Raw genomic sequence first — 230,686 nt, 5'->3', positions numbered from 1 at the left:
TCGCGCAGGCCGGCCTCCCTCAGTGCGGTGCGCAGCCGCGGCATTCCGAGCGCGCGCTGGCGCGTCCAGCCGAAGTCGATCGGCAGCAGACCGGGCACGATGACACCGACCGTCGTCAGCCCCAGGTCCCGCTGTTCGGGCATGGTCTGGTCGACCACGACGACGTCGAACCCGGCGTCGGTGATCGCCTCGACGCAGCGCGTCAGGTCGTCGCGGAGGTCGTCGGAGACAGCCGGCACGGAGCCGTTGGCGTACAGCTCGCTCATGGAGCGTGTGGGCCGGCGGGGTGCGCCCGGTGCGCCGATCAGGAAGTGGGCGTGCTCCCCCATCTCCGGTATGCCGTACGCGAGCGGATGGTCGTGCAGCGCCTCGACCTTGGCGAAGTCGGTGGCCATGGCGCGCAGCCGTGCCTCGTCGCGTTCGGTGCGGCCCTGGAGGTTGACGGCGTCGGTGCCGATCTCGCAGAGCGCCCCGGCCAGCGCGGACTCCGGGTCGAGTCCCGCGCCCGCGCCGAAACACATGCGGCCCAGGCCGCCGTCGGGGCGTACGGCGACGCCCGTGACGACGGGGATCGGGAAGGAGATCCGGGTGTCGAAGAAGCGGGCCTCGTAGCCGTACATCTCCAGCCGGTCGACCATCTGCCGGGTGGCGGGCCGGGTGCTGGTGCGCGGGTCGATCTCGGGGAGAGCCGCCTGCCCGTACCAGGTGAGCAGGAAGGCATCGCGTTCGACGACCTCCATCAGGCCCCAGTAGACGGCTTCCTCCAGACAGCCGCCGGAGGCACAGCCGTTGGAGCTCTCCTGAACGAAGCGGTTCTCCAGGCCGGGCGCGTGGTAGTACGTCAGCACCTCGGGGACCAGGATCGGCCGGCTGTCGCGCAGGGAGTACCCCCACACCCAGGGGATCTCGCGGTCGGGTGTGAAGGGGGCGACACGCGGGTTGGCGTGGTGGAACTCCGGCGAGTACAGCCCGCACTCCCGGGCGTCGAGGGCGTGTTCGCCGCGCGCCCGCAGTCCGGTCAGGGAGTCCCGGACGCCGGCGGCCCGGGCCCGGGCACGCATGCCCGCGTAGCGCTCCAGGCCCTCCAGTACGCCGATCCGCTCGCTCTGCCCGAAGGTGTCGGCGTGTCCGCCCCAGAACGTCTCGCGAAGGTACTCGCCCGACCGCATCGAGAAGCAGCCGATGGTGGCGGAGGTGGACAGCGACGACACGTCGTGGATGACGGAGGGCCCGAGGGATCCGCACACGGGGTTGGCGTAGGGCTCGACGGGCAGCTCGTACGCGCTGATGTCACGTATCCGGAAGGTGCCCGGTTTGTGCTTGGGGGCGGGGCGCAAGGTGAGGACCGCGGCCTCGGCGGTGTCCTGCTCACTGCGGCCGCAGCGCGGGCACTCCGGGTCGGGCACCAGCGGGTAGTGACGCACCATCAAGGTCGCCAGGTCCACGAGGTGGATGGCGGGGAACGTTCCGGTGCGCGGTCCGGTTCCCTCCAGCCGGGCGGCGATCAGCCCTGCCAGCGCGGACGCGGTGAACGGGGTGACGTACGGCGACTCGCCGGCGGCCCGGGTACCGGAGCCGAGTTCGAGTGCCTCCCGCAGCGCGATGGACCGCACAGCCTGCCAGCGCCGTGCCAGACAGCGGGCGCACGGCCGGGCGAGTGTGGAGTCCACCTCGCCGGGTCCGTCCACGCCGTCGGATCCGCCCGGGCCCGGGAAGGGCCCGACGACGGCGTGCCGCCCGTAGAACCGCACGGGTACGGAGCCGGGCACAGTGTCCGGCGCCGCGTCGGCGAAAGCGTCGTGGACACCCAGGGGCGCCACGTCGAGCGGTGCGCCCGTTCCGTGGGCGGCAAGAGCACGGCGGAGCCGTTCCGCCAGGTCCCCGCCGGAGCGCTTCAGCGGATCGGTGGTCTCAGCGGGCATCGCTGCCGCCCGTGGCTGCGGTGGTGAGCAGGATCCGGGCCGTGCTGATACCACCCTCGGGCAGGTCGGCCGGGGTGGTGGGCACATGGAGCACGTCCCGCCCCGCGCCGCGCAGCCGCTCGAGCACCACCTCGAACGTGGTGGCGGTGCCGTCCGCCGGAACAAAACCGCCCGTCACCGCGATCGTGCCGGCAGCGAGGTCCCGCAGCAGCGGGTCACCGGTGTCGACCGCCTCCGTGACGTCCTCCGCGGCGAGCTGGATCTGCCCCAGCAGGTCGCGCAGCGCCGCACAGGCCGCCGCCCGGCGAGACAGGCCCGCGCCGACCGCCCAGCGCCCGCCGGTCTCACGGGCCAGCACGACCTGGGCCGAGGAATGCGCGCCCTCGCCCAGATCGACGAGCTCCGCCTCGATGTCCAGGTTGGCCGCCGACTTGAGCAGGAAGACCAGCTCCGGGTCGGCGTCGGCGGTCACGGTGGCGGTCCGGGCGGCGCCGCGGACGGCGCGCAGCAGCGCGTCATGGGCCAGCGCCGACAGTAGTCCGCGTCCCGCCGCCTCCTCCGCCGTGCCGCCGGCGCCCGTGCCCGCGGCCGTCGCCTGGTGCAGCCGGTGCCGGTTGTACGCGCCGAAGGGGCGCACGGCGGCCGCGGGCACCGCGACCGGCTCCTTGGTGAGCAGCGAGGTCGCCGTGATCCAGGCGGTGACGTCCTCCCCGGTCCAGCCGGTGCCCGCGCCCGTCGTCAGGGCGTCGGGGCCGACAGCCGCGACCGCACCGGCGCGGTCCTCCGTGGCCACCAGGGGCACCACGTGCTCCACGTACGCTTCGGCCGCCGCGTACAGCGCCCGCGTGCGCGCACCCGCGAGATGGTGCACGTCGAAAGCGGCGATCCTGCGGCTCACGCCGTGGCCCAGTGCCACCTCGACCCGGCTGATCTTCAACGGGGTCTGGGTCAGGCCCTCGTCGTCGTACCGGCTGAAGACTCCGGTGTACGGGCGGACCAGCGCAGTGCTCACCCGGTTCAGCTCGTCGACCAGCGACTGCGCCTCACGGGCCGTCTCCACGGTCGGGGTGACCGGCAGTGAGAGCCCTTCGGGCAGCTCCGCGGTGGGCTCGTCGCCGAGGGAGGCACAGCGGCGGCAGCGCGGGTGGGGCAGGACCGGCTCGGCCATGACGTCCAGCGACTCGAGGTCCTGGACGAGGACCTGCCGCTCCGTCTCCGCGGGCAGTACGCCCGTGACGATCCGGAAGACCTCGTAGCCCAGGAGGTTGCCCGACATCGCGGCGACCGGTCCCACCAGCGGACCGCCGGCGTCCGGCGCCGGGGCGACGGTGCCGGCCGCGATCCCGCTCCACAGGTCGGCGGCCGCACCGGAGTCGACGTTGCCGCCCAGCCGCAGCACCGCGCAGCACAGGCAGCCGGTGGAAGCGGCGGTGGAGAGCGGACCGGTGACAGCCCGCTCGCCGAAGGTCCAGGCGGGAATCAGCGTCTTGCCCCCGGGCACCTCGTCGGCGAGCAGCCGCTGGGCGCGGGCGGCGGAGTCCACACCGGTGACGACCACCACGTCGTACTCGGCGAGACCGTCCCAGCCGGTACCGCCCTCACCACCCGCGTCCGGACCAATCCGGTCGAGCCGCACCGTGCAGCCGTCCGCGCTCGCCTCGTGCGCCTCGGCCTCCACATCGGCGAAGCCTGTCGTGACGCCGATGCGCGCACAGCCGTTGCGCACCAGACTCAACGCGCACCAGCGCGCGACGGCGTCGTCGCCGAGCACCGCCACCCGGGTGTTCCTGAATCGCGAGAACCGCTCGATGGCGCCGTCGACGTAGTGGTCGACGTACGCGATCTGCGCACCGAACCGCCGCGTCACGTCCTCTCCGAGCCCGGCGGGGTCGCCGTCCTCGGCCTCCGGTATGTCGCGGGCGAACCCCCGCTCGTACAGCGTCTTGACCAGTTCGGCCGCCATGGCCCGCTGGGCCGGGCCGAAACCCTGGCAGACGTCGGCCAGTCGGTGGTGCCCGGCGAGGTGCGGGACCAGAAGGGAAGCGAAGCGGTAGGCGGTACGGCCCGTGAGATGGAAGCCGCCGTCGGCGTTGTGGAAGAGAACCCCGCCCGGGGTCTCGGTGAACAGCACGTCCCGGCGGATGCGGGGCCGGGTGCCGGCGAGCGAGTCGAACGTGTCGGTCATTTCTTCGGTGATGGCTTCAGCCATGGAGGATCACACCTTCTCTGTCCGGTCTGCCGTCCGGAGCTCTGTCCGGTCGAGTTCGTTCGGGGCGTGGCCGCGTGCGTACACGCGGAGCAGGTCGTGCACCCGGTACGGGCCGGGCGGCCCTTCCTCCAGAAACCCGGCGTCCGCCAGCCGTTCCAGGACGCTCTCGGCTTCGGGGGCCGCCATCTGGAGCACCGGTGCGCAGTCCTGTGCCCGCAGCGCGTTCAGGGGCAGCCGCCCGATCCGTACGAAGGCTTCCGCCAGCCTGGGATCGATCCGGGCGAACGCTCCGCGGAGTACGTGTACGACGGACATCCGGGGTGAGTCGGCCAACGACAGCCGCGCGAGCGGGTCCTCGGCCAGCCAGTCGACCCCGTCGGCGAGCCGCAGCCCAGGGCGGGTCAGCAACCGAGCGGCCATGATGCGCAAGGCGAGCGGATAGTGGCCACAGGCCGCCGCGAGTCGCCGGGCCGCCTCGGGCTCGGCCTCCACGCGCTCGGCACCGAGTACGGCAAGCAGCAACCCGTAGGCGTCCTCGTCGTCGAAGGTGGAGAGCCGGTGCACCCAGCCACCGTGGGTGGCGATCAGACTCGCGAGCCCCATCCGGCTGGTGACGATCGCGGCACCGCCGAGACGGGCCGACAGCACAGGTCTCACCTGGTCGGCGTCCACCACATCATCGAGGACGAGCAGCGCCGCATCACCAGGCCGACGGCCGCGCAGGGCCGCCGCCACATCCTCCGCCACCGCGGACGAACTGCGCGGCACCCCGTCCGGGTGGACCATCCGCACCAGCAGCCGACCGGCGGGAAAGCTGTCCCGCACCAGGTGGGCGACGTGGTGGGCGAGGGCCGACTTGCCGATACCCGGCGCTCCGGACACCAGCACGGTCACGGGTTCACCGTCACTGTTCTCGGCCGCGGTGAGCCGGGCCACCATAGCGGCGACCTCGCCCGTCCGCCCGGTGAAGGACGGCACCCCTGGCACAGGGACCACCAGCGACGGTCCCGGTTGCGCGGCGCCCGCCCACTGTTCCGGTGCCGGCGCCCACGACCTCGGCCGTGCCTCGGCCGCGCTACCCAGGTCCTCGCCCCGCAGGACGGCCAGTTCAAGTCTCTGCAGAGCCGGGGACGGGTCCACGCCCAGCTCATCGTGCAGGTACTCCTTGACCCGCCGGTACTCCGCCAGCGCCTCGGCCTGCCGGCCGCTGCGATAGAGGGCCTCGATCAGCTGCTCACGGAACCGCTCGTGGCCGGGGTGCCTCCGGGTCACTCCCCACAGTTCGACGAGCGCCTCGCCACAGTGGCCGAGACGCAACTGCAGGTGGCAGACCCGTTCCAAGGTCCTCAGCCGCTCCTCCTCGAGCCGGGGCACCTCGTCGCGGTGGAGCACGTCGGAGCGGACGTTGGCCAGCAGCGGCCCCTCCCACAGCGACAGCGCGTCCTTGAGGAGACGGAGTTCGGTTTCCGGAGTGCGGGACGACTCCGCCCGGGCCACCCCGTCCCGAAATCCGATCAGGTCCAGGGCCCGCGGTCCGGCGGTGACCCGATAGCCGCCGGGCACCGCTTCGACGGACGTCTCGATCACCCCGTGCCGGGTGAAGAGCTGCCGCAGCCGCAGGACGCAGGTCTGGAGCGCGGCCCGGGCCGTGACGGGCTGTTCCTCGCCCCAGATGGCCCGTTGCAGGTACTCCGCGGAGACGACCGTGTTGGCGTGCAGCAGAAGCACGGCCAGCAGGACGGTGGGTTTGGAAGGCTGGAGTACCGCGGTGTCTGAGCCGTCGGTGATGCTCAGCGGCCCGAGAATGCGAAACCGCATCGCGTCCGCCTAGTCCCAGCCGTTGACCAGTTTGCCGACCGGGATGACGGCCTCAGCGACGGGAGAGTCGCGAGTCGGCCGCACATCCGCTTCACCGCGGTGGTCCCGTTCCAACGCAGCGTGGTGATCTGCGGCCACGGCCCCGGCCAGCCACTCACAAAGGAGCTGGGCCACATGGGCCGCAGCGACGTCCTCGTCCGGCGCCGACGCCGCGGGCCCCTCGACGCCGGACGCCGCCGCGGCCCCGCTCGAGACCAGCACCACAACGAGGGCGAACCCCAGCGCGGTGACCACCCGCGCGGGGACGGCTGACTTCCTACAGGGCAGTGTCCTGGTCACGATTTCCCCCAGGGTCGGAACTCCTCACCGGATCGCTTCCGGCCATTTCGACGATGCCAGCGAGAAAGCCGCACAAGAGGAGACACCCGTGTCAGCATGCTGACAGGGGTCTGCGGCCGGGCTACAGGATCGTGACACCGCCTGACCGGAACCCGTCACCGGGGAGGGGGCACCCGCCCTTGACCAGGGACGCGCCCAACCCAAGGGGGCCCTCGTTCGGTTGTCGAGATGACGCCTGTGATCCGCCGCTGTCGCCGGTCGCAAGTAGGCCTCCGACACGACTGGACGCAGCCTCTACCGATCTCCGAGGTGAACTGGACTCTCCCCTCCGCCCAGGCACCGGCGGTCAGGCGTAGCCGCCGTTGGCCCACAGCAGCATGGTCGTGCGGAAACCAGGCGCAGGCGCGGCAGCCCTGACACGTCTTCCGCAGAGCCCCGAAGAGCGTTCAGCAGCCGAAGTGCTCTGCCACAGCGAGGCGAAGGAGAACAACTGGACGGGGTAAATGTACGGAGACCGTCGCTGGCTCGGTGGCAAGGGCTCACAGGAAACCCTCTTCGAGGGTGCGGAGGACGACACCGCGCTCCGTCCCCTGCCGGACGACTTCCAGCCTGCCGTCCGTGAACTCGCAGTAGCGCGGCCCGACGGCAGGCCGCTTGGCCACCAACACCCAGCGGGCCATCCTCGACCTCAGCCACAGTCCGCGGACGTGGACCACGCGCCGCAGGAGGCAGTGTTCAATTCAGACGGCCTGCGGGACCCGGCAACGGCCAGAGCGCCATCACGCATGCCCTGGCGCCGAAGCCTTGACTGCCACCCACCCCACGCATCAGGCCTGTTGGGCCTGGCCCCTTTCTGTCGTCGCATAGCCTGGCGCTGACGGCCACCGAACAGTCAGCACCACCGACTCTTCCTCCGCGAACCATGAGTGATCGACTCCGTGTCCCCACACGACGTAATCACCCTGCTCCTGCAGAAGGACGCTGCGGCCGGGCAGTTCGACGCGGAAGCGGCCGCTGATGAGGACCAGGAGAGCTGTGCGCTTCTCGCCCCTCACCCACTGCGATCGCTCATCGGCACAGGGATGGACGCCCCATTTGATCTCTACGGACTCGCTGTGGCGCGGGTCGCCAACATCCTTGAAGTGCCCGAGGAGCCATCCTCGGTCCAGTGATGCATCCTTGCCCGCGTTGCCCACGTACACGCTGTCATTCACGTGGCCGAAGGCTAGCAACCGGTCTCGTACTCGCTGTCGGTGCTTTTGGCACGCGACCTGGCACCGTTCGGTCCGCATCCCAGGCCGTCGCCGAAGTCGACGTCGCCGGCAGTCAGGCGTGTGCCACATCTGTATCGGCAGCCCTGCTCCGACACACTGCGGTCACAGCTGACCAGGGTGATCCACCGCCTGCCCTCGCCTGACGCCTCGCCATCGCCCCGCGCGGGGACGCCGGTCAGGGGGTGTCGCCGGAGTAGTACAAGCGGCAGCCGACGCCCGGCCCCGGTGCACGGGGCTCGCCGGAGCGCGGGTCGTACAGCGCCCGCCCGCCAGGAAACTGCCCGAGCTCCGTGGACAAGGCGGCGCCGTCATCGATCTCTTCCGGCCGCCAGCCCGTGATGTCCAACAGCAGCCCGTCCAGCGGCCCGCCTATGAGCGCGGCATACGTCCGCCCCGGACGCGGACCCGGGTCGGGATCGTCATGGTCGTGGCCGTAGATGCGGCCGTTAAGCAGCTGTTCGTCTCCGTTCATGCTGTCCAGCCTCGCAGCCGCCACCGACAACGCCCGTACGGCGGCGGGCCCGGCCCGAGCCTCCTTCATCCAGCCCAGGCCGGAACCGCCGTGCTCACCGCGCCTTCGGCAACACGTCCAAAGAGCGGTGTTCCTCCGCCTCGCCGCGGCCGGCCACTCGCCTCACCGACTCAGCAGGTCCCTGCCGGGTCAGCTGCGCCAGGGTCGTGGTCGCCACGATGATCCGGTAGTTCACGCCATGGACGCGGCGGGCGCGCGCGTGGAAGGCCGCTTCCCTCGTTGCCGGTGCCGCGCGGCGCGGGGCCGGGGCGAAGCCGAACAGCACCGGCGGAAAAGGCGACCTCGCTGCGGAAAGCCTTGGCCTGCTGGACGGTCTCGGTCAGGGCGGTCATGAGTGCCAGCGCCCCCTCGATCTCCTCCTGCCGCACCGCCTGGTTGGGCGGGTCGAGGGCGGCCGGATCGCGGACCTCGTCCGGCCGGCGCATCGCATGCAGAGCGATCGCATCCGACTACCTAGCCGCCCGCCAGCTCAAGGAACGTGACGCAGAATGTGACGGGTGGGCGGCTATCTTGACCAAGTGTTCGTCGACCTCGCCAGGAATGTACGGGGTGGCACGGCCCGTGCCGGCCAGTAGTGCTGTCACCCTGCAGTGCTGGTATCCGTTCTTGCAGCGGCAGGTGTGGGTCAGCAGCGCGTTGGCGTCGACAACTGCGAGCACGGCCGGACAGATGCCTCACCTCGGGGTGTTCCCGCGGACCGTTTCGCGGAAGGCGATCGGGGTCTGGCCGGTGCGCTGGTGGAAGAACTTGCTGAAGTGGGTGGCGCTGGAGAAGCCGAGGCGGTCGGCGATTCGGGCGGCACTCTGATCGCTGTGGGCCAGGAGGCGCTTGGCTTCGAGGACGACGCGGCGGTCGATGAACTCCTTGGCGCCCAGACCGACTGAGGCGAGGGTGGCGCGCGCCAGGGTGCGGGCCGAGTAACCGAGCGCGTCGGCGTAGTCCTCGACCCGGCGGGTGCGGGCGAAGTCCTTCTCCACCGCGTCACGGAAGCTCAGGTAGGTGGCGTCGGGTTCGGGGGCGGGGCTGCCGGCCGGGGCGGTGAGGTGGGCCAGTCGCAAGACGAGGACGGCCAGCAGGTGGCGCAGGGCCGCGGTGTGGATCTCCAGGCGCAGGCGTCCGAGGGCGTGGAACTCGGCGGCAAGATGGTCGGCGGCCAGTCGCAGGGCCTGGGCGTCCTCGGGCAGGGGCCGACGCAGGATCGGCGCGTGCGGGTCCTCTACGTGGGCGGCGGTGGTAGTGGCCGGGTCGAGGAAGTCCTGGCGGAACAGGATCAGGGTGCCCTCGGCGTGGGTGAGGTCGCCCCACTGCTGGACCTGGCCTGGCCGGACCCACAGCCATGAGCTGGGTTTGAGGGTGTAGGTGGTGAAGTCGACCGTGTGCCAGAAGGTTCCGTCGGTGAGGGTGATCAGGTGGTGGAAGTCCGGGCGCTGGGGGGCCGTGAGCCGTTCTGCGGGTACGCGGCGGCGCAGGTCGGCGAGGGACAGCACTTCGACGCCTGCGGGGGTGCCGGCGGGCGCCGCGAAGGAGATATCGCGGATCCCTCGGTCGGCATCATGTCGGTTTTTGACCATCACCAGTCGCCAGCGTATCCGATTCCACCTGTTCAACGACTCTAGCTTTGAGCTGTCAGCCCATCTGGTGTCAATCAAAGTCGGAAAGCAGTAAGAGAGCGCCAAGAGAGGAGGCATGTGATGCCACGGGCGGAGCAGGCCTCACTGACGTACGCCTTCGAGGCGTACTGCGCGTGGTGCTACAGCTTCGGCCCCACCTTGCGGGCCTTCGTCGAGGACAACGCTCACCGCATCCGGCTCAGCGTCGTTTCGGCCGCTCGACTCCGCCGCCGCGGCGGCGGGGCCGGCCGCGCTGCGCGACCAGCCCGGCGTCAGCGAACTGGACGCGGCCGAGGCCATGCAGCGGGCGTGGTTCATCGACGGCCGCAGCCTGTCCGACGCCGAGGTCTACCGGCGCATAGCAGGCGACCTCGGCTTGGACGCGGACGCCGTGACCGCGGCGTACAGCTCACCGGCCAGCCGTGCGAAGGCCCGCGCCGACTTTCGCGCGCTGCGCCGCCTCAGCGTCGACTCCTACCCGACGCTGCTGCTGGTCACCGCACACGGTGCCGACCAGATGGGGGCGCGGCCTCCACTGCCGCCTCCCTGACCTCCGCCCTCGACCAGCGGCTGACCACGACCATGCCCCAAGTCCCCACCCCTGACCTGCCCTCGCGAGGAGAACCGTCATGAGCAACGCCAAGAACAGCGTCCTGACCGCCGCCGGCGAACTGTTCGGCCAGAAGGATCCGAGCGCGGTGGACCGCTGGGTCACCGCCGACTACACCCAGCACAGCACCCTGGCCGCCGACGGCCCCGAGGCCCTGCGCCAGCTGGTCGCAGGCCTGCCGGAAGGCTTCCGCTACGAGGGCGCCCGGGTGATAGCCGACGGCGACCTGGTCGCCCTGCACGGCACGTACCACGGCTTCGGTCTCGACCCGCTGGTCGCCTTCGACATCTTCCGCGTCGACGCCGACAGCAAGCTCGCCGAGCACTGGGACGCCCTGACCCCGCTGGTCACCGACACCGCCTCCGGGCGCTCGCAGACCGACGGCCCCGCCGAGGTCACCACGCCCGAGGAGACCGAGGCCAACCGGGCCCTGGTCGCCGAGTTCGCGCAGAAGGTCCTCGTCGGCGCCGACTACTCGGTGCTCACCGACTACATCTCCACCGAGACGTACGACCAGCACAACCCTCAGGCCGCCGACGGCCTCGACGGCTTCGGCGCCGCCGCCGCGAAGTGGGCCGAGCAGGGCAAGAACCTCGTCTACAAGACCGTCCACAAGGTCATCGCCGAGGGCGAGTTCGTCCTGCTCCAGTCCGAGGGCGAGTTCGGTGTCCCCGTCGCGTACTACGACCTCTTCCGCGTCCGGGGCGGCAAGATCGTCGAGCACTGGGATGTCATCTCCCCGATCCCGGCCGAGCTGCCCCACGGCAACGGCCTGTTCTGAAGCCGCACACCGCCCACAGGGAGAGAAACGCGATGAGCGAGCTCACCTACGCCGGGAAGACCTTCGTCTTGCGCGTCGACAACGGGGCCGTCTTCCGCAACGCCTACGCGACCGACGGCACCACCCTCCACTACCAGACCCTGGAAGGCCCGACCAAGGGCGCCGAGGAGACCGTCACCCTCCACACCGCCGAGGTGGCCCCCGGCCGGTTCATGCTCGGCTGGGCCGAGAAGGCCGGCATGACGATCACCCACCTCAAGAACCTCAACGCCAAGACGGTCCACGCCTTCTGGACCTACGGGAGGGGCGAGGGCCGCGTCGCCGAACTGCACACCGGAACCGTCGAACCCACCTGACGCGCCCCCAACCGCCGTGCCCCCACCAGCCAGCGGGTGAGGGCACGGCGGCGTGCCGTTCGGCAGATCTGTATCACCTTCGACCCGTCACGCACCCACTGCCCGGAGGGCCACCGTGTACCCGACCCCGCTGCCGCTCGCCGCCTACCGCGCCGCCATCGCCCTGGACGAGCCGTTCCGCCCCGCCGCCGGCCACGATCCGCAGGCCCGGCCCGCCGATCTGGTGCGCGAGGCGCTCCGCCTGCTGGGCGACGACCCGGCGGCAGTGACGGCCGGGCTGAGCCCCGACGCGGCGGACCGGGCCGACGACCACGACGCCCGGCGGCTCCTGCGCGCCGTGCTGACGGTCCGGCAACCGGGCCCACTGCCCGCCGGGGCCACCCGCGTGCTGGACGCGCTCCTGGCCGGCGAACGCCTGGCACGCGGCACCACCGACGCAGCCTCGCTGCCCACCGTCCGCGGCACACTCCCCCACACCGTGTACCGGGCAGCCGACCGTGCGGTGCTGTGGCACGGCGACCTCACCACCCTCGGCGCGGACGCCGTCGTCAACGCCGCGAACAGTGCCCTGCTCGGCTGCTTCAGGCCGATGCACCCGTGCATCGACAACGCCCTCCACTCAGCTGCCGGGCCCCGCCTGCGCGACGACTGCCATGCGATCATGTCCTTGCAGGGCCACCCGGAGCCGACCGGCACCGCCAAGATCACCCGCGGCCACCACCTGCCGGCCCGCTACGTCCTGCACACCGTCGGACCGATCGTCGACGGTCCTGTGCTCCTGGAGCACCAGCGGGCGCTGGCGGCCTCGTACCATGCCTGCCTCGACCTCGCCGCCGACGTGGACGACATCCGCAGCGTCGCGTTCTGCGGCATCAGCACCGGCGTCTTCGGCTACCCCAAGACGCCCGCCGCCCGCATCGCCCTGGACACCGTGGCCGAATGGCTCGACCTCCACCCCGGACGGCTCGACCGCGTGATCTTCAACGTGTACGCGGACGACGACCGCGCCGCCTATGTCCAGGCACTGACCGAAGGAACCCCGCCCCGATGAACCAGCCTGCCTTCGACCTGGAGGCCACCGCCGAGACGATTCACACCTGGCTCGGCGAGGCCGACCGTGTCCTGATCACCGCCGGGGCCGGACTCAGCGCCGCCGCCGGATACGACTACGGCGACGAAGACCGCTTCCGGGAACTCTTCCCCGCCCTGCACCGCCTCGGTCTGCGCTCCCGCTACATGGTCGGCGTCCCCCTGCCGCCCGAGCTGTGGTGGGGCTACTGGGCCGTCCACATCGACGACATCCGCTTCTCCCCGGAACCCAACCCCCTCTACCAGCAGCTGAGGTCCCTCGTCGGTCACAAGGACCACTGGGTGATGACGTCCAACGTGGACGCCCTCTTCGCCCGCAACGGCTTCGCCCCCGACCGGATCTTCACCCCGCAGGGCGACTACGGCCGCTACCAGTGCACAGCTTCCTGCACCCCGACCACCTTCGACAGCCGCCCTCTCGTCGCACAGCTCCTCGCTGCGTACGAACCGGCGACCGGCGCTGTCAACGCTCCCCTGCCCAGCTGCCCCAACTGCGGCGGTGAGGTCGAGATCAACGTCCGCATCGGCCCCGAGTTCGTCGACGACCCCTATCTCCCCGCAGGCCGCCGCCTCCAGGACTGGCTGGGAACCGCCGTCGACGCCCGCCTGCTCATCCTCGAGTTCGGCGCCGGATTCAACACCCCTGGCGTCATCCGGCGGCCGGGCGAACACCTCACCCGCCAGATCCCCCACGCACGCCTCGTACGTATCAACCCCACCCACCCCGAAACCCCCGACGACCTCACCGGCCGAACCCTGTCCGTCCCCGCCTGCGCCGACCACCTGCTCGACGCACTCACCGTGCCGCACGCGGCACCCCACCCTACGGTGGCATCGTGAGCACCCCGGAGAAGAACAAGGCCACGGCTCAGTCGTTCTACGACCTGATGTTCAACCAGTGCCGCCCCGCCGAGGCCATCAACCAGTACGCAGGCGACACCTACATCCAGCACAATCCACACGTCGGCGACGGCAAGCAGGCGTTCATCGACTACTTCGAGCGCATGGCCGCCGAGTATCCCGGCAAGCGGGTGGAGGTCAAGCGTGCCTTCGCCGAAGGCGACCACGTGATCCTGCACTGCCACCAGACCTGGCCCGACGAGGAGTACGCCGGCATCGACATCTTCCGTTTCGACGCGGACGGCAAGATCGTCGAACACTGGGACGTCCTCCAGGTGATCTCGCCCATCTCCAAGAACGACAACACCATGTTCTGACCCTCACCCCGCGCGCGCCGCACTGCAACGCTCACACGTACCAACAACGCCCCCCACACAGGTAGGCAGAACGCCAGCCGACCGCATCGATCGTCGCGATGAACAGCGCAGGTCCGGAACGCGGCCTCTTCACCAGTAGGCGCGGCAGTCAGGTAGAGGCACGGACGGCGCGTCACTGCTCCGCCCCGATTTGGTCGGTTTTCGGCGAAAGCCCCATGCGGCAACGGAGTTCCCCACAGACAGGAGATCGACAAGATCCTTCTGTCGCACGAGGAACTCCGTTGGAGGCTCAGTGTCGAACCCTGCCCGCACAACCACCATTTCCTGGGCGGAGATTAGTCATCCTCTCCACAGCCCATCCCGCTGCGCCGCGCTTGGGTCACCGTCCCCGTGTCGGTGCTGTCCCGAGCTGTCCTCACTGCGGTGGTGGAAGGGCCGGCCACGTCAGCGCCGCTGGAAGGCGCTGTTGAGGACGTCGCGGGTGACCGCCAGGCCGAGCCGGTGCCCGTGCTCGGAGGCGAAGCGGTAATGCACGCCGGCCCAGATTCGCGCCTCCATGAGTTCGGCTGTCGCCGCCTGAAGGCTGTCGTAGCGGCGGGTCGTGCCGGAGGCCGGGCTGTACGCGGCGAACGTGAGGTCGTCACGGCCGAAGAACGACCCCAAGGCCGTCATGACCGCCGTGGTGAAGCAGGCGTGGCCCGACGGGTACTCCGGCGACGGGGCGGTGACCCGCAGCGGCGTCCAGTCCGGGTCGGGATCGGTGGCCGCGTTGCCGTCGGTGCCGGCGAGCGGAATGGCCGTCACTGGGCGCCAGAAGTTCCAGTGCGCCTTGGACTTGTAGCAGGCGATCAGGGTGTCGGCGGAGGCCACGTACACCATGGCGAGCAGCCGGGCCGTCCGGAGGCTGCTGAGGCGGTGCGCGCCGGCGAGTTGCCGGGTGATCGACCATTCGACCATCCGGGGGTCGTCCCACCAGATCGCCGCCTCGGTCTGGTCCTCGGTGCGGACGGTACTGGTGGCTGCGCCGAGGCTCTTGACCTCGTTCATATCGCGGGCCCAGGCGGCGCCGGTCAGGGCCGGCGGGGGCTTGACCCCGTAGGCGCCGGCGTCGGGGACGACGAACGGCTTCAGGTTCGGCACCCAGGCGCCGACGTTGACGTAGCCGGGCGGGGTGAGCCGGTATTCGCCCGGCTCGGTGCCGACGGTCCACGGCGCGGTGGGGTCGAAGCCGTCGTCACGGCGGCTCTCGGTCATCGCCGCGGCGGCGGCCCTGCCGACGGCCACCCCGCCGTCCTCGGCGCGGCCGTCGGGTATCGCGGCCAGCGCCTCGTCGTACCGGGCGTTCAGCGACTCGGCCTGCGCAGGGAAGAGCCACAGCAGCGTGTCGTGGGAGGCCGCGGCCACCGCCGCGGCGGTGGAGTCCCCGGGGCGGCTGCGGGGCGCGCTGACCAGGGGCTCGTACGGACGGCCGGCGACGGCGTTGACCGCGTCGTACACGGCGCCCTGCACGATGGCGAAGCTGCGGGTGCTGGCGGTGGGCGACTGCTTGGCGGTGTCGTAGATGGCGGTCTGGGCGTGGATGTTCCAGGCGATGACGGGATTGCCCGGGGCTGCCTCCGCGCCGCGGTGTGCCTCGGCGGTGGTGGCCGTCATTGGGACGGTCAGGGCGAGTACGGTGAGGACCGCGATACGGCGTAACCCTGTGAATGATCCGGCGAGCTGACGTTGTGTCACGAGGCCCCCCATGGGCTTGTCGGTGACAGATTGTGCGAGCCTATTGGGCAGGGGTCAGTTTTGTCGTTACATCGACAATCATCGACAATCCGACGGGGTTCACACCCGGATGTCCGTCACCTCGGCGACGACTACGCGGGCCCCGGTCGCCAGCACACGACCCGAGCGCCCCGCCCGTCAGGGCGCAGCCGGTGCCTCTTTGGGCTGCGAGGGGATTCGGCGATGAATGTCCTCGAGCAGGTCTCGCATCGCCATGTGGAAGATTTCGGCCTGGTGTTCGCCGATGAAGGAGGTGTGTCCGAAGGCTTCCAGGACGACCAGGCCGTGCAGGTGCCCCCAAGCGCCGAGGAGGAGAGCGGTCGCGGGCGCCGGCAGGGTTTCCTGGCCGTGCGGAAACATGGGTTCCAGATGCGCCCGGAGCGCCGGCGAGAGTACCCGGGTGTCGGCCGCGGCCAGTTGCGCCGTGGTGAACCCGGCGAACATCTGGCGCTGGAAGACCTCGCCGATCCGGCGCATCGCCTGAGTGGTCGGGCCCTCGGCAGGTGCCTCGTAATGACGCAGGGGCGCTCCGTACAGCAGTTGAAATCGCTCGACGTGGGTGATGGCCCATCGGCGATAGCTCTCGGCCGCGACAACGAACCGCGGTCCGGCCGGTTCGTCCGCCGCTGAGTCGGCGGCTGCCGTCACTGCGTCGGCCAGGTCCTCGTACGCCTTGGCGACGACAGCCGTGACGAGGGCATCCCGGTTCGGAAAGTAGTGGTAGAGCCCCTGCACGGTCATGCCGAGGCTGCGGGCGACCGCCCTCAGGGACAGGGCGTGCGGCCCATGCTCGGCGATGTAGCTCTCTGCGGCGTCCACGATCTCCTGGGTGGCGGCGGCCCGACGTCGCTGGCGCAGGGATGGCGGGACCGTCGCATAAGCGTCTGCGGCCATGGGGCGATCCTACGACGGCTGATCCGACGGAGTATCAGAAACCTGATGCCTGACTGAAATACCTCACAGTGTCAGGTAAATCTCCTTCTGCTAAAAAGCCCACTGCCTCTCTAGCGTCGTTCTCGTCGCCGAAGAGCGCCGAACCGCGCCCCTCTCTGACGGGGCGAAGGGGGCTCTGCGACGCCTTGCGCCGGCGTCCGCCCGGCCGACACCCCTCGCCTTCCACAGAAGAACACCGAAGGAGATCACCCGTGTTCGAACGCATGGCCGAATTGGCGATTCGCCGGTCCCGGCTGGTCCTAGTCGTCGCCGCCCTGGCTGTGGCCCTCATGGGCGTGGTGGGCGCTGGCGCCTTCGACAAGCTGAAGGGGGGCGGCTTCGACGACCCCGCCTCCCCGTCCACCCGAGCAGCGGAGATCATCGGCGACAAGTTCGGCGGCGAGACCAACCTGGTCCTGCTGGTCCGCTCCCCCGAAGGCCGCATCGACACGCCCGCCTCCGCAGAGCGCGGACGAGACCTGGTGGCCGACCTCAAGAGGGACGAGCGGCTCAGCAACATCGTCTCGTACTGGGAAACGAACAGCCCCGATCTGCGCTCCAAGGACGGCCGCGAAGCCGTGGTGCTCGCCCACGTGGGAGGCGACACCACGGAGCAGCGGAAGAACTCCATCGAGATCCTCGACGACTACAGCGGCACGTACAAGGACGCCCTCACCGTCCGGGCCGGAGGCGGCGCCGCCGTAGGCGCCGACGTGTCGAACCAGGTGTTCGAGGATCTGATCCTCGCCGAAGCGATCGCCATACCGCTGACCCTGGCACTCCTCATGATCGTCTTCGGCAGCATGGTCGCGGCGATGCTGCCGCTGGTCATCGCGATCATCGCCATCATCGGATCGTTCGCCCAGCTCTTCCTCTTCGGCAGCATCACCGATGTCGCCGACACCGCTACCAACCTCACCACCGCGCTGGGCCTCGGACTGGGCATCGACTACGCCCTTCTGATGGTCAGTCGCTTCCGGGAGCAGCTCACGGCCGGGGCGAGCGTGGACGACGCCGTCCGGCGCACGGTGCACACCGCAGGCCGTACCGTCGCCTTCTCCGCCGCGACGGTCGCGGCGGCCATGGCGGCGCTTTTGGTGTTTCCGCACTACTTCCTGCGCTCGATGGGCTTCACCGGAGTCGGTGTCGTCGTCCTCGCCGCCCTCAGCACCCTGTTCGTGATGCCGGCCCTGCTGAAGGTGCTGGGGCACCGGGTCAACAACGGGCGGCTGCCGTGGGCGAAGCCCCAGCGCTCCGACGCCCGTACACCTCTGTGGGGACGGCTGGCGCGTACCGTCATGCGGCGGCCCGTGCTCACGGCACTGCCCGTACTCGCCGTGCTGCTCTTCGCGGCGAGCCCGCTGCTCAACATCGCCTTCGGCACGCCGGACGAACGCGTGCTGCCCAAGGACGCCGAGAGCCGCCAGGTTTCACAGGTGCTGCGAGAGGAGTTCGGCGGCAGTGAGGACTCGGCCCTCCACATCGTCATCGGTCAGTCCGTGGACAAGGCCCCGCTGGCGTCGTACGCGGGCCAACTGGCCGCACTCAAGGGCGTCGAGCGTGTCGAGACCAGCACGGGCATCTACACCGCTGGAGAGTCCGCGGCGACCGGCCCGGCCAACCCCGCTCTCGGCCGGCCCGACGCACAGCGGATCAGCGTGGTGAGCAGCCTGACACCGAAGTCGGAAGCGGCCGAGAGCCTGGTCAAGCAGGTGCGCTCGGTCACCCCGCCCCCCGGGGCCGACCCCCTGGTCGGGGGGAACGACGCCGTACTCGTCGACGCCAAGGAATCCATCGCCGACAAGCTCCCCCTGGCCGGGGGCCTGATCGTCCTCACCACCTTCCTGCTGCTCTTCCTCTTCACCGGCAGCATCGTGCAGCCGCTGCGCGCACTGGCCCTCAACCTGATCAGCCTGGCAGCCACCTTCGGCGTCATGTCCTGGATCTTCGTGGACGGCAACCTCTCCTCCTTCCTCAACTTCACGGCGCAGCCGATGGAGATGACGATGGCCGTGCTGATGTTCTGCATCGCCTTCGGCCTCTCGATGGACTACGAGGTCTTCGTGACCAGCCGGATCAAGGAACTCCACGACCAGGGAGCGGACAACGAAACCGCCGTGGTCAACGGTCTCGGCCACACCGGGCGCATCGTCAGCGCGGCTGCCGTCCTGCTCGCGGTCAGCTTCTTCGCCTTCGGCACCGCCAAGCTCAGTTTCATGCAGATGTTCGGCCTCGGCAGCGGACTGGCCATCCTCATCGACGCCCTCGCCGTACGCGGCGTCCTGGTCCCCGCCGCGATGCGTCTGCTCGGCCGCTCCGCCTGGTACGCGCCAGGCTTCCTGCGCAGGTTCCACGGACGCTACGGCCTCAGCGAAGGCGGCGGCCCTGAGCCGACGTCCGCATCCGGACCTGTAGCGGCGGCGCCGACGCACAAGGAGAACTCGACCAGGGTCTGACCGGTAAGAGATCGGGGACTGGCGCGGTAGCTGACGCGCCGCTTCCAGTCCCCGCCGCTCCAGACTGTGCGTGCAGTTCCCCCGCACGCGGCTTTCCGACACCCGGAGTCGCGGGGCACCGCTGTTCCGGTGTACCGGCGCTGGACGGCGACGGTGTGCGTGCCCTTCTTCACGTCCCCGGTCTCGTCGACCACCAGCACCGCATCCTCGTCGTACAGATGCTCCAGCAGGCCCGGCCGAGCAGGTGCTGCATGCCCTCCGAACTCGCCTCCCCGGCCCACTCGGCGATCGACCAGCAGTTCTTGCGCGGCAGGTCCGACAGCAGCCCCAGCACCAAGTCCCTCACTCGGCGCCGGGGCTCAACCCGCGCGAACCGGCCCGCTATCCGGCCCATCAGGGCCTCGAACGCCTCCTGCCGGCGAGCAGGGTCTACGCAGTGACCTGCGGTCACCGCATGATCTTCAGTCTTCACACACCGATGATCAGCGGTGGCCGCGACCTTCCCGCAGTCGGTCCACCAGCAAGATCAATGTCTACGGCTGGAGTACTAAGAACGGGTTCGGCACAGTTCCTGACGCACGAGTGCGGTCATGGCCTGCTGGGTGTCCTGGCCGCCGCCACTGGTGACGTACACCACGGCGGTCCGGGTCCCGTCTCGGGTGGCGCCGCCCCAGGTGACATAGCCGAGGAGTTCGCCCCTGTGGCCGAAGTAGCTGCCGCCACAGGGCAACGGGATCTCGGCCAGACCGAGTCCATACCTCACGCCCAGCTCGGGCGCGAGCTTGGTGGTTGTCATCTCGTCGAGCTGCGCCGGAGCCAGCAGACGGCCGCCGAGCAGCGCGGCGTAGAACCGGTTCAGGTCGTGCGCGGTGCTGATGATCGAGCCGGAGCCGACGGCCATACTCGAATCGAGCGCTGTGACGTCGATGCCGGTGTCGGTGCCGAACGCGGCGTAGCCCTGGGCGTGCGGGCCCAGGATGAACGGGAAGGCGCCGGGCGTACTGGTGTCCCTCAGGCCCAGCGGGCGGATGATCCGGTCCTTCACCTCCCGTGCCCAACTCCGGCCGGTGACCTTGTGGATGATCATCGCGGCGAGAATGTAGTTGGTGTTGGAGTACGACCAGCCATGGCCCGGGGAGAACTTGGCAGGGTGCCGCATCGCCAGACCCACCAACTCCTCGGGGGTGTACGTGCGGAACCGCTCGGCCCGATAGCCGTCCGCGCTTTTCAACGCGGATATCTCCGGCCCGACATCAGGGATGCCGCTGGTGTGCTGCAGCAGCTGCCGCACGGTGATCTGGCTGCCGTCGTTGCCGTTGCCCCGGACCACTCCCGGCAGCCACTGCTCGACGGTGTCTTCCAGAGACATTCGCCCCTCGCCGACGAGTTGCAGCACGACCGTGGCGGTGAAGGTCTTGGTGGCACTGCCGATCCGGAACCTGCCGTCCCGCGGCATCGGCCTCCTGGTGTTCATCGCGGCCGTCCCGGCGTACACGCTGTCGCGTGCGTCCAGTGACGTCACCTCCGCGTGCACACCGACCACCCCGGTGTCGTGGATCGCATCCACCTGCCGTTGGAGCGGATCGGCCGGCCGCGGCTTCGCCGCCGCCGTGGGCGCGGTCGATGCGGCGAGGACGGCTGTAGCCAGGCTGGTCAGGACGAGCGTGCCTCGCCGACGCCTTCTTAACCCATGCATGACGACCCCTTCTCTGGTCAGGTTGCGCGCGAGTTCAGGGACCGCTCAGGCTGTGGCCCGCGACTGTGTCGCCCCCGAAGCCGGCGGCCGACGACCATCCCACCAGCGGAGGGGGGATCGCCCCATCCGGCTTTCCCCCTGACGTACCGATGCGCTGTCCTCAGGGCGGTGCCGGGGGGTTACCCCCTTAACGATGCCGAGGCTCCCCCGGCCGCCCGGGGTTCTCGACGGGTAACAATTGGTCCGTACCTGAGTATTGACTCCCCCTTATCTCACTCCTTAAATCAACAGGCGAGACCTTCACCCCCACCTCGATCGGCTCACCTGTGCGCTCGATCGCCGTATGGAAGGACAAAGACGTGGCCTCCCCACGCCTGCTCCGCAGATGCCTGTTCGCCGCCTTGTCCGCCGTGTTGGTCGCGTCCGCCGCGACCGGCGCGGCTCATGCGGATCCATCGGACGTCTCCGCTTCACCCTCGGATGCCTCCGCCGCCGCGGTGGTGTTCTCCGACACCTTCGACGGTGCCGCCGGCAGCCCCGTCAACTCCTCCAGGTGGTCACTGGAAACCGGCGACAACGTCAACAACCACGAGCGCCAGTACTACACGTCCGGTACCAACAACGCGGCCCTGGACGGCCAGGGCCACCTGGTGATCACGGCCAAGAAGGAGAATCCGGCCAACTACCAGTGTTGGTACGGGACGTGTCAGTACACCTCGGCCCGAATGAACACCTCCGGGAAGTTCAGCGCGCAGTACGGGCACGTCGAAGCCCGGATGAAGATCCCGCGCGGGCAGGGCATGTGGCCCGCGTTCTGGATGCTCGGCACCGACATCGGGTCGGTCGGCTGGCCCAACTCGGGCGAGATCGACGTTATGGAGAACGTCGGCTACGAGCCCTCCACGATCCACGGCACCATCCACGGACCCGGCTACTCCGGCTCAGCCGGCATAGGCTCCGGCTACACCCTGCCGAACGGCCAGGCCTTCGCCGACGCCTTCCACACCTTCGCCGTCGACTGGGCCCCAAATTCGATCAAGTGGTCGGTCGACGGCGTCGTCTACCAGACGCGCACACCCGCCGACGTGGGCGGGAACACCTGGGCGTTCAACAAGCCGTTCTTCCTGATCCTGAACCTCGCGGTCGGCGGCTACTGGCCCGGCGACCCCAACAGCTCCACCGTCTTCCCGGCCCAGCTGGTGGTGGACTCAGTGTCCGTGACCACGAGCGAAACGGCCACCGGCGTGGCGATCCACGGCCTGGCCGGCAAGTGCGTGGACGTCGCCGGGGCGAACACCGCCAACGGTACCGCCGTGCAGCTCTACGACTGCAACGGCTCCGCCGCGCAGCAGTGGACCGTGGGCTCCGACGGCACGATCCGCGCGCTCGGCAAGTGCCTGGACGTGACCGGTGGCGCCACCGCGGACGGCACCAAGACCCAGCTCTACGACTGCAACGGCTCCGCCGCTCAACGGTGGGCCGTCAGCTCGGCGAACGACATCGTCAATCCACAGGCCAACAAATGCCTGGACGTGACCGGCAACAACAGCGCCAACGGCACCCGGTTGCAGATCTGGACCTGCTCGGGCGCCGCCAATCAAAAGTGGACGGTTGGCTGACCCAGCCCCGAAACCCACAGCCCAGAGGCTGAACCACCAGGCCGGAAGATCATGGTCCGGGCGTAACGGTGGCGACGGGCCGGAAGTTGTGGCTGCCCGGCTCGTCCGAGCGCTGGACGCAGCCACCGAGGACGGGCCGCCCCGCGACCGTAGTGATGGAGACCGTGCAGAGTGAGGGCGGGGAGTTGGCCTGCTCGGGCCATCAGGATGCGGGCGGGTTGACGGACGACGACATCGCGCCAAAGGGCTTCGGCCGTACCGGTCCGGGTGCGGGAGGTGGCTCAGGCCACCTTCGGCGCGGGAAGGGAGCAAGGAGCCACGGCGGTCGAGGCGGTGGTTGTGAAGGCAGCGCCGCCCGCCTCGGAGACCGGCCGGTACGCCGACGAGGTCGTCCTGCCGTCGTCGAAGGCCGTCTCCCACAAGGACCCCCACGCGGACACGAAGCGGCTCCTGCTCCTCCTGGCAACCGACCAACCGACGCCTGCGGCGCCTGTGTTGGGCGTGTCGCGGATGGCGACCGGCCGGAGCGGGCTACAGCCTGAAAGCATGACCGACCCGAGCCAAGACCCCCGCTTCCTCCAGGACCCCTACCCCACCTACGCTGCCATGCGGTCCAGTTGTCCCGTGCAGCCCCTGCCCACCGGGTCAGGCGGACACCCCAGCTACGTGGTCACCGGCTACGCGGAAGCCCGGAAAGCCCTCGGCGACACTCGGCTCTCGAAGGACACGGCCGCGTTCTTCGCGGGCAAGGAGTCACGGCGCCGGCTGCACCCGGCGGTGGCACACACCATGCTGGCCACCGATCCACCCCAGCACACCCGGCTGCGCAAGCTGGTGACCAAGGCGTTCACGAACGGAGCCGTCGCGCAGCTGCGTCCGTTCATCGCCCGTGTCACCGACGAGTTGCTGGATCAGTGGCCCGTCGGCGAACGGTTCGACTTCGTGGCCGCCCTGGCGGTGCCGCTGCCGGTCATCGTGATCTGCGAACTGCTCGGAGTGCCTGCGGGAGACCGGCCCGACGTCCGGCGCTGGTCCGGGGAGCTGTTCGCGGCAGGCAGGCCCGACACCATCGACGCGGCCTCGCATTGCCTGGCCGACTACATGACGACCCTCATCGCCGCCAAGCGCCTGAGCCCCGGCAGCTCCCTCCTCGACGGACTCATCTCGGCTCGCGACGGAGACGACCGTCTCAGCGAAGAGGAACTGGTCTCCCTGGCGGTGCTGCTGCTCGTGGCCGGGCACGAGACCACCACCAACTTCCTCGGCAACGCCACCCTCGCGCTGCTCCAGCGCCCCGCCGAGCTGGATCGCCTCCGGAAGAATCCGGACGATGTCCCGGCCGTACTCGACGAGTTGCTTCGATTCGACTCCCCCGTCAGTACCGCCACCTTCCGGTTCACCACTGCAGCCGTCACGCTCGGCGGTACCGACATCCCGGCCGGCACCCCGGTACTGATCGCCCTCGGAGCGGCCAACCGCGACCCGGCCCGCTTCCCGTCACCGGACCTGCTCGACCTGGACCGGGACGCCACCGCCCACCTCAGCTTCGGCCACGGCATCCACCGCTGCGTCGGTGCTCCCCTGGCCAAGGCCGAGGCGGAGATCGCCCTGCGAGCGGTACTGAGCCGGTTTCCCGGAATCCGGCTCGCTGGACCAGCCGACCGGTTGGAGTGGCGCCCCACGCGTCTCGTCCGCGGGCTCGTATCGCTTCCCGTCCTGGTGTAGCCGTCCGGCGCAGGACGAGTTCGCGAATTCGCCAACTCGCCAACTCGTCACCGAACTCCCGGAACGGCGGCGGCACTTCCGGCCATCGTGTCCGAAGCTGTTCACGCTCCATGCGTACGGGGGCCACCCGCAGTTGGTGGGGGCGGCCCAGCCTTCACGTCGACATCGTGACGACGGAAGGCTCCCAGTGCAGGACTACGTTTTCGCCCGTGGGCGCAGGGCGGTTGCCATGGCGACCGGGGCGCTTACGCTCGCAGTCGTGAGCATGGGAAGCCAGGCGCAGGCGGCGAGTTACGGCACCCCGAGCATCGCCCTGTCGGCGGGCTACCTGTCGGGCGCGGTGGCGGCGACCGGGGACCCGACGGTGAACGTGACGGTGGGACAGAGCGGGGCCGACGCCGGGGCGCTCGCCGTCACGGTGACCGCCAGCACCAAGACGTCCGTGGCGACCACCGGCGACGTCACGGTCACCGGCACGGGCGCCACCCGCCGCCTGGCCGTCGCCACACACGGCCGGGGCTACACCGACCTCACCGTCAAGGTCACGGGAGTCCACGGGCAGACCGCCACCAAGACGCTGCACTACGCCGCTTCCGCCGCCGTCCAACAGGGCGCGGACAGCAGGTACTTCACCGGGTCGAGCGACGCCTCGGCGGCCGTCGACGTGGGCGGCGGCTACGTCGTCGTGGCGGACGACGAGTCCAACGTCCCGCGCCTGTACGACCGTTCGGCGTCCGGCGCGCCCATCAAGACCTGGGACTTCAGCTCGAAGATCGGTGTCACCAAGGAGATCGACATCGAGGGCGCGGCCCGCGCGGGCGACACCATCTACTGGACGGGCTCCCTCGGCAACAACAAGGACGGCGAGTACAAGTCGGCCCGCAACACCCTCTTCACCACGAAGGTGACGGGGTCCGGAGCGACCACCGCCCTGTCGTACGGCGGCTCGTACAAGAAGCTCCGCGACGACCTGGTCGCCTGGGACGAGGCGCACGGCGACCGCTACGGCTTCGCGGCAGGCACAGCGGACGGCCAGGCCCCCAAGCAGATCGACGGTTTCAACGTGGAGGGGCTGGAGTTCGCGCCGGGCTCGACGACGACGGCGTACGTCGGCTTCCGCGCACCGCTCGCCCCGGCCGTCCCCGGCGGCAAGGCGCTCCTGGTGCCGGTGACGAACATCGACAAGGTGGTGGCCAGCGGCGCGACGGCCGTCTTCGGCACCCCGATCGAACTCGACCTCGGCGGCCTCTCGATCCGCGACGTGCGCAAGAACGCCGCGAACCAATACTTGATCGTCGCCGGTTCCTGGGCCGCCGACGACAACACGGCCCCGTACGCCCTCTACACCTGGGACGGCAACCCCGCCCACACCCCCACCAAGACCCGCGACCTCCCGACCTCCGACCCCGGCGGCTGGGAGACCGTCATCGATGTCCCCGACCTCACCACCCCCGGCGCCCGAGCCCAACTCCTCACCGACAACGGCTCCGCCGACCTCTACGGCGACGGCACAGAGGCCAAGGACCTGACCCACCCGGAGTGGAAGAAGTCGCGGGGGACCTGGTTCACGGTGACGGGCTGAGCCGAGCCGGGCGGGCGGGAGCCGGTCCTGGCTGACCGATCGCCAACTCTCAGGAACCTGCCGCCTGACCGCCACTGGCCTCGATACCGCGGTCCGCAACGAGGTCGACTGAACTCCCACCGCCACACCGGCAGTTACGGCACCAGGTGGCTGCGGCGATGTGTCGTCTCCAGGGTCGCTCGGGCTGCGGTCAGTGCCGGGTGGGTCTGTTGCGCGACGCGGTGGAAGGTTTCCTGGGCGGGTCGGGCCGGCCAGGCCGGGGGAAGGTGGCGGGCCGGGAGTCTCGGGTCCGTGCGGATGGTCCGGAGCCAGTCGCTCACCAGGCGGAGGCGGGTGCCGATCGGGTCGTGGTCGGTGCCGCTTCCCAGGTGGGCGCTCCAGCGCGTGTCGAAGGTGACATAGCGGGCGGCGATGGACTCCAGGTCCCAGGTGTCGCGGACCATCTGCTCGATGTCGGTCACCTCGGCGGCCTGGGCGTGGAAGATCTTGACGTGGGCCGTGAGACCGAGGTCGGTGACCACCGCGGAGACGTCCACGTGACCGGGGGCGATCCACAGGCCGCTGTACAGCGCGCCGAATCCGGACCAGGTGAGCCGTGAGCGCAGGTCGTGGCGCTGGCGTTTCCAGGAGTCGGGCAGGGAGAAGCCGAGCAGGGTCCAGGAGCCGTCCCAGTCGTCGTTGACGGCGCCCTGCTTCCAGATGCGGGTGCGGCCGTCGATCAGGACGCGGCCGGCCTGCGGGGTCAGGCCGAAGAACATCTTGCGGCCCTCGCGCTGACGCTGGAGCAGGCCTCGGTTGACCATGCGGGTGAGGGTGGAGCGTACGGCCTGTTCGCCTACGCCCACGCGGCCCAGGACGTCGATGATGCTGCCCGAGTAGACGGCCAGGTCCCCCTCTTCCAGGACGTGGTTGCCGAAGAAGGTGAGCAGGAGCGACTGCGGGCGCGGCTGCGGCCCCTCCGCGGTGTCCAGGATGTCGTCGTCCTCCACTGGGGCAAGGGTACGACCGCCCGCCGACCGTGTGGCAGGCGGTCGTACGAGGTCAGCGGCGGTCGGCGGGGTGGGCAAGGTCGTAGGGGCGGAGGTAGGGGGTGGGACGGTAGGTGATGTAACGGGTGGGGGTGGTGGGGTCGGCCGCGGTGGCGCGGGCGTTGAGGGACGCCGGGTCCGTGCCCTGCCAGCCGCCGGTGGCCAGGCGGTCCTCCAGGGTGTGGAGGGCGGCCAGTTGTTCGGCGGGGCTGAAGGTGCAGTGGCCGGCGTTGTCGACGTAGGCCTGGCGGAGGAGGGGGGCGGAGCCGGCGGCCGTCACCGCTCGGCGCAGGGCGCTTTCCGTCTGGACGGGGACCAGGGGGTCGCCGATGGTGTGGATGGAGAGCTGGGGCTTGGCCAGCTTGCCGGTGAAGCTGCTGGTGGTGCTCATCCAGGCGACGGCGTTCGGGTCCGCCTTGATGCGCGGGGCGCGGTTGAGGGCGGCGAGGTCCTTGTTCAGGGAGAGGCCGGCCTTCTTGTAGAGCTCGGTGACCTCCTTGCGGACGGAGGACTCCCCTAGGAGCCGGGCGTAGTTGATGCCGGTGTTCCAGGACATGTTGCCGCCCGCGCGGGTCTCGGCCTCCTGGCGCCGGTTGAAGGCGGCGATCTTCAGCAGGCCCTTGACGGCGTCGTACTGGTTGGCCTGTTGGGCGTCCCAGTCGGTGGCGGCGGGGCGGGTCTGGGTGGGCGCGTTCCAGACCGGGATGTTGTGCAGGGCCGCGGCGAGGGCGATACGGGCCCGGCCCTCGGCCGTCGACTGGGCGGAGTCGACCTTGGCGGTGAGGGTGTTCGCCGCGTCGGTGGCCGCCTCCTGGCTGGGGAGGTTCACCAGCGGGACGTCGGAGCCCAGGAGCGTCTTGAGGGCGAACACCGGGTCGAGGGTGTTGTTCCAGTTGGCCACGCCGCCGTGGACCAGGCCGCACATGGAGAGCGAGCCGTCGATCTCGTCCGGGGCGCGCTCGGCTATCGCGGTGGTGACCAGGCCGCCGTACGACCGTCCCCACGCGATGGTGCGGGAGGCCTGGCCGAAGCGGGTGGTGAAGGTCTTCAGGGTGGCCAGCTGGTCGGGGACCGCGTCGGTGACCGCCCAGCCGGTGCTGGCGTACGAGGAGCCGATGAGGGCGTAACCCTGCTGGAGGAGAAGGGCCTTGGTGGGGGCGTCCGGGGCGTCCTGGGCGGGGTTGGCGGGGCCGGCGTTGTAGCCGTGGCTGAAGAGGAGGACGGTGCCGTTCCAGGTCGTGGGGACGTCCATCATGTACGTGGCCCCGGAGGGGAGTTGGCCGTCCACGTGGGTGGTGCCCGCGTCGGCCGCCGTGGCCGCGGGTGCGGTGGTGAGGGTGAGCAGCAGGGCTGTCGTACAGGCGATGCGGGTGCTGTGCCTCATGCGGTGATCTCCTCCGTGTGGGGGGTGGTGGGGAGTTCGGGGGTGCGTTCGTCGGCGAGTGAGGTCCGGCTCGTCTCGCGGACGAACCACACCGTCAGCGCGGTGATCAGCGAGCCGCCGCACAGCAGGAGGGCGACGGGGGTGCCGTTGCCGCTGCTCGCGACCAGGCTGCCGGCGATCAACGGGGAGAAGCCGGCGCCCACGAGGGTCGCGCCCTGGTAGCCGAGGGAGGCGCCGGTGTAGCGGACCTTGGTGCCGAACATCTCGCTGAACAGGGCGCCCAGCGGGCCGTACATCAGCGACTGGGAGATGCCGTGGCCGATGACGACGGCCAGGATCAGGGCTCCCGACGACCTGGAGTCGACCAGCGCGAGGACGGGGAAGGCGGTGGCCGCGGACAGGATCGCGCCGGTGAGGACGACCGGGCGGCGGCCGATCCGGTCGGAGAGCGCGGACGCGCAGGGCAGGACCACCAGGGCGACCGCGGCCGAGACGGTGAGCGCGGTGAGCACCTGCGGGCGGGGGTAGCCGATGTCGGTGGCGTACGCGATCAGATAACTGGTCAGCAGGGACTGGGCGGTGAAGGCGCCGATGCCGACACCGCAGGCCAGCAGTACGGGCTTCGGGCGGCGCAGGACGTCGAGGATGGGGAGCCTGGACTCGGCGCGGTCCTTCTTGACCTCGGCGAACAGCGGACTCTCGACCACCTTGAGGCGGACGAACAGGCCGACGCCGAGCAGCAGCACGCTCAGCAGGAACGGCACGCGCCAGCCCCAGGCCGCGAACTGGTCCTTGGGGAGGGTGGAGACCAGGGCGACCACGGAGGCGGAGATCAGGGAGCCGAGCGGGGCTCCCATCTGGGTGAAGCTCGACCACAGGCCGCGGCGGTGCTCGCCCGCGTGCTCCACGACCATCAGGGTCGCGCCGCCCCACTCACCGCCGATGGCGATGCCCTGCACCACGCGCAGGGTGATCAGCAGGACCGGGGCCCAGACACCGGCGGTGTCGTATGTGGGCAGCAGGCCGATGAGGAAGCTGGCACCGCCCATCAGGCCCATGGTGAGCAGCAGCATGTTCTTGCGGCCGAGGCGGTCGCCGAAGTGGCCGAAGACGATGCCGCCGATCGGGCGGGCCACGTAGCCGGCGGCGAAGGTGCCGAACGCGGCGATCGTGCCCACGGCGGGGTCGGCGCCGGGGAAGAACAGTTCACCGAACACGAGTGCGGCGACGGTGCCGTAGACGAGGAAGTCGTAGAACTCGACGGCGGTGCCGAGCATGCCGGAGAGGGCGACTCGGCGGAGTTGGAGGGTGCGTTCTGACGCGGTGGGGGCCGGGGGCATCGCGCTCTCCCTTGAGCGGGGGAAGGACACCATGACGTTAGGCTGCAAGATTACTGCCGTCAATAAAGTGCACAACATTAGCGGGAACGTGCAGGGCGAAGGCGACGCGCGTCACCGGAACTCACTGATCCGCACCGGCAGTTGGGTGCGTGATGGAGGCTTGGCGGCGCCGGCCGTCGATCGAAACCGGCGGCGGTTCGCTGCGGCCCGCGCTGCTCGGCATCGCCACGAACGCCTCCCGCTCCCCCGGACGCGGTGGCCGGGGCGGGTGTCGCCGAGGTCGCCGACCACGCGGAGGAGATCGCCGGACGACTGGACGACCGGCGCCGGATCGCTGGCACGCCGACCGCGCCGAGACGCCCCGAGCGCAAGGTCTTCGTGCCGTGCTTGTGGGAGAGGCTGGAGTCGTGGCCCGACCGGCCCCGTCGGCAGCGAAGGAACTGCGGGTGAGTGTCCGGTCGGTGGAACGCCGGCGGTTCAACGACGAAGAGCCGGTCGTGCGCTCGCGGCGTCAGCGCCAGTCGGGTACGCCGGAGACGGGCGGCAGGCGGGTTTCGATCTTCGCTCGCATCTCCTGCATCACGGAGATGATGCGGGCCTCGTGTTCCCTGGTCAACCGGGCCACCGGCACCGAGCAACTGATGGCGTCGGTGGCCGGTGTGTCGTACCGCAGGGCGAAGCCGAAGCCGGCGATACCGGGCACCGTCTCCTCTCGGTCGATGGAGTAGCCGCGCTCGCGCACCTGGGACAGGTCGGCGAGCAGTGCGGCACGGTCGGTGTGCGTGTTCTTCGTGAGGGCGGCCAACAGCCCGTCCGCGAAGGGCAGTTCGTCGTCGGCTCGCTCGGCGAGCAACGCCTTGCCCAGCGCGCCCGCATGGGCCGGGACGCGACGGCCGACCCGGCTGATGGTACGCAGGTACTCGTGGGACTCGCGGGTGGCGAGGTAGACGACGTCCGCGCCGTCGAGTCGTGCCATGTGGATCGTCTCGCCGAGCGCGTCCGACGCCTCGTCGAAGTACGGGCGGACCAGGCGGATGCGCCGGTCGCCGTCGAGGTAGCTGGTGCCGGTGAGCAGCGCGCGGATGCCGATGCCGTAGAGGGAGCCGGTGGCATCGGTGCGGACCCAGCCGTATTCGACGAGGGTCTGGAGCAGCTGGTACATGCTGCTGCGCGGCACACCAAGCTCCTCCGCGAGCTGATCCAGGCGCGAGGGCTGCTCACCCCGCTCGGCCAGGAGTTCCAGCAGCACGACGGTCCGGGCCGCCGACTTCACCCCGCGAACGCCCCTCGTCTCTGACATGCGCTCATCGTAAATCCGCGGCTATTCGTGTCTGCGCACCCATTGACCCATCGGGTTCACGGTTCTAGCCTCCATCTGCATACATAGACAGCATCTGCATACAGGGACAGGCGACAGGCATGACAACAATCAGCATCGAGGCCGCGGGGGTCGTCCAGCGACTCCGTGAGGGAATGGCGAGCGGGGTACTGTCCTTCCCCCTCACGAGCTTCCGGGACGACGGCGGCCTCGACCTGGACGCCTACCGGGCATACCTGGCCGACCGGTTGGACAGCGCACCCGGCGCGGTGTTCCCGGCCTGCGGGACCGGGGAGTTCTTCTCACTGGACGAGGACGAGTACCGGGCTGTCGTGCGGACCACGGTCGAGATCACCGACGGGCGGTTGCCGGTGGTCGCGGGCATCGGCTATGGCTGGGCACAGGCGCTGCGCTTCGCCCGTATCGCGGAGGAGGCCGGCGCTGACGCCGCCCTGGTACTGCCCCACTACCTGGTCGGTGCCCCACAGGACGGTCTGGTGGAGCAGCTGCGCCACATCGCCGACGGCACCCGGCTGCCACTCATCGCGTACCAGCGCGGTCAGGTCGCCTTCACCGCCGACAGTCTGCGCCGGATCGCACAAATCCCCACCGTCATCGGTCTGAAGGACGGACACTCCGACCTCGACCGGCTCCAGCGCCTCACACTGGCCGCGCCCGATGGCTTCCTCTTCTTCAACGGCGCCTCTACCGCCGAGATCCAGGCCCGTGCCTACGCCACCGTCGGCGTGCCCGCCTACTCGTCGGCCGTCCACGCCTTCGCACCCGAGATCGCGAACGCCTTCTTCGCCGCTCTGCGGGACGGGGACGACACAGGCGTGACCAGACTCCTGCGCGAGTTCTACGTCCCGCTGGTCGAACTGCGCGACCGGGTGCCGGGTTACGCCGTCTCCCTGGTCAAGGCCGCCGCGCGGCTGCGTGGCCTCCCGGTCGGCCCGGTGCGCGCCCCGCTCACCGACCCCGGCCCGGTCGACCTTGCCGATCTGGAGAAGGTACTGGACCACGGTCTGAGCCTGGTCGGCGCCGTACGACGACCCGCTTGACGAACCCGTCACCTCTCGTGCCCGACCGCCCCCGGCTCTGGCACGCGCAGGTGCCCTCTGCCTTCCGAGACCTGCGGCCGTTCTCGCCGTACGCGGATCTGGCCGCCCAGAGCCGACGGAGCGTCCGACTGCCCTGCCAACAGTTCAAAGGGGAACTGCCATGCCCATACTCGTAGTCGGGATCAGTGTTCTGATTCTGCTGCTCCTCATGACCAAGCTGAAAGTCAACGGCTTCGCGGCCCTGCTGCTCGTGGCGGTCGGCGTCGCACTGGTCCGGGGAATCCCGGTGGCGACCATCCCGGACGTCCTCTCCGAAGGCATCGGGGACCAGATCGGCGACACCATGCTCACCATCGGACTCGGTGCCATGGTCGGCCGCATCATGGGGGACTCGGGCGCCGCGCAGCGTATAGCCGGCAAGCTCCTGGACGCTTTCGGCCCCCGTGGGGTACAGGTGGCCATGGTGGTCACGTCCATGCTGATCGGCGTGACCATGTTCTACGAGGTCGCCTTCATCATCGTGGTGCCCATAGCCTTCACCCTGGTCAGGGTCACCGGAACGAAGCTGCTGTGGGTCGGCCTGCCAATGTCCATCGCCCTGTCCACCATGCACAGCTTCCTGCCGCCGCATCCCGGCCCCACCGCGGTCGCCGCGACCTTCCACGCCTCCGTCGGACTCACCTTGTTCTACGGCCTGTTCATAGCCGTTCCCGCCGGTGCGCTCATCGCCCTGACCTGGCCCCGTCTTCCCTTCATCAAGGCGATGAACCCTTCCATCCCCAAGGGACTGGTCAGCGAACGCGAGTTCACCGACGAGGAGATGCCCGGGCTGGGTTGGTCGCTGTTCGTGGCGCTCTTCCCCGTGGTGCTGATCGTCGCCGCCGCCGTGACCGACATGGCCACCTCCACCGAGAGTCCGCTCCTGCACACCGTCGCCTTCATCGGCTCGGCCCCGATCGCTTTGCTGCTGACCCTTTGCCTGGCGGCATGGGCGTTCGGACCCCGGATCGGCCGCAGCCTGGACGACGTCGGTGCCTCCTGCACCTCAGCGGCCAAGGCGATGGCAATGATCCTTCTGGTGATCGGCGCCGGCGGGGCCTTCAAGAACGTCCTCGTCGAAGGCGGAATCTCCGACTACATCAAGGACGCCACGGACGGCTGGTCCATCTCGCCGATCATCCTTGCCTGGCTCGTCGCCGTCATCCTCCGCATCGCGCTCGGCTCGGCGACGGTCGCCGTCGTCACGGCCTCCGGCGTGGTGCTGCCGCTCCTGGCAGGCAGCGGGGTCCACCCGGAGATCATGGTGCTCGCCGTCGCCTGCGGTTCCATCGCGTGCTCCCACGTCAACGACCCTGGATTCTGGCTGTTCAAGGAGTACTTCAACCTCTCCGTCGTCGAGGCGATCAAGGTCCGCACCACCTACACGACGGTGCTCGCCATTCTCGGCCTGGGCGGCGTCCTGGCGGCCGAGTGGGCCCTCGACGTCCTCAACCTCTGAACCGGAACCCCCTGAACCGGAAACCTCTGATCACCCGCACCGTCTCACCCGCAGAAGGACACCCCCGATGAGTATCGGACAGCCGACCGTCACGGCGTTCTCCGTCTACCCGGTCGCAGGCCGGGACAGCATGGAGCTGAACCTCTCCGGCGCCCACGGCCCCTACTTCACCCGCAACATCGTCGTCCTCACCGACTCCGAGGGACGCACCGGACTGGGCGAAGTACCCGGCGGGGAGAAGATCACGCAGACGCTGCGCGACGCCGAACCGCTGGTCGTCGGGGCGAAGGTGGGCGACTACAAGCGCGTCCTGCGCGAAGTCGGTGACCGGTTCGCCGACCGCGACACCGGCGGACGGGGCGCCCAGACCTTCGACCTGCGCACCACCGTCCACACGGTCACCGCCATCGAGTCCGCCCTGCTCGACCTGCTCGGGCAGCACCTCGACGTGCCCGTCGCGGCGCTCCTGGGCGACGGGCAACAGCGGGATTCCGTAAGGGTGCTGGGCTACCTCTTCTACGTGGGCAACCCAGACCGCACCGATCTGGAGTACGTCCGGGAACCCGACTCCCCCGTTGAGTGGTACCGGGTCCGGCACGAGGAGGCCCTGACGCCCGAGGCGATCGTCCGTCAGGCCGAGGCGGCCTACGGCCACTACGGATTCCGGGACTTCAAGCTCAAGGGGGGCGTCCTCAACGGCGCCGAGGAGGTCGCGGCCGTACGAGCCCTCAAGGACCGCTTCCCCGAGGCCCGCATCACCCTCGACCCGAACGGCGCGTGGTCACTGAGCGAGGCGATCGAACTGTGCCGGCCGCTGGTCGGCACGCTCGCCTACGCCGAGGACCCCTGCGGAGCCGAGGACGGCTACTCCGGACGGGAGATCCTCGCCGAGTTCCGCCGCGCCACCGGACTTCCCACCGCGACCAACATGATCGCCACCGACTGGCGTCAGATGACCCACGCCCTGGCCCTCCAGTCGGTCTCCATCCCGCTGGCCGACCCTCACTTCTGGACCATGCAGGGCTCTGTCCGGGTGGCGCAGCTGTGCAACGCGATGGGACTGACCTGGGGCTGCCACTCCAACAACCACTTCGACATCTCCCTGGCCATGGTGACCCACTGCGGCGCCGCCGCCCCCGGCGAGTACAACGCCCTGGACACACACTGGATATGGCAGGAAGGGCTGGAACGCCTCACCACCGCCCCACCGCTCATCACCGGTGGCGAGATCGCGGTCCCGGACGCGCCGGGGCTGGGCGTCCACCTCGACATGGACCGGCTCCTCGCAGCCCACGATCTCTACCAGGAAAAGAGGTTGGGGGCCCGCGACGATGCCGTCACGATGCAATACCTCATTCCTGACTGGAAGTTCGACAGCAGGCGCCCCTGCCTGGTTCGGTAGGCGACGGTTCGTGGACCCGCCTTCGCCCGGCCCTCAAGCCACGACGCTGTCAGACACATGGTCGAACGTGGTCCCCGTCCCGTACTGCACCCGAACGGGGGTGACTACAGCGCTCTCGGGGCGGTCAGGCCACCGCGTTCAGCAGGTCGGCCAGCAGGTCGGGGCGTTCCAAGGCGATGAAGTGGCCTGCTCCCGGCACCTGCGTGAAATCGGCGGCCGGCAGCAGCTGCTTGTCGGCTTGCCGGTCCGAAGGCCGCGACCAGTCCTTCTCCCCGTAGACGAGGTGGACGGGTGCCTTGACCTCGGGGTAGCGCGAGCGGGCGGCGATGAGACTGGGCAGGCTCTGGTACACGGCCCGGGCGACGCTCGAATAGCCGGGGCGGCCGCCCACCTGGAGGAGTTCGTCGAGGTAGTCCTCCCGCAGCGCGGTCTTGTCGACCACCCCGCCCTGCAGGATCCTGCGGACGACGGCCTTGGGCTCCACCCCGGCGACCACCGGCCCCACCCCCGGAGTGAGGACACCGCTGACCACCACACGGGCGAGAACACTGGACCGTGCGATACCGCCGCGGAAGTCGTACGTGTTCACCGCGACGACACGCCGGACCCGCTCGGGCAGATCGGCCGCCGTGGTCAGGGCGAGCACCGCGCCCATGGACTCCCCGACCAGGGTCACGTCGTGGAGGTCGAGTTCGGTCAGGAGCCGCTCGACGCCCGCGCGCATGGCCGGCTCGTCGTACGACGCACCGGGCACGATCTCGGAGTAGCCCATCCCCGGCAGGTCCAGGGCGTACACGGTGTAGTGGTCCGCGATCAGCGGGATGAGGGAGCGGAAGTGCTCGGCCTGGGTGCGCACGGTGTGCAGCAGGACCACGGGGGCGCCGGTGCCCGCTTTGAGATAGCGCAGGGTTCCCTCGCCGCGGCGGTGTCCTGTGCGCGAGGCGATGGTGTGGCTGGTGGTTCCCGGGATGTGGATCGTGGGACGTGGCTCTGGGCTGGGCATCTCGCTGGCTTCCCTTGGCGTGAACTGCTGCAGACGGGTGACTCGGACAGGGCCCGCCCGAAGGGGACGTGACCACGGACCAGCCCTTGGATTCATCGAGAAACCGACCGGTTTCCGTCATCGTAAACCGATCGGTTTCCATGCACAAGGCCGAGGTCGTGGAGGAAGCGGAGTGGCGCCTGACGTCACCAAGGGACCTGCCGCGCCCCCCTTGCTGTCGTGGTGCCCCTTTCGGCCTCCCGGTGCGGGTGATCATTCGGCCCGCCCGGTGGACCGGTTCAGCCTGCCCGGCAGAACGGGGCCTTGCCCATGGCGGACTCGATGCCGCCGAGGATCAGCTTCTGGAACTGTTCGGCCCCGGGGAATGAGCCATCGGCCGAGAAGGCCTTGGCGTCGTGGCCCAGGGTCGTGAGCCAGGCGCGTCCGCCGTCGTAGTACTGGCACCAGGCCACCGGGTGGTGTTTGCCGTGTCCGGGATGGCCTTGGTTGCCCGTGACGCCCTCGGCGAGTGTGGATGCGTCGACGGAGGCCAGGAGACGGACCTTCGAAGGGGCCGGGACGAGGTTGTACCACTCGTCGGTGAAGTCCCAGCGGGTCGGGAGATCTGAGGTGGAGGAGTCGTGGCGGTTCTGGACGACGACCGTGCCGCGCTGGTCGGGGCCGTGGTCGTAGAAGTTGGCGCCGCCCAACAGGCCTTCGTACCAAGGCCAGTTGTACTCCGTGCCGAAAGCGTTGTGGATGCCGACGAAGCCTCCGCCACCGCGGACGTACTGACGCAGGGAGGTCTGTGCGGAGTCGTCGAGGGTGTCGCGGCTGGTGGAGTAGAAGACGACCGCGTTGTACCGGAAGAGCCGTGAGGGGGTGGAGAGTTGGGTGACGTCTTCAGTCCAGTCGACGGTGAAGCCGTTCTCCGTGCCCATCTTGACGAGGGCGTTCTGTACGACGTTGGTGTCGGCGAGCGCGGGGTTGAGTCCGGTGGCGAGTGCTGGGCCGAGGTTCGCGTGGCGGGGGCCCGCGGTCCGGGTGTAGAGGAGCACTCGGTAGCCGTCGGTTGCCGGGGAGAAGTTGCCCCAGTCGTGGTAGCACGTGGGGCTGGTACCGCGGCAGACCCCGTAGTCGGGGTCGCCGAGTTCCCTGGCTCCGGCTCCGGTGGGTTGGCCCGCATCTTGCCCTGGCGTTTGGCGTTGAAGGCCGAAGAAGGCGGCTAGGGCGATGAGGAGCGTGGCGCTGACGGTGGCCAGTACGGACACCGACGTGCGTGCTCTACGTGCTCTGGACGTCATGGCGGCCGGTCCTCTCACTGGACGACGATCTTGCCGGTGGACTGGGGGAAGACCGGGTCGTTGTAGAAGTACTCGCCGGGCTTGCTGAAGGTGTAGGTGTACGACTGGCCGGGCATCAGCAGCCCGGTGTCGAACTCCGCGTCGAAGAACGCCACCGCGCCGTGCGCCTGCTGGTTGCCGACGGGATTGGTGAAGGTGACGGTCGTGCCGGCCGGGACCGTCAGGTGCTGGGGTGCCATGGCGTTCTGGGCGACCGTGTTCTCGGTGGCGCCGGGCATGCCTGTGGCGCTGTTCCAGACGCGGCCGAGGGTTACGGTGTTGCCCGCTGTCGCACCGGTGACGGCGGCGGTCCGGATCTGGTTGCGGCGCGACGGCGGGGTGGGTGCGGGGGCCTGTGCGACCTTGCCGCCGAGCTTGAACGCCCAGAGGTGGTCGCCCCTCGGGATGTCGGGGAAGGGGAGCCCGTTGCCTCCGGCGAGCACGGCGACGTACTGCTCGCCGTCGATCTCGTAGGAGACCGGGATGGTGTTGACCCCGGCGCCGCACTGCCAGGTCCACAGGGTCTTTCCGTCGGTGTCGTTCATCGCTTCAAGCACGCCGTCCGGGCGGCCCTGGAAGAGGACGCGGCCCGCGGTGGAGAGCATGCCGTTGCCGTGGGCCAGCGACCAGGGGCCCTCCTTGCGCCAGGCGACCGTGTTGGTGCGGGGGTCCACCGCGACCAGACCGCCGCCGAACAGTTCACCGAGGGGCCGGGCCGTGTTGACGCGACCGCCGCGGGTGTTGGAGTAGGAGGAGTTGACGAGGCCGTAGCCGACGTAGACGTGTCCGGTTCTGGGGCTGAAGGACGGGAAGCCCCAGTCGGCTCCGCCGCCCGCGCCCGGGAAGATGATGGTGGCCCGGTCCCAGAAGACGGTGTACAGGCCGCCTGCCGGGTAGAAGGGCACGGGCCGGGTCGTCTTGTCGAACTCCGGGTACGGGGAGACGAAGGGCTCGCCGCCGGGGAAGGGCTGGGTGGGCGAGGTCTTCTGCAGGGCGTGCTGGGGGACCGGCCGCTCCTCCATTCCGTGGACGGGCTCGCCGGTGCGGCGGTCGAGGATGTAGTACCAGCAGGTTTTCGAGCCGTAGACGACGACCTTGCGCCTCTTGCCGTCGATGAGGAGGTCGGCGAGCACGGGTGCCATGACGTTGTCGGCGTCCCAGATGTCGTGGTGGACCGACTGGAAGTGCCAGCGCCGCTTGCCGGTCTTGGCGTCGATGGCGACGATCGAGTTGGCGAAGAGGTTGTCGCCGCCTCGCGAGGATCCGTCCGTACGGGGATACGGGTTGCCGAACGTCCAGTAGACCAGGCCGAGTTCAGGGTCGACGGCCGGGTGGATCCAGGGGACCGCGCCGCCGGTCTTCCAGGAGTCGCCTTCCCAGGTGTCGTGCCCGAACTCCCCCGGTCCCGGCGGGCCCCAGAAGGTCCACACGACGTCGCCGGTATCGGCGTTCAGCGCGTATCCGCGGCCGCGTGCGCCGGCGGTCGAGCCCTCGGTGCCGATGTAGATCAGGCCGTCCCAGTGGACGACCGCGCCTGCCAGTCCCCCGCTGTTGCCGCCGCACTGGCCGCTGTCGTTGTCGCAGCCGTCGTCGCCGCCGTTGTCGTCGACGATCAGCGGCTTCTGCCAGCGGATCGCTCCGCTCTTCTGGTCGAGGGCGTAGACGATGTTGGCGCCCGAGATGGTGAATACCTTGCCGTCCGCGACGGCCACGCCGCGCATGTTGGTGGTCTCGGTGCCGAGGTTCGTCTTCCAGATGACCTCGCCGGTCCTGCCGTTGACGGCGAAGACGTTCTGTTGGGTGGTCTCGACGTACAGCACACCGTCCTGCACGACGATCGTGCACTGCTGGTACGCGCTGGTGGAGCCCTCCTCCAGGTTGATGTGCCAGGCGCCGCCGAGCCTTTTGATGTTCTGCGGGGTGATGTCACGGAGCGTGGAGTGGTTCTGGTTGCCGTAATCGCCTCCGGCCTTGGGCCAGTTGGCGCCGGTGGTGCCGAGTGCGGCGGACTGTGGGGGCACGGGGAGCGCCAGTCCGGAGGGCGTCGTCGAGACGGCGTTCGGGGCCGCTTCGGCGGGGGATGTCAGGGGGGAGACGGTGGCCGCGCTGCCCGCCGCGGCTGTCAGGAGGAAGGTGCGTCTTTCCATCGTTCAGTTCCCTCGATTCGATCAAGGTCCGCTAGATGGTTCGCGCAAGCCGCAGAATGGGTTCGCGTGGTGGGGGGTCACGTTAGGGACGGCTGTACGTCCGTGACAAGACACGCGGCGGGAGATTTTCGGGCGACGGGGGTCAACCGTGCGTCACAGACGCGGTGTTGGTGCTGCGAGGTGGACCGGCACCATGGAGGGCGGCATGGGGCTCTTGTTGCGGCGCCCCTGCCCGGTCTCCTCCCAGGCGTGCGCGAGGATGCCGACGCTGCGGCTGAGCACGAACAGGCCGCGGGCCAGCGGCGCGGCGAAGCCCAACTCGGCGTAGATGACGGCGGTGGCGCCGTCGATGTTCATGGGTACGGGCTTCCTCCCCTCGCGCCCCCGGTTGAGATGCGCCTCCACGGCGCGGGCCGCCCGCAGGTGAGCGCCCGTCACCAGGCCGTCCGCCACGGCCCGGTCCACCAGGGCGAGCAGAGGGTCGCGGCGCGGGTCGCGGGGATGGAAGCGATGGCCGAATCCGGGCAGATAGCGCGAGCGGGCCCGCCACTCGGCGGCGACCTCCGTCACGGCGCTGTCGAACTCCCGGCTCCGGTCGTGCCGTCCGGCTCGTTCGACGATGTCGCTCAGCAGCTGCACGCACTGCTGACCCGCCCCGCCGTGCACATCGCCGAGCATGTTCACCCCGGTGGCGACGGCACTGTTGAGCCCGATCCCGCAGGTCGCGGCCATGCGCGCAGCGGCGATCGAGGGGGCCTGCGGCCCGTGGTCGACACCTGCCACCAGGGCCGCCTCCAGGAGCCTGGCCTGCTCGGGACGGGGCAGTTCACCGCGGAGCATCAGCCAGATGGTCTCGACGAAGGTCACGTGGCCGATCAGGTCCTGTACGGGATGCTCGCGCAGTTCGATGATCCCGGGTTCGACCCGGCTGACGGCGGTGGCCCACCACGCGGCGACCAGGCCGTCCTGCGGCCCGGCCGTCATGAGGCCGGCGCCTCGGCGACCTGGCGGTGCGCCCGCCAGCGGGCGATCAGCCGTTCCCGCTCCTCGCCGTGCTGGTCGAGCAGCGGGGGCGGGGAGTCCGGCATGAGGGGTTCGCCGTCCACCAGCACGCCGTTGCCGCTGGCCCGCAGCGTGCGGCCGGACCCGTCCGGGTAGGGCAGGTCGGTGAAGAAGCCGCGGTGTGCCAGCTGCTCCAGCTCCACGGCCTCGGGGACCGTCAGAACGCGGGCGGCCGGGACCCCGGCGGCGGACAGCGTCGCCTCCCACTCCAGGGCCGTCTTCCGGCGCAGGGCCGCGTTCAGCTCGGTGTTGAGTTCCGCGCGGTGCAGTTTGCGTGCCTCGCGCTCGGCGAACCTCGGGTCGTCGATCAGGTGGGGCAGCCCGGCGAGGCGGCAGAGCGTGACGAACTGCTCCTGGCGGTTGGCCGCGATGTTCAGTCCTCCGTCGGCGGTCTCGAAAGTCCCTGAAGGCGCGGCGGTGGCGTTCTGGTCGCCCATGGGTTCCGGATCGACGCCACTGATCACATAGTTGGAGACGGCCCAGCCCATCGCGGAGAGGGAGACCTCCAGCATGGAGACGTCCAGCCGCGCCCCCCGCCCGGTCTTCTCCCGTCCCAGCAGGGCCGCGCTGATCGCGAGGGCCGCGCCGAGGCCGCCGAGCGAGTCGCACACCGGAAAGCCCACCCTGAGCGGTGCGGTGTCGGTGGTGCCGGTGATGCTCATCATGCCGGACAGGCCCTGGATGATCTGGTCGTAGGCGGGGGCTGCGCTCATCGGTCCCGACTGCCCGAAGCCGGTGATCGCGCAGCTGACCAGGCGCGGATTGAGCTCCCGCAGCCGGTCGGCGTCATATCCCATCCGGGCCAGCACCCCGGCCCGGAAGTTCTCCAGGAGGACGTCCGCGCCACGCACCAGCTCCTCGAAGTCGGCCCGGTCGCCGGGATCCTTGAGGTCGAGCGCGAGAGATTTCTTGCCGGCGTTCTGGGCGAGGAAGGAAGCACCGATACCAGCCCGGTTGAGCTCCGGATCAGGGCCGAGGCTCCGCGCGAGATCGCCCCTGCCCGGCTGTTCGACCTTGACGACCTCGGCGCCCAGGAGCATGAGGTGGTAACTGCAGTACGGCCCTGCCAGCACGTTGGTGAGATCGAGTACGCGGATTCCTGAGAGCGGTCGTTCGGGCATGCACCGGCTCCTTCTGCGGTTCCTGCGGCTTCTGTGACTGCTCTGGGTTCTGTGGCTGCTGCCGTGCGCTCATTTCACCGGGCTGAGCGGGTGGTCGAATCCCTGCTCCGACATCTGCCGGGCGACCTCGGTGAGCGCGGTGGCGAACCGCTCGATGACGGACTCGGGAAAGCGGTGGCTGGGTCCGCTGAGCGAGAGCGAGGCGACGACGGCTCCGCTGCGGCCGACGACGGGTACGGCCACGGCCGTCAGCCCCTCGTCGCGCTCGCCCCGGCTGACCGCGAAGCCGCGCTCCGCCGCCAGGTCCGCCCATACCCGCAGCTGCCTGGCATGTCCCTCACCGTGCGGGGAACCGACGGCGATCCTGTGCAGCAGGGCGTCGGGGGCCGTCCGCAGCAGGATCTTGGACGAGGCGCCCGCCCACAGCGGGAGTTCGTCGCCGACCCGCACCACATGGCGCAGGGGCTGCGGGCTCTCCTGCTGGGCCACGCAGACGCGGGACAGGCCGCGCAGCATGAAGAGATTGACCGTCTCCTGCTGCTCCTCGGCCAGCTCGCGCATCAGTTTGCGGGTCTCACGGGGCAGTTCCCAGCTGGTGTGGGCCAGGTGCGCCCAGCGCCACAGGCCGGGACCCGCGGTGTAGCCGGCCGGGGTGTCCCAGAGCAGACCGCACTGTTCGAGGGTCTGCACCAGGCGGACGACGGTGGTCTTGGCCAGGCCGGTGGCGTCGACGATCTCCCTCAGCGTGATCGTCGGCTGATCCTCGGTCAGCAGTCCCAGGATGTCCAGGGCCCTGCGCACACTGCGCACCCCGGTCGCCTCGGCCGCCCGCTCATGGTCGGTCTCGCTCACGCGCCGTCTCCCTCCGCTTCGAAACTTCCTCGAACGGCCCTCTTGCCACCGCGAGTTGGCGCCCGTACGTTACACGCCGACCCACAGAGCAGTCCACCAGTACCACTTAGCGGTTTCCTGGGAGATCTCATGCTCGAATCCCTTCTTAAGGCCGGAGCGGACACGGCGGTGGCCGAAGCACCCCCGTATGTCGCCGGCCAGTGGGGTGGCAACGGTCCGGCGCTGGCCCGAACGGGCCCGTACCTGCGCCGAGTTGTCAGCAGGACGACCACAGCGACCGGGGAGGAGATCTCCCGCGCTCTCGCCTACGCCCCCTCCTCGGCCCGAACGGTGGCCGCTCTCGCACCCGCTCTGCGCGCAGACGTCCTGGAGCGAGCATCCCGCGCCGCCTCGGCCCACCGCGAGGGCCTAGCCCGCCTCCTCGCCCTGGAGTTGGGCAAACCCCTCAAGGACGGGCTCGGTGAGATCGACCGGGTGGCGGACACCTTCGCGGTGTGCGCGTCGGAGGCGCGCCACATCGGCGGCGAGACACTGCCCGTCGCGGGCTGGCAGCGCGGCATCGGCAACACGGCCTTCACCTATCGCGCCCCGGCCGGGGTGGCCCTCGCCATCACCCCCTTCAACGCCCCCGCGAACCTCCTCGCCCACAAACTCGGCGCCTCCTTCGCCGCGGGCAACACCACACTCGTCAAAGCCCCACCCCAGGCCCCAGCCGCCACCTCCGCGATCGTGGCACTGCTCCTGGAGTCCGGCATGCCCCCACAGGCGGTGCAGTTGCTGCACGGCGGCGGCGAGGTGGGAGCACTGCTCTGCGCCGCCGACGAAATGGCTGTCATCAGCTTCACCGGCAGCGCGGCGACCGGCCGGGCCGTCGCCCGCGCTGCCGGAGCAAAACGCCTGGTCCTCGAACTGGGCGGGAACGCCGCCACGATCGTCTGCGAGGACGCCGACATCGCACAGGCCGCGAAGGAGTGCGCCCGCACCGGCTACAGCAACTCCGGCCAGAGCTGCATCTCCGTCCAGCGCGTCTACGTCCACCGCTCCCGCTACGACGCCTTCCTCGACGCCTTCACCGCCTGCGTCGACACCCTGAAGGTCGGCGACCCGCTCGACCCGGCCACCGATGTCGGCTCGATGGTCGACGAGGAGGCCGCCGAACGCGTGGTGCGCTGGTCGGCCGCGGCCGCCGGCTCCGGCGCCCGCGTGCTGCGCGGCGGCACCCGCGACGGCGCCACCGCCACGCCCACCATCGTGGCGGACCCGGCGCCGGACTCCTCGGTCGTGGTCCACGAGGTCTTCGGAGCACTCGTCGCGGTGCTCCCGTACGACGACTTCGGCGCGGTCATCGAGGCCTGCAACACCAGCCGCTATGGCTTGCAAGCGGGGCTGTTCACCCGCGACATGGGGCGCATCATCACCGCCTGGCGCGAGCTGGAGACCGGCGCGCTGATCGCCGGCGGCAGCTCCAACTACCGCCTCGACCACGTCCCCTTCGGCGGCGTCAAGGACTCCGGCTTCGGACGCGAGACACCCCGCTCGATGATCGACGACTACACGGTCGTCAAGACCCTGCTGCTCCGCGGACTGTCCGTCTGGGGCGACACGACCTCCATCGACGGGGAGACCGGCGCATGAGCGTGACAGCCGCCCAAGCCCTGGTCGACCAGCTGGAGTCGTACGGAGTCGAGTACGTCTTCGGCACCTGCGGCCACACCAACATCGCTCTGCTGGACGCGCTCGGCCCCAGCCCGATCGAGTTCGTGATCGCCCGCCACGAGCAGGCCGCCGCGCACGCCGCCGACGGCTACGCCCGCGCCTCCGCAAAGCCCGGTGTCCTGCTCACCCACGTCGGTCCCGGCATGATGAACGCGGTCACCGGAGTGGCCACCGCCGCCCTCGACTCGATTCCGCTGATCGTCATCTCCGGCGACGTCCCGTCCTACTACTCCGGCCGCCACCCGCACCAGGAGGTCAACCTTCACGCGGACGCCGACCAGACCGCGATCTACCGGCCGTTCACCAAGCGCGCCTGGAACGTGCACCGCGTCCAGGATCTGGCCCGTACGACCGAGCGGGCGTTCTGGACGGCGACCTCCGGGCGGCCGGGAGCCGTGCTCGTCAACGTACCGATGGACGTGTTCAGCCGTCAGGTCGAGGAGTACGCCGGTGAGTACCCGCTCCCCGGCAGCGCCACGCCCCCCGGTCTCGACCGGACCACCGCCGAGCGGATCGCCCAGACGCTGCTGTGCGCCGAACGGCCGCTGATCTACTTCGGGGGCGGACTGCGTGACCCTGGCGCCCAGCAGTCGCTGTCGGCTCTCGCCGAACACCTCGACATCCCGCTCGCGCACTCCCTGATGGGCAAGGGTGTTCTGCCCGACCGCCATCCCCTGCTGCTCGGGATGCCCGGCTTCTGGGGACTGGATACCACTCACGAGTACACCAAGGGCGCCGATGTGGTCCTCGCACTGGCCACCCGGTTCGCGGAGACCGACGCCAGCTCGTGGGATCCGGCCTACACCTGGACCTTCGGTGACAGGAGCAGCCCGCCCAGCAAGCTCATCCAGATCGACATCGACCCCGCCGAGATCGGCCGCAACTACCCCGTCTCGATCGGTGCGGTCGCTGATGTCGGCGACGCGATACGGGCCATCGGTGCGGCCGTACGGTCCGCCCGACCGGAGCCGCTGACCCGTGACGGGCTGCGCGAGACCATCGCCACCGCCCGCCGGGCCGTCTTCGACACCGCCCGCGAGGACGGCCGCAGCGACAACTTCCCACTGCGCCCGCAGCGCATCCTCGCCGACCTGCGCGAGGCCCTGCCCGACGACGCGGTGCTCGTCACCGACGTCGGCTGGAACAAGAACGGCGTCGCCCAGTGCTACGAACTCCCCGAAGGCGGGCGGTTCATCACCCCCGGCGGAGCCTCGACCATGGGCTTCGGCCCGGCCGCCGCGGTCGGCGTGCAGCTGGCCCGGCCCAACCGCGTGGTGGTCGCCCTGGTCGGCGACGGCGGCATGAGCGCGCAGTTGCCCGCCGTACCGATGGCCGTCGAACAGGGCCTGCCCGTCATCTTCGTGGTGATGAACAACCGGGCCCACGGCACCATCGCCGACCTCCAGGCCTCGTCGTTCGGCCGGTCCTACGGCTGCGAGTTCACGGACGCCGAAGGGCGGCCCTACAGCCCGGACTTCGCGGCCCTCGGACAGTCCTGCGGCGCCGACGGCTACACCGTCACGACCCCCGCCGACCTGTCCAAGGCACTCGCCGACGCGCTCGCCCGACGCAGGCCGGCCGTCATCGACGTGCCGATGGTCAACGAACCCGTGCCGACGCCGGGCCACTGGAACATCAAGGACATCTACCGCGGGTCCTTCGCCGGCTGAACGCCCTACGACTCCCTGTCCTCCGCTCACACCGAGGTGACCTCATGACCCGCACCAGCACCCCACGACCACGCACCACCGCCCGCGCCGCCCTCTGGACGGCCGCCGCGCTGGCCGCCGCCCTCACCGCATGCAGCGCGCCCGGCGAATCCACGGACGCCGATGCCAAGGCGTCATCCGGACCCATCAAGGTAGCCGTCGTCAACGCGCAGAGCGGGCAGCTCAGTTCACTGGGCGACTGGGAGTACAAGGGCGCCAAGCTCGCCGTCGACGAGTGGAACAAGAAGGGCGGCATCGACGGCCGCAAGATCCAGCTGAAGCTCTTCGACGACCAGGGCGACCCGACCACCGGCACCAACCTCGCCCGCAGGCTGGTCAGTGAGAAGTACGTCGCCATGATCGGTACGGCGGAGAGCGCCGTGACCATCGCCATGGCGCCGGTGCTCCAACAGGCGAAGATCCCGAACATCACCTCCGGCCAGTCCGACGGCCTGGTCGCGCTGAAGAGCCCGTACCTCTTCCTCAACGGACCGACCAGCACCACCTACGACTCGACGCTCGCCCAGCACCTGGTGAAGGACAAGGGCTTCAAGAAGATCGCCATGATCACGAACAACGGCTCCTTCGGGAAGGGCGAGCACGACGCGTTCCTCAAGGCCGTGACAGGGCTCGGGGTGAACCCGTCCACCGACCAGGTGGTCACCACTGACCAGAAGGAGTTCAGCGCGGCACTGACAAAGATCCGGTCCACGAAGCCGGAGGTCATCTTCATCGGCTCGGAGGAGGTCGAAGCGGGACTGATCGTCAAGCAGGCCCGGGACCTGGGCATCACCGCCCCCTTCGCGGGCGCCGCACCGCAGGGCACCCCCGTCTTCATCGACACCGCGGGCCAGGCAGCCGTCGAGGGCACCATCGTCAGCTCGCCCTACCTGAGCAACGACGTCAACGACGCCTCCAAGAAGTTCGCCGCCGCGTACGAGGCCGCATACGGCAAGGAGGCGGAACTGCACGGGGCCAAGGCCTACGACGGCGCGAACATCCTGCTGACCGCGCTGAAAACCAGCAAGGGCGCGACCGGCGAGGAGCTCGCGGACGCGATCCGCGACACCCGGTACAAGGGCCTGCTCGGTGACTTCCAGTACGACGAGACCGGGGTCGGCATCACCAAGACCACCATCGGCGTCATCCGCGACGGCAAGCTCGTCCCGCAGCAGTAGGCACCGGGAGCACTGACGTGCAAGAGACACTCCAGACACTCGTCGGAGGCCTGAGTCTCGGGGCGATCTACGCCCTGGTCGCCATGGGGTTCTCCCTGGTCTACCGGACCATGGGGCTGGTCAACTTCGCCCACGCCGACATCGCGATGATCGGCGCGTATGCGGCCTCCACCTTCTATCTGACCTCCAAACTGCCCTTCGCCGTCGCCATGGTCGTGGCCATCGCGGTCACCGCCGCGATCGGCCTGGTCATCGAGCGGGTGCTGCGGCCGCTCGAGAACAAGGACTTCGACCTGATGCTGATCGGCACGATCGGCTTCGGCATCGTCCTGCAGGCCGTCGCCATCCTGATCTGGGGCACCACCGGACGGGCCGTCCGCTCACCCGTCCGGTCCGCCCCGCTCGACCTGTTCGGGGTGCGCGTGCGCACGTACGACCTGATGGTGATGGCCGTCGCGGCACTCGCCGTGACCGGTCTCGCCTGGTTCCTCGCGCGTACCAAGCGCGGCGCCGCCATGCAGGCCGTCGCCATGGACCATGAGGCGGCTACCGCCGTCGGCATCAACGTCGGTCGCAGCAACGCCCTGGCCTTCTCGATCGGGGCGGGCCTCGCCGCCCTGGCCGGCGGCCTCGTCGGTCCCATGCTGTACGTCGACGCCTCGCTCGGCGGCGCACTCGGCATCAAGGGCTTCGCCGCGGCGATGCTCGGCGGCTTCGGCTCCATACCGGGCGCTGTCGTCGGCGGACTAGCGATCGGCGTCCTCGACTCCTATGCGGCCGGCCACTTCCAGGGCTACTCGGTGCTCGTGACCTTCCTGGTCTTCACCGTCGCCATCATGATCCGCCCGATGGGTGTCTTCGGGGAGAGGACGGTGAGCCGCGCGTGAAGTTCCGTGTCGGAGGACTCGGTGCGTTGGCGGCGGCCGCCTGGCTGCTGCCGTACGGCCTGGGCGGTTACTCCATCCATGTCGTCAACATCGCGCTCATCTATGCCCTGTTGGCTATCGGCATGGGCCTGGCCATGGGCATCTCCGGGCAGATCAACCTCGCCCAGGTCGCGTTCTTCGGCGTCGGCGCGTACACCCTCGCCATTCTCACCACCGACTCCGGATACGGGTTCTGGGCGGCGGCGGTCATCGCCCTGCTCGCGACCATGGCGACCGGCCTGTTCGTCGGCATACCAGCCCTGCGCATGCAGTCCCATTACCTGGGGATCGTCACACTCGGCCTGGCACTCGGCTTCATCAACTGGATCACCAACGCCTCGGTCACCGGCGGCGCCGACGGCATCTCCGGAATCCCGCTGCCCACCCTGCCCGGCATCGATCTCTCCAGCGAATACCTCTACTACTACCTGGAGTTGGTGGTCTGCGCACTCGGTCTCGGCTTCGGGCTCTTCGTCGTCCGCACGTCCCTGGGGCGACGACTGCGCGCGATGCGTGACGACTCCCTGGCCGCCGGCGCGATGGGCGCGGAGATCCCTCTGCTGCGAATGACCGCGTTCCTGCTCGCCAGCCTGTACGGGGGCCTGGCCGGGGTCCTGTACGCGGGCCTCATCCGCTATGTCGCCCCGGAGACCTTCTCCATCGGCAACATGTTCATCCTGCTCGCCATGGTCATCATCGGCGGACGGCGTTCCCTCGTCGGCTGTGTGGTCGGTGCGGTCGGGCTGACCCTGATCCGCGAGTGGCTCTCCGACTTCTCGACGTACGCGCAGCTCGGATACGGCATGGTGGTCGTCCTCATGGTCGTCTTCGCGCCGACCGGACTCGCCGGAGTCCCCTCCCGCGTAAGGGGGTTCGTGAACCGATGGCGCCGGGGGAAGGACGAGGACCGTGCGCGACTGCGCCCCTTCCAGCCGTACGAACCGGTCGAGACGCCCGGTGCCGCGGACGAGCCACTCCTGGAAATCCGGTCCGTGACCAAGGATTTCCGCGGGTTGCGCGCCCTGGACGATGTCTCCCTCACTGTCGAGCCCGGCGAGATTCGCGGCATCGTCGGCCCCAACGGCTCGGGCAAGACCACCCTGTTCAACGTGATCAGCGGCTTCTACCGGGCCAGTTCGGGACAGGTGCGATTCGCCGGCCGCGACACCACGTCCGCCCGCCCCTACGCGCTCTCCCTCCTCGGCGCGGCCCGTACCTTCCAGAACCTGCGCCTGTTCGGGCAGTTGACCGTCCGCGAGAACATCCTGGTCGCGCTCGACCGTAGCCGGACGTACACGATCTGGCAGTACGCGCTGTGGCAGCCCGGTGTCCTACGCCGCGAGCGGCAGCTTCGCCGCCAGGCACAGGACCTTCTGGAGCGCTTCGGCCTCACCGACTTCGCCGAGGCCGCGCCCGGCTCCCTCCCCTACGGCATTCAGCGGCGCATCGAGATCGCCCGCGCCATGGCCGCCCGGCCCCGACTTCTGCTGCTCGACGAACCGGCCGCCGGGCTGAACGGCGAAGAAGTGCAGCAGCTCACCCGCATCGTGCGCTCCATCCGCGACAGCGGCACCACGGTCGTCCTCATCGAGCACAACATGGGCCTGGTCATGTCCCTGTGCGAGCGCGTCACGGTCCTCTCCAGCGGCGGGGTCATCGCCGAGGGCACGCCGGCCGAAGTGGTCGCCGCCCCCGAGGTGATCGAGGCATATCTCGGGGATTCCGCGATGGCCGACGTTGCGCGACCGGAGCCCGCCCCGCCCAAAGCCCCTGCGACTCCACCCCAAGCCCCTGCTTCGGCCGAGGCACCTGCTTCGAAGGAGGCAACCCGTTGAGGATGCTCCCCGCTCTCCGTGCGCCTCGTACCGAAACCGCCGCCACACTCACCGTCGACGACCTGTCCGTGCACTACGGCGGGGTCCGCGCGGTCACTTCGATCAGCTTCAGCGTGGAACCGGGGGCGTCGGTGGGCATCATCGGCGCCAACGGCGCGGGCAAGACCTCCACCCTCAAGGCCCTGATGGGCCTCGTACCGCGCGGCGGCGGACGTATCACGCTCGGCGACCACGACCTGACTCGCGTGCGGGCCCGCGACATGGTCCGGCACGGCATCGGCTACGTACCGGAGGGCCGGCATGTGTTCCCCGGCTTGACGGTGGAGAAGAACCTCCTCCTCGGCGCGTACGCCCGCCGCTGGGACGCCGATACCCGGGCCACGCTCGCAGAGGTGCACGAACTCTTCCCGGTGCTGGGCGAGATGGGTGAGCGCCTGGCCGGGGCGCTCTCCGGCGGGCAGCAGCAGATGCTCTCCATCGGCCGCGCCCTGATGGCCAAGCCGCGCATCCTGCTGCTCGACGAACCGTCCATGGGACTTTCCCCCAAGCTCGTCGGCGAGATCCTGAGCGCGCTGAAACGGCTGCGCGAGGAGGGGCTGAGCCTGCTCCTCGTGGAGCAGAACGCCAAGCTCACCTTCGGCGCGACCAGCCACTGCCTGGTCATGGAGAACGGCAGCGTCGCCATGACCGGCACTTCCGAGGAGCTCAGCCGGGATGCCCGGGTGCGCCAGATCTACCTCGGACTGTGAAGCGTTCGTGGGGGTCATGGAAGGGAGCGCAGCGATGGACCAGGACTCGTATCTCGTCGGCCTGATCGGCTCCGGCATAGGCCCCTCGCTGAGTCCCGCGCTCCACGAACGCGAGGCGGACCGGCAGGGCCTGCGCTACCGCCCCCGAGAAGGTGGGTGAACTGCTGGACGCCGCCCAGGACACGGGCTTCACCGGCCTCAACATCACCCACCCCTGCAAGCAGCTCGTCATCGAGCACCTCGATGTCCTCTCCGCGCAGGCCGAGGCAGTCGGTGCGGTCAACACCGTAGTCTTCGAACAGGGGCGGGCGACCGGCCACAACACGGATGTCACCGGGTTCGGGGCCTCATTCACCCGCTCTCTGCCCGAGGCCCGCCTGGAGCGGGTGGTGCTGCTCGGGGCCGGAGGAGCCGGTGCGGCCCTCGCCCACGCGGTGCTCGCCCGCGGCGCCGGACACCTCACGATCCTCGACCTGCTGCCCCACCGCGCGGCCGCCCTCGCGGCCGGCCTGAACCGGCACTACGGCGCAGGGCGCGCGTCCGCGGAAACCCAGGGCCGCCTCCCCGAGTTGCTGGCCCGTGCGGACGGCCTCCTGCACGCCACCCCCACCGGAATGGCCGCACACCCCGGACTGCCCCTTCCGGCCGAACTCCTGCATCCCCGTCTGTGGATCGCCGATGTGGTCTATCGGCCGCTGGAAACAGAACTGCTGCGCACCGCACGCGCCCGCGGCTGCACCGTCCTCGACGGCCTCGGCATGGTCGTCTTCCAGGCCGCCGACGCCTTTCGGCTGTTCACCGGCCGGGAGCCGGACAGCGCACGGATGCTCGCCGATGCCGACGAACTCGCCTGAGCCGCCGCAGTCCGCAGTCGGCCATCACTGTCGTGCGCGCAAACCGTCGTCAACCTCGGTAACCGCACGCCAGCGCAGCAAGGCGCGCGCTGACCCGCAAACCCGACACGGAGGACACGGACCAGCACGCTGCCCGTCGAGCAGTCGCTGGAGGCCGCGGGGCGCCCCGTGACAACTCGCTCTGCGAACCATTCATGCCGTGGTGGGACGTGGAGGGGAGCCACTCCGGCCGGGCATGGCGGATGTGCTTCGTCGGCTTCGCGGCGGCGTTGAGGAGATGCTCCAGGGGTCCGCGGCGGAAGACTGGGGACCAGATCGCGGCGGACGCGATCGCCCCGAGGACGAACAGGAGCAGTGACACCCAGGACTGCCGGCGCTGCCGGGGCCCGCTGGGCATGGGCAGCGCGGACTGTACGACGAAGTGGCCGACGTAGGCGGTCGGGGACTTGATGCCCACGGCGACGAGCGGTGCGGGCAGGCGGCGCAGTCGCGGCAGGCGGGCCATCGCCACCGTCGAGCCCACGATCACGCAGGTCGCGACGCCCATGCTGCCGAACGTGGTGCCGCTGTGCGGCCCGGCTGTCAAGGGCGTCCATGTCCGGGCTCGAGGCAAATGACAGAGTCACCGTCCGTTCTGGTGGCCCGACGAACAAGACGGCATGGCGCATGATCAACACCCCGTGCTCCATGGCAATCTGCGGCCCAGCAGGATGACTCGGAGCCGGAGGTACACCGCTCGTGGCGGCGAACAGCAACCCCACCATCAGGAGACGCCGTCTGGGAGCCGAGTTTCGCCGGCTTCGCCTGGCCAGTGGACTGAAGAGCGCAGAGGTGGCCGAGCTACTCATGGTCTCCCAGCCAAAGATCAGCCACTTGGAGAACGGTAACCGCGCCATCAGCCCCCGCGACGTACGCGACCTGTGCGCGATCTACGGAGTGACGGACCAGCAAGTCATCGACTCCCTGATGCAGATGGCCAGGGAATCCGGGCAACAGGGCTGGTGGCACGCCTACGGCGACATCCCCCAGAGCATCTACATCGCCCTGGAGACGGACGCCACCTCCCTCCATGCCTACGAGTCCATGACGATCCCCGCTCTGCTGCAGACCCCCGGCTACGCCCACGCGGTCATCAAGGAAACGATGCCGCCACTCACTGCCGAACAGGCCGGCGCGCGCCTGAAGGTGCGGCTGCGCCGACAGCACCGGATCTATGACCCGGCCCGTCCGCTGCGCCTGTCGGTCGTCCTGGACGAAACGTCACTGCGTCGCGTCGTCGGCAGCCCGGATCTCATGCGGGAACAGCTGGAGCACCTGAACGCGCTCGGAGCCGAGCCGCACATCATGGTGCAGGTCCTCCCCTACACGGCGGGCGCCCATCCGGGCCTGTCAGGACAGTTCTCCATCCTGCGGTTCGCCGACAGTTCCGCGGCGGCGGTGGTGCATCTGGAGCGGTTCACCAGCGACCTCTACCTGGAGAAGCCCTGCGATGTGCAGCATTACAGCGTGCTCCATGACCACCTCCAGGCCCAGGCGCTCAGCCCCGACAGCAGTCGCGACTTCATCACCGACATCACCAAGATGTACATCGACGCGGCCAGCCACCTCTGAGTGCGGCGAAGGTCGGTGAGCGCACGATCCGCACCCGCATGGCTGATGACCCATCGCCGGTCGGACACCCGACCGCAGGGCCATCAGTGGCTCGACGGTGCGGGTTGTGACGGTACGAGTGCCGGCTCTCCGCGCGACGGGGCCCCCGTGGCCCAGACGTCTGGCCGCCTGCTGATGCGCCGCCACAGTCGTCCCAGCGACCGATAGAAGCGGTCCGGCAGGAACACGGCGTCCGCGATGATCATCGCGCCGGAGAAGAGTGGCAGCCCCATGAGGACGGCGATGCCCAGGTGCATGCCCAACAGCATGGTCAGGACCGGGTACTTGAGCCGCCCGAACAGGACGAACGGGAAGGCGACCTGCAGCAGCACCGTCAGGTAACAGGTGATGGCGATCAGTACGTCGTGCTCGTCCGCCATGAGGGAGAGCTCGGGCCAGGGCCGGAACAGGTCGAGGTTCAGGACGTAGTGGAGGGCGGTGCCGTTGCCCCAGGTTCCGCCCTGCGCCTTGTAGAGGCCCGCGGATCCGTAGAGGAAGCAGACCTGGGCCGCGATGACGAACATGCCGCAGTTGTGCAGCACCGACGTCAGGGTCCGGCGGGAATTCCGGAGCCCGGCCGCAGCCCGAACCACCGGCGGGCGCGTGGGTTTCCCTGTGGAGGCTCGGAGCCGGGTTCTGCGCGCGTCCAGGGACCAGCGTCGGCCGCATGCGGTGAAGACCAGGTACACGGCCATCAGGAGGACGAGGTTGTCTCCGCCGTCGGTCATGAAGATGGCCCTGGAGTGGAACGAGGCCACCACGACCGCGAACAGCACGGACACCGCTCTGGTCCGCCAACCCGCCATGAACAGCGCGGAGGTGACGAGTGCCAGCACGTAGCAGCTCTCGAAGTACGCCCGGCTGTCGGACAGGGTGAGGATGCTTGCCCACCCCGTCTGGTCGAACAGCTGCCTGGCCAGCTCGGGCGTCCAGGGTGAGCCGGGGCCCCAGATCTGGTCACGGTGCGGAAACTCACGCAGCAGGAAGACGAGATAGAACAGGCCGTATCCGATCCGGAGGACCGCGGCGGCGTACAGCGAGACCGGCCGGTCGGTCACGACGGTGAACAACTCACCGATCCGCCCGGATACATGGCGCCGCGCGCCCGCATCCGCCTCGGGAGTGCGCCGACACGGCGGGAGCGACTGCTCAGTTTCCATGGGAGTCCACCTTCCACCAGGGCAGGTACCGCGTTTCGGCAGGCCTCGTCGCCGCGGCGGACGCGTCGGGGCCGCTCGCCGCGGCAGGCGCGGCGATGGGCACAGTGATCACCCGCAGCTGGACGGACTCGAAGGTGCCGCCACGGTGGCCGGCGATGCGATCCGCCGCGATGTTGGTCAGGTACCGCTGCACCATCAGCGCCCGCTCCGAGCGGGGCCGGTCGTCGCCACCATGGGTTTCGACGTACGAACTCCACGCCCGCCGCAGCATGTTCTGCGCCGTATGGCTCGGGAAGGCGTTGTGCTCGACCGCGGAGTTGTCGACGGCGGTCAGGTCGAACCAGCCGCTCACCCGGACGGTGCCGTCCGGGGCGGTGTGCAGGGTCCTCGCCGAGATCTGCCGGTTGACCGACTCCGGATCCGGTGCGAAGAGTCTCCAGTTCTGCTCGAACAGGGGGAAAATCCACGCACTGACCTGCCGGCTGTACTGCTGGGAAAGCGGGTTGGGGGGTGCCACGTGCAGGAACACGAGGAGAACGTGGACCAGGGCCGTCGCCAGACACAGGGCCACGGCGGCGCTCGTCATGGCTCTCAGGAGGACGGGCGGAGACTGCGAAGAATTTTGGAGCGCAGGGATTTCCCCTCCCCGGACCTTCTCCCTTGTCGGCTCGGGCCCCACGGGCCCTTCCGTCCTGGCTTCTCTCACTGCTTCTCCTGAGATCTCGCCGGCGGCGCGCGACGGAACTGCCACGGTCCGGCGCGCGCCGCCGGTCCTGATTGCTCACATGGAGCTAGTCAGACTTCCCGTGGTGATCTCCGTGACCACTGCCGTAGCTCGCGGGCTTCCCGTCGGGGCCGTAGCCCTCGGACTTTCCGCCCTGGCCGTGGTCGTCGGGCTTCCCACCGTGACCGTGGTCGTCGGGCTTCCCACTGTGATCGTGGTCGTCGGGCTTCCCACTGTGATCGTGGTCGTCGGGCTTTCCGCCGTGGTCGTGGCCGTTTCCGCCGGTCGCCCCACCGGTTTGGCCGCCTGTCGCACCGCCGACGGAGCCGCCACTGGTGGCGCCCGCTACGAGGCCGCCCAGCACGCCACCGGTGGTTCCACCGGACGTCAGAACGCCGCCCAGAACACCACCGGTTCCACCACCCGTCGGCACACCGCCGATGACACCGACCGTGGTGTTACCTGTGGTGCCCTCCGTCGTGCCACCTGATGTGGCACCGGCGATCACACCACCCGTGATCAAGCCACCGGTCGTGCCACCGGTGCCCCCGGCCGCACACGGCCCCAGGAAGATCCTGTTGGTGTCCAGCGTCACGGCGCCGTTACCGGTGCCGCCCGCATCGGCCAGCAGTCGGCCGTTGATGGTCGCTCCCGTGGTGGCACTGATCGACTCGCTGGCCAGGATGGTGCCCACGAACGAGGTGTTGGTACCGAGCGTGGCCGAACTGCCCACCTGCCAGAACACGTTGCACGGCGATGCGCCGTTGACGAGGCTTACCGAGCTGTTCTCGGCTGCCGTCTTCAGGGTCGAACCGATCTGGAACACCCAGACGGCATTGGGGTTGCCCTGGGCGTCCAGGGTGAGTGTGCCGGTGATCTGTGCGCTGCTGGTCGCCCTGTAGAGGCCCGGCGTCAGCACCTCGCCGCCGAACTCGTGGGGAGCGTCCCCGTACACCACGGGGTCCAGCGACTGTCCGGCGGCCTGGTTGTACGCCGTGGTCAGCTCGATCTTGGCCTGGCCCGCGTGGGCATCGGCAGCGTGCAGAGTCCCGGGCGGGGTCACAATGCCGGGCGGGAACCCGGTGATGGCTGTACCGGGGCTCACACCGACGTTGAGACCTTCGACCACAGTGGGGCCGGTGTTGGTGACCGTCGCACCACCCAGTACGCCGTAAGTGGCCAGCGTCGTACCGATTGGCACGGGGGTGGCAATGGCGTTTGCGCGTGTCGGCGTCAGCGCGAGGACGACAGCGGCGATCACCACGGCCGTCACCGCCGCGACCCAGGCCGACATGATTCGTCGTGGAGGAGCGTCAGGGATATTCAGCGTCATCGAAGGGCCAACTCCTTGTTACGGATGGTCTTGGCGGTTCCCGGTCGCACAGAATCGCCTGCTTCTAGCGTTGGCATATTACTGAGAAGCGTGCCGGTCGGTGATTACGCGAGCGAGTTATCTGGAATCGGCGAATGGGCCGTGAAATGCATAGGAATACTTAATGGGCCGCATGAATCAAAAATCGGAACTATCGCCAGAGACGTCCGCCCGGCACGGCCGACGGAAGGAAGCGCACCACCCGGAGTGGGCATACCCCACGGTCAGACCGACGCACCACGTCATTCGGCGCGCGGCAGGCAGCGGGAAAAGCGCATTCGAGACATTGCTCGGAACACTTCCGATCCGCACCGCCCGCAGTGCTATCAACTGCGTGCCGGTTCACTCTCCCGCACAACCGCCCGGAAGGGCCAATCCGGCGTGTTTGCGCCGGAGCCGCTGCCACCGCCGCCATCGGCGATACCGGGACCGGGAAAATGCCGAATGATGGCCACCGTGCACATCCACGTCGCCGTGCAACGCCGAGAATGCCCGGCCGAACCCCCTCGAGCCGCGGCCCGGGGAACGCGCCATCCGCAACGTGGACCCTGGAGTGCAGCATGAGCGCCCGCCGACCACTATCGAGGCCACGGGCCCTTATGAGCTCGGAACACGATCATGAGCCGGCCCACTTGAGGCGTCGCCAACAGATCAGGCTGCAGGCCAGGGAGACGAAGGCATCGTGAAGGAAATGGCCGTTGACGCACGTGAACTGGCCACCGGTGCTGATGTCTCGTCGACGGTACGGATGTCGACTGGCGCGCAGAGGGCCCCGGCACGCCGACAGTACGACGCTGCCGGAGGCGGGGGCGGCATGGCGCACGCCAGCCTTCGCAGCAGTTCCCCGACAGGTGCCAAGCGGCCGCCCATGCCAGGCCGGACGCGCTGACGTCGCACTGTATCCGTAACCTTTGGGCAGGACTACGCTGTGGAGTAAGGCCCCAGTCCCCGGTATCGAAGCTGTGTTCCGCTCCCGGGAAGGCCCACCGTGTTCCTCCTGCTGCTCATCGTCATCGCGGTCCTGTTCGGCTTCCTCAATCCCATCTGGTGGGTGGCTGGGGCTGTACTGGTCTACGGCGTCACCCGGCACGCCCGCGATCGCGGCGGCGGACGGACCCGAAACGGCGGTGCCGACCTCGGGGACTACCGGCAGCGCCGGGATCGCTGGGACCGGCGCTACAGCCGCCAGAACAGTGCGCGTCGGCGGCGCGAGGATCGCCGGGACCACGAACACCACGAGTGACCCTTGTAATGGACCGGCAGCCACGGCTTCCGGGACGACTCACGCCAGGCCGGACACGTCCCAAACGCCAAGAGGTACATGCCATGCAACGCACGACCGTGATCCAACAGGAGTGGTGGGGCCTACGGGCCGAGGCCACATGGGGGAACGCGCCCACAAGGCAGGATGTCGTCGCACTGCGCGCCGAAAACGATCAGCTGCGGCGGGCTCTGGCCAGCCGCGCGGTCATCGACCAGGCCCGCGGCATGATGATGATCCTGACCCCCTGCCACCGCGGGGCGGCCAGGAAGTTGCTGGTGGATGTCTCCCGGCAGTGCGACGCCCGCCTCCCGGAGGTGGCCGCGGCACTGGTCGGCGCCTGGGAGGGCAAGCCGCTCCCGGAGCACATGCAGAGGGCGATGCGTCGTACGGTGCGGCGCTTCCACGCGGATACCCAGGGGTGCGGCTCACGGCCGTCGAGTGGGTCGTTCAGGAGGAAGAGGCCATGATTCACGCAGCCGACGTCCGGGAATGGCGTAATCGCGACGTCGTCGACACCGAGTCGCACAAGATCGGTGTCCTGGAGGCCGTCTATGTGGACACCACCACCGACGAGCCGGCCATGGCCACGGTACGAACCGGACTGCCGAGCCGGCGGCGGCTGGTCTTCGTCCCTCTCAATGACGCGATCGCCGGGCCCGACTATCTCAAAGTCGGGTATGTCAGGAAGCTGGTGAAGCAGGCCCCTTCGATCGGCACCGACGACGTCCTGCCCGCCGAGCAGGAGGAAGCGATCTTCAAGCACTACGGACTGCCGTACGAGCCCGGTGCGGCCGGCGAACGGCAACTGGCACGCCGCTGACCACCCTACGGCTGGGAAAACTGCCCGGTACGGTACGCACCGCGCACCAGGTGACCGCGCCCTATGAAGAACGGCGACTGCTGAGAGCTGCGCCTGTAGCGGAGGGCGCGACTTTATTGACGGAGGTCCCCGAACTACGCGCCAGGAACGAGCAGTTGGGACGGGCCCAGGCCTGGCCGGGCGGTGATCGACCATGCAGCCGGCATGGTGATGGCCCTGGCACCGCGGCACAGCGACGGGGGCGAACATCGCGGCACTGATCCTGAGTATCGTCGTCTACCTGTTCGACGCCAACACCGCCTGGAGCCGCTCCAGGGCCGCGGTCGTGTCCGGCTCTCCGCGATTTCAAGGTCAAGATGGCAACGACCCATGCCGCTGCCCGCGCCGGTGACCTCGCCGTCGAGCTCGAACACCGTCTCCAGAGCCTCCTCGACGTCGTCACGATCGATCGGCAGCCGCACGAAGACGATCTCGACGAACACTCCGGTCCTCCCTCTACCCCTGCGAACCACAGCGGTCAGAGCACCTAGCTGGTCGCCGGTCGACCGTTCGCCAGCGCCTCGGTTCGCCAGCCGAGAAGGATCGCGCGGAGCGCCTGTTCGGCGAGGCGGCGGGCGCGATCGCTGCCTACGTTGCCGAGGTAACTGAGCGACGCGATGCCGTACAGCGTGCCCCAGAGGATCTCGCAGGCCTGGTCGAAATCGGCCAGGACCACGTCGTGTGCAGCCGACCAGGTGGTGAGCAGCTCCTTGAGGACCTCGATGACCGGTTCCGCGACGCGTCGGCGTTCGTCCGCGTCGACCACCGGGTCGTTCATGACCTGGAAGAGGTGGGGGTGCTCGCCGGCGAACCGGACGTACTGCGACGCGATGCGCGTCATGCGCCGGTCCGTATCGGGCTCCTGCACCGCTTGGCGGAACTCGGTCAGCATCAGGCGGTGACCGTACGCGACCAGCTCCAGTACGAGCGCGTCCTTGTTGGCGAAGTGCTGGTAGACGACGGGGGCGGAATATTCGACGTCGGTGGCGATGCGCCGGATCGTCAGGGCCGCGACGCCCTCGGTCTCGAGTACGTGCAGCGCGGCCTCGATGATCCGCTCCCGGGTGTTCGCCCGTTCGCGGGCCCGTCTCGTGCTGGTCGACATGGTCCGTCACTTCGCTTCGATGGTGTCCTCGAACCCTAGTCACCGCCTTGACCGTGCCGACGACGCGCGTCATAGTTAACGCCGTTAGGAATTCTAACAACGTTAGGAACGGGTAGTAAGTCATGATTTACCACATCAACAGGGTCACGATGAAAGCCACTGCGACGTCTGAGCAGATCGAGGGGGTGCTGGAGAGCTGGCGCGATCAGGGCCGGTCGAACCCCGCCATCAAGTCCTTCGTCGTCGGCCGCGACCACGGCGGCAACTACACGTACGGCGCGGTGTTCGTCGTCGAACATCTCGACGGGCTCTTCGCCTACCTGACGCACCCGACCACCTACCAGACCGACCACCTCGGGCTGCACCTGGTCGAACGGCTGGAGATCTTCGACGTCAGTGACGACGACGACCCTGACCTGAACGCCAAGATCCAGGAACTGCACAGGCGCCGCAACGAGCTCAACCCGCAGATCGCCGGCCTGCTCGCCGACGTGCCCACCTATACCGGCTCCGGCGTGGACAACTGACCGAGACCCCGGAGAAGGAGAAGCCGTCATGGCCAAGCACGTCATCATCGGTGCCGGTTCCATCGGTACCAACGTCGCTCGTCTGCTCGCCGAGCGCGGCGAGAGCGTCAGGATCGTCACCCGCAGCGGCTCCGGCCCCGAGCACCCGCTGGTCGACCGGGTCGCCGCGGACGCGTCCGACCCGTCCCGCCTGACCGAGCTGTCCCGCGGCGCGGAAGTGATCTACCACTGCGCCAATCCACCCTCATACACGGTGTGGGAGCGCCTGCTGCCGCCCCTGCAGACGGCGGCCATCACCGCCGCCAAGGCGAACGACGCCGTCCTCGCGCTGACCGGCAGCCTTTACGCCTACGGTCCGCAGCCCGGTGGCCGGATGAACGAACACACCCCCATGACCGCCACCGGGCACAAGGGCCGCCTGCGCAGACGCATGTGGGAACAGGCCCTCGCCGGGGGGATACGCACCGTCGAGGTCCGCGGCTCCGACTACATCGGCAAGGACGCCAACGGCATCTACTCCCTGCTCATCAAGTCGGCCCTGCAGAAGGGGAAAGCGGCCTGGATCACCGGCCACCTGGACATGCCGCACACCTTCACCTTCAACGGTGACATGGCACAGTCCCTCATCACGCTGGCCTCGGAAGAACGCGCGTGGGGCCGACCCTGGCACGTGCCGTCTCCGCCGGCCGTCACCATTCGCGAGCTGGCACGGCGCTATGCCGCCGCGGCGGGCCGACCACCGGTCAAACTCATCCAGATACCGCGCTCCGTGACACGTACGGCCGGGCTGATCGTGCCGATCGCCCGCGAGATGGCCGAGATGGACTACCAGTGGTACGCGCCGTTCCACATGGACGCGACGGAGACCGCCGACACCTTCCGCCTGACCGCGACCGACCTCGACACCGCCGTTCGCAACGAGGTCGGCTGAACTCCCACCGCCACACCGGCAGGCCGACGGCATGGCCGCCGACACCGGCAACGTTCGTGGTCACGGCACTAGCGCAGCTGACCGTGGAGCGCCCGGCTGTACATGACAGCGACGCCCGGACATGTGGCTTCAGTGCCTACTGATAGCAGGGAGGGCCGCACAGCGCAGTAACCGTGCGGCTATCGCCAACTGCCGGGAAGGTGACGTCGTAGATGGTGGCCGTGGGTATGTTGCTCGTCTCCCATGGCATGGGGGCAGCTACGGCCTGGGGAGCGAGAGAGGTGAAAGCTGCGATGGCCACGAACGCGGCCGCCACCGCTCCCCTGCGCAGACGCATCTGGACTCCTGAATCGATCGTCGGCTCGTGAAGTTAGGCTTCCGGAACGCTGCTTGGCCAGCCGTCTCTGCTGGCTGCCGGCCTCAAAGTCCGTCCAGCCCTACAGGATGGCTCGCGGTTCTCTTCAGCAGAACACCTGAACGCGGAACGCCCGGTCGTTGGAGTTCAGCTCCACCTCGGTCCATGGACGCACCGTGGTGGCGTAGGTGAAACCGGGTCGGTTACGGAACTCCTGCCAAACCATGAACGTGGGGCGCTCCTGACAGATCGCCATTGGCGCCGATCAGCGCTGCTCGTCGTCTGCCCTGTCCGGGTGGTTGCCGGGGCCGTGGCCGTACCCGGTCAGGGGGGTCGGGGAGAGGTCGGTGGGTTCCTCACCGGCCTCCAGCAGCGTGTTCGCGGCACCCACGATCAGCGAGTCGGGCTTGCCCACGGCCGCGTAATCCTTGGTGGGATAGTCGCAGCGGTCGAGGAGGCTGCGCATCGCTTCGAGCCTGCCGCGGCGTTTGTCGTTGTTCTTCACCACGGTCCACGGGGCGTGTGGAGTGTCTGTCGCCCGGAACATGTCGACCTTGGCCGCGGTGTACTCGTCCCACAGGTCGAGCGAAGCGAGATCCGTGGGGGAAAGCTTCCAGCGGCGTACGGGATCGACCGTGCGGATCGCGAAACGGGTCCGCTGCTCGGCCTGGGACACCGAGAACCAGAACTTCACCAACAGGATGCCGTCCCTGGTCAGCATCTCCTCGAACAACGGGGCCTGCTCCAGGAAGGTGCGGTACTCCGCCTCGGTGCAAAAGCCCATCACCCGCTCGACACCGGCCCGGTTGTACCAGGAGCGGTCGAAGAAGACGATCTCACCGCGGGACGGCAGGTGCGCCACATAGCGCTGGAAGTACCACTGCCCCGCTTCCCGCTCGGTCGGCTTCTCCAGCGCCACGACGCGGGCGCCTCGCGGGTTGAGCCGCTCGGTGAACCGCTTGATCGTGCCACCTTTGCCGGCCGCGTCACGGCCCTCACAGAGCACGACCACCCGCTGACCGGTCTCCTTCACCCAGCGCTGCATCTTCAGCAGCTCGACCTGCAGAACGCGCTTGGTCCTCTCGTACTCGGACCGCTTCACCTTCCGGTCGTACGGGTAGTTCTCCAGCCACGTGTCCACCGCACTTCCGTCCGCGTCCAGGAGGATCGGTTTCTCCGGCCGGCGTTCGTCCACACGGAGGCCGTCGAGCAGGTCCGCCTCGACCGGAGTCCCGTCGTCCTCGTACGGCTGGGCCTTGTCGTCGTGCTCCGACATCACCAATCTCCTGATCACCCTCATGCGCCGACGCGGATGGTGCCCACACGACACAGGGACCCGAACCGCCTCCGACCGGTACCGCCCGGACGACCGCCGCCAAGCACGGCACCCCTCTCAGAACGGAAGGCGGCCTCGCGCCCGCCGGCCAGCGGAACCGCTGCGACCGACCGCGCGGGAGCTGGAGCTGAAGGGTTTGCTCAGCAGCCGTCCCAGGACCCCGGGCGCCTTGGATCCGGCCCGCGAGCCAGCCCCGAGACCACGCTGGGCACCGTTCTGCGGATGCCGGGAAAGACGCGGCACGAGGAAGGCCAGCACGGCCAGAAGGACACATGCGGCGATGACGACGGCGATGACCATCAAAGGCTCCCGGGTTCAGTGGAAGGTTTGCTTTTCTCCGCTTCTGCTGGACCGCGTGCCCCGTCTACCCGCAATCACGCTGGATCCGACCGACCGCATCCGGTGCTTGTCCAGCAGGGCAGACATCGTCGACGCCTTATGTTGCAGGCGCTGACCGCCACCGCCCCCTTCTCCGCCCGCCCGTTATGTTGCGCTCGCGGTGATGCACCACCGGACCCCCAAGGCCGGGCTCAGTTGCCTCGGGTCGGTCCACCTCGGTGCCTACCGCCCGGGAGGGCGACCGATGGCCAGCCCTTGGCGATCAGGCGTCAGCAAGGATCTCGGCTCTCAGCCGGTCATACTCGGCCACAGCCGCGGGCACGTCGTCGAAGTAGTCATCCCAGAAGCCGGCACGCTGCCATTCACGCGGAGCCAGGGTCAGCCTGCCGTCCTCCAGCTCCGCCACCCAGCAGCTCGGCATTCTGTTGCTCACGACGGTGAACATAGCCGCGTCCCACAGACCTGGGCGGTCCCGATACTCCGTGGTATCGACCAGCTCAGGGATACGGAGCAGCACTCGATTCGCACCAGTGAGAACCTCCAGCACCGGGTAGTCCGCTCCGACACGGATGGCGGGGTGATCGGTCACAACCTCTCCGGTTGCCGGGCTGATGATTTGGATGCAGCGGACGATCATGGCGGGCAGCCTACGTCTGGACGCCGGACCTGCCACCCAGCTCCACAAGCCGCGGGAATCGCTCTCGCACGGCCTCACAGTCCATCAGGTCGATGCGGTCGCCGGTCGGCCCTTCGCCCTGAATGGGGCTGGGTGGGAATTCACCCCCGCAGTCACCGGTCAGATCTTCCCAGACACCCCAGACCAGCATGCTCAGTTCCTCGGCCGCCCCGGACTCCACAGAACGACGGTCGTCGGCAAGCGTCGCCAGAGCATCTGGGTCAGTGGCGATGTGGTTCACCGCATCACGACCGTGGCTCATGATCCACGCACGGACGTCGCTGAAGAAGTCGTCGCTCACAAAGCCGAGCAGAACACACGAGGCATCCCATATGGGCCAGGTGAAGACACGCTCCTCGATCTCGTCCCAGCAGTCGCGGAACTCGAGAAGGCCCGCCACAGTCCCAGCCGCCAGATGCGCACGGAGCAGCCGAGCCTGCTCCTCCAGCACTCCGTCGCTTGCCTGACGCGCGCCTTCGATCAGCGTCCAGAACTCGTCCTCAGTCACGCCGGAAAGCTACAGCTCGGCTCTGACAACGACCAGCGATCACCCTCAGTCGACCTTGTGCTTCACAGGTGCAGAGAAGCCAGCGCAAAACCCACCGCTACGGCAGCGGCGGCGAACCGCTCTGCCAGTGGTGCATGGCCGCCGCGAAGGACCAGTGGGACTCACGCGTGCGCCACACCAGCGCCCGCAGCACTTGCCTACCTGCTCTGACCCCGAGACAGCGACGGCGACGTATCGTGACGCCGTGAAGAGAGCCCGTTGGCCCGCAATCGGCGCGTGGATAGCGTGGTGGGCGGTTGTCACCGTTGGTTTTTGGCTGCTCAGCAAGGTCACGGATCAGCAACTGGACATCGTGGAGTCCGCTGCGGTTGCTGTGCTTGCGATCGTCTCGGGTGAACTCGCTGACCGTCGGCGTCGACGCCGGAATGCACAGCGCGTCGGCTCGCGGGCTCAGGCCGACGAGTAACCAGGATCTGCGGCGGCATGCTCGGCCGTCCGTTCGCCGACGGATACCTGTCCGCGAACATCTCAGCCGGGAACAGCTCGCCCACGGTGCTCGGCCAAGAACGCGAACACCTTCCCTGCCGCAATCAGATCCCGGCAGGCCTCCCACACGACCGGCCCGACCATCTCGCCGACCCACTCGCCCATCGCCCCATGACGGGCCTGGCCCTGCCGCTCACGCGGCAAGGCCGTAACCCAAGATCTTCATCGACCTTCTCGGGGGCTCCTGATGGATCTGAGCGTCCCGGGACGCTCAGCCGCCGTACTCGATCGCCACGCCGCCGACGCCGCTGCTCAACGGGCCGCAGCCGATACCCTTGCTGTAGGTGTTGCCCGGCGGCACATATACCCAGTCCGAGTAAGCGTCGGGGGACCAGCCGCAGATGGCGATCACCGAGAACGCGTGCAGCTGCGTCCCGGGGTTGTAGCACTGGCCCCAGGCCATATCGTTCTCGATCCAGGTGCTGCACTGCAGCACGTTGGGCTCCGCGGCCGCCGCGGGTGAGGCGGTCGCGAGACCGACTCCGCCGGCGAGAGCGATCCCCGCCGTTCCGGTGGCGAGTGCGCGCTTCCAGAGGCTCTTCATGCCCTGCCCTTCTGTTCCGCCCTGTGCCGGCGGGTACCTGAGATGTCTGGGGATCCCGATAGTGAAAATGCCCCCTGCATCCCGCTCTGTGACGAGACCGGTGGAGCGACTGTGGCCGGGAGCTACCGTGCCGCGAGTGATCATGGCTCCTTGAGGAGCGCGGCCCTTCCTACGCTGAGGATCCGGCGGATGTTGCGCAGGTGTTTTCCTTGGGGAAAGGGCTGGAAGCGCCGACAGGTCGCTCCGCTGTCGGTCCGCCAGCACCTCGAACGGTAGCCAGCGCCGTGGGCGCCGCGTCCCTGACACATGTCAGGGTGTCGACCTGCCGCCCAGCGCCCTGACACGCGGAGCCCGACGTCGTCCGGCTCCGGAAAGAGAACGAACAGCTCAAGTGGGCGATGGACAGCCGGCCCCAGATAGACATGGCCCGCGGGATCCCTGATTGCCCAACTCGGCTGCTCCGTCGAGGAGTCGTGGGAAGTCCTGGTCGAGGTGTTCCAGCGCAGCAACACCCGTGCGTGTCGTAGCCGAACAAACGATCGCGGCTGCGACGGACACGGCCCCCCTTTCCCGAAAGCCTGCGGGATCGCCTGGTCACCGCGATGACGCGAAGGTCAGCGCTGGGACATAGGCCCGGCCTGACGGGGTAGACGGGCTCCGTTGATCGGGGAAGGACCGTGACCTGGGGAGGTCAAGCGGTCCTTCCCCGGTCTCGAAACCCGCCACCGACGTTCAGACAAAGAAGCCCACGTCGGTCAGCGGGTCTCCACCCCATCAGCCAACGGCGTTCCACGCGCTGGCTGCGACGGTTGACGTCGGCGGCTTGTCCTCATCGTCATGACAGCCGATCGAAGGCCCCGATCCACCCCGGATGATCGGGAGTTGCGGTTGTGGAAGGTCGGCTGGGCGCCGCCCGTCGGACAACTGCCGTCGTGCCGGCCGCCGTCGAGGACGCGGCGTTCTCCGGCCGCTGGGTGTTTTTCCTCGGCGCCGGTGTTGGAATGGTTCGCGGTACTCCGATGCGGCTGGTTCTGGCCGGGCTCCCGGGGTCTAGCGGTCGTACCTCGCCGCATTGTCGTCGGTTGCCAGGGCTCCGCCCCCGCCTTGCGACGCCCGGCAGCGGACCCCGCTCCACACGAAAGGACTCAGCCGTAGACCACTGACCACGGGCGCGGGAGTTCGTCGTCTTGGTAGTGGATACCGTCGCGTCGCGTGTGCGCGGTGTGGTCGCGGGCCAGGACACGGTGCGCGAGTTCCGCGAAACGGCGGGCGGCCGGGTGTGCTCCCCGGCCGGCGGGCCAGGCGCCGCTGATGTGCAGGGTGAGAGGGCGGTCGGCCAGCGGCCGCCAGGCGACGCGGGCTTCCTTGCGAGCTACCGGTCCCTGGTCGAAGGCGACTCCGTGTCCCGCCGTCACGAGGGCGAGCAGGAACTCGGGGTTGGACGCGTGCCGCAGGCGCCCGGGAACGAAGCCCTCGGCGCGGCACACGTCGAGGATCCGGTCGTACCAGCCTGGTGCGTGTGCCCGGGGGAAGAGCACGAGGTCGTGGCCGGAGAGCTCGCCGAGCTTCACCTCCGGCAGCCGGGCCAGCGGTGACGTGCGCGGCAGGACGATCCCCAGGTCCAGCGAGGCTGCGGGGCCGAGGTTCAGTTCGGTGGCGTCGACGGGGTGGTGTACGAGCCCGACGTCCAGCCCGCCGCAGGAGAGCAGCCGCAGTTGCTCCTCGGTGGTGACCTCCTGCAGGTCGACGGAGAGCCCCGGAGCGTGCTCCGCGCAGGCAGAGAGCAGCGCGGAGAGCACGGCAGCTGTGGTGTCGGGCGGGACGCCCGCTCGCAGCGTGCCGAGGCCGCCGTCGGCGGCGCGGCGGGCCAGGGTGCGCAACCTGTCTTCCCGGGCGAGGAGTTCGTGGGTCTCTTCCAGCAGTGCCGCCCCGGCAGCGCTCAGGCGGACGCCGCGCTGCGAGCGGTCGAACAGTTCTGTTCCGAGTTCCTTTTCCAGCCTGCGGATCGCCTGGCTGAGCGGCGGCTGCGCCATACCCAGCCGCTCGGCTGCCCGGCTGAAGTGCAGCTCGTCGGCTACGGTGACGAACAGGCGCAGGTGGCGTAAGAGGTCCACGAGCAAGATCGTACGTGAGGGCCGCTGCGTGGGGAATGGATCGGCTGGTGGGGCCCGACCGCGATCCGAGGATCAGTGCGTGCCGGTGGCAAGGGGGAAGCAGTGACAGAGGAACGCATCCGACAGGTTTTCGCGGGGGCTGGGGCCGAGGGGCAGCTGCATGCGATTGCCGTTCGCTCACGCACGACGGTCGCCGTGGATGCCGGAGCGGAGCGGGGTGCCGGTGAAGTGGCCGTCGGCGCCGACGATCCCGTCGTGATCGCCTCGATCTTCAAGGTGCTGATGGTGCTGGAGTTCGCCCGGCAGGTCGTCGCCGGCCAGCTCGACCCGCGGGAGCGGGTGCGGGTGACCGCGGCAGACCGCCTCGGTGGCTGGGGGACCGCCGGCTGTCTGGACGACGTCGAACTGTCGCTGCGCGATCTGGCCCACTTCGCGATGTCGGTCAGCGACAACTCGGCGGCCGACCTGTTGCTGGCCCGCGTCGGCCTGGACACGGTACGGCTGCTCGCGGAAGAACTCGGCCTGGATCGGACCCGGATCGTGGGCGGACCACGAGACCTGCTGGAGTCGATGCTCGCGGAGGTCGGGGCGCGGGACGAGCGAGAGTTCGCCGTGCGCTACCCGGCCCTGCCGGACGACCGCAAGAAGCGACTCGCCGTGCTGGACCCCCGCCACACCACGGCGAGCACACCTCGCGAGATCACCCGGCTGCTCCACCTCATCTGGAGCGATACCGCCGGGCCGCCGGAGGCCTGCGCATTCGTACGTGACCTGATGGGCCGTCAAGTCTTTCGCCACCGCCTTGTGTCGGGCTTCCCGGACGACGTCACCGTCGCGGCCAAGACCGGAACCCTGCCAGGGCTGCACATGGAGGCGGGTGTGGCCCGATACCCCGACGGCGAGTGCTACGCGATCGCCGTCTTCGCCCGCACCCAGGACCTGACCGCCTCCCGCACGACGGTGGACGCCGCCATAGGCAGGGCAGCCGGCATCGCGGTCGACTTCCTCCGCGGCAACGGCGACGGCCGGTGACCAGGTCACATATGCGTTCGCCTATCACCAGGGCCTGACTCCGGTCTTGGACACGGCCGTTCACGCCCTGATCTTCTTTCGCCATGACCCAGGACACACGAGCCACGAACAGATCAGACATGCCCTCCGGCCTCACGCTCAACCGCCGTTCAGTGCTGCGCGGTGCCGCGCTCGGTGCCGCCTCCCCGCTGATCCCGGCCACGGCCGCCACCGCCTCGGCCGGGAACCGCGGCCCGCGCAGTGGCCAAGACGCAGGCTCGGCCACGTTCCGCTGGCTCGGCACCGCCGGCTGGCGCATCGACGTCGGCGACCGGACCGTCCTCTTCGATCCGTACCTCACTCGCTTCACCACCGGCCTGTACGAGGGCGCCTTCAACCCCCGGACCGCACTGCAGACCCGGCCAGAGATCGTGGACGCGCACATCGGCCACCCCGACCTCGTCCTGGTCAGCCACTCCCACTGGGACCACCTCGCCGATGTCCCCCACATCGCCAGGACCACTGGCGCGCGCGTTGTCGGCACCGAGACCACGTACCACCTGCTGGTCGCGCTGGGCGTCGACGCGGCGCAGATCTCCGTCGTGAAGGGCGGCGAAGTCCTGGACTTCGACGGGATCGTCGTCGAGGTCGTGCCGAGCCTGCACAGCCGCAACAAGACGTGCGCCTACTTCGCCCCGGGCACGCTGAACTCCCCGCCCCCGACAGTCCCGAGCACCATCTCAGACCTGCCGGAGGGCGACACCCTCGCCTTCCAGGTGACGGCCGGGAACAGCGGCCCGTCGGCCTTCCTCATGGGGGCCAGCGACTTCTCCGAGCGTGCGGTACAGGGCCTGCGCCCCGACCTCGCAATGATCGCCATACCTTCCAGCACCGCCACACACCGCTACATACCCCGGCTGCTGCGTGCGCTGGACCACCCTCGCGTGGCCGTCCCCGTCCACTGGGACAACTTCGAAACACCCCTGAGCGGTTCTCCCGAACGAGACCCGGCGATGGATCTGGACACGTTCGTCGCGCAGGTCGAAAAGGTGGCCCCCGCGACGCGGGTCGTCGTCCCGGACTACCGCACGGTGTACGACGCCACCATGCGACCCAAGAGCGCCTAGGCACTCACGGTGCAGTTGTCCTCTCCGACACGGATCGTCGTCCCGAGGCACCGGGACGACGCGGTCCGGCCGCGGGGCCAAACGCTACCGCGGGCCCGATTCCGTCGCCTGCCAGAACACTCATCGGGAGAAGCACAATGACTGCATTACCCCGCCACAGCGGCACAAGTGGTCCCCTCACGAGGCGTCGCTTGGGCCAACTCGCGGCTCTCGGGCTTGTGGCCGGTGTCGGCTCGGCGGGTCCCACCCCCGCGGCCGCGGCCGCCGAAACGGACGACGGGCGGGTCCACTACGCCCGTGCCCGCAGGCTGGCCGGGACCGACCCGGTCCTGCGCGCCCTCGTGACGGCGCTGACCCCCGGCCGCGACTTCCCCCGCCCGCCCGCGCCGGCTCCGATCAAGCTCTTCGACAACCTCGCCATGCTGAGCACGGGATGGGTCTCCGCGATGGCGGTGCTCACCGACGACGGGATCGTACTCATCGACGCCCTCACCTCCGCCGCGGAGGCCGAGAACGTGCTCCTGCCCGGGCTCCGAGCACTGGGGGCCGATCCGGAGACGATCAGATACATCGTCCTCACCCACGGCCACAACGACCATTTCGGCGGAGCACGGTATCTCGCCGACCGCTACGGAGCACGGGTGCTGATGTCTGCAGCCGACTGGGACCTCGTCGGCGGCACCCAACCCGCCGACGCCCCCGCCCGGGACCTCGAGATCGCGGACGGGCAACGGCTCACGCTCGGCGGCACGACGATCCAACTGCACCACACTCCAGGCCACACACCGGGCACCGTCTCACCGATCATCCCGGTGAGAAGGGGCAGCGAGCGTCACACCGCCATGCTGTGGGGCGGCACCAACCCGCCCACCACACCCACCGCGCTGCGCACCTATCTGAGGTCCATCCACTCCTTCCGAGCACAGATGCGGCGTACGAACGCGGACGTGGAGTTGTCCAACCACCCCAACGACTACGGCCTCCAGCGCGCCGAGCAGCTCCGCAGCCGCCCCGACGGCCCGAACCCCTTTGTGCTCGGCCGCACGCGGACGCAGCGGTACATGATGGTGATGGACTCCATGCTGCGTGGGCGCCTCGCCGACGCCTGAGCACGCACCGCAGCGGGCCACTCGCGTTCTCCCGGTGTGTCAGTGCAGGGTCTCTTCTGAACGCCATTTTGATCCGCGCGAACCATGAGTCACCCCTGAAGGGCGCCTCCCGCTCCCGGGACACCCGCAGCGCAACGAAAGGACCACGTCCTCAGTGAACGCCGTCTCGGCGCCGGCGATCAGCGCCCTCCTGGTGATTCTTCTGGGCGCGTTCGTGCTGAGCGTCTGGAAGACCGCGCGCGGCTTGCCGACTCGCCGCTTCAAGCGCCCCGCATGGTGGGCTTTCCCCGCAGTCGTGCTCGTCGGTATCGGCTGCGTCACCTGGTTCGTCGGAGCCCTTTCCGGTGGCCTCGACGTCGGGGAGGCGTGCGCGGCTCGTGGCGTGCCGTACGACAAGGAATACCGGGCTGAACACTGGCGTGAGCCGTCACGCTGGTTCCCTCTGCACAACAAGTGCAACGCTCAGCACGACTTGGTGCCCACCTTCGTCAACCCCACGCTCGTCGCCGTCGCCGTGCTGCTCCCCTGCTGTGTCGCGGGGGCAGTTGCGGCGTCGGCGCTCGAAAGGAACAAGCGTGAGACACCACGGTGACAGTCGGTCGCTGGCGGGCTGACACGTCCGTGCGGCAGATCACGTGACACACGGCCGCCCGCGGTCTGTTCTTTCCAGTCGGACCGGGCAGTGGCGAACATGCGGCAGCGGGTCACCAACCGCCCCGAGCAAATCCGATGGCACCGACAGCCTTCCGACGACAAACTGCACCGGTGAACACCCTGCCACCGCCGGCCGACCCGCTCCTCTTGCCGGTACGGGACCCACGCGCCCGCGACCTCGTTCTCGATTATGCGGACATGGACGCTCTGGTTGCCGACCTGGTTCTGCCCGGTGATGCGTCGATGTACGTCATGAGCGCGATGGAAACCTCCCGCGAGCTCATCCGCCACTCCTACTACCGGTACGAGTTCGCCACCGTCGCCGTCACGCATTCCCTGTTCGCCCTGGAGCACGTCCTTGCCGAGCGTCTGGCCGCGAACGAACCACTCCATGACCTGATCGACCGGGCCACCGACGCAGGGCTCATCACGGCCGGACTCGCCGCCGAACTCGACCGCAGCCGACTGCTCCGCGACAACCTCACGCAGGGCGCCGAGTCAAGTGCCGCCCTCCACCCGATCCGGGCCCTCACTATGGTGCGTGCCGTCTTCGATGCCGTCTCCCTGCTCCTTCGCCCACCGTCCACGGCAGGGACGGCAGCGCCCGATGTGGGCGGAGCACAGCCCGAAGGCGGACTCGCCCGGCTGTGGGAGGACCACCTGCGCGCACCGTTCCCCGACGGCTTCCGCGGCGTGGACTTCGACGGCGTCGATCTGGTCCTCCTGGACGCCGACGTCGCCGGCCTCGTGCAGAGAGAGCTGAACGGCGGACTCGACGACAGTGGCATCGCCCACCTCTGGGGCTGCATCACCGACCTCGACAAGATCGTGCCCCTGATCAACGAGGAGTACTGCGCCTCCTACTTCACGAAACTTCGGACGATGGCTCAGGTCGCAGCAGCGCCCCACCTCCCCACCGCGACCTGACCACTGGGTGAAACTGGGGGCCTCCCACGACCCTCGTCAGGGTCTCGCTCGATCGTTCTGAAACCCCTCCATCCAAGGCGAGATCGGATACGAACTCGCTGATGACAGGCGTCTGGGCCGTCCCGTCAGGCCCAGCCAACCAGCGGGGTAGGCAGCATCGAGGCGACCGAGCGCAGCGGCCGCCACTCCCCCACTGTCCCAGCCACCCGGGGGCCTGGCCCCTGAGCGGTGCCGCCTGGCTGAGTTTCACTCACCGCGTCCGTCACACCTGACGCGCACTCACAGCGCTGCCACGGCCAGCGCGCAGGCCACGACGACCGCCGCCACCGGCAGCATCACCACCCGTACCCGACTAATCCACTGCGGCCGTTCGCCGTCACCCGCGACCGCGTGATCGGCACATCCCGTCAGGCCTGCTTCCGCATCGCCGGCGTTCTCGTCGTCCTGAGGCTCGAGCCAGTAGGCGCCCGTCAGCCGGGCGAAAGCCACCGCAGTCCGGTCTGATCCCATGCCGTCCGTCATGCCGCCTTCAACGAACGAGCGGCAGGACAGATGCGACAGGGCCCGGATCCGTATGGATCCGGGCCCTGTATCGCAGTAGCGGGGACAGGATTTGAACCTGCGACCTCTGGGTTATGAGCCCAGCGAGCTACCGAGCTGCTCCACCCCGCGCCGGTGATCGCCAGCTTACGCCACCGCCACCCCGGTGAAGACCACGCCGGCGATCTGTCGGGGTCTCAGGTATGGACTCTCAGCGGCAGATGCATGCCCGGGCGTCGGGATTTCGGTGATCCGCTGCCGCACGAGGAGTGGGATGGTGCCCACCGGCGCCGCGCCGACCCGCGGGCTCAGGTGAGGGCGGCCGCCAGGCAGGCGAAGGCGGCGACGATGACGGCGACGCGGACGTAGTGCCAGCGGTCCCAGCGCTTCATCTGCTCCTTGTAGTCGGCCGGCCGACTGCCCTCGGTCCACGTCTTGACCCGGTTGTTGATCGGGACGAGCACCAGGATCGACATGACCACGCTGACGATCAGCAGCGCGGCGGCGGTCATGACGAGGCCGGTGCCCTCGTCGTCCCATCCGGCGACGGCCCAGACCCCGACGAGGACGAGCGAGCCGATGTACCAGAACGGCATCACGGCGCCGCCCACTCGGGCGCCGTGGACGCGGCCTCGCAGGCCGTTGTCGCCGGGGAGTGCGTTGAGGATCGGGTTGATAAAGAAGGGGACGGCGACCTCCACCCCCACCATCACGCCGACGACCACGATGGTGACGACCTCGAGTGCATTGAGCATGATGACCTCTCCTGGAATCTAGCGTCGCTAGGTAATGAAGCAACGCTATCACTGCTGTCGCTCGAATATCTAGCAGTGCTAGGATCGAATCATGTCGGTACAAGAACGCAAGCAGCGCGAACGGGCGGAACGCGAGCGCCTCATCGTGGCCACGGCCCGCGAACTCGCCGAGCAACAGGGCTGGGACGCGGTCACCACCCGCCGGCTCGCCGAACGCATCGAATACAGCCAGCCCGTCCTCTACAGCCACTTCCGCGGCAAGCGCGAGATCATCGGCGCCGTCGCTCTGCAGGGCGCTTCCGAGATGGCCGTGGCGATGCGGGCCGCGACCGCCGCCGCCGACGGCCCCCGCGCCCGGGTCACCGCGCTGGCCCGCGCCTACCTCGCCTTCGCCGAACGCCATCCGGCGGTCTACGACGCCCTGTTCCAGCTCGACGGCGGCCTGGCGTACGCGCAGGAGGACACCCCCGAACCGCTGAAGGACGCCTTCGCCGCGCTGCTGGAGTGCCTCAGCGAGGTCGCCGGGGACGGCGTGCGCCCGGAGCTGTTCACCGAGACGTTCTGGGCGTCCCTGCACGGGCTGGCCACCCTTACCCGAGCGGGACGGCTCCCGCCGCAGGACACCGAGCGCAGGACGGAGCTGCTGGTGGACCGGCTCGCCATGCTCTGACGCACCGTCCCGGATGGCACATGGCCGGCATCCTCGGGCCCCGCCGCCTGCCTGCGGCATAGCTTCCGGTAGCTGCGGTGCTCATTGATCACGACTCGATGGTCGAAGCCGTGCGCTGAGCTCGGTGCCCGCCTCCCTCGCACTCGCCTCGTTGCCGGTGTGCGTCCTGGGCGGAGTTTTTGCGTCGTGGCCGCGGCGCGGACACGGCCCTGCGGCTCCTCACGGGCCACACGGCGAGCTGGACAACGGTCCCAGGCCGTCAGCGGCCTTCCTGGACGCCACCGGTATATGGGCCCCGACCGCGGCGTACACCGCAGCCGAAGCCCATATTCCCTGTGCTGCCCAGCAGTTCGCAGCCCTGGACGAACAGACCGCAGCCCGCCTTGTCCGCGGCCGCGGACGGAGGGCTTGGGCGTTGCCGGGTCCTGCGCTAGAGGGTCAGGTTCCAGGCGTCGATCTTTCCTGTGTCGGAGGCGGCGTTGTCGTTGACGCGCAGCTTCCAGGTGCCGTTCGCGACCTCCGAGGAGGCGTTCACGGTGTAGGTCTGGGCGATGTTGTCGGCGCTGCCGCCGGTGTGGTTGTGCAGCGTGTAGACGGTGCCGTCCGGGGCCACCAGGTCGACCTTCAGGTCACCGATGTAGGTGTGCTTGATGTCCACACCCACCTTGAGGGTGGCCGGGGCGTTGCCGGTCACACCGGTGACGGCAATCGGGCTCTCCACGGTCGCGTTGTCGTTGATGGCGACGTCCGCGAGGTTCTCGAAGTACTTGCCGGGCGGCGGGGTGGTGCCGACGGCCTTGAGGGCGTCGGTCTGTCCCTCGCCGAAGAACGAGTTGTTGGCCGTCGTGCCGGTGCAGCGGCTGTCCGAGGGGCAGGCGATGTCGTTGGCCTGGGCGGCAAGCTTGGCGCGGATCTGCGCCGGGGTGATGCCCGGGTCGGCGCTGGCGATGAGGGCCGCCACGCCGACCACGTGCGGGGTGGCCATCGAGGTGCCGCTCTTGCTGCCGTAGCCGCCGCCGGGGACGGTGGAGTACACGCTGCTGCCCGGCGCCGCGATGTCGATGACGCCCTGCCCGTAGTTGGAGAACGAGGCCTTGGTGACGCCCGTGCCGTTGGCCGCGACGGTGACCACGCCCGGCAGTTCGGTCGGGATGTCGAGGCAGGCGTTGGTGATGGTGCGGGTGACCGGCGTCGAGTCGTTCGGGCTCGCGGAGTCGGTCGTCTTGTGGGCGAGGTCGTAGTTCTCGTTGCCCGCGGCGGCGATCTGGAGGGAGCCCTTGCCCTCGGCGTACTCCTGGGCGCGCTTGACGCCCTCGATGATGGCGGCCTGGTCGATGTTGTCCGGGCAGTTGAACTGCCAAGGGTCCGTGTAATAGCTGTTGTTGGTGACCTTGAAGCCGTGGTCACCGGCCCAGACGAAGCCGCAGATGGTGTTCTCGGCGAAGAAGAAGGAGTTGCCCGGCTCGGCCACCCGGACCGCGGCGATCTTCACCCCGGGGGCCACGCCGACGACGCCCTTGCCGTTCTTGGCCGCGGCGACGGTGCCTGCCACGTGGGTGCCGTGCGTGTCGACGTCCCGCCAGGCGCCGGCGCGGGTGTCGGGCTTGCCGTAGGCGCAGGAGACCGAGTCGGCCGCGTCGAAGTTTGGCGCCAGGTCCTGGTGCTGGTCGTCCACACCGGTGTCCAGGATGCCGACCTTGACTGAGGCGGAGCCCGGGTTCACCGCCCAGGCCTGGTCGGCCTTGATCTGGCTCATGTCGGCCCGGACCGGTTCTCCGGCCGGGGTCGAGGCCTGGGCCGGATTGGCCGGGAGCGCCGGGTTGTAGGCGTCGGCCGGGACGTCCGAGGTGCGCGTGGCGCCGACCTGCTGCACTCCGGCGACGCCGCGCATGGTGGCGGCGAATCCGCTGGACGCCGAGTGGGCGACGATCACGCCGATGGCGTCGAAGTTCGAGAAGACGGTGCCGCCGTTGGCCGCGATCGCGGCGCGGACCGCCGAACTGTCACCGGGGGCGGTGATCACGAGGTAGGCACGCGTGCCGGCCACCCAAGTCGCACTCTGGGAAGCCGCCACGGCCGCCGGAGCGTGGGCCTTGGCGGCCGGCACGGTGGAGGAGGGCGCGACAGGGAGCGTGCCCGCGAGGGCGCCCGGGGCACCGAACGCGAAGGCGGCACCGAGCGTGGCAGCCATCACCAGCGTGCGTCTGGAGCGGCTGGATATGTGGGGTATCAAGGCATCCTCCGGAAACGGCCCGGCCGTGCTGATGGCACCGGCCGGGCCGTACGAAACGAGTGGTGGATGCAAGATGTCAGACGGGTCCTCCAGTGCGGAAGTACCTTTCCGTACTGGGACGTTGTAGGGGCATGGCTGAAAGTCGACGACGTGTCGCTTCCTGCGCCAAGCGCGGCCGGCCACTGCGACGCCCCAGGTATCCGTAGACCGACTGCGGCTTTGACCACGAGGTCTGCCGGGACAAGGCCCGCCGGTTCCGGATCACCCCGTACATCGCCCGCACTGGTTGCGCAGCCTCACATCCGGGATCTCAGCACGTCGACCTCACAGCCCGGCGCGAACGGGTCGAAGCCGTGCTCGATCAGCCAGCGAACCGCCAGCAGGCTTCGCAGCGACCACCACGCGTGGATCACGTTGCGGTCGATGTCGGTGCCGTAGCCGGCGATGACGTCGTCGAGGCGCTCCTCGTGTCCGAGCGTGAAGGTGGCGAGATCGTACAGGGCATCGCCCTGGCCCGCCTCGGACCAGTCGATGATGCCCGTGACCTCGTCGCCGTCGACGAAGACGTGTGCGATCTGCAGGTCGCCGTGCGTGAACGCCGCAGTCCACGGCCGGAGCGCCGCCTCGGCGACCCGGCGGTTGCGGGTGACCAGGTCAGCGGGCAGGACACCGTTCGTCACGAGCAACTCGCACTCGGCGTCGAGTTCCGCCGCCAGTGCGACGATGCTCCGGCCGGCCCTGCCGGGTCGGGGCGGCAGAGGTGCGTCGTGCAGCTTCCGGATGGCGGCGCCCGCCGCGGCCCACGCCGCCGGCGACCCGGTCGACGGCCCGCCGAGGCGTCCAAGCGTCGCCCCCGGCAGTGCCGCGATCGCGAGCACAGGCGGCTTGCGCCACAGGACCTTCGGGGTCGGGACCGGCGCGAGGGACATCGCCTCGACCTCGACGTCGATCCGCGCCTGATCAGCGTCCACCTTCAAGAACACATCACCGACTCGCAGAGTCGCGCGCTCGGAATGGGCGACAACGACTTTGACCTCATCCATGGGCGACCAGTATTCCGAGGGTGATCGCCGACGTCGCCGGGATTATCGCGTGCGGATACTCGGCTGACCGCCTCCCGCTACCCGGTGGCCTCGTGCACGACACCGACCTCTCACCAGATCAGGCCCCCACATATGCGGGGAGTCCCAACTGACCGCAGCCCGGCAGCGCTCTCCACTCAACCTTCTCGACGGTCGAGCTCCGGACCGAGGTCACCCGTGGCGCCCGCAGCTCGGCCGGTGTCGCCGGTCGGTGATGTGGGCGACGGGGGCAGTGGGATGGCGGCCGGGTCCTGGTGCGCCGGCGGCGGCGCGGTCGGCTGGGGTGCCGGGGTGTGCTGGATCAGGGGGACGAAGTCGCCGCCGCGGCGCCGGAGTCGAAGGTGCGGGCCGACGTCGCCGGAGGGTCCGGGGTAGGTGTGGGCGGTGCCGTTCTCCTCGATCAGGGTGATCGTGGTGCCCGTCGCGGCGGCGGCCCACTCGGCCACCGTCCGGTCGGCCCCGGGGCCCCAGGGGGCCTCGGCGAGGTGGCGACGCAGGTGGCCGTCGCGGGCGTCCTGGCTCGGCGCCGGCGCGCCGGGACGGATGGTCAAGGGCGGCGGTGTGAAGAGCGAGTCACGCTCGGCCCTGGCGCCGGGCAGCCCGTTCAGACGCATCAGCTGGGCGGGCGGTGTGTCGGCACGCAGGCGCAGTCGTGCCGCCTCGTGGCGGTCCAGGCCGGGCTGTCGGGCCGCTTGGTGCAGGGCGGTGGAGAGCGCGGCGAAGAAGCCGTTGCCGCGGCCGTTGGGGGTGCCCTGGGTGTAGGTGGCGCCGTCCGGTGCGGTGAGGACGCCGTCACGGGCGAGACGGTAGCGCGGGCCGGTGCCCTCGGCGGGCGGGTGCCAGGGCGGGGTGGCGTGGCTGCGGTGTGGCGTGGGGGTGGTGCGCGTGGGGTCGGTGTCCGAGGTTGCGCCGGCGTTCGTATTGGCGTCCGAGGTTCCGGCGTTCGTGCCGGTGCCGGATGTGTTCGCCGGCGCCGGCAGCGCGGTGGCGACGGGGGGCGGGCTGTCGGGCGGAAGGGCCGCGTGGAAGTATCCGTCGGCGGCGAACAGGACGGGATCGCGGGCCGGGTTGACGGCGGCAGGGTCGGTGCCGTGCGGGAGGAAGCGCTGTTCGCGGCCCTCGCCGGTCACGACGGTGACCGGGGTGCCGAGGAGCCGGGCGGCGAGGGCGGGCAGCAGGTCGGCGCCGCCGTGGTCGCCGGCGCGGCGCTCGGGCGGTGCCGGCTCGCCGTCCTGGCGCCCGGTGCCGTTCTGCTGGGGCTCGCTGGCGAACGGACGGAGCATGGCCGCCGTGGCCAGCGCCACCCGCTGCTCGGGGGTCGGCCAGAGCGTCTGCGGGAGCCGGCCGAATGCGTCGAACTCGGCCTGCTGGGCCGGGGTCAACCGCACTTGTGCGAAGTCGAGTTCGTCTTGCGTGAAGGTGTCCGCGGCGTCGAGGGCGAGGGTGTCGAGCAGGTCCGCGTTGTGGTTTTCGCCCAGTTCCCAGGCGAGGCGGTTGCGGGCGGCGCGGACCGCTCGCTCGGTGACGGCCGGGTCGGCGGGGGCGGCTGCGAACCGGGCCGCGAGATCGGTGCCGAGGAGGTGGGGCAGCCGGCCGCGGTCCTGGGCGACGGCGATGAGCGCGTGGAAGAACGAGGCGCCGTCGTGCGGCATGTCGTGTACATCGCGCACCGTGGTGCCGTCAGGCGAGGTGAGGGTGCGCGGCGCGGAGTCGGTGCCGGCGGTGATCCGGTACGGCTCGGGTGCCTCGGAGCGCCAGGCCGGATCGGTGTACTCCTGCGCCCGGTCCGGCACCGGGACCGTCGCCCGGCCCTGGTGGTGGGCGGTCAGGCGGGAGGCCGCGAGGTGCAGCCGGTGGTGGTCCGCGGCGGCGGCGTCGGTGTGTGCCGCCCAGCGGCGGACCTCTTCTCGGGCGGCCTGCCAGGCGGCGACGGCCGGGGACTGGGCCACCGCTTGCGGCAGGACGGTCGGCCGGTCTGGGTGGTCGTCGCCGAGTGCGGCCTGTTCCAGCGCGGTCAGGTCCAGCCAGGTCTCACGGGCCCGCGCCCGGGCGTCGTAGTAGTTCTTCTCGGCCGCGGCGAGATCGCCTGCCGCCTTGGCCATGGCGTCCCAGGCGGCGCCTACTTCGTCGGGAAACGTGGTGTCGTCCAGGAGGCCGTAGTCCCGGGCGATGTCCTCGCGCAGCCAGACCAGAGCGGTGGTCTCGGCCTCGGCGGCGCGCGGGCCGCGCTCGGCCTTGCCGAGCGCGTGCAGGGGGCGGTTGTCGGTGACGCGGTGGTCCACTTCGGCCACGGACAGCCAGCTCACCGGAATCGCGAAGAGCATGCTGCGGTCGGTGACGACCTTGAGGTGGGTGCCGAGCGTGGTGTCCACGGTGGCCTTGAGGGCGGTGCCGTCGTTGGCGCCGCCGATCGGGACCGTGGCGCCCGGATTGGTGACGCCCGCGTTGCTGTTGCCCGCCAGGGGCGAGGTGCCGATCGCGCCCTCGACGTTGTCGGTGATGCCGGCTTCCAGCGCGTCGGAGGTCTTCGAGCGCTGCATGGCCTCCATGCGCGGCTTGCTCTCGACGGCGAGGAGCCGGGTACCGCTGCGGTGCATCCTGGCGTAGAGGCGGGAGTCGGCGGTGTGGGACTGGCCGAAGAGGCGGGCGGAGGCCTGGGTGGGCAGCGGTGAGCCGTTCGTGCCGAGCGCCTCGCGGAAACCGGCGGTCAGGCCGACTTGTGCGGTGGCCTCCTGCTGGGCCTGCGCGGGGGCGGTGCCGAGGCCGGTGAGCGGGGTGAGGCGTGCCATGCGCACGCGTTCGGCGAGGACGTTGCCGGTGTGGCGGCGGCCGAGGTCACTGTCGCCGAGGCCGTCGGCGCGTGCGGTGGCGAGGGTCAGGGCGTCCTGCACGTTGGCCGCGCCACGGATGTCCACGGCGAGGACGCCGGAGCCGATGCGGTCGTCGAAGGGCAGCACGTCCGGGTCTGCGGTGCCAGTGCCGTCGGCGCCGCTGCGCCAGGCGGCGATGCCCTGCGGGCGGGCCTGATCGGCCGTCAGCATCCGTACGGCACGCTCCGGTTCGGGCACGTCCTCCTCGGTGAGCGCGCCGTCGGTGCCGTCGCCGACGGGGGTGAGCAGGCCGGCCGGGACGATCTCGTTGAGGGTGCCGACCGATGCGACGGCGCGCGGTGACAACGGCTCGCCGGTCGCGTCCGTCATCGTGACGGTCAGGACGTAGCTGGTGACGATCTCGGCGTGTGCCTGGGTGGTGGCGATGTTCGGCATCGAGGTGGTGCCGGTGGTCTCGGTCCGGGTGCTGGCACGCTGCTTGGCGGCGGTGCCCTGGAGCGAGGGGTTGGCGAGCAGGACACCACTCTCCGCCGCGCGCTGGCCGGCGCTCAGCGTCACGTCGGCGCCGCGGTCCTGGGAGGAACTGCCGGAGTCGTCGCGGGCGGTGGTGCGGTAGTCCTCCAGCTCGAAGCCGGTACGCAGCCGTTCCACGGTGGTGGTGACCGGGGTCAGCTTGAACCGGACCTGGCCGGGGCTGCCGCCGACCGGCAGATGGCTCGGGCTGGTCCAGGTGCGGTAGCGGACCGGCAGGGTCATCCCGTCGGTCGTCAGCTCGTGCAGATGGGCGCGCAGGAAGTCCGGCGAGAGCCGCTGGAGGACCTGCTCCCGGTCGTGCGAGGACACACCGATCTTCGTCAGCCGCTCCATGAGGTGGTGGGCGGCGTGACTCGCGTCGAGCTGGCCGCTGGGGTGGCTGGGAAAGCGGCGGCCGCGCAGGAAGGGGGGCACTCGGTAGCCGCGGCCGAGATTGCGCGGGGTGGTGGTGCCGAGGCCGTCCGGGGCGAGCCCGGCCTCGATGACGTCCTGCATGGGCAGGTGGAACATCACCGCGTCGCGCACGCGCTGGAGCGTGGCGGCGGCCCGGCGCGGGGCGAGCGCGCGGCCGAGACGCTCGGACAGCCCTCCGGCCGCGGCACTGATCCTGGTCCCGGCGCGCGTGCCCACGACGCCCATCGCGGCCGTCCAGCGGTCCCGTACGGCGACGGTCTCGGCGGCGTCGGCGACCACCAGGTACATGCGGCCGGCGTAGGTGAGGGTGGTGTTGCGTCCCCGGGTGAGGGTCTGCGCGACACCGCGGCCCCTGCCCCAGGCGTACTGGAGGGCGGTCGAGTAGGAGCCGACCACTGCCGGCTGACCGGGGGCCTGCTGGAGCGGCATGTCGGCGCCCTGGACGCCGAGGGTGGCGCGCGAGACGGTGCTCGCGCTGCCGGCGACACGGTGCTCGTTGCCGATGGTCGCTTCGAGGCTGGCCGGCTTCGGGTCGCTCTTGACCCGCAGGTTGTCCAGTTCGCCGCGGATCGCGGCCTTCAGGTAGTGGGTCCGGAGCGGTCCGGCGCCGCCCAGTCCGGTGACGCGTGAGCCGAACGGGCCCAGGTACTGGCCGAGTTGACCAGCGACGTGGAGGTTCGCCATCGCCCGGCGCAGCGCACCACGCACCGGGGCGCCGGGCGCACTGACGTGCCACGAGGTGCCCGAGGCACGGTCGGCGGTGTCCTGCATCAGCTGCTGCCGCTGCGCGCCGCCCTCCGTGCTGAGCACCACGTGCGGGGCGCGCAGCAGCCTGCGGACCAGCCGTTGGCCGGCCGCGTCCGTCCTCGGCAACGGGCGGGTGCCGTCGAGGAGTTGGTCGGCCTCGGGGGCGGAGAGCCGAACGGGTGCGGGCGCCGGTGCCGGTCCCGTGGGCGGCGGGTCGGCGGGGGCGTGCCGGTCGGAGCCGTGCGCCGCGGGCACGGCCAGCTCCACACGCCCCACGGTCTCGCTGCCCCGGCTGAACAGCGGGCGCTCCTCGACCTTGCTGACGAAGACACCGGCACCGAGGAGGCCGAGCGAGGCCAGCCGCGCCCACCCGCGCGGACGGCGGTGACCCTCGAAGGAGGCGCCCAGCTCCACCTGGTAGCTGTAGAGGTCGGCCCCGTTCTGGAACATGAGGTGATCGTGGGTGACCGCGGCCGTGCTGCGGGTCGCCTTCTGGTCGGTCTTGGCGTAGCGGGCACCCAGGGACACGTTGCCGGCCTGGCGCGGCAGCCCGACCTCCGGCACCTTGTCGTGGTCACGTGGGGAGATGCCCAGCTCGACACCGCCGGACAGAGTGGTGGACGCCTGCTGCCCCTGGCCGGAGACCTCGGTGCCGATCACCGCGTTGCGCAGCGAGCGTTCGCTCATGGTGGTCTCGAACCGCCGGTCGGTGAGCCTTGCCCGCAGGATGAGCGTGTGGTGGCCGCGGCGCACCTTTCCGTCCTCGGTGAGGGTGACCGGCACGCCGGTGGTGGTCAGGTCGTCCAGACTCTGCGCCAGGCTGGGCCGGTTGAGCGCCTCGCGGACCTGACGGTCGTTGTGCAGCGCGGTCCGCATCCGCCCGTCGCCGTACCAGAACCGGGCCAGCCGCGGGTGCCGCAGCACCAGCGGCGGGACGAACAGGGACGGGTACGAGAGGTGCAGCGTGTCCAGGACGGTGTCCGCGAAGGCACGCAGGGGGTCCTGGGGGGCGGGTTGCCCGGCCTGGTTCTGCGTCTGGGCCGGTCCAGGGTTCGCTACGGCGTTGGGCGGGCGGTCCCGACGGAAACCCTCGGCGCGGACCTGGCCGCTGAGATGGACCGGGTCCTCCCGCGAGAGGTACCAGGGCACCGGCGGCTCGGCGTCCGGGTTCGGGCCCGTCTGTCCGGGCGTACGGCTGTCCCAGCCCGCGAGTCGGCGCGCGTCCTGGGTGGAGATCCAGTCCAGGCTGACCACCCGCACCGGACGCGCCGCGGACGCAGGCTCGCCGGCCTTGCGCACCATCAGGGTGCGCTCCACCCGGTAGAGCGCGACGGGGTGGTTACGGAGACGGCCGGTGGTTTTGCGGGCCGCGTCGGTGCCGAGGTAGTGGCCGCGCCCGGAGCTGAGGTCCGCGCGGACGAGCGGCCCGCCCTGGAGACGTACGTCGGTCTCCGGGCCGACGAGGGTGTGGTTGGGGCCGGCGGTGACCTGGACACCGAAGCGCGTGTCGCGGACGTGGCCGCGCTCGTTTTGGTACGTGGTCTGCGTCAGGTCGCGCAGTTCCGCCTTGACCGACTCGGCGACCAGGGTGGCCCGGTGCGGGATCGATCGCTCGATGACGAGGTGCCCCAGGGGGTGCTGACCGCTCCCCCGCGTGAGCTCGGGTCCGCTGACCGGTCCGGAGAACCGGCCGAACAGGGCGAGCAGCCGCCCCGGACGGACGTACGAGATCAGTGTGCGGTGCGCCGAACTACCGGGCCGGGCGCCGGAAATGGCGAGCGCGATGTCCTCCGGCGGGTCCACCAGGTGCAGTGCGGTGGTGTCGGTCATCCGCGCCTCGGTCCCGTCCGGGAAGGTGAGCGTCCGCGGCGCCCGCCGGGGTCCGTTGAACGGCACGGTGAGGTCGTCCGGCAGCCGCCAGCTCAGCCCGTCCCGCAGGGCGAACCGGGCGGTGTACACCTGGCTGCGCTGCCAGTTCGGGACCGTCGCGGGCGAGGTGTCCGGGTTTGTGGCTCTCGGCGCCTCGGTGACGCGCTCCACCCGCACCCGGTAGTGGACGTCGTCCAGGTGCAGGTGCGAGCCCTCGTGGGCGCGGTGCTCGCTCTGGTGGTAGGCCTGGGTGCCCAGGGAGTAGTCGGTTCGGCGGGTCCAGCCCAGCGAAACGCCGATCTTCAGCAGCCAGTTGAGCGGCGGGCCCATGCTCAGCGCGGCGGCGATCCGGCGTCCGTGGCCGACGCTGCGCCCGCCGCCCGTACCGGCCTGGCCGCGCCGCATGGTGTCCAGCCGTGTCGTGCCGCCGTTGACGTCGGAGAAGCGTTCCCAGCGGTGGTACGGGATGGCCTCGACGGTCATCTCGTGGCCGACGCCGGACGTCTCCCGTCCCACGAAGCGTGCGCCGCGCGGGGCGGTGAAGGCGCCGGGTTGTTCGGTCAGCAGGCGCAGCAGCTCCGCCTCGTCGAACTGGTCGCGCAGCTTCTTCGGCAGCTGTCCGAGGATCTCCTGGGCCACCTGCTCGGGCGAGCGCAGGGTGAGCACGCCGGGACCGGCGAAGAGGCCGGTCGGCCGGCTTGGACCGGTGGCGTCCGTGCGGGACTCGGGGCTGCCGTCGTCCGGATCCGGATCGGCGCCCGGGTCGATGAGGACGGTGGGCAGCCGGCTGCCGTCCTCGAAGGTGACGGTCCGCGGTGCCGGGCCCGGCGGCCGGGCATCCGTTCCGGTCAGCAGGCGGGCCGGGCGATGCCGTTCGAGCTGCGTCTCCAGCGGCACCGGCTCGCCCCGGTCGGGGGTCTCGGCGTCCGGGCTGTCGAGGTCGGTGATCCCGCCCAGGCCGCGCAGCCACTCGCCGAAGGGGTCGGAGCCCTCCGGTTCGTCGGTGGCACGGTCCTCGGAGGTGGTGGCGGGGTCCGGTACGGGGGTGAGCGGGGCGGTGGCCGGGACCAGGGCGTCGTAGTGGTCGGTGCCGTTGTAGGCCAGGTGCAGGGTGTCACCCCCGCCGGGGTGGAGGATGGTGACGAGGGTGCTGCCCGGTGCGTGCGGGTCGGACTGGATGAGGCGTAGATCGAGGTCGAGGGTGTGCGCCAGCGCCTGCGGAAGCACGTCGGCGAACGGAGAGGCCCACAGCCCGGCGTGTTCCGCTGCCGCGGCGATGAGTCCGTCGGTACCGAGGCGCCGTGCGTCGTCCGGGGTGGGCGCGATGTCGGCGAGCTGCGGATAGCCGCTGTCCCTCAGGATGCGCCGCCACCGGCGGGGGTCGCCGTCATTGACGACCGCCTGCGCGATGCCGTTCCAGCGCTGGGTGATCCTGCTCTGCGCGTCGGGGTTGCGTACTCCTGCGAGCGCGGTCATCCGCAGGTCGTCCACCACGGCGAGCACCGGGTCCGGGGTGGCCTCCGCCGCCGCGGCGGCCAGTTCGGACCCGGTGATCCGGTCACGCAGCAGCCCGCGCAGCCCGGCGACGTTCCGCGCCGCCCACGCCGGCGGTACGTCCAGGCCGCGCGCGCTGTCGAGCAGCGCCCGGAACAGGCAGTTCCCGCCGCCCGGGGTGTCCAGCCGCCTGAAGTTCCGGCCGTCCGCCCGCACGACGTCCGTCGAGACGGTTGTCGTGCCGCCCTCGATGAACAGGGTCAGGTCTTCGGCGAAGCTCTCCGGGCGGCTCGGCGCGGGTGCCAGGTCGGGTCGGCGGCGGGCGAGTTCAGCGGTGTCCTCGGCGTTCAGGCTCAGCTCGGACAGCGGCAGCGGGGTGCTGGAGAGCGACCAGGTGATCTGTGCCGAGGGCGCGTAGGTGAGCCCGCGCACGTCCTCCGGCAAGACCAGGGTGCTCGGCGCGAGCGCGGGCGGCGGCGGGGGCAGCAGGGCGTCGAGTGTGGTGTCGGGTCCGGCGGCGGAGCGCAACTCGGCTGCGGCGCGCAGGAATTCGGTGTACTGCTCCGTCGTCGGCCCGCTCGCCGGGTCGACCGCGACGCCGGGCCGGTCGGTGACCATCCGGCGCAGCAGGTCCGGCGTCATCCGGCCGTCGCCGTAGCGGGCCGCGGTGTCCGGGCTGAGCCAGCGCAACCCGTCCACATACGCCAGCCCGGCGAGCAACTCCCGGTTCTCCGGCTGCTGTTCGGCGTTCGGGCCGAGGGCGTCGCGCAGGGTGCGGATCTGCTGGAGGGTACGGGCCCGGGCGAAGGCGTCGGCCGGTCCCGGACCGGTGTGCAGACCGGCGTCCCGTGCCAGGCCGTCCAGCTCGGCGCCACCGGGCTCCGGGGTGAAAAGACGCCAGCGTCCCGGCCCGTCCGTGCCCTCGGTGAGTACCGCGCGAACGTCGCCGTCACGATCCCGGGCCGTCCCGACCTCGGTGGTCGGGGCGTACACCGGCCGTCCGGTCCGGTTCGCCACGTGCTGGGCCACCGGCAGCCCCGCCACCTGCGGCTGCCGCCCGGTCTCGCAGGAGAACAGCACCAGCGGCCGCTCCTGATCGCCGTCCTGCGCCCAGGACTTGAGGACCTCGCCGAGCTGCACACCACTGACCTTCACGGCGGGGCGGGCCGCGTCGTCGGTGCCGAGCGTGACGGTACGGGGGGTGCCGTGGCTCACGAAGTAGTCGGCGCCCTGCTCGGTACCGGAACCGGGGAGCGCGGTCGGCGGACCGGTGAAGACGGTGCGGGGGGTGGGCTGGGCCGTGCCGCTGCTCGGGTCCGGGTGAGCGGAGGTGGTGCGTACACCGCGGAAGGTGTCCTGGCCGAGCAGCGCGCGTCGGCCCGCGCTGTGCGCCGTACCGTCCTCGGCCGGGCTCTGCGAGATGGTCAGCGTCTGTACGGCGCGCCCCGGCAGGGGCTTCACGGCCGCCTGAGGCACCCAGCGGCGCAACTGCTCGACGGGCACCTGGTGGCCGTCCAGAGTCGTGACGACCGGCTCGCCCGCCGGGCGTGCGCGGCGGTTGGCGCCGCCGGTGTCGATGTCTCCCCGTCCCGACTCCACGTGCAGATCCTGCGGACCGGTGTCCAGGGCGCCGTTGGCGATCAGGGACCCGACCATCTCGTCCACCGAACGCCCGCCCTGGAAGAGGCCGTACATGTCGTTGGGCACGATCGGCCGGTAGCCCTGTTCCAGCAGCAGCTTGGGCAGCAGGATCTGGACGTTGGAGCGGAGGTTGCCGTCCTCGAAGGGGTGGATCACGTGGAGGGCACGGATCGTACGGGCGATCGAGGCGAGCTTCGCGGTGTCGTCGGCGTCGGGGGCGGCCACCCTCGCGTAGTGCTCCTGAAAGACAGAGTCGACGAGGCCGGGAGCCTCGTTCTTTCTGTAGTTGGTCGCCAGCGCCGGATTGCTGTGCAGGAAGCGCGTGAGGATGGTGGCCGGCTGCGGCCGGGGCAAACCGCCCTTCCAGTCGTGCGTGGTCATGTCGTAGACCAGGGCTCGCCCGCCGACCCTCTCATCGAAGATGTCGGCGGCCAGCGCATCGCCGCGCAGCGGGAAGTGCGTCGGGCGGCCGCCGGACCAGTCGAGAGAGCGTCCGAGACCGCTCGTCGCCAGACCGTGCATCGTCCGGTACGCCGACGAGTCCATCGGTGTCGTGACCGTCTCCGGATCAGCCAGAAACTGCGTGTAGGCCGCGACCATGCCTTGCTCGAAACCGGGCGAACGGTCGTGGTCGTAGTACGAGCCCGGAGCATCCGGGAAGGCGGCCTGCGCGGCCTCGTGGTTCTTGGGATCGATGTACATCCGCCACCACTCGCTCCTGGGCAGGTAGTCGTGCAGCGTGGCCCGCCGAGCGTTCCCGGGCGCGCCCCGCCCGCCCTCGCCATCCGCGGGCCGCACGACGATGCGCCCGGTCGACGGTGGTGTCACCGGACCTGTCGCGGCGCCATCCTGCCGGGCGGGCCCAGCCGGAGGCGTGCCGCCGTTCCCGGCCCCAGGCCCGCCCCCGGGGCCGGAGATCTGCCCCCCGGTGCCGGTGGTCTCGCCGCGGCCTGACTCCAGATGCACGTCGATGGCCGTCTCGGCCTCCGGGCAGGGCAAGGTTCCGCGTTCGGCGGCCGTGGGGTCCGGGCCGACGTCGCTGCCGTGCACCGGAGGTGTCGCCCCCAGGGCCATCCCCGAGGACATGGTGAGGGTCCGAGTCGCAGCGGAGACGACTGGGGCGCTGTCGTTGTTCACGGTGCTCTCGGTGGCGGGACGCGCCTCCGGGACCGGACCCGTGCCCAGGGCAGCGGCGAGTGGCAGCAACACGTCTGCGCCGGGGAACGCCGTGTCCGCGGTATCCGTGAGGCCCGTGGCGTCCACGGTGCCGTCCGATGCCGTGACGGGCGGCGAGCCGGTGAGCGGACGGACCCGGACCGGGGCGCCCGGCCCCTCGCGGGTCAGCTCGACCGCGGCGCGTACAGGCCGCCCCGCCCCGTCCGGAGCGACAGGCGGCCCGAGCACCACGGCCCCATCGGTCCCGACCCCGTCCAGCAGCCCGGCCGCGTCTCGTGTTCCCTCGCCCGGCGGCGGCACCTGCGAGACCACGATGGTCAGCGGCGGTGAGGGGGCAGCGGTGAGGCTCCCCGTGAGGGCGGGCCCTGACGTCACGTCGCTCGGACCGGTTGGGCCGCTGGTGTCGTGCGCGTCGCTGCCCTCAGGTACGTCGTCAGTGGCGGCGTACGAGCCGCTGGTGATCACCTTCGGCGGCGCCGCGGTGGTCTCGGCGGCCGGGGTGGGCACGCTCTCGCCGGAGCCCGTGGAGCCGTTGGCGTAGGGCGGGTTGGTGGTCGAGGGCGGATCGGTGCTCGCCGAAGAGCCGTCGCCGGACAAGGTCGGCGAACCGTCGCCGGTCGAGATCGGCGAACCGTCCGCCGGGGCCGTGCCGTCCGGGGCCCGGACGCCCTGGGGCCCACTGGCGGAGGGAGCCGAAGTGCCTCCGGCGGAGGGAACGCCACCCGGGCGGGTGCCGGCGCCCGTGCCGGGCGCGGCTGAGGTTGTGGGAGCGTTGGAGGCGGTGGGACCGCCGATTCCTGGCCCAGGAGCCGCGGAGGGACGGTCGCTCTGCCCGGCCCTCTCGTCCGGAGAACTTCTGACGTCACTGTCCGGGGAGCCCACGACCGAGGACTTCGAAGAGTTCGGGTGGTTGCTCGGCGAGGTGTCCCCGACCGGGTTCGACGATGACGCCCCCGGTGCGGCACCGTCCCCGACGGTGTGCTCGGTCCGGCCGCCCGGACCAGGGTCCCCCACGGAGTCGGCGGAAGAGGGCGCGGAGTCGGCCGTGGGGCCGTTACCGAAGGCGGCCGGCGTGGCGGTGAGCGGGGTGTCCACCGTGATCGGCGTGCCGAAGCCGTCCAAGGCGCGACGGACCTCGTCGGCGTCGACCTGAACCGCCGGACCGTCCCCCGCGGGCACCACCCGCACCTCGGGCACCTGCGAGAGGCTGCCGTGCAGGTTGTCGCGGACATCGATCTCCGCGTCGCCGGGCGGCTGGGCGCCGCGCAGGGCGGCGATGTCGTGCAGTGCCTGCTCGCGGACGTCGGCGGAGCCGTTGTGGACCTGCTGCCACAGGGCGTTCTCGGCGGCCGTTACCGGCAGCGGGCCCGGGGAGTTCCACGGAGGGTCCTGGGTGGTGTGCGGCAGCGGGCTGTCCGCGCCGGCGGACGGCGGGGACGTACGTGTGAAGTCGGCGCCGTCCGTGAGGTGGGTGCTCGAGGGACCGCCGACCCGGTCCGGGCCGTCGCCGCCCAGGGTGCGAGAGGAGTCGGCGCTGTCCGGCGTGCCGGAGTCACTGCCGTCGCCCGTGTCACCGATGCCGGCGGAGACGGTGGGCGGCTGGTTGCGCAACGTGTCGATGACGTGGCGCAGTTCGGCGCCACTGTTCAGGGCGGTGTCGGTGAGCGTGGCCTCGACCTGGCTGCTGATCCCCGCCCCGACGAAGGTGGACCAGCTGGTGGACCAGTCACCGTCGAAGGCGCCCTTGATGAGGATCTCCGCGAGTGCCTCGCCGGCACCGGCGGCGAGGAAGTCGGACGTCCCCTTGAGCCCGTAGTGCCCGGCCAGCGCGCTCGGCCGGTCGGCGTTGTTGCGCAGGATCTGGTTGTTGCGCCACAGGTCCGGGTTGTTCCGGAAGGAGAGCGGGTTGTCCCGGAAGGTGAGCGGCGGGTTGTTCGTGACGCCCGGGCCGTTCGCGTTCGGGCCGGGGTCAGGCCGGTCCTTCGGGGTGGGGCCGGGGTCGGGCTCCGGCCTGGGGCCGGGGCCGTTGTTCCTGAACTCGGGGTTCGGGATGTCCTTCAGGTGGGGAGGGGGCTTGAAGTCGAGGTCGGGCCCGTTCTTGAGAAAGTTGGTGTCGTAGCTCCTGACGATCTTCTTCGCGATGTCGTCGAAGACGCTGGTGAGGAAGCCCGCGGCGGCGCCGAACGCGGCGGACTTCAGGATGTCGTTCCAGTCGAAGCCATCGGGACGGCGGCCGTCCGGGGCGAAGTTCATCATCGCCAGCCGCACCGCGAAGGTGGTGAACGCCTCGGCGAATGCCTCGGTCAGCGAGGGCGCCAGGTGCAGCCGCTGGAGCAGGTGGGTGAGCGTGGTGAGGATCAGGAACCGGCTGCGCAGCTTGGCCATCATGATCTGGCTGGCCGAGGCACCGCCGGTGAAGAAGGACATCGCCAGATAGATGGCGATCTCGATGAGCAGCCGGATGACCTCGGCGATGACCTGCCACTTGGACTCCATGATGTCCATGGACGTCTTGCGCCGGCCCTCGGCGATCTTGTCGAGCTGCTCGGCGAACTCGCGCAGGTAGTTCTTTCCGCCGTCGTCGATGAGCATGCCCATCGCCTTGGCGTACGACTTGGACAGGTCGTCCGGCATGACCTCGGCGATGTCATGCACCGACTTGTCGATCAGCGAGGACAGCCGGTCCACCTTGCGGCCCAGGCCGGAGTAGGGCCGACGGCTCTCGTAGGCGAGGTCCTCATCGGCGTCGATGAGCTTCTCCCCGGTGAGGATGAAGATCATCGCATTGACCTCGGGCGATGCCTTGATGCTCATCGGGGGCCGTCCTGAGGGCCACGCGGGCGTGCAGGAGCGGCCGCTCCTGGCGTGATGCGGGAGCGGCCGGCGGTGCGGAGGTCAGCGACGGCCATGCCCACCCGGACCGTCACCGTTCAACCCATCGGTCTCGATACGGCTGTTGACCCGTTCGACGTCCTCGATGTTGCGGTCGCGGGTGTCCTTCATCATGCGCACCTGGCTGACCGTGGCGTCGGTGATGCCCACGACCGCGTCGCGGATGGACATCATCGTCTCCTTGGTGGTCTGTCGCTCCTTCTGCTCCTGCGGCTTGGCCTTCTCGGCGAACTCGCCCTCCGTACCGGGCCATGTGACCGTGGGAGCCAGGTCGTCGAGAAACTCCTCCGTGATGCTCCCGGCCAGGGCGCCGATCTCCTCCAACTGCCTGGCCAGAGCCTCGATACGGTGAGGGTCGACGTAGTACCGCTGTCCCATCAGTCCTCCCCGTCCTCGCCGAGCGCGTCCCGCCAGGCGGGCGTGGCCCGGCTGTCGCGTGTCGTGTCCTCGGCGTCGTCGCGCAGCACCTCGGGGCCGAAGATCCGCTCCCAGTCCAGCTCGAAGCCCTTGAGCTCCGGCACGTTGCTGCTGGGTTCCGTGAAGGGCGCCATCGCCTTCATCACATGCCGGTTCATCTTCAGGCGTGCCGCATTGGCCGCTTCCAGGACACTGGCCGCCAGCTCCTGGGGGGACATGTCGCGGTACTTGTTCTCCAGGAACTCGATCCCGGACAACTCGCCCTGCGGCCCCACGGTGGCGCGGACCGCGCGATCGGAGGAAAGCACCGCGAACGACGCCTGCCGCAGCTCGCGTTCGGTGCGCGCGACCGCCTCCTGGGCGGCCTGGAGTTCGGCCATCGCCTTCTCGAGGCGTTTCTCCAGCGGTTCCGTCACGCCCACTCCTGCCTTACCCATCGGTCGCGACGTGCGTCCGGACATGTGGTCCGTGCGCCCGTCCGTGCTTGCCGGTCCGTCAACTGCCCTGCTGATCTTGCCTGGTGAGGCCCCCGCCGCGGAAGCGGGGACCGAGTGTGATGCGTCTCCGCGCGAGGGTCGGCCGCGGCCGTACGGTGCTCACCGTCCGATGACGGCCGGTGTGCCGCCCTCTTCGGTGCCCCACACGTCGGCGTCCTCCTCCAGGTAGTCGGAGCTGGTGGCCCTGTTACGGGCCGCCTGCGTCTCCTCCTCGGGAGAGTCACCGCCGGTGGTCGCCACCCGGGAGGCCGGGGCGAGGAAGGTGTCGTCGTCCTCCTGGCGGTTCCACGGGCTGCGCCGGCGGCGGTTACGGCGCTCGCTCTCCTCCGCCGCGTCGACCAGCACGGCGCGCACGCGTTCGCCGTTGCCCTTGTCGCCGCCGGCCCCCATGCCGCCGGCGCCCATGCCGCCCATCGGCATGCCGGGGCTGCCGGGCATACCGGGGCTGCCGGGCGCGCCGGCCGTCGCGGCGGGGGCGAGCGCGCTGCCCGCGCTGCCCGCAGCGCCGTCCGAGAGAGGTTCTGCTCCGGTTGCGCCGGAGCTGTCCGCGGTGAGGTAGCTCTCCCCGACCCCGCCGCCGGATGCCCCTTCGCCCGCGCCGCCACCGACACCGAGGTCGGAGAGCGACAGGTCCTGGGTGGAGGTGCCGCCGGTGTCGTTGAGGCCGCCGATGCTCTCCAGATCGCCGAGGCCGTCGAGGATGTCCGAAGCGTCCCCGCGGCCCTGCGAGTTGAGATCGTGCAGGTCCACGCGCTCGGTGTTGCCCTGCGGGTCGGTGACGGTGGCGATGCCCGTGTCGGGGTCGATGACCTGCTTGCTGCCGTCGGGGAACTCCGTGGTCAGCATGCCGTTGTCGAGGCTGGTCTTCGAGCCGTCCGGGTTGGTCACCGTCGCGCCGTGGGTGAGATCGGTGGTCGTGGTGGTGCCGTCCGCGTTCGTGCTGGTCAACAGACCGCTGTCCGGGTCGAAGCTGATCCTGCTGCCGTCACGGAAGTCGGTGGCGATGTCGCCGTCGCTGAGCTGGGTGCTGCCGCCGGTCGGGGTCTCGAGGCCGTTCCGGTCGGTGTTGAGGTTCCCCAGGTCGCCCAGGTCCCCGTCCGACTGGGTGGGCAGGTCTGAGTTGATGTCGCCGAGGTCGCCCGGATTCGCGTTGTTGCTCTGGCTGTTGAGGTCGCCCAGGTTGCCGAGGTCCTGGGTGATCGTGGTGCCGTCGGGGTCGGTGGTGCTGACCTGACCCGTCGTGGGGTCGACGGTCTGGACGCTGCCGTCGGGGAAGGTGGTGGTCAGCTTGCCGTCGTCGCCGAGGGAGGTGACCGAGCCGTCCGGGTTGGTCACCCTGGTGCCGTCGCCCAGATTCTGCGTGGTGACGCTGCCGTCCGGGTGGGTGGTGGTGAGCACCCCGCTGTCCGGGTCGAAGCTGGTGCTGCTGCCGTCCGGGAAATCGGTGGTGAGCTTGCCGCCGTCGAGCTGGGTGTTGCCACCGGTCGGGGTCTTGACCGAGCCGCCGCCCGTGTTCAGGCCGCCGAGGTTCCCCAGGTTCTGGGTGACCGCGTCGTTGGCGGCGTTGTTCGTGCCGCCCGGGCCTGTGTTCACCGAGCCGAGGTTGCCGAGATTCGTGATGCCCGGGGGCGGGGTGGAGGTGAAGGCCTGCTGGTCGCCGCCCTGACTGTTCACGTCGCCGAGATTGCCGAGGCTCTCGGTGACCGGGTTGTTCTGGTTCAGCAGGTCGTCCAGGCCGTCGAGGTTCTGCTCGGTGACGCCGTTGGGGTTGTTGATGCCGCCGAGGCTCTCCTCCATGGCCTTGGCCTGCTCCTCGGCCTGCCGCTTGGCCTCTTCCTGCTCCCGCCGCTGCTCCTCGCGCAGCTCGTCCTGGTACTTCTTGTCCTCTTCGCGCTGCTGGTTCTGCTCGTTGCGCAGGTCGTCCTGGAGGCGCTTGTCCTCCTCACGCTGCCGGTTCTGCTCGTCGCGCAGCTCGTCCTGGTACTTCTTGTCCTCTTCCCGCTGACGGTTCTGCTCCGCGCGCAGCTCGTCCTGGTACCTGCGGTTCTCCTCGTTCTGCCGATTGATCTCCTCCTGCTCCTCCTTGGCCTTCTTCTCCTCGTACTCCTCCGAGGCCGTGCTGGTCGACTTCGGCTTGGGCACGTTGTCGGAGAAGTCGTCGCCCAGGTCGAGGAAATGGTTGTTCAGGTTCGACTGCACCTCGGCTGCGGGCTTGCCGAGGTACTCGTTGACGCCCTGACTCCAGATCTTGACCGCCTTGTCGCCGACCTTCGCCCAGTTCGCGATGTCGGTGAGGTCGCCGTACTCCGGGTGCACCTGGGTGAAACCGGCCTGCGGGCTGTGGCTGACGGTCGTGGTGTAGCGGGAGGTGTACGACTTGATGTCGGTCTTGGCAACGTTGTTCGCGTCCACCCACTGGGCGAGGTCGTCCAGGACGTAGCGCAGCACCTGATGCGGGTCGTAGTACGGGGACTTGGCCCAGGCGAGCCACGCCTCCAGCAGCTTGTTCGCGGCGTCCTCGAGGTACTTGCGGCCCAGCGACAGGGCGCGGGAGTACACGGTGCCGCCGGTGCCGGTCCCATCGCCCGCGCCCGGGCTGGAGTTGAAGGTCTCGACGTAACTGTCGTAGTTCTCGCGGATCTTCTTCAGCAGGCTGCGGAAGACCTCGGCGGCCTCGCCCTTCCAGCTCGCGTCGTCCCGGCCGAAGCGGTCCTCCCAGTCCTTCAGCACCACGGCGTGGTCCTTGAAGAACTTGGCGGCGAAGTCGAAGGACTCCCCGGTGGTGTTGAAGGAGTTGAGGTCCACCACATCCGCCCCGGGCACACCGAGGTTGCTGAACCGGGCGTCCGTGGTGCTGCCGCCCAGGAGAGCGAGGAGTGCCGCCCGCGGCCCGTTCATGTACCGGGCGAGCGGGATGGTGCTCATCTTGTCCTTGTTGTAGTCCGTGAACTCGTTGCCCTCACGGACCTGCGCGTCATGGACGTTGTCCGAGCCCGGACCGGCGAAGATGATCTCCTCTCCGGCCTTGACCCGGCCCTCGAAGACAATCCGGGCCTGCATGATGGAGCGCTTCTTGCCGCTGTCGAAGAACCAGATGTCGTAGTCCTCGCCCTTGTTCGTCAGGAACCCGGAGTCCTTGACAAGCACGCTGAGGCTGCGCTCCTTGATGTCCATCCGGAACAGCTTGCCGCCGTGTTCGGAGCGCAGGGTGTCGAAGACGGTGTTGCGGTCGGGCACCGGATAGCCGGTGATGTGGGTGACCAGGGTGGCCCAGGTGTCACTCGACGGGTCGCCGGCGTTGTCGAACTTGTCGAGATTGGCGACGGAGTTGGCGTCGTACCGATCGGCCACCGGGCGCCCTTTCTGTTCGGTCGGTCAGGAATCGTCCGGATCGCCGGAACCGCCGGCGGTGAGGGTGTCGACCTCGTCGAAGGTCTGGAGGAGCGTCTGGGCGTCGATCGCGTCGAGGTTCTTGTCCTTGGTCTTGTTGGCCTCTTCGATCGTCTCGGTGAGGGCCTCCTTCAACTCCTTGAAGAGGTCCACCTGGTCGCCGAGCAGCTTGTCGATGGCCTCGGCCGCGGTGCGGATGTCCTCGATCAGCTTCGGTCCTGAGACCAGCGGCTCGGTCACCATCCTGCCGATGCGCAGGAGTTGCTTGTCCTGGGCGAGGTTGTCCGGTGTGGTGTGGCCGTCGATGAGGTGGCCGAGCGGGCGGATGTGGGATCCGTCGCCCTCCTCCCGGTGCTTCTTCGCGGCGGTGTGGACCGGCTGTACCTCGTTGTCCCGGAAGTTCTCCATCTGCTTGAGGTCGAAATGCTTGACGTCGGCCTTCTCACCGGCCATGGGACGCACTCCTGACGCTTGGTGCCGGGCGGGGACACGAGGGCACGGCGGACGCCGGGTGGTGGACGGACGGCGGCCGGGCCGACGTCCCCGCGTGCGACATGGACGCAACGGGCCGGTCCGCAGATTCCCGTCCCGCTCCACGCTGCGTCCGGGGCACACGGCCCGGGCCGCGTCATCGAACCCTCGACGAAAGGAAAACTCGGCGATGCCCTAACGGGCCCGCACGTTGCCCCAGTTGTCGGCGCTCTTGCGCTCGTCGCGGGAGTGGTTGTCGTGGATCATCTGGATCAGCTCGCCGTTGTCGCCAAGGAGCTTGGCCATGTTCTTGGTGGCCTGGTCCCACTCCGCCTGGACCTGACGGTAGGTCTCCTGGTCGGAACCCTCCCAGGAGTTGACGAGCGGCTTCAGCTCGTCCTCCAGGTTGTTGAGGGTGGTGATGATCTGCTGGGTCTGGTTCATCAGTTCCTCGATGGCGTTGCGGACCACGGGGTACTGCACGTCGATGATGCCGTCGGCCATGACGTCTCCTCTCGTACGGCCGGGCGCCGGCCCGGGAAGCTCAAGGGGTTCGGCCTCGCCGTGACGGGGCCGGTGCTACCGGTCGGGTCAGCTCAGCGCTTCGAAGACGCCCTGACTGGTCTTGCTGTTGAGGACCTCGGTCAGGTCCTGGTTCTCCTGCGCCAAACGGTTGGCGGAGGTCACGTTCTCCTGGAGCGCGTCGACCATCGTGCTGATCTGGATGACGACCTTCTGCGCCTCGGCGTTCCAGCTACGGAAGAGCTTCAGCAGGGCCTGGCCCTCGTCGCCGCCGACGCCCGAACGCGCGGCGATCTCACCGACGTTGTTCTGGATCTTCTCGACCTGGCTCCGGGCCGACTCCAGCGAGGAGACACCCCCCAAGCCCTTGGCATAGTCCGCTTTCCTCGCGGCGCTGTCCGCCATGTCGCGCTCCCTTCGTTCAGCCCCGTCTCGTCGCACAGTTGCTCGCTGAGGCTAAAGAGAAGCCGTCGTTCCGCGCAACGCGCACAGGGAAGATTTGAGCTTCGGTCAGCTCGCCTCGGAATTCTTACGTGGCAAGGGAGTTGTACGGAGGTTTCAGCGATATGAACAAGCCTCTCCCACCCGCCGGGCAACCGCGGCGCACCGTCCACCAGGCAACGCGAGGCGGGCAAAAAGCGGGCACGCGGACAGGCCGAACGGGCGTCGCCGAGAGTCGTATCCGGCTTTGCTAGCGCTTCCTCCGGATTTCGCGGGCACGGCTCGGCCGAAATATCTGAGCTCTATTTGAGGTTCCCTCCGCGTTCCGTTCCCGACGACTCCGCGGACTTCTCACCACCGGCAACCACTTTGGCTCAAAACTTCTGTTGCCCGCGCCCTTTTCCTTTTCATCGGCGCCGAATGCACTCCTTGCCATGATCAGCGTGCGGTGTCCGCCTTGTCCTCAATGGTGCTCGCCTCGCGCGCCTTCCGTTCCGCGTCCGGGGCGCACTGCGGAGCCGTCACCTTGGGCTCGACGGCGCCCGAGGCGGCGGCCGGGTCGAGGTCCGCGCCGGTCGGGAGCGCCGCGAGCAGAGGCGCCGGGACGGAGGCGATGTCCGCGCTCTCGTAGCCGAGCGCGGCCAGCGAATCCTTGGTGGAGACGCGGTACTTGACGCCGTTGTCCGCCACCAGGTAGCTCGTCCCCGCATGCGCGGCGCCGCTGGCGTTCAGGGCACGGACCAGGGCACCCCGACCGGGCCGGACCACCGTGGCGTCGGTCGGGACGCAGGCCGGCTTCAGCGGCTGGGCGGTGCCTTCCGAGACCGCGACCGGGGCGAGCCGGGTCAGCTGCACCAGCACCGACCTGATCCGGACGCCGCCGTCACCTCCGTCGACCTGTGCGCACAGCGCGGTGCCGCGGGGCGCGGACTGCGGGACGGGGGGCGCGTCCGGCAGCTCCGTGGAGGCGCCGGTGTCCTGGTCCTTGGCTCGGTGTTCGCGCAGCGCGTCGGCGCCGACCGTGCGCACCTCGGGCGAGCGCCCCCGGTAGGCGTCCTTCTGGGTGGCCGGGTCGCCCAGCACCAGAGCGGCGCCGAGCCGGGTCAGCGGCACCAGACCGTCCTTGCGCAGCAGATGGTAGGTGCTGGCGCCCCCGGGGACGCTGACCTTGAACAGCTGGCCGATCCGGCTGGCCTCCCCGCCGAGTTCGGGGCCCTCCTCACCGCGTCCCGGCACCGCCGGCGGCTTCAGGACGGGGCCGGGGGCCAGCGCGTCGAGGAAGGCCGCCGAGACCGGCATCGGCCGCTCGGAGCCATAACCGAGGGCGTTGCGCGCGTCCGACGCGCGGTCCAGGGGGAGCCGGCTGCCCCGCCACACCAGGTACTCGGTGTCGTCGGGCCCGCTCACCAGCACCCCGCGGTCGCCGCCGACGCCGCTGGAATCCAGCGACGCACCGGCCACCACGGTGGTCGCGCCCGGCTTGTCCACCCCGGTCGCCACGGCACCGGAGGTGTCCGGCAACGCGCCGTCCGGGCCGGTGACGCACATGTGCCAGGCGCCGCCATCGAGTTGGCCGGGCTCGGGCACGGCGTCGGGGGCGCCGGGGATGCCTGCCGGGGCGCCCACCGGGACGTCCCGCAGCGATGCGGTGGCCACGTCCACGCTCTCCAGGTCGGAGCCGCCGATCAGCCGCGCCGAGGCGTAGTTGCGCACCGGGTGCAGCACGCCGTCGGTATCGGTCCACAGGTAACGGGCGCCGGTGTCGCGGTTGACCACCAGGTGCGCGCCGTCGCGCCAGGCGTCGTTCCCGCCGGGGCGCAGCAGGCCGTAGACGGTGGCGCCCGCACCGACCAGCACGGTGACCAGTACGCCGAAGACCACGCCGCGTGTGGTGCGACCGAGCGGGCTCTCCGGGGCGTCCGGGTCGGCCATCAGCAGGCCCGAACTGAGCCTGCCCATCATGAAGGTGTGAGCGTGTACCTGGTCGCGTTTGGACTGCACGGCCTCTCCTCGTCGTTCTCTTGCCGGAGTGCGGTTGGACTCAGCCGAACAGGCCGCGCAGCCATCCGAAGAGTCCCGCCACCCACAGGCTGAGCGGCAGCAACGCCACCGCGATGCCGGTGTGCGCCACCTCCGCCGCCCGGCCCCAGTACGGCAGCATGCGGCGGCCGGGCACCGTCCAGGCGGCGATGACCAGCGCGGCGGCCGCGCCGAGCAGTACCGCGAAGACCACCAGTCGCCCGTCGCCGTCGCTGTCCTCCGCCCAGCTGCGGGCGAGCAGCAGCAAACCCCAGATCCCGGGCACCGCGAGGGTCAGCCGCTGGCCGATGTGCACCAGCCCGCGGGAGTGCAGAAGCAGCAGCAGGCTCAGCGCGAGCGCGGTCAACACCTCGGGCAGGTGAGGGCGTTCGGCGAGGACCAGCAGGGCTCCCGCGGCGATGATCCCGGTGACGGCGAAGAGCGCGGTGACCCAGCGCCCGGCCAGTTCGGTGCGCTCGGCGACGTCGCTGCCCGCGTAGGGCTCGATGCCTTCCTGGAGCTGGCTGGCGGAGGAGGGCAGGGCGGGCATCCGCATCCCTGCCAGCTTGAAGGCGAACGGCGCCACCGTCCCGGCCGCGAGCACGAAAACCGTCGCCACCAACGCGACCGCGGCGGGCACGGCCAGGCCCGTGTAGCCGATGAGGGCACCGGAGATCGCGATGGCCACCGACACGACCGCGGTGCCCAGCAGGGCCGGGGCGCCGACCGCGGTGGCGGCCAGTGCGAGGACCGCGCCGCCTGCACCGGCCGTGCCCGCGGCGAGCAGCCGCGCGCCCGCGACCTGCGCCGCGTCCGGGCCGGTCAGGTCACCGCCGGGCAGCACCCAGCCGGCCAGCGCCAGACAGGGTGCGACCAGCAGGCCGAGCGCGGCCGCGGAAAGCCGGTCGCCGACCGCGCGGCTGGCGGTGCCCGCGCCCGCGAGCAGCAGGAGCCCCGCCACCGCGGCGCAGGCCGCCCTGACGGAGCCGGAGCCGGCCGCTCCCGGCCAGAACACCAGCACCAGGGCCGCCGCCACGGTCGCCACCGTGGCGCCCACCAGCAGCCCGCGGGCCGCCTCGGGGTGCCAGGTGTGCAGCCTGCGGCCGGCGGTGTCGGCTATCCCGTCCACCAGGTCGTCGAGCCGGGCCTCGGGCAGGGCCTCGGTGTGCGGGCGCAGATAGAGCACGTCCCCGTCGGCGAGCCCGGCCCGCGCGAGGGTCGTCTCCTCGTCGAGCGGGGCGTCACCCAGCCGCTGGAGCACCCAGCCGGCATGGTCGAGCCCGGCCTCCTCGGCCTCCTCGCCGACATAGCGCAGCAGCGTGGGCAGCAGATCGGCGACCGGCACGTCGGCGGGCACGGCCAGATCGACGGAGACGCTCGGCGCACGTACGGTCAGGCGGCACAGTTCGGCCACCGCGCTGTCGGTCATCAGCTGAACTCTCGTCTTCCGTGGGGGTTTTGACAGGAGGGCTTCCCGCGAGCGGCGTAGTGCGAAGAGTACGGAAGGTCCGCACGGGCCGGAACAGGGGGGTCGGACAAGGGAATTACGACCGCGAACCCGGCAACCACCTCTCCCGCGTGGACAGGTCGCGTCACGTGAATGCAGACTACTGCCTACGCTCGCCGGAACGTGCTGGGGACCGGGCTCCTTGTCCGGTATGCAGTTGAATGGTGGGAGAGTTGGCCGTTTCCTGCTTTCCGCCTCCACCATTCATCCGGCGTTCACCGCGTACCCGGGTCCCGGGAAAATGACCGCGGTGCGGTCTTTCCGGCTACCGGGTGTCCCGGTATTCGGTGCGGGCCGGAAAGTCAGTGAACCGGAGGTTCTGTTCCTTGAGTGTGGTGCTGTTTCGCCGGCCGGCCCGCAGGCGCGGTCCAGAGATGCCCGAAGGACAATTGACCCTCCAGGAGCCACCGGTCCTCGCGGAGACGGTGCCCGACACCTCGGCGATATGGACCTATCTGCCGATGGCGCTCATGTCGGTGTCGATGATGCTGATGTTCCTGCGCCCGGGCGGTGGCAACGGCGTCTTCATCTACCTGGCGATGGGCGTCATGGCGCTGTCCGCCGGGGCGATGCTGCTGGGTCAGCTCATGCGGCGCTCCAGCGAGCGCAAGCAGCGCCTGAAGGGCGAACGCCGCGACTACCTCCGCTATCTGGCGCAGACCCGCAAGCGGGTCCGTTCCACCATCGTGGAGCAGCAGCGGGCGCTCGCCTGGCGTCACCCGGAGCCGTCGTCCCTGCGATCGCTGGCCCGCACCTCACGGCTGTGGGAACGCCGCCCGGCCGACGAGGACTTCGGCGAGGTCCGGCTCGCGGTCGGCGAACAGCAGCTCGCCCTCACCCTCGACCCGGTGTCCACCCGCCCGGTGGAGGACCTCGAACCGCTCTGCGCGCACGCCCTGCGCCGCTTCATCCGCGCCTACTCCACGATTCCCGAGCAGCCCCTGGGCCTCTATCTGCGGTCGTCGGCGCGGGTCCTGCTGCGCCCCGAGGAGACCCTGGCAGAGGAGCTCGGCGCGTCGTCCGGGACCCCCGAGGGCGCCGGCGAGGAAGCCGTACGCGCTCTGCTGCGTGCCGCTCTCGGCCAGCTCGCGGTGTTCCACGCGCCGGAGGAGCTGTGGATCGCCCTCTGCGTCAGCGACGAGCGCCGGGCCGACTGGGAGTGGGTCAAGTGGCTGCCGCACGCGCTGCATCCGTACGAGGAGGACGGCGCCGGGCAGGTCCGCCGGATCACCGCCGACCTCACCGAGCTGGACGACCTGCTCGGCGCCGAATTCGCCGAGCGCCCCGGCTTCGACCCGGATGCCCGCCCGGGCCGTGACGAGCCGTACACGGTCGTCGTCCTTGACGGCGTCACCGTACCCGAGGGTCACCGCTGGGAGGGTCACGGCTATCGCAACGCCGTGGTGCTGGACGTCTCCGGCGCGCTGCGCTGGCGGCCCGGCCGCAACACGCTGCGGCTGACCGTCGGGCCGGACCAGGTGAACCTGGTGCGCACCGACCGCAGCCGCAAGGAGCGCGCGGTGCCGCTCGGCCGGCCGGACCGGCTCGGCCCGCTCGGTGCGGAGTCGCTGGCGCGGCTGCTCGCCTCCCGCCGGATCAGCCTGGGCAGCGACATCGCACAGCCGCTGGACAGCGACGTGGAGCTGACCACTCTGCTCGGCATCCCCGATCTGCACCGGCACGACACCAAGGCTCTCTTCGCGCGCCACACCGGCTCCGCCCGGCTGCGGGTGCCGATCGCGGTCGGTGTCGACGGCCGTCCGGTGGAACTGGACATCAAGGAGTCCGCGCAGGGCGGCATGGGCCCGCACGGCATGCTCATCGGCGCCACCGGGTCCGGCAAGAGCGAACTCCTGCGCACCCTCGTCCTGGGCCTCGCCCTGACCAACTCCTCGGAGACCCTGAACTTCGTCCTGGTCGACTTCAAGGGCGGCGCCACCTTCCTCGGCCTGGAGGAACTGCCGCACACCTCCGCCGTCATCACCAACCTCGCCGACGAAGTCGCCCTGGTGGAACGCATGCAGGACGCCCTGCACGGCGAACTCATCCGCCGCCAGGAGCTGTTGCGCGCGGCCGGCAACTACACCTCGGCCCTGGAGTACGAGCGGGCTCGCGCCGGCGGGGCCGATCTCACCCCGCTGCCCAGCCTGTTCGTGGTGGTCGACGAGTTCAGCGAACTCCTCTCCGCACACCGCGAGTTCATGGACCTGTTCGTGATGATCGGCCGCCTCGGCCGCTCGCTGGGCGTGCATCTGCTGCTGGCCTCGCAGCGCCTGGACGAGGGCCGGATGCACCAACTGGAGAGCCACCTGTCGTACCGGGTCGGCCTGCGCACCTTCTCCGCCATGGAGAGCCGGGGGGTGCTCGGCGTGCCGGACGCCTACGAGCTCCCGGCCCAGCCCGGCAGCGGCTATCTCAAGTCCGGTGTGGAGGCCCTCACCCGCTTCCGTGCCGCCTACTCCTCCGGCACCTACCGGCGCCGCACCGGCGCGGTGGTGCAGGCGCGGGTGGCCAGCCAGGTCGTGCCGTGGACCAGCGGCTGGGTGGTGCCGCGCACACTCGACCCCACGTCCGCCCCGGAGCCGGAGACCGAGGAGAGCGGCGACGAGGAGACCCTGCTCGACGTGGCCCTGGACCGGCTGCGCGACTCGGGTCCCGCCGCCCACCAGGTGTGGCTGCCGCCGTTGGACGAGCCGTCCCCGCTGGACGCCCTGCTGCCCGGTCTCGCCCCCGACCCGGAGCGCGGCCTCACCACCGCCGGCTGGTCCGGCACGGGCAGGCTGCGCGTCCCGGTCGGCCTGGTCGACAAGCCCTTCGAGCAACGCCGCGACCCGCTGGTCGTGGACCTGTCCGGAGCCGGCGGCCACGTGGCCATCGCGGGCGGCTCGCAGAGCGGCAAGTCCACCCTCGCCCGCACCCTGATCGCCGCGCTCGCTCTCACCCACACCCCGGCCGAGATCCAGTTCTTCTGCCTCGACTTCGGTGGCGGCGGCCTCTCCCAGTTCGCCGCACTCCCCCACGTCGGCGGTGTCGCGGCGCGGCTCAACCCGGAGCGGGTGCACCGGGCCGTCGCCGAGGTGATGACACTGCTCGCCCGCCGGGAGCAGTTCTTCGTCGACCACACCATCGACTCCATGCAGTCCTACCGCCGTCGCCGCGCCGCCGGGGAGTTCCCCGACGAGCCCTTCGGCGACGTCTTCATGGTGGTCGACGGCTGGTCCACGGTCCGTCAGGACTACGACGACCTGGTCCCGAAGTTCAACGAACTCGCCGCCCGCGGCCTCAACTACGGCATCCATCTGCTCATCACCACCACCCGCTGGGTGGAGCTGTCCGCGCAGGTCCGCGATCAGGCCGCGACCCGCCTGGAACTGCGGATGGGGGATCCGATGGACTCGGAGATCGACACCCGCAAGGCCCGATCGGTGCCGCGCAGCGGCGGCCGGGGCATCACCGCCGACAGCAAGATGCACTTCCTCGCCGGCCTGCCCCGCCTGGACGGCAGCGGCTCCCTCGAGGACCTCGGCGAGGGCGTCGCCCACCTGGTCGCTGAGGTGGCCAAGCACTGGTCCGGCCCGGCCGCCCCGCAGGTCCGGATGCTGCCGCACCGGCTGCCCCTCGCCGAACTCCCCGCGCCCGAGCCGACCGAGGGCGGCGGCATGCGTCTTCCGCTCGGCATCGACCAGGACGCCCTGGAGCCGGTGTGGCACGACTTCAGCCGCACCCCGCACCTGATCGTCGTCGGCGACACGGAGAGCGGCAAGACCAACCTGCTACGCCGCGTCACCGCGGGCATCACCGCCCGCTACGCACCGCACGAAGCGAAGATCATCGCGGTGGACTACCGTCGCACGCTCGTGGACGGCATCCCGGAGGAGTACCGCATCGGGCACGTCATCTCCCTGGACAACCTCAAGGAGACCATCGACGGCGCCGCCCGCGCCATGAAGACCCGCGTCCCCGGCGCGGACATCGCCCCCGCCCGGATGCGCAAGTGCGACTGGTGGACCGGCCCGCGTCTGTTCATCCTGGTCGACGACTACGACATGGTCGCCGGCAACTCCTTCCAGAGCCCCTTCGAACCACTCTTCGAGCATCTGACCCTCGGCTTCGAGATGGGCCTGCACGTGATCGTCGCCCGGAGCGCCATGGGCGCGGGCCGGGGTCTGAGCGACGCCCTGATCCGCCGCATGGACGAGGCGAACAACCCCGCGATCCTGCTCTCCTGCCCGCCCACCGAAGGCCGCCTCTTCGGCAACGCGAAGCCCGTCAACCTCCCGCCCGGCCGAGCCCTCCACATCGCCCGCCGCAAGGCACGGTTGATACAGACGGCACTGGTCGAGGGCGATCGCGCGCAGGAAGGCTGAGAGCGCTACGGGGTGAGCTGCACGGCGGCGGCGATGCGGGGTGGTCGCCACCGTCGGCTTTCCGGCACGGGGACCACGTGCGGCAGCCCCCGCGTCGGCTTTCCGGCACGCGGGTCACACCGGGCGGCCCCCTCCGTCGACCATGCGGCACCAGACGCGTGAGGTGACCTCTGCCGCCGACTGTGCGGCACCAGGCCTCTGGGCCGGGGCGGTCGGGGGTGCCCGGTCACAGGATCGTTGGCAGAGCGGCGGTTCGCTCGGCGAGGCCCACCACCGCCACAAGCAGGACGCCGCCCGCCGGCTCCGCCGTTCTCGGGTACAGCTCAGGCCTCTCCCGATCCACCGGCCTTGGCCGGACGCCAGCGCCTCGCACGGGCTCGGGGAAGGGCGAACACGGCCCACAGGACGGCGAGTACGGCAGTCGAGCCGAGGGCGACGAGGAGGGTGGCTCGGCCCGTGGCGGCGTCGGCGTCGGAGGTGTCGCGGACGGCGACGCGGTCTGCGGCGCGCCCGGTGCCGGTCGACGCACGCGAGTCACCGAGGACCGTGGTCACGGCGGCGTAGGCATCCAGCTGGGGAATGTCGGCCGGGTAGGCGGTGGCGGTCAGGCGGTGGGTGACGGCGTCGGCCGAGGCGTCCGGGTGCGCCGCGCGGACCACCGCGGCGGCACCGGCCACATAGGCGGCGGCAACCGAGGCGCCGGCACCGAGGTAATGGCCATGGCCGCGCGGTCCTCCGGAGACGACGCCGGCCCCGGGGGCGGCAAGGTCAATGCCCGTAGTGGGCAGGGCCTTGTCCGGACGGAGGCCACCGGGGAGCATGTCGGCGACCGAGAGGACTCCGGGCTCCCCGGCCGGCCAGTACACGCGGGGCGGGATCTCGTCGGTGTCCCCCCGCGTCGGCGGGTCGGGAGTGGCCGCGGCGACGACGACCGCGCCCGCGCGGCGGGCGTCGGCGACCGCTCGGGACAGTTCCGTGTCCCGGCGCGGAAGGGCCACCGTGACCGCGATGACGTCGACCCCGGCTTGAGTGGCCTCGCGCACCGCCGCCGCGACGAGCGCCGGGTTCGCCTCACCGCGTGTGTCCGTGCCGCGCAGCGCCAGGATCCGCGCGCCCGGGGCGACTCCGGCCAGACGCGCGGCGCCCTCGCCGGTCCCGGCGATCAGCCCGGCCAGGAAGGTGCCGTGCCCGACGCAGTCATCAGCGGCCGGGCCGTCGGCGGTGACCCGGCCGTCGAGGCCGTCGGCGTCGGGGGTGACACCGGTGTCGATCAGGGCGACGGTCACGCCCGCGCCGATGCCCTGCCCGTGCAGCCGGTCCAGGTCGAGACGCTGACGTGACCAGTCCTGCTTCTTCGCCTGCTCGCGCGAGGCGGCGGTGCACTCCGCGTCCGCATCGAGCACGGAAGGCATCGCCGGCAGTTCCTGACCCTTCTTCCCGTCAGCCGTCGGCATCCGCGAGAGGGGGGCCGTATGAGCCGGAACGGCCGTGGGCAGCAGCAGGGCGGCGGCGAGGCCGGCGCCGGACAGCAGACGGGTGGCCCCGCGGGCGGGAGGTTTCACAGTCCGGCCGCCTTCGGCACCGCGGCCACGTCCTCGGGAACAAGGATGCGCAAGTCGTCCAGGGTGGGCGCGGCCAGCGAACTGAGCCGCCCCGCCTGGCGGGTGACCATCGATTCGAGCACCTGCCGGGCAAGCCGGGCGTTGCCGAACGAGCGATCCCGGGGCAGCGCCTCGAAGTAGGCCCTGAGCACCGGGCCGGTGCCGGGGCCGCACTCGTAGCCCATGCTCGCGGCCTGTGCGCGCACGATGGTGACCAGTTCCTCCGAGGAGTAGTCGGCGAAGGCGATCCGGCGCGGGAAGCGGGAGGACAGCCCGGGGTTGGAGGCGAGGAAGCGCTCCATCTCGCCGGTGTAGCCGGCGACGATGACGACCACTTCGTCGCGGTGGTCCTCCATCAGCTTCAGCAGGGTGTCCACGGCCTCCTGTCCGAAGTCGGCGCCTCCGCCCTGCGGGGTGAGGGTGTACGCCTCGTCGATGAACAGCACACCGCCGCGGGCCCGTTCGAAGACCTCACGGGTGAGCTGGGCGGTGTGGCCGATGTAGCGGCCCACCAGGTCGGCACGGGCCGCCTCCACCAGCTGGCCCCGTTTCAGGATGCCGAGCTGCGTCAGGATCTCGCCGTAGAGACGGGCGACAGTGGTCTTGCCGGTGCCGGGCGGGCCGGTGAAGACCAGGTGGTGGCTGAGCGAGGGCACCGGCAGCCCGGCGGCGGCGCGGTGGCGGGCGGTGGTGATGAGGTTGACCAGGTCCGCGACATCGCGCTTCACCTCGGCCAGGCCGATCATGTCGCCGAGGCGGGTCAGCGGGTCGTCCTTGGGTGCACCGGACTCGGCGGCCGTCGCGGCGCCAGTGGCGGACACATCCTCCGGCAGCAGCAGCTGCAGGTCGTGCTCACCGACCTGCGCCTGGGCGGCGAGCCGCACGGCCTGTCGGTCCACCATCTCCTCGAACACCCCGCGTGCGGCACGGCCGTTGCCGAATCCGGCGTCCCTGGGCATCGCCTCGAAGTGCGCGGCCAGCGCGGCCTCGGTGCCCTCGCCCAGCTCGTACTGGTGCTGGGCGCACATGTTCCCCATGATGGCCACCAGTTCGGGCACGGAGTAGTTCTCGAACTCGACGGTCCGGGAGAAGCGGGAGGCGAGGCCCGGGTTCGAGCCCAGGAAGGACTCCATCTCCCGGGAGTAGCCTGCCGCGACCACGACCACGTCATCGCGGTGGTCCTCCATCAGCTTCAGCAGCGTGTCCACCGCCTCGCGGCCGAAGTCAGCTCCGCCGTTGCCGCTGTCCGCCGTGAGCGTGTACGCCTCGTCGACGAACAGCACACCCCCGAGGGCCCGTTGAAAGATCTCGGTGGTCTTGATCGCGGTGCCGCCGACGACCTGCGCGACCAGGTCGGCGCGGGAGACCTCCACGAGGTGCCCGCTGCGCAGAGAGCCCAGTTCGGCCAGGATCGCCCCGTAGAGGCGGGCGACGGTGGTCTTACCGGTGCCCGGAGGGCCCGCGAAGATCAAGTGTCTGCTCATCGGCGGTGCGGACATGCCGAGTTGCTCGCGGCGCTGGGCGAGCTGGGTCAGGTTGACCAGAGTGCCGACCTGCTGCTTGACGTTCTCCAGGCCGATCAGCGCGTTGAGGGCGCCGAGCGGGCCGTCCACGCGGTCCGGCGGGGGCGCATCCGCGGCGCCGGAGCCGGCCGGGTCGGTGTTCTCGGCGCTCCCGCTGCCCCAGGCATCACGCTTGCCGTTGCCAGTGCTCTTCAGGCCGTCCACGGCGAGCCGATCGCCTGGCGTTGTCTGCACCAGGCCGCCGCCCTCGTTCTCCCGGGCCAGGCAGTTCACGAGCGAGACCGGGGCGGTGGACTCCACCCGGAAGCCGTCCTGGGCGCCGCCGGAGACCTCGCAGCCGCTGAGCGAGGCCAGGGCGCCCTCGCGGAGCAGGAAGCCATGCCCCTGAGGGGCGTGGACCGTGGTGCGGTTGGCGGTCAGCTCTCCGCCGGACGCGACCACGACACCTTCCTCGCCGGATATCTCGACGCGGAAGTCGCGGACGGTGACACTGCCGCCGTCCTCCACGACCAGGCCGCTGGTGGCGGTGTCCGAGACCCCTCCGCCGGCCAGATAGAGGGTGCTGCCGGAGGCCACCCGCACGCCCGCGCCCTGCGGCCGGACGATTTCGCAGTCCTCGGCACGGCCGCGGGCGTCCTTGCCCGCCGTAATACCGTCACCGGAGGGCTCCACAAGTCGGGCCCGGCGCAGCAGCGGGTTGGCACCACCGCGCACCGAGACCGCGGGCGAGCCGCCGATCACCTCCAGGCGGTCCAGCTCCGGTGCCGAGTCCTCCTCCAGGAGCAGCCCGACCTGCTGGCAGTCACGGACCGTCAGACCGGTCAGCGCCGGAGAGGCGGCCCCCGCCACCCGGAGCGCCGCGCCCTGCGCGCCGTCCACCCAGCAGTCCTCGAAGGTGCCACGCGCCCGGTCGGTGACCAGCACTCCATGTCCTCGGGCGCGCGAGACGCGGCAGCGGCGCAGTACCGGGTCGGTGCCTCCGGCCAGCGCGATGCCGTTCCCGGAGGCTCCGGTGACGCGGACGTCCTCCAGCGTCGTGCGGCCCGTGCTGCTCAGGTGCACTCCGGTGCTGGTGTCGTGCACCACGGTGCGCACCACCGTCAGGGAGCAGTTCTGCTCCAGGGCGATGGAGGGCTTGTCCGTGGAGGAGATGTCGCAGTCCTCGACGCTGCCGGTGGCCTCGCCGCTGGCGAGCAGGCCGTTGCCGCGGGCGGCGCGCACCGTGCAGCCACGGATCCTGGCTTCGCCCTGTTCGGCGAGGACCACTCCGCTGGTGCCCAGGTGCTCCAGCGTGCAGGATTCCACGGTCGTGGGCGTGGTCGAGGTGACGACGATCCCGGCGCCCTGGGGGTTGCTCACCCGGCAGTCCCGCAGCGCGAGGGAGCCGGTGCCCCCGGCCAGTACCGCGGCCCAGGCCGCGCCGACGATCTCGCAGCCGTCGAGCGCGGCCTGCCCCCGCCGCACGTCCACGGCGGGCAGTTCGGCGTCACCGCCGCGCAGGGACAGCTCGGAGAGCATCACGGCGTCGGCGCGCAGCGCGAGGACGCTACCCGAGCGTGGCCTGATCTCGACGGTTCCCCGGCCCTCGGCGGCGGTGAGGGTGACCCGGGTGTGGATCACCAGGTTCTCCGCGTACGTCCCAGGCCGGACGCTGATGAGCGCACCGGTACGGGCAGCCGCGAGTGCCTCACCGATCGTCCGGTAGAGGTCCCGGTCCCCGGGACCGACCGTCAGTACCTGGCGCGACACGCACCAACCTCCTTGCTAGGGCAGCATCTTCAGCGAGCGCCCCGACCTCCGAGGACGCGTGTCGGCGAGCCGACGGTGCCATCATGCCCCGCAGCGGGGGCGGTCCGGCGCCGGGAGCGATGCTCTCGGCCTGACGGCGTCCGACACGCGGTCAGACGCTCCACTTCTGGTTGTCGGTACCGGCACAGGTCCACAGTTGCAACCAGGCGCCGTTGCCCGTGTTGTTGTCCTTGATGTCGACGCACTTGCCGACGACGGTGTTGACCAGGTCGTGGCGCTCGTTCAGGACGAACTTCTGGGCGGCGTTTCCACTGCACCGGGCGATCTGGATGGGGGTGCCGTCGCTGTAATCGGCGTTGGCCACGTCCAGGCACAGGCCCCGGATGCGCATGGTGCCGTCGGAGGCGAACTGCCACTTCTGCGCCACACCGTTGTTGCAGTCCCACACGAACAGCTTCTTGCCGTCGCCGAAGTCAGCGTTCGGTACGTCGAGGCAGCGGCCGGAGAGGTGGCTGCGCAGGGAGACCGGGGCACTGAACGTCACGCCCGAACCGGTGTCGGCGGGCTGGTCGGCGTCACCCCCGGAGGTGTTCCCGCCGCCCGACTTCGCGGGCTGATCCTGCCTGCCGGCGTCCCCCTCGGGCCGGTCCTTCCCGCCACCGTCCTGCTTCGGCGTTTCTCTGCCCGAGCCCTGCGCCGCGCCGCCCCCCGGGGCTTGCTTCACCGGCTTGTCGGGCTTGGCGGAGCTCTTCTCGCCATCGTCGGAGGCTTTGGTGTCGGGTGTGGTGACCACGAAATCACCCGGCGCCTCCTGCGCACCGCCGCCGAGCACGGTTCCTCCCGCCGGCGTCGCTTTCGGGTCCTTGTCGTCGCCCCCGGTGAGCACGAGGAACGGCACCGACACGAGCAGTGCCCCGGCGACCGCGGCCCCGGCCAGCACCGCCTTGCCCGGACGCCCCACGGGCGCGGTCTGCTGCTGCGGCCGGTCGATGGCGGTCGCGGTCATGGTCCGCACGAGAGCGGGCAGTCGGCTCTTGACCGCCGCGGCCGCACCGGGGTCGCTCTCCGAGTCGGCGTCGCCGTGAGGCTCCGCTTCCGACTCGGACAGACGGCCGGGGGCTGTGCCGCCGGCAGGATCTGTTTCGGCCTCGGGCTCGGCGGCCCGACCTTCCGCGGCAGCTTCGGGCTCGGTGGTACCGCCCTCCGCGGCAGCTTCGCCTCCGGCGGCCGTCCCCTCGGCCCCGGATTTCGCTCGGGCGGTCTCGGGCTCGACCTCGGCCTCGGGCTGAGGCGGGGCGAGGGCGGCGCTCGGGGCCGTCTCCTCGCCGGCGGAACCGGACTCCGCCCGCGGGGAGGTGGGGGGTTGCTGGGCCGGACGCGTCACGGGGTCCTCCCTGTGGTGTGGGGCCAAGGTTCAGCGGAGCTGTGGGTACGGATCTCGGAGGGGGCCGCGGGCGCCCGCTCGACTTCCGGCTCGGGCAAGGCGTCCAGGAGCCTGTCCGCCGGGACGAGCAGGGGGGCGGCGGCACCGGCGTTGACCATCAGCAGCGCGCCGGACCCGCGCAGTGATCGTGCCAGCTCCTGTGCCGGGACCGTGTCATGGCGAAGTGCTGCGGACATGAACTCGTGCGCCGGTGAGGTGAACGACAGGATCACCGGCGCCCCGTCCAGTCCGGCCGCTTTGAGCGGCCCGCCGTCCGGTCCCCGCACCACCGTGATCTCCGCTTCCGCGAGCGCCGCGAACGCCTCGGCCACCGAGCCGTATCCGGTGGCAGCCCGCTGCGCCGCCGCGTCCACCGGGTCGGTGGGTTCCGGCCAGCCCAGCACCCGGGCCGAGGGCCGGTAGGCGGGGTTGGGACGGTAGTCCCCGACGTCCCCGCTCTCGTCGGACTGCCACTCCCCCAACACCGCCCATTCCGGCGGCATACCGTCCTGCTTCCACTCCGGGTCCACCATCCCGATCCAGTGGCCGGGCGCCCGGCGGGCGGCGTCCCGTACGGCCTCGGGTATCTCGGGAGTGTCTGTGGCCTTGGCGTCGTCGGATGTCTCCGCGGCGGCCGGGCCGGAGCTGTCGGGCACCGCGGGCGGGACGTCATCGCCGCCCTCTTGCCGTTGTCCGGGCCGCATCTCCACCTGAACTCTTCGGTCAGTACGAACACTTGGGCGCCGGTGGCTCGCGCACACACCGACGATGATCAGATCGGGAGCCCAGGATGCCACACCAGCCCCGCCCGTTGCGGAGCCGGCGGAGTCCGAATCGCGCGTCGGCGTGCCCGTTCGCTGCCCGGATCGGGGACTTTCCGGGAGCAGCGAGGCCTGAGTGGACAAAGCGACGGCAGAGTTGAGGGAGGCGGTCGGCCAACCATCCACGGCAGGCGCTAAGTTGAGCCGTACGGGAAGACCTTGTTGCTCGGCACGGCGCCGGATCGACCTGCGGCCGCCACCGCGGCGAGTCGGCGCTCCTCGACGACCCTCGACCGGGCCGAACCCCGGTCCACCTCGGCGCGGCACTCGACCAACGCCCGCCAAACTTCCCGGTGTACATCCAGCCGACCACTGCCCGGGCCCCGGCCACGACCGACAGCTCCGCCACCGAGGAGGAGTACCGCATGTCCCCCCAGCACCCCACCCCCGACGCGAACTCGGAGGCGGCCGCCGCCCGCGCAGGGGAGACCGGATTACCGCCCACCCCCTCCACACCGGACGGGCCGACGCCGCGCCAATCCCCGGCTCCGGAAGCGGAGTCCGGGAACACCCGAGCCGAATCCGACGCCGCCAAGGCGAAGTCCGGCAAGAACAGAACGGAGCACGGCGCCGCGGACACGGAATCCGGCGGCGCCGGCGCGGAGTCCGGACCCGGGACGGCGGAGTCCGGTGCCACCGGGGCCGGGGCGCCCGCCGCTGCCGGAGCCGAGGAGAGCAACGCCACCGCTGCCGGACCCGAAAAGACCACTGCCCCGGGTGCGAGAGAACCTGCCGGCGCCGAGGAAACCACTGCCACCCCGCCCGCGGCAGCGGCAACCGGAACCACTGAGGCACCCGAGGAGCGCGTCGCCGTAGCGGCAGCCGTCGGAACCACGCCGCCGGGTGCCAGGACCCACACCGGCGTCGGCAGCGGACGCCCCCGCAAGCCGATCCTGGCCGGGGCAGCGATAGCCGGCGCCGCTCTGATCGCCATACCCCTGCTGCTGACCGGCAGCGCGAAGGACGACGGACCCCCCGACTCCGCAAAAGGGTTGGCCGCAGGGGGCTCCGACACCGTCCTGAACCCGACCTCCGCCCCAGCCGCCCTCGACGACTACGTGGCCGAGAAGCCCAGCCCGTCCCCGAAGAAGGCGAAGCCGACGAAGAGCGCGCCCGCGAAGGCCGCCGCTCCCCAGTCCGCCGCGCCCGAGCCGGAGACCAGCACGAGCAGCAAAGCCGAGACGAAACCCAAGGCCAAGCCCAAGCCGAAGGCGAGCCCGAAGCCGAACTGGAGCACCGAGACCGTCTTCGCGACCAGCGTCCTGGAGGTCAACCAGGCCTGGACCACCAACCGCATCCGGATGGTCATGCAGACCGACGGCAACCTCGTCGTCTACAACGAGCAGGGCAAGCCCATCTGGGCGTCCATGACCTTCGGCGCGAACCACCGGGCGATCTTCCAGCAGGACGGCAACCTCGTCATCCACAACGGCGACGACCGCCCCATCTGGGCTTCGCAGACCTGGGGCCACGAAGGAGCCCAACTCGTCCTCCGGGCCGACGCCAAGGTGGTCATCGTGCAGAACGGCGGAGTGATCTGGTCGACCTGACACGCTCTCCAACGCGGGTTCGGCGCACCCCGTCGATGCCTGGACGAGGAAGGCGACAAGGACAGATCGGCTGCCCTGCCTCCCTCACTCCCCCTCTGTGTCGAAGGCCACGAATCTCAACTCCGCTGTGTAGCGCCGCCTTTCGTCATCAGTGAGCCAGGTCTGTTCCGGGGTCGGAAGCATCTCCGTGAACGTGGCTGTGCCGTTCGGGTCCTTACGGGCAAGGCGGCGCAGGGCCTTGGCCAGGATCGTGACGTACACCGGGCTGTCGAAGTCGACGTAGAAGGGTCGGGACTCCGTCGGAGAGACGACGAAGACGTAGCGGGGCAGGCCGAGACGGGTGCGCCACTGGCGCGCCCGCACGAAACGCCGGGCTTCGTCCTTGTCGTCGGCGAAGGCGGCCTCCGCGGCGGGCAGCTGCCAGGTCTCGCGGGCGACCACCATGCGGTCGAGGGTGACGCGGGGGGTGTGGGCGGCCGGTGGCAGCAGCTGGAAGAGGTCCATCGACAACGTGGTCAGGACGTGTGAGAAGACGTCGATCGCGGGGAAGAGCGCACCGTCGGGCAGGCGGACGACGAGGTCGCCGTCGCGCTCCTCGACGAGGGCGTCGGCGCTGCGGACGGCCCGGGGGCGGGAAGGGTCGGCGGTGAAGTCGGACAGGGCGACCTGGTAGTCCTGGGGCCGTACCAGCGTGTGCCGGACGCGGGCCGAGAGGCGGGCGCGGTGCTCCTTGGGGATCAGGGGCATCAGGCGCGGGCCGGGGTGGTCCTGGTCGGTGAGGGCGAACAGTTCGTCGATGTCGGGGTGCTGGTGGGTGAAGAGCGAGGCACCCAAGGTGTTGGCCGCGAGGTGGAGTTCACCGAGGACGAGGGTGAGGTCGCCGCGTGCGGCCGCCTCAGGACCGTCGGCGGCGATCATGATGTCCGGGCTGAGGTAACGGGCGGCGGTCCAGCCTCCGCCGCCGACGAACTCCCGCCGCGCGGCCGCCTCGATGTCGGCGGCGCGCCGGCTGACCCTGCGGGCCCCCTCGGGGACAGCGAGGATGCGCCGCCAGCGTGCGGCGAACTCCCGCTGCAGCTCCCCGGCTGCCGTGCGGGCACTGCCGTGCAGAACCGGCAGGCACGCGAACCAGAAGGAGGCCAGGTCGACCGGGCCCTCGGCGGCGAGTCGGTGATGGACCGCGCGGATCTCGGCTTCCACGGTGGCGGCCAGTTGTGAGGTGAGCCAGCCGGCGCTGTCCATCAGGATGCGCAGTGGGGACAGCGCCTCCACGACGGCCGGTCCGAGGCGGGCGGTCGCGGAGCGCCGGGTGTCGCTGTACACGAGAGAGCGGCAGGGGGCGGTGGAGGCCGACTTCTCCCGCACGGCTGCCGTGTCCGTGAGGTCGGTGAAGTCGCGCTCCAACTCCTGCAGTGCAGTCAGGAGTTCGTCCTCGTCGGTGGCGGCGGCTACCTTCTCCCTGCCTTTCTCCAGGAGGTCGAGGGCAGCGAGGCCACGTTGCCTCAGGCTCGGGTCGCCGATGGTCAGCAGCCAGGTGCGCAGGGCCCGCTCGGGGTGGGTTCCGGCCGGGACCTCCAGCCGCCAGGTCACCCAGCGGCGGGCCACCAGGTCGTGCAGCGTCGCGGCGACGTCGATTCCGGGCAGGTCGGTGGCGATGTCGCGGGCCTGCCGTACCCCGTCGCAGCGGGCGAGAACCGCCGCCGCCGCGGCGGACACCGTCGTCGGGCGCCGGCCGGGCACCCGCACCGCGTCACCGTTCAGCACGACGAACGGCACCCGCCGCGGGGCGATCCAGTCGCGCAGTCCCGCATCCGCGTCCAGGATCTTGGCAAGCGCGTCAATGCCCCAACTGGCCCAGTAGACCGTGGAGTCGGCGATCAGACCGGTCCCCGGGTCGACCTGCACTCCGGACGCCGCCGTGTCCCAGCGGCCCCAGCCGACGGGGCCGAAGAAGCCGATGGTGTCGTTCTTCACGCAGAACCGCTGCCAGTAGTGCGCGACGAGCTCCTCACGCTGGCGGGGCATGCTGCTGCGCGCATCGCTGCCCGGCCTCCAGCGCAGGAACGGCGCGATGCCGGAGGTGAGCACGGGCCGGTTCTGCCAGGCCACCGCCTGCCGGAACGCCGGGGTGCGGGCGATGTCCTGAAGAACGTGCGCGGTCTCCACGGCCGCCGCGCCCAGCTCGTCGGTGAAGGCTTCCCAGTCGGGGCCGGACAGCGGGGTGTCGGGGCCGAACTTGTCCGCGGCCTCGGCGAGTCCGGGGGGAGCCAGGCGTAGCACACCGTCGGCCGGGAAGCCCGGTCCGCGCAGCGCGAACTGGTTCCACAGGCGCCAGCGGCCGAGGAACGGAACGAGGTCTTCGGTCATGGCGGCACTCCTTGACGCGCGTACGGGACGAGGTGAGGTGGGGGTGAGGCGGTGCGGCGACCGGCCGGTGGCCCCCGGCCCGCGCACGGACCGAGGTGCGCGGGGCAACGGGGACCTGGTCGGCGCCACGATGCCCGGGGTCAGGGGCGGCCGAAGTCGGCGTCGACGACCTCGGCGAGGTCGCGCGGGGTCGGGTAGGCGAAGACCAGGGAGACCGGGACGTCTTCGGAGCCGAGGATCTCCTGGAGGCGGCCGGTGATCTGGAAGGCGGTCAGGGAGTCGCCGCCCGCCTCGTAGAAGTCGGTGTCCGCGGTGAGGTCGGCGTAGTCCAGGACGTCGCGGAAGACGTCGACGAGCAGGTCGAGGGTGCTGACGGCGGTGGCGGTCTTCTCGGTCATGGCGTGTCCTCCTGGAAGGTGGTGGGTGCGATGCAGGTGTGCAGGCGGGCGGCGGTGTTGCCGCCGGAGACGACGGCCACGGCGGCTTCGCGGCGGCCGGCGCGCAGGGCTCCGGCCAGGGCGACGGCACCGCTGGGTTCGGCGTCGACGCCGTGGCGGCACAACAGGGCTGCTGCGGCGAGGATCTCGGCCTCGCCGACGGCGATGAGGTCATCGACCCGGTCACGGATGATCGGGTACGTGAGGCGTCCGGGCCGCTGGCCGCGCAGGCCGTCGGCGACGGTGTTGCTCGGCGGCAGCTGGACGGGATGTCCTGCGGCAAGGGAGCGTGCGTAGCGCGAGGTGAGGGCGGGTTCCACGCCGACGACCCGGACGGGGCGTCCGGTGGCGGCGAGACAGACGCCCGCCAGGAGGCCGCCGCCGCCGACCGGGACGTAGACCGTCTCGGTGTCGGGGGCGTCGGTGAGGAGTTCGGTGCCGACCGTGCCCTGGCCGGCGATCACCAGGGGGTGGTCGGACGAGGGGACGAGGGCGGCGCCGGTCGTCTCGGCGAGAGCCCTGGCGCGTTCCTCGCGCGCGGCGACTCCCCCGCCCACCTGGACGGTGTGGGCGCCCAGGGCGCGGATGGCGGCGGCTTTGGCGGGGGCGGCACCGGAGGCGAGGACGACGGTCAGCTCGAGGCCGAGGGTACGGGCAATACGGGCGAGGGCGATGCCGTGGTTGCCGGAGGAGCCGGTGACGACGCGGTCGGCGTTCAGGGCGAGAACGGCGTTGGCGGCACCGCGGGTCTTGAACGAGCCGCCGATCTGGCGGTGTTCGGCCTTCAGCAGCAGGCGTGGGCCGCAGGCGGCGGTCCTCGGACCGGGCAGCAGGGGGGTGCGCACGATGTACGGGGCGATGCGCGCGGCGGCGATGGCGAGGTCGGCGGGACCAGGGAGGTGGGCCGCGGCGTGCGTGGTCGTGGGCCAGGTGCCGAGCGTGGTCGGGCGGCCGGTGGTGGTCGGCGTGCTCATGCGGTGCTCCCGGCGACCAGGCGGCTGCGGTCGGCCTTGCCGCCGCGGGTGGTGGGCAAGGCGGTGTGGCGGTGGAAGAGGCGCGGCATCAGGTGGGGCGGCAGAGTGCGGGCCAGATGGGCGCGCAGGGCGGCGTCCGGCATCGTGTGGTCTCCGGTGACGTGCGCGGCCAGGTAGACGCGGCCGCGGTCGTCGGTGTGCGGGGTGACGACGGCCCCGCTCACGGCGGGGTGGGTGAGCAGGGCGCCCTCGATCTCGGCGGGGTCCACGCGGTAGCCGCGGATCTTGATCTGCCGGTCACCTCGGCCTTCGTAGCGCAGCCCTTGAGGGCTCCACCGACCCAGGTCACCGGTGCGGTACATGCGGGAGCCGGGCGGTCCGTAGGGGTCGGGGACGAACGAGGCGGCGGTGCGCGCCGGGAGCCCTCCGTAACCGCGGGCGAGGCCCGTGCCCCCGATGTACACCTCGCCCACGGCGCCGTCGGGGACGGGTGCGAGGTCGGGGCCGAGGACGCGGATCGTGGCGCCGCTCCTGGGCAGGCCGACGATGTCGTCGGCCGGGTCCGGGTCGGCCGCGACACTGTGGCGGGTGGTCGTCATGGTGCATTCGGTCGGCCCGTACTGGTTGACGAGTCGGCCGGGGACGAGGTGCCGGCCGCCCGCGGTGAGGAAGGGGCGCAGGGACTCGCCGCTGGACGCGACGAGGGTGACGCCGGCCAGCGGGTCGGAAAGGTCGCGCTGTCCGGCGAGGTGGGTGAGGAAGGAGGGGGTGACGCTGAGCAGGGCGGTGACACGGTGTTCGCGCACGGTGCGGGCGAACTCGGCCGGGCGCAGCAGCCGGGCGCGCTCCACGAGGACGAGGCGGGCGCCGGCCAGCAGGGGTGCGAAGGTGTCGCGGATCGAGGCGTCGTAGCCGAGTGGAGCGGTCTGCAGGGCGACGGTGTCGGGGCCGAGGCCGAGGGCCCGGGCGGTGTCGCGCAGGTAGCTGTCGAGGGCGTGGTACTCGACGAGGACGGGGCTCGGCTCGCCGGTGCTGCCGGAGGTGTGGCTGACGTAGGCCAGGGCCCGGGGGTCGGCGGGCGCGAGGGGAGGGTCGTCGGCCGGGGCGGCACGGTCCGGTGCGTCGAGGCGGACGACGGGGACGCCGAGACGGAAGGCGGCGGCGTGCTCTGTGGTGGTCAGCAGCAGTCGGGCGCCCGCGCTGCGGACGAAGGATGCCAGCCGGTCGCGGGGCTGGCTCACATCCAGGGTGAGGAAGGCCGCGCCGCAGCGCAGCACGGCCGTCATGGCGGCGACCGCGTCCAGGCCGTGCTCGACGGCGACGGCGCAGACGGTCTCCGGCCGCACTCCGTGCGCCCGCAGCAGACGGGTCACCTCCGCTGTCCGGTCGTCGAGTTGCCGGTAGGTCACCGGACCGTCGGGGGTCTCCAGGGCGATCCGCCGCGGGTGCCGGGCGGCGTGTTCGGCGATGTCGTCGGCGAACGTGCGCATCACCGGCCCCCCTCGCCGGTGACGGTCTGGTCGACGGCGACGAAGCGCAGTTCGGAGGTGTAGCGCTGTCCGTCGGCGTCGGTGAGCCAGGCCTGTTCGGGGGTGGGCAGCATCTCGCTGACCTTCAGGCGGGCGCCGAGGTCCTTGCGGGCGAGCCTGCGGGCGGCCTTGGCGAGGATGGTGATGTAGACGGGGCTGTCGAAGTCGACGTAGAACGGGCGGGGTTCGGCCGGGGAGACGACGAACACGAAACGCGGCAGGTCGTGGCGGCCCTGCCAGTGGCGGGCCCGGACGAAGCGGGCGGCCTCCGACTTCTCGTCGGCGAAGTCGACCTCTGCGACCGGCAGTTGCCAGGTCTCGCGGGCCAGGATCATGCGATCGACGCTGATGCGCGGGGTGTGGTCGCCTTCGGGGCGCAGGGTGAAGCGGTCCATCACGCGCTGGGTGAGGGTGTTGGCGTAGGCGTCGAGGAGGTCGTAGCGGGTGCCGTCGGACAGCACCGCTGTCAGCCGGCCGTCGGTGTCCTCCACCAGGACGTCGGCGCTCAGCGCGGTGCGCGGACGGTGGGGGTCTCCGGTCTGGTCGACCAGCGCCACGTAGTGGTCCTGGTCCCGGTCGAGCGAGGGGCGGCTGCGGGTGGACCACTTCAGGGGCAGCTCCTTGGCGAGCATGGGCAGCAGACGCGTGGCGGGGAAGTCGCGGCTGGTCTCGGCGATCAGCTCGTCGCGGTCGGGGTGCTGGTGCACGAAGAGGGAGGCGCCCATGGTGTTCAGGGCGCAGTGCATCTCGCCCAGGACCAGTTCCACGTCCCCGCGTGCCAGCGCCGCCTGGTCCTCGGCGACGACGAGCAGGTCGGGGCTGATGTAGCGGGCCAGGGACCAGCCGTCCCCGGGCTCCTCGAACTCCTCACGGACCCTGGCGGCGAGGTCGGCGGTGGCCAGCCGGACTCGGCGCGCGCCGGGCGGGATGTCGAGCAGGCGGGCCCACTTGGCGCGCAGTTCGCCCTGGACGGCGTCAATGAGGTCGCCGGCCTCGGGGTGCGGTGAGGGCAGGGTGTGCAGCCACAAGGTGGCGAGGTCGACGGGGCCGTCGGCGGCGAGCCGGTCGTACACGGTGCGCAGGCGGGCGCGGATGCCGTCGGCGAAGCGGTTGGTCATCCAGCGCGCGGCGGTCAGGCACAGCTGGAGGGGTTCCAGGTGGGCGAGCAGGTCCGGTCCTGCGGTGGCGGTGGCCGCGCGACGCGTGTCGGAGTAGACCAGGCCGCGGCAGGGCGCGGTCCGGGCGCCCTTGGCGCGCTGGGCCTCGGTGTCGGTGAGGGCGGCGAAGTCGGCTTCCAGGGCGCCGATCGCCGCGGTCAGCGCGTCCGCGTCGTCGCCGGCGTCGCGCACGGCGTCACGCCCGCCCTCCAGGACGGCGAGCTTGGCCAGCGCGCGACCACGTGCCGCCGCGTCGGGGACCCGCTCCACGATGGCGCGCAGCGCGCGGTCGGGGTGGGTGGCCGCGGGTACCTCCAGGCGCCAGTGCACCCAGCGCCTGCGCGCCAACTCCCCCACGACGGCGGCTGCGTCGTCCTCGGGCAGATCGAGTGCGGCGGCGATCTCGGCCACCGGCCGGGTCCCGTCGCACAGTTCCAGCACGGCCGCCTCACGCTCCCCCACCGGCTGCGCGGGACGCCCGGGCACCCGGACGGTGGTGCCGACGACACGGACGATGGAGACGCGGCGCGGCGGGATCCAGCGCATCAGCGCGGCGTCCTCGGCCAGCACCTTCGCCAGGGCGTCGATCGCCCAGCCGGAGAAGTACACCTCTCCCGCGGCCAGGAAGGCGTTCCCAGCGCGGGTGGAGACGGCGTCCGGCGCGGTGAGGTCCCAGCTGCCCCAGCCGACGGGGCCGAAGAAGCCGATGGTGTCGTTCTTCACGCAGAACCGCTGCCAGTAGTGCGCGACGAGCTCCTCACGCTGGCGGGGCATGCTGCTGCGCGCATCGCTGCCCGGCTTCCACCGCAGGAACGGGGCGATGCCGGTGCGCAGTACGGCGGGGTTCTGCCAGGCCAGAGCCGCCTGGAAGCGGGGCCGGGCGGCCACCTCCTGCAGGTGGCGGGCGGTGTGCACGGCGGCGGCGGCCAGCTCCTCGGTGAAGCCGTCCCACTCGGGGCCGGACAGCGCCGTGCCGGGGCCGAACTTGTCGGCGGCCTCGGCCAGTCCGGGCGGGGCCAGGCGCAGCACGCCGTCGGCGGGGAAGCCCGGGCCGCGCAGCGCGAACTGTTCCCACAGCCGCCAGCCTCCGCCCGGCAGCAGGACAGGTGCGTGCTCGTCCGACATCGCGTGCTCCTTCCGGAAAGGGGGGTGCGGGGAGGCGACCGGCCCCGGGGCGGACGGTGGTCCGCCCCGGGTCTGCCGGGTTCTCCGGCCGCAGAGCACCGTCCCGCGCGGCGGGGGTGGGCCGACAGAGAAGATCCGGCAGCAACACGTGCCACGGGGTCGGCGCGTTCGTCCCTGACCCGGGCCTTCGGGGTGCGGGCACGCTGTCGGCGTCGGCCGTGACCTGCGGCCGGCCCCATCACCCGCGGGAGGTTCACCGTGACGCAACCCGACTTCGCCAACGGCGCGGACGCCGAGGAGGTCCGCCCGGACATCGACGAGGAGTACCTCGTGGTACGCAACGACGAGGAGCAGTACTCGATCTGGCGGGCGGACCGCGAACTGCCCGCGGGCTGGCACCCGGAGGGGCTGCGCGGAGGCCGGCAGGCGTGCTTGGACCACATCGGCGTGATCTGGACGGACATGCGTCCGCTGAGCCTGCGCCGGCGGCTGGCCGAGGCAGATGCCTGAGGGACTCCCGGGCAGGCTCCCGGGTCCCTCGGCCCACGATCCGCCGACCGCCGCCACGTCCTGCGCCCTGACCGCTCCCGCCGCACCTCTCGCACTGCCGCAGCGGTTGTGTCCGGCCGTGCTGGACCTGTCGGGGCTGCGGGACAGGCCGGCCGGGCAAGGCCCCCGTGCCCTGCGTGCCCCGCTGGAGCTGTACCTGGCCCGGGTCGCGGAGCAGGACGCGCAGACCCTCCGGCACGCCCGCGAGGTCCTCGACGCGGAGGAACGGGCCCGCGCCCGCGCCTTCCGGCACGACCGGGACCGCGACGCCTACGTGGTCGCCCACGCGGCGCTGCGGGGCGTGCTCAGCGTCGTGCTCGGGGTACGCGCCGACGCGCTGGCGCTGACCCGCGAGCCCTGCACGGGCTGCGGCGGGCCGCACGGGCGCCCCGTGCTGCCCGCATCAGGGGTGCACTTCTCGCTGTCGCACAGCGGGGGGCTGGTGCTGGTGGCGCTCGCGCCTGCGCCGGTCGGCGTCGACGTGGAGGAGTTGGCCACCGTGAAGGTCATGCTCAGCGCGCAGGCGGCACTGCACTGCGCGGAGGCGGACGAGCTGGCACGCCTGCCCGCCTACAGCCGGCCGGCGGCGTTCACCCGCGCCTGGGTACGCAAGGAGGCCTACCTCAAAGGGCTGGGCACGGGTCTGGTCCGCAATCCCGCGCTCGACTACCTGGGTACCGGCCCGACGCCCACCGACCCGGCACCGGGTTGGGCGGTGCGCGACGTTCTGGTCCCGTCCGGGTATGCGGCCGCCGTGGGCCTGCGCACCTGCTGACCCGCACCCGGCAGCGGGGCGGGGACCGGTTCAACCACCGGTCCCCGCCCCGCTGTTGGCATGCGCCCAGCCGTTTCCGACCTGCGCACCGCCTTCACACATCACTCACGCTTTCCACCACGGTGATCGGTATACGATCACGCGGATGACAGCACCCGAACCCACCATCGTCGCCACCTCAGGCGGTTTTCGCCCCGGCAGACGCACGCGGGTGCTCTTCGACTCCCTGGTCCACCACGCGGTCGACCTCTCCGGCGTGCACGGCAGACGCCCGCGCATCCTCCACGTCGGCACCGCGGCGGGAGACGCCGAGCATGTCGCCGCGCGGGTCTCCGAAGCGGCCCGGGTGGCGGGCTACGACCTCACCCCGCTGCAGTTGTTCCCCATGCCCAACGTCGAGGACATCGAGGCCACGGTGCTCGACCACGACGTGGTGTGGGTGGGCGGCGGATCGGTGGCCAACCTGCTCGCCGTATGGCGGGTGCACGCCCTGGACACGGTCCTGCGGCGCGCCTGGCAGGCCGGAGTGGTCCTCGCCGGCGTGAGCGCGGGCTCCATCTGCTGGTACGAGGGCGGCACCACCGACTCCTTCGGACCCGAGCTGCGAGCGGTCACCGACGGACTCGCCCTGCTCCCCTACGGCAACGGAGTGCACTACGACTCCGACGAGGGCCGCCGCCCGCTGATCCACCGCCTGGTCACCGACGGCACCTTCACCGAGGCCCACTGCACCGACGACGGGGTGGGCCTGGTCTACCGCGGAACCGAACTCGTCGAGGCGGTGGCGGAGTTGCCGCACAAGGCGGCGTACCTGGTGCGACGGGAGAACGGACGGGCCGTGGAGGAGCGCATCGAGCCGCGCCTGCTGCCGGCGAACTGACCGCCCGTCTCTCCCACGACTTCGCCCACACGACCGCGCGGGGCGACGGGCCGGCCCTCGGTGCCCGTAAGGCACCATGAGCGCGCGTTCCCGTGCCCCGCGTCGTGGACGGGTCGGTCCAGGAATCAGACCAGGCCGTGGCGCACGGCGTGGGCGACCGCGTGGGCGCGGTTGCGGGCCTGCAGTCGGGTCATGAGCTCGTAGATGACGTTCTTCACGGTGTGTTCGGAGCAGCCCAGCAGCAGGGCGATGTCGGCGTTGCCGTGTCCCTCGGCCATCAGGCGCAGGACCGAGGTCTGCCGCGCGGTCAGGGCCGGCGTGCCGGGGGCGGGCGCTCCGTGCGGGCGGATGCCGGTGCTCAGCACGCCCGACAACTCCGGGTAGGGGATGCTCGGATGAGGGTGCGCGGCCCGGTGGACGGCCCTGAGGAGGCTGTCCTCGTTCAGTTCGGCGGCACCGATGACGACCGCTCCGGCGCGCAGGACCCGCCGTCGGCCCTCCGGGCTGACGGTGTCGCAGACGAACAGCACCGGCCCGGGAGTGCGCGGCACGCGCAGTGCCCGTTCCGTATCGGCGGCGACGATCACGGTGACCGTCCCGGCGCACGCGTACGCGTCCGCGCCGGGCTCAAGTCCGGCCCGTTCGGCGAGCGCACGGATGCGTTCCGCGCCCGGGGCGGGCACGACCCGCACCGCGACGGCAGGGGCGGCGGGCGGCGCTGTCAGGGTGGCGGTCACAGCAGGCCCGCCCGCAGTGCGTAGGCGACCGCGTGGGCGCGGTTGCGCAACCTGAAGCGCTGGGTGATGTCGTGCACGACGGTGGTCACGGTGCGAGGCGAGTAGGCGAGCCGCTGCGCGATCTCCGCCGTCTCGTGCCCGTCGGCCACCAGGCGCAGCACCGAACGCTCCCGTTCGGACAGCATGCCCTCGCTCCAGCCTCCGGAGCCGCGCACGGATGCGTCCGGCTGGTCCAGGAGCTCCTCCAGCAGGCCCGGTGGCAGGGTGCAGTCGTCGCGCGCGGCTGCCAGCACCGCGTGGGCCAGGCGGGAGGCATCGGCCTCCCGGCGCAGCAGCAGGCCCCGGGCACCGGCGGCGAGAGCGTGCAGCACGTCCCCGGAGGCGAGGGTGCCCGCCACCAGGACGACGGCGGGGCGGTGGGACTGGGTGCGGGTGGCGCGCACCATGTCGAGCTCGGCCGGACCGAGCCGGTCCACGGTGAGGACGGCGACCCGCGCGTCGGCGGGCTCGCAGACGGTCAGTTCGGATCGGACGAGCAGGGTCGCGCGGATGCCTGCCTCCAGCACCGGGTCGAGTGCGACCACACTGACACGTACGGGTGCTCCCATCTGCTGCTCCTTGGAAGATCGTGCGCCGGGCCTGAGGCTCCGCGGACGGTTCGGCATGGGGACTGAGAACACCGTGCCGTCCCCACGCCCGCCGGGGCATCGGTAGCCGGACCCCACATTTGCGCACCGGCCACGCCCCACACCCCGGTGCCACCGGACGGGCGGGTCAGACCCGGCCGCTCAGCCGGCCCGGGGAGACGGGGCGCAGGCCGTACGGACCCCGGCATGGGGAGCCATGGGGGAGCACGACCACCCGGGCACCGCCCCACCCCGGTCCGGGCGGCCCCGCTCCCCACCGCCGCCCCCTGCGCACGCACGAGGGAGCACGTCTCCCACCTGCGGTTTCCTCGGCCCGTCCCCCATACCCCCACCGGTGGGGAGAGGGCCGGGGAGAATATGGGGGACGGTTACCCATGTGGGGGCCGCAGAGGGTCTGCGACCTTCTTCTCGTGACCGACACCGCCAGCCTCCCGACTCCCCGGAGCGCCGGACTGCCCGCCACCTGGTGGGCCCCGGCGCTGACCCTCACGGAGCGGCTCCAAGCCCCCGGGCACCCCGGGGCGGCCGCCGCGACCGGCGCCTTTGGGCCGATGCCCTGGGCCGTCGGAGACGCGGAGGGCTTCGCCCTGCGGCTGGACCGCCTGGGCGTGGACGGCGACACGGCGGCAGCCCTGGCCGCCGAGTCCGCCGAGTGCCTCGCGGAGCGGACCGCCAAGCCCGACTGGGCGTCCTACGCGGAAGAGGTTCTGGCCGGCGCGCCCGACGGCCTTGTCGAGGTCGAGGTCAGCGGCGAGGGCCCCGACGTGTTCGCACCGGTCGTCAGGCCGCTGGTCGCCACGGCCGCCGCCCGCCTCGCGGACCTGACGGCCGGCGTCCCGGACGCCGAAGCCACCGTGTGGCGGGACGGCTTCACCCGGCGCCTGACCCGACAGCTGGTCCGGCAGGCCGCCCGCACCCTGGTCCACGAACTGCACACCGCCCGGCGCTCCGGGCTCCTGGCGGGGGCCGGTCCGCGCGAGCGGTTCGCCTCCTTCGCCGCGGCCACCGGCACCCGGCGGGGACTGTCGGACCTGTTCGCCACCTACCCCGTGCTGGCCCGGATGCTGACCCGGACCGCCCTGGACGCAACGCAGGCCGCCGCCGAGCTGGTCACCCGCTTCCAGGCCGACCGCCCCGCCCTGACCGCCACCCTCCTCGACGGCCGTGCGCCGGGCAGGCTCGTCCGCGTCGACCTCGGCCGCGGCGACGCCCACCAGGGCAACCGGTCCGTGGCGATCCTGCACTTCGCCGACGGCAGCCGGCTCGTGCACAAGCCCCGCCCGCTCGACCAGCACGCCCTGCTGGACCACCTGGTCGCCTGGCTCAACGCCAAGGTGCCCGGACTGGGGCTGCGCACACCGCGCACGCTGCGCCGCGACACCCACGGCTGGCTGGAGTTCATCGAGCACCGCTGGTGCACCTCGGTCACCCAGACCGATGCCTTCTACCGCCGCCAAGGCGCCCTGCTGGCCCTGCTGTACGCGGTGGACGGCGCCGACATGCACTACGAGAACGTCATCGCCCACGGCGACCAGCCGGTCCTGGTCGACGCCGAGACGCTGCTGCACACCGGTCTCGGACAGCCCCTCACGGCGGGCGCCGACCCGGCCGCGGACGCCCTGGCCGCCTCCGTCCACCGCACCTGCCTGCTCCCCCACCTCCTCATCGGTGAACACGGCGCCCTGGACATCTCCGCGCTCGGCCGCGACACCGACGGCACCTTCCCCAGCGAGGGGCTGCGCTGGGAGGACAGCGGACAGGACACGATGCGGGCCGTCCGCGGCCCGCTGCCCAGCCCGGCCGCCCAGAACCACCCGCTGCCCAACGGCACTTCGCTCTCCGACGCCGACCACACGGCTGCCCTGCTGGGAGGATTCCGCACCGCCTACACGGCGATCGCCGCACACCGCCGCGAACTGCTCGACACCGACGGCCCGTTGGCACACTGGACGGAGCGTCCGGCCCGGCTGATCGCCCGTGCGACCCGGCTGTACGCCACCCTCCTGGAGGAGTCCACCCACCCCGCGCTGCTGGGCAACGCACTGGCCCGGGAGGGGGTGTTCGCGGTGCTGTGGACGGAGTCCGCGCACGACACGGCGCGCGAGCGCCTCACCGAGCACGAGACCGCAGCACTGTGGCGCGGCGACATCCCCTTCTTCACCCACCGGCCCACCGCCACCGCGGTCCATGCCGACGACGGCACCTCGCTGCCCGGCGTGCTGCCGATGGCCGCCGCGACAGCGGTGCGCGAGAAGATCGGCCGCATGGACGAGGTCGACTGCCACGACCAGGAATGGATCATCTCGGCCACCCTCGCGGTACGCGGCGCGAGTTCACCGCTGGACCGCCCGCGGTCGGAACTGGCCCCGGCCCCTGTACCGCCGGTGGCACCGGAACCGTCCCGCCTGCTGGCCGCCGCGTGCGGGATCGCCGACGAGATCGCCGCCCGCGCGGTCCGGGGCGGATCCCGCACCAACTGGATCGGCCTGGAACGGGTGTCGGGAGCTCACTGGGCCGTACTGCCCATGGGGGCCGGCCTGGCCCAGGGATACTGCGGAGTCGCGCTGTTCCTGGCCCACACCGAAGCACTCACCGGATCCGGGCGCTACGGCATGGCAGCCCGCGAGGCGGTACGCCCGCTCCCCGCCCTCCTCAAGGCGCTCGCCGAGGACCCCGAACTGAGCGCGGCGGCCGGCCCGGGCGCCTACGACGGACTCGGCGGGATCGTGTACGCCCTGGTCCGACTGGCACAGATCCTCGACGAGGACCTGCGGGCATGCCTGCCGGACGCGCTGACCGCACTGGGCCACGCCGCGGCGGCATGTTCCGACCCCGGGCTGGCCCAGGGCCGAGCCGGGGCACTGGCCGCCGTGGTCGCCGCGTACGAGGCCACCGGTGATCCGGCAACCCTGCACCTGGCGGACCGGGTCGCGGACCTGCTGCTGGCAGCGCGGGCAGCCGGCCACAGCCCGTCCACCGCTGATCTCGCCGACGGCACCGCCGGCATCGCGTGGGCGCTCCAGCGCTACGCCGGACACCGGCCCGAGCGCGCCACCCGTGCCACCGAGGCCGCCCGCGCCCTGCTCGACTCCACGCCGCCCACCGGCGAAGAAGCGGATCTGTCCTGGTCGCACGGACTTGCCGGAAGGGCCGCCGCCGGCCTGCCGGAAGCCACCGCCCGCCTCGCGGACGCCTGCACCGGCCCCGACCTCAGCCTCGCCGAGGGCGCCCTCGGCAGGCTGGAGGCCCTGGCCGTCCTGGCCCAACAGGGCGACACCACAGCCCAGTCGGCCCTGGGACGGCACAGCGGTCACGTCCTCGCCCTCGTCGAGGCCCAGAGCCACCACTGCGCCACCCCCGACCACGTTCCCTCGCCCGGACTGATGACCGGCCTGGCCGGCATCGGCTACGGACTGCTCCGCCTGGCCCACCCGAGGACCGTCCCGTCGGTCCTGCTCCTGCACCACCCCGACCACTGACCCACCCGCACCTCCGCTCGTCAGCACCACGGCACCTCCCACCTCCCGCCCCGTGCGCCCCGCACGGGACACCAGAAGGGACCACCGTCATGGACAAGCACCTCATCGCCGCCGACTCCGCCGAGTTCACCGCCGCCGACACCGCCGCGAGCGCGCACACCGAGCAGGACGCCGCGGGCGGCATCACCCTCTCCGGCCGCAACCGCGCCTGCGCCCGCGCCCGCGTGCTGGCCGGCATGGTCCTCACCAGCGGCATCGTCATCACGCTGAGCACCCTGGACACCTCGGTCTCCGCCCCCAACTGACCGACGCTCCCCAGCCGTTCCACGTGATGGCGCGGGCCCGCCGCAGCGGGCCCGCGCCGCCGCGTTCCCGCAGCACCCCGCCCGGCGACGCAAGACCCCACCTCCTCACCTCAAGCGCACCGGGAGACGACCTCGATCACGGTGCGCTCTGCCCCCGGCTCACTCCGCCGCTTATCATCAGCGTCCATGCGCTCCCATACGCCTTCCCTGGTCGGGCGGGACCCCCAACTCACCCAGCTCGAGCGCGCCATGGCCGAGGCAAGGCAGGGCATGGGCAGCGTCGTCTTCCTGGTCGGCGAGGCCGGAGTCGGCAAGTCCCGCCTCGCGGCGGAGGCCGTGGGCGGAGCGCTGGGCTCCGGGATGCGCGTGCTGCGCGGCCGCAGCAGCACCACAGGCCCCGCCGTACCGTTCCGGCCCCTCACCGAGGCGCTGATGTCGCTGTTCCGCGGCGGCGACCCCATGGACGACCTCGCGCTCGGCCCCTACCGCCCGGTCCTGGGCCGGCTGGTCCCCGACTGGGACACCGGCGAACGCGACAGCAGCTCCATGGTCATCCTCGGCGAAGCCGTACTGCGCCTCCTCATCGCCGCCGGACGCGGACAGGGCCAGTTACTGCTGCTGGAGGATCTCCACGACGCCGACCCCGAGACACTCGGCGTCCTGGAGTACCTGGTCGACAACCTGGCGTACACGCCTGTCCTGCTGGTGGCCACCGTGCGCACCGACATCAGCGACGCACTGGACCTCGCCCAGTCCGCACGCCGCCGCGGCGCCGCCACCGTGGTCGAACTGGCACCCCTGTCCCAGCCACAGGTGCACGAGGTGATCGCCGCGCAACTCGGCGCGGACAGCCCGGACGACGTCCCCGCCGCAGTACTCAGCAGGCTCTGGGAGGACAGCGCGGGCAGCCCCTACCTCGTCGAGGAACTGCTGCAGTCGATGATCGGCTCGGGCACCCTGGTACAGGGCCCCGGCGGCTGGCGCGCCGTCGGCGACCTGCGCCGTGACGTTTCCTCAACACTGGCCCGCGGCATCCTGCGCCGCATCGACCGGCTCGGCGCCCAGGGCCTGAACCTGCTGTCGGCCGCGGCGGTGCTGGGCCGCCGCTTCCCGCTCTCCGTCCTGCAGCACATGACCGGCGTCGACGACCGGACCCTGCTCGGCCATCTCCACGCCGGCGTCGCCGCCCGGCTGCTCGTACCCGACGAACCCGCCCCCGACTGGTACTCCTTCCGCCACTCCCCCACCCTCGAAGCCCTGTTCACCCAGATGACACCGGGCCAGCGAGCGGAGCTGGCACGACAGGGCGCACAGGCGGTGGAGGAACTCCACCCGGCCCTGGAAGGCGACTGGTGCGCCCTGGCCGCCAGCCTGCGCTGCGAGGCCGGCGACCGGGTCGAGGCCGGGCTCCTCTACGCCGACGCGGGCGGACGCGCCCTGACGGCAGGCGCCCTGAACTCCGCCGTGACACTGCTCAGCCGAGCCGAGTCCCTGCTCGCCGACGCGGGCGATCCGCAGGCACGGGCGGCGGCCCTGGAGAACCTGCTCCCCGCCCTCGCCGAAGCCGGCGACTTCGCGCGCGCCTTCGACCTGGTGGACGACCTGCACGCACTCGGCGGCGCCGGCCTGAGCGTCCAACGCCTGGCGACGCTGCACGCACGGCTGGCCAAGGTGGCCCACACAGCGGGCCGGTGGAGCGACGGCAACCGGCAGATCGCCCGCGCCCGCGAAGTGCTGGCCGCCGCCCCCGACGAAGCCACCGCGGCGGCCGTGGACGTCACCGCGGCCTACCTCGCCCTGGACACACCCGGCCCGGACCGCACCCAGCACGCCGAGAAACTGGCCCGCTCCGCCGCCGACACCGCCGAGCGTCACGGGCTGCCCGTCGTCGCCTGCCAGGCCTGGGAACTGCTCGCCACCGTGGCACGCGAACGGGACCCGCAGGAGTCGGCGGCCATGCTCGGCCAGGCCCTGTCCGCCGCCGAACGCCACCGGCTGCCGTTGCAGCGCATGTACGCGGCCACCCGCATGGGCGGCAACGCCTGGCTCGCCGAGGGCGACACCTCGGGACTGCTGACGGCCCGTGAGGAGGCGCTGCGCCTGGGCTCGGTGAACATCGTGCACACCGTCGACGGCATCCTCGTCCTCGATGCCGTCCTGCGCGGCGAGGACACCGCCGCACGCTCGGCCGCCGCGGAGTGCCTGGCCGTCGTCCGCCGGCTGCGCCTGGCCCCCGCCGTGCGCTACGTGCTGATGGCGCAGGCCACGTTGGAAGCCCATCGCGGGGACCGGCCCGCGATGGAGGCGGCCCTCGCGGCGTTCACCGAGTGGGACGGCGCCGGTTCGCAGGAGGAGCCGCTCAGCCTGGGCCTGGCGCGGGCCTTCTGCGCGCTGCTGGAGGAGAACCGGGACCTGGCCCGCGCGGAGTTGGCGGCGGTGCAGGCCATGGAGGCGGACAACCCTTCCACGTACCACCTCAGCGGCACCCACGGTGTGCTGCTCCTGCTGGACGTGCTGGCCGGGGACGCCGACCGGGCCCGGCACGCGGAGATCACCGCGACCGCCATGGCCCGCATGCGGTGGAACCGGCAGTTCGTCCACCTGGCCGAGGCCGTGCTGCTGGGACGGGAGGGGGCCCGGACGGACGCGACGGCCGCCGTCGAGGTGGCACTGGTGGCGGCCGAACCGTATCCGCTGGCCCAGCAACTGGGGCTGCGGCTGATCGCGGACGCCGCGCACCAGGACGGCTGGGGAGATCCGGTGGGCTGGCTGCGGGGTGCCGAGCACTACTTCCACGAGCGGGACATCCCCGCCGTCACCGGCGCCTGCCGGGCGGGACTGCGCCGCCTGGGCGCCCCGGTGCACCAGCACCGCAGCGGCACCAGCGGCATTCCGGAGCAACTGCGCACCCAAGGGGTGACCGTCCGGGAGTTCGACGTGTTCCGGCTGCTCGCGGAGCGGCTGAGCAACAAGGGCATAGCCGACCGGCTGTTCATCTCGCCCCGCACCGCGGAGAAGCACATCGCCAGTCTCATCACCAAGACGGGAGCGGCCAACCGCGCGGACCTGTGCGCGAGATCGGCCGCTCTGCGCTCGGGCTGACCCTCCCGACCGGGTCAGCGCATCTCCCGCACCGCGCGGGAACCGAGCACCGCCAGTCCCGTGCCGGCGAGGACCACGGCTACGACACCGAACAGGGCGAGGTGCCCCGTCCCGGCCAGAAGACCGCACAGGATCAGCGACAGCGGCGCGGCCGCGTAGCCGAGGACCATGTCGACGGAGACGACGCGGGTCAGGACGTCCTGCGGGATGTTCCGCTGGATCCAGCTCAGGCCGAACACTCCCTGGTAGCCGATGGCGAAACCCATGGCCACGACGGTCGCGACCACGACCGGGGTGCTCTGCGCCAGGCCGAGGACGGCCATCCCCGCGCCCAGCCAGCCCGCGAGGGCGGCCACCAGCAGGCCGACGCGGGGCCGTCCGCCCACCGCGCCGCCGACGAGGGTGCCGAGGACCGCTCCCCCGGCCAGGGCGCCGTTGAGGACGCCGAGTGTGGCCGAGCCGCCGCGCAGCACCTGGTCGGCGAGGGTGGCGAAACCGACCGTGAAGGGGCCCGCGTAACAGAAGTTCACAGCCGTGTCGAGGGCGACGATGGTGCGCAGGCGCGGGTCGCGCCAGGTGAAGGTGACGCCCTCTCGGATGCGCGCACCGAGGGACGGGCCGGTCGTGGCCGGTCCGGTCCTGGGGGTGTCGGGCCGGGGACGGGTGCGGATGCGGGCGACGCACAGGCCGCACAGGGCGAAGCAGACCGCGTCGACGAGGAAGGCGACCGGCGCCTGCGTCAGGGCGATCACGACACCGCCGACGGCCGGGCCCAGGACAGCCGCCGTACGCGCGCCGGCGCCCAGCAGCGCGTTGGCCGGGGCGAGCAGCTCCTTGTCGACCACCGACGGCAGGATGGAGACACGGGCCGGCTGGAAGAACGCATCGACGGCGCCGAAGGCGGCAGCCGCCGCGCACAGCATCCACACGGTCAGGTGTCCGGTGAGTCCGGCGGCGCCGACCGTGGCCATCAGCACGGCGCGGGTCCAGCTGGAGGCCACCATCAGGGTGCGGGTGGACCAGGTGTCGCCGAGGGTGCCGCCCACCAAAGTGAGCAGGGCGCGGGGCACGGCCTGGAACGCCAGGACATAGCCGAGGGTGAGGGTGGACCCGGTCAGGCTCAGGGTGATCCAGGAGAAGGCGATGACGCTGAATCCGTCACCGAGCAGCGAGAGCGCCTGCCCCGTCCACAGCAGGCGGAAGGAACGGTGCCGGGCGGGCGCCCACAGCCGCGGGCGGTCCGCGGCGAGGGTGGTGGCCATGGGGGTGCCTCTCTTCGAGGGGACGCGTGCGGTCCGGTCAGTAGTGGACGGGCAGGGCGGTGAGGCTGCGGTTGAGCAGGGACGGCTGCCAGGTGAGACGCTCCGGGTCGGCCAGGGCCAGGCCGGGCCGCTCGCACACCAGCGTGCGCACCGCGCAGACGGCGACCAGGCGGGCGAGCGCGGCGCCGATGCAGAAGTGGGCGCCGAAGCCGAACCCCAGGTGGGTCGTGCCGGTACGGGTGACGTCGAAGCGGCCCGGGTCGGGGAAGCGGGCGGGGTCCCGGTTGGCGGCGGCGGTCACGAGGAAGATCCGGTCGCCGGCGCGGACCGGGTGACCGCCGAGTTCGAGGTCCTGGGCGGCGGTGCGGATCGACATCTTCGAGGGGCCGTCCAGGCGCAGCGTCTCCTCCACCGCGCCCTGGGCCAGCTCCGGTTCGGCGCGCACGGCGGCCAGCTGGTCGGGGCGGGTGTGCAGGGCCAGGACCGTGTTGGCGATGAGGTTGCTGGTGGTCTCCCCGCCGGCGAACGCCATCTGGGTGAGCATCCCGACGAATTCCTCCTCGCTCACTGAGTCGCCCACCCGGCCCTCTCCGAGCACCTGGCTGATCAGGTCGTCGCCGGGCTCCGCGCGCCGCCGGGCGACGAGGGCACCGAGGTAGTCCTCCAGGCTGACCAGGGCCTGCAGGGAGGCGCGGTACTCGCTCTCCTCCTGGGCGGTGCCGAGCACGAGGTCGGCGACGCGGGTGTTCCAGTACCAGAAGGAGGGCCCGTCGGTGGGCGGGATGCCGAGCCAGCGGGCGAAGACCAGGGCCGGCAGCGGCTTGGCGAGGTCGGCCATGAGGTCGCCGCTGCTGCCTGGGGCGGCCTTGCGGGCGAGCACGGCATGGGTCACCTTCTGGGTGAAGGCGCTGTAGCGGGCGACGGCACGGGCGGCGAACGCCTCCTGGAAGACCTGCCGCAGCCGTCGGTGCTGGGGCGGGTCGTTGAAGACCATCCAGCGCGACAGGATGCCGAAGGCGCGCTCGGCGTCCTCACGGGCCCCTTGCGGGACGGCGTCCATCAGGGGCCGGACCCGGTCGGCGGAGACGGCCCGGTCGCGCAGGCAGCGCATGACCTCGTCGTAGCCGGTGACCAGCCAGGCATGGTGCAGCGGGCTCCACTTGACCGGCGCGCTCTCGCGCAGGGCGTCGAGGTGACCGTAGGGGTCGGCGACCAGGTCGGGGGCGAGCAGGTAGCGCTCGGTGCGGGCGGGGGCGTGCGTGGTCATCGGGCTTCTCCCGTCTCCAGGGCCGCGAGCAGGCCGGCGATTCCGGTGACCTGGGGCTCGGCCATCATCGACATGTGGTCGCCGTCGCTGATGTGCAGCGTCAGCCCGCCCCGTGCGGTCTCGCGCCAGCGGGCGACGTAGGTCTCGTAGTCGACGTCGAGGCCGGGCATCGCGACGCCACGGGGCAGGCCGGCGGCCTCGCTGCCGACCACCAGGTGGATGTGGCCGGGATAGGGCCGGACCTCGTAGCCGGCCAGCGCGGCGAGCAGGGAGTGCCAGACCTCGATGGGGGCGCCCTCGACGAGGGCCGCCTCGGCCGGGCTCATACCGGCGCCCAGGAGGGTCGCGGTGAGTTCGGCGGTGGCCCGGTCCCGCTGTGGGGAGGCGGGCAGTTCGCGCAGCCGGTCCCGCAACCGCAGGGCTTCGCGCAGGTCCCGGGTGACACCTTCGAGGCGGGCGCGGGCGGCGGGGTTGGGCAGGTAGGGCTCGATGAGGACGAGCGGGGCGACCGGGTGCCCGCTCTGGTGGAGCTGGGTGGCCATCTCCAGGGCGATGTTGGCGCCCATGGACCAGCCGAGCAGGGCGTGCGGGCCCGGCACGCCGCGGTCGGTGATCTCGGCGGCGTAGTTGGCGGCGATGCCGGTCACGGTGCTGGGGTCGACGCCGCCGAGCAGGCCGCGGGCCTGGAAGGCGTGGACGGGCCGGCCGGGCGGCAGGGCGCGGGCCAGCGGTACGAACCAGGCGGCGCTGCCCCCGGTGGGGTGCACGCACCACAGGGGTTCGCCCTCGCCCTCGCGCAGCCGCACCTCGGAGGTGACGGTCCGGGGCAGTCCGGCGCCGACTGCGCGGGTGGCGTGGGCGGCGAGGCGGGCGAGGGTGGGGTGTTCGATCAGATCGCCCACCGTCACCGGCAGTCCGCGTCCGGCGGCCATCAACGACACCCGGACGGTGGACAGGGAGCTGCCGCCGATCCGGAAGAAGTCGTCGTGGACACCGATGCGGGACAGCCCCAGCACCTCGCGCCAGATCTCGGCGAGGATCCGCTCCGCCGCGGTGGCGGGCGCGACGTACTCGCTCTCGTCCTGGTCGAGTTCGGTCGGCGGCAGGGGCAGCGCCCGCTTGTCGATCTTTCCGCTGCGGTTGACGGGCATCTCGTCCAGGACGACGAACCGCGACGGCAGCATGTACGCGGGCAGACTGGTCCGCAGTGCGCCACGCAGGTCCTCGGGGGTGTACCCGTCGGTCCCGGTGGTGACGAGGTAGGCGACCAGGGCGGGTTCACCGCCGGGCAGGTCGGTGCGGTGCAGGACCACGGCCTGGCGGATGCCGGGCAGCTGCCTGAGCGCGTGCTCGATCTCGCCGAGTTCGATGCGGAAGCCGCGCAGCTTCACCTGGGCGTCGCGGCGACCGAGCCACTCCACGGTTCCGTCGGGCCGGTAGGCGCCGAGGTCGCCGGTGCGGCACAGCCGTTCGCCGGGCTCGCCGTAGGGGTCGGGGACGTAGGTGGCGGCAGTCAGGGCGGGCCGGCCGAGGTAGCCGCGGCCGACGGCCTGTCCGCCGAGGTGGATCTCGCCGGGGACACCGACCGGGACGGGCTGGAGGTCGTCGTCGAGGACATGGATGCGGGTGTTGCGGATCGGGGTGCCGATCGGCGGCCGGCCCTGGCCGGGGGCGAGGTCGGCGGCGACGGACCACACGGTGGTCTCGGTGAGGCCGTAGACGTTCTGGAAGCGCCGGCCGGGCGAGAAGCGGTCGGCGAGTTCGCCGGGGCAGGCCTCGCCCGCCACCTGCAGCACGCGCAGGTCGGGGAAGGTGTCCTCGCCGAGGACGGCCAGGGCGCTGGGCGGCAGCATGCCGCCGGTGATCCGGGCCGCGCGCAGGGTGCGGGCCAGGTCGGGGCCGGGACGCAGGTCCTCCTTGGGCGCGGTGACCAGGCAGCCGCCGTTGGCGAGGGACCAGGTCAGTTCCAGGATGGAGGCGTCGAAGCCGAAGGAGGCGAACTGCAGGATGCGGTCCTCGGCGGTGGGGTCCACCAGGTCGCGCTGTCCTTCGAGCATGTTGGACAGGCCGCGGTGCGCGATCGCGACGCCCTTGGGGACACCGGTGGAGCCGGAGGTGTAGATGAGGTAGGCGAGGGTGTCGGCGTCGGGTGCGCGGCCGGGTACGGGTCCGACCGGCTCGGCGGGTACGTCCAGGTGGATCGTGGGGCCGTCGAAGGGTACGGCGCCGTCCAGTGCCCGCTGGGTCAGCAGCGCCCGCATGCCGCTGTCCTGGGCCATGAACGCCAGCCGCTCGGTGGGGTGTTGGGGGTCCAGCGGGACGAAGGCACCGCCGGAGCGCAGCACGCCGAGGGCGGCGCGCACCCAGTCCGGGCCCCGGTCGACGCAGATGCCGACCACGGTCTCCGGGCCGACACCGAGCAGCCTCAGCCTGCGGGCCACCTGTTCGGCCTGCTCGTGCAGCTCGGCGTAGGTCAGCGGCTGCCCGCGGTGTTCGACGGCGACCGCGTGCGGGGTGCGGGCGGCCTGCTCGGCGACGTGCTCGTGGAACAGCAGTGGGGAGGAGGGCAGATCCGGGCCCGCGGCCCAGTCCAGGACGGTCGCGCGGGCGGCGCCGCCCGCCGCGGGCCGGCTCACCCGGGCGTGCGGGTCGGCGGTCATCGCCTCCAGCTGGGCCACGAACACGTCGGCGACCTGTTCGGCGGTGGCGGGGGCGACGTACTCCGGGTCGGCGTCCAGGGTGAAGGCGTTGACGCTCGCGTTCACCAGCAGCGGGAACATGGTGCGGGCGATCTCCAGGGAGTCGTCCCAGGAGTCGTGCGCCAGGCGGTGGAAGTTGACGTAGTTGAAGACGGTGTCGGTCAGGTTCGGTTCGGTGGGCCGCAGCTGGGCGATGCGCACCAGGGGCACCCGGCGGTGCGGGAGCATCTCCTGCTCGGCGCCGAACACGTCCCGCAGGTAGGCCAGCCAGTCGCCGCGCGGCCGCTCCACACCGAACGGCACGGTGTTGAGGAACAGTCCGCGCATCCGGTCGGCGCCGGGCACCTCGGGGCGTCCGTTGGTGACCAGGCCGATGCTGTGTCCCTGGACGCTGGTGTCCCGGTCGGCGAACAGGCTCATGGTGTGGTGGAAGGCGGCGAGGAGCACGGTGCGGCGGGGCACGCCCGCCTCCTTGGCGAGGCGGCCGATGCGTTCGGCGAGGTGGGCGTAGGAGCGTCGCACCTCGTGCACCGGCGGCCCGTCCACGGCTGCCCCGTCGGTGCGGCGGCGCAGGGTGACCGGGCGCAGTGCGGCGAGCCGGTCGCGCCAGTAGGCCAGGGATTCCTCGCTGTCGAGCGCGGCCCGCTCCAGGGCGACGTATTCGGCGAAGGCCGGGACGCTCGGCGGGCGCGGTGCGGTGCGCTGGGTGACCGCTTCGCGGTGCAGTGCCAGCAGGTCGGCGACGAGGGAGGTCAGGCTCCAGCCGTCGAGGACGACGTGGCAGTCGGTGAGGACCAGGCGCAGGTCGTGGTCGGTGATGTGGTGCAGGTGGATCCGGACGAGGGGGGCGGTGGCCAGGTCGAAGCGGCGGTCGAACTCGGCGTCGACGAAGCGGCGCAGTCTGTCGCGCTGCTCCTCACGGGGCAGATGGCGCAGGTCGGTGTAGCCGACGGGCAGGTGGGCGGCCCGGTGGACGAGTTGGAGGGGTTCGCGGTAGGTGACGAGGTCGACGGAGGTGCGCAGGATCGGGTGCGCGGCGACGACGGCGTCGACGGCGGCCTGGAAGGCGGCGGCGTCGAAGCCCTCGGGAACGGTGATCTTCAGGTCGGTGACGTTGTGGTAGGCGCCGCGCCGGGGGTCGGCGAGCATCTCATGCAGCATGCCGGCCTGGAGCATGGTGAGCGGGTAGGCGTCGGCGAGGCCCGCGGGCAGCCGGTCCGCGTCGGCGGGGTCGATCAGGGAGAAGGGGGCGACCGGTTCGGGGGTGTCGGCGGCGTCGGTGACCAGTTCCGCGAGATCGGCCAGAGTGCGGGCACGGAAGACGTCGGCGACGGTGAAGCCGAGTCCGGCGAGCCGGCCGACGCCGACCAGGCGCAGGGCGAGGATGGAGTCGCCGCCGAGGTCGAAGAAGTTGTCGGTACGGCTGACCCGCTCGACGCTCAGGACCTGACTGAACACCTCCGCGAGGGCGCGCTCGGTCACCCCCTGCGGGGCGACGTAGGCGGACCCTCCTGTCGAGGCGGGGCGCACGGCGGTCAGAGCGGCACGGTCCACCTTGCCGTTGGCGGTCAGGGGCAGTCGCTCGTGGCGTACGAACAGGGCGGGGACCATGTACTCGGGCAGCGTCAGCCGCAGCCGTTCGCGCAGGGCGGGGGCGTCCAGGGGGCGGCCCTCGGGGGTGACGACGTGGGCGACGAGGCGGGCGGCGCCGTCGTCGCGGCGGGCCACGACCGCGGTGTCGGCGACGCCGGGCAGGGCGCGCAGGGCGGTCTCGATCTCGCCGGGCTCTATCCGGTAGCCGCGGATCTTGACCTGGTGGTCGGCGCGGCCGACGTAGGCGAGCTGCCCGTCGGGCAGGACCCGGACGAGGTCGCCGGTGCGGTACATGCGAGTGCCGGGGGCGGCGAAGGGGTCCTCGAGGAAGCGTTCCGCGCTCAGCTCGGGCCGGTTGCGGTAACCACGGGCCACTCCGCCGCCGGCGACGTACAGCTCGCCGACGGTGCCGTGCGGGACGAGGCGCCCCCAGGCGTCCAGGACGTAGCCGTGGGCTCCGGTGAGCGGGCGCCCCACGGGTGAGCGGACACTGCCGTGGACGTCGTCCTCGGTAATGGTGCGGATCGTGACGTGGACGGTGGTCTCGGTGATCCCGTACATGTTCACCAACGCCGGGCGGGGCCCCGCGGCGGTGAACCAGTCGCCGTAGTCGCGCACGTCGAAGGCGTCACCGCCGAAGACGACGGTGCGCAGGGAGAGGGCGGAGAAGTCGGTCCCGGCCTCCTGGAGGTGGGAACGCAGACCCTTGAAGGCGGCCGGGGTCTGGTTCAGGACGGTGACGCCCTCCTCGCGCAGGACCCGGTGCACGGCGGCCGGATCGCGCACCTCGTCAGCAGTGAGGACCGCGACGCGCCCTCCGGTGGCCAGCGGTGCCCACAGTTCCCAGACGGAGAAGTCGAAGGCGGGCGAGTGCATCAGGGTCCACACGTCGGCGGGACCGAAGTCGAAGTGGCGGTCGGCGGCGCCGAGCAGCCAGGCCAGGTTGCCGTGGGTGATCTCGACGCCCTTGGGTCGGCCGGTGGAGCCCGAGGTGTAGATGACGTAGGCGAGGTCCTCGTGGGCCGGGACGACGTCCTCTGCCAGCGGGGCGTCCTGGACCGGGACACCGTCCTCGGCCGCGTCCAGCTCCACGAGCCGGGCCGGCAGGCCCGCAACGGCGCCGTGGGTGGCGGAGTCCGTGACGATCAGTTCGATGCCGGAGTCGGTGACGGTGAACTCGCGCCGCGCCCTGGGGTGGGTCGGATCCAGGGGGAGGTAGGCGGCCCCGGCCCGCCAGACGGCCAGGAGGGCGACGGCCAGGTCGGGGGTGCGGTCGAGGCAGACGCCGACCAGGGAGCCGTTCGTGACGCCCGCGGCGCGCAGGCGGCGGGCCAACGCCGTCGCTGCCGAGTCGAGTTGGGCGTACGTCATGCTCCGTCCCGAGCCGGTGACGGCGACCGCCTGCGGGGTGCGGGCGATGTGGTCGGCGAGCCGGTCGGCGGCGGTGCGCGGCAGGGCGGCGGGGGTCTCGGTGGTGCGGGCGGGGCCGTCCGGTCCGAGCAGGCGGCCGCGTTCGGCCGTGCTGAGCGGGTCGACGGTGCTCAGCGGCGCGTCGGGGGCGGCGTGGAAAGCCTCCAGGAACGCGACGGTGTGCCGGGCGAGTGCGGCGACGGACTCCTCGGCGAAGAGGTCGGGCCGGTAGACGAAGGCGAGTTCGGTGCGGCCGCCGCCGTCGCGCAGGTCGAGGGTGAGGTCGAACTTGGCGGTGGTGAGCCCGATCCGGTAGGGCGTGCCGTCGGCCTCACCGAGGGTGAGGGTGCCCGCACCGGTCTCGGTGTGCGTGTACAGCACCTGCACGAGCGGGTTGCGGGCCAGGTCGCGCTCGGGGCTGAGGGCTTCGACGACCTTCTCGAAGGGCAGCGACTGGTGCGAGAACGCCTCAAGGACCCGGTCGCGGGTGCGGTGCAGCAGTGCGGCCGGGGTCGGGTCGTCCGAGAGGTCACCGCGCAGCACGAGCGTGTTGACGAAGAACCCGACGAGCTGTTCGGTCTCGGCCCGTTCACGGTTGGCGACGACGGTGCCGACGGCGATGTCGTGCTGTCCGCTGTGGAAGGCGAGCGCGGCCTGGAAGGCGGCGAGCACGGTCATGTACGGCGTCGTCCCGAACGTGCGGCCCAGGGTGGCGAGGGCGTCGGTCAGGGTGGCCGGGAGGGTGACGGCGTGGACGGCACCGTGGCTGGAGGGGGTGTCGGGGCGAGGGTGGTCGGTGGGCAGGTCCAGCGGGGTGAGTCCGGCGAGCCGGGATGTCCAGTGGTCGAGGGTGGGGCCCTGGTCGGCGGCGCGCTGCCAGATCGCGTAGTCGGCGTAGTCCAGGGGCAGTTCGGGCAGTTCGGCACGGCATCCCTCGCGCCTGGCCCGGTACAGCTCGACCAGGTCGCGCATGAGGATGTCGAGGGACCAACCGTCGGAGACGATGTGATGCATGGCCAGCACCAGGACGTGGTCGTCGTCGCCGGCGCGCACCAGCGTCGCCCGGAAGGCGGGTTCGCGGGCGAGGTCGAAGGGGCGCAGGGCAGCGGCGTGGACGACGGCGTCCAGGTGGCGGCCCGCGTCTTCGCCCTCCGGGGCGGCGTCGACGAGGTCGAGCACGGCGTCGTCGGCCGGCAGGACGCGCTGGTAGGGGACGCCCTCGTGCTCGGGGAAGACGACACGCAGCTGTTCGTGGCGTACGACGAGGTCGGCGAGGGCGGCACGCAGGGCCGGAACGTCCAGCCGGCCGCTGAGCCGCCAGGCGGCGGGCAGCAGGTAGGTCGCGGCTTGGGGGTCGAGCCGGTCCAGGAAGTACAGGCGCTGCTGGGCGGCGGACAGCGGAGTTCGCTCCGGGCGGGGCCGGACGCGGACGGGGCCGTCGTCGCGGCCGGTCGACCGGCCGCGCAGCCGCTGTTCCAGCAGTCGCCGGGCGGCCGGGGAGAGGCCGCCTCCCGCGGGCAGGGGGCCGGGGCGCACGTCGGACGTGGTCATGAGGGCACTCCGAATCTCAAGGTCTGTGGCAGGGCTGCGGGCGTGGGCCGCCGAAAGGGGGCTGCGGACCCAGGCGGCGGGTGGTGTCCGCCGGGCGGGCCCTTTGGCGGAGACCCGCGTACCGGGGACAGCCGGCGGACGGCGGCCGGCCGGAGGTCAGAGGTCGGCGGTGAGGGACAGGTCGATCTCGTCGTCGCTCATCTGGGAGATCAGCTCCAGCAGGCGGCGTTCCACCTCGGCAGCGAGCCGCTCGACGGTGGGGTGTTCGAACAGGTCCCTGACCTGGAAGGAGCAGTCGAAGGCGATGCGCAGCCGGGAGGCGACCGATACCGCGCGCAGGGAGTGGCCGCCCAGCGCGAAGAAGTCGTCGTGGACGCCGACCCGGGGCAGGTCGAGGACCTCGCACCAGATCTGGGCGACGACCGTCTCGGCCGGGGTTCGCGGCGGCACCAGGGTGTGCGTCTCGCGGACCACGGGCTCGGGCAGCGCCGCGGCGTCCAGCTTGCCCTGGACGGTCAGCGGCAGGGCGTCGAGCAGGACGAACGCCGACGGGATGAGGTAGTGGGGCAGGTGTGCCCGGCAGTGGGTGGCCAGGGACTCCTCGGAGAGGCCGTCGCCGGCGACGTAGCCTACCAGTGCGGGCTCGCCGTGCAGGGTGCGGACGAGGACGGCGGCGCCGCGAACCCCGGGGTGAGCCCGCAGGACCGCCTCGGCCTCGCCGGGTTCGACACGGAATCCGCGGATCTTGACCTGGTCGTCGTTGCGGCCGAGGAACTCCAGCTCTCCGGAGGGCAGTCGGCGCACGACGTCGCCGGTGCGGTAGAGGCGGGCGCCGGGTCCGCCGTGCGGGTCGGGCACGAACCGCTCTGCCGTCAGGGCGGGCCGGCCGAGATAGCCGCGGGCCAACTCCGGCCCTCCGACGAGGAGTTCGCCCGGGACGCCGTGCGGGGCCAGCTCACCGCGGGGGTCGACGACGTAGGTGCGGCGGCTGCCCAGCGCCCGGCCGATGGGCACCCTGCCCTCCGGGCGGGCCCGCAGGGTGTGCGCGGTGGCCGAGACGACCGCCTCGGTGGGCCCGTAGGTGTTGACGACCGCAACGCCGGGCAGGTGCGCGAACCAGCGCTCCAGCGGGTCGGCGGGCAGTGCCTCTCCCCCGGTCACCAGCATCCGCACCGTGCCCAGTCGAGGGGCCAGCGCGTCCAGGCGGGCCACGAACTCCGCCCAGTAGGAGGGGGTCAGTTCCATGACGGTGATCCCGGCCGCGGCGACCCGGTCGGCCAGTTCCTCCGGGGCCCAGATCTCGTCGGGCCGCACGAGCACGCTCGCTCCGACGCTGAGCGCGGGCAGGACCTGTTCCAGGGAGGCGTCGAAGGAGGTCGAGGCGAAGGTGAGCACCCGGTCCCGGCAGGTCAGCGCGAACAGCTCGCGGGCGGCGGCGACATGGGCGTCGAGGGCGTGGTGTTCGACCCCGACGGCCTTGGGCCGGCCGGTGGAGCCCGAGGTGAAGATGACGTAGGCGAGGTCGTCGGGACGGGGAGTGTGGCGCGGGCCGTCGGCCTGCGGCGGTGCGTCGTCGGCGCTGACGGACCGCACGTCGAGGGTGTCGACGGTGTCCCGGGTGCGCGCGTCGCACACCACGTGCCGCACGCCCGCCTCCTGGAGCATGTGCCGCAGGCGTGGTGTCGGCAGCTGGGGGTCGAGCGGGACGTAGACGCCGCCCGCCCGCCAGACGGCGAGCATGGCCGCGACCGCTGCGACGCCCCGTCCCATGCACACGCCGACCGTGTCCGAGGGGGCCGCCCCCGCGGCCGCGAGCGCGGCCGCGATGCCGGCGGTGCGGGCGTCGAGTTCGGCGTAGGTGAGGGCGGTGTCCTCGCAGACGACGGCCGTCGCCTCCGGCTGCCCCGCCACCGCGAAGGCCGGCGGCGGGGCGGTGCTGCCACCGGCGGCGGCGAGCAGGCCGCGGCGTTCGTCCGGCAGGAGCAGGGGCGCTTCGTCGACGCGTACGTCCGGGCAGTCCACGAGGGTGTGCAGGAGGCGGCCGACGTGGTCGGCGAAGCGGGTGGCGGTGGCCGGGTCGAAGAGGTCGGCCGCGTACTCGACGTTGAGGGCGAAACCGGCGTCCCGGATCACGAAGGTCGCGGTCAGGTCGAACTTGGCCGAACTCCACGGCAGGGCGAGGTCGGTGGCCTCCAGGCCCGGCAGCGCACAACCGCCGGTTGAGGCGTCCTGGACGTCGACCATGACCTGGAAGAGCGGATTGCGGGACAGGTCCCGTTCGGGTCGCAGCCGTTCCACGACCTTCTCGAAGGGGACTTCCTGGTGGTCGAAGGCGCCCAGGACCACGTCGCGGACCCGGTCCACGAGGGTGGCGAGCGTCGGCCGCCCGGACAGGTCCGTGCGCAGGACGACCGTGTTGACGAAGAAGCCGACCAAGGGCTCCAGTTCGAGCCGACCGCGCCCCGCGACGGGCGTGCCGACCGTGATGTCGCTCTGGCCGGTCCAGCGGGCCAGCACCGCCTGCGCGGCGGCGAGCAGCACCATGAAGCGGCTGGCCCCGTGCTCCCGGGCCAGGGTGTCGACACGGTCGACGAGGTCATGGGGCAGCGCGATCTCGACGGCGCCGCCCCGGCCGGTGAACACGGCGGGACGGGGCCGGTCGGTGGGCAGGTCCAGCACCGGTGCGCCGTCGAGGACGTCCTGCCAGTAGGCCAGTTGGGCCTCCATGGCGCCGCTGTCGGCTCGGTCGCGCTGCCAGACGGCGAAGTCGCCGTACTGCACGGGCAGGGGCGGCAGCGCGGCGCGCTCACCCCTCAGGCGGGCGTGGTAGCGCTGGGCGAGTTCGTCCAGCAGGACGCCCTTGGACCAGCCGTCGGTCACCGCGTGGTGCAGGCTGATCAGAACGACGTGGTCGTCGTCGGCCAGTTCCCACACACCCGAGCGCAGCAGGGGCGGCCGGGCGAGGTCGAAGCGACGGGTGGCGAAGGCCGCGGCGCGTGGGCGGAGCTCCGCCACGCGGTCCTGCCTGTCGGCGGCCTCGGGCACCCGCTCCCAGTGCAGCGGCACCCCGACCGGCGCGCACACCTCCTGCACCGGGCGCCCCTCGCTCTCGATGAGGGCGGTGCGCAGCACCTCGTGGCGGGCGACCAGGTCGTCCAGGGCCTGCTGCCAGGCGGCACGGTCCAGGCCGCCGCGGACCCGCCAGCAGTACCAGAGCAGGTAGGACTCGCCCGTGTCGGAGGTGCGGTCCAGGAACCACAGCCGCTCCTGGGCGAAGGACAGCGGCAGGGGCCGGTCACGGTCGACGGGCACCACGTCGGTGGCTCCCGAGACGCCCGCGTCGGCCACCACGGGGGCGAAGCCGCGCACGGTGGGGTGCTCGAAGACGGTGCGCAGCTCGACCTCGCGCCCCAGGCGCTGGGCGATCCGGGAGACGGCCATGGTGGCGAGCAGGGAATGACCGCCGAGGTCGAAGAAGCTGTCGTCCAGCCCGACCCGGTCCAGGCCCAGGACATCGGCCCACACCTCCGCGACGATCCGCTCCGTGTCGTCGCGCGGTGCGGCGTAGGCGGGGCCGACCGCGGTACGGGTGTGCTCGGGGTCGGGCAGCGCGGACCGGTCGAGCTTGCCGGAGACACCGACCGGCAGGGCGTCCAGGACGACGAAATCCGAGGGGACGGCGTGCTGCGGCAGGTGACGCGCGCACCAGGCACGCAGCTCGGCCCGGTCGGGAACGGCCTCGGCGTCCGCGGCGGGCACCACGTAGCCGATGAGACTGCGGCCGGTGGCGCGGTCGGGACGGGCGGCGGCCTGCGTGACCAGTGGGCAGGCCCGCAGCACCGTCTCCACCTCCCCGAGCTCGATACGGAAACCGCGGATCTTGACCTGGTCGTCGCGGCGGCCGAGGAACTCCAGGTCCCCGCCGGGTGTCCAGCGCACGATGTCGCCGGTGCGGTAGAGGCGTCCACCGGGCGGCCCGAACGGGTCGGGCACGAAGCGGTCGGCGGTGAGCGCCGGCAGCCCGAGGTAGCCGCGCGCCACCTCTGTCCCACCGATGAGGAGTTCACCTCCGACACCGACCGGGACAGGCTCGTCGTCGCCGTCGACGACGTACACGCGGCGCTCCCCCAGCGGCCGGCCGATGGGCACGGTGTGGGCGGGCGGGTCGTCGGCGTCGTAGGTGGTGGCGGTGACCGTGGTCTCGGTGGGGCCGTAGGCGTTGCAGACGCGGACACCGGGGACGGCGGCGCGCCACGCGGCGAGGGTGTCGGGCGGGACGGCCTCGCCGCCCAGGACCAACAGGCGCAGGGTGCCGAGGGCGGCGGCAAGGCGGCGGTCGAGGGAGAGTGTCAGTTCGGCCCAGTAGGTGGGGGGCACGTTGACGACGGTCAGGGCGTGCCGCTGGACGATCTCGGGAACCTGGGTGGGCAGCCACGGCTCGTCGGGCCGCATGACGACGCAGGCGCCCGTGGTCAGGGCGGGCAGGACCTGGTCGAGGGAGGCGTCGAAGGAGAACGAGGCGAAGGCCAGGACGCGGTCGGCGGCGGTGATGCCGAGGCGTGCGCGGACGGCGGCCACGTGGGAGGCGAGGGCGGCGTGCTCGACGCCGACCGCCTTGGGGTGTCCGGTGGAACCGGAGGTGAAGATGACATGGGCCAGTTCCCTCGGGTGCGGCCGGTGGCGGGGTCCGTCCGGGCGCGGGACGACGGTGCTGGTGTCCAGGCGGACCCGGGCGAGCTCGGCGGCGCCGGCCGCGGTCGCCGGGTCGGTGATCACGCAGGCCAGGCGTGCCTGCTGTGCCATGTACCGCAAACGCTCGGCGGGGAGTTCGGGATCGAGAGGCACGTAGACGCCGCCCGCCCGCCAGATGCCCTCGATGGCCGCGACCGACCACAGGCCCCGACGCAGCAACACCCCCACCGCGTCACCCGGCTCGACATCCGCGGCACGCAGCGCGGCCGCCAGACCGCCGGTCATCGCCTCGAGTTCCGCATACGTGGCGCTCTCTCCACCGCACCGCAGCGCGACCGCCGCGGGATCGCCGGAGAAGGCAAGGCCGGGCGCCGGACCGGCGGGACGGTCGGGGGCACCATGCCAGTCGGGGCGAGGCCGGGCGAGCGCACCCGGACGCGCGGGAAGGGCGCGGACCAACTCCCGCACCGGCGTGTCGGGCGCGGCCAGCACGGCCCGGATCAGGGCCGCGTACGCCTGGGCGAAAACGCGCATGGTGGCGGCGTCGAACAAGGCAGTGGCGTACTGCAGGAGTGCGGCGATGCTGCCGTCCGTACGCAGGGTGAGGTCGAGGAACACGTCCAACGGGGTCTCGGACAGCGGCGGTTCGACCAGAGAAACATCCAGATCGGGCATCCGCACCGGCTGGATCGGCGCGTTGAGGAGGGTGAACGACGCCTGCGCGAGCGGGTGCCGGGACAGGTCGCGGGAGCCGCCGAGGGCGCCCACGACGAGGTCGAACGGTGCCTCGGCGTGCGCGAGATCGACCGGGACACGGCTGCGCACCCGGTCCAGCAGGCCGGCGAACCCCGGCGCGCCACCGAGGTCGGACCGCAGGACGACGGTGTTGACCAGCGGGCCGATGAGTCCGGCGGCACCGGGCCGGGACCGCTCGGCCAGGGTGCTGCACACGGCGACGTCCTCGCGGCCCGCCCAGTGCCCGAGAAGCACCTGATAGGCGGTGAGCAGGAACATGTACCGGGTGGCACGGCGGGAACGGGCGTAGGAGTCGACAGCGGCGACCACGTCGGCGGGCAGATCGAAGCGGACGACGTCACCTGCACCATCCCAGGTACGAGGCCGCGGCCGGTCCGTCGGCAGGTCCAGCGGAGTGAGTCCGGACAGGCGCTCCCGCCAGTGCGCGAGCAGCCGCTCCAGCCGCGGGCCACGCAGACGTTCCGCCTGGGCACATGCCAGGTCGCTGTAGGAGACGGCGGGCGCGGCGACGGCCTCACCGCGGTACCCGGCGGCGAGTTCCTCCAGCAGCACGCCCCAGGACCAGCCGTCCACGGCGATGTGGTGCACCTCGATCAGCAGCAGGTGCTCGTCCGCCGCGACGCGTGCGAGGACGGCCCGGACCGGGTGCTGCGCGGCCAGGTCGACGGGCCGCCCGAGGTAGCGGCGGTAGAGCTCGTCCGGACCACTCACCTCGGCGCGTTCCAGGACGATGCCGGCCGGGGCGTGGACCACCTGAACGGGTTCACCGTCGACGGCGGTGAACCTCGAGCGCAGCACCTCATGCCGGTCCACGATCGCGGACAGCGACCGGTGCAGCCGGTCCACGTCCAGGGAACCGCTCAGCCTCAGGACCAGCGGGAGCATCGACCCGCTGGAGGAGCCGGCGAGCTGGTCCATGAACCACAGTCGGCGCTGGGCAAAGGATGCGGTGCGGGTGTCGACGCCGTCCAAGGCCCTCTCGGGGGCCGGTCCTGCTGTCACTGTGAGCCTCCAAGCCGTGTTTTGCAGCAGACTGCCGTCGGCGGCCAGGGGCCCATAGGGAAGAAGACGCAGCACCGCACGCAGAGCGTGCTGCCGGACCGGCTGACCGGCAGGTCAGGTGCCGGCCAGATGTCGGCGTACGGATGACGCGGTGGCGGAGCAGCGGGATTCCCGCACGTTCGGCCATGATCCGTTGCAAGCAGCTGCCACGAGGAGTGCTGGTGCGGGCGTGTCGAAGGCGATCACTTCATCGAACTTCTGATGGTTGGTCAGGCAGTGGTCGAGCTGGCCGAGCATGCGCTCGAACAGACCCTCACCCGTGACCGATCGCGTAGGAGAAGCTGCCCCTGTCAACGATGCGCCGACCGTCCAGGGTGAACACCTGGCCCGCAGGAGCCTCACTTGCCTCGAGGGATGGGCTTGAGCGCTCGTTCCCGCCGCCTGATGTCCCGGGATCTGTTCGTACCGATCTGGCCAGCTGCCCTGACCAGGCAAAATGGGCCGATCAGGTGAGGTTGCGCAGACTCGGGGAAGAAGATGCGGCAACCGACAGGAGGTTGCTGTGAAGGGTGGAGACCTTGAACTGGGCGAATTGCTGGCCGCTGCGGAAGCGGCCCCGCCCGGTGAGTCCGTCGACGTCGTGGCACACGACCTGCAGAAGCGGTTCGGTGCCGAGAGCGTGTCCTTTCTGTTTGTCGACCTCATCGGCCAGCGGCTGGTACGCCTCGCCGCAGCCGGCGACGAGCCCGCCGACCCTGGCGAGCCGATCGACCTGCAGGGCAGCGTCTACGACAGCGTGCTGCAGAGCCAGCGCCAGTATGTGGCGCCGGACAGCCAGGGCGGACGGCGCGTCATCACACCGGTCACCAACCGCGGCGACTGCATCGGCGTCCTGGAGGTGACCCTGCAGTCCGCGGACGACACGGTGCTGCGACAGGTCCGCGACGCGGCCCACACACTGGCCTACATCATCGTCACGGACCGGCGCTTCACCGACCTGTACCACCTGGGCCGGCGCACCACAGAGACCAGCCTGGCCGCGGAGATCCAGCACCAACTCCTGCCCTCGGCCCCCTGTTGCGAGGCCGCCCAGTTCACTCTGGCCGCCGGGCTGGTCCCGGCCGACGACATCGGTGGCGACACCTACGACTACACCCTCGACCGCGACACCCTGCATCTGTCGATCACCGACGCCATGGGCCACGACACGAACTCCGCGCTGCTTGCCACCCTGCTGGTCGGCGCGCTGCGGCGGGCACGCCGCAGCGGCTGCGACGCCCTCAAGCAGGCCCACCACGCCCATCAGGCTCTGCTGAGCCACAGCAGCGGCCTGGCCACCGGACAGCTGCTGTGCGTCGACCTCGAAACGGGCCTGTGCGAACTGGTCAACGCCGGCCACCCCCGGCCGCTGCTGATGCGTGACAACACCGTCAAGGAGGTGGCACTCGCCGCCAACCTGCCGTTCGGCGTAGCGGCACCCACCCCCTACCACCTGCAGAAACTGCACTTGCGTCCCGGGGACCGCCTGGTCCTGCTCACCGACGGCATGCAGGAGCGCGGTGCCGCGGCCGTCGACCTGGCCTCGATCGTTCACGACACCCGCGCGCTGCACCCGCGAGAAGCCGTCCGGAGCCTGACCGCCGCGGTGCTCGACGCCTGCCAGGGCAGCCTCAAGGACGACGCCACGGTCCTGATACTGGACTGGCACAGCAATCGCAGTCGGCCGGCCGACACAAGACCCGACCCGCAGAGATGAGCTGCAACGCCCACTGAGACGTGATGGCCCATGGATCATCCTGCGGGAAGTTGCGTACGGGTGGCGCCCCACCTCGAGTTGGATCGCGCCGGCAGGACCGGAGACGCCGGCGTCTCCGGTTCGATGCCGTCGTTTGTGGCCGTCGCCCACCGGTCGGCGAGCAGCTGCTGGAAGCCGGGTGCGGTGGCGTCGTCGGCGGCCGCGACGTCGACGACAAGCAGGCCCGGCTCGCTCACGTGCGTCTCGTGGATCGGGTCCATCTACGGCACTACGCCCGGTGCCTCTGTGAGGGTTCCACCGCTGCCGTGTCTTCACCCGAGCGGGTGGCGGGCCGCCGAGCGCAGCCCCCGCCCCGGCAGGCCGGGTCACGGGGGCGCGGGTCACATGGCGCACGCGGGACGACAAATGGGCGGTGGAGGTCGGCGTCGGCTTCGCCCCGCACCGTAACCGCCCGTCCGGTGTCAGCGAGTGGTGAGCATGCCTTCGCGCAGTCGGGCAAGGGTGCGGGACAGGAGCCGGGAGACGTGCATCTGGGAGACACCCAGGCGTTCGCCGATCTGCGCCTGGGTGCATTCCTCGACGAACCGCATATGGATGATCTGCCGGTCGCGCTCGTCGAGTTCGGCGATCAGCGGGGCAAGGGCGTGGAAGTCCTCCACCAGCTCCAGATCCGTGTCCTGTGCGCCGATGAAGTCCTGCAGGACGGCTTCGCCGTCCGCGCTGCCGCTGATCGTGGCGTCCAGGGAAGCGGAGTTGTAGCCGTTGGCGGCCAGGCGGGCCTCGCGGACCTCGTCCTCGGGCAGGCTCATCAGCTCCGACAGCTCCTTGACCGTCGGGGTGCGGCCCAGCCGGCTGCGCAGTTCCTCGGTGGCACGGGCCAGCTGGACCCGGGCTTCCTGCAGCCGACGCGGTACGTGCACGGCCCAGGTGGTGTCACGGAAGAACCGCTTGATCTCACCGACGATGTAGGGAATGGCGAACGAGGTGAACTCCACCTCCCGGGACAACTCGAAGCGGTCGATCGCCTTGATCAGCCCGATCATGCCGACCTGGACGATGTCCTCCATCTCCTCCGGCCCGCGGCTGCGGAACCGGCCCGCCGCGAAGCGGACCAGGGACATGTTCATCTCGATCAGCGTGTTCCGCGCGTACTGATACTCCGGGGTGCCTTCTTCCAGCACGGCCAGCTGCTGGAAGAACAGCTTGGACAGTTCGCGGGCGTCCTTGGGCGCCACCCGGGACGGGTCAGCGACCTCGGGCAGCTCGGCCGTCCGGGTTTGTGCTGCCACCATGCTCATGGGCGCCATGCTGTTCCCCTCCCAGGTCGTTCACGCCGCCGAAGCGGCCGACGACGCACCGTATACCCCGCCACTGTGCCCCTACTCCCCAGCGTCTTGGTCTGCCAGCTGGAATCGCCTCGCCGTCGTCGCGCCACGCAGCCTGCCTCTTCAGCGCAGGCCAAGGGAAAGACCACCGCCTGCATGCCGAGACGGGGTGGTGGTGATCCACCGCGCGGCCTGGCGGGCGAGGGAGGCCTCTCGCCCGGTGTGTCGAGCGGCAGACCGCGACGCAGGGGTGCAAAGCCATCCGGTCGGCTGCCCGCCGACCCCGCGCGTCCTGTCGTTCGGCCGGCCTGACGGCCACCTCCGCTTGCAGCTGTTCCGCGTAGGCCTGCTGTTGTTCCGCGAGAGCTCTCGCGGCATCTGGGTCTGGTCCTCCAGCCAGCGTTCCGCCTCTGCGGCGGCAAAGGTCACGCAGGGCCATATCAACCGCCGGCGCTTACCTTCGTGTTGTAGTCCAGCGCTTCGTCCAACCAGAATTTGAATGCCTGGTCCGATGCAGTGCCGCCATCGTCGACAACGATCCAGCCCTTACTCATCTTGCGGCCACGCATCTCCGGCCAGCTGGCACCTTCGCGCTCGAGCAAGGCCTCGACTCTGTCGGGATCGCAGCGGACCATGAGCTGACCGCCGGCGTTCGCAGTAGCGGTGATCTTGCCGTTGACCATGAAGCTGAGCCCGCCGAACATGCGCACCTCGCGCACCTGCGTCACTCCCGCCAGGGCTTCACGAATACGGTCTGCGAGCTCCCTGTCGTACGCCATGAGCCACCGTCCTCCTAGCCGGCCTCGCAACCGGCCGGCGTCGGTTCGCCGCTCCACGCAGCGGCCAGGCCGCCATCGTAGATAGGGACGTCGCCCCCGCCCATCAACTTGAGAACAAAGGGCGACAATTCATCCGGTAGAAGACGAGGATGCGGTCGGCCGGCTGGCGTTCCTCTCCTCGGCGAAGACGCTCCACAGAGAGTGGAGTGCCGCCGGGATCGCGATCCGGCCGCCCGGAGTGGCGGTCGAGGTTCTTGTGGAGTCTGTTGAAGGTGGCTCCTGCTGCGCGCCTTCGACGCCACAGCGGACGACCATGCGACGGTCTTGGCGGCGGTTGCGTTCCGTCAGCGCCGGGCCGCTCGCGGCGACGAGGGCCAGTTCTCAGGACATCAAAAGCGGCAAACGGGCAGGTGGTGGCATGGCGGGCACGGCAGCGACAGGAGCCGGGGGACGTGCGGCGGGGGCACGGCGGGTGCTCGCTCCGCTGGCGTTGGCCCAGTTCATCTGCAGCTTCGCCGGCTCCAACATGAACGTGATGATCAACGACATCAGCGAGGACCTGGACACCACCGTGCAGGGTGTCCAGACCGCGATCACGATCTTCCTGCTGGTGATGGCCGCGCTGATGATCCCGGGCGGGAAGCTGACCGACAAGTGGGGGCGCAAGCGCTGCCTGCTGGCGGGGCTCGTGGTCTACGGGGTGGGGGCGGTGCTCAGTGCGGCCGCGCCAGGGCTGGGCGTGCTGATCCTCGGGAACTCGATTCTGGAGGGTGTGGGTACGGCACTGTTGATCCCGCCGGTGTACATCCTGACCACGCTGCTGTTCACCGATGTGGCATCCCGGGCGCGTGCGTTCGGCGCGATCATGGCGATGGGCGGGATCGGGGCGGCCGCCGGTCCGCTGATCGGCGGGCTGATCACGAGCGCGATCAGCTGGCGGGCCGCGTTCGTGTTCCAGGCGCTGGTGATCGTGGTGATCGTGGTTCTCAGCCGAGGAATCACCGATCCGCTGCCGCCCGACCCCACCCGACCCTTCGACACGGTCGGAGCTGTGCTGTCGGCGGCGGGCCTGGTACTGCTCGTCACGGGAATCCTGGCCGTCGACAACAACGGCTGGCTGGCACTGGGCCTGCTGCTGGCCGGTGCATTGGTGCTGGTCGGCTTCTTCGCCTGGGTGCGCGGCCGCGAGCGCTCCGGCCGGGAGGCGCTGCTGTCGACGGACCTGTTCCGCAATCGCATCTCCAACCTCGGCCTGGTCACCCAGAACACGCAGTGGCTGATGCTGATGGGCGTCTCCTTCACTGTCGCCGCCTACCTGCAGGTCGTCCGCGGCTACGACGCAATCGACACCGGCGTCATCTTCACCGCCGCGACCCTCGGCATCCTCGCTTCCTCACTGGCCGCCGAGAAGCTGGCCCGGCGCCGTGCACAGCGCACCCTCATCATGGCGGGCTTCGTCGTGACGATCGCCGGCATCGCCATGCTGCTGGCCCTGGTCTCCTGGAAGCCCGGCGCCTGGGCGTTCGCCCCCGGCCTGCTGCTGATCGGGCTGGGTCTGGGGGTGATGCTCACCCCGTCGGTGAACCTGGTCCAGTCGTGCTTCCCCGAGACGCAGCAGGGCGAGATCTCCGGCCTGTCGCGGAGCATCTCCAACCTCGGCTCCTCACTCGGCACGGCCGTCGCGGGCACGATCCTGGTCTCGGGGCTCAGCAAGGGCGCGTACGCGGCGGCCATGGCGGCGCTTGCGGTCGTGGGCCTGGGCGGACTGACCGCGGCGGCGCTGCTGCCGCGCGCCGGCCGGGCCCATGCCACCGGCCCCGGGACGGCAACACCGCCGAAGGCGCCGCAGCAGTGACCGTGACGCGGCACCTGCGCCAGCTGCCAGCCTAGGGTTCGTGCGGCCAACCGGTCCTGCCTTCGCCACGGTCGAGCTCATCGTCCAGGGCCCGGACGGCACCGATCAGGGCCAAGCGGGTGACGGCTTGCGGGAAGTCTCCAAACCGTTCGCCGGACAGGCCGGTCTCTTCGGCGAACAGGCCGACGTGGTCGGCGTAGATGAGCCGGCGGAATTCCTGCCCTTCGGCCGCGACCTCGCGCCACTGTCGGTCCTCAACGGCCCGCCGTGTCCTGCTCCACTCGACGGCGGGGCGGTCCCTGCTGCTGCCCACGGCCCCTGGCCCCGTCACGGCGTCATGGCAGGAGCACCTGTCTCCTGGTGCCCTCGCCTACCCCGTCGCACTCGCCCGGGCGAGGAGGAGCACAACGCCACCCACCTAGCCGTCGCCCATCTCCACAACCTCGCCCTCGCCTCATGCACAGACCACCAGCACACCACGTCATTCCGGAGGAATGCGAAACTCGAATTCGGGGCGGTCCCACGGCACGGCGGGCGGGTTCGCCAACGCGGTCCCGGTCCGCACCGCACCCACGCGGTGGTAGAAGTCCTCGGCGGGAACATGCGACACAACCTTGAGACGGTCGATCCCGGCGGCACGGGCCTCGGACTGCATGTGCGCCACGAGCTGCCGCCCAATACCCCGTCCTTGCGCTTCGTCGGCGACGAACAGCAGATCGAGCTCCGGTGGTGCGAGGACGAGCGAGTAGAACCCGAGAACCCGGCCTCCGTGCTCGTCGGCGCCGACGGCCACAAAGGCGCGGTGGGCCTCGATGTAATCAGGTCCGACCCGGTAGCCCGCCACCGCGGCCGCGTACTTACCCTCGTAGGCGCCTGAGCCACGCACGAGCCGCGTGAGCCGTTTGGCATCCCGCGCGACGGCCCTCCGAATCGTGATCGGCTCGCTGACCGGGGAAGTGCGTGATCTCATCGGCAGAGTATTTCGCACCGGGGAGTGCCTTCCTGCGGCGGGTCGGCTCCTCGGGCAGGCGTTCCTGCGCCGCTCCCGGGAACCACTCGTGCGAGCGCAACCGATCTCACGCCGAAGCCGCGCCGGAGCCCTTCGGTGCGGTTCCGGCCTCTCACGGCTCCGCACGGAGGTCCCCGCCGGAACGGTGTCTGGCGGGCCTGCAACACCCTCGGCGTCAGCATCACCGCGGCTCTCCGGTGGACCCGCCGAACAGCCCGCGACGGGAGCACCTGCCCAGCGGCTCGTCCTGCGGACGACCGGCGTTGAGGGCGCTGTCCGGTCACGAGCCGGTCATTTGACGATGCCGTGGGCGAGGATGCTCTCGGCAGTCTCGGCGATGGTGTCCTCGATGGGACGCGCCCGCCATCTCAGGAGGCGTTCCGCCTTTGCGCTGGTGGCGTCGAGGTCCCGGCCGAGCTGGTGCCTGAGCAGTCGCAGTTCGGGGTTGACGATCCCGAGTGCGCGCGTGAGCAGCAGCGGCAGCTCGCGGGTCGGGGCCTTCGCGGCGCGCTCGCCCATGCGGGCATGCAGTATGCGCGCGAGGTCGACGAGGCGCAGGCTGTGGCCGGCGATGGCGAGGAAGCGCTCGCCGGCGGCTGCCGGATCTGTCATCGCGCGCAGGTGCAGGTCCGCCACGTCGCGCACGTCGACGTACCCCATCCCGAAGGGCGGGCACGCAGGGACCCGTCCCTCGAGCATTCTGCGCACGAGACGCAGCGATGGTGGGTCGTCCGGGCCGAGGAGTGGTCCAAGGACTCCCACGGGATGAATCGCTGTCAGTTCGAGACCGCCGCCTTCTTCTTCGACGAACTGCCAGGCGGCGCGCTCGGCGAGCGTCTTGGAGCGCTGGTAGGGCGGGATGTCGCTGTCGATGTTGGTCCAGTCCTCCTCGGTGAACGGGGTCGAGCGCGGAGGATGCCCGATCCCGATGGCACCGAAGGCGCTCGTCAGGACGACGCGGCGCACTCCGGCGTCGCGGGAGGCACGCAGAACCCGCAGGACGCCCTCGCGTGCTGGGACCACCATCTCGTCGTCGTTCGCCGGTGTGCCGCGCAGCGTCGGCGAGGCGACGTGGAGGACGAAGTCGCAGTCGGCGACGGCTGCGTCCCAGCCGTCGCGGTGCTCGAGGTCGGCGCGTACAACCGTGAGATGGTCGTCGTCGAACGGCTCGGCTGCGTGCAGCCAGGAGCGCAGAGCCGGCTCGCGCCGCGGGTCGCGAACCGTGGTGCGTACGGTGTGCCCGGCGTCGAGCAGTGCCAGGACGCACCAGCTGCCGATGAATCCGGTGCCTCCGGTGACCAATACCTGTGCCATCGGTGTCTCCTCAGTTCGTCACTTGCACGTGGAGCGGTGTCGGCGGGCACGTCGCATGACGGCGCTGGGCAGCGGCCAGGCCGCTTCCGAGGAGGACGTGACCGATCATGATCGGGTAGATCACGGCGCGCTCGAACAGGCCGATGTTCCACATCCAGCCGGTGAAGACGTCGGCCATGAAGAGGGGGAACGCGATCAGGCCGGCGGTGCCGAGTGCGATGCTCGCGATCGACCGGCTCCTCCCGAGGCCGATGCGGGCTCCGTTGGCTCCGACGGCGATCGCCATGAGGTTTCCGGCGAGCATGACGCCCTGCGCGCCGAGGGTGTGGAAGGCGATCAGGCCGCTATCGACGTTGGCGTTGGAGCCCTGGAAGATGCCGACGAGTGCGACCCCGATGCCGGAGAGGACGGCGAGACTCACCATGCTGACTGGGCGGGCGCCCTTGCGTGGGTCGAACACGAGGAACGCGCCGACGATCAGGAGGGTGCCGTAGATCACCCAGCCGGTGTCCATGACGGCGCCGAGGGGGGAGTTGGCGACCTGTCCGAACGCGGTCTGCGGCGGGCCGGTCAGGCCGAGATGGCTGACCCAGTTGTGGAAGGGCGAGTACGGCGGGTCCTGCCATGCGGCGGCGGTGATGAACTCGGCGAGCCAGGACACCAGCGGGCCGAGCAGGATGAGGAGGGCTCCGGCGCGGGCGGCCGCGCCGGAGCGGACGATGGCCTTCACGCGAGGGCCATGCCGGGGACGCGCTCGCGGATGGCTTCCATCTCGGCCTCGTCGGAGACTCCCTGCCAGTCGTGCCGCGGCGTGTACGGGGCCTGCAGGGCGCGCACCTCATCGTCGGTGAGTTCGACATCGAGGGAGGCCACGGCCTCGTCGATCTGCTGGATCGAGCCGGCGCCGACCAGCGGCGCGGTGACGACCGGCTGGCGTCGCAGCCAGGCGAGCGCGATCTGTGCGCGGCTGACGCCGTGCGCGTGGGCGGCCTCCCCCACCGCGTCGATGATCGCTTTGTTGGACGCTTCCTGCTCGGGCGAGTAGAGGAGGTCCGCGTAGGCTCCGTCCGTCTCGGAGCGTGCCGTGGAGCGGGCGTCGTCCCACGCGCGGGCCAGGCGTCCGCGGGCCAGCGGAGACCAGATGATCGTGCCGACGCCCTCGTCCAGGCACAGCGGGATCATCTCGCGCTCTTCTTCACGGGCGAGGAGGTTGTAGTGGTCCTGCATCGACACGAACTGCGACCAGCCGTATCGCCTCTGCAGGTGCAGCGCCTTCGCGAACTCCCACGCGTGCATGGACGAGGCACCCAGGTAGCGGACCTTGCCGGCCTTCACGAGGTCGCTGAGTGCCTCGAGCGTCTCCTCCCACGGAGTGGAGCGGTCGTTGCGGTGAATCTGGTAGAGGTCGATGTAGTCGGTCCCCAGGCGGCGCAGGGAGTGGTCGACCTCGGTCATGATCGCCTTGCGCGACAGCCCCCGGCCATTGGGTCCCAGCCGCATCGGATGACGCAGCTTGGTGGCGATCACCACGGCGTCGCGGTCAGCGAAGTCCTTGAGGGCGCGGCCGAGGATCTCCTCGCTGGACCCGTTGGAGTACATGTTCGCGGTGTCGAAGAAGTTGATCCCCGCCTCCAGCGCGTGCTTGATCAGCGGGCGCGCCTCCTCCTCGCCCTTCGACCAGACGGGGTGCCCGCGGTCGGGCTCGCCGTAGGTCATCGCGCCGATCGCGATCGGTGACACGTCCATGCCGGTGGTGCCGAGCTTGATGTACTGCATGATGCCCCTCTAAAGTAAGTGGAGAGCTCTCCGATTAACGTAGTGGAGAGCTCTCCACTTAGCAAGGGGAGATCCCGTGGTCCGTTCCGACGCCCGTGAGAACAGGGAGCGCATCCTCGCGGCCGCCCGCGAGGCGTTCGCCGAAGACGGCGGCACGTCGATGAACCAGGTCGCCCAGCGGGCCGGCGTCGGCCCGGGCACCCTGTACCGCAACTTCCCCACCCGCGAGGCGCTGGTCCTGGCCGTCTACCAGGACGAGGTGGCGCGCATCATCGGCACCGTGCCCGACCTACTGGCCCGGATGTCCCCACTCGAAGCGCTGCGCCACTGGACGACCGACCTCGTCGAAGCGATGCGCAGGAAACACGGCCTCGGCGACGCGCTCAGCCCCAGCGCGCACCAGGCGATCAGCGAGCAGAGCCACGGGCCGGTCGTCGCCGCCATCACCGCGTTCCTCGACGCGGGCAAGAAGGACGGGAGCATCCGTACGGACGCCGACCCCGGCGACTTCCTCCAGCTCACCGGCGCACTCTGGCGCGCCGCCTCCAGCCCCGAAGACCGGGCTCCCCGCATGCTCGCACTCATCCTCGACGGGCTGCGTACACAGCCGCAGCGCTAGAGACGCAGTCCGCACGGCGCGACATCGCCAACGGTTTCGGATGCAGGCGAGCACCACGCGGAAGTAGGTCGGACCCCGGTGGAGCACGTTCCACTCTCCACGCAGGGTGCTCCCAGGCATCCGATCAGGATGCTTCCATCGCCGCGCGCGCTGCTTCGACGAACCGTCCCAGGTCTCGCAGGTACGCACCCTGCAACTCGATGAAGTGATCGCGCGCGTCCGCGTCACCGCAGGTGATGCGCCATAGGCATCGGTTCACCTTCTGCGCCGCGTCCAAGACGCCCTGAGCCGCCTCAGCGGCGGCGAACGGCCCCTCCAGAACAACGACACGAACACTGTGCATGAGAGGGTCATAGGCTTCGCGCAGCTCTGAACGCAGTTCCTCGAAGCGCGTCAGCTGCTGGCCCGGGTCGGTGATCCTATAGAACGCGTCCCTGACCCGCCGGTACAACTCGCCGCTGACGTGCGCGTGTTCCATCAGGCCCAGGTACGCGGCACGCCTCAACTCCCGGACACGTCCGCGGTGCTGAGCTTGTGCCGAAGCCTCGGCCTGAACCCGGGCGGCCCGCACGTTCCCCAGGTTGGTCACCCAGCTCGCAAGGACGGCCGTACCGCCGGTGAGAGCCGCGACCCACACCGCGATGTCCCCCATGCCGATCAGTGTCGGTGAGGCCCCGGCCCCTGTCGAGGACACCTTGCGGGCCCATCCCCGGACCCTGGCCAACCGCGATATGCGGAGTGGCCAACCGAAGCACTCAGTCACACGACGAATGTCGGGAAGCATCCACAGCGCCCGATGGCCGGACCCGGTCGCGGTGGCCGGTCAGCAACTGGAGGGCGGGCGGGTGAAGAGGGCTTTGAACAGGCCCGTCGACTGGCGGGCGATGTCGGTGCGGCATTCGCGGCAGTGCCGGCCAGCCTCGGGCGGAGCGTACGGATAGAAAAGCGATGGGCACAGCCGTCACTGTCCGTCTGCCGGGGCAACAGCTGTCGGGAACTCCGGTGTTGGCAGCGGATCGGGTCCGCGAGGCCGTGCCGTGCCGAACGCAGTCGGCACCGCCGAAGAGACAGCACAGACATAGGTGCGAGAGAACGGGGTACACGCCGCGCCGTTGTCCGTTTTTGCAGGCGGTAGCGGTCGGCTCGAATTCTGGGAGGGCACAGCATGGCGCTCATGCGCATTCCGCCGACACTCGTCGCACGCACGCGCGAGCTGCCGGAGGTCGCCGTCCCTTCCCGGGTGGCTCCCGAAGACGCTCGCCAGCTCTCCCGGCTCCCCTGCCAACAGCTGATGATCCTGCTGCATGAAGGCAGGCTCATCCACCACTGAGACCACCGGCACGACCGACGCCACTCAAAGTCCGCCGACGACACGGGCCAGAACCGAGCAGACCGCGCCGCCGTCGAGGCAAGCGACAGGAGAGTTCCGGCCCGTGAAAACGCTGGACGAAATATGGATGACTATGGATGAAAAGGGCCCCACGATCATGTCTGAGAGACTGCCGAGTATGGATATCGCCCGCAGGAACCATGTCAGCGTGACCGGCAATCCGCAGGGTCGGACGGTGGTGCTGGCTCATGGCTTCGGGTGCGATCAGAACATGTGGCGGCTGACACTGCCCGCGCTGGTCGAGGACTACCGGGTGGTGCTGTTCGACTACGTCGGCTCGGGCCGCTCGGACGCGGCAGCCTTCTCGGAGGACCGTTACGCCTCCCTGGCCGGCTACGCCCAGGACGTGGTGGAGGTGTGCGAGGCGCTCGATCTGCGCGATGCCGTGTTCGTCGGACATTCGGTCAGCGCGATGATCGGCGTGCTGGCGGCCGACAAGGCACCGGAACGGATCGGGGCGCACGTGATGGTCGCTCCGTCTCCGCGGTACATCGACGACGACGGTTACCGCGGCGGGTTCAGCGCCGAGGACATCGACGAGTTGCTCGTGTCGCTGGAGTCGAACTATCTGGGCTGGTCGGCAGTGATGGCCCCGGTGATCATGGGGAACGCGGATCGTCCGGAACTCGGAGAGGAGCTGAAGAACAGCTTCTGCGCCACCGACCCGGAGATGGCGCGAGTCTTCGCCCGGACCACGTTCCTGTCGGACTCACGGGCCGACCTGAAGGGCGTGGACGTGCCCACCCTGGTGCTGGAGTGCACCCAGGACGCGATCGCTCCCCGGGAGGTGGGTGCCTTCGTTCACGAGGCCATCCCCGGCTCGACGCTGGTCACGCTGGAAGCGACCGGACACTGCCCGCACCTGTCCGCGCCCGAGGCCACCAACCAGGCGATCACGGAGTTCCTGGCGGCGCTGCGGTGATGTGCCGCACCGGGCAGCAGCCCGACCCGCACGAGACCGGCGACGAGAAGACCTCCAGCGCGGCCTTCGCCGCCCTGCTGGAGGACAGCGCCGAGGAACTCTACGAGAACGCGCCGTGCGGATACCTGTCAACGCTGATGGACGGCACCATCGCGAGGATCAACACCACGCTGCTGACCTGGCTCGGCCTGGACCGCGAGGCGGCCGTGGGCCGGATGCGGTTCACCGACCTGCTGACCGTGGGCGGCAAGCTGTACCACGAGACGCACTTCGCGCCATTGCTGCGGATGCAGGGCGAGATCAGCGGCATCGCCCTGGAGATCAAACAGAACGGCGGCGGCCGGATACCCGTGCTGGTCTCCTCCGCGGTCAAGCACGGCACCACTGGCGATCCCCTGCTCATCCGCACGACCATCTTCGACGCCCGGGATCGCCGCTCCTACGAACAGGAACTCCTGCGCAGCCGGAAGGCAGCCGAAGAAGCCCGCCAACAGGCGGAGACCGACCGAGCCCGACTGCAGGACGCCCTCGCCGTGCTCCAGCAGTCCCTGCTGCCCGACACCCTCCCGGAGGTACCCGGGATCGAGACGGCCGCCCACTACCACACCGCCTCCCCGGATCGGCTCGGAGGCGACTTCTACGACGTCTTCCCCATCGACGGCAAACGCTTCGGCTTCTTCCTCGGCGATGTGTGCGGCAAGGGACCCCAGGCGGCGGCAGTCACCTCACTGACCCGCTACACCCTGCGCGCCGCCGCACTGCACGACCCCGACCCCGTCGGCGCCCTGACCACCCTCAACAAGGTGCTCCACGAGCGATACGCCGGCGCCGACAACGACCCGCGCTACTGCACCGTGATCTTCGGCACCCTCGATCCGGACCCCGACACCGGGCAGGTCGCCGTCCACCTGGCCTCGGGCGGCCACCCTCCGGCCGTCCTCATGCGTGCCGACGGCACCGCCGACTTCCTGCCCACCCCCGGCGGCCTCCTCGTCGGCATCCTGCCCACCGCCCGCTTCACCGCCGCCACGACCGTGCTCACCCCCGGCGACACCCTTCTCCTCTACACCGACGGCCTCACCGAAGCCCGCACCGGCGAAGACCGCACCAGCCTGTATGGAGACGAGTCCCTGCTCGCCTTCGCCGCCGACCAGGCCGGCAAGCCCCCGCCCGCCGTGATCCGGGCCCTGACCGGCCTGTTGCACAGCTTCGGTGACGGCCTCGACGACGACACCGCCCTGCTCGCCCTCGGCGTCCCGACCCCCGCCCCCCAGACGAGAAACAGCCCATGAGCCCACTGAAGATCACCACCCGAGACGCCGCCACCGGTCCCGTACTGGGGATCTTCGGCGAGCTGGACTACGACAGCGTCACCGAACTGCGTGAACTGATCCCCACCCTCACCCTGCGACCGGGTCAGCGCCTCACCCTGAACCTCGGCGGCATGGAATTCTGCGACTCCAGCGGGCTCAGCGCCCTGATCGCCGCCCACAACCACGCCCAGGCCGCGGAGGCGGACATCGCGCTCGCTGCCGTACCCGCACATACCCTGCGCATCCTGCGCATCGCCGGCCTCGACCAGATCTTCCCCATCGCCCCCGACAGCGCGACCGACACTCAGCGGTGACGACGGGGCGCCTAGGCCTCCCTAAGCGTCCGTCGTCAGCCAGCGGGCTTCGGCCATGACCTCGGCATCAATCTGGGCCGGCGTCCGGTCCCCGTATTCGAGAATGTCGTACTCATCATCGAGCTCGGCGAGTCGCTCAGCCAGCGGCAGTTCGTGACCGAACCGCTGGTGGATGCGAAAGGCGAGCTCACGTGGTGTCAGCTTGCCCGCCGGCAGCTGGTGCGCGAGCGCCCGTACGGCGGCTTCCCGCCCGCCCTCGCTGTCGCGCGGGTAGAACCTGAGGCCAAGCTCGTCGAGGGCCGCAGGCAAGAGATCAGGCACGTCATACTCCGCCTCGGCGCGTGTGCATGCGGCCAGGATCTGGAGCGCCGGACTGTCGAGCCCGGCAACGAGTGCCTCGCAGGCGCCCCTGACGACTTCATCCGCACGCACCTCGCCAATACTCCACAGAACGGCGAGATCCTGCAGGTCACGGGCTGCGGCTTCGATCGACGACACCCGCACATGATGGCCTGCCCAGAGCAATCCACTGAACGCGTTCCAGCGGCTGTCACAGCTCTCTTCCCCGCTGATCGTGACCGTCACGGGGCCGCCGTGGTGAGCGGTGCTCGATGCGTCGAGGCGGACCTCAGCCGGGTCCGCTTCTGTGACTGTGCCGGGCTGAACGTCCTGCTGGGAGCCTGGAGCCGCTGCCGGGACGCAGGGGTGCGATTTGTAGTGTTCGGTCCGATTGGGCCCGGCCTTCGGCTCCTTCACCGCTCGGGTGCAGGCAGCTGTCGCCAGCAGGAGTGATCCTGTGCCCGTCAGCTCCAGCAGCCGCTCCACAGCGGGCGCAATACCCCGCTCCCCCGCGCACGTCATTGCTGCCGGGGCGGGCAGGTGCGATCCCCCGTCGCCTGCCCGCCCCGGGCCCGGCCCCTCCTCACGTCCCGTACCGCATCTGACCCATCACACCGGGTCGGTGCGTTCGGCGCGTACCTTCTGGGCCACGTCGCGCAGCTTGATGTTGTGGTCCTGGGAGACGCGGCGCAGCACGCTGAAGGCGTCGTCCTTGCTGAGCTGATGGCGTTCCATGAGGATGCCCATGGCCTCACCGATGGCCGCCCGGGTCTCCATGGCGTGCTGCAACTGGTCGATGGTGCGGGCGTCGGCCAACGCTACGGCTGCGTGCGAGGCCAGCAGCCAGCCCGCGGTTTCGATGTCCTTGCTGAAGGTGCTCGGACGGTGCGCGTACAGGTTGAGCGCGCCGAAGTCCTCGTTGTCGGTGTAGAGCAGGACGCCGGTCATGCTCCCGATGCCCAGCTTCTGGGCCTGAGCGGCGAACCGCTCCCACGCTGGCTGAGGCTGGGACATGTCCGCGATCCGGTACACCCGCTCGCCGTCCGTGCGTCGGGCAAGGTCGAAGCAGGGGCCCTCGCCCAGCTCGCCCTGGAGGCGGTCCGACTCCTGGACGATGTCCCCGCAGGATGCCAGGGTCACGGCCCGGCCCTTGCGGACCGCGAGGATGCCGGCAGCGTCACAGCCGTCCACCAGCTTCACCGCCGACGCCGCGATCTCATCCAGCGTCGCCTGAACCGAGTCCTGAGCCAGCAGATCCCGGGCGAGCAGAGCCATCTGCTCGGCGTACTTACGCCAATCCATCCGCCACTCCCGCCTCGATCACCGGATCGGCAACCCTACCCCCAGCCACTGAGCCGCAGGCCTCGGTGGCGGCTTGGGCGATTCCGCGTACCTGCCGGACCATCAGTGATCGAGGCCTTCCCGGGCCCCAGAGCCTCCGCGAGCCCGGCGAGTACGCCACAGCCCAAGAAGCCGACCAGGTCACGGTCGCGGCGCTGACGGAACTGTCGCGCCTGGCGGCGCAGTTCGGCACGGGCCGCGGTGGTGTCCCGCCGAGTGGTGTAGCCATGCCGGCCGTGGGGCTCGGCTCAGGGCCGAGATGGCTATAGCCGACTGGCTCACCCGGCCGCAGCGCGTGCTGCTCGCGGGCGTAAGCACCCCGATCCGGCGCCGAGGCGACCGCGTCGGCCAACTGACCTGCGGAGTCACGAACTCTGCGCGGCTACACCACTCGGTGGGACGCCACCCGGGCCGCCGATACTGCGGCCGTGCGGTGACGCAGAAGCCGCGAACCTCAGCCGGGAGAGTGTGCAGTAGCGCCAGCAAGCACACAGCCGGCGAGAGTACGGCGCCACTGGGTCCGAGAACGGAGAGCCAGTCACTTGCAGGGTGAGGCCGGTTTTTTCCGTACTCATCGCCGTGACACGCGGGGACGTCAGGTCAACGTCCGCGCGAAGCGATCGCCCTGCGCCCCGCTGGGACAGTCGCGGTCTGGGCGCGCGCAGCCCGGCTGATTCAGCGCCCGGGTCAACTCGCGGTTGGCTCCCGCGCGGTCTCCAAATCCTCCATAGCTTCGTCCAGCTTCAGCTTCACATCCGCATTGTCCTGTTCGAGCCGGACGATCCATTGCTGGACCGGCCCCTCGATCCCCGCCTCACGCTCCGGCTTGCAGACGGAGGCCCGTCAGAGTCAGCTCCAGGGCGGAGCGGAACTGGTCGACGTCATCGTGGCCGTCGAACTCGTCGACGATCTCGTGGACGAAGGGGAATTCCTGTGGGTCGAGTTCCCTCCAGTCCTGGGCGACGCGGTGGAGGTATTCGTCACGGTCCACGGCACCGTCGAGCATCTCTTGGGTCGGTTCCTGTCCGAGGTCGACGGCGGAGCCGACGACGACTCCCACGATGGCGGACACGGCGTGGAACCGCTGGGACGGGGTGAGGTTCAGGCGGAGAGTCTGCTGACCGAGCTTCTCGTACAGCCCCAAGGTGTTGTTCTGGATGCTGGTGTTGCGCATGAAGTAGGCGCTCAGCCAGGGACGTTGCACGATCGCGTCGAACAACGTGATGGCCATGGCGCGGAGATCACCGATCGGGTCGTCGCCGCGGGGGATCTTCTCGACGTCGGCGAGGACGGGGCCCATGGCGTAGTCGGCGGCCCGGTCGAGAAGTTCGTCCTTGTTGGCGACGTACCAGTAGATGCTGGCGACGCCGCCGCCGAGACGCTGGGCGAGCGCCCGGAAGGTCAGAGCCGGGGCTCCTGCCTCGTCGAGCAGGGCCACTGCCTCGGCAAGGACGGACTCCATGGAGTGCGAAGCCCGTCGGCGTCCCCCGCCGGAGCGGTTCTGCTGGCGTGTCACGGCTTGATCCCTTCGCGTCTTGCACCGTATCGAACGTTGTTCTATCGTACCGCATCGAACCATGTTCGATAGCCGAACGACGTTCGATTGGAGAACCGTCATGACCACCGCAACGCAGCACACCCCCGCACGCACCTATCCATCCCTGCGTGCTGCCTGGATTCCCCTCGCCGCCCTCTGCCTGGCCTTCTTCGTCGAAATGGTCGACAACACACTCCTGTCGATCGCCCTGCCCACGATCGGCCGTGACCTCGGCAGCGGGACAACCGCTTTGCAATGGGTCACCGGCGCCTACTCACTGACCTTCGGCGGACTGCTGCTCACCGCCGGATCCATGGCCGACCGGCTCGGCCGACGCCGGGTCCTGCTCATCGGGCTCGCCGTGTTCGGCTCGCTCAGCCTGTGCGTCGTCCTCGTCACCACAGCCGGCCAGCTCATCGCCCTGCGCGCCGCACTCGGCATAGCCGCTGCGGCAATGGCCCCGATCACGAACTCACTGGTCTTCCGCCTGTTCGACGACAAAGCCCTGCGGATGCGTGCCATGACGGTGATGATCATCGTCGGCATGTCCGGGTTCGTCCTCGGACCGCTGCTCGGCGGCACCGCCCTGGCGCATGTCCGCTGGGAGTGGCTCCTCGTCGTGAACGCCCCCATCGCCGTGATCGCATGCATCGGCGTTCGACTCGGCGTCCCCAGCGACCGGCCCGAAGACCTCACCAAGGACACCCTCGACGTCCCCGGCGCCGTCCTCAGCGTCGCTGCCATCGGCCTCGCCTGCTACTCGCTGACCAGCGGTGTCGAGCACGGATGGCTCTCGACCATCACCCTCTTGTCAATCGCCGGCGCCATCACGGCGGCGGTCGTGTTCGTCCGGCACGAGCGGCGCAGCAAGGCCCCCATGCTCGACCTGAATCTCTTCTCCAACGGCACGGTCCGCGGCGCCGCCATCGCGCAGATTGGCACGTCCATCGCGATGGCCAGCGTGATGTTCGGGCTGATCCTCCACTTCCAGTACGCCTACGGGTGGAGCCCGGTGCGGGCCGGCCTGGCCAACCTGCCGATCATCGTGACGATGCTGACCGCCACGCCCCTGTCCGAGTGGCTCGCACGCCGCTTCGGCCACCGCATCGCCTGCCTCGTGGGCGCCGCCTGCCTGGCCGGATCGCTGGCGGGCCTGTCCTGGGCCGTCGGCCACGGCTACGCCGCCATCGCGTCCTGCATGGTCCTCATGACCGTGGGACTGCGCACCGTGATGACGATCTGCGCGGTCGCACTCGTCGAAGCGATGCCCAGCAACCGCACCTCCATCGGCGCCGCCCTCAACGACACCGCCCAGGAAGTCGGCTCCAGCGTCGGCACCGCCGTCGTCGGCACCTTGATCGCCGCCCTCGTCACCACCCAGCTCCCCGCCGGGACTTGGAGCAGCGGCCTCATCGCGTCGTTCTTCCACGGCGAGCGGATCACCTACGCGCTCCTCGCCCTCGTCGTAGGACTGATCGCCACGGTCGGCGCGCTGAGCCTGACCGACTCCCACACCGTCGAGGAGCACCCCACGGAGGACGCTGCCTACTGACTTCCTCGGGTTGTTGTCGGCGCTGGGTGAGGGTCAGTCTGGAGCCGACCAAGCAGCCGACGATGAGGTCAGGATGGAGCTGCCACGACGGAAGCCTCGACGGAGGCGTTCGAGGTGCCCGTCGTCGGTGAAGACGGTGTTGGCGGGGGATGCTCCGTGCGATGAAGTTCAACGCGTCACCTCGCCTGCGAGCCCTATGGGTGCTCGCCGAGTTGGAGGAGCCCGGCGAGGGAAAAGCACAGGGCGCCGAGCAGGGTGCCCCAGTTGGCGATGTCGGCGTTGACGATGCTGTCGGTGGCGGGGCGAGTGTAGGCAGCGAGCGCGGAAATCATGAAGAGGGCGGAGCCGAACTGGTTCACCGCGACGATCCACCAGCCGAGGCTGCGCGGGCGGCAACAGGGCCGGCCGTGGCAGATTTCGACGAAGCCCAAGTGGCCGGAGATCAGGAACAGGACGCAGCCGATCACATCGGGCACCCAGATCAGCCGGTTGACCTGCTGGACGTTCAGACCCTGCAGGAAGGAATCCAGCAAGTCGACGGCGAAGACGAGTGTGCCCGCGAACAGGACGAACGTGCTCAGCCAGTCCACCCGCATCGGCTCGTAACTCCACCACCGCCAGCCGCCGGTGACCAGCCGGCCATCGCCGCCGCCTACGTGGCGGGGCGCGTTGATCACCTGAAGCAGTGACACGTACCCGCCGGTGCTGAAGAACACGCCGCCCGCGAAGTAGATCGAGGCGCACTCGGTGGCGTCACCGGAGCCGAACTGGGCGACGGCCGCGCCGGCGGCGAAGAGTGCCCCGCCGATGACGAAGGCGATCGCCGCAATGGCGTTGAGTCGGTTCAGGCGGGCGATGGCGACGGCGTCCGCACGGATGTGCCGGGCGGACGCCGCACCGTGGGGACGCAGGGCGAGTACTCCGCGCCGACGGGCGAGCCGCGACTCCCACACGGCGGTGCCGCCGCCGGGAGGGCGCCAGGTGAGCCGGGTGGTGAACGGTCCCACGCCCTCGGCGCGCTGCTCAGCCTGCGCCACAGGCCCAGCCGAGAACGTCAGGCGAAACCGCAGCAGAGGCGAAACGCCGTCCTGCCGAGCCGTCACCGCAGCCTGCGGGGGTGTGGCATGGCGCCTCGCCGGTCCGGCCTGGGCGGCGGACTGCGAAGCGTGGCCGGTTCATGCCGGCAGGATGGCGGCGATACCGCGCTCTTGCCCGAGACAGATGGGCGGGCGTCTCGTGGTGCCGCGCCACGTGCGGACGAGGGTTGACTCGTTCCACGAGGGCAGGACAGGGAAAGGGTGCCGCCAGAAGACCGGCAGCTAGGCGGCTGCGTTCACGCCTGCGGTGGAGGGGTTGCCGAAGACGACGACGATGACGACAACGATGAGCAGGGTGCTGACCGAGCCGATCAGGCTTACTGGGGCCCGTACCCGGGTTTGGGCACCGGCCGGAGAAGCCTCCTGCGTCACTCATGGCATTCCCCTGGCAACTGGGCGCTTGGGGCGCCTCGCGTCACGCACCCCTGAACACGCAGCGACTCTGCCAGAAGAAGTCACGCGAAACAGTCATTTCATGCGCGATTTATCTACATCAGCTCTGATAGTCGACACGACCGCCATAGGGCGCGAGGCGCATGAGCCAGACAGGGACCTGCAACGTCCCCGCAGCCGGTGCCGAGAGGCTATGGCCGTGCAGGCACGCCGAAGAGCACCGGCGGAACTCGACCAGACGGCTACCTCGGTCGGGATCGGGGCGAAGGAGGAAGCAGCGAGCACAGGCAAAAGGGCCCAGCGAACGGCATGTACGTACACCGGCGGCGCGTGATGGCCGATGCTCCGCTCGATCAGCCAGTCCCATCGGCGCCAGGCACCGCGGACACCACCTTCCGGCCGGTGCGGCGGTCCCGGGGTGAGCTGTGGGACCGGACCATGGCCACCGCACGGCAGTTCCACACGGCTGAGGGGCGTCTTCGCGTGCCGCGGCAGCATCGCGCGGCCGTCGACGGCAAGTTGCTCGGGCACCGGGTCGTTCATCACCAACGGCCTCACATGCGATTGACCCGTGGCCGCTCCGCCTTGAGGCCCGAGGGTTAGGGTCGTGGCTGATCATTGTCACTGATGAGGGGGCTCCCCGGATGAGCGGGATCGTGACGGCAGTCAGCAGCAACGGCGAGTACTCGTTCACCAAGCCGAACCGGGACAGCATCACGCTGCTCGCCGGACTCGGCGTCGAGAATGACGTACATGCCGGTGTGACGGTCAAGCACCGCTCTCGGGTCGCGCAGGACCCCACCCAGCCGAACCTGCGCCAGGTCCACCTCATCCATGAAGAGCTCTTCGCCGAGGTCAGTGCACAGGGATTCACGGTGATGCCCGGTGACCTCGGCGAGAACATCACCACCCGCGACATCGATCTGCTCGGCCTGCCGGTCGGCACACTGCTGCACATCGGCGACCATGCGGTGCTGGAGGTGACCGGCCTGCGCAATCCCTGCCTGCAGATCGACAACTTCCAGGACGGGCTGCTGAAGCAGGTTGTCGGCCGCGATGAGGCCGGGAGCATCGTGCGCAAGGCCGGAATCATGAGCATCGTGAAGGAGGGCGGCGCGGTGCGCCCGGGCGACACGATCAAAGCGGTGCTTCCCAGCGGGCCACACCGGCCCCTGGAGCGGGTCTGAGGTCTCTCCCCTGGCAGGCCGTGACATGGCATCAGCTGCGGGAGTTCTTGCGGTGTGAGCATCAGGCAAGCCCGCATGGCCATGTCGCATCCTGCCTCCTGCGGCCTCTCGCGCCATGCTGGGAGCGCGTGGTGAGTCCGTTCGGCACGAGATCAGGCAAGAGACCTTCGCCTCCATCGCCGTCGAAGAGGGCACCATCTCCTGACCCCTGCCCGAGCAGGGAGTCACTCCCAACGCAGTGGCAGCGCGGTGCTCAACGTGAAACGCCTCTGACAGCAGCCCGTACGGTGCGGGCAGACGTCGACCATGCCCATACCGCCACCCGCCTGGTCGCTGCCCGAACCGATGCGCGCCGTACCGGTCAACGACCCTGCGCTGTCCGGCCGGTGGGCCGACGGCCGTCTCGCCGTCCACAGCCGCAACGGGAGCGACTTGAGCCGGGCGTTCCCGGAGATTGAGGAGGCCGTCCGGCGGCTGCCGGACGACACGGCCATCGACGGCGAGCTCATCGTGTGGGAGGCGGGCCGGCTCGCGTTCGAGCGTCTCCAGCAGCGCATGCACCACCGCGGGCCGCGCGGCCGTCGAATGCCCCGTGCACCTGGTCGCGTTCGACCTCGATCCGACCGGACCTCGGTCAGTCGATGCCTTCGACGATGCGGAAGTCGCGCTCGACGCCGTCGGAGAGGGCGACCAGCGCTTCCTGGTAGGCCGCACTCTCGTGCGCCGCGACGGCCTGCTCGAAGCTGTCGAACTCGACCAGGACGGTGCGCTCGGCGATTCCGGCGTCATGCGCCACGACCCGGCCGCCACGGACGATGGTCCGACCGCCCCCGGCCTTGACGGCCGGAGCGGCCAGCTTGTTGTAGGCAGCCAGCTTCTCAGGGTCTGAAATGGTGCGGTAGACGCTGACCCAGTAGCCCTTGGGCATGGAACCTCCAGTGTCGGGATGAGTGCATCCGGCTTACGGGTTGGTCGCGGACGAGCGTCGGCGGGCGAGAGTGAGGCTTGTCAGCGTCGTGATCGCCATGGCGCCGATGCCGACCAGCGCCGCGGTGGTGTAGGCATCGTCGTCGGGGAAGAGATGGCCGGGGCCGGTGCCCGCGGCGAGGATCAGGCCGCCGATGGCGCTGCCCAGGGAGTACCCGACGCTGCGGACGACGTAGTTGAAGCTCATGGCGCTCGACGTCTCGCTCTTGGGGGTGACGGCCAGGATGACGCCGGGCATCGCGGCCGAGAAGCCACCGACGCCGAAACCGAGCACGCCCATCGCCGCGAACAGTTCGGCCAGGTCCGACCGGGCCGCCGCGAACAAGGCGAACCCGCCGCCGACCACGACGGCGCTGCCGGCCAGGAGCAGGGGGTCGGCGATCCGCGTCCGGACCCGCGGCGTGAGCCTGCCGGCGACGAACCCCAGCACCGAGAACGGGATGAGGACCAGCCCGGCGACAAAGGTCGTCAGCCCGAAGCCGTAACCGGCGCCGTGCGGCGTCTGCGCGTACCGGGTGATGAGTGTGAGCAGGAGGTACATGCCGATCCCGCCGACGAACATGGCGAGGTTCGCCCCGGCGACCGCCGGGTGCCGCACCGCCCGCACATCGACCAGTGGCGTCGTGCTGCGCAGTTCGATGACGGCCCAGACGCAGAGCAGCGCCACCGCGACGACGGCGAGGCCAACCGCCACGGCGATGTGACGGCTCCACAGACTCCGTTCGCCGGCGAGCAACAGCACCAGCACCAGCGCAGCGGCCAGGACGACCGCGCCTGCCACGTCCACGTGGGCGGAGCGGCCTTCGGGAGCTTCGGGCATGGAGCGCCACGCGGTCAGGAGGGCGGCGGCGGCGACGACCAGGCCGAGGCCGTAGGCGGCCCGTACCCCGCCGAACTCGGCGAGCAGTGCGGCCAGCGGGTAGCCGACGCCGGCCCCGATGATCGAGACCACCGAGATCAGGGCGATCACGGCCGCGCTGCGCTCCTCGGGGAGGTGGTCCCGGGCCACGCCCATCATCAGCGCCGTCAGCCCGAGCCCGATGCCCTGGGCCGCCCTGCCGGCCAGCAGCCACGTGAACGGCAGCGGCAGCACGGTGAGCGCACTGCCTGCGACGACGACCGCCAGCGTGGCGAGGATCGTGGCCCGCCGGTGCGGGCCGGCTCCGAGCCGACCCAGGACCGGCGTGGCGACGGCACCGCTGAGCAGCGCGACGGTCAGCGTCCATTGCGCGCTGCCGAGCGAGACGTGGAACGAGGTCGCCACGCTGGTGATGAGCGGCGTCCCGAGGCTGGCGACCGCCGCCACTACGAGAGCGATGAACATCAAGGCGGGGACCAGCGGCCGCACCTCGGAACGCGCCCCCGGGAACGCGGCGACCCCGCTGACCGGCTGCCCGGTCACTGCTTCGGCCCTTCGCGGTCCTGGCTTTCGAGCTCTGCCAGATGCTTCAGCGCCGGAAGGGCCGCCACCAGCGCCTCGACCTCGTCGCCGGTGAGCTCACCGATCAACCGCTCGAACGCGTGGACGCCCGCTTGACGCCGCGTCCGGACGTAGGAGGCGCCGGCCTCGGTCAGGCACACCAGCGTGACCCGCTTGTCGGACGCGTCGCCCCGCCGCTCGACCAGGCCGGACTCCTCCAGCACCCGGACCAGGGCGGTCATCGCGGGTTGGGTGACGCCCTCGACCGCGGCCAGATCGGTGACGCGCCGCGGGCCGGTCCGGTCCAGAGTGGCCAGGGTGGCGGCGGACGTCAGGCTCATGTCCCGGGGCAGACGTCTCACGGCCCTGGTGGCCAGGCCGTAGAGGGCTGCCCCGATGGCGGCGGACGCGCCAAAAGCGGCGTCTTGACGACTCACGCTCAAAGCATAGCAATTTTATATTCATAGTTTATGGACGTATTCGACTGCCGCGAGCGCGCGCTGGCCGTCACGCCCGCCGCAGTGGAGGTACTCAGATCTGACCCCGACCCGAGATTCGAACTTGCCATCGACCGTGATGAGGTCGCAGAACCTCGCCAGGACCGCCGACCGACAGCGCTCCGCTCGACTTCGTCCTGCTGTGCGCGCCGGCGCTGCGGCTGGAATCGGTCAGGAAGGCCTGACCGACGACACGGCGGTGACGGTCACGGTGTCGTCGCACTCGGCGAACTGCCCGTCGTCCAGGGCCACCTGGTACGCCCCGGACCCCGGCAGCCGGACGACCATCGTGGGATACACCACGGGCGCCGAACCGGACACGCAGTACCCGTCGGCCTCTCCCTGCACCTGCACGAACGTCAGCTTCACCCACGCCTTGCCGCCGGGGGCAACCTTCACCGGCGCCGCGGCTCCGGTCGGCTTGACGGTGAGCGGCACGTTCATCTCGGGAGAGCCGTTCCCCGCGCCTGCCACCGCGGGGTGCCCCGTGAGGACGCACGTCCGTCCGGACAGGTTGGTGAACTCGACGACGGCCGCCCCGGTCCCCGTACCGGCCGGCCGCACGGCGGCCTGACGGGCGGTCGCCTTCAGACTGCCCGCGGGACAGGTCGCCGCCGAACCGCCCGGAGCGGGTGCGGACGACGCGGGTACGGAGGCGGCGGGCGAGGAGGAACCGGAGGCGGAGCCGCCGGGGGCCGGGGTGCCGGGCGCGGAGGAGGCCGCTGAGCTCACGGCCCCGGTCGGGGTGACGCCGCCGTCTGTGGTGTCCGCAACGCCCCCACCGGGCTGACATCCAGCCACCGCCAGCGCCGCCGAAGTCACGACGACCGCCATCACCGAACCGCGCATTCCGTTCACGTACCGCATGCTGTCCCCCGAGTCCCAGTCGTCCGGAGCGCGGCTCCTCGCCGCCCTCGTCGAACCAGACAGAACCGTGGAGCCGGCAGTTCTCCCACACTCCGGCCTGTGACCCACCGGTGACGAATTCCGGCCACAACCACCATGGAACGCCCCGGCAGAGCGAGCTGCCGACCCGCGGCCTCTGAACCCGTGAAGTCGGCGTCGACGGCCGGGCTCGTCGTCCACAGGGCACCGGCTCGCCGGGACCGGGTAGGCCCATGAAGAGCGGAGTACGCAGGGATTGCGACTCGGCGACGGGCCGCTCGGAAGGATGGGTTCCGGGCGATCGTTAAGCCATGCCCGAACTTGCCGACAAGCAGCCCTCCAGCGGAGAGGGCGCCCTCACCGCGGGTTGTCTCCTGCTTCTCGTACTGATGGCGGACATGGCGGCCGCGCTGTTGGTCGTCATCGTGCTCGCCGTCCGGGGACTGGGCCGGAGGGACACCGACTCCGGACAGACAGCGACCGGCGTGCCACCCCTGGACTGGGCGCCAGTGCTGGGCTTCGGCGCGCTGGCCCTGGCGGTCGGCGTAACGGCCGTCGTGCTGCTGCGGATTGGGCACCGAGCTCTCGCGGCGGTGCAGCTGACGCTCTGCGTCGTGCTGGCAGTCCACACACTGAGGTCTTGGCCCTGACCCGGATGTAGTCACAGCCATCGGCGGCTGAGGTGGGAAACGTTCACTGGATCCTGAGGATCCGAGAACGGACATCCCGTGATCATGAAGAACTTTCCGACGCACTTCAAGGCCGTTTCGGCGGCTCCCAAGACTTCAATCGCCCCGTGGGCTCACGGGGTAAGGGCACGAATCATCGGCTGAAATCCTGCTGCCTGTTCCGCTCCTCTGGAACAACCATGGCCTAATCGACGGCCGTCTCACCCCTGGGCCGTACCCGTCGCATGGTGCGGCCATCTCCCGCACCGTGCCCGTGAGTCAAAGAGGATGTATGCTCCGCATTCATTTCACCCCCCATGACCTGCAGAATATTCGAATTCTCCGCAGGCCCGATCCGTTATGGGAACTGATCTGCAGTATGTGTCGCCTAGGAACAGGCCAGGGGCCGCTGGAATTCGGGTCCTGGCGTCGCTCGGTTCGCGCCAGAGTAGAGGTCGACCGGGATCTAGGAGCGGCTCTGCAGCCGTTACGCACATTGGTCCCCAACGTCGGTTACATTCCCGATTTCCTCACGCCTCCGACCGGTGGAGAGGAGCTGTCCCATGAACTTGACCTGGTGCGTGGCACCTCGCGTGCTCGGCTCGTACGCGAGCTGACTCGGCTCGGTGACAGCCAGGTTCTGCCGAGCTGGACCGTGGCACTGGGCAGGCCTGGGGACGGAGGGCTCGCCATGCTGACCCGCGCACTGGAGGTGTACTTCGGCGCCGCGTTGCAGCCGCACTGGTCCCGTATCCGAGGGGTCGTCGGCAATGACATCGACCTGCGCACGCGCGCTCTTCTTGACGGGGGCACCCAGGCCCTGCTCAACGGTCTTTACCCGCTGGCCCGTTGGGACTCCCCGGTCTTGGAGGTCGACTACCCGGTACGGCGTGACCTCCGCCTCGAAGGCCGCGGTCTGCTCCTCGTCCCGTCCTTCTTCTGCTGGCGCCGACCCACCGCCCTGGCCGATCCCGCTCTGCCGCCGGTGCTCGTCTACCCCGTTGCGAAAGCCCCCTTGGATGTCGCCCGGGCGACTGGGGACGGTGTTGTACGCCTGCTCGGCCGCACTCGGGCCGCCATCCTGGCCGATGTCGCTCGGCGGGACGGCCGCACCAGCTCCGACGTCGCCGAAGCCGTCGGAATCGCCCCGGCCAGCGTCAGTTACCAGATGGGCGTTCTGCGGGCCGGAGGGCTGGTGGACAGCCACCGTGCCGGTAAATACGTCCTGCACGCGGCAACGGCTTTGGGTTTACGTTTACTCGACGCGAGCTGACGCTATCCTGCAACATTTCGAACCCCATTGAAGTGTTTGAGCTTGGCGTCCACCGATGTCAATGTGGCGACTGTCCTTGCGATTGACTGTTTGAGCCCTGTGCGTTGCACCGGGCCGAACCAGGGGGAAACGCATGAGATGTCCCGCACGACCAGGAGGAAACCACACGCCACACCGTCGGGCGATATGGACGGCGGTGCTCGCACTGCTGGCCGGACTGTTCTCGACGGCTCAACTCGTCGGCGCCGACAGCGCGTCCGCGCTGCCACCGCCTCCCCAGCCGGCAATGAATTGCGACAAGCCGTGGGTGATCATCAATGCCTACGGCACGGCCGAGTATGTGACACCGGGTGTGACCACGCCGTACGGATCCATCGGCGTGAACGACACCTACGTCCGGGCGGTGACCGCGGCACTCAACGCGCGAGGAGTGCCCAGCAGCGACATCACCGCACGCAATCTGCCCTATCCGGCGTCGGCGGTCGACTGGGACCTGCCGTGGCCGCCCTTCCTGGGCGACAACCCGGGACCTGACGACTACTGGGAGTCGATGTGGAAGGGCCGCGACGAACTGGTCCGTGAGATCGAGTTCTACTCCGACTGCCCGAGCCGCCCGACCTTGGTGCTGATCGGGTACTCGCAAGGGGGTCAGGTGGTCAAGAACGCCCTCGCCAACTCCGCCGTCGCCGGGGACCAGCGCCGTTCCGACTCGGTGGGCGCCGCCATCACCATCGGGGACGCGTCCCGCCACAACGGCCAGGCCGGGATGGCGCAGAACAGGCAGATGCTGACCCTCAACCGCGACTACCAGGAGACCACCACCACGATCGACCGCGGCGGACTGATGCAGCGGGTGTCGGTGCCGTCGGTCTTCGCCGGGTTCATCGGTGACGGACGGTACTTCGACGTCTGCCGCACCGACGACCTCGTGTGCAACAAGCCGGGACGCCCCGGCACGGGCAACTGGCTGGCGGAGTTCGGCCTGAGTATCGACGACGGTACGACCAACCCACCGCACATCGCCTACCGGGACAACGCCCGAGCGAACGGGAACCCGGTGATCAGATGGCAGAACGAGCAAGGCAGACGTGTGGCGGCCGATGTCGCCGACCGTGCCGTCGCCGCGGCGGTCGCCCAGCGGAACATCGTCCACCCGCCACCCGAGCCGGAAGTACCACCCGGCACCACGCCGGTCGAGATGTGGGCAACCGACGTCAACGTGCGCACGGCCCCGACGACCGACGCCGAGATCACTCATCGGTTCGCCAGTCCCACCACCGTCTACGTGCAGTGCCAGAAGCGTGCCGAGCCGGTGACGGACGGCGGTGTCACCAACGACGTCTGGTCCTATCTGCCCGTCCAGCATGGCTGGATCAGCAACCTCTATCTGCGCGGCCCCGCATGGATTCCCGGTGTGCCGGAGTGCGCGGGTTCCACTCCCCCGCCCGACCAGGGGCTCTACCACTGCGACATCGGGGGTGACCCCGAGAGCTGGTGCGCTCGGGTGACCGGCATCGACCCGGGGTCGTTCCTCGGCATGTACAACGAACCGAACTACGATCACGGACGCAGTTCGTCCTACCAGGGCCACAACGGTGACGAGCTCATCGTGCTCTGTTGGACGACGGGAGCGGTCGACGCCGACGGGACCGGCAACCGGTACTGGTTCTTCGCCGACACCGGTGGAGCCCTGCCGGGTGGCTACGTCAACGACCACTACCTGACGACGGGCAAGTTCGCGGACTGGAGCCAGGTCATCCCGCCCTGCTGAGACCACAGCAGATGACACACGCCCACGTGTGGCGGCCGTGCACACACGGCCGCCACTCCGCCGACCTGATCGGCCGCAGCGTCCTGGGTTCTCTCGTGACTCCACAGCGCGGCCGATGAGTTTTGGGCTCCCGGCCGGTCCAAGCTGGTGACACCTCAGGAAAGGACACCGCCATGGCAGAGCTTCTGGTCGACTTCATCACTTCTCTCGACGGCTACGCATCGGGTGAGGGATGGCCCGGGTTCTGGGGCTTGGAGGGCCCGGAGTACCTCGGATGGCTCGGTGAGCAGCCCGAGGTCACCTATCTGATGGGAGCAAACACCTATCGCCTGATGTCGGGCTTCGCCGCAGGCGAGGTCCCGGCTGGCCAGGACGAGTTCAGGCCCGAAGAAGAAGCGTCCGTCGACGAGCTCACGCAAGCGTCCAAGGTGGTGTTCTCCTCCTCGCTCAAGGAGCCACTGGCGTGGGCCAACTCCACGCTCGTCCGCGACGACGCCGTCGAGACGGTCCGCGCCATGAAGTCGAACGACTCGGGGCTCCTCAGCACGATCGGCAGCCTCAGCCTGTGCCGGTCGCTGCTGCGCGCCGGACTCGTCGACCGCTTCCGGGTCGTGATGTTCCCGGTCATCACCGGGGCCACGGGCGAAGAACGCATCTACGACGGCTATCCGGACGTTGCCCTCGAGATGATCGAGCACCGCACCTTCGACGGCCGCATCCAGCTGGTCGAGTACAAGCCCCGCGTGCTCGAGCACCCGCCGCTCGGCGGCCCTGCGTGACGTCGCCCCGTCCGCCGGTCTGGACGGCCGCCAGGCCGGCGCCGACGGGCGCGGAGCGCGAGTACGAGGTTCACAGGCTGACCGGCGCGCTACCGCACTGGCACATGCACGGGAAGCCCTCCAGGCTCTCGTGCATGTGCCCAGCGACCAGGGTGTCGGTGGCGGGCGAGGGAGTCTTCGTCCAGGACGCGCACGCCGGCGGCGCGCTCAGCGCGACCGTGGCGACTCCGGCCGCCGGCACCACCCTCGCACCGGAGAGGGGTTCCATGTCGTCTCAACTCCGGCGGTCCGGCCCGCCATATCCTGGCGGCCCGCGGTGACCGGCGTGTCAATCCCCACGGCGACGCGGGATCTCCCGGGCGGCCGGGGGCTCAGGAGAGCTGACCGACCGGTGCCGAGATGCAGTCGGCGCCTCTCCTGCCTACGATCGGTGAAGAAGGCCCAGGTCGACGCGTAGTTCGCGCCCGGCCTCCTCCGAGCAGGGGAGGCTCGCCTTGCGATTGCCGCTGCCCCACCGGCTGATGGTTGTCTACGTCATGCCGGCCGCGGGCGCCACCGCTCTCTACATGACCATTCCCAGCTTGCGGACGCCCATGTGGGTCCTCATGAGTGTGGGAGGCACCGCGGCGATCCTCACCGGTGTCCACGTCAATCGGCCGGCGCACCGATGGCCCTGGCTGGTGTTCGCCGCCGGGCTGCTCGCCTTCGCGGCGGGCGGGACCTATTACCACGGGCAGGAGCGGTACTCCCAGGCCTCCGTTCCGTTCCCGTCGCCGGCGGACGCGTGCCACCTCGCTGTGTACCCCCTCCTGGCAGTGGGATTGTTCGGCCTCGTCCGGTACCGCTGGGTGGACCGCGACTGGCCCAGCCTGCTGGACGCGTTGATCATCACGACTGGGCTCGCGCTGCCGGTCTGGGTCTACCTGGTGCAGCCGCTCACCGTGTTGGAGGGCCTGACCTGGGAGCAGCGCGCGATCGGCATCGCCTACCCGCTGGGCGACGTCCTGGTGCTGGCGATGCTGGTCCGACTGCTCGTCCGCGGCCCTCCTTCCGGCCGCGAACGCTCCCTGCAGCTGCTCGCCCTGGGCACCCTCACACTGGTCGGTTTCGACATCGCCTACGGGATCCTGCGGCTCGACAGCTCATGGGAAGCCGGCCCGGTGATGGACTTCGGCCGGATCGTCTTCTCCACGGCCTGCGGGCTGGCCGCGCTGCACCCCTCCATGAGGGACCTGACCGAACCGGAGCGCCGACCGCAGTCTCCTTTCCCGCCCTGGCAGCGGCTCCCGCTGCTCGCCGCAGCCACGCTGGTAGTGCCCTCGGTCCTGCTCCTCGAGGAACGGTCGGGCACCGTCAACGTGACGGCGCCGGCCGCCTTCTCCAGCCTGCTGTTCGTGCTGGTGATCCTCCGTCTCGCGGGCGTGATCGTGGCACACCGCAAGTCCGTGGCGCGTGAACTGACACTGCGCGCGGCGACCGCCTCACTCGTCGCGGCAGATGGAGCGCGGGGGATCGAACAGTCCTGCAACACGGCGGTCACGGCACTGTTCGGGCCGAAGGTCCGGCACGCGAGCATGCTGCTGTCGGCCCAGCAGGCCCTGTGGCTGTACACCCTCCTGGCGCGGTCGCCCGCCGAACGGCGCAACACCGGCGCGGACGGCGGCCCGCAGAGCGCGCGGACCGCCACCGCACTGTCCGGCACCCTCATCGTCACCGTCCCGGAGCTCGGGCCGGACATCGCCGGCCGGCTCGGCGACCTGCCGACCGCCCTGGTGTGCCCCATGGCCCAGCCCGACCACCCGACCGGCGGCGAGCTCCCCGGCGTACTGCTGGCCGCGGGACCCGAGCAGCAGCTCACCGAGATACGTGGAACGCTGGAAATCCTGGCCTCGTACGCGGGGCTGGCGGCGGAACGCGTCGTGCTCCGGCGGGAGATCTCCCGGAAGGAGAGCGAGGCCTACTTCCGCACCCTGGTGCACAACGCCTCGGACGTCATCCTCATCCTCAACGACGACACAACCGTGCGTTACGCCAGCCCATCCGCCGAAGCCGTCTTCGGCAACACCGCGCTGACGGGTACGGCACTGCAGGAACTGGTGGATACGCGGGATCGCGGCAGGGTGCACCGGACGCTGACGGTCCTGCGCAGCAACAAGCAGGAGGAGGCCCACGACCACTGGTGCGTGCTCAAGGACGGCAACCGCATCGAAGTGGAGGTGCGGTGCCGTGATCTGCGGCAGGACAGAACCGTCGGCGGGTTGGTGATCACCCTCCGAGACGTGACCGAACAGCGCCAGCTGGAGCACGAACTCACCCAGCGAGCCTTCCACGATCCACTGACCGGTCTGCCCAACCGGACACTCCTGCTGGAGCGGACCGAGCGCGCCCTGCTGCGCGGCCGCCGGGAGTCGACTCTCACCTGTCTGCTCTTCATCGACCTGGACGACTTCAAAATCGTCAACGACACACTGGGTCATTCGGTCGGCGACCAGCTCCTCACCACGGTGGGAGAGCGCCTGTCGAGGATACTGCGCCGCACCGACACCGCGGCGCGCCTGGGTGGTGACGAATTCGCGGTGCTGATGGAGGGCGCGAGACAGCCCGTCGATGCCGAAGTTCTGGCCGCACAGGTGATCCAGGGCCTCAACCGGCCCTTCCGGTTGTCCGACGATTCGGTGATCGTCTCCGCCAGCGTGGGCGTGGCCACGGCGTGGGACAGCGCGGACCCCGAAGAACTGCTGGCCCTCGCCGACCTGGCCCTGTACTCGGCCAAGAGCGCGGGCAAGCGCCAGTGGCGCCGCTTCCAGCCGGATCTGCGCGACAACATGGCGGCGCGCCACGACCTGCGGGCGCGCCTGGACCGGGCCATCGCCGACGAGGAGATCACCCTGCTCTACCAACCGGTGGTGGACATCACCGCGGGCCAGGTCGTCGGCTTCGAGGCACTGGCCCGCTGGCCGCACACCCGACGCGGAACGGTCCCACCACTCCAGTTCATCGCACTCGCTGAGAAGACCGGGCAGATCACGCCGTTGGGCGCCTGGGTACTACGGAACGCCGTGGCCGACATCGCCCGACTCCAGAACGGGACCCCACGGCCAGTACCGCCGCCGTACATCAGCGTCAACGTCTCCGCCCACCAATTCCAGGACACGGGCTTCCTGAACGAGGTGCGCAGTTCCCTCGACACCGCCGGCCTCCACCCGGGCTCACTGCAGCTGGAACTGACCGAGTCAGTGCTCATGCGGCGGGACGACCACATCGACTCCCTCCTTGGGACACTCAAAGACCTCGGGGTGCGCATCGCGGTCGACGACTTCGGCACGGGTTTCTCCTCGCTGCGCTATCTGCGGGAATTCCCCATCGACGTACTCAAGATCGACAAGACGTTCATCGACGACATCCCGGAGGACCCCAAGCAGGTCGCACTCGTCGAGGGAATCCTCCACCTGGCCGACACGCTCGGCCTGCAGGTGATCGCCGAGGGCATCGAGGACCAGGCACAGCGCGAGCTGCTCACGTCCCTCGGCTGCCGGTTCGGGCAGGGATACCTGTTCGCCCCGCCGATGAACCTCGAGGAGAGCGAGGTCATCCTGTCCCGGCCTGGCACCGACCCTCCGCCCGGCACGGCAGCACCCTAGCGACCTGCTGACTCGTCGAAGTTCGGCCGCAATCAGCGTCGGGCGTGACCCGGTGATCGCGATGGTCGGTTCACGATACTGACCAGCCGGCCGGCAGTGACCGATCAACGTCGACCCGACGCTTCGCCGCCACGGGGACTCCGAGATGGTGCCGCCGACAGAGCGAACGCCGTCTCCGCCAGGGCGATGTGGCTGAACGCCTGCGGTGCGTTGCCCATCTGGCGCCCGGCGTCCGGGTCCCACTGCTCCGACAGCAGTCCGACGTCGTTGCGTACGGCGAGCACCCGCTCGAAGGCCTCGCGGGCCTGTTCGGCTTGCCCCGACGCGGCGAGGGCGTCGGCGTACCACAGGGAGCACGCCACGAACGCGCCCTCGTGACCGTGCATGCCGTCCACCTCGTGCGCGCCGTCACCGCCCGGCGCGTAGCGCCACAGGAACCCCCCGTGATCCAGTCGCTGCATCTCGCGGACGGTGGACAGCACCCTGGGGTCCCTGGCGGGCAGGAAGCCGAGCCGGGGCATCAGCAGGGCCGAGGCGTCCAGGTCGGCGGAACCATAGGACTGCACGAAGGACCGCTGCTCCGCGTCCCAGCCCTGACGGAGGACCTGCCGCTGCACCTCGTCCCGCATGGCCCGCCACTCGGCCGAGGATCCGTTGCGGCCCAGCAGCTCCCCCATGCGCAGGGCACGATCGGCGGCCACCCACACCATGACCTTGGAGTGGACGAACTGCCGCCGCGGCCCCCGCACCTGCCACAGCCCCTGGTCGGGTTCCCGCCAGTGCCGCTCCAGGAAGCCCATCATCTCTCCGACCAGGTCCCACACATGGGCGGGCATCGGGATGCGGGCCCGCAGGGACAGGTACAGGGCGTCCAGGACCTCGCCGTACACATCCAGCTGGAACTGGCCGACGGCGGAGTTCCCGAACCGTACCGGCTGTGAACCCTCGTAGCCGGGCAGCCAGGGCGCCTCGGTCTCCGGCAGCAGCCGCTGTCCGCCGAGGCCGTACACAGTCTGCAGGTCGACCGGGTCGCCCGCGATGGCACGCACCAGCCAGGCCAGCCAGGCCGCCGCCTCGTCCCGGTAGCCGCTGCGCAGCAGACAGGACAGGGTGAGGGCGGAGTCGCGCAACCAGCAGTACCGGTAGTCCCAGTTGCGTTCGCCGCCGATGCACCCGGGCAGCGACGTGGTCGGCGCGGCGACGATGCCGCCGGTGGGCGCGAAGGTGAGCGCCTTCAGGGTGATCAGCGAGCGCACCACGGCGTCCCGCCACGGCCCCTGGTAGCGGCACTGGCCCGCCCAACGCCGCCAGACGCCGCCGGTCTCCTTGAGCATCGTGTCAGCCGGGACGGACACCGCCGCGGGCGGCCCGGCGCGGTGCGAGGGCGACCACACCAGGGTGAGGGCGAGCCGCTCGCCGGCCAGGACGGTGAAGTCGAGGACCGTGGAGCCCTCCTTGCCGTGGGCGCGCACGGGGCCGTCCGCGCCCAGCCAGACGGAGTCCGGCCCGGCGACCGCGACGGAGGAGTCGTCGGTGGCCCTGACCCAGGGCACCACGCGGCCCTGGTGGAAGCGCAGGCGCAGTTCGCTGCGTACGGGCACGGCACCCGACAGGCCCTCGATCACGCGGACGACGCACGGCAGTTGGGCGCGGGGCGGCATGAAATCGGTGACCCGGACCGCTCCCTCCGCGGTCTCCCACCAGGTGTCCAGGACCAGCGTGTCGGGCCGGTAGGCGCGGCGGGTACAGGTGGCGGGAGCGGCAACCGGAGCGACCCGCCAGAAGCCGTTGTCCTCCGTACCCAGCAGCGCGGCCAGGCAGGCCGGCGAGTCGAATCGGGGCAGACACAGCCAGTCGATCGAACCGTTCCTGCCGACCATGGCGGCGGTTTCCAGGTCGCTGAGGAGGGCGTAGTCCTCGATGGGTGCGCTCATGGTCGATGTCTCCGTCCCCACGCCCGGCCCGGTGGGCGGTCTCCCTCAGCGATGCACGGCGACCCCGGTCGAGCAGCCACGGGAGGGCATCGATGATCTTCGGCTCGCCGCGCCGGGACAGCCGTACGGCCTCGTGCACGAGGAAGGTGAAGAGGACCCCGACCGGCGCCGGCGCGCTCGTCGGGCGCTGCCGTTTCTCCTCCGGGCCCACCGCCCGGCCCGCCGAGTCCCACCACGCCGGAGGTGGTGCCGAGGATGAAGTCGCGGAGGCGGGTTCCGGCGTCGCCGCACAGGACGAGTGCGTTCATGATGACCGTCCCGACGGGGAGTGCCTCTGGGGGCCCACGGATGTGTCCGAGTGGGCCGCGGACCAGGCGACGGTGCGGCGCAGCCCCGCCTCCAGCGGCACCATCGGGTGCCAGCCGAGCCGTTCGCCGGCACGCGTGATGACGGGGCGCCGGCGGACCGGGTCGTCGACGGGCAGGGGCAGAAAGCGCAGTCCGCCGTCCGAGCCGGTGATCAGCAGCACCAGCGAGGCGAGTTCACGCATGGTCCATTCGCTGGGGTTGCCGAGGTTGAACGGACCTGCCACATCGGTGTCGACCATGGCCAGCAGGCCGCGGATCAGGTCGTCCACGTAGCAGAAGCTGCGGGTCTGGCTGCCGTCGCCGAAGATGGTCAGCGCCTCCCCGTCCAGCGCCTGCCGAATGAAGGTGGAGATCACCCGGCCGTCGTGCGGCCGCATGCGCGGACCGTAGGTGTTGAAGATCCGCACGATGCCGGTGTCGGCGCCCTCGCTGCGACGGGACGCCATGGCGAGGGCCTCGGCGAAGCGCTTGGCCTCGCTGTAGACGCTGCGTGGTCCGATCGGGTTGACGTGTCCCCAGTAGTCCTCGTCCTGCGGGTGCACCTCGGGGTCGCCGTAGACCTCGCTGGTGGAGGCAAGGACGAAGCGGGCCTGGTGCCGGAGCGCCAGCCTCAGCAGGTTCTCCGTGCCCCGGCTGCCGGCGGCGAGCGTCTGCAGCGGGCGACGGGAGTAGTCGTACGGTGAGGCGGCGCTCGCGAGGTGGACGACGGCGTCTACATCCCCGGTGACTCTGACCCGCTCCGTGACGTCGCATGGGACGCACTCGAATCCGGGCTCGCGCATGAGGTGGCCGACGTTCGCCGCCCGGCCCGAGGAGAAGTCGTCCAGACAGCAGACCCCGTCGCCCCTGCGCAGCAGGGCTTCGCACAGATGCGATCCCAGGAAGCCGCTTCCACCGGAAACCACCACACGCATGGGCTCCGCCTCTCTATCGACCGAGCCGCGGACGGCCCAGCGCGCGCCACGTCCATCCCGCCGAGCGCCAGGCCGCCGGATCGAGGGTGTTGCGCGCGTCGACGATGGCTGGGGCACGCACCACCGTGGCGAGGTCGGCGGGGTCGAGCTCCCGGTACTGCGGCCATTCGGTGAGATGCAGGACGACATCGGCCTGCTCGCACGCCTTGGCCACGTCGAGGGCGAACTGGAGCTCCGGGTATGCCGCCCGGGCGTTGTCGACCGCCTCGGGGTCGTGTACGCGGACCTGGGCTCCCCGGCGCCGGACCGCGTCCGCGACCGCGAGCGCCGGCGAGTCCCGTACGTCGTCGCTGCGGGGTTTGAAGGCGGCTCCCAGGACCGCGACGTTGCGATCCGCGAAGTTCCCGCCGACGAGCTGCCGGGCGAGGTCGACGGTGCGGCTGCGCTGCCGTGTGTTGATCTCGTCGACCTGGCGGAGGAAGGCCACCGACTCGCCCTGGCCGAGTTGCTCGGCGCAGGCGGTGAAGGCCCGGATGTCCTTGGGCAGACAGCTGCCGCCGAAGCCGAGGCCGGGAGTCAGGAAGCGGGGGCCGATACGCGAGTCGCGGCCCATCGCCTCGGCCAGCGTGAGCGCATCGGCGCCCGTGGCATCGCAGATCTCGGCCATGGCGTTGATGAAGGAGATCTTGGTGGCGAGGAAGGAGTTCGACGCCAGCTTGACGAGTTCGGCGGTGGCCGGGTCGGTGCCGATGAACGGCGTGCCGGCCTCCAGCAGGGGTGCGTAGATCTCCCTCAGTCGCGCCTCGGCCTGCTCCGAACGGGCGCCCACCACAAGGCGTTCCGGCCGCAGGGTGTCCTGGACCGCGCAGCCCTCACGGAGGAATTCCGGGTTCCAGGCGAGCTCGGCGCCCGGTGCGGCCGCGTGCAGCCGCTCGGCCAGCCGGTCCGCCGTACCGACCGGCACCGTGGACTTGCCGACCACCAGGACCCGCTCGTACCCGCTGTCGTGCAGGTACGGCGCCAGGCCGTTGACCGCGGCCTCGACGTGACTCAGATCGGCGGCGCCCGAGCCGGGTTGCTGCGGGGTTCCGACGCAGATGAAGTGCGTGTCGGCGAACCAGGCGGCCTCGGCCAGTGAGCTGGTGAAGTGCAACCGGCCCTTGTCCACCGTTCTCACGAGCATCTCGGACAGGCCGGGCTCGAAGAACGGGGGCCTGCCGCCGGCGAGCGCGGCGATTCTCTCCGCATCGATGTCGACGCCGAGGACCTCGTGCCCGATGTCCGCCATGCAGGCGGCGTGGACCGCTCCGGCGTATCCGATGCCGATGACTGTCAGGCGCATGATGGTCTCCGTGGCCGGCGTGTAAGCGGCGGGGTATGTCCGGTGGAGGGATCAGGGGGCGGGGGCGGCCCCGGGGAAGGGGAGGCCCAGCAGCTCGCAGTAGCAGGCGTCGACGGCCGCGCACATGGCCTTCGGCGCGAAGGTGGTGCGTACCCGCCGGCAGCCCTGCCGGCCCATCTCGGCGGCCTCCTCCGGATGGTCGAGCAGCCAGCCGACCGCTCGCGCCGCGGCTTCCGGGTCGGCCGGTGGTACGAGCAGACCCGTGGCACCGTGCTCCACCAGATCGGGCACCCCGTTCACGGCCGTCGCGACGACCGGGCGAGCGGTGGCCAGCGCCTCGGTGAGTGCCCGGCCGAGACCTTCGTACAGCGAAGTGATCACGAAGACGTCCAGGCCGGCCACCAGACGGGCGGCGTCCGACCGTTGCCCGGGGAGGGTCACGTCAACGTGCAATTCGGCCGCCAGCCGCCGGACCTCCTCTTCCAGCGGCCCGTCGCCGATCATGACAAACGCGGTGCCCGGGCGCTCGGCACGGACCGCGGCCGCCATGCGGATGAAGTCCAGCGGGGCCTTCTGGGTGTCGATCCGGCCGACGGTGCCGATGAGCGCCGTTGCGCGGTCCACCCCGAGCGCGCGGCGGGCGGAAAGGTCGAACCCCTCGGGGATGCGTCCCAGGTCCACGGCCGACGGCACCACGTGGACGCTGCCGGGCGGGGCCAGGCGCTCCTCGACGCACTGTCGCGCCACGCGGGGCGCCACGGCGAGGAATCGGTGGGTGAAGCGCCGGGTCGCCCTTTCCAGGAAGCGGTACACGGTGCGACGGGGGCGGGACATGTGCGGGTGAAAGCTGAGGCCGTGGAAGGTATGCACCACTACCGGTGTGTGGCACAGCCGTGCGGCTGCCCGCCCGAGAAAACCGCCCTTGGCCGAATGGGTGTGCACGACGGTGAACCGCTCGCGCCGGATGAGGCGTATCAGCCGCCCCAGCACCAGCACGTCCGTGGGCGTCAAGGTGTGCCGGAACCCCGGTATCTCGACCGTGCGCACCCCGGCGGCGCGTGCCCGGCCCCAGAGATCGCCACCCGGTACTCCGGTGATCCACACCTCGTAACGGTCGGGGTCCATGCCCTCGGCCGACAGCAGGGTGTTGCCACCGGCTCCGGCCCAGAAACGCGTGATGACGTGCAGGACCTTGATGCGGGGCAGGACCGGCGGTGCGGGCAGCGCCGCCGCCGGCGCCACCTGCGGGAGCGACGCGGGCCAGCCGATGGCCGTTCCGTCCGGCTGGCCCGCGTCGGAGGCGAGGGTCCCGTTGCGCATCATCGATCACCACCAGCAGGGAAAATCGTATATTTACGATGTATACGTACACAAGCATCTACCTCATAACGTTCTAGGTCAATACGCCCATATCAGGCCTTCAAGGCAGGTCCGCCGCGAGGGTTCGGGATGCCGCAGCCCAGCGAGGCGCCGATACTGGGCCCGCAGGAGGCCCCCGTCGTCAGAGGAACGCGTATGCCCCTGGGCGAACTGGACTGGATCAAGCAACTGCTGGTGTGTCCGCGCTGCCGGTCGACCCTGGTGGCGAAACCCGGCGGACTCAACTGCAGTGCGCCCGACTGCCCCTACCACGGCGTCATGACCTTCCCGATGGCCGGGCCGTGGCCGGTCCTCGTCGACTTCGAGCGCAGCGTCGTGAACCGGGAAGAAGTGGTCGCGGCGGCCGAGGCTGCCAAGACCGAGGGGCCGGAACCCGCCGGGCTCGTGCACCGGCTTCCCGCCCCCCTGCGCCGCGTCTGGAAGCCGCCCAACCGCGTCGCGGCCCAGAACGTCGAGCTGCTGCTGCGGAGTCTTCTCGGCCCCGCGCCGAGGCTGCTCGTCGTCGGCGGGGCCACGGTCGGCAACGGTGTGAGCGCGGTCTACCGCGATCCGCGCGTCCAGGTGATCGGCTTCGACATCGTCGGCAGCCCGGTGACGCAGTTCATCGCGGACGCCCACCAGATTCCGCTTCCCACGGGCAGCGTCGACGCGGTGCTGGCGCAGGCCGTACTGGAGCACGTACTCGATCCGGCCCTGGTCGTCGCCGAGATCCACCGGGTCCTCAAGGACGGCGGAATCGTCTACGCGGAGACGCCGTTCCTGCAACAGGTGCACGCCGGCGCCCACGATTTCACGCGCTACACCGCGAGTGGCCACCGCTATCTCTTTCGGCGGTTCGAGGAGCTCGCCGCCGGCCCCGTCGCGGGCCCCGGCACCCAACTGCTGTGGAGCATCGACCACCTGGTCCGGGGCCTGACCCGCTCCGCCCTCGCAGGCCGAGCGGTGCGGGGGCTGATGTTCTGGCTGCGCACCCTCGACCGCCTCGTCCCGCCGAGCTACGCGACGGACGACGCTTCGGCCTTCTGCTTCCTCGGACGCAAGAGCGACCGGGAGATGTCGGCCCAGGAGATCATCGACTACTACCGTGGGGCACAGGTGCCTGCCTGACGCAGGATCAGCGTGCCGCCCCGACCCGGATCTTCTGCTCGGCCCGCACCATCGCGGCGAGTCCGGTACGGATGTCGGTGCCGGGCCGGTAGCCGAAGGCGTCCCGCGCCACGGCGATATCGGCCCGGGTACGCCGGGCGTCGCCCGGCCGTGCGGGCCCCGGCACCACGTTCACCGGCTCGGCCAGCTTCCCGAGCAACGTGATGACCTGGTTCATCGTCACCTCGCTGCCGCCGCCGAGGTTGGCGACACCGGTCCACGAGGAGAGAGCGGCTCCGCGCATGGCCCTCACCACGTCCCCGACGTAGGTGAAGTCACGGCTCTGCCCACCATCTCCGTACAGCGGGAAGGGCCGATGCGCGCAGGCAGCCGCGACCAGCCGCGAGAACGCCATGTCGGGACGCTGCCGTGGACCGTACACGCTGAACAGCCGCAGGGAGGCGGCCGGGACGCCGAAGACGGTGCGATAGGTCTCGCACAGCTGTTCCGCCGCGAGTTTGGTGACGCCGTACGGGGAAACGGGCCGGGGACGCACCGTCTCCGGCGTCGGATACGCTTCCGCGTCCCCGTAGACCGATGAGCTGGACGCGAAGACCAGCCGGCCCAGTCCGGTGTCCCTGGCCGTCTCCAGCACCCGCTGGGTGACCAGGACGTTGCGTTCGAGATAGACGGCGAACTCCGCACCCCAGGAACCGCGGACGCCGGGCTGGCCCGCGAGGTGGTAGACGGTGTCCGCCTCCGCGAACAGCGGCTGAAGGGGCAGATCCAGCAGATCGCCCTCGTGGAAGGCGAACCGGTCCCGCCCCAGCAGCCGGGCAAGGTTGAGCCGTTTGCGCGCGGGCTCGTAGAAGTCCGTCATGGCGTCGATGCCCATGACCTCGTCCCCGCAGGACAACAGATGTTCGCACAGGTGCGAGCCGATGAATCCCGCCGCACCAGTCACCAGGGCGCGCATCAGGGCTCACCTCCAGGGACGCCGCGCGGCGTCCGACGGCGCCGCCCGATCTCTTCCAGAACTCCGGACAGCACGTACCGGACGGTCCGCGAGACGCACCGCAGCACGTTCCGCACGGTCGCATGGGCCAGGAACTCCGCGTCCATCGCCGTACGCAGGGGAACGAGCTCCGTCAGGTAGTAGTCCTCCGGATCGGGCCGGCCGTCGAGCTGCGCGGCGTACGCGCGCGACCGCAGCTGGCACGGCCCGGTGAGCCCGGGGCGGTGCCGGAACACCCACTGGTGTTCCGGCCGATAGCGGCGGGCGAGGTCCGGAACCTCGGGTCGGGGACCGACCAGCGTCATGTCCCCACACAGCACGTTCCACATCTGCGGGAGCTCGTCCAGGCTCAGCCGGCGCAACAGCTCCCCCAGACGGGTCACCCGCGGGTCCGAGCCGCCGGTGACTCCGGGGCCTGCGCAGCCGTGCCTCATGCTGCGGAACTTGTAAAGGGTGAACTCCTGCCCGCCCGCGCCTATCCTCTGCTGCCGGAACAGCACCGGCCGGCCGCTCGTGACAGCGACCAGCAGTGCCAGCAGCACCAGCAGCGGCGAGAGAAGAAGCAGCAGCGTCAGGGCGACGACTACGTCCAGGATTCGGAGCGCGGGCGTGAGAGGCACGGCGCTCATGGGCGGCACAACCTGTCTCGGGGTGTGGTCAGTTCGGGGATTGTGCTCAGTGAGGGGCATGGAGGGCGTCCTTGGTCGAGTCCGTCGCCCGGGCGAATGCGGCAGGTGAGGGCGGGGTTGGTGATGTTGTCGTCGCCTGAAGAAACCTGCGTTCGAGCACGTGGGCGCCGACGGTGCAGAGCCAGCGCAGATATCCCCCGTAACCGCTGAGCGTGGCGCGGCATTCGGACGGGCTTCCGCGGAGCACGGCCCTGCTGAGCCTGGCGGCCAGTTCGACCGTCAGAGTCAGAGCCACCAGCAGCCAGGCATGGGACCGGGGCCAGTGCCGGAACGCGTACCGGCTGCGGCTGCACAGGGAGTAGCACAGCCGCCTGCCGCCCAGCTGGGCGGAGCTCACCTGGCCGATGTGGTGGACCTTGGCCTGATGGAGGTAGTACGAGCACCGGTCGCGCCGACGGGCGCGCAGCGCGAGATCCGTCTCCTCGAAGTAGAGGAAGTAGCGCTCGTCGAAGCCGCCGAGTTGGTCGAAGAGCGAGCGGCGCAGCAGGAAGAAGGCGCCGATCACCTGGTCGACAGGGCCCGACGCGGTGGTTTCCGCGGGCAGCAGGTGGTGCGATGGGAAGAGCGCGGGCGCCAGCCGGTCGAGGCCGGTCATCTTGCCGAAGAAGATGCGCAGGCTCGGGAAGCGCGAGCAGGAGATCGCCGGTTCACCCCGCTCGTCGACCATGCGCCCGCCGCAGATGCCGATGCCTTCCGCGGCCGGGGTGCCCAGGAAGCCGCCGACGGCGCGAAGGGTGTCGGGATACAGCTCCGTGTCCGGGTTGAGGAAGAGCAGGAAGTCGCTGTGGCCCCGGGCGGCGCCCTGGTTGCAGGCGGCGGCGAAGCCGCGGTTGTGGGAATTGCACACCACGTCGAGCGGGATGTCGCCGGAGGTCAGTTCGTTCATGGAGCTGTCGGTGGAGGCGTTGTCGACGACGACGATCCGCGCCACCCGCAGCAGCGACCGGTCGCTGCGCACGATCGAGCGAAGGCACTCCTGCAGATGTCGGCCGGCGTTCCAGTTCACGATCACGATGTCCGCGGCCGGGACGGTCCGCGTTCCCGGCCTCATCGCGTCACCGGTCCGAGCTCCAGGGCCGCGGCCCAGCGGGGCAGCCACGCGTCGTACGAGTACCTCTGGCCGGTGATCTCCCGGGCGGTCCGTCCGAGCCGTTCCCGGGTCGCCGCGGGGGAACCGATCAGGCCGAGGATCGCGGTGCTCCAGTCGTCCCGCGTCTGCGGAGCGGGCAGGCCGAACTCGGACAGCAGATCGGCGTTGACGCCCAGCGGGCTTGCCACGGCGGGCAGCCCGGCGGCAGCGTACTGGAGCAGCTTGTAACCGCATTTGCCGAGGTTGTAGGAGGTCGTCGGCAGCGGCATCAGGCCGATGTCCATGGCGGCCAGCTCCGTGCGCTGGCTCTCCGGACTCCAGGCGACCCGGTCGATGAAGGGCTCCAGGCTGCCGAGGGACGGTGTGGTCGTGCCGACGAGGGTCAACCGCGCGCCGGTGCGCCGGTGGACCTCCGTGAGCGCTTCGCCGATCAGCCGCAGACATGCCTCGTTGTGGGCCGAACCTATCCAGCCGAGCCGAGGTGGGTCGTGCAGCACGTACGAGGTCTTGCGCATGTAGTCCTCCAGAGCCACGCAGCTGGGGATCACCACGACGTCGCGATGGTGCCGGGAGGCCCAGTCCGCCAGGACGGCGTTGCCCGCGATGACCCGGTCCGCGTGGCGAACGGCCACCCACGCCTTGTCCGCCTTGGGGGCGAGTCTGCGGACAAGGCCGCCCTCGCCCCGGTCCCATTGCAGGGCGTCGTCGAAGTCGTACACGGCGAATTCCGCGCTCGTCAGCAGCCGCCGCTCCCACCAGCCGCGGCTGAGCGGGGAGGCTTCCCGGTGCAGCAGAAGCCGTCGGGGCCGAGCGCTCGCGATGGCGCCGAGCCGCAGTTCCGCCCTCGCGAGGGACACGGGGTGGCGCGCGAGACGGGAGGGAGCGGCGTCGGACAGCGACAGATAGCTGCCGACGGTGAAGTCCGAGCTGACGCGGTCCAGCCACTGGAAAACACGGACCCGGGAGCTTCCGGCTCCTCGGCCGTAGGGGGTGACCGCGAAGAACTCCGAGCCGTGATCCACAGATCCTCACCCCCAGGGGAGAGACTGTAAATTTACGATGTAAATGTACATTTTAGTCCCACCAGTGGGCGAGGGACAACCGCGGGCGGCACAAAGGTCAGCGGCATCAAGTGAGCTGGGCCGGCGGCAGCGATCGCGTCCACGCGTGGGCGCTGGAAGCCACAGGTATCTTGCGCACCCCTCGCAGGGGGCAGCTCTTGTGGAAGCGCCACCTGATCACGGTCTTGACCCTCGAAAGCGCCCACCGCCGCATGGACCCGCCACCCTGCGCTACGACAAACCGAGTGCAAGCTCAGTGAGAAATTTCCGTAGCGACGTTGGTGAATATGTTGCCCGAGGTTTCTCCGAGGTAGGAGAAGTAGTTCAGGATCCCTGGAGAAAGGTTCGTGAACTGGTTGTTGGTGATGTTGGTCCTGATCCCGTAGTCCAGCTCGACTCCCGCGCCACCGGCATCGTGAATGTCGTTCGCCGTAACGGTGATTGCACTGCTGTTGAGCGTCCCACTGCTGTCGCCGACAACCAGACACGCAGCACTGAGTCCGGCACCGCTGATATTGTTGTTTCTGAACACGATGTTCGCGCCGACACATTTGGACATGGCCGCCAGAATTCCATATCGCGCGCCGGTGCCGGATAGGGCTGCACGCGTGATCGTGTTGTACTCGATCAGGATGTCGGCGACGATGTCGGAAACCGAGTTGGGCTCAACGTCGATCGCGCCCGGCATATCAGGTCGGGCAATATTCTTGAACGTGTTGTGGTGTACGTGCACATTTGTGCCCGACGTGATGCTTACACCGTTGCGGTTGTTGTTGCCCGCAGTGAACGTGCAGTCATGGACTTCAATGGTGTGCCCATTGTTTCCACCCGATCCGACGTTGATGTAGACGCCGTCGCCGATGATGTTATAGAAGTCGCAATTCTTGACGAGGATGTTGCTGTAATTGCCCTGCACTCTGACCTGGTGGCGGTGCTGGTTCCAGGCATCGCCCTGGTTCTGGATGTTGCCGTCGAACTTCAGGCCGTCAATGGTGACGCCGTTGCCGCCCACGCGCAGGGTGCCGTCATCGCTGCTACCCGTAGTGGAGGTGTTCGCGGTCTTGAGGATCGAGCCGTTTCCCTCGACATAGCAGCCGGTCGGGATCAGAAGCTCATCGACGATGTACGTATGAGCAGAGGGGAAAACCAGTCGCTTATTGACGGCAGCGTTCGCCGCCAGTTGTGGAGTCGCATAGTTTTCGACAAGCACAACTCCAGTGTCCACGGTGCACCCCTGGGAGCGACAGGGAGGCTTTTTCGCAGCCAGAAGCGGGAGAGCCATCAACCCCAGCAGTGATCTGCGGGACAGTGAGCCGGAACCGGAAAATATGCCCACCGGAAACCTCCTGAACAAAAGTCGAGTGGAGTCTACGTGTCGAGTCCACGGTGTCAATGCCCGACACCGAAGCAATCCACCGGGCCTCGGAGCATATGTTGGTGACCCGAATACCGGGACTCCCGGGCCGGGGCATCACAGCCGACAACCGGTTGAATTACCGTACTGAGACTGCCCGTTGAGCCGCCGTGTGGCGTCGGCCACACAAAGGGGATTGATTCTCGCCTCTCCTATTGATCAGCAACTCAAATGGTTCCCAACGGGCCCACTCGCACGCAGACCGCGAACAGACCCGCAGCCCTCATGGGACTACCCATGGGCGCCGGCATCGCTGTCGAAACCGTCCTCGATCAACCGGACCCGGTCCGTGTCCTCGACCGCTTCTCCGGGACGGCCAGGCAACAAAGCCCCGCCCCGTCAGCCCTGGCCCTTCCCCGGTCGCTGCGCGGCATCCGCTGGGCCCGGCGCTGGGGGTCGCAGTGCGCCCATGGGCGCACAGGCCGGGTGGAAGGCCCGGCGGCCGTCCGGCTTCGCCAGCTCGGCGACAACCGTGTCCGCGGCGATACGCGCTCCCCCGGCGTTGAAGTACTGGTCGTCGTCCGCGGAGTGCCAGGCGTGCCGGAATCCGGTGTCGGCCACCGGATGCCCCAGGAGCTGCGCGAACAGCGGGTAGCGGAGCTCGTCGTTCCCGAGGTCCGGCGGGTCGGCGGCGGCGTAATCGTCGAGGAAGGCCCGGGGAAAGCAGGGTCCGATGCCCAGGCAGCCGTACGGGGTCCCGTCGTAGCCGAAGCCGGTGCGGGCGTAGGCCAGGAGTTCGTGCCACTCCCGCGCCTCGTCCCGCCCGGCGAGCCAGCGCCAGTCGTCTCCGATGACGCTGAGCGGCGTCAGGGCGGTGAGGCCGACGGCGTCCGCGGGCACCGTCGCATAGAGGCGCTCCAGGGACTCCGCCAGCAGCAGGTCCCACTCGACGAGATGAAGGACGTCGAAGGACAGCCGATGCCCGGTCTCGCGGTACCAGTCCAGCAGTACCAGGTCGCCGTTCTTCCAGTTCCAGTGACCGCTGTGACGGGAGGTGTACAGCGTGTCGAGCCCGAGCGCCCGCTTGCCGGCCAGCTGGAAGGCGGCGCCGCGCACGCCGCCCGCGCCGCCGAAGATTCCGTGCACGGGCACACCGGGGTTGAGTCGGCGGAGGAGTCTGACACGGGCGCGGCTTACCAGGGGGTCTCGATGGAAGCGGTACACGACGACCCGTTCGATAGGCACGGTGCAATCCTAGACTTATAAGACAGTCGGTACATATCCGCCTAAAATTGGATCGTGGATGATTCTTCTGCCCCCCTTCCGGGCACCGCGTTCTACACGGTCGCCGACCGGCGGTTCTTCCCGGGGCTGGTAGCGCTGTTCAACTCGCTCCGGCTGACGGGCCACGACGAGCCCCTGTTCGTCGTGGACATAGGGCTGTCACCCGAGCAGCGGGACCTGCTCGCGGGCCACGTCACCCTCGTGGAACCGCCGTCACCCGACACGCCCGCGGTGTTCCTCGCCCCCTACGGTCCCCAGCAGCACCCGGCGGACGTGATGGTCGTCATCGACGCGGACATCATCGTCACCCGGCCACTGACGGAGATCACCGAGGCGGCGCGGCGGGGGCACATCGTGGCGTTCGTCGACTGCCCGCCCAACAGCCGCCGCTTCCACTCCGAGTGGGAGACCACTCTCGGTCTCGGCCCCCTCCGCCGCCAGCCCTATCTGAACGCGGGACTCGTCGTCTATCCCCACACCCTCACCGACCGGCTGCTGCCACCGTGGACCGAGGGCCAGCGGGCCATCGGCATCGCACACAGCAGATACGGCAAGGCCACCCTGGACGACCCCTTCTACTTCGCCGACCAGGACGTGCTGAACGCGGTGCTCGCCGCCCGGTTCAAGCTCGGAGAACTGGTTGTCCTGGACCACCGGCTCGCGCCCCATCCACCGTTCCCGGGACTGACGCTGACCGACCGACAGCGCCTGACCTGCCGTTACGAAGACGGAATCGAGCCCTTCCTGCTCCACCACGTGCTGGCCAAGCCGTGGCTCAAAGCAACCCGGGACACCATCTACTCCACGCTCATGACCCGGCTGCTACTGGCCCCCGACGTTGCCATCCGGCTGGCCCCGGAGAGACTGCCGCTGCGGTTGCGCGAGGGGCCGGCCGCCGCTCTCGACCGACGCCGGGCCGACGCGCAGACCTTCGTCCATGACCACGGCCGCCGCCAGCTCGGCCGGTTCGGCATCAGGACCCGGCTGGCCCGTTGGCGTGCGCGACAAACCGCCCGTTGACGCCGGCATGGGTGCCGGGCAGCCACATGGTGAGGACGAGGCCCTCTCGGACAGCGAGCTGAAACGGCGGGCCAAAGCGGGTGTCTTCCTCGTCAGCACCCGCGGACTGGTGATTCTCCTGTTGGGGTTCGCCGGGAACGTGGTCGTGGCCCGACTGCTGAACCCACACGACTTCGGTGTGGTCGCCATCGGCATGTCCTTCGTGCTCTTTGCCGGGCTCGTCTCCGACGGAGGCCTCGGCGCCGGGCTGATCCGGCGCGGGGAACCCCCGAGCGACAAGGAGCTCGGCGCGCTGAGCGCACTGCAGCTGGGCGTGACGCTGGCGATGACGGCCGTCGCCGTGGCGCTGGCTGTTCCGTTCGGCGAGATCGCCTGGGTGACCGCCATCATGGTCGGCTCCATGCCGTTCGTCGCCCTGCAGTTCCCGGGCCGCATCCTGCTGGAGAGAGCCCTGCTCTACCGGCGGCTCGTGGCCGTCGAGATGACTCAGGTGTTGTGCTTCCAAGGGTGGGCCATCGGCACCGTGGCGGCCGGCTTCGGCGTATGGGGGCTCGCCACCGCGACCGTGGTCCGTGCCCTGACCGGGACGGTGATGATGGCGTTCGTGTGTCCGGCCGGGCGGGTGCGACCGCGGCCGGAGTTCCGTCTCATCAAGCCGCTCATCGCTTTCGGCCTGCGATTCCAGGCTGTCAACGTGACCTGGTTGCTGCGCGATCAGGCGCTCAATCTGTGCGTCGCCGCACTCGGCGGGGTCTCACAGCTCGGCCTGTGGACGCTTGCAAGACGGCTGATGGAGATGCCGTACCTGCTGCTGCATTCGCTGTGGCAGGTCTCGTTCCCCACGATGTCCCGGCTGTCCGCTGATAAGGAACGATCGACGCGGCTCGTCCAACAGGCCGTCGACATCGCCTCGGTAGGCATGGGGCTCGTCCTGACCGCGCTCGCCGGTTCCGCGCCAGGGCTGGTGCCCGGTCTCTTCGGGACGCAGTGGCGGGACGCCGCCGTGATCCTTCCCGGGGCGTGTCTGGGGCTGGCCGTCGGCGGGGCGGTCTCGGTGGCAACCCAGGGATATCTCTACGCGATCGGCGACGTGCAGGCCGTGCTGCGGGCGACCCTTCTGCAGGCGGTCACCTGGCTCGCCGTCACCCTTCCGCTGCTCGCACCGCTCGGGGTGGCTTCCGTGGGGCTGGGATGGTTCCTGTCCGCGGCCGTCGAGGCCCTGGTGCTCAGCCGGGCCACCACCCGCCGGATCCCGGTCCGCCTGTTCCGCCCGCTGCTCGCCCCCGTACTCGTCGGAGTGTGCTCGTCCTCGCTGGGGTGGACGGTTTCCGCGCGGGGCGGCGAGACCCTGTGGTCGGGCATCGTCGGCGGCACCTGTGGCGCAGTGCTCTTCACGGCCGGCATGACCGCGGCGAACCGGCGGCTGGTGCGGCAGACGTACGGTTTCGCCGCAGGCTCGGTACGTGCCGCATTGTCGCGCACCCGGCGGGAGGAGGGTCGGTGAGCGGCGGTGAAGCCGACCCGGGCGTTGCACGGAGCGGGACGCCCGACACCGAGCCCAGCGTGCCGCAACTCGCCGGGCGCCCGGGAGCGTCACGGTTTGACCGCGACCCGCCCCTCGTCCATCCGCAGCAACAGCAGCCGTTCCCCGGTCCGTTGCAGGAACTCGTCCACCGCCCTGCGTGACCCCTGCCAGGTGCCGTAGTCGTCAATGAGCAGGACGCCGCCGGAAGCCAGGCGCGGATACAGGTGCTCCAGTTCGTGCCGGGTGGAGGTGTACCAGTCCGTGTCCAGCCGCAGGATCGCGATCTGCTCGGGCGCGCGTTCGGGAACGGTCTCCTCGACCAGGCCCTGCACGTAGTGGATCCGCTCCTTCGAGTACGGGATCTGCGCGAAGGCCGACTTGACGTCTTCGAGGCCCGCCACGGCACGGATGAGACTGTCCCGGTCCGAGTCCGCGAGCAGACGGGCGGCCGGCTCCCCATCGTTGCTGCGGTCGTACTCAGTGGGCGGCGGCATGCCCTCGAAGGTGTCGAACAGGTACAGGTCGCGGTCGGCGGCGCCGAGCGAGAGGAGGGTGCGCGCCACGGCGTGCATGCTGCCGCCCCGCCAGACCCCGCACTCCACCACCGCGCCCGGGATGCGGTGGCGCACAACGTACCGGGTCGCCAGAATGAGCGCGTTGACGCGCTCGGGAGGCGTCATGGAGTACGGCCGGACGGCCGTGATCACCGCCTTCGCCTCTTCGTCGTAGTCGGCGGGGTAGTCGGGCGCGGCGGACCGGGTCACCCGCCGGACCTCGAAGCCAGTGAGGCGCCGCAATCCCGCGTTGGCCCTGCTTTTCCATGACATGACGTCAGACGTTATGCACGGCAGGGTGACGGGCACGCCCATGCGCCCTCGTGTCGCGGGTCCTTCCACCGGAGGGCGGCGCGGCGGTGAGCGTGGCTCGGTCGTCCTGTGCCGGCTGGATCAGCGGGGACCTCAGCTGTGCCGGAGTGGGCACGGTCTGGCGGTGCCCCCCGCCGGTGAGGGGCTCGCTCACACCGGGGTCCTCTTGAGGATGTCCCTGCGCCGGACGCACCGCCAGGAGCCGCGTCATCGCGGTTGACCGGTGAGGGCCGGCCCTCCAGCCGGGCCAGGGGTGTCCAGACCAGCCGCGTCCGTTCCGCGACGCGCGCGGAGCGGTAGGACATAGAGCGTCCCGACAGCCAGTCCATCAGCCGTTCGCTGTCCCCGGTGGCACTCGGTACATTGACTCCGGAGCGCATGAGGACGCCCCGCCGACGGCTGTTGAGCAGGAAGAGGCGCTGGTACCACGCCGGATCGGGCTCCGGCAGTCTCACATCACGTCCGTCGACGCGGCGAGATGGTCGAGCCCTACGTTGCGTTGCAGAGCGAGACCCGGGGCAGTCCGGGCGTACCGAACCGTCGGGCAGCCTGGACTGCACGGCAACGGAATCCATACACCGCCGGAAGTCGTCCACTCGGTTCCTGGTGCGGGGATGGCTTCGTTCACGGCTGAGTTCGCCGGTGAACCCACCTGCAAGGCACGGGTGCCACGCCACGGACCGGGGGTCCCATCGGCTCGGGCTGACGCGTCTCCGCCTGGCATCTCTCGTCTGCGCGGACCACCGCCGTGGCAAGACCGATGGAGAGGTAGAACAGCACGCGAAGGACTGTGCCCTCGAAGCTCGACTCGACCGCGAAGACGACGAGTTGGGCGATGAGCGTGAAGCCGACGACCCGGGCCACCTGGCTGGTGCGCCACCGGGAGAAGAAGAAGACGGCCGTCCCGATCAATGCGAGCGAGACGCAAGCACCCAGCAGCACACCGAAGTACACCATCTGTTGGAGATACGTGTTGTGGACACGCGCCAGCTCCCAGATCTCATCGGGCGCCGTTCCCCCGCCATAACCGAGGAACGGCCGCGCAGCAATCCTTTCGACCGCCTCGACCGCGAATTGCGAACGAATGAAGACGTTGGTCAGGCTGAACCGGCTTGCCGAGGATTCGTGGGTGTCCGGATTCAGCTGATACAGCAGCACCACGGCTGCGGCGACCGACGCGATGACTGCGACGATCTTCCCGGATATCCGACTTGCGACGCGCCGCCTCCTGACGAGGCTCCCCAAGCCCCCGAGCACCGCGGCCGTCAGCAGTCCGAGAATGACCCCGCGCGAAAAGGTGCAGGCGACCGCGACGAGCGCGACACATCCGGCCAGGGTGAACCGTCGATTGTGCCGCGCATGGCCCCAGTACAGCAGGAGGGGGACGAAGAAGGCCAGCACGGTGGCGAGATTGTTGGATGGCCCCAGGACAGGGTGAGAAAGCCTGGTGTAGTACGAGAGATACCGATCGGAATCGAGGGGCAGCCCGGCCTCCTGGGGACCGAAGCCGGGAACCCGGAGCAGGAGCAACACGGCGGGAACGATGAGCAGATAGCTGTAGCGCTTGACGTACGTCATGGCCCGGCCGGGCGGAACTCCACTCAGCTCTCGCACAACGAAGAGGTAGGCGACGATGCCTTCCACATAGACGATCGTGGCACGGAGCGTCGCGTCCCGGTCCTGTGTCCACAGTATCGACATGCCGCAGATGAACGCCGGGATGCACAACAGGACGAAAAGCTTCCGATAGCCGATGTCCAGTGGCTTGAAGGCACTGTCGGCGAAAAGGGTCATCGCAACGACACCCAGCAGAACGTCCAGGACGGAGACCGACTTGATCCCCGGCACGGAGCTGGCAATGCGCACCGGCATCGCCGCCGCGATCAGGACCAGCATCAGCAGGATGCGTGGGCGTGGCCTGGGCCCTGCCCCGGTTTCCTGCCGAACAGGCGCGTGCATGGTCGTCACGATGTGCCCTCCGTGCGCTTCTTCACCAGGGTTCCCCGTCCGGCTCGAGCCGAGGCAGGTCGCTCTTTCCCGGAGACCACGCCGTAGTACGGGACCGGCCCTGGTTTTCCCGGCGGATGTCGTGCCCGTCCACCCGGGCGGGAGGTGAAACCGCCGGCACGTAAGGCCTGCTGCGCTTCCGGCGCTCTCCGCTGAGGACGGCTCCCAGAACCGTGACGCCGACAGAGCGAAGGCGCAGTACCGATTGGGCGAAGTCCGGCATGCGGGTGGCCCTCGCCTCGGCCACGAGGATCGCCTGTCCCACAGCGCGGGCCACGATCGTCGCGTCGCTCTCGGCGAGCACAGGAGGCGCGACGAAGATCACGGCATCGGCCCGCCCCATGAGCTGCTTGCACAGCTCGGCGACATCCGTCTGGCGCAGCGGTGCCGCGCCGGAATCCGGATCCGGACCGCTCCCGGCGAGTACTTGGAGAGGCACGTCATCGCGCCAGGTCCGAAGCGCCTCGTCGACGGAGACCCCGCCGTTCAAGACGTCTGTCAGCCCCCACGACGACGACAGGCCGAGGAGGTCCGCCAATGGTGCCCGGGAACTCTGGGCGTCGACCACGATCGTCCGCGTGCCGCTCTCGGCCAGGGCGATCGCCAGTCCCGCCGCGACAGCGGTCGTCCGGTCTCCACGGACGGCCGCTGTCACCACATAGGCCCGGGGCCCGGGACCGCGGCCGGCGATCTCTGTAGTCAGGGCCAGCCACCGGTAGGCCTGGGCGTCTGCCGACGATCCGGGCAGTCCGAGCCGGAATTCCTTGTCACGGCGCTTCCCGCCACGGGGCAGAACACCGAGGACGTCGAGGTCCGTGCCCTGCGCCAGATCCTGAAGGTCACGGATCCGCGTGTCCGTGACCTCGCGGACGACCGCCCAGGCGAGTCCGAGGACAAGGCCCGCGGCGAGGCCCAGGGCGATGTCGAAGCTCTTGTGCGGGGATACCGGGCGGTCCAGGAGCTGCACGCCGTCCAGCGTTCTGACGTCGATCACAGGTGTCTTCCCGTCACCCTCCTGCCCGGAGTTCTCGGCGGATGAGGCGATCCTCGAGAACGTCGGTCCCAGGGCTTGGGCGATCTGCTGCGCCTGCCGGGCCGAGCGGTCCGTCACCGTGACGTCGATGACTGTGGTGTCGGTCGGATTGGTCGCGGTGATGTGGCTCTTCAACTGCTCGACCGAGTACGGCAGCCCCAGTTGATCAATGATCTGCCTGAGCACGGACTGGCTCGTCAGCAGCGCCGTATACGACTTGGCGCGCTGCTGGGAGAGGAGCGCCCCTTGATACGCCTGGCTCGAGTCCTCCCCCGGGGCTGAGACGGTCACCAGCATCTGGGCCTTGGCCGCGTAGACCGGCGCCTGCGACTGGGCCACCGCGGCACCGCCGGCCGCGCCCAGGAGCGTGAGCACAAGGATCGCCACCCAGTGGAAGCGGAGCAGACGGATATAGGCCTTGAGGTCCATTTCTATTCCTCGGGCAGATGGGAATCGCGGCTGAGCAGCTGCTCGAGCGGACGCAGAGTCTCGTCCCAGCTCAGGCGCTCGGCCTGGGCGTACGCCTCGTCGCTGGCCGACCGCCACCGGCGCTCGTCACTCATGCCATCCACTGCGGAGCGGAACGTCTCCTCGGTGTAGACCACCGAGCCGCGCAGCAGGTCCAGATGGCGCCGCCAGGAGGGCACGAGCACAGGAAGCCCGTACGACAGGTACTGGACGTGTTTCGAGGAGAAGCCGTCGCGGCGCAGCGGGTCTTTGCTGCACGTCACCAGTCCGAGCTGGTAGTTCCTCAGCACGTCGATCGAGGGCGCGTAGCCGAGGTAGTTGAGCCCGAGTGCCGGATCCGGCGGCGGCCCGCCGAAGACGTCGATGTGCGGGTACTGCGCGGACAGGCGGGCCAGGAGCGAGGGATCGTTGAAGCCGGCGCTCACGTTGCCGAGGTAGACGACGCGCGGCGGAGCGGCGAACTCGGCGCGCTGCTTCGCGGGAGTGCAGCCGAAGTTCAGCGGCATCAGATTGCGCCCGCTGATCCCGTACCGCTCGACGGCGTAACGGGCGTACGACTCCCAGTGCAGAGCCAGATGGTCAACGCCTTCGAAGATGCCGGTCTCGAGCCGGCGCAGTTTCGCGTGCTGCCGCTCGCTCAGCCGGCCGTCGAAGAACACCTCGTCCGCCCACGGAGCGGGCGCGTCGTACAGAGTCCGGGCGGAACCGGCGAAGGCCAGCACCCCGGCGTCGTAGGGGGTCTCGCAGATCACCAGGTCGAAGTCGTCCAGCGGCAGCGACCGCTTGAGGATGCCGCGCCGCAGCCGATGATCGGCGACCAGCAGGTAGTACGACAGGTGCCGTCGCGCGAAGTCCCATCGCCGGGTGAGCACCGCGGACGCGACCTCGGTCGCGTAGAGCGCGAACTTCCGCGGGCCGAGGGCAGGAAGCCTGCCGTGGAACTGCTTCGGCGCTTGGGCCCACCGGCTGAGGTGATAGGTGTCGACGAGGTGCGCGTCATGGCCCCGTTGCCGCAGGAAGCGCTCTATCTCGGCGGGCTTGATGCCGTTGGCGAAGGCGTCGAGCTGGCAGATGACGAGGACGCGCTTCCCTGCCCGCGCCTTCGTGGGTGCGGTGGTCATGAACTGCCTCCTCGGGTCTGCGGAGCCCCCGACTCGATGGCGTGGCACGCTGCCCGTAGCTTCGCCCGGTCGAGGATCAGCGCGTACTGACCGCGGATCATCTCCGACCGGACGATCGGCGCGGTGACGAAGCGGGCGTCAGAAGCATGCAGATTCCGCAGCCCGAACACGAGGTCGCGCAGATCGCCGTTGGACATCCCGTCGTCCACACTCACCGTCCGGGTGATCGCGTCGAGCATGCGAGCGGTGCCGAACGGATCGGTGACGCTGACCTCGCCGCGCACCTCGCCGACGAGGCTGCGCAGGAACTGCTGCTGCCGCTTGATCCGGTCCAGCTCGCCCCCGGCCAGACCATGGCGCTGCCGGACGTACGCCAGCGCCTCGCTGCCGTCCATGGTGTGGGTGCCGGCCGTGAAGTGCCGGTGCTGCTCCGGGTCGTAGGAGCTCTCCGCGACGGTGACGGGCACACCGCCGACGGCGTCCGTGAGGGACCTGAACCCGTACCAGTCGATGACGCCGAAGTGGTCCACTCGGACGCCCGTGAGCTGTTCCACCGTCTGGATGAGCAGGGGCGGACCGCCCCAGGAGAACGCGGCGTTGATCTTCGCGGACCCATGGCCGGGGATGGGCACCCAGCTGTCCCGGGGGATGGACACCGTGGACGCCGTGCGCTCGCCGGGGCCGAGATGCACCAGCATCAACGTGTCGCTGCGCTGCGCCCCGTACTTCCACAGCTGCGTCGTGGCCTCGCGTCCGGTGGTCGGCTTGCTGGAGCGGCTGTCGACTCCGACCAGCAGGAAGGTGGTTCCCTCGGCCGCATCTCCCTTGGGTGGCCGGGAGCCGTCCGGGAAGGCGTGGGGGATCCTGCTGACCTGGTCTCCGTAGTGGTTCGTCGCCCACCAGACACCGCCGATGCCGAGCCCCAGCAGGGCGAGCACGGTGACGAGGGCGAGAACCAGCGTCCCGCGCAGGAGGCGGCGCGTCCGGTGACCCGCCCCGGGACGCTGCCTCGGGGCCCACCTGAGCCACTCGCGGTTCCCGGACATCAGAAGTCGTCCGGGTACGGATCGGTCATGACGGAACGCGGCTGTGCCGTCTCCGACCCGGGGAACCCCGGGAGGAGTTGGGCCAGCACGCGCCGCACCTGGGAGGGATCGTTGTGCTCCGCCGCGGCGCACAGGGCGGGAAGCCGTTCGGCCAGCGGGGCACCGTGCTCCTCGCCGGGGTTGGACGTCGCCGAGAGAATCCGCGGATGGGCGGTCTGCGTGTGCCCCTCCTGCGCGGAGAACAGGGTCTCGTTGAGCTTCTCGCCCGGCCGCAGTCCGGTGAAGCGGATGTCCACGTCCGGCACGTTCACGGAGCGGGCGAACTTACGGACGAGGTCCACGATCCGCACGGGGTCGCTCATGTCCAGGACGAACACCTCGCCGCCGTGGGCCATGCGTGCGGCCTCCAGGACAAGCCCGACGGCCTCCTCGATGGTCATGAAGAAGCGGGTCACGTCGGGGTGCGTGACGGTCACCGGGGAACCGGCGCCCAGTTGTTCGGCGACGACCGACAGCAACGAACCGCGGCTGCCCAGTACATTGCCGAAGCGGACGGCCGCGAAGACGCTCCCGGGCGGGGCGTTCTTCTGGCCCTCCCGCACGATGAGCTCGGCCAGCCGCTTGGTCGCGCCGAGCACCGACACGGGGTCGGCCGCCTTGTCGGTGGAGATCAGCACGAACCGTTCGGTTCCGACCGCGGTCGCGGCCCGCACCAGATTCACGGTCCCCGTCACGTTCGACTTCACGCCCTCGCAAGGGTGCCGTTCGAGGAGCGGCAGATGTTTGTGCGCGGCGGCATGGAACACCACCTCGGGGCGCAGCTCGCGGAAGACCTGGTCGATGCGGGGACGGTCCCGGATGTCCGAGATCACTATGTCGTCGCTGACCAGTGCGTCGCCGTACAGCTCCAGCTGCAGCCGGTGCAGATTCGACTCGTCGTGGTCGAGCAGGAAGAGCCGGCTCGGTCCGAAGGCACGCACCTGGTGGCACAGCTCGCTGCCGATCGACCCGCCGGCGCCGGTCACCAGAACCCGGCGGCCTGCGATCGTGGCGCGCGCCTCGGGGCTCACCACGTGCATCTCGGTGCGGCCGATCAGATCGTGCACATCCAGCGCTCGCATGTCACTGCCCACGACGTCCCGGCGGAGCGCCGCGATGAACGACGGCAGATACCGGACGCTGGCCCCCGTGGCCTCGGCCGCGTGCGCCACCTGGCGGAAGCGATCCAGGCTCAGCCCGGGGATGGCCACGACCACCGCCTCGATCCGGTGGGTCAGCGCGACGGTCCGGGTGTCGTCCAGTCCCCCGAGGACGGGCAGGCCGCCGATGGCGGCGGCATGGCGTTTGGCCGGAGAGTCGTCGAGGAAGCCCACGGGATCGAGCCCGAACGGCGGTGTCCGTGCCAGGTCCCGGGCGAGCGCCTGCCCGGCCTCCCCTGCCCCGATCACCAGAGTGCGCAACCCGGCCGGCCGCTGGGTTCCGGGCTGTCCCGGATGTTCGGCGGCTGTCGGCACGGGGCGGGACCGGGCGGTGCGCCGCTCCGGGGCGATCCGGGCCAGCTCCCCGCAGACCCGGTCGACCGTGCGCTTGGTGAGGCCGGGGTACAGGGGCAGGGACAGCAGCCCGGAGAACAGTTCGTCGGCTCCCGGCAGCCCCCCGGCCGGGGTGATCGCGGCATGCTGGAAGTACGGCATGTGGTGCAGGGGGATGAAGTGGACCGAGGTGCCGATTCCGCGCGCCGCCAGTCGGTCGATCAGCTCGTCCCGGCCGATCCCGTACTCGTCCAGCACGCGCACCACGTACAAATGCCGGGCGTGCCGTCCCGGTGTCGTGACATCGAGTGGCTCAAGCCCGGGAACGGGCTCCAGGCCGGCCGCGTACCGGTCGGCCACGGTGTACCGCTGCCGCTGCCAGTCATCGAGGTGACGTAGCTGGGCCCGGCCGATGGCGGCCTGAACATCCGTCATGTTGGCCTTCAGGCCCGCTGTCTCGACGGTGTAGCGCCAGCTGCCGCCCGGCATGTTCCGTCGCCAGGCGTCGGCGGACATTCCGTGGAGTCTCGTCCGATGGATCCGCTCGGCGATCTCCGGGTCGTCCGTGGTCACCATGCCGCCCTCGCCGATGGGCAGGTTCTTGGTGGCGTAGAAGCTGAAGCAGGTCGCACGCGACAGGCTCCCCACGAGCCGGTCCCCCACCGTCGTGCCCAGTGCGTGCGCGGCGTCCTCGATGACGCGGGTCAGGGGCAGGTGAGCGGCTTCCGCCAGCTCGGCGACCGGTGCCGGGGCGCCGGCGTAGTGCAGGACCATCATCGCGTGCGGGCATCCACAGGCCCGGGCGGCCCGGGCCACATCGGCGGGGGTCGGCATCGCGGTGTGCGGGTCGACGTCGACCAGCACGGGCCGTAGTCCGGCATGCAGGACCGCCTGGGCCGCGCCGCAGAAGGTCACGGCCGGAACCAGGACCGTCCCGCCGGGCGGCAGCCGCAGCGCGCGCAGCGACAGTTCGAGCGCCGCCGTGCACGAGCTCACGGCGACCGCGTGCTCGGCCCCTACATAAGCCGCGAACTCGCTCTCGAAGCGCTCTGTCTCATGACCGGTGGTCACCCAGCCCGAGGCGAGCACACGCTGTGCCGCTCTCCGGGCCTCGGGGCAGATCCGCGTCACGGCGAAGGGCACGTCCGGTGTGTCCGTGCGCTCCACGGCGCGAGCGTCCGTGGGGGACACACCGTTCAGGGCAGGCCAGGGATGGCCGACGGATTCGCGCCGGGGTCGGAGACGGTGGACTGTCATATCTCGCTCCCGGTGTGGGCTCGCTCGGGGAATGACGTCACCGCCATACCCCCACATAACGTATATTTACGTCGTATACGTACACTTTGCCCCCGCTGGTATATAGAGTCAACACAGGGACGCGGAGCGGGCCGATCACGGGAGGCTGGGCATGGCCAAGGAGCAGGCGAAAGCACGGGCCGACGATGCCGGAGCCAGTCCGGCGCGCCGCGCCAGCGACCGCGGCCGTTATGGACGGCTCAGCCGGGACCGCGTACTGGGCAGCGCCCTCGATCTGGTGGACCGGGAGGGCCTCTCGGCGCTGAGCATGCGGAGGCTGGGCGCCGAGCTGGGCGTGGAGGCGATGGCGCTCTACCGTTACGCGGACGGCAAGGACGCCCTCCTGGACGGTCTGGTGGAGGCCCTGTATCTCGAGCTGGAGGAACGACTGGCCGCCGAGCCGGGCCCGAGCACCGAGGAGCCGGCCTGGCGCAGCGGGCTCCATCGCATCGCCAGGGCCACGTACGACGTCTGCCTCGCACACCCCCGAGCGGTCCCCCTGCTCACCACGCGCATGCTGGCGGTCCCGCTCGCACAGCGCCCCCTCGCCGTCCTGAAGGACCACGAGAGAGTGCTCACCCTGCTCCGTGAAGCCGGTCTGGACGAGGCCCGCACCTCCGCCGTGTTCCGCGCCTTCACCGCGTGGCTCCTCGGCTATGTGTCCGCGGAACTGCGGCTCATGGTGGACAACGCCGACGAGCCGGACCCCGCCTTCCGTCTCGGACTTCACCGCATGCCGCCCCAGGAGCTGCCCACCCTCAGGGAAACCGCCCCCTCACTCGCCGACCGGGGCGGGCCGGAGGGCCTGGCCGCCGGACTGGACGCACTGCTCGACCGCTTCGCCGGCGGGGAGTGAGAGAAGGAACCGAGCCGACCGAGTGTCCGCTCGGTTCGCAGCGACCCGGTCACACGGCGCGCGGCGACGCGTGGAGCGGCGAGCAGGGCGACGAACGCGATCAGCGCGATGCCGTCGGCTGGGCCAGGCGGCGGGCGGGCAGGGTGGCGGTGGGCATCGGGAGGCTGTCGCGCGCGGTGCGGCGGAGGTGTCGTACGTACTGCTCTCGGGGTACGAGAATGCCGCCGAGGTCGCGGACGTGCAGGCTTTCCCGCTGTGCGTCGAGAAGCTCGCCGCCGGCCTGGGCGAAGCGCGCCGCGAGGTCGGTCACCGCGACCTTCGAGGCACCGGGACGGTGGAAGAACATCGAGTCCATGCTGAAGACCGATCCGACCCGCAGGCCGAAGACGCCGCCGATCAGATCGCCGTCCTCCCACACCTCGACGCTGTGCGCATGACCCAGATCGTGCAGGCGGACCAGGCTTGCGATCAGCTCGTCGGTGAGCCACCGGGGGACGCGGCCGGCGCGGCATTCGCGGACGACCGCCTCGAACCGCCGGTCCAGGCTGGTCGACCACGGCAGCCGGTTGCGCAGCCGCCGGGCCAGGCTCCGACTGAGGTGTGTGGCCGAGACGGGCAGCACCGGCCTGGGGTCGGGCGACCACCAGGAGACGGCGTAGAGATCGGCCGATTCCTCGCCCACGAGCCGGATGCGGCCTTCCCGGACCTGATCGGCGAAGACCACCTCGTTCACGGCGCGGGTGTACTCGTCGGCTGCCGGGAACGGATAGACCCCGGCCCTGTACGCCGCCAGGAGGCCGGCGGGGCTGAGGTCGGCGCCGAAGGCCACCGGTCCGTCGGGCGCCGCTGCCAGTACGTCCAGTTCCTCCCAGCGAAGGCATCGGCTCACCACTGTGTCGCTTCCTGCCCTTGGCTCTTCACCGACCGGAAGGTGTCGGCCTGCTGGAGGAAGTCGATGTGGCGGTCCATCATTTCCGCGTCCACCGGCGCAATGTCGATCCCGGCGTCCACCAGGGCCCGTTCCGCGTTGCCGCGGGTGAACTCCGTGAAAACGCCCTGGAAGTACATCTCGCTCACGGTGATGTCGGCGCGCGCACAGCGGTCGACGAAGAGCGGGACGAACGGGGTGATCGGGTCGGTGGGGTGCCCGGCCGCGTACTTCACCAGAGCGGCGACCCACTCGGCGTACGGGATCTCCTGGATCGGGTATCCCCGCCGGCGCAGGCGCTCGGCGAGCGAGTTCAGCAGCGTGGGACGGGGGTTGGTCAGGTGGTAGACCTCGCCGCCGGCAGAGTGGCGGGTGGAGATGTGTCCGATGGCGCGGGCGAGGCGGTCGGCCGGCAGGAAGTCCAGCGCCAGCCGGGCGTCCGGGCACAGCCCGGTCCGCGCGATGAAACCGAAGAGGGCGGCCAGCTCGCTGCTGGTGTTCATCACGCCGGTTCCGTCGCGGCCCGTGATGTCCATCAGGCGGTAGACGGCGACCGGCAGGCCCGCGTCGGACGCCTTCCTCAGCAGGGCTTCGCCGACCCATTTGGTCTCCACGTATCCCACCGACAGATACTCGGGGAAGCGCAGCGGCGTGCCCTCCGTCACCTCGCGCACCCCGGCCGGCCCGAATCCGGCGAGCACCGCCATGCTGGAGGTGAAGTGGACCGGGACGGCCCGGCCGGCGGCGAGGCGGATGATCTCGTATGTTCCGTCGACGTTGACCGCGCGCAACTCGTGGTACGGGTAGATGAAGTTGACCTGGCCGCCGAGGTGGTAGACGGCGTCGATGGTCGATCCCAGCTCCTCGAAGCGGCTTGGGGACAGCCCCAGTCCGGGCCGGCCCAGGTCTCCGACGACCGGCTGGACGCGCTCGCTGGACAGATCGGTGTGGGTGTACCGCTGGTGGCTCGCGCGGATCCGCTCCATGCCGCGCTGGTCGTCGGAGGCCCTGACCAGGCAGAGGACCCGCCCCGTCGTCCTGCGCAACAGCTCGTCGATCATGTACGCGCCGCAGAACCCCGTCGCCCCGGTGAGGAGGACGTCGCCGGGGCGCCGGGGGTCCGGAGCCGACGCGTCACGGCCCACTGCCGGCATGTGCCTATCGGTCTCGGCGGCGAAGTCGACGCTCCCACCGTCCGGGTGGGCCAGCGTGCCGGCGCGTGCCTGGCGTACGGACTCCGCGAACGCGGCGAGCGTCGGATACCGCAGCAGCGAACGGGTCAGGTCGCGGATCTGTGTGACGCCGATGCCGAACACGACGCGGGTCCGCGCGAGCATCTCCATGGCGAGGAGCGAGTTGCCGCCCAGCTCGAAGAAGTCGTCGTGCGGACGGACATAGTCCACGTCCAGGATCTGGCCCCACAACTGGGCCATCCCCTGCAGCACCGGACGGTCGACGGTACCGGTCGTCTGCGCCGCGGTCGCGGGTTCCGGCACGGCCCTGCGGTCGAGTTTTCCGCCGGGTGTGACCGGCAACCGCTCCACCGCGTGGAAGGCCGCCGGGATCATGTGGCCCGGCAGGACCTCGGCGAGTGCCGACCGCAGCCGTGCGCGCAGCACCTTCTCTCCGCCGGCCGGCGGAGAGGTCGGCGTGACGTACGCGATGAGGTCCCGGTCGCCGCCCGCGCGGCTCCGGGCCACCACCATCGCCTGCCCGATCTCCGGGTGGGAGACGAGCGCGGCCTCGACCTCGGCCGGGTCGACCCGGAACCCGCGGATCTTCATCTGGTCGTCGACCCGGCCCAGGACTTCCAGGTTGCCGTCCGAGCGTCGGCGGCCCAGATCCCCGGTGCGATACATCCGGTCCCCGGGCGCCGAGCCGTCCGGGTCGGGCAGGAACTGCTGTGCGGTCAGAGCGGGTTGCCGCCAGATACCGCGTGCCAGCGCCGGGCCGCCGATGTAGATCTGACCGCGCTCGCCCGGCGGCACCGGGCGCAATTCGGCGTCGAGCACGTGGACGTGACTCCCCTCCAGGGGCCCGCCGATCGGGGCGACGGCGGTGTCCGGCGCGGCGAGCACTTCCTCGTTCAGGTCGCAGAGCGTGGAGGTGATGGTGGTCTCGGTGAGTCCGTAGGCGTTGACGAGCCGCGCCCCGGGGATCCGGTGCAGAATGGCGCGGCAGCTCTTCGTGGTGACGATCTCGCCGCCGACGATGACGAGCCTCAGCGACGCGAGGCTCTCGGCGCGGTCCGGGACGGAGACGATCCGATGCCAGTAGGCGGGGGTCAGGTCGGCAACGGTGATCCCGTACTCCGGGAGGCGGTGCAGCAGGTCGGTGGGCGCCCACGTATGCGTTCCCGCGGGGACGAGTGTCGCGCCGCTGATCAGCGTGGCGAAGATCTGCTCCAGTGAGGTGTCGAAGCCGAGCGCCGCAGCGTGCAGCACCCGGTCACCGGGCCTCAGTGCGTATGCCCGGGCCACCGCGGTGAGGGAGTGGGCCAGCGACCGGTGCGTGATCATCACTCCATTGGGAGGTCCGGTGGATCCGGAGGTGTAGATCACGTAGGCGAGGTCGTCCAACCGTGGGCAGAGGGCCGGCTGTGGTCCCTCCGGAAGCGTCTGCGCGGCCGGTTCCCCGGTGTGGATGATCCGCGCCTCGCACTCGGCGAACATCGGGGCGTACTCACGGCTCGAGACGATGAGGCGTGAACCGCTCTCCCCCACCAGTCCGGCCAGCCGTTGCCGCGGAGTCGCCGGGTCGAGGGGCAGGAACGCTCCGCCGGAGCTCAGCACCGCCAGCAGCGCAACAACCAGGTCGGGCCCGCGGTCGAGGCACACCGTGACGACGCGCTCCGTGTCGGCACCCGACTCCCGCAGCCGGTGGGCAAGCCGGTCCGCGCGGCCGGTCAGCTCGGCGTAGCTGAGCCGGCCCTCGTCCGAGAGCACCGCGAGAGCGGACGGCTCACGCCGCGCCCGCTCCCGGACCAACTCGGGCACGGTGCCCTGCTCGGGTCCCGGGGATCGCCCCTCGGTGCGGGCGCTCGCAGGCCGCATGTCGGTCCACAGGCGGTCCACCAGACTCCCGCACCACGCGGCGGACTCCGGTCCGCCGACCCGACGCCACCCGGCCGGAATCCGATGGTCGGCAGGCCAGATGGCGTACTGCTCCTCGTCGTTGCGCAGCACGACGCGCGGCGCAGCCGCCTCTACCGACAGGTCATCACGTTCCGTCACTCGGACCTCCTGCCTCGCGCGGCGTCCTGCGGAGTACGACCTGCCCCCGCGCGGGAGAGGGCCACCGCCCTCACCGCTTCCTTTCCGCGGGCGCCCCGGGCGATCCGGCCAGGCGGCCGAGCGGCGGCGCGAGGACGAGGCGCTCCGCCTCCTCGGCGCTGACCGGCTCGGCGAAGAGATACCCCTGGCCGAGCCAGCAGCCCATGGAGATCAGCAACTCCTGCTGCCTCACGTCCTCCACTCCTTCGGCGATCACCGTGAGGCCGAGGGTGTCGGCGAGATGCGTGATGCCCTCGACCAGGGCGTACTGCTCCGACGAGCGCCCGAGTTGGTCCACGAACGACTTGTCGATCTTGAGTATCGAGATCGGGAACTCACGGAGATAGCTCAGCGACGAGTAGCCCGTGCCGAAATCGTCGATCGCGAAGCGGATCCCGAGGTCGGTGAGCGCCCTCATCTCAGCCAGGATGCGCTCGTCGTTGTACATCAGCACACTCTCGGTCAGTTCCAGTACGAGAGACGATGGTTCGATGCCGGAGAGTTGCAGGGCACGCCGCACCACGTTGTGGAACTCGTCGTCCCGGAACTGACGCGGCGACACATTCACGCTGACGTACGGTGCGTTGCGGTCGGCCGTCCCGGCGCGCAGCACAGTGTCCTCCCACCGGACCGCCTCGTCCGCGGCCTGGTCGAGCACCCAGGCGCCGAGCGGGACGATCTGCCCGCTCTCCTCGGCCAGCGTGATGAACTCCTCCGGCAACACCATGCCGCGCGTGGAGTGGGGCCAGCGAACCAGCGCCTCAAAGCCGGCGATCTGCCCGCTGGTCAGCTCCACGATGGGCTGGTAGAGCACCATGAACGACGTCTCGATCGACGAACTGTCCAGACCCTCCTGCAACTTGGCACGCTCGGCCATGCCGCTCTGCAGCTCCGGGTGATAGCTGCGCCACTGGCGCTTGCCCGCCGTCTTCGCCGCGTACAGGGCGAGATCGGCGTGCGTCAGCAGTTCGACCGAGTCGATGCTGTCCTCTGTCGTCGCGACGCCGACGCTGGCGTACATGCTCATCGGCCCCACACTGAGCCGGAACGGCTCGGCGAACACGGACATCACGTGTTCGGTGAACCGCTCCACACCCGCCGGCGTAACGGAACCCTCTACCAGGAGGGCGAACTCGTCGCCGCCGATGCGCGCGGCGGTGTCGGAGGCACGGACAGTGGTCTGCAGTCGGAGTGACAGCGCGACCAGGAGTTCGTCGCCCACACCGTGGCCGTGTATGTCGTTGACGACCTTGAAGTCGTCCACGTCGACAAAGAGCACGCCGACCACCGTGCCCTCGCGCTGAGCCTGCACCAGGGCGTGGTTGATCCGCTCCTGGAAGAGCACGCGGTTGGCCAGACCGGTGAGCGAGTCATGGAACGCCTGGTAAGTGAGTGCGCGTTCGAGCTTGCGCTGTTCGGTCACGTCCCGCAGGGTGAGCACCACCCCACCGACCGTGGCCTCCGCGCGCAGGTCGCTCCACCTCACCTCGACCTCGATGGTCGCCCGGTCGGTGCGGACCATGCGCCAGTGCGCGCGCCTGGTCTGGTACTCACGGCTCCGTATCCGCTCGAGCGTCTCGGCCACCGCGCGGCTGTCCTGCGGCGGCACCAGCTCGATCAGCTGGGTACCCTCCAGGTTCGGAATGCCCAGCATCTGGTCGGCGGAGGGACTGGCATAACGGACCCGGTCGTCGTCGAGGATCAGGATGACGTCGGAGGCGTTCTGCACCAGCGTGCGGAAGTACACCTCGCTGTTGCGCCGGTTGACCTCCTGGGCGAGTGTGACTCGCGCCGTGGCAAGTGCCGTCTGCGCGGCGAGCGTCGCCAGCGTGTCTCGGAGCACGAGCAGGTCGTGCTCGTTCCCGGCCACGATCAGCGCCCCGACCAGCGGGGCGCCCGAGGGATGATCCTGCGAGGCGAGCGGGCAGACCAGCGCGTGGCCGGTGCGGGAAAGCACCTCGTCCGAGCCCGTGATGTGGGCGGCGAGATCGGGCCCTGCACCATCGAGGGGCACCAGGCGGCTCTCGCCGGACGCGATCAGTTCCCGTACGGCGGCGGTCGCCCGCGCGGACAGGGGCCCGCGTGCGCCGCCGTGCGCCCTGCTCATCCAGAGCATGTTGTCCGGCACGGTGAGCAGCGCGGAACGCTGTGGGCCGTTCGGCATCAGCTCTGTCACCGCGGACTGGACGGCTGCGGCCAGATCTCGCAGATCGCCCGCTCCGCCCAGCGACGACACCGCGTTACGCAGGACCTTCTCCCGGCCGACTGCCCGCTGGTGGGTCGCCACCACGCCCGCCAGGCGGTAGAGCACGAGGAGGAACAGCACCGCGGAGAACGCCCCGATGACGCCGACGTCGGAACTCACACCGCGCACCCCCTCCGTCAGGAGGATGACCGGCGCAATCAACGACGCCAGGGCGAGCAGGCTCACCCGCCCCATGCCGGTCTCGGCGCGCCACGCGACCGGATGGGTCAGCGACCGCATGGTCGGATCGAGAGCGGCGGCCGCCCAGGCGCCGTACAGAACGGCCCAGCCGAGATCGACCGCGCTACCAGTGCGCCAGGTCCCGTTCAGTTGAATCAGGCCGTAAGCCACGTCGGCGGTGAGCAGGCCGACCGTGCCCGCGGTGAGCAACATGAGCGAGCGGCTCTTGCCGCCGGGGCCGGCGAGCAGGCGCAGCAGCATCGCCAGTACGAGGATGTCGCCGAGCGGATAGGCGATGGAGAACGCCTTCTGCACCCAGGTGAGGCCCTCGACGCGGGCATACGGATCAATGAGGAAGAGCCATGACAGCAGCGCCAGGCCGGCTGTCAGCGTCAGCGCGTCGACGAGGCTCGCCCGGTCGCGCCAACCCGTACGCCAGTGGGCAAAGCTCAGCAGCCCGGCCGCATAGAGCGGATATGCCGCGAGATAGAAGCCGTCGGCGATCGAAGGAAACGGGATATCATCCTGGAGCAACTCGATGAGAATGATCTGCGTGGCCTGGCCCGAGACGAAAGCCAAGTTTCCCGCGGCGAGCAACAGCCAGGGGAGCCTGTGCGCCGGGCGGTTGAGCAAGACACCAAGGACAATACCGAAAACGCCGGTCGCCCCAACGGCAACGAAGATCATCCGTTGTGCCGGGAATATATAGTAGAACGCCGTCAATACGACGATGCATGTGCTGACAGCAGCCATCGCCGCCTGGCTTCGCAGTCGCACGTTCATCCCAACTAACCTCCGGAGAGGGCTACTTGTCGGGCGGACCAAGCCGGGCGACTGGCACCGGGAAGCGGAGAAGCCCACGAGATCGGGATGGCAAAGGAGAACTCTCCGGGCCGGGACTCGGCCGGTTCACCTATGAACACGATCGCCGGTATACGCATTCTCCGGTATACACGGCCGCCGTCATTGCGGGCTCCTTCTCGCTAAGACATCGACGTGCCTTGTATCCAGCTTACCCGGATCGCCATGTGCCGCACGCGCACGGACGGACACCGCGTCGCGTCCCTGGATACCGCGCCATGCGCGAAAATGGACTACAAGGAGGACGCAGTATCCGGGTCTGCCCTTCTCCGCTGCGGGCTTCATCGCACACCTTCCGCTGTCGATGATCGGCGCCGGCATCACGCTGCCGCAGCTCGGCGGTGAGTACGGCCTCGCCGGCTCGGCTCCGCCAGACAAGCGCGCCGCTACGCTGCACACCGCGGCGGCGGCAACTGGGCATGCCCTGCATGGGGGACTGCCCATCGACGAGTTGTCGTAGGTGACGATGATCAAGGTGAGCAGCGTGACCCCGCTGCCGGCGAGTGTCAGTGCCGTCTCCATCGGCTCAGTGTGTCCAGGGTGAAACCGCTCAGCTTGAGTCTGGCTGCTGTTGTGGCGCCGGGCATGAGGGTTTGAGGCACACTCTGGGTGTGTCCTCCACCAGATCACTTGCGGGTGTCGATGAGATACACGCCTATCTCGTCGACCAGTTGAACTCTGCCCTGCGCCGTCCCGGCATGTTCTCGCAGCGTGACGAGGCCCTGCGGATGCTGATCGATCACCTGCTGTTCGTGGAACGCCAGCCCGAGGTATGGGCTCAAGAGCAGCGCGCCTGGGCACGTCGAGGGGCCGGGACCAGCACCGGTCTGGCAGGCATGTTCCAGGAGTTGATGCCGGGAGGCTACGACCAGCACTGCGTCGCCTCGGTCTACGCCGAATTCGCGCACCGCCGCGGCTGGCTCAGGCCCGATCGCCTTCTGTCGGCCGGTGAGCATCACGCTCTGCGGGCGAAAGTGCGCCCGTGGGCGCAGACGGACCGCTCATGGACGGACGTCACCTCCGAGTTCGGCCCCCCGTCCATCCTGTGCGGAGGGACCAGCCCGCTGTACAGCAAGACGCTGGGCTACCTCGGAGAGAACCCCGACGAACCCATGGTGTTCTTCCACCTCTGGAATGGCAGCACTCCGGCACCCGAGTCCACATGGCCCGAACTCGACGAACCTGTTCTGCTTGCTGTCCGCTTCGCAGACGTGCCCTTTGACAATGCCTTCACCTTCACTCCCGAGGGACAACGAAGGCGCCCTGAGCCGGACTCGCTCTGCCGCTGAGCACCGGAGAGGAACCATCAAGGGCAAACCACTCCGAAAGCGCCACCGAGAGGGCAGGTCATGTCCCGCGGGGGAACAGCTAGTGAGGTGAGGATGCGCACGCGCCTGGCCGACAGCACCTTCGCCCCGTCGCCTCGGCAACACCTCCCTACCTAGTTGGTGCCTACGTCCAGCTGTCGAGTGCCAAGCACTGATAGCCGGCTGCCGTCCGTCCGGTGTTCAGCCTTCAGCGCGAGGTCCCCCGGCGTGGTCACCAGCCCATCCGCACACAACAGCGCATCGGTCAGCTCGAACAACCTGTCCCCGCACACGGTCAGGCAGGCGAAGACGTCCTCCCGGCAGCGTGACGCCACCGCGAACGGCTCCCGGTCGGCATCGTGATGAGCAGAGTCATTCCCCCACGGCCTTCGTACTGGCCGAGTGCCTCTTTGGCCGAAGCACAGGATCAGACGGAGGCCGCGTTCACGTTCCCGCAACCCTCGTACGCGCGGGTGCGATCCCTTGGCAGTTCGAGGGCGGGGGGACGCCCTGCGGGGTGCTCAGCTCGGCCACGACTAGGTCTCGTCCTGGTGAACCGTGATGCAGCGCACGGAGTGACGTACGAGCGTGTGACCATGCCCTTCGAGCCGAGTTCGCACATACCGCGCTTGCCGGGGAACGATTGCAGCCCGGGAAAGCCTTCAGACTCGCGAGGCGACGGGTTCGCGGGTGGCTGCATAAGCCTGATCGTGCTGCTCATCGAAATCCCGGTCGCCATCCTGCTGGGGCTGTCGCTGGCCATCCGTGGATGGGGCCGCCCAGAGGAGCAAAGCGGGGCACCCACGATGGACTGGGTCCCGGTCCTCTGGCTCGGCGGGTTCACCCTGGGCGTGCTCATGGTCGCCCTGGTGTTCCTGCTCTCGGCACACACCTACGCGGGAGCGGTTCAACTGCTCATAGCGGCCATAGCGCTGATCTTCACGATGACGGTCTGGCACAAGGTGGATGAGCGCGCCCATCCATCTCCGTTGCCAACGTGCCCGACAAGGGCCGGGACGCCCTGTACGTCATCGGACTCCGCAACCGACCGATAGGGCCAACAGCTGGACTCCGCAGTCCAGGGCAGACGGCTACTACAGCTTCCTCCGGCCGGCGTCCGCACGTAGGTCAACCGATCGCCCAGTCGAGAGGCCCTGCTGTTGCGGGTCAGGAGGTTGGTGACGGCGCATAGTGGTGGGCAAGACCGGTGGCGAGGTCGCGAAGGTGAGCCCTGGCTTCGGTGGGGCCGTGCACCGTGATGGCGCTCCCGAACGGCAGGAGTGCTCGCACGTCCTCCAGATGCAGGAAGCGAATTGTCGCCTTGCGGCCGGTGGCGGATTCTTCATGGCCCTCCCAGACGAGTCGTAGGCCAAAGATCCGTTGCGCTCGCTCCATCTGGGTCAGGTCGATGGTGGCGCTGACCTCTATCACGTGGTTGTGTTCCCACTCATCAACGAGCGCCGCAGCGACGGTGGCCAGGGTCTGGCTCTCGCGGATCCGGCGAGGCTGGTCGACTTCTTTCCACGTCGTGATCCGTTCGAGTCGGTACATCCGTGGCACCCGGGCACAGTCGGCGACGAGGTACCAGATGCCGGCCTTGGCCAACAGCCCGTAGGGATCCACCACCAGGTCGCGTGGGCATGACTCGCGTGGGCTGTCGTACTCGATCCGTAGTCGGCGACCTCGCCGCACTGCGCCGATCAGCGAAGCCGGAGTCGTGTCGAAAGCTCGTGCCTGATGCCAGGGACGGCTGTCCACGTGCACGACGTCGGTGAGCGGCAGGAGCTCATGACCTCGACGTGACGGTGTACCGGCGATCTTGGAAAGCGCGCGCCCGCTTTCGGCCGATGCGTCGAGCTCCGCGCGTTGCCTCTCGTCCAGCCCGGTGAGCGACAGATGATCACGCTCGCCCGGTGTGAGCCGCGTGAGGTCGAGTCCGGATCCGGGCAGCAGGGTCACGCCTCCGAGGCGGCCCCGTTGTGCCGTCACCGGCAGACCGGCGTCGCGGAGCCAGTTCAGATCCCGGGTGATGGTTCGAAGGGACACCCCGAGCGCTGAGGCAAGTTCCTGTGTGGTCACGGCATCCCTCGAATTGAGGAGCAGCATCAGGCTGAAGAAGCGGTCTGGGGTCACACACCGATCTTTTCAAGGAATGGCGACACGATGCGGCGCATATCCCGGTCAGGCTGGTGGATGCGTACCTACGAGCTGCCTGTTCGCCGTGGCTGCGCGCACGCACCCCCCGATCCAGAAAGACGCCCACGATGAGTGCCCACACGACCGACGCCGAATCACCGGTGACGTACCCCCCAGGATCTGCCGAGTACGACGAGCACCGTGCCGGCTTCCAGCTGCGGGAGCAACATCAGCCAGCCCACGTGGTGGCCGCACGGGCCGCCGGCGACGTCGTGGCGGCCGTCCGGCACGCCGCGGAGTCAGGTATGCCGATCGCGGTCCAGGCCACGGGACATGGGCTCGCCAACCCGCTCGCCGGTGAAGGTGTATTGGTGTCGACGCGAAGGATGGACAGTGTCGATGTCGACCCCGGTGCCGGCACCGCCCGGGTAGGCGCCGGAGCACGGTGGGGCGACGTGATCGAGGCCGCCGCACGCTACGGTCTGGCACCGCTGTCCGGGAGCATGCCCGGTGTCGGCGCTGTCTCCTACACGCTCGGCGGCGGCATCGGGCTGATGGCTCGCCGCTACGGCTTCGCCGCGGACCATGTCACGCGCTTGGAGCTGGTCACCGTCGACGGCTCCCTGCTGACGGTTTCGGAACACGAGGAGCCGGACCTGTTCTGGGCGCTCCGCGGCGGTGGCGGAAGCTTCGGCATCGTGACCGCGCTGGAGATGGCTTTGATGCCGGTCGCCAGGCTGGTCGGGGGCGGTCTGATGTTCGACCTGGGCGAAACACCGGACGTGGTCTCAACCTGGCTGCGTTGGACGGCGGCAATGCCCTCGGAGATGACCTCGGCGATGACCACGCTTGAAGTATCCAAGCGGCACATGGCCCATATCCAGATCGCCTACCTGGGTTCAGCTGCGGAGGCAGACGAGTTGGTGGCCCCGTTGCGGGCGTTGAAACCTGCGTACGACGGTCTGCAGGAGATCCCTTACCGGCGGTCCGACACCGTCTTCAGCGAACCGAATCAGCCGCATGCGTATGTCGCCGACAATGTCTTGTTGCGGGCGATCGACGAGGAACGCCTCCGCGACGCCATCGCCCTGTCGGCGCCAGGCCGGTCGGTTCGCTCCATCATTTCGGTTCGTCATCTCGGTGGGGCGCTGTCCACTCCGCCGAGGGTGCCGAACGCAGTCAGCCACCGCGAGGCCAGGTACCTGCTGTGTGTGGTATCCCCGACAACCAAGTCGAACGCGGCAAGTGCGCGGGCGCTGCAGGACGAACTGTTGGCCACCTGGTCCGGGACCGCCGTAGGCAGCTCGCCGAACTTCACTCTCGGACGACCTGACCAACGCGCCGCCGCAGAACTGTTCGATGCCGAGCACCGCGACCGATTGCTCCAGCTGGCCCGTAAGTACGACCCCGCCGGACTGTTGCACCCCAGCTTCGTCATCGGCTGAGCACCCCCTACGAGGCTTGGCAAACCACCGGAGCGAGCGAAACCCAGCAGCTGTCTCACGCGGGCCGGTGTCTGCTCGACGGCGGTGTCTGCGAACCTGCAGCGCGCCGTTCGTCGGTGCGACTGAATCGAACGTCGTTCGTTGCGGTCCGCTCTCATCCTCGCGAAGCACCCCGTAAGGAAGACGATGTCACGGCATGGATACCTTGCCGTACCCGGCAGCCCATGGAATCAGGACGAACAGCGAGAATCCGACCAGGGCCGACGTGATCACCAGGAGGCAGCGTGACAGTACGCCCGTCTTGCGGGGAGCGGGCCGGACGAGGCGCCAGAGCGTCGCGGCGACGTGCGGCCAGCCGACGAGAGTGAGGCAGCACAGGATGTGCAGTGTGGGCGGCCAGGGCAGGACGGGTGCGACGGGAACGACAAGTTCGTCATGTGTCTCGCCGTACGGGTCCAAAGGGGTGAGGTGGCTGCCTAGATGGACGGCCACCGCGAGCACGAGGGTGTGCTTGAGCAGGAGTGTCACAGAGCGTCCAAGGGCCCGGTGGCTATGTCGTCCCTCGCGCCACAGGCCGACGGCCGTGAACGTCCCGAGCGGCGCTCCGACAAGGGCAGCTGCGACGAACAGCGTTTGGTTCGACGCGGGATCGAATGCGAACAGGTTGCTGAGGGCGCCGGCAGTCATCACCCATGAGGCCCCGGCCAGGAGGCCCCCGATCACCAGGTACAGCGAGGGGAAGCGGAGCAGCGAACCTGGTTCGACCAGGTGACCCATCCGCGTGCGAGGCGAGGGATGCCAGTCCCACCATGTGGCCAGGGAGTTGGAGCGGCCACGTCCGGTCCCGGTGGGTGCCCGCTCGGCACGCTCGAGCGTCAGGCGCAGTTCCGCCGGTCGGTACCGGGCAGCGCGCTGGTCGGCGTAGCTCTCCCGTGCGCGCAGGAGTTCACGGCAGACGACCTCGATGACCAGGGTGAACACGGCGACGGCCGTGATGCCGTAGAAGAGGCCTGTTGCTGTGTGGCTGCCCTGGTCGAGCAGCAGGACGAAGCCGAGGAAGGCTCCTTTTACCGCGTTGTCGAGTCTGAGGCCGACGACCGTGTTGAGCAGGAACACGTCCCGATTGCGCAGGTGCGCGAGTTCGTGGCTGACGATCGCGGAGAAGACCTCGGATGCGGTCCGGTCCTTTCGGTCACCCAGCGCGAGTAGAGCAGGCCCGATCGCCAAGTACGGCCGCCACAGGGGGAATCCCACGAGTCCACCGGCGAACGCCTGATCGCCCAGTCGGGGAGCCAGGGCGATCCGAGGTCGCCGTTTGAGGCCGATCTCGGACACCAACTGCTCGATGCGCTCAGCGGCGAGCGGATGACGTGTTCTGTCCAGCGCGCGGCGTCCCCTGTTGCGCCACTTTCTCGCGACGAGTTCGGTTCCGAACGCCAGCAGCCCCAGCAGCCAGCCGATATTCCCGTAAGCGACTTGAGTCCCGGGGATGACCGACTGGCCGCCGCTCCCCGCGTATCTGACGGCGAACCCCGTGATGTTCACGCCGTGGGCGAAGATGGCAAGGACGAGCAGGAGAAAGAGAAGACCTGTGTTGCGCGAGTGGGCGAATACATCGATGCCGCGCGGAGCAACCTCCTCGGGACGTGTACTGGTCGGTCCCGTAGTCGTCATGCGCCGTCTCTCAGAGTCAAGCAGGCGACGATGCCGTCCGCGACTGTCTTGGCCTGCTCCCCGGGCAGCAGGCGGCCTGCTTCCGTGAGCGCGTCGGCGTGGATCGTGGCCAACTGCTGTGCGGTGAAGGCACCGGGAGTGATCCCGGATTCGGACGGAACGGGCCGTCCGAACAGCCTGCGTGCGAGACGGCTCACCGACCGTTCGGTGACCCGCGTGAGTGGCACGGTGACGCCCTCGGTCAGCGCAGCCCCCAACGCGACGCAGACGTAGAGCGCGGCCGGGGCCACGACGTCCACAAGCTCGATGCCGCTTCCGCAGGCGATGTCCCGGGAGGGCCTGCCGCCGTCGCGCAGGCGGGAGCGGGCCTGCCGCAGGTGTACGGAGAGGTCCGGCTCGAATGCGGCAACCTCCTCCGGAGCTACCGTACGCAGCACCCGGAGTGCGAACTCCGACATGCCGATCACCCCGGAGTCGCCGGATCGATCGTCTCTCAAACCTACGCTCCGTTTCCTGGACGGCCAGCACCTGATGCGGCCCCGTGGCAGAGGCGCCCTGGCTCACCACCCGCGGCCCACTCTTGTCGAGGCGTGAGTCCCCCGGGCGTGATGAGAGTTGTTGATCGCCCAGGGAGCGGAAGTGCGCCTCTTGGGACGGCTTCCGGCCAAGACGAGATCGCACCTGATTCCCGCCCAAGGCAGGGGCCGCGGTCGCGACGAGGTGGAAACTCCGCGCGTGCGAAGGGCCGGTCGGGCCGCAGCCGGGCGCCGATCTCCTCGTCGAACAGTGCGAGGAAGCCCCCGACGGCGGCACTGCTATGGCACGATCCGGTTCGTCCCGTGCCCTGCCGCAGGCCCGACGGAGTGTTGCTCTCCATGTCGGCAGCGCCATCAGCCAGACCGAGGGGTACGCCGTGTACGACAACTATCCGAGCTTCCCCGGGTTCGAGAACGTCTGCCTGGAGGACAGCTACGTACTGGGCATCACGGTCCAGCCGGCTGTCCTGCTCCTCAAACTCGATCTGCTGCTGTTGCCGGGGCACCCGCACCACCGGGCTCCCTTGCCGGGAGAGCGTGCCTGCTTCCGGCAGGCCACGGTCACCTTCTCATCCGTGCGTGACCTGCACTGGACGGGCCAGGGTGTCATCAAGCCTGCCGTGGACGCGAGTGGCACTGTCGACTTCGGATCCGTCGACTCGCTGACCAGAGACGACACCCACTACCAACTGCTGGGCGACTGGGGCGAGATCAACCTGGAGTCGGACACACCCTCCTTGTCCATCGATCCCACCCTCTTCACCTGATCCAAGCCAAAACCGCCCGGGGCGCTCTCGCGGCAGACCAGAGGCAATGCCGTTGCGACCGCGTCTACTTGCGCACGTGGAAGCGCAGCATGGTGACCCCGCCCGACTGGACGTTGCTGAACGGTTCCAGGTCAATCCGGTCGAGCCCTGGCGGCGCGAAGCGGACGCCGTCGCCCAGCAGCACCGGCAGCACGTACACCAGGATCTCGTCGACCAGGCCGCGCTGCAGGCACTGGGCGGCCACGTCGGCGCCGAGGATCTCCAGGTTCTTGTCACCCGCGGCGCGACGTGCCGTGGCCACGGCTTCCTCGATGTCGCAGGTGAGGAAGGTGACGTTGGGGTCCGGCTCGTCGGGCGGGCGGTGGGTGAGGACGAACTGCGCCCCGCCGTCGTAGTCGCTGTTCTCGACGGACATCCGCTTGCCGACCTCGTACGTGCCCCGGCCAATAAGCATGGCGCCCGTGGCCGCCATGACCTCCGGGAACGTCGCCGACGTCATGTGCTCGAAGATCCAGTCCATCGCGTGGCCGGGACCGGCGATGAACCCATCGAGGGACATCACCCTGTTCACGACCACCTTGCCGGTACTCGCATCCGTCATGCGTCTTCTCCAAGCAGGTGGAGGGCCGGACTCGCATCATAGGTCGGTGAGCAAGATCGTCTCCGGCACTGCTGACCCTGCAGGACCAGAACATCATGGGGCGCGGCGGCATCGGGTTCGACCTGGCGGAGTTCGACTGGGGTACGACGGAGCGAGAACGCGCCCGCGCGAAGGACTTCGCGCTGCGTGTCACAGCACTCGCGGCGAGCGGACATCGCTGGAGCGAACTGGGCTACCACCTCCCCCGCGTGCATGACTACCTGCACCGCTTCACGACCTTGTTTGGAGTCGTCGATGGCCGTTCGCCGTGTCGTACCCAACATCCAGTCGGAGGCCGCGCAGGAGAGCGGAGAGTTCTATGGCCTGCTGGGCTTCGAGGAGGTCATGAACCACGGTTGGATCATGACGCTCGCGTCCCCGTCCAGCCCGACAGCGCAGATCAGCGTCATGACCAGCGACAAGACTGCGCCTGTCGCCCCCGACATGAGTGTCGAGGTGGACGACGTGGATGCGGCCTGTGCGGTCATGCGGCGCGGAGATCGTTCACTCCTTGCGGGACGAGGAGTGGGGCGTGCGGCGGTTCTTCGTCCGTGACCCCAGCGGACGGGTGGTCAACGTGCTGGGTCACCGCTGAGGGGTCGGGTCGAGGGCGGTGCTCTGCGCGACGCCGCCCGGCTGCACACCGGACACTTCACCACCGCCGTCTCCCGGCTCGGTGACGCTTCCGCCGCGGTACGCCTCGGTGACGAGCGTCAATACGAACTCCGCACGCCACCAGTGGCGGGAAGCGAGGTATCCCGACTTCACCCGCTCGGGACAGGCCCGGCTCTCCGCCGGACCCGTCAGCGGTTCACTGGCCCACGGCCGCCCGAAGGTGCGTGCGAGGTCCTGCGGTGTTGGAATTGAAGGCGGAAATGAGCACGATCGGCGGGGCTCGGCTGTCGCGCCGATGGAGTCAGCAGGCTGCCAGGCGAGGAGTTCGGTATGAGCGTCGACGCATTGTCCGAGGTGGGACCTGTCGATTACCTGATCCTGGAATTCCCCGGTAACCGCATGACCGGCGAAGGCCTGCCGATCCTGCTCGACCTCGTCGATCGGCACATCATCCGTGTCCTCGACCTGTCCTTCGTCCGCAAGGACGAGGACGGCTCGGTCAGAGCGCTCCAGCTCACCGACCTGGACGGAGACGGGGAACTCGACCTGGCCGTGTTCGAGGGCGCCTCCTCCGGCCTGCTCGGCGAGGACGACCTCCAGGAGGCCGCCGCCGTCCTCGAACCGGGCAACTCCGCGGGCGTCATCGTGTACGAGAACGTGTGGGCGGCACCGCTGGCAGCGGCCCTGCGGCGCGGCGGAGCCAGGATGGTGGCCAACGGCAGGATCCCGGTCGAGGACCTCCTGGCGACTCTGGAAGCCACCGAGGCCCGATCCGCCTCCTAGCGGCCCACGCCCGCCCGACGACAAGGACACCTGTCATGCCTGGTCTGCTTCGCGGGGTCGCCCGCACCGCCGTCATCTCCGGTACCGCCACCGCCGTCTCCAACCGGGTGTCACGACGCCAGGCCGGCCGCTGGGCGCAGCAGGACAGCGCGCCGGCCGCCGCTGCGCCGGCCTCCAGTGCTCCGGCACCCGCACCCGAGCCGGCGGCCGCGGCGTCGATGGATACGAAGATCTCCCAGTTGAAGGAGCTCTCCCAGCTCAAGGAGCAAGGGGTGCTCTCCGAGGCTGAGTTCGCGGCCCAGAAGAGCCGCATCCTCGCACTCTGAACCGGACGCACCTCCTCCGCGTCCCCGTCGAAGGCCCTGACGCTACGCGCTGCCCGCCGCCTTCTCACCTGGGCGGCGTGTAGCGGCAGACGGCCCTTTCGGGAGCAACTCGGCGGTGACGAAGGACGTCACGGACGCCAGGATCACCACGGGGATCGTCTCGGAGTTGCCGAGCACCAGGACCACCAGGGCCACGCTGCTGACCGGAAGCCGCAGGGTGGCTGCCGACGCCGCGGCCATGCCGACAGCGACACCGGGGATCACCCCGAGGCCCGGCAACGGCGCGAGCAGCACTCCTGCCGCCGCGCCCAAAAAGAGCGCGGGAAAGACCAGGCCACCGCGGAGACTCCCCAGACACAGGGCGTACGCGGCGGATTTGAACAGCAGGACGGCCAGCAGTGCGCCGACGCCCCAGGCATGGGGATCGGCCGCGAGTCCGGCCAGCGTGGCCTGTCCGGACGAGGCGACCTCGACCGGGGTGCGGCCCGTGATGACCGCGTAGAGGGCGGCGCAGCCCCCGGCGGCGACCGCGCAGGTCACCGTCCGGACCAACGGGGAGCCCGCCACGAAAGCGGCGGTCAGCCGACCACCGATGAGCACCAGGTGCAGCAGCGCACCGACGCCTGCCGCCAGCACGATCGACCACACCACATCACCGGTGTCCAGACGCGGGGGCGACGTGGGGAAATGGACGGTGAGACTGCCGGTCTCAAGTCCCGTCCAGCGTCCGAAGCCCGTGAACACCACGCCTCCGACACCGCTCGACAACAGTGCGGGAAGCATGACGATGAACAGTCGTGGACCGCCCACGCCCGCCACTTCGATCAGAAGGACCGCGGCGATGAGCGGATTGCCGAAGATGGCGGCAATGGCTGCCGCCGCGCCTGCCGAGTACAGCAGCGCGGTGCTCTGCGGGGTGGCGGGGGCACGGACGAGATGCCGGAACAGCATGGCCAGACCGGCACCGAGGGCGATCAGGGGCGCCTCCGGGCCAAGGACGGCACCGAGCGGCAGGCTCGCGGCCGCAGCGATGATCACTCCTGGCAGCGCCGCCGCCGAGGCGCCACCCGCCTTCAGGCCGTACGCGGGGACGTGACCGCCCGCGCCGGGCAGGTGGGTCGCCACCGGCCCCACGACGAGCCCGGCGACGGCGAGCAGCGGCAGCGGCCACCAGGCCGGCGGGGTGTCCCAGCCCCAGGCCTTCGGCAGGTCCGCCCAGATCGCGTGCTCCAGCTCGTGCAGGCCGACGAGGAACCCGAAGGCCGCCAGGGAGATCGGAATGCCGATCAGCGCGCTGAAGATCAGGAGCTTGCGGTATGCGGGCGTACGCAGTAGGTCGCGCAATCGGTCGGCTTCGGAAGATTCAGTAGATTCGGCGGATTCGGGGGATTCGGAACCAGGGTCGGGAGTCAAGGTGCACGCTCCTCCGGCGCGGGTGAGGACTGACGTCGCTCCAGGCCGAGCCGGACCGCCCCGACCATGACCTTCGCGATCATGCCGACGAGGATGAGGTCGGCCACCATCTGGCATGTGGTCAGGACTCGGGCTGTTTGCGAGACGGGCACGATGTCGCCGAAGCCGACGGTCGCGAAGACCGTCACCGTGAAGTACAGGGCGTCGTTCCTGCTGAGCGGTTCCGAGAAGGTGTGCGCTCCTTGCTCTTGGGCGTACAGGAAGTAGGTGGCCGAGAACAACAGCAGAAAGAGCGGAACGGCAGTGGTCAGCGCCTCGATGGCGCGGAGCCGGGGATGCGGCGAACCGATGATGCTCACCGCTTGCAGGGCAAGCAGTGCGCCGATGCCCAGCAGGCCCATGCCGAGCACCGTGGCGGTGTGCTGGTCGAAATCACGGTCCATGGGGAGCAGGTAGTAGGCCATGGTGGTGACTGCCACCGCGGCCGTGGAACGCAGGAGCGGCAGGAGCAGGCGCACGCGGGGCGGGCGCAGCCGGCGGACCTGGTCGCTCTCCTGTGGCGTGCTCATGAGGGCTGCGGTTCCTTCTCGCCGGCGTCCCGCCTGGTCCCGTCCGCCGTGTCGTCGGCCTCGTCGAGGAACTCGCGCACGGCGAAGGCGGCCAGGACCGCGAACACGATCCACAGCACGACCACCGTGCTCGGATACGACCAGGTGACGAGGACGATCAGCGCGATCAGGAGGATCAGCCCGCCGAGCCAGCGCTTGTGGCGATGGACGAAGCGGCCCGTCGCGCCGAGCCGCAGGCCCGCCGAGCCGGCGACTCCGCGCATGGAGGCGATGCCGCTGGCGCACGCATGCCGGATCGTGACCGCCGCGCGCGAAGGCCCGGTCAGGAAGGCACCGCAGGCTGTCACCAGGGCGACGGCGGCAACCGCACGCACGGTGGACCGCAGGAACCTGACGAGCGCGTCGAACACGGCGGCCGCCGCGTCCTGCGACATCTCGGCCGGCAGACGGTCGAGGTAGATACCGCGGAAGACGGTCAGGCTCACTCCGAGAACCAGCATGCCGAAGGCCACGGCAAGCGCCGCCGCCATCAGGACACGCCGCCGGTGAGCCGCCAGGAAGACCGCTGCGGCGGCGATCAGCACGGTGATCACCGGAAGCCACGAGCCGACGATCTGCAGAATCCGGGTGTACGTCTTGACCTTGGCGAGCTCCTGCGAGGAGAAGACGACGAAGTCGCTGTGCACTTGCGGGATGCGCCCGGCGCGGGAGAACCCGGATTTCACCAGTTCGTTCTTGGCCCGCTCCACGATGGGGCCGACGTCGATGGCCACCTGATCGTCCTTCAGGGTGACGGCGCCGCCGCCTTTGCCCGTGAGCGCCTTGTCCAAGGACCGGTGTGCGACGCGGTTGGCGTCCGTCCACAGCGTTTCGAAGGCGGAACTCGACACGAGCCGCTGGACCGTGGTACTCACCAACGCCTTGAGACCGTTCTCGATGGGTCCGTCCAGCTCGCCGATCAGTTTCGCGGCGGCGGGACGGGTCCCTTCCTCCTGGACTGCTGTGGAGAGCTCCGCCACCAGGGCCTTCACGTCGATCTGCTCGAGGATCACCGTCGTGGCGCGATTGGTCACCGCCGTCTGCACCGCCGGGTCCGCGGCGAGCGGCGCGACGGTGTCGACGTATCGGTCGGTGTCCTCGACCATGCTGTTGGCCCACACCGCGAGGACCGACAGCACGGACAGCAGCGCGGCCAGGACCACCAGCACGGCGGACAGAAACGAGCGCCAGCGATGCCGGCGCGGTCTTCCGCCGCCCTCCAGCTCCGCGATCCGGCGCTGCAGATCCGCCAACTCGTCCCTCTGCGCGTCCGGAGAGGGCGAGCCGGGTGAAGGATCCGGCCGGCTGGGCTGAGCTTCCATACGGATCTCCTGCAAGGAACTTCGAAGGTGACCTAGAGCGACGGAGCAACCGCCACCAGTCCAGCAAAGGCGCTCCGACCAGGTCCCGCGACCGGAGCCACGCCGCACGCCGCGCGCTTGCGGCACGCCCTGACAGGGCCGCCGTCCTCGCTCCGCCGAAGGACGGGGCCGGGATTCGCGCGGCCGGATAGGGCTGGTCGGATGAACGTCACGCTCTGATCCGTTTCGGCCGAGCAGTGACGCGGCCTGACGAGGGTGGCGGACCTCTTCGGCCTTGCGCGGATACGCGTTGCAGCCGACGCGGGCGCACGGGGTTCGGCGCCGTCGGCCATGGAGTCGCCCGTCGGGGTCACGATGGCTACGCCGCCGGTGCGGAGCATCGGTCGTCGCGTCGGGCCGGTCGCAGCAGCCCCGCTCGCGGATGGCAGCCTCCCCGATCACGCCGGCGCCGAGGGCCCGCCGGTCCGGTTCTCGCGGTCCAGGGGGGGCCGGGCCGTACCCCTTCACCCGCGCGCCCGCGGCGGCTGGCTCGCGGCTCTGCAAGCGGCAGGCCACAGCGGCTGCTCCAGGACAGCGATGCGTCCGGTGACCGGGACGGCCATCCAGGATTCGGCGTTGGCCCGTATCTCTGCCGCGTCGGCCGAGGAATGGCTGAGTCCGTCCCAAGGGCGCACGCGCTCGGCTGCACACCCACGAGGCCCGGGGCCCGTCGATCCCGTCGGGATCGCCTTCGAACCCCCTACTTCTGCGAGGGGTAGCGCCCGCCGATGCCCTGTCGGTCGGCCTGCTCGGCGACAGCGCGTCGGGCCGCGTCGGGAAACTCCCGCTCGACCGACTCCTGGAGCAGACTCAACTCGGCTCGCACGGAGGGATGCTGCTCTGGCGGAAGGGTATCGAGCAGGCCGTCGAGCAACGCGCGGAGCCGACGGCAGATCTGCACCGACGACGCTCCGTAGTCGCGGATCTCGCAGAGGGCGAGCTGAAGGTAGCTTTCCCAGTCCCGCCCGAGCAGGACGAGCCGGGGATGCCCCTGGCGGTCGGCCAGAACATAGCGACCGGGCAGGGGCGCTCGGCACACCATGTGCAGGAACGACTCGATGTAGTTGAGCACCTGCACCGCGGTCGTGGGGTCGTTCACCGCGGGGGAAAGCGCCCTGATCGCGATGTCGACGAGGACCCTGAGGGCGAAGGCGGGGTCCTGCTCGATCGTCCGCTCGGCCCCGAGGGCGACAAGACCGGTCACCCGATCCGGATCGGGTCGCGACGTGCCGCCGTAAACCTCCACGAGAACCGCACCAGGCGGCGCGAAGTCTCCGATCAGCCGGGTGACGACGAAGACGCAGTCATGACGCGCCGCCTCGGCGACCAGCCCGGCCACATCGAAGGACTGGATGGCGCCGCCACGTTCGGAACAGATCCGCATCACCGGAGTCCCGGACGGCACGTCCTCGTTCGAGTTCGGCGCCGCGCCACGGATCTCCACGGCACCACGGCGGAAAACGGCTCGCCCCATGCGGGCGACCAGGTCGGCGATGGCCACCGGTCTCAGACGGTGCGTGAACCGGTTCAGGTAGACGAGCAGGAGCACCAGGCTGATGGCCACCGCTCCGCCGGCCAGGGTGACCCCTAGGTCGGGCACGGAGTCGTCCTCGATGCTGCGCAGCAGGGAGAAGGCGAACGCGAACGTCCCGGTGAAGGTCGCCAACACCGCCTTCTGCAGACGGTCGCGATACCACAGGCGCATATAGCGAGGCGAGAGTGTCCCGGTGGCCTGCTGGACGACGAGGACGCCGATGGTGACGACGAACCCCAGCAACGCCACCATCGCCCCGACAATGGCGGTGAGCACGCCGCTCGCCGTAGTCGCGGAATAGTGCCAGCCGCTGGGCGGCCATCCCGTTCCGTCGGCAGCAACGGCCCATTCGGCGAGAGTGCCGCCCAGGACGAGACCGAGCAGCGGCACGATCCACAGGCTTGACTTGATGTACTGCCGCACCCTGAATCTGGTCGCCCAGGACGCCACGATCTTCACCTCACGCCCCTTTGCCGGAGGAGCCCAGTACTGATGGGCGCGCGGAGCGCCTGGCTGCGTCTGCGGGACCGCTGTCTCTCACGGTAGGGCCGTTCTCCGGGGAGTGCAGCGGCCGCGCCCTGGCGCAGCCCCGGCACATACCACGGCCGGTAGGCGCGACACCACAGGCCGAAGCATAACGAAGGCAACCGATACACCCACGCGCTGCGGAAACC

174 protein-coding genes, 1 tRNA gene and 5 pseudogenes (1 of these 180 cut by a window edge) are annotated in these 230,686 nt (G+C 70.3%); 68 read left to right on the top strand and 112 right to left on the bottom strand.

All coding sequences use genetic code 11. From position 1 onward, the window contains the following. From ACIOHP_RS13705 to ACIOHP_RS13665, 9 genes are all read right to left on the bottom strand, one after another. Positions 1 to 1,922 carry the 5' portion of a TOMM precursor leader peptide-binding protein gene (locus tag ACIOHP_RS13705; RefSeq protein ID WP_401886856.1) on the bottom strand. The gene continues 52 nt to the left of window position 1, outside the view, so 1,922 of the gene's 1,974 nt are visible here — the first part of the coding sequence; its start codon is at positions 1,920 to 1,922; its stop codon lies beyond the left edge, outside the window. Further along, complete coding sequence (locus ACIOHP_RS13700) at positions 1,912 to 4,131, bottom strand: TOMM precursor leader peptide-binding protein (protein ID WP_401886855.1); 2,220 nt, start codon at positions 4,129 to 4,131, stop codon at positions 1,912 to 1,914. The genes ACIOHP_RS13705 and ACIOHP_RS13700 overlap by 11 nt, the downstream gene beginning before the upstream one ends. Positions 4,132 to 4,137: 6 nt before the next feature. Continuing rightward, positions 4,138 to 5,949 (bottom strand): BTAD domain-containing putative transcriptional regulator, encoded by a 1,812-nt coding sequence (locus ACIOHP_RS13695; RefSeq protein ID WP_361554420.1) that lies wholly within the window; start codon positions 5,947 to 5,949, stop codon positions 4,138 to 4,140. A gap of 9 nt (positions 5,950 to 5,958) precedes the next feature. Beyond that, positions 5,959 to 6,288 (bottom strand): hypothetical protein, encoded by a 330-nt coding sequence (locus ACIOHP_RS13690; protein ID WP_401886853.1) that lies wholly within the window; start codon positions 6,286 to 6,288, stop codon positions 5,959 to 5,961. 539 nt (positions 6,289 to 6,827) lie between these two features. Then, the gene (locus ACIOHP_RS13685) at positions 6,828 to 7,004 is read right to left on the bottom strand and encodes a hypothetical protein (RefSeq protein ID WP_401886851.1); all 177 of its coding nucleotides are present in this window, start codon (positions 7,002 to 7,004) and stop codon (positions 6,828 to 6,830) included. A gap of 111 nt (positions 7,005 to 7,115) precedes the next feature. Beyond that, positions 7,116 to 7,502: a signal peptidase I gene (locus ACIOHP_RS13680; RefSeq protein ID WP_401886849.1), complete on the bottom strand. Its 387-nt coding sequence runs from the start codon at positions 7,500 to 7,502 to the stop codon at positions 7,116 to 7,118. Between the two features lie 235 nt (positions 7,503 to 7,737). Further along, positions 7,738 to 8,034 carry a hypothetical protein gene (locus ACIOHP_RS13675; RefSeq protein ID WP_361491621.1) on the bottom strand — a complete coding sequence of 99 codons (297 nt, stop codon included), beginning with the start codon at positions 8,032 to 8,034 and terminating at the stop codon, positions 7,738 to 7,740. Positions 8,035 to 8,204: 170 nt separating this feature from the next. Then, entirely contained in the window at positions 8,205 to 8,519 is a 315-nt protein-coding gene (locus tag ACIOHP_RS13670) for a hypothetical protein (RefSeq protein WP_401886846.1), read from the bottom strand. Positions 8,520 to 8,768: 249 nt separating this feature from the next. Continuing rightward, positions 8,769 to 9,665, bottom strand: a complete 897-nt coding sequence (locus tag ACIOHP_RS13665) for a helix-turn-helix domain-containing protein (RefSeq protein ID WP_401886843.1) — start codon at positions 9,663 to 9,665, stop codon at positions 8,769 to 8,771. Between the two features lie 292 nt (positions 9,666 to 9,957). Between ACIOHP_RS13665 and ACIOHP_RS13660 the strand changes: the two genes are divergently transcribed. The 6 genes from ACIOHP_RS13660 (at position 9,958) to ACIOHP_RS13635 (ending at position 13,757) form a co-directional block, all read left to right on the top strand. Beyond that, positions 9,958 to 10,254: a hypothetical protein gene (locus ACIOHP_RS13660; protein ID WP_401887553.1), complete on the top strand. Its 297-nt coding sequence runs from the start codon at positions 9,958 to 9,960 to the stop codon at positions 10,252 to 10,254. Positions 10,255 to 10,333: 79 nt separating this feature from the next. After that, on the top strand, positions 10,334 to 11,095 hold the full coding sequence (locus tag ACIOHP_RS13655) for a nuclear transport factor 2 family protein (RefSeq protein WP_401886839.1): 762 nt from the start codon (positions 10,334 to 10,336) through the stop codon (positions 11,093 to 11,095). Positions 11,096 to 11,127: 32 nt separating this feature from the next. Further along, positions 11,128 to 11,451 carry a MoaF-related domain-containing protein gene (locus ACIOHP_RS13650; RefSeq protein ID WP_401886837.1) on the top strand — a complete coding sequence of 108 codons (324 nt, stop codon included), beginning with the start codon at positions 11,128 to 11,130 and terminating at the stop codon, positions 11,449 to 11,451. Between the two features lie 115 nt (positions 11,452 to 11,566). Beyond that, the gene (locus ACIOHP_RS13645) at positions 11,567 to 12,502 is read left to right on the top strand and encodes a protein-ADP-ribose hydrolase (protein ID WP_401886834.1); all 936 of its coding nucleotides are present in this window, start codon (positions 11,567 to 11,569) and stop codon (positions 12,500 to 12,502) included. Continuing rightward, on the top strand, positions 12,499 to 13,380 hold the full coding sequence (locus tag ACIOHP_RS13640) for an NAD-dependent protein deacetylase of SIR2 family (RefSeq protein ID WP_401886831.1): 882 nt from the start codon (positions 12,499 to 12,501) through the stop codon (positions 13,378 to 13,380). The genes ACIOHP_RS13645 and ACIOHP_RS13640 overlap by 4 nt, the downstream gene beginning before the upstream one ends. Further along, positions 13,377 to 13,757, top strand: coding sequence for a nuclear transport factor 2 family protein (locus tag ACIOHP_RS13635; RefSeq protein ID WP_401886828.1), 381 nt, complete (start codon positions 13,377 to 13,379; stop codon positions 13,755 to 13,757). The genes ACIOHP_RS13640 and ACIOHP_RS13635 overlap by 4 nt, the downstream gene beginning before the upstream one ends. Positions 13,758 to 14,201: 444 nt before the next feature. On the opposite strand, the gene ACIOHP_RS13630 is transcribed toward ACIOHP_RS13635, so the two are convergent. Both ACIOHP_RS13630 and ACIOHP_RS13625 read right to left on the bottom strand, forming a co-directional pair. Continuing rightward, complete coding sequence (locus ACIOHP_RS13630) at positions 14,202 to 15,491, bottom strand: vanadium-dependent haloperoxidase (RefSeq protein ID WP_401886826.1); 1,290 nt, start codon at positions 15,489 to 15,491, stop codon at positions 14,202 to 14,204. 177 nt (positions 15,492 to 15,668) lie between these two features. After that, a complete protein-coding gene (locus ACIOHP_RS13625; protein WP_361554381.1) occupies positions 15,669 to 16,424 on the bottom strand; it encodes a TetR/AcrR family transcriptional regulator in 756 nt (251 codons plus the stop codon). A gap of 251 nt (positions 16,425 to 16,675) precedes the next feature. On the opposite strand from ACIOHP_RS13625, the gene ACIOHP_RS13620 reads away from it, so the two are divergent. Beyond that, the gene (locus ACIOHP_RS13620; protein ID WP_401886822.1) at positions 16,676 to 18,919 is read left to right on the top strand and encodes an MMPL family transporter; all 2,244 of its coding nucleotides are present in this window, start codon (positions 16,676 to 16,678) and stop codon (positions 18,917 to 18,919) included. A gap of 119 nt (positions 18,920 to 19,038) precedes the next feature. Here ACIOHP_RS13620 and ACIOHP_RS13615 read toward each other — a convergent pair. Both ACIOHP_RS13615 and ACIOHP_RS13610 read right to left on the bottom strand, forming a co-directional pair. Continuing rightward, a pseudogene (locus ACIOHP_RS13615) lies at positions 19,039 to 19,313 on the bottom strand (transposase); the annotation flags it as partial. Positions 19,314 to 19,466: 153 nt separating this feature from the next. Further along, the gene (locus tag ACIOHP_RS13610; protein ID WP_401886820.1) at positions 19,467 to 20,615 is read right to left on the bottom strand and encodes a serine hydrolase domain-containing protein; all 1,149 of its coding nucleotides are present in this window, start codon (positions 20,613 to 20,615) and stop codon (positions 19,467 to 19,469) included. 359 nt (positions 20,616 to 20,974) lie between these two features. Here ACIOHP_RS13610 and ACIOHP_RS13605 point away from each other — a divergent pair, with 359 nt between their 5' ends. Then, positions 20,975 to 22,234: a ricin-type beta-trefoil lectin domain protein gene (locus tag ACIOHP_RS13605; RefSeq protein ID WP_401886817.1), complete on the top strand. Its 1,260-nt coding sequence runs from the start codon at positions 20,975 to 20,977 to the stop codon at positions 22,232 to 22,234. 281 nt (positions 22,235 to 22,515) lie between these two features. Here ACIOHP_RS13605 and ACIOHP_RS13600 read toward each other — a convergent pair whose 3' ends face one another. Further along, the gene (locus ACIOHP_RS13600) at positions 22,516 to 22,674 is read right to left on the bottom strand and encodes a hypothetical protein (RefSeq protein WP_401886815.1); all 159 of its coding nucleotides are present in this window, start codon (positions 22,672 to 22,674) and stop codon (positions 22,516 to 22,518) included. 106 nt (positions 22,675 to 22,780) lie between these two features. Here ACIOHP_RS13600 and ACIOHP_RS13595 point away from each other — a divergent pair, with 106 nt between their 5' ends. Continuing rightward, the gene (locus ACIOHP_RS13595; protein ID WP_401886812.1) at positions 22,781 to 23,959 is read left to right on the top strand and encodes a cytochrome P450; all 1,179 of its coding nucleotides are present in this window, start codon (positions 22,781 to 22,783) and stop codon (positions 23,957 to 23,959) included. A gap of 229 nt (positions 23,960 to 24,188) precedes the next feature. Then, positions 24,189 to 25,541 carry a hypothetical protein gene (locus ACIOHP_RS13590; protein WP_401886810.1) on the top strand — a complete coding sequence of 451 codons (1,353 nt, stop codon included), beginning with the start codon at positions 24,189 to 24,191 and terminating at the stop codon, positions 25,539 to 25,541. A 134-nt stretch (positions 25,542 to 25,675) separates the two neighbouring features. Here ACIOHP_RS13590 and ACIOHP_RS13585 read toward each other — a convergent pair whose 3' ends face one another. The 3 genes from ACIOHP_RS13585 to ACIOHP_RS13575 are packed head-to-tail and all read right to left on the bottom strand — an operon-like array spanning position 25,676 to position 29,293. Continuing rightward, positions 25,676 to 26,530: a PaaX family transcriptional regulator C-terminal domain-containing protein gene (locus tag ACIOHP_RS13585; protein ID WP_401886807.1), complete on the bottom strand. Its 855-nt coding sequence runs from the start codon at positions 26,528 to 26,530 to the stop codon at positions 25,676 to 25,678. A 52-nt stretch (positions 26,531 to 26,582) separates the two neighbouring features. Then, on the bottom strand, positions 26,583 to 27,953 hold the full coding sequence (locus tag ACIOHP_RS13580; protein WP_401886804.1) for an alpha/beta hydrolase family protein: 1,371 nt from the start codon (positions 27,951 to 27,953) through the stop codon (positions 26,583 to 26,585). Further along, entirely contained in the window at positions 27,950 to 29,293 is a 1,344-nt protein-coding gene (locus ACIOHP_RS13575) for an MFS transporter (RefSeq protein WP_401886801.1), read from the bottom strand. Before ACIOHP_RS13575 ends, ACIOHP_RS13580 begins: the two co-directional genes overlap by 4 nt. Before the next feature lie 152 nt (positions 29,294 to 29,445). Between ACIOHP_RS13575 and ACIOHP_RS13570 the strand changes: the two are divergent. Further along, positions 29,446 to 29,698 (top strand): annotated as a pseudogene (locus tag ACIOHP_RS13570) (RNA polymerase subunit sigma); the annotation flags it as partial. 106 nt (positions 29,699 to 29,804) lie between these two features. Here the strand turns inward: ACIOHP_RS13570 and ACIOHP_RS13565 are convergent. Beyond that, positions 29,805 to 30,593, bottom strand: a complete 789-nt coding sequence (locus ACIOHP_RS13565; RefSeq protein WP_401886798.1) for an IclR family transcriptional regulator — start codon at positions 30,591 to 30,593, stop codon at positions 29,805 to 29,807. A 119-nt stretch (positions 30,594 to 30,712) separates the two neighbouring features. Between ACIOHP_RS13565 and ACIOHP_RS13560 the strand changes: the two genes are divergently transcribed. From ACIOHP_RS13560 to ACIOHP_RS13550, 3 genes are all read left to right on the top strand, one after another. After that, the gene (locus ACIOHP_RS13560) at positions 30,713 to 31,672 is read left to right on the top strand and encodes a 5-dehydro-4-deoxyglucarate dehydratase (RefSeq protein WP_401886794.1); all 960 of its coding nucleotides are present in this window, start codon (positions 30,713 to 30,715) and stop codon (positions 31,670 to 31,672) included. A gap of 160 nt (positions 31,673 to 31,832) precedes the next feature. Continuing rightward, complete coding sequence (locus ACIOHP_RS13555) at positions 31,833 to 33,170, top strand: gluconate:H+ symporter (RefSeq protein WP_401886791.1); 1,338 nt, start codon at positions 31,833 to 31,835, stop codon at positions 33,168 to 33,170. A gap of 73 nt (positions 33,171 to 33,243) precedes the next feature. Further along, positions 33,244 to 34,572 carry an enolase C-terminal domain-like protein gene (locus ACIOHP_RS13550; RefSeq protein ID WP_401887550.1) on the top strand — a complete coding sequence of 443 codons (1,329 nt, stop codon included), beginning with the start codon at positions 33,244 to 33,246 and terminating at the stop codon, positions 34,570 to 34,572. Positions 34,573 to 34,696: 124 nt separating this feature from the next. Here the strand turns inward: ACIOHP_RS13550 and ACIOHP_RS13545 are convergent, their stop codons facing one another. The 6 genes from ACIOHP_RS13545 to ACIOHP_RS13520 all read right to left on the bottom strand — a co-directional run bounded on the left by ACIOHP_RS13545 (position 34,697) and on the right by ACIOHP_RS13520 (position 42,079). Then, positions 34,697 to 35,575, bottom strand: coding sequence for an alpha/beta fold hydrolase (locus ACIOHP_RS13545; RefSeq protein ID WP_401886788.1), 879 nt, complete (start codon positions 35,573 to 35,575; stop codon positions 34,697 to 34,699). 278 nt (positions 35,576 to 35,853) lie between these two features. Further along, on the bottom strand, positions 35,854 to 36,858 hold the full coding sequence (locus ACIOHP_RS13540; RefSeq protein ID WP_401886785.1) for a ThuA domain-containing protein: 1,005 nt from the start codon (positions 36,856 to 36,858) through the stop codon (positions 35,854 to 35,856). Between the two features lie 14 nt (positions 36,859 to 36,872). After that, complete coding sequence (locus ACIOHP_RS13535; protein ID WP_401886782.1) at positions 36,873 to 39,044, bottom strand: PQQ-binding-like beta-propeller repeat protein; 2,172 nt, start codon at positions 39,042 to 39,044, stop codon at positions 36,873 to 36,875. A gap of 153 nt (positions 39,045 to 39,197) precedes the next feature. Then, the gene (locus tag ACIOHP_RS13530) at positions 39,198 to 40,028 is read right to left on the bottom strand and encodes a citryl-CoA lyase (protein ID WP_401886780.1); all 831 of its coding nucleotides are present in this window, start codon (positions 40,026 to 40,028) and stop codon (positions 39,198 to 39,200) included. Continuing rightward, positions 40,025 to 41,227 carry a CaiB/BaiF CoA transferase family protein gene (locus ACIOHP_RS13525; RefSeq protein WP_401886778.1) on the bottom strand — a complete coding sequence of 401 codons (1,203 nt, stop codon included), beginning with the start codon at positions 41,225 to 41,227 and terminating at the stop codon, positions 40,025 to 40,027. The genes ACIOHP_RS13530 and ACIOHP_RS13525 overlap by 4 nt, the downstream gene beginning before the upstream one ends. Positions 41,228 to 41,296: 69 nt before the next feature. After that, complete coding sequence (locus ACIOHP_RS13520) at positions 41,297 to 42,079, bottom strand: IclR family transcriptional regulator (RefSeq protein WP_401886776.1); 783 nt, start codon at positions 42,077 to 42,079, stop codon at positions 41,297 to 41,299. Positions 42,080 to 42,208: 129 nt separating this feature from the next. Between ACIOHP_RS13520 and ACIOHP_RS13515 the strand changes: the two genes are divergently transcribed. The 7 genes and pseudogenes from ACIOHP_RS13515 to ACIOHP_RS13485 all read left to right on the top strand — a co-directional run bounded on the left by ACIOHP_RS13515 (position 42,209) and on the right by ACIOHP_RS13485 (position 51,046). Further along, positions 42,209 to 43,714, top strand: a complete 1,506-nt coding sequence (locus ACIOHP_RS13515) for an aldehyde dehydrogenase family protein (RefSeq protein ID WP_401886774.1) — start codon at positions 42,209 to 42,211, stop codon at positions 43,712 to 43,714. Next, positions 43,711 to 45,465 carry a thiamine pyrophosphate-binding protein gene (locus ACIOHP_RS13510; RefSeq protein ID WP_401886771.1) on the top strand — a complete coding sequence of 585 codons (1,755 nt, stop codon included), beginning with the start codon at positions 43,711 to 43,713 and terminating at the stop codon, positions 45,463 to 45,465. The genes ACIOHP_RS13515 and ACIOHP_RS13510 overlap by 4 nt, the downstream gene beginning before the upstream one ends. 44 nt (positions 45,466 to 45,509) lie before the next feature. After that, entirely contained in the window at positions 45,510 to 46,682 is a 1,173-nt protein-coding gene (locus tag ACIOHP_RS13505) for an ABC transporter substrate-binding protein (protein ID WP_401886768.1), read from the top strand. A 17-nt stretch (positions 46,683 to 46,699) separates the two neighbouring features. Further along, a complete protein-coding gene (locus ACIOHP_RS13500; protein ID WP_401886764.1) occupies positions 46,700 to 47,569 on the top strand; it encodes a branched-chain amino acid ABC transporter permease in 870 nt (289 codons plus the stop codon). Next, on the top strand, positions 47,566 to 49,443 hold the full coding sequence (locus tag ACIOHP_RS13495) for an ATP-binding cassette domain-containing protein (RefSeq protein WP_401886761.1): 1,878 nt from the start codon (positions 47,566 to 47,568) through the stop codon (positions 49,441 to 49,443). Before ACIOHP_RS13500 ends, ACIOHP_RS13495 begins: the two co-directional genes overlap by 4 nt. Before the next feature lie 2 nt (positions 49,444 to 49,445). Next, a complete protein-coding gene (locus ACIOHP_RS13490) occupies positions 49,446 to 50,192 on the top strand; it encodes an ABC transporter ATP-binding protein (protein WP_401886758.1) in 747 nt (248 codons plus the stop codon). A 34-nt stretch (positions 50,193 to 50,226) separates the two neighbouring features. Then, positions 50,227 to 51,046: pseudogene (locus ACIOHP_RS13485) on the top strand (shikimate dehydrogenase). Between the two features lie 238 nt (positions 51,047 to 51,284). Here ACIOHP_RS13485 and ACIOHP_RS13480 read toward each other — a convergent pair. Next, a pseudogene (locus ACIOHP_RS13480) lies at positions 51,285 to 51,632 on the bottom strand (DUF418 domain-containing protein); the annotation flags it as partial. A gap of 152 nt (positions 51,633 to 51,784) precedes the next feature. On the opposite strand from ACIOHP_RS13480, the gene ACIOHP_RS13475 reads away from it, so the two are divergent. Further along, positions 51,785 to 52,657, top strand: a complete 873-nt coding sequence (locus tag ACIOHP_RS13475) for a helix-turn-helix domain-containing protein (RefSeq protein ID WP_401886755.1) — start codon at positions 51,785 to 51,787, stop codon at positions 52,655 to 52,657. Between the two features lie 83 nt (positions 52,658 to 52,740). Here ACIOHP_RS13475 and ACIOHP_RS13470 read toward each other — a convergent pair whose 3' ends face one another. The 3 genes from ACIOHP_RS13470 to ACIOHP_RS13460 form a co-directional block, all read right to left on the bottom strand. After that, the gene (locus ACIOHP_RS13470) at positions 52,741 to 53,856 is read right to left on the bottom strand and encodes an HTTM domain-containing protein (RefSeq protein WP_401886753.1); all 1,116 of its coding nucleotides are present in this window, start codon (positions 53,854 to 53,856) and stop codon (positions 52,741 to 52,743) included. Further along, positions 53,846 to 54,442, bottom strand: a complete 597-nt coding sequence (locus ACIOHP_RS13465; protein ID WP_401886750.1) for a DUF5819 family protein — start codon at positions 54,440 to 54,442, stop codon at positions 53,846 to 53,848. The genes ACIOHP_RS13470 and ACIOHP_RS13465 overlap by 11 nt, the downstream gene beginning before the upstream one ends. 205 nt (positions 54,443 to 54,647) lie before the next feature. Beyond that, positions 54,648 to 55,913, bottom strand: coding sequence for an ice-binding family protein (locus ACIOHP_RS13460; protein WP_401886748.1), 1,266 nt, complete (start codon positions 55,911 to 55,913; stop codon positions 54,648 to 54,650). A 1,027-nt stretch (positions 55,914 to 56,940) separates the two neighbouring features. On the opposite strand from ACIOHP_RS13460, the gene ACIOHP_RS13455 reads away from it, so the two are divergent. The 4 genes from ACIOHP_RS13455 to ACIOHP_RS13440 all read left to right on the top strand — a co-directional run bounded on the left by ACIOHP_RS13455 (position 56,941) and on the right by ACIOHP_RS13440 (position 58,566). Next, the gene (locus tag ACIOHP_RS13455; protein ID WP_401886745.1) at positions 56,941 to 57,195 is read left to right on the top strand and encodes a hypothetical protein; all 255 of its coding nucleotides are present in this window, start codon (positions 56,941 to 56,943) and stop codon (positions 57,193 to 57,195) included. Between the two features lie 83 nt (positions 57,196 to 57,278). Beyond that, positions 57,279 to 57,683: an ANTAR domain-containing protein gene (locus ACIOHP_RS13450; protein WP_401886741.1), complete on the top strand. Its 405-nt coding sequence runs from the start codon at positions 57,279 to 57,281 to the stop codon at positions 57,681 to 57,683. Beyond that, positions 57,680 to 58,036 carry a PRC-barrel domain-containing protein gene (locus ACIOHP_RS13445; protein WP_401886738.1) on the top strand — a complete coding sequence of 119 codons (357 nt, stop codon included), beginning with the start codon at positions 57,680 to 57,682 and terminating at the stop codon, positions 58,034 to 58,036. The genes ACIOHP_RS13450 and ACIOHP_RS13445 overlap by 4 nt, the downstream gene beginning before the upstream one ends. 356 nt (positions 58,037 to 58,392) lie before the next feature. Next, positions 58,393 to 58,566, top strand: a complete 174-nt coding sequence (locus ACIOHP_RS13440; protein ID WP_401886735.1) for a hypothetical protein — start codon at positions 58,393 to 58,395, stop codon at positions 58,564 to 58,566. Here ACIOHP_RS13440 and ACIOHP_RS13435 read toward each other — a convergent pair. Further along, entirely contained in the window at positions 58,563 to 59,180 is a 618-nt protein-coding gene (locus ACIOHP_RS13435; protein ID WP_401886733.1) for a TetR/AcrR family transcriptional regulator, read from the bottom strand. The genes ACIOHP_RS13440 and ACIOHP_RS13435 overlap by 4 nt on opposite strands. Before the next feature lie 122 nt (positions 59,181 to 59,302). Between ACIOHP_RS13435 and ACIOHP_RS13430 the strand changes: the two genes are divergently transcribed. Both ACIOHP_RS13430 and ACIOHP_RS13425 read left to right on the top strand, forming a co-directional pair. Next, positions 59,303 to 59,707 carry a Dabb family protein gene (locus tag ACIOHP_RS13430; protein WP_401886730.1) on the top strand — a complete coding sequence of 135 codons (405 nt, stop codon included), beginning with the start codon at positions 59,303 to 59,305 and terminating at the stop codon, positions 59,705 to 59,707. A gap of 28 nt (positions 59,708 to 59,735) precedes the next feature. Beyond that, positions 59,736 to 60,638 carry an NAD-dependent epimerase/dehydratase family protein gene (locus ACIOHP_RS13425; protein ID WP_401886727.1) on the top strand — a complete coding sequence of 301 codons (903 nt, stop codon included), beginning with the start codon at positions 59,736 to 59,738 and terminating at the stop codon, positions 60,636 to 60,638. A gap of 620 nt (positions 60,639 to 61,258) precedes the next feature. Here the strand turns inward: ACIOHP_RS13425 and ppk2 are convergent. From ppk2 to ACIOHP_RS13395, 6 genes are all read right to left on the bottom strand, one after another. Further along, a complete protein-coding gene (ppk2, locus tag ACIOHP_RS13420; RefSeq protein ID WP_401886724.1) occupies positions 61,259 to 62,269 on the bottom strand; it encodes a polyphosphate kinase 2 in 1,011 nt (336 codons plus the stop codon). 117 nt (positions 62,270 to 62,386) lie between these two features. Next, positions 62,387 to 62,629 (bottom strand): DUF6411 family protein, encoded by a 243-nt coding sequence (locus ACIOHP_RS13415; protein WP_355756246.1) that lies wholly within the window; start codon positions 62,627 to 62,629, stop codon positions 62,387 to 62,389. Between the two features lie 301 nt (positions 62,630 to 62,930). Then, entirely contained in the window at positions 62,931 to 63,305 is a 375-nt protein-coding gene (locus tag ACIOHP_RS13410) for a hypothetical protein (protein WP_401886721.1), read from the bottom strand. 10 nt (positions 63,306 to 63,315) lie between these two features. Then, the gene (locus ACIOHP_RS13405; protein WP_401886719.1) at positions 63,316 to 63,852 is read right to left on the bottom strand and encodes a DUF4240 domain-containing protein; all 537 of its coding nucleotides are present in this window, start codon (positions 63,850 to 63,852) and stop codon (positions 63,316 to 63,318) included. A gap of 757 nt (positions 63,853 to 64,609) precedes the next feature. Next, a complete protein-coding gene (locus ACIOHP_RS13400) occupies positions 64,610 to 64,942 on the bottom strand; it encodes a hypothetical protein (RefSeq protein WP_401886717.1) in 333 nt (110 codons plus the stop codon). A gap of 1,145 nt (positions 64,943 to 66,087) precedes the next feature. Then, entirely contained in the window at positions 66,088 to 67,056 is a 969-nt protein-coding gene (locus tag ACIOHP_RS13395; protein ID WP_401886714.1) for a LysR family transcriptional regulator, read from the bottom strand. Positions 67,057 to 67,158: 102 nt separating this feature from the next. Between ACIOHP_RS13395 and ACIOHP_RS13390 the strand changes: the two genes are divergently transcribed. The 5 genes from ACIOHP_RS13390 (at position 67,159) to ACIOHP_RS13370 (ending at position 71,884) form a co-directional block, all read left to right on the top strand. Further along, positions 67,159 to 68,088, top strand: a complete 930-nt coding sequence (locus ACIOHP_RS13390) for a serine hydrolase (RefSeq protein ID WP_401886712.1) — start codon at positions 67,159 to 67,161, stop codon at positions 68,086 to 68,088. 119 nt (positions 68,089 to 68,207) lie between these two features. Beyond that, positions 68,208 to 69,194 carry an MBL fold metallo-hydrolase gene (locus tag ACIOHP_RS13385; protein ID WP_401886709.1) on the top strand — a complete coding sequence of 329 codons (987 nt, stop codon included), beginning with the start codon at positions 68,208 to 68,210 and terminating at the stop codon, positions 69,192 to 69,194. Between the two features lie 191 nt (positions 69,195 to 69,385). After that, the gene (locus ACIOHP_RS13380) at positions 69,386 to 70,303 is read left to right on the top strand and encodes an MBL fold metallo-hydrolase (RefSeq protein ID WP_401886706.1); all 918 of its coding nucleotides are present in this window, start codon (positions 69,386 to 69,388) and stop codon (positions 70,301 to 70,303) included. Positions 70,304 to 70,457: 154 nt separating this feature from the next. Continuing rightward, positions 70,458 to 70,895 carry a hypothetical protein gene (locus tag ACIOHP_RS13375; protein WP_401886703.1) on the top strand — a complete coding sequence of 146 codons (438 nt, stop codon included), beginning with the start codon at positions 70,458 to 70,460 and terminating at the stop codon, positions 70,893 to 70,895. 260 nt (positions 70,896 to 71,155) lie between these two features. Beyond that, on the top strand, positions 71,156 to 71,884 hold the full coding sequence (locus ACIOHP_RS13370) for a hypothetical protein (RefSeq protein WP_401886701.1): 729 nt from the start codon (positions 71,156 to 71,158) through the stop codon (positions 71,882 to 71,884). A gap of 279 nt (positions 71,885 to 72,163) precedes the next feature. On the opposite strand, the gene ACIOHP_RS13365 is transcribed toward ACIOHP_RS13370, so the two are convergent. The 3 genes from ACIOHP_RS13365 to ACIOHP_RS13355 all read right to left on the bottom strand — a co-directional run bounded on the left by ACIOHP_RS13365 (position 72,164) and on the right by ACIOHP_RS13355 (position 73,179). Continuing rightward, positions 72,164 to 72,406, bottom strand: coding sequence for a hypothetical protein (locus ACIOHP_RS13365; protein ID WP_401886698.1), 243 nt, complete (start codon positions 72,404 to 72,406; stop codon positions 72,164 to 72,166). Positions 72,407 to 72,482: 76 nt separating this feature from the next. Beyond that, positions 72,483 to 72,556: transfer RNA gene (locus ACIOHP_RS13360), tRNA-Met, on the bottom strand. A gap of 176 nt (positions 72,557 to 72,732) precedes the next feature. Next, positions 72,733 to 73,179 (bottom strand): anthrone oxygenase family protein, encoded by a 447-nt coding sequence (locus tag ACIOHP_RS13355; RefSeq protein ID WP_401886695.1) that lies wholly within the window; start codon positions 73,177 to 73,179, stop codon positions 72,733 to 72,735. A gap of 91 nt (positions 73,180 to 73,270) precedes the next feature. Here ACIOHP_RS13355 and ACIOHP_RS13350 point away from each other — a divergent pair, with 91 nt between their 5' ends. Further along, entirely contained in the window at positions 73,271 to 73,849 is a 579-nt protein-coding gene (locus ACIOHP_RS13350) for a TetR/AcrR family transcriptional regulator (protein WP_361491704.1), read from the top strand. A gap of 430 nt (positions 73,850 to 74,279) precedes the next feature. Here ACIOHP_RS13350 and ACIOHP_RS13345 read toward each other — a convergent pair whose 3' ends face one another. From ACIOHP_RS13345 to eccD, 11 genes are all read right to left on the bottom strand, one after another. Further along, positions 74,280 to 76,043, bottom strand: a complete 1,764-nt coding sequence (locus tag ACIOHP_RS13345; protein WP_401887547.1) for a S8 family peptidase — start codon at positions 76,041 to 76,043, stop codon at positions 74,280 to 74,282. A gap of 335 nt (positions 76,044 to 76,378) precedes the next feature. Continuing rightward, entirely contained in the window at positions 76,379 to 77,125 is a 747-nt protein-coding gene (locus ACIOHP_RS13340; protein ID WP_401886692.1) for a phosphotransferase family protein, read from the bottom strand. Between the two features lie 176 nt (positions 77,126 to 77,301). Then, positions 77,302 to 90,684, bottom strand: a complete 13,383-nt coding sequence (locus tag ACIOHP_RS13335; RefSeq protein ID WP_401886689.1) for a hypothetical protein — start codon at positions 90,682 to 90,684, stop codon at positions 77,302 to 77,304. An 81-nt stretch (positions 90,685 to 90,765) separates the two neighbouring features. Then, complete coding sequence (locus ACIOHP_RS13330) at positions 90,766 to 91,140, bottom strand: hypothetical protein (protein ID WP_351681654.1); 375 nt, start codon at positions 91,138 to 91,140, stop codon at positions 90,766 to 90,768. Further along, positions 91,140 to 91,595 (bottom strand): YbaB/EbfC family nucleoid-associated protein, encoded by a 456-nt coding sequence (locus tag ACIOHP_RS13325; RefSeq protein WP_361550119.1) that lies wholly within the window; start codon positions 91,593 to 91,595, stop codon positions 91,140 to 91,142. Before ACIOHP_RS13325 ends, ACIOHP_RS13330 begins: the two co-directional genes overlap by 1 nt. A gap of 180 nt (positions 91,596 to 91,775) precedes the next feature. Beyond that, entirely contained in the window at positions 91,776 to 95,027 is a 3,252-nt protein-coding gene (locus ACIOHP_RS13320) for an AAWKG family protein (RefSeq protein WP_401886685.1), read from the bottom strand. A gap of 24 nt (positions 95,028 to 95,051) precedes the next feature. Beyond that, on the bottom strand, positions 95,052 to 95,519 hold the full coding sequence (locus ACIOHP_RS13315; RefSeq protein ID WP_351681662.1) for a type VII secretion system-associated protein: 468 nt from the start codon (positions 95,517 to 95,519) through the stop codon (positions 95,052 to 95,054). A gap of 213 nt (positions 95,520 to 95,732) precedes the next feature. Beyond that, on the bottom strand, positions 95,733 to 96,041 hold the full coding sequence (locus ACIOHP_RS13310) for a WXG100 family type VII secretion target (protein WP_351681664.1): 309 nt from the start codon (positions 96,039 to 96,041) through the stop codon (positions 95,733 to 95,735). Between the two features lie 87 nt (positions 96,042 to 96,128). Continuing rightward, positions 96,129 to 96,464 (bottom strand): hypothetical protein, encoded by a 336-nt coding sequence (locus ACIOHP_RS13305; RefSeq protein WP_327714439.1) that lies wholly within the window; start codon positions 96,462 to 96,464, stop codon positions 96,129 to 96,131. Between the two features lie 474 nt (positions 96,465 to 96,938). Next, entirely contained in the window at positions 96,939 to 98,501 is a 1,563-nt protein-coding gene (eccB, locus tag ACIOHP_RS13300) for a type VII secretion protein EccB (RefSeq protein ID WP_361550126.1), read from the bottom strand. A 40-nt stretch (positions 98,502 to 98,541) separates the two neighbouring features. Next, positions 98,542 to 99,948 (bottom strand): type VII secretion integral membrane protein EccD, encoded by a 1,407-nt coding sequence (gene eccD / locus ACIOHP_RS13295; protein ID WP_401886680.1) that lies wholly within the window; start codon positions 99,946 to 99,948, stop codon positions 98,542 to 98,544. A 452-nt stretch (positions 99,949 to 100,400) separates the two neighbouring features. Here eccD and eccCa point away from each other — a divergent pair, with 452 nt between their 5' ends. Continuing rightward, the gene (eccCa, locus tag ACIOHP_RS13290) at positions 100,401 to 104,393 is read left to right on the top strand and encodes a type VII secretion protein EccCa (RefSeq protein ID WP_401886677.1); all 3,993 of its coding nucleotides are present in this window, start codon (positions 100,401 to 100,403) and stop codon (positions 104,391 to 104,393) included. A 323-nt stretch (positions 104,394 to 104,716) separates the two neighbouring features. On the opposite strand, the gene ACIOHP_RS13285 is transcribed toward eccCa, so the two are convergent. The 4 genes from ACIOHP_RS13285 to ACIOHP_RS13270 all read right to left on the bottom strand — a co-directional run bounded on the left by ACIOHP_RS13285 (position 104,717) and on the right by ACIOHP_RS13270 (position 111,399). Then, positions 104,717 to 105,955, bottom strand: a complete 1,239-nt coding sequence (locus tag ACIOHP_RS13285; RefSeq protein WP_401886674.1) for a S8 family serine peptidase — start codon at positions 105,953 to 105,955, stop codon at positions 104,717 to 104,719. Beyond that, positions 105,952 to 109,266: a right-handed parallel beta-helix repeat-containing protein gene (locus tag ACIOHP_RS13280; RefSeq protein ID WP_401886669.1), complete on the bottom strand. Its 3,315-nt coding sequence runs from the start codon at positions 109,264 to 109,266 to the stop codon at positions 105,952 to 105,954. The genes ACIOHP_RS13285 and ACIOHP_RS13280 overlap by 4 nt, the downstream gene beginning before the upstream one ends. A gap of 151 nt (positions 109,267 to 109,417) precedes the next feature. Next, positions 109,418 to 110,650 (bottom strand): ricin-type beta-trefoil lectin domain protein, encoded by a 1,233-nt coding sequence (locus tag ACIOHP_RS13275; RefSeq protein WP_401886666.1) that lies wholly within the window; start codon positions 110,648 to 110,650, stop codon positions 109,418 to 109,420. Continuing rightward, positions 110,647 to 111,399, bottom strand: coding sequence for a type VII secretion system-associated protein (locus ACIOHP_RS13270; protein ID WP_401886662.1), 753 nt, complete (start codon positions 111,397 to 111,399; stop codon positions 110,647 to 110,649). Before ACIOHP_RS13270 ends, ACIOHP_RS13275 begins: the two co-directional genes overlap by 4 nt. 476 nt (positions 111,400 to 111,875) lie before the next feature. Between ACIOHP_RS13270 and ACIOHP_RS13265 the strand changes: the two genes are divergently transcribed. Beyond that, the gene (locus ACIOHP_RS13265) at positions 111,876 to 113,060 is read left to right on the top strand and encodes a mannose-binding protein (RefSeq protein WP_401886659.1); all 1,185 of its coding nucleotides are present in this window, start codon (positions 111,876 to 111,878) and stop codon (positions 113,058 to 113,060) included. Positions 113,061 to 113,144: 84 nt separating this feature from the next. Here the strand turns inward: ACIOHP_RS13265 and ACIOHP_RS13260 are convergent, their stop codons facing one another. From ACIOHP_RS13260 to ACIOHP_RS13240, 5 genes are all read right to left on the bottom strand, one after another. Beyond that, a complete protein-coding gene (locus ACIOHP_RS13260; RefSeq protein WP_401886657.1) occupies positions 113,145 to 115,427 on the bottom strand; it encodes a lantibiotic dehydratase in 2,283 nt (760 codons plus the stop codon). Between the two features lie 140 nt (positions 115,428 to 115,567). Beyond that, the gene (locus tag ACIOHP_RS13255) at positions 115,568 to 115,825 is read right to left on the bottom strand and encodes an acyl carrier protein (protein WP_401886654.1); all 258 of its coding nucleotides are present in this window, start codon (positions 115,823 to 115,825) and stop codon (positions 115,568 to 115,570) included. Continuing rightward, positions 115,822 to 116,838: a pyridoxal-phosphate dependent enzyme gene (locus ACIOHP_RS13250; protein WP_401886651.1), complete on the bottom strand. Its 1,017-nt coding sequence runs from the start codon at positions 116,836 to 116,838 to the stop codon at positions 115,822 to 115,824. The genes ACIOHP_RS13255 and ACIOHP_RS13250 overlap by 4 nt, the downstream gene beginning before the upstream one ends. Beyond that, a complete protein-coding gene (locus ACIOHP_RS13245; protein WP_401886648.1) occupies positions 116,835 to 118,328 on the bottom strand; it encodes an amino acid adenylation domain-containing protein in 1,494 nt (497 codons plus the stop codon). Before ACIOHP_RS13245 ends, ACIOHP_RS13250 begins: the two co-directional genes overlap by 4 nt. After that, on the bottom strand, positions 118,328 to 120,649 hold the full coding sequence (locus ACIOHP_RS13240) for a lantibiotic dehydratase (RefSeq protein ID WP_401886645.1): 2,322 nt from the start codon (positions 120,647 to 120,649) through the stop codon (positions 118,328 to 118,330). The genes ACIOHP_RS13245 and ACIOHP_RS13240 overlap by 1 nt, the downstream gene beginning before the upstream one ends. 312 nt (positions 120,650 to 120,961) lie before the next feature. Here ACIOHP_RS13240 and ACIOHP_RS13235 point away from each other — a divergent pair, with 312 nt between their 5' ends. From ACIOHP_RS13235 to ACIOHP_RS13225, 3 genes are all read left to right on the top strand, one after another. After that, positions 120,962 to 121,159: an MbtH family NRPS accessory protein gene (locus ACIOHP_RS13235; RefSeq protein WP_361491875.1), complete on the top strand. Its 198-nt coding sequence runs from the start codon at positions 120,962 to 120,964 to the stop codon at positions 121,157 to 121,159. After that, the gene (locus ACIOHP_RS13230) at positions 121,152 to 121,973 is read left to right on the top strand and encodes a 4'-phosphopantetheinyl transferase superfamily protein (RefSeq protein ID WP_361491736.1); all 822 of its coding nucleotides are present in this window, start codon (positions 121,152 to 121,154) and stop codon (positions 121,971 to 121,973) included. Before ACIOHP_RS13235 ends, ACIOHP_RS13230 begins: the two co-directional genes overlap by 8 nt. Positions 121,974 to 122,118: 145 nt before the next feature. Next, positions 122,119 to 122,853: a Type 1 glutamine amidotransferase-like domain-containing protein gene (locus ACIOHP_RS13225; protein ID WP_401886641.1), complete on the top strand. Its 735-nt coding sequence runs from the start codon at positions 122,119 to 122,121 to the stop codon at positions 122,851 to 122,853. A 125-nt stretch (positions 122,854 to 122,978) separates the two neighbouring features. Here ACIOHP_RS13225 and ACIOHP_RS13220 read toward each other — a convergent pair whose 3' ends face one another. Both ACIOHP_RS13220 and ACIOHP_RS13215 read right to left on the bottom strand, forming a co-directional pair. Then, positions 122,979 to 123,590 (bottom strand): response regulator transcription factor, encoded by a 612-nt coding sequence (locus ACIOHP_RS13220; protein WP_401886637.1) that lies wholly within the window; start codon positions 123,588 to 123,590, stop codon positions 122,979 to 122,981. Continuing rightward, positions 123,587 to 124,198: a LuxR C-terminal-related transcriptional regulator gene (locus ACIOHP_RS13215; RefSeq protein WP_401886634.1), complete on the bottom strand. Its 612-nt coding sequence runs from the start codon at positions 124,196 to 124,198 to the stop codon at positions 123,587 to 123,589. The genes ACIOHP_RS13220 and ACIOHP_RS13215 overlap by 4 nt, the downstream gene beginning before the upstream one ends. 449 nt (positions 124,199 to 124,647) lie before the next feature. Here ACIOHP_RS13215 and ACIOHP_RS13210 point away from each other — a divergent pair, with 449 nt between their 5' ends. The 3 genes from ACIOHP_RS13210 to ACIOHP_RS13200 all read left to right on the top strand — a co-directional run bounded on the left by ACIOHP_RS13210 (position 124,648) and on the right by ACIOHP_RS13200 (position 131,123). Beyond that, entirely contained in the window at positions 124,648 to 127,716 is a 3,069-nt protein-coding gene (locus tag ACIOHP_RS13210) for a type 2 lanthipeptide synthetase LanM family protein (protein WP_401886631.1), read from the top strand. Between the two features lie 89 nt (positions 127,717 to 127,805). Next, positions 127,806 to 128,021, top strand: coding sequence for a hypothetical protein (locus ACIOHP_RS13205; RefSeq protein ID WP_401886628.1), 216 nt, complete (start codon positions 127,806 to 127,808; stop codon positions 128,019 to 128,021). A gap of 186 nt (positions 128,022 to 128,207) precedes the next feature. After that, positions 128,208 to 131,123: an AAA family ATPase gene (locus tag ACIOHP_RS13200; protein ID WP_401886625.1), complete on the top strand. Its 2,916-nt coding sequence runs from the start codon at positions 128,208 to 128,210 to the stop codon at positions 131,121 to 131,123. A gap of 14 nt (positions 131,124 to 131,137) precedes the next feature. Here ACIOHP_RS13200 and ACIOHP_RS13195 read toward each other — a convergent pair whose 3' ends face one another. The 5 genes from ACIOHP_RS13195 to ACIOHP_RS13175 form a co-directional block, all read right to left on the bottom strand. Then, entirely contained in the window at positions 131,138 to 132,385 is a 1,248-nt protein-coding gene (locus tag ACIOHP_RS13195) for an MFS transporter (protein ID WP_361550162.1), read from the bottom strand. A 37-nt stretch (positions 132,386 to 132,422) separates the two neighbouring features. Beyond that, positions 132,423 to 133,652 (bottom strand): cytochrome P450, encoded by a 1,230-nt coding sequence (locus ACIOHP_RS13190; protein WP_401886622.1) that lies wholly within the window; start codon positions 133,650 to 133,652, stop codon positions 132,423 to 132,425. Continuing rightward, positions 133,649 to 140,905, bottom strand: coding sequence for an amino acid adenylation domain-containing protein (locus ACIOHP_RS13185; RefSeq protein ID WP_401886620.1), 7,257 nt, complete (start codon positions 140,903 to 140,905; stop codon positions 133,649 to 133,651). The genes ACIOHP_RS13190 and ACIOHP_RS13185 overlap by 4 nt, the downstream gene beginning before the upstream one ends. Before the next feature lie 156 nt (positions 140,906 to 141,061). Next, complete coding sequence (locus ACIOHP_RS13180) at positions 141,062 to 147,355, bottom strand: amino acid adenylation domain-containing protein (RefSeq protein ID WP_401886617.1); 6,294 nt, start codon at positions 147,353 to 147,355, stop codon at positions 141,062 to 141,064. Between the two features lie 114 nt (positions 147,356 to 147,469). Then, positions 147,470 to 147,652, bottom strand: coding sequence for a hypothetical protein (locus ACIOHP_RS13175; protein ID WP_401886614.1), 183 nt, complete (start codon positions 147,650 to 147,652; stop codon positions 147,470 to 147,472). A gap of 265 nt (positions 147,653 to 147,917) precedes the next feature. Here ACIOHP_RS13175 and ACIOHP_RS13170 point away from each other — a divergent pair, with 265 nt between their 5' ends. Beyond that, complete coding sequence (locus tag ACIOHP_RS13170) at positions 147,918 to 149,111, top strand: PP2C family protein-serine/threonine phosphatase (RefSeq protein WP_401886611.1); 1,194 nt, start codon at positions 147,918 to 147,920, stop codon at positions 149,109 to 149,111. 35 nt (positions 149,112 to 149,146) lie between these two features. Here the strand turns inward: ACIOHP_RS13170 and ACIOHP_RS13165 are convergent, their stop codons facing one another. The 3 genes from ACIOHP_RS13165 to ACIOHP_RS13155 all read right to left on the bottom strand — a co-directional run bounded on the left by ACIOHP_RS13165 (position 149,147) and on the right by ACIOHP_RS13155 (position 151,215). After that, entirely contained in the window at positions 149,147 to 149,371 is a 225-nt protein-coding gene (locus ACIOHP_RS13165) for a DUF6207 family protein (protein ID WP_401886609.1), read from the bottom strand. 201 nt (positions 149,372 to 149,572) lie between these two features. Beyond that, on the bottom strand, positions 149,573 to 150,418 hold the full coding sequence (locus ACIOHP_RS13160; RefSeq protein WP_361550174.1) for an RNA polymerase sigma factor SigF: 846 nt from the start codon (positions 150,416 to 150,418) through the stop codon (positions 149,573 to 149,575). Between the two features lie 458 nt (positions 150,419 to 150,876). Further along, complete coding sequence (locus ACIOHP_RS13155) at positions 150,877 to 151,215, bottom strand: TfoX/Sxy family protein (RefSeq protein ID WP_401886606.1); 339 nt, start codon at positions 151,213 to 151,215, stop codon at positions 150,877 to 150,879. A 418-nt stretch (positions 151,216 to 151,633) separates the two neighbouring features. Between ACIOHP_RS13155 and ACIOHP_RS13150 the strand changes: the two genes are divergently transcribed. After that, positions 151,634 to 153,070: an MFS transporter gene (locus ACIOHP_RS13150; RefSeq protein ID WP_401886603.1), complete on the top strand. Its 1,437-nt coding sequence runs from the start codon at positions 151,634 to 151,636 to the stop codon at positions 153,068 to 153,070. 31 nt (positions 153,071 to 153,101) lie between these two features. Here the strand turns inward: ACIOHP_RS13150 and ACIOHP_RS13145 are convergent, their stop codons facing one another. The 5 genes from ACIOHP_RS13145 to ACIOHP_RS13125 form a co-directional block, all read right to left on the bottom strand. Then, on the bottom strand, positions 153,102 to 153,383 hold the full coding sequence (locus tag ACIOHP_RS13145) for a hypothetical protein (RefSeq protein WP_401886599.1): 282 nt from the start codon (positions 153,381 to 153,383) through the stop codon (positions 153,102 to 153,104). 168 nt (positions 153,384 to 153,551) lie between these two features. Continuing rightward, positions 153,552 to 154,040 carry a GNAT family N-acetyltransferase gene (locus ACIOHP_RS13140; protein ID WP_361550181.1) on the bottom strand — a complete coding sequence of 163 codons (489 nt, stop codon included), beginning with the start codon at positions 154,038 to 154,040 and terminating at the stop codon, positions 153,552 to 153,554. Between the two features lie 330 nt (positions 154,041 to 154,370). Next, positions 154,371 to 155,393 (bottom strand): SDR family oxidoreductase, encoded by a 1,023-nt coding sequence (locus tag ACIOHP_RS13135; protein WP_401886596.1) that lies wholly within the window; start codon positions 155,391 to 155,393, stop codon positions 154,371 to 154,373. 10 nt (positions 155,394 to 155,403) lie between these two features. Next, positions 155,404 to 156,123: a DUF998 domain-containing protein gene (locus ACIOHP_RS13130; RefSeq protein ID WP_401886594.1), complete on the bottom strand. Its 720-nt coding sequence runs from the start codon at positions 156,121 to 156,123 to the stop codon at positions 155,404 to 155,406. Next, on the bottom strand, positions 156,120 to 157,169 hold the full coding sequence (locus ACIOHP_RS13125) for an aldo/keto reductase (RefSeq protein ID WP_361550187.1): 1,050 nt from the start codon (positions 157,167 to 157,169) through the stop codon (positions 156,120 to 156,122). The genes ACIOHP_RS13130 and ACIOHP_RS13125 overlap by 4 nt, the downstream gene beginning before the upstream one ends. A gap of 76 nt (positions 157,170 to 157,245) precedes the next feature. On the opposite strand from ACIOHP_RS13125, the gene ACIOHP_RS13120 reads away from it, so the two are divergent. Then, positions 157,246 to 157,788, top strand: coding sequence for a TetR/AcrR family transcriptional regulator (locus ACIOHP_RS13120; protein WP_401886591.1), 543 nt, complete (start codon positions 157,246 to 157,248; stop codon positions 157,786 to 157,788). 124 nt (positions 157,789 to 157,912) lie between these two features. Here the strand turns inward: ACIOHP_RS13120 and ACIOHP_RS13115 are convergent, their stop codons facing one another. Continuing rightward, positions 157,913 to 158,440 (bottom strand): hypothetical protein, encoded by a 528-nt coding sequence (locus ACIOHP_RS13115; RefSeq protein ID WP_401886588.1) that lies wholly within the window; start codon positions 158,438 to 158,440, stop codon positions 157,913 to 157,915. Between the two features lie 513 nt (positions 158,441 to 158,953). Between ACIOHP_RS13115 and ACIOHP_RS13110 the strand changes: the two genes are divergently transcribed. From ACIOHP_RS13110 to ACIOHP_RS13095, 4 genes are all read left to right on the top strand, one after another. After that, a complete protein-coding gene (locus ACIOHP_RS13110) occupies positions 158,954 to 159,118 on the top strand; it encodes a hypothetical protein (RefSeq protein ID WP_401886586.1) in 165 nt (54 codons plus the stop codon). 178 nt (positions 159,119 to 159,296) lie between these two features. Next, on the top strand, positions 159,297 to 160,100 hold the full coding sequence (locus tag ACIOHP_RS13105) for an alpha/beta fold hydrolase (protein ID WP_401887543.1): 804 nt from the start codon (positions 159,297 to 159,299) through the stop codon (positions 160,098 to 160,100). After that, on the top strand, positions 160,100 to 161,392 hold the full coding sequence (locus tag ACIOHP_RS13100) for a PP2C family protein-serine/threonine phosphatase (RefSeq protein WP_401886583.1): 1,293 nt from the start codon (positions 160,100 to 160,102) through the stop codon (positions 161,390 to 161,392). Before ACIOHP_RS13105 ends, ACIOHP_RS13100 begins: the two co-directional genes overlap by 1 nt. Continuing rightward, the gene (locus ACIOHP_RS13095; protein ID WP_401886580.1) at positions 161,389 to 161,727 is read left to right on the top strand and encodes an STAS domain-containing protein; all 339 of its coding nucleotides are present in this window, start codon (positions 161,389 to 161,391) and stop codon (positions 161,725 to 161,727) included. The genes ACIOHP_RS13100 and ACIOHP_RS13095 overlap by 4 nt, the downstream gene beginning before the upstream one ends. A 21-nt stretch (positions 161,728 to 161,748) precedes the next feature. Here ACIOHP_RS13095 and ACIOHP_RS13090 read toward each other — a convergent pair whose 3' ends face one another. Then, the gene (locus tag ACIOHP_RS13090; RefSeq protein WP_401886577.1) at positions 161,749 to 162,312 is read right to left on the bottom strand and encodes a hypothetical protein; all 564 of its coding nucleotides are present in this window, start codon (positions 162,310 to 162,312) and stop codon (positions 161,749 to 161,751) included. Here ACIOHP_RS13090 and ACIOHP_RS13085 point away from each other — a divergent pair. After that, positions 162,232 to 162,519 carry an STAS domain-containing protein gene (locus tag ACIOHP_RS13085; protein WP_401886574.1) on the top strand — a complete coding sequence of 96 codons (288 nt, stop codon included), beginning with the start codon at positions 162,232 to 162,234 and terminating at the stop codon, positions 162,517 to 162,519. The two genes, ACIOHP_RS13090 and ACIOHP_RS13085, sit on opposite strands and share 81 nt — an antisense overlap. Positions 162,520 to 162,675: 156 nt before the next feature. Here ACIOHP_RS13085 and ACIOHP_RS13080 read toward each other — a convergent pair whose 3' ends face one another. Next, positions 162,676 to 163,368 carry a GAF and ANTAR domain-containing protein gene (locus ACIOHP_RS13080; RefSeq protein WP_361550199.1) on the bottom strand — a complete coding sequence of 231 codons (693 nt, stop codon included), beginning with the start codon at positions 163,366 to 163,368 and terminating at the stop codon, positions 162,676 to 162,678. Positions 163,369 to 164,221: 853 nt separating this feature from the next. After that, complete coding sequence (locus ACIOHP_RS13075; RefSeq protein ID WP_401887540.1) at positions 164,222 to 164,869, bottom strand: TetR/AcrR family transcriptional regulator; 648 nt, start codon at positions 164,867 to 164,869, stop codon at positions 164,222 to 164,224. A gap of 154 nt (positions 164,870 to 165,023) precedes the next feature. Between ACIOHP_RS13075 and ACIOHP_RS13070 the strand changes: the two genes are divergently transcribed. Beyond that, complete coding sequence (locus tag ACIOHP_RS13070) at positions 165,024 to 166,496, top strand: MFS transporter (protein ID WP_401886570.1); 1,473 nt, start codon at positions 165,024 to 165,026, stop codon at positions 166,494 to 166,496. A 194-nt stretch (positions 166,497 to 166,690) separates the two neighbouring features. On the opposite strand, the gene ACIOHP_RS13065 is transcribed toward ACIOHP_RS13070, so the two are convergent. Beyond that, positions 166,691 to 167,533: a hypothetical protein gene (locus ACIOHP_RS13065; protein ID WP_361550203.1), complete on the bottom strand. Its 843-nt coding sequence runs from the start codon at positions 167,531 to 167,533 to the stop codon at positions 166,691 to 166,693. Between the two features lie 282 nt (positions 167,534 to 167,815). Then, on the bottom strand, positions 167,816 to 167,965 hold the full coding sequence (locus ACIOHP_RS13060; protein WP_401886567.1) for a hypothetical protein: 150 nt from the start codon (positions 167,963 to 167,965) through the stop codon (positions 167,816 to 167,818). Between the two features lie 665 nt (positions 167,966 to 168,630). Here ACIOHP_RS13060 and ACIOHP_RS13055 point away from each other — a divergent pair. After that, entirely contained in the window at positions 168,631 to 169,173 is a 543-nt protein-coding gene (locus ACIOHP_RS13055) for an MOSC domain-containing protein (RefSeq protein WP_401886564.1), read from the top strand. Between the two features lie 634 nt (positions 169,174 to 169,807). Here the strand turns inward: ACIOHP_RS13055 and ACIOHP_RS13050 are convergent. The 4 genes from ACIOHP_RS13050 to ACIOHP_RS13035 all read right to left on the bottom strand — a co-directional run bounded on the left by ACIOHP_RS13050 (position 169,808) and on the right by ACIOHP_RS13035 (position 172,944). Further along, the gene (locus ACIOHP_RS13050; RefSeq protein WP_361550209.1) at positions 169,808 to 170,101 is read right to left on the bottom strand and encodes a DUF1330 domain-containing protein; all 294 of its coding nucleotides are present in this window, start codon (positions 170,099 to 170,101) and stop codon (positions 169,808 to 169,810) included. A gap of 33 nt (positions 170,102 to 170,134) precedes the next feature. Next, a complete protein-coding gene (locus tag ACIOHP_RS13045; RefSeq protein ID WP_401886560.1) occupies positions 170,135 to 171,562 on the bottom strand; it encodes an MFS transporter in 1,428 nt (475 codons plus the stop codon). Next, complete coding sequence (locus tag ACIOHP_RS13040) at positions 171,559 to 171,921, bottom strand: MarR family winged helix-turn-helix transcriptional regulator (RefSeq protein ID WP_401887538.1); 363 nt, start codon at positions 171,919 to 171,921, stop codon at positions 171,559 to 171,561. The genes ACIOHP_RS13045 and ACIOHP_RS13040 overlap by 4 nt, the downstream gene beginning before the upstream one ends. A gap of 327 nt (positions 171,922 to 172,248) precedes the next feature. After that, positions 172,249 to 172,944 carry a DUF4232 domain-containing protein gene (locus ACIOHP_RS13035; protein WP_401886554.1) on the bottom strand — a complete coding sequence of 232 codons (696 nt, stop codon included), beginning with the start codon at positions 172,942 to 172,944 and terminating at the stop codon, positions 172,249 to 172,251. A 329-nt stretch (positions 172,945 to 173,273) separates the two neighbouring features. Between ACIOHP_RS13035 and ACIOHP_RS13030 the strand changes: the two genes are divergently transcribed. The 4 genes from ACIOHP_RS13030 (at position 173,274) to ACIOHP_RS13015 (ending at position 177,453) form a co-directional block, all read left to right on the top strand. Next, complete coding sequence (locus ACIOHP_RS13030; protein WP_401886549.1) at positions 173,274 to 173,612, top strand: inner-membrane translocator; 339 nt, start codon at positions 173,274 to 173,276, stop codon at positions 173,610 to 173,612. Between the two features lie 709 nt (positions 173,613 to 174,321). Next, complete coding sequence (locus ACIOHP_RS13025; protein WP_401886546.1) at positions 174,322 to 174,903, top strand: winged helix-turn-helix domain-containing protein; 582 nt, start codon at positions 174,322 to 174,324, stop codon at positions 174,901 to 174,903. Positions 174,904 to 175,099: 196 nt separating this feature from the next. Then, positions 175,100 to 176,674 carry a cutinase family protein gene (locus ACIOHP_RS13020; protein ID WP_401886543.1) on the top strand — a complete coding sequence of 525 codons (1,575 nt, stop codon included), beginning with the start codon at positions 175,100 to 175,102 and terminating at the stop codon, positions 176,672 to 176,674. Positions 176,675 to 176,847: 173 nt separating this feature from the next. Then, entirely contained in the window at positions 176,848 to 177,453 is a 606-nt protein-coding gene (locus ACIOHP_RS13015) for a dihydrofolate reductase family protein (RefSeq protein ID WP_401886540.1), read from the top strand. 70 nt (positions 177,454 to 177,523) lie between these two features. Here the strand turns inward: ACIOHP_RS13015 and ACIOHP_RS13010 are convergent, their stop codons facing one another. Further along, positions 177,524 to 177,721 carry a hypothetical protein gene (locus tag ACIOHP_RS13010; RefSeq protein WP_401886537.1) on the bottom strand — a complete coding sequence of 66 codons (198 nt, stop codon included), beginning with the start codon at positions 177,719 to 177,721 and terminating at the stop codon, positions 177,524 to 177,526. Between the two features lie 226 nt (positions 177,722 to 177,947). On the opposite strand from ACIOHP_RS13010, the gene ACIOHP_RS13005 reads away from it, so the two are divergent. Further along, complete coding sequence (locus ACIOHP_RS13005; RefSeq protein ID WP_401886534.1) at positions 177,948 to 181,094, top strand: putative bifunctional diguanylate cyclase/phosphodiesterase; 3,147 nt, start codon at positions 177,948 to 177,950, stop codon at positions 181,092 to 181,094. 104 nt (positions 181,095 to 181,198) lie between these two features. Here the strand turns inward: ACIOHP_RS13005 and ACIOHP_RS13000 are convergent, their stop codons facing one another. The 4 genes from ACIOHP_RS13000 to ACIOHP_RS12985 all read right to left on the bottom strand — a co-directional run bounded on the left by ACIOHP_RS13000 (position 181,199) and on the right by ACIOHP_RS12985 (position 186,975). Then, complete coding sequence (locus tag ACIOHP_RS13000; protein WP_401886531.1) at positions 181,199 to 183,028, bottom strand: glycoside hydrolase family 15 protein; 1,830 nt, start codon at positions 183,026 to 183,028, stop codon at positions 181,199 to 181,201. 304 nt (positions 183,029 to 183,332) lie between these two features. After that, positions 183,333 to 184,310 carry a UDP-glucuronic acid decarboxylase family protein gene (locus ACIOHP_RS12995; RefSeq protein ID WP_401886528.1) on the bottom strand — a complete coding sequence of 326 codons (978 nt, stop codon included), beginning with the start codon at positions 184,308 to 184,310 and terminating at the stop codon, positions 183,333 to 183,335. A 13-nt stretch (positions 184,311 to 184,323) separates the two neighbouring features. Further along, on the bottom strand, positions 184,324 to 185,652 hold the full coding sequence (locus tag ACIOHP_RS12990) for a UDP-glucose dehydrogenase family protein (protein ID WP_401886524.1): 1,329 nt from the start codon (positions 185,650 to 185,652) through the stop codon (positions 184,324 to 184,326). Between the two features lie 51 nt (positions 185,653 to 185,703). Then, positions 185,704 to 186,975, bottom strand: a complete 1,272-nt coding sequence (locus ACIOHP_RS12985) for a glycosyltransferase (RefSeq protein ID WP_401886521.1) — start codon at positions 186,973 to 186,975, stop codon at positions 185,704 to 185,706. A 192-nt stretch (positions 186,976 to 187,167) separates the two neighbouring features. Between ACIOHP_RS12985 and ACIOHP_RS12980 the strand changes: the two genes are divergently transcribed. Further along, a complete protein-coding gene (locus ACIOHP_RS12980) occupies positions 187,168 to 188,139 on the top strand; it encodes a class I SAM-dependent methyltransferase (protein WP_401886518.1) in 972 nt (323 codons plus the stop codon). 7 nt (positions 188,140 to 188,146) lie between these two features. Here ACIOHP_RS12980 and ACIOHP_RS12975 read toward each other — a convergent pair whose 3' ends face one another. The 6 genes from ACIOHP_RS12975 to ACIOHP_RS12950 form a co-directional block, all read right to left on the bottom strand. Further along, on the bottom strand, positions 188,147 to 189,094 hold the full coding sequence (locus tag ACIOHP_RS12975) for an NAD-dependent epimerase/dehydratase family protein (protein WP_401886515.1): 948 nt from the start codon (positions 189,092 to 189,094) through the stop codon (positions 188,147 to 188,149). Beyond that, on the bottom strand, positions 189,094 to 189,762 hold the full coding sequence (locus ACIOHP_RS12970) for a sugar transferase (protein ID WP_401886513.1): 669 nt from the start codon (positions 189,760 to 189,762) through the stop codon (positions 189,094 to 189,096). Before ACIOHP_RS12970 ends, ACIOHP_RS12975 begins: the two co-directional genes overlap by 1 nt. Positions 189,763 to 189,808: 46 nt before the next feature. Beyond that, the gene (locus tag ACIOHP_RS12965) at positions 189,809 to 190,873 is read right to left on the bottom strand and encodes a glycosyltransferase family 2 protein (protein WP_401886511.1); all 1,065 of its coding nucleotides are present in this window, start codon (positions 190,871 to 190,873) and stop codon (positions 189,809 to 189,811) included. Then, positions 190,870 to 191,934: a glycosyltransferase family 4 protein gene (locus tag ACIOHP_RS12960; RefSeq protein ID WP_401886508.1), complete on the bottom strand. Its 1,065-nt coding sequence runs from the start codon at positions 191,932 to 191,934 to the stop codon at positions 190,870 to 190,872. The genes ACIOHP_RS12965 and ACIOHP_RS12960 overlap by 4 nt, the downstream gene beginning before the upstream one ends. Before the next feature lie 292 nt (positions 191,935 to 192,226). After that, on the bottom strand, positions 192,227 to 193,198 hold the full coding sequence (locus ACIOHP_RS12955) for a right-handed parallel beta-helix repeat-containing protein (protein ID WP_401886505.1): 972 nt from the start codon (positions 193,196 to 193,198) through the stop codon (positions 192,227 to 192,229). Between the two features lie 528 nt (positions 193,199 to 193,726). Beyond that, the gene (locus ACIOHP_RS12950; RefSeq protein WP_401886503.1) at positions 193,727 to 194,572 is read right to left on the bottom strand and encodes a hypothetical protein; all 846 of its coding nucleotides are present in this window, start codon (positions 194,570 to 194,572) and stop codon (positions 193,727 to 193,729) included. A 54-nt stretch (positions 194,573 to 194,626) separates the two neighbouring features. Between ACIOHP_RS12950 and ACIOHP_RS12945 the strand changes: the two genes are divergently transcribed. Together ACIOHP_RS12945 and ACIOHP_RS12940 are read left to right on the top strand one after the other, a co-directional pair. Next, positions 194,627 to 195,631 (top strand): hypothetical protein, encoded by a 1,005-nt coding sequence (locus tag ACIOHP_RS12945; protein ID WP_401886501.1) that lies wholly within the window; start codon positions 194,627 to 194,629, stop codon positions 195,629 to 195,631. A gap of 7 nt (positions 195,632 to 195,638) precedes the next feature. Further along, positions 195,639 to 197,135: an oligosaccharide flippase family protein gene (locus ACIOHP_RS12940; RefSeq protein ID WP_401886498.1), complete on the top strand. Its 1,497-nt coding sequence runs from the start codon at positions 195,639 to 195,641 to the stop codon at positions 197,133 to 197,135. Positions 197,136 to 197,224: 89 nt separating this feature from the next. Here ACIOHP_RS12940 and ACIOHP_RS12935 read toward each other — a convergent pair whose 3' ends face one another. The 6 genes from ACIOHP_RS12935 to ACIOHP_RS12910 all read right to left on the bottom strand — a co-directional run bounded on the left by ACIOHP_RS12935 (position 197,225) and on the right by ACIOHP_RS12910 (position 206,396). Next, complete coding sequence (locus tag ACIOHP_RS12935) at positions 197,225 to 197,983, bottom strand: TylF/MycF/NovP-related O-methyltransferase (RefSeq protein ID WP_401886496.1); 759 nt, start codon at positions 197,981 to 197,983, stop codon at positions 197,225 to 197,227. A 663-nt stretch (positions 197,984 to 198,646) separates the two neighbouring features. Then, positions 198,647 to 199,990 (bottom strand): O-antigen ligase family protein, encoded by a 1,344-nt coding sequence (locus ACIOHP_RS12930; protein ID WP_401886494.1) that lies wholly within the window; start codon positions 199,988 to 199,990, stop codon positions 198,647 to 198,649. A 22-nt stretch (positions 199,991 to 200,012) separates the two neighbouring features. Beyond that, positions 200,013 to 201,491: a Wzz/FepE/Etk N-terminal domain-containing protein gene (locus tag ACIOHP_RS12925; RefSeq protein ID WP_401886491.1), complete on the bottom strand. Its 1,479-nt coding sequence runs from the start codon at positions 201,489 to 201,491 to the stop codon at positions 200,013 to 200,015. A gap of 2 nt (positions 201,492 to 201,493) precedes the next feature. Continuing rightward, positions 201,494 to 202,651 (bottom strand): hypothetical protein, encoded by a 1,158-nt coding sequence (locus ACIOHP_RS12920; RefSeq protein WP_401886489.1) that lies wholly within the window; start codon positions 202,649 to 202,651, stop codon positions 201,494 to 201,496. Beyond that, positions 202,648 to 203,697: an LCP family protein gene (locus ACIOHP_RS12915; RefSeq protein WP_401886487.1), complete on the bottom strand. Its 1,050-nt coding sequence runs from the start codon at positions 203,695 to 203,697 to the stop codon at positions 202,648 to 202,650. The genes ACIOHP_RS12920 and ACIOHP_RS12915 overlap by 4 nt, the downstream gene beginning before the upstream one ends. Beyond that, the gene (locus ACIOHP_RS12910; protein ID WP_401886485.1) at positions 203,697 to 206,396 is read right to left on the bottom strand and encodes a DegT/DnrJ/EryC1/StrS family aminotransferase; all 2,700 of its coding nucleotides are present in this window, start codon (positions 206,394 to 206,396) and stop codon (positions 203,697 to 203,699) included. Before ACIOHP_RS12910 ends, ACIOHP_RS12915 begins: the two co-directional genes overlap by 1 nt. Positions 206,397 to 206,637: 241 nt before the next feature. Here ACIOHP_RS12910 and ACIOHP_RS12905 point away from each other — a divergent pair, with 241 nt between their 5' ends. Continuing rightward, positions 206,638 to 207,381 (top strand): TetR/AcrR family transcriptional regulator, encoded by a 744-nt coding sequence (locus ACIOHP_RS12905; protein ID WP_401886482.1) that lies wholly within the window; start codon positions 206,638 to 206,640, stop codon positions 207,379 to 207,381. 100 nt (positions 207,382 to 207,481) lie between these two features. On the opposite strand, the gene ACIOHP_RS12900 is transcribed toward ACIOHP_RS12905, so the two are convergent. From ACIOHP_RS12900 to ACIOHP_RS12890, 3 genes are all read right to left on the bottom strand, one after another. After that, positions 207,482 to 208,270, bottom strand: coding sequence for a leucyl/phenylalanyl-tRNA--protein transferase (locus tag ACIOHP_RS12900; RefSeq protein WP_401886478.1), 789 nt, complete (start codon positions 208,268 to 208,270; stop codon positions 207,482 to 207,484). Beyond that, the gene (locus tag ACIOHP_RS12895) at positions 208,267 to 211,542 is read right to left on the bottom strand and encodes an amino acid adenylation domain-containing protein (protein WP_401886475.1); all 3,276 of its coding nucleotides are present in this window, start codon (positions 211,540 to 211,542) and stop codon (positions 208,267 to 208,269) included. The genes ACIOHP_RS12900 and ACIOHP_RS12895 overlap by 4 nt, the downstream gene beginning before the upstream one ends. 70 nt (positions 211,543 to 211,612) lie before the next feature. Further along, positions 211,613 to 214,789, bottom strand: a complete 3,177-nt coding sequence (locus ACIOHP_RS12890) for a putative bifunctional diguanylate cyclase/phosphodiesterase (RefSeq protein WP_401886472.1) — start codon at positions 214,787 to 214,789, stop codon at positions 211,613 to 211,615. A gap of 689 nt (positions 214,790 to 215,478) precedes the next feature. Between ACIOHP_RS12890 and ACIOHP_RS12885 the strand changes: the two genes are divergently transcribed. After that, positions 215,479 to 216,156 (top strand): hypothetical protein, encoded by a 678-nt coding sequence (locus ACIOHP_RS12885; protein WP_401886469.1) that lies wholly within the window; start codon positions 215,479 to 215,481, stop codon positions 216,154 to 216,156. A gap of 728 nt (positions 216,157 to 216,884) precedes the next feature. Next, entirely contained in the window at positions 216,885 to 217,229 is a 345-nt protein-coding gene (locus ACIOHP_RS12880) for a DUF6234 family protein (protein ID WP_401886466.1), read from the top strand. Between the two features lie 112 nt (positions 217,230 to 217,341). On the opposite strand, the gene ACIOHP_RS12875 is transcribed toward ACIOHP_RS12880, so the two are convergent. Beyond that, positions 217,342 to 218,307, bottom strand: coding sequence for a helix-turn-helix transcriptional regulator (locus tag ACIOHP_RS12875; RefSeq protein WP_401886461.1), 966 nt, complete (start codon positions 218,305 to 218,307; stop codon positions 217,342 to 217,344). Positions 218,308 to 218,438: 131 nt separating this feature from the next. Between ACIOHP_RS12875 and ACIOHP_RS12870 the strand changes: the two genes are divergently transcribed. Beyond that, positions 218,439 to 219,755 (top strand): FAD-binding oxidoreductase, encoded by a 1,317-nt coding sequence (locus ACIOHP_RS12870; protein ID WP_401886459.1) that lies wholly within the window; start codon positions 218,439 to 218,441, stop codon positions 219,753 to 219,755. A 189-nt stretch (positions 219,756 to 219,944) separates the two neighbouring features. Here ACIOHP_RS12870 and ACIOHP_RS12865 read toward each other — a convergent pair whose 3' ends face one another. Further along, positions 219,945 to 221,429, bottom strand: a complete 1,485-nt coding sequence (locus ACIOHP_RS12865; RefSeq protein WP_401886455.1) for a M48 family metalloprotease — start codon at positions 221,427 to 221,429, stop codon at positions 219,945 to 219,947. Next, a complete protein-coding gene (locus tag ACIOHP_RS12860; protein WP_401886451.1) occupies positions 221,426 to 221,926 on the bottom strand; it encodes a hypothetical protein in 501 nt (166 codons plus the stop codon). The genes ACIOHP_RS12865 and ACIOHP_RS12860 overlap by 4 nt, the downstream gene beginning before the upstream one ends. A gap of 320 nt (positions 221,927 to 222,246) precedes the next feature. On the opposite strand from ACIOHP_RS12860, the gene ACIOHP_RS12855 reads away from it, so the two are divergent. Continuing rightward, positions 222,247 to 222,732, top strand: coding sequence for a hypothetical protein (locus ACIOHP_RS12855; RefSeq protein WP_401886448.1), 486 nt, complete (start codon positions 222,247 to 222,249; stop codon positions 222,730 to 222,732). A 64-nt stretch (positions 222,733 to 222,796) separates the two neighbouring features. Here the strand turns inward: ACIOHP_RS12855 and ACIOHP_RS12850 are convergent, their stop codons facing one another. Beyond that, on the bottom strand, positions 222,797 to 223,333 hold the full coding sequence (locus ACIOHP_RS12850) for a dihydrofolate reductase family protein (protein WP_401886445.1): 537 nt from the start codon (positions 223,331 to 223,333) through the stop codon (positions 222,797 to 222,799). Positions 223,334 to 223,627: 294 nt separating this feature from the next. Here ACIOHP_RS12850 and ACIOHP_RS12845 point away from each other — a divergent pair. Beyond that, positions 223,628 to 223,967, top strand: a pseudogene (locus ACIOHP_RS12845) (glyoxalase). On the opposite strand, the gene ACIOHP_RS12840 reads toward ACIOHP_RS12845, so the two are convergent. Next, a complete protein-coding gene (locus ACIOHP_RS12840; protein ID WP_401886443.1) occupies positions 223,958 to 224,089 on the bottom strand; it encodes a hypothetical protein in 132 nt (43 codons plus the stop codon). The pseudogene ACIOHP_RS12845 and the gene ACIOHP_RS12840 sit on opposite strands and share 10 nt — an antisense overlap. Before the next feature lie 228 nt (positions 224,090 to 224,317). Here ACIOHP_RS12840 and ACIOHP_RS12835 point away from each other — a divergent pair, with 228 nt between their 5' ends. Together ACIOHP_RS12835 and ACIOHP_RS12830 are read left to right on the top strand one after the other, a co-directional pair. After that, a complete protein-coding gene (locus ACIOHP_RS12835) occupies positions 224,318 to 224,770 on the top strand; it encodes a DUF6325 family protein (RefSeq protein WP_401886440.1) in 453 nt (150 codons plus the stop codon). 35 nt (positions 224,771 to 224,805) lie between these two features. Further along, positions 224,806 to 225,096, top strand: a complete 291-nt coding sequence (locus tag ACIOHP_RS12830; RefSeq protein WP_401886438.1) for an SHOCT domain-containing protein — start codon at positions 224,806 to 224,808, stop codon at positions 225,094 to 225,096. A 42-nt stretch (positions 225,097 to 225,138) separates the two neighbouring features. On the opposite strand, the gene ACIOHP_RS12825 is transcribed toward ACIOHP_RS12830, so the two are convergent. The 4 genes from ACIOHP_RS12825 to ACIOHP_RS12810 all read right to left on the bottom strand — a co-directional run bounded on the left by ACIOHP_RS12825 (position 225,139) and on the right by ACIOHP_RS12810 (position 230,471). Next, the gene (locus ACIOHP_RS12825) at positions 225,139 to 226,440 is read right to left on the bottom strand and encodes a chloride channel protein (protein ID WP_401886435.1); all 1,302 of its coding nucleotides are present in this window, start codon (positions 226,438 to 226,440) and stop codon (positions 225,139 to 225,141) included. Between the two features lie 65 nt (positions 226,441 to 226,505). Beyond that, positions 226,506 to 227,078, bottom strand: a complete 573-nt coding sequence (locus tag ACIOHP_RS12820) for a potassium channel family protein (protein ID WP_401886432.1) — start codon at positions 227,076 to 227,078, stop codon at positions 226,506 to 226,508. Further along, positions 227,075 to 228,439 carry a hypothetical protein gene (locus tag ACIOHP_RS12815; RefSeq protein WP_401886429.1) on the bottom strand — a complete coding sequence of 455 codons (1,365 nt, stop codon included), beginning with the start codon at positions 228,437 to 228,439 and terminating at the stop codon, positions 227,075 to 227,077. Before ACIOHP_RS12815 ends, ACIOHP_RS12820 begins: the two co-directional genes overlap by 4 nt. A gap of 739 nt (positions 228,440 to 229,178) precedes the next feature. Continuing rightward, complete coding sequence (locus tag ACIOHP_RS12810) at positions 229,179 to 230,471, bottom strand: DUF2254 domain-containing protein (protein ID WP_401886426.1); 1,293 nt, start codon at positions 230,469 to 230,471, stop codon at positions 229,179 to 229,181. Positions 230,472 to 230,686: the final 215 nt, after the last annotated feature.

The sequence above is a fragment of the Streptomyces sp. NPDC087859 genome (genome assembly GCF_044742595.1).
In the GTDB taxonomy this organism is placed as follows: domain Bacteria; phylum Actinomycetota; class Actinomycetes; order Streptomycetales; family Streptomycetaceae; genus Streptomyces; species Streptomyces canus_F.
Note: the sequence above shows the minus strand (reverse complement) of the source record. Positions and strands in the feature narration are given on the sequence as shown.

Excerpts from the sequence above, each read along its gene's own strand:
- ACIOHP_RS13545 (WP_401886788.1), bottom strand. The coding sequence starts at position 35,575 with ATGCCCAGCCCAGAGCCACGTCCCACGATCCACATCCCGGGAACCACC.
- ACIOHP_RS13265 (WP_401886659.1), top strand. The coding sequence starts at position 111,876 with ATGTCCCCCCAGCACCCCACCCCCGACGCGAACTCGGAGGCGGCCGCC.
- ACIOHP_RS13565 (WP_401886798.1), bottom strand. The coding sequence starts at position 30,593 with ATGTCAGAGACGAGGGGCGTTCGCGGGGTGAAGTCGGCGGCCCGGACC.
- ACIOHP_RS13115 (WP_401886588.1), bottom strand. The coding sequence starts at position 158,440 with ATGGGGGACATCGCGGTGTGGGTCGCGGCTCTCACCGGCGGTACGGCC.
- ACIOHP_RS13030 (WP_401886549.1), top strand. The coding sequence starts at position 173,274 with ATGCCCGAACTTGCCGACAAGCAGCCCTCCAGCGGAGAGGGCGCCCTC.
- ACIOHP_RS13580 (WP_401886804.1), bottom strand. The coding sequence starts at position 27,953 with ATGAGGCACAGCACCCGCATCGCCTGTACGACAGCCCTGCTGCTCACC.
- ACIOHP_RS13510 (WP_401886771.1), top strand. The coding sequence starts at position 43,711 with ATGAGCGTGACAGCCGCCCAAGCCCTGGTCGACCAGCTGGAGTCGTAC.
- ACIOHP_RS13470 (WP_401886753.1), bottom strand. The coding sequence starts at position 53,856 with ATGGAAACTGAGCAGTCGCTCCCGCCGTGTCGGCGCACTCCCGAGGCG.
- ACIOHP_RS13105 (WP_401887543.1), top strand. The coding sequence starts at position 159,297 with ATGGATATCGCCCGCAGGAACCATGTCAGCGTGACCGGCAATCCGCAG.
- ACIOHP_RS12965 (WP_401886511.1), bottom strand. The coding sequence starts at position 190,873 with ATGAGGCCGGGAACGCGGACCGTCCCGGCCGCGGACATCGTGATCGTG.
- ACIOHP_RS13410 (WP_401886721.1), bottom strand. The coding sequence starts at position 63,305 with ATGATCGTCCGCTGCATCCAAATCATCAGCCCGGCAACCGGAGAGGTT.
- ACIOHP_RS12920 (WP_401886489.1), bottom strand. The coding sequence starts at position 202,651 with ATGACCACCGCACCCACGAAGGCGCGGGCAGGGAAGCGCGTCCTCGTC.
- ACIOHP_RS13225 (WP_401886641.1), top strand. The coding sequence starts at position 122,119 with ATGACAGCACCCGAACCCACCATCGTCGCCACCTCAGGCGGTTTTCGC.
- ACIOHP_RS12995 (WP_401886528.1), bottom strand. The coding sequence starts at position 184,310 with ATGCGTGTGGTGGTTTCCGGTGGAAGCGGCTTCCTGGGATCGCATCTG.
- ACIOHP_RS13465 (WP_401886750.1), bottom strand. The coding sequence starts at position 54,442 with ATGACGAGCGCCGCCGTGGCCCTGTGTCTGGCGACGGCCCTGGTCCAC.
- ACIOHP_RS13185 (WP_401886620.1), bottom strand. The coding sequence starts at position 140,905 with ATGACCACGTCCGACGTGCGCCCCGGCCCCCTGCCCGCGGGAGGCGGC.
- ACIOHP_RS13190 (WP_401886622.1), bottom strand. The coding sequence starts at position 133,652 with ATGACCACGCACGCCCCCGCCCGCACCGAGCGCTACCTGCTCGCCCCC.
- ACIOHP_RS12850 (WP_401886445.1), bottom strand. The coding sequence starts at position 223,333 with ATGACGGATGCGAGTACCGGCAAGGTGGTCGTGAACAGGGTGATGTCC.
- ACIOHP_RS13150 (WP_401886603.1), top strand. The coding sequence starts at position 151,634 with ATGGCGGGCACGGCAGCGACAGGAGCCGGGGGACGTGCGGCGGGGGCA.
- ACIOHP_RS13260 (WP_401886657.1), bottom strand. The coding sequence starts at position 115,427 with ATGACCGAAGACCTCGTTCCGTTCCTCGGCCGCTGGCGCCTGTGGAAC.
- ACIOHP_RS13205 (WP_401886628.1), top strand. The coding sequence starts at position 127,806 with ATGGACAAGCACCTCATCGCCGCCGACTCCGCCGAGTTCACCGCCGCC.
- ACIOHP_RS13095 (WP_401886580.1), top strand. The coding sequence starts at position 161,389 with ATGAGCCCACTGAAGATCACCACCCGAGACGCCGCCACCGGTCCCGTA.
- ACIOHP_RS13000 (WP_401886531.1), bottom strand. The coding sequence starts at position 183,028 with ATGAGCGCACCCATCGAGGACTACGCCCTCCTCAGCGACCTGGAAACC.
- ACIOHP_RS12870 (WP_401886459.1), top strand. The coding sequence starts at position 218,439 with ATGAGTGCCCACACGACCGACGCCGAATCACCGGTGACGTACCCCCCA.
- ACIOHP_RS13415 (WP_355756246.1), bottom strand. The coding sequence starts at position 62,629 with ATGGTCATCGCCGTCGTCATCGCCGCATGTGTCCTTCTGGCCGTGCTG.
- ACIOHP_RS13340 (WP_401886692.1), bottom strand. The coding sequence starts at position 77,125 with ATGGATGAGGTCAAAGTCGTTGTCGCCCATTCCGAGCGCGCGACTCTG.
- ACIOHP_RS13430 (WP_401886730.1), top strand. The coding sequence starts at position 59,303 with ATGATTTACCACATCAACAGGGTCACGATGAAAGCCACTGCGACGTCT.
- ACIOHP_RS12815 (WP_401886429.1), bottom strand. The coding sequence starts at position 228,439 with ATGGAAGCTCAGCCCAGCCGGCCGGATCCTTCACCCGGCTCGCCCTCT.
- ACIOHP_RS13330 (WP_351681654.1), bottom strand. The coding sequence starts at position 91,140 with ATGGGACAGCGGTACTACGTCGACCCTCACCGTATCGAGGCTCTGGCC.
- ACIOHP_RS13535 (WP_401886782.1), bottom strand. The coding sequence starts at position 39,044 with ATGGAAAGACGCACCTTCCTCCTGACAGCCGCGGCGGGCAGCGCGGCC.
- ACIOHP_RS13055 (WP_401886564.1), top strand. The coding sequence starts at position 168,631 with ATGAGCGGGATCGTGACGGCAGTCAGCAGCAACGGCGAGTACTCGTTC.
- ACIOHP_RS13195 (WP_361550162.1), bottom strand. The coding sequence starts at position 132,385 with ATGGCCACCACCCTCGCCGCGGACCGCCCGCGGCTGTGGGCGCCCGCC.
- ACIOHP_RS13080 (WP_361550199.1), bottom strand. The coding sequence starts at position 163,368 with ATGGATTGGCGTAAGTACGCCGAGCAGATGGCTCTGCTCGCCCGGGAT.
- ACIOHP_RS13370 (WP_401886701.1), top strand. The coding sequence starts at position 71,156 with ATGGACGCTCTGGTTGCCGACCTGGTTCTGCCCGGTGATGCGTCGATG.
- ACIOHP_RS13155 (WP_401886606.1), bottom strand. The coding sequence starts at position 151,215 with ATGGCGTACGACAGGGAGCTCGCAGACCGTATTCGTGAAGCCCTGGCG.
- ACIOHP_RS13040 (WP_401887538.1), bottom strand. The coding sequence starts at position 171,921 with ATGAGCCTGACGTCCGCCGCCACCCTGGCCACTCTGGACCGGACCGGC.
- ACIOHP_RS12835 (WP_401886440.1), top strand. The coding sequence starts at position 224,318 with ATGAGCGTCGACGCATTGTCCGAGGTGGGACCTGTCGATTACCTGATC.
- ACIOHP_RS13015 (WP_401886540.1), top strand. The coding sequence starts at position 176,848 with ATGGCAGAGCTTCTGGTCGACTTCATCACTTCTCTCGACGGCTACGCA.
- ACIOHP_RS13440 (WP_401886735.1), top strand. The coding sequence starts at position 58,393 with ATGGCAACGACCCATGCCGCTGCCCGCGCCGGTGACCTCGCCGTCGAG.
- ACIOHP_RS13350 (WP_361491704.1), top strand. The coding sequence starts at position 73,271 with ATGTCGGTACAAGAACGCAAGCAGCGCGAACGGGCGGAACGCGAGCGC.
- ACIOHP_RS13075 (WP_401887540.1), bottom strand. The coding sequence starts at position 164,869 with ATGGAGTCCGTCCTTGCCGAGGCAGTGGCCCTGCTCGACGAGGCAGGA.
- ACIOHP_RS13445 (WP_401886738.1), top strand. The coding sequence starts at position 57,680 with ATGATTCACGCAGCCGACGTCCGGGAATGGCGTAATCGCGACGTCGTC.
- ACIOHP_RS12890 (WP_401886472.1), bottom strand. The coding sequence starts at position 214,789 with ATGAACGTGCGACTGCGAAGCCAGGCGGCGATGGCTGCTGTCAGCACA.
- ACIOHP_RS13165 (WP_401886609.1), bottom strand. The coding sequence starts at position 149,371 with ATGGACCCGATCCACGAGACGCACGTGAGCGAGCCGGGCCTGCTTGTC.
- ACIOHP_RS13530 (WP_401886780.1), bottom strand. The coding sequence starts at position 40,028 with ATGACGGCCGGGCCGCAGGACGGCCTGGTCGCCGCGTGGTGGGCCACC.
- ACIOHP_RS13610 (WP_401886820.1), bottom strand. The coding sequence starts at position 20,615 with ATGCATGGGTTAAGAAGGCGTCGGCGAGGCACGCTCGTCCTGACCAGC.
- ACIOHP_RS13515 (WP_401886774.1), top strand. The coding sequence starts at position 42,209 with ATGCTCGAATCCCTTCTTAAGGCCGGAGCGGACACGGCGGTGGCCGAA.
- ACIOHP_RS13240 (WP_401886645.1), bottom strand. The coding sequence starts at position 120,649 with ATGTCGGACGAGCACGCACCTGTCCTGCTGCCGGGCGGAGGCTGGCGG.
- ACIOHP_RS13215 (WP_401886634.1), bottom strand. The coding sequence starts at position 124,198 with ATGGGAGCACCCGTACGTGTCAGTGTGGTCGCACTCGACCCGGTGCTG.
- ACIOHP_RS13160 (WP_361550174.1), bottom strand. The coding sequence starts at position 150,418 with ATGGCGCCCATGAGCATGGTGGCAGCACAAACCCGGACGGCCGAGCTG.
- ACIOHP_RS13230 (WP_361491736.1), top strand. The coding sequence starts at position 121,152 with ATGCCTGAGGGACTCCCGGGCAGGCTCCCGGGTCCCTCGGCCCACGAT.
- ACIOHP_RS13250 (WP_401886651.1), bottom strand. The coding sequence starts at position 116,838 with ATGAGCACGCCGACCACCACCGGCCGCCCGACCACGCTCGGCACCTGG.
- ACIOHP_RS13450 (WP_401886741.1), top strand. The coding sequence starts at position 57,279 with ATGCAACGCACGACCGTGATCCAACAGGAGTGGTGGGGCCTACGGGCC.
- ACIOHP_RS12925 (WP_401886491.1), bottom strand. The coding sequence starts at position 201,491 with ATGGACCTCAAGGCCTATATCCGTCTGCTCCGCTTCCACTGGGTGGCG.
- ACIOHP_RS13100 (WP_401886583.1), top strand. The coding sequence starts at position 160,100 with ATGTGCCGCACCGGGCAGCAGCCCGACCCGCACGAGACCGGCGACGAG.
- ACIOHP_RS13110 (WP_401886586.1), top strand. The coding sequence starts at position 158,954 with ATGGCGCTCATGCGCATTCCGCCGACACTCGTCGCACGCACGCGCGAG.
- eccD (WP_401886680.1), bottom strand. The coding sequence starts at position 99,948 with ATGACCGACAGCGCGGTGGCCGAACTGTGCCGCCTGACCGTACGTGCG.
- ACIOHP_RS13200 (WP_401886625.1), top strand. The coding sequence starts at position 128,208 with ATGCGCTCCCATACGCCTTCCCTGGTCGGGCGGGACCCCCAACTCACC.
- ACIOHP_RS13655 (WP_401886839.1), top strand. The coding sequence starts at position 10,334 with ATGAGCAACGCCAAGAACAGCGTCCTGACCGCCGCCGGCGAACTGTTC.
- ACIOHP_RS13555 (WP_401886791.1), top strand. The coding sequence starts at position 31,833 with ATGCCCATACTCGTAGTCGGGATCAGTGTTCTGATTCTGCTGCTCCTC.
- ACIOHP_RS13140 (WP_361550181.1), bottom strand. The coding sequence starts at position 154,040 with ATGAGATCACGCACTTCCCCGGTCAGCGAGCCGATCACGATTCGGAGG.
- ACIOHP_RS13400 (WP_401886717.1), bottom strand. The coding sequence starts at position 64,942 with ATGAAGAGCCTCTGGAAGCGCGCACTCGCCACCGGAACGGCGGGGATC.
- ACIOHP_RS13505 (WP_401886768.1), top strand. The coding sequence starts at position 45,510 with ATGACCCGCACCAGCACCCCACGACCACGCACCACCGCCCGCGCCGCC.
- ACIOHP_RS13665 (WP_401886843.1), bottom strand. The coding sequence starts at position 9,665 with ATGGTCAAAAACCGACATGATGCCGACCGAGGGATCCGCGATATCTCC.
- ACIOHP_RS13125 (WP_361550187.1), bottom strand. The coding sequence starts at position 157,169 with ATGCAGTACATCAAGCTCGGCACCACCGGCATGGACGTGTCACCGATC.
- ACIOHP_RS13245 (WP_401886648.1), bottom strand. The coding sequence starts at position 118,328 with ATGCGCACGTTCGCCGACGACATCGCCGAACACGCCGCCCGGCACCCG.
- ACIOHP_RS13315 (WP_351681662.1), bottom strand. The coding sequence starts at position 95,519 with ATGGCCGGTGAGAAGGCCGACGTCAAGCATTTCGACCTCAAGCAGATG.
- ACIOHP_RS13540 (WP_401886785.1), bottom strand. The coding sequence starts at position 36,858 with ATGACGTCCAGAGCACGTAGAGCACGCACGTCGGTGTCCGTACTGGCC.
- ACIOHP_RS13460 (WP_401886748.1), bottom strand. The coding sequence starts at position 55,913 with ATGACGCTGAATATCCCTGACGCTCCTCCACGACGAATCATGTCGGCC.
- ACIOHP_RS12830 (WP_401886438.1), top strand. The coding sequence starts at position 224,806 with ATGCCTGGTCTGCTTCGCGGGGTCGCCCGCACCGCCGTCATCTCCGGT.
- ACIOHP_RS13525 (WP_401886778.1), bottom strand. The coding sequence starts at position 41,227 with ATGCCCGAACGACCGCTCTCAGGAATCCGCGTACTCGATCTCACCAAC.
- ACIOHP_RS13310 (WP_351681664.1), bottom strand. The coding sequence starts at position 96,041 with ATGGCCGACGGCATCATCGACGTGCAGTACCCCGTGGTCCGCAACGCC.
- ACIOHP_RS13700 (WP_401886855.1), bottom strand. The coding sequence starts at position 4,131 with ATGGCTGAAGCCATCACCGAAGAAATGACCGACACGTTCGACTCGCTC.
- ACIOHP_RS13490 (WP_401886758.1), top strand. The coding sequence starts at position 49,446 with ATGCTCCCCGCTCTCCGTGCGCCTCGTACCGAAACCGCCGCCACACTC.
- ACIOHP_RS13355 (WP_401886695.1), bottom strand. The coding sequence starts at position 73,179 with ATGCTCAATGCACTCGAGGTCGTCACCATCGTGGTCGTCGGCGTGATG.
- ACIOHP_RS12935 (WP_401886496.1), bottom strand. The coding sequence starts at position 197,983 with ATGTCATGGAAAAGCAGGGCCAACGCGGGATTGCGGCGCCTCACTGGC.
- ACIOHP_RS13010 (WP_401886537.1), bottom strand. The coding sequence starts at position 177,721 with ATGGAACCCCTCTCCGGTGCGAGGGTGGTGCCGGCGGCCGGAGTCGCC.
- ACIOHP_RS13070 (WP_401886570.1), top strand. The coding sequence starts at position 165,024 with ATGACCACCGCAACGCAGCACACCCCCGCACGCACCTATCCATCCCTG.
- ACIOHP_RS13650 (WP_401886837.1), top strand. The coding sequence starts at position 11,128 with ATGAGCGAGCTCACCTACGCCGGGAAGACCTTCGTCTTGCGCGTCGAC.
- ACIOHP_RS13670 (WP_401886846.1), bottom strand. The coding sequence starts at position 8,519 with ATGCGCCGGCCGGACGAGGTCCGCGATCCGGCCGCCCTCGACCCGCCC.
- ACIOHP_RS12940 (WP_401886498.1), top strand. The coding sequence starts at position 195,639 with ATGGGTGCCGGGCAGCCACATGGTGAGGACGAGGCCCTCTCGGACAGC.
- ACIOHP_RS13035 (WP_401886554.1), bottom strand. The coding sequence starts at position 172,944 with ATGCGGTACGTGAACGGAATGCGCGGTTCGGTGATGGCGGTCGTCGTG.
- ACIOHP_RS13625 (WP_361554381.1), bottom strand. The coding sequence starts at position 16,424 with ATGGCCGCAGACGCTTATGCGACGGTCCCGCCATCCCTGCGCCAGCGA.
- ACIOHP_RS13385 (WP_401886709.1), top strand. The coding sequence starts at position 68,208 with ATGCCCTCCGGCCTCACGCTCAACCGCCGTTCAGTGCTGCGCGGTGCC.
- ACIOHP_RS12855 (WP_401886448.1), top strand. The coding sequence starts at position 222,247 with ATGGCACGATCCGGTTCGTCCCGTGCCCTGCCGCAGGCCCGACGGAGT.
- ACIOHP_RS13595 (WP_401886812.1), top strand. The coding sequence starts at position 22,781 with ATGACCGACCCGAGCCAAGACCCCCGCTTCCTCCAGGACCCCTACCCC.
- ACIOHP_RS13675 (WP_361491621.1), bottom strand. The coding sequence starts at position 8,034 with ATGAACGGAGACGAACAGCTGCTTAACGGCCGCATCTACGGCCACGAC.
- ACIOHP_RS13435 (WP_401886733.1), bottom strand. The coding sequence starts at position 59,180 with ATGTCGACCAGCACGAGACGGGCCCGCGAACGGGCGAACACCCGGGAG.
- ACIOHP_RS12915 (WP_401886487.1), bottom strand. The coding sequence starts at position 203,697 with ATGTCCGGGAACCGCGAGTGGCTCAGGTGGGCCCCGAGGCAGCGTCCC.
- ACIOHP_RS13085 (WP_401886574.1), top strand. The coding sequence starts at position 162,232 with ATGATGGCCTGCCCAGAGCAATCCACTGAACGCGTTCCAGCGGCTGTC.
- eccCa (WP_401886677.1), top strand. The coding sequence starts at position 100,401 with ATGCCCGAAGGACAATTGACCCTCCAGGAGCCACCGGTCCTCGCGGAG.
- ACIOHP_RS13050 (WP_361550209.1), bottom strand. The coding sequence starts at position 170,101 with ATGCCCAAGGGCTACTGGGTCAGCGTCTACCGCACCATTTCAGACCCT.
- ACIOHP_RS13305 (WP_327714439.1), bottom strand. The coding sequence starts at position 96,464 with ATGGCGGACAGCGCCGCGAGGAAAGCGGACTATGCCAAGGGCTTGGGG.
- ACIOHP_RS13425 (WP_401886727.1), top strand. The coding sequence starts at position 59,736 with ATGGCCAAGCACGTCATCATCGGTGCCGGTTCCATCGGTACCAACGTC.
- ACIOHP_RS13255 (WP_401886654.1), bottom strand. The coding sequence starts at position 115,825 with ATGACCGAGAAGACCGCCACCGCCGTCAGCACCCTCGACCTGCTCGTC.
- ACIOHP_RS13365 (WP_401886698.1), bottom strand. The coding sequence starts at position 72,406 with ATGACGGACGGCATGGGATCAGACCGGACTGCGGTGGCTTTCGCCCGG.
- ACIOHP_RS12905 (WP_401886482.1), top strand. The coding sequence starts at position 206,638 with ATGGCCAAGGAGCAGGCGAAAGCACGGGCCGACGATGCCGGAGCCAGT.
- ACIOHP_RS13175 (WP_401886614.1), bottom strand. The coding sequence starts at position 147,652 with ATGCTCGGCCAGCTCGACCACTGCCTGACCAACCATCAGAAGTTCGAT.
- ppk2 (WP_401886724.1), bottom strand. The coding sequence starts at position 62,269 with ATGTCGGAGCACGACGACAAGGCCCAGCCGTACGAGGACGACGGGACT.
- ACIOHP_RS12990 (WP_401886524.1), bottom strand. The coding sequence starts at position 185,652 with ATGCGCCTGACAGTCATCGGCATCGGATACGCCGGAGCGGTCCACGCC.
- ACIOHP_RS13695 (WP_361554420.1), bottom strand. The coding sequence starts at position 5,949 with ATGCGGTTTCGCATTCTCGGGCCGCTGAGCATCACCGACGGCTCAGAC.
- ACIOHP_RS13575 (WP_401886801.1), bottom strand. The coding sequence starts at position 29,293 with ATGCCCCCGGCCCCCACCGCGTCAGAACGCACCCTCCAACTCCGCCGA.
- ACIOHP_RS13560 (WP_401886794.1), top strand. The coding sequence starts at position 30,713 with ATGACAACAATCAGCATCGAGGCCGCGGGGGTCGTCCAGCGACTCCGT.
- ACIOHP_RS12985 (WP_401886521.1), bottom strand. The coding sequence starts at position 186,975 with ATGATGCGCAACGGGACCCTCGCCTCCGACGCGGGCCAGCCGGACGGA.
- ACIOHP_RS12975 (WP_401886515.1), bottom strand. The coding sequence starts at position 189,094 with ATGCGCGCCCTGGTGACTGGTGCGGCGGGATTCATCGGCTCGCACCTG.
- ACIOHP_RS13335 (WP_401886689.1), bottom strand. The coding sequence starts at position 90,684 with ATGAGCATCAAGGCATCGCCCGAGGTCAATGCGATGATCTTCATCCTC.
- ACIOHP_RS13640 (WP_401886831.1), top strand. The coding sequence starts at position 12,499 with ATGAACCAGCCTGCCTTCGACCTGGAGGCCACCGCCGAGACGATTCAC.
- ACIOHP_RS12820 (WP_401886432.1), bottom strand. The coding sequence starts at position 227,078 with ATGAGCACGCCACAGGAGAGCGACCAGGTCCGCCGGCTGCGCCCGCCC.
- ACIOHP_RS12970 (WP_401886513.1), bottom strand. The coding sequence starts at position 189,762 with ATGAGCGCCGTGCCTCTCACGCCCGCGCTCCGAATCCTGGACGTAGTC.
- ACIOHP_RS13025 (WP_401886546.1), top strand. The coding sequence starts at position 174,322 with ATGCTGACCCGCGCACTGGAGGTGTACTTCGGCGCCGCGTTGCAGCCG.
- ACIOHP_RS12865 (WP_401886455.1), bottom strand. The coding sequence starts at position 221,429 with ATGACGACTACGGGACCGACCAGTACACGTCCCGAGGAGGTTGCTCCG.
- ACIOHP_RS12980 (WP_401886518.1), top strand. The coding sequence starts at position 187,168 with ATGCCCCTGGGCGAACTGGACTGGATCAAGCAACTGCTGGTGTGTCCG.
- ACIOHP_RS13135 (WP_401886596.1), bottom strand. The coding sequence starts at position 155,393 with ATGGCACAGGTATTGGTCACCGGAGGCACCGGATTCATCGGCAGCTGG.
- ACIOHP_RS13590 (WP_401886810.1), top strand. The coding sequence starts at position 24,189 with ATGGCGACCGGGGCGCTTACGCTCGCAGTCGTGAGCATGGGAAGCCAG.